The organism is Cellulomonas sp. GTC20042 (assembly GCF_055389595.1).
In genome coordinates, this window is record NZ_AP043678.1 from 3469725 (window position 1) to 3696032 (window position 226308).

Annotated in this window: 206 protein-coding genes and 5 tRNA genes (2 of these 211 running past the window's edge); 85 read left to right on the plus strand and 126 right to left on the minus strand. The window is 74.5% G+C overall.

The window, feature by feature from the left end; translation table 11 throughout:
* The 5 genes in view from flgK to ACZ5HG_RS16090 are tightly spaced (at most 56 nt apart) and all read left to right on the plus strand, a layout consistent with a single transcriptional unit that may run on beyond the window.
* A protein-coding gene (gene flgK / locus ACZ5HG_RS16070; RefSeq protein WP_464178122.1) for a flagellar hook-associated protein FlgK crosses the window boundary here: on the plus strand, positions 1-164 show its final stretch. The gene continues 1255 nt to the left of window position 1, outside the view; only the last 164 of its 1419 coding nucleotides appear in the window; its start codon lies off the left edge, out of view; the stop codon is at positions 162-164.
* Positions 161-1057 (plus strand): flagellar hook-associated protein FlgL, encoded by an 897-nt coding sequence (gene flgL, locus ACZ5HG_RS16075; RefSeq protein WP_464178124.1) that lies wholly within the window; start codon positions 161-163, stop codon positions 1055-1057. The genes flgK and flgL overlap by 4 nt, the downstream gene beginning before the upstream one ends.
* On the plus strand, positions 1054-1482 hold the full coding sequence (locus tag ACZ5HG_RS16080; RefSeq protein ID WP_464178126.1) for a flagellar assembly protein FliW: 429 nt from the start codon (positions 1054-1056) through the stop codon (positions 1480-1482). The genes flgL and ACZ5HG_RS16080 overlap by 4 nt, the downstream gene beginning before the upstream one ends.
* 51 nt (positions 1483-1533) lie before the next feature.
* Entirely contained in the window at positions 1534-2739 is a 1206-nt protein-coding gene (locus tag ACZ5HG_RS16085) for an EAL and HDOD domain-containing protein (protein ID WP_464178128.1), read from the plus strand.
* 56 nt (positions 2740-2795) lie between these two features.
* Positions 2796-3038, plus strand: a complete 243-nt coding sequence (locus ACZ5HG_RS16090) for a DUF2530 domain-containing protein (protein WP_464178130.1) — start codon at positions 2796-2798, stop codon at positions 3036-3038.
* Positions 3039-3056: 18 nt separating this feature from the next.
* On the opposite strand, the gene ACZ5HG_RS16095 is transcribed toward ACZ5HG_RS16090, so the two are convergent.
* The 5 genes from ACZ5HG_RS16095 to ACZ5HG_RS16115 form a co-directional block, all read right to left on the minus strand.
* Positions 3057-4373: an MFS transporter gene (locus tag ACZ5HG_RS16095; RefSeq protein WP_464178132.1), complete on the minus strand. Its 1317-nt coding sequence runs from the start codon at positions 4371-4373 to the stop codon at positions 3057-3059.
* Between the two features lie 70 nt (positions 4374-4443).
* Complete coding sequence (locus ACZ5HG_RS16100; protein WP_464178135.1) at positions 4444-7710, minus strand: sacsin N-terminal ATP-binding-like domain-containing protein; 3267 nt, start codon at positions 7708-7710, stop codon at positions 4444-4446.
* Positions 7707-8717 carry a DUF3027 domain-containing protein gene (locus ACZ5HG_RS16105; RefSeq protein WP_464178137.1) on the minus strand — a complete coding sequence of 337 codons (1011 nt, stop codon included), beginning with the start codon at positions 8715-8717 and terminating at the stop codon, positions 7707-7709. The genes ACZ5HG_RS16100 and ACZ5HG_RS16105 overlap by 4 nt, the downstream gene beginning before the upstream one ends.
* 1 nt (position 8718) lies before the next feature.
* Positions 8719-9102 carry a cold-shock protein gene (locus ACZ5HG_RS16110; protein ID WP_464178140.1) on the minus strand — a complete coding sequence of 128 codons (384 nt, stop codon included), beginning with the start codon at positions 9100-9102 and terminating at the stop codon, positions 8719-8721.
* A 142-nt stretch (positions 9103-9244) separates the two neighbouring features.
* Entirely contained in the window at positions 9245-10528 is a 1284-nt protein-coding gene (locus tag ACZ5HG_RS16115; RefSeq protein WP_464178142.1) for an EAL and HDOD domain-containing protein, read from the minus strand.
* 198 nt (positions 10529-10726) lie between these two features.
* Between ACZ5HG_RS16115 and ACZ5HG_RS16120 the strand changes: the two genes are divergently transcribed.
* From ACZ5HG_RS16120 to ACZ5HG_RS16135, 4 genes are read left to right on the plus strand one after another with little or no spacing between them, the layout of a single operon-like run.
* Positions 10727-11014: a hypothetical protein gene (locus ACZ5HG_RS16120; protein WP_464178144.1), complete on the plus strand. Its 288-nt coding sequence runs from the start codon at positions 10727-10729 to the stop codon at positions 11012-11014.
* 5 nt (positions 11015-11019) lie between these two features.
* Positions 11020-12804: an alpha/beta hydrolase gene (locus ACZ5HG_RS16125; protein WP_464182191.1), complete on the plus strand. Its 1785-nt coding sequence runs from the start codon at positions 11020-11022 to the stop codon at positions 12802-12804.
* Positions 12801-13367 carry a hypothetical protein gene (locus ACZ5HG_RS16130; RefSeq protein WP_464178146.1) on the plus strand — a complete coding sequence of 189 codons (567 nt, stop codon included), beginning with the start codon at positions 12801-12803 and terminating at the stop codon, positions 13365-13367. Before ACZ5HG_RS16125 ends, ACZ5HG_RS16130 begins: the two co-directional genes overlap by 4 nt.
* Complete coding sequence (locus tag ACZ5HG_RS16135) at positions 13364-13942, plus strand: hypothetical protein (protein ID WP_464178148.1); 579 nt, start codon at positions 13364-13366, stop codon at positions 13940-13942. Before ACZ5HG_RS16130 ends, ACZ5HG_RS16135 begins: the two co-directional genes overlap by 4 nt.
* Before the next feature lie 13 nt (positions 13943-13955).
* Here ACZ5HG_RS16135 and ACZ5HG_RS16140 read toward each other — a convergent pair whose 3' ends face one another.
* Positions 13956-15170: a M20 metallopeptidase family protein gene (locus ACZ5HG_RS16140; protein WP_464178151.1), complete on the minus strand. Its 1215-nt coding sequence runs from the start codon at positions 15168-15170 to the stop codon at positions 13956-13958.
* Positions 15170-16561 carry an MFS transporter gene (locus ACZ5HG_RS16145; protein WP_464178153.1) on the minus strand — a complete coding sequence of 464 codons (1392 nt, stop codon included), beginning with the start codon at positions 16559-16561 and terminating at the stop codon, positions 15170-15172. The genes ACZ5HG_RS16140 and ACZ5HG_RS16145 overlap by 1 nt, the downstream gene beginning before the upstream one ends.
* A 46-nt stretch (positions 16562-16607) precedes the next feature.
* Here ACZ5HG_RS16145 and ACZ5HG_RS16150 point away from each other — a divergent pair, with 46 nt between their 5' ends.
* The 4 genes from ACZ5HG_RS16150 to ACZ5HG_RS16165 all read left to right on the plus strand — a co-directional run bounded on the left by ACZ5HG_RS16150 (position 16608) and on the right by ACZ5HG_RS16165 (position 23682).
* The gene (locus ACZ5HG_RS16150; protein WP_464178155.1) at positions 16608-18998 is read left to right on the plus strand and encodes a helicase-associated domain-containing protein; all 2391 of its coding nucleotides are present in this window, start codon (positions 16608-16610) and stop codon (positions 18996-18998) included.
* 31 nt (positions 18999-19029) lie between these two features.
* Positions 19030-20730 carry a DNA repair helicase XPB gene (locus ACZ5HG_RS16155; RefSeq protein ID WP_464178157.1) on the plus strand — a complete coding sequence of 567 codons (1701 nt, stop codon included), beginning with the start codon at positions 19030-19032 and terminating at the stop codon, positions 20728-20730.
* 79 nt (positions 20731-20809) lie between these two features.
* Positions 20810-22861: a TPM domain-containing protein gene (locus tag ACZ5HG_RS16160; protein WP_464178159.1), complete on the plus strand. Its 2052-nt coding sequence runs from the start codon at positions 20810-20812 to the stop codon at positions 22859-22861.
* 56 nt (positions 22862-22917) lie between these two features.
* Entirely contained in the window at positions 22918-23682 is a 765-nt protein-coding gene (locus ACZ5HG_RS16165) for a PspA/IM30 family protein (protein WP_464178161.1), read from the plus strand.
* Positions 23683-23785: 103 nt separating this feature from the next.
* Here the strand turns inward: ACZ5HG_RS16165 and ACZ5HG_RS16170 are convergent, their stop codons facing one another.
* Complete coding sequence (locus ACZ5HG_RS16170; RefSeq protein WP_464178163.1) at positions 23786-24520, minus strand: type 1 glutamine amidotransferase; 735 nt, start codon at positions 24518-24520, stop codon at positions 23786-23788.
* A gap of 205 nt (positions 24521-24725) precedes the next feature.
* Here ACZ5HG_RS16170 and ACZ5HG_RS16175 point away from each other — a divergent pair, with 205 nt between their 5' ends.
* From ACZ5HG_RS16175 to ACZ5HG_RS16190, 4 genes are all read left to right on the plus strand, one after another.
* Positions 24726-25460 carry a response regulator transcription factor gene (locus tag ACZ5HG_RS16175; RefSeq protein ID WP_464178165.1) on the plus strand — a complete coding sequence of 245 codons (735 nt, stop codon included), beginning with the start codon at positions 24726-24728 and terminating at the stop codon, positions 25458-25460.
* Positions 25457-27172: a sensor histidine kinase gene (locus tag ACZ5HG_RS16180; protein WP_464178167.1), complete on the plus strand. Its 1716-nt coding sequence runs from the start codon at positions 25457-25459 to the stop codon at positions 27170-27172. Before ACZ5HG_RS16175 ends, ACZ5HG_RS16180 begins: the two co-directional genes overlap by 4 nt.
* Positions 27173-27255: 83 nt before the next feature.
* Complete coding sequence (locus ACZ5HG_RS16185) at positions 27256-28047, plus strand: HD domain-containing protein (protein WP_464178170.1); 792 nt, start codon at positions 27256-27258, stop codon at positions 28045-28047.
* A complete protein-coding gene (locus ACZ5HG_RS16190) occupies positions 28044-28322 on the plus strand; it encodes a DUF4031 domain-containing protein (RefSeq protein ID WP_464178172.1) in 279 nt (92 codons plus the stop codon). Before ACZ5HG_RS16185 ends, ACZ5HG_RS16190 begins: the two co-directional genes overlap by 4 nt.
* Before the next feature lie 288 nt (positions 28323-28610).
* Here the strand turns inward: ACZ5HG_RS16190 and groL are convergent, their stop codons facing one another.
* The gene (groL, locus tag ACZ5HG_RS16195; protein WP_464178174.1) at positions 28611-30239 is read right to left on the minus strand and encodes a chaperonin GroEL; all 1629 of its coding nucleotides are present in this window, start codon (positions 30237-30239) and stop codon (positions 28611-28613) included.
* Between the two features lie 290 nt (positions 30240-30529).
* On the opposite strand from groL, the gene ACZ5HG_RS16200 reads away from it, so the two are divergent.
* A complete protein-coding gene (locus tag ACZ5HG_RS16200; protein ID WP_464178177.1) occupies positions 30530-31867 on the plus strand; it encodes a glycoside hydrolase family 15 protein in 1338 nt (445 codons plus the stop codon).
* Positions 31868-31904: 37 nt separating this feature from the next.
* On the opposite strand, the gene ACZ5HG_RS16205 is transcribed toward ACZ5HG_RS16200, so the two are convergent.
* The 3 genes from ACZ5HG_RS16205 to ACZ5HG_RS16215 form a co-directional block, all read right to left on the minus strand.
* Positions 31905-32108, minus strand: coding sequence for a cold-shock protein (locus tag ACZ5HG_RS16205; RefSeq protein ID WP_464178179.1), 204 nt, complete (start codon positions 32106-32108; stop codon positions 31905-31907).
* Between the two features lie 118 nt (positions 32109-32226).
* Positions 32227-32838, minus strand: a complete 612-nt coding sequence (locus tag ACZ5HG_RS16210; protein ID WP_464178181.1) for a LytR C-terminal domain-containing protein — start codon at positions 32836-32838, stop codon at positions 32227-32229.
* A gap of 96 nt (positions 32839-32934) precedes the next feature.
* A complete protein-coding gene (locus ACZ5HG_RS16215) occupies positions 32935-33261 on the minus strand; it encodes a DUF3263 domain-containing protein (RefSeq protein ID WP_464178183.1) in 327 nt (108 codons plus the stop codon).
* A 114-nt stretch (positions 33262-33375) separates the two neighbouring features.
* On the opposite strand from ACZ5HG_RS16215, the gene ACZ5HG_RS16220 reads away from it, so the two are divergent.
* The gene (locus tag ACZ5HG_RS16220; protein WP_464178185.1) at positions 33376-34056 is read left to right on the plus strand and encodes a uracil-DNA glycosylase; all 681 of its coding nucleotides are present in this window, start codon (positions 33376-33378) and stop codon (positions 34054-34056) included.
* A gap of 83 nt (positions 34057-34139) precedes the next feature.
* Entirely contained in the window at positions 34140-34946 is an 807-nt protein-coding gene (locus ACZ5HG_RS16225) for an SGNH/GDSL hydrolase family protein (protein ID WP_464178187.1), read from the plus strand.
* 7 nt (positions 34947-34953) lie between these two features.
* Here ACZ5HG_RS16225 and ACZ5HG_RS16230 read toward each other — a convergent pair whose 3' ends face one another.
* The 5 genes from ACZ5HG_RS16230 to ACZ5HG_RS16250 all read right to left on the minus strand — a co-directional run bounded on the left by ACZ5HG_RS16230 (position 34954) and on the right by ACZ5HG_RS16250 (position 39345).
* The gene (locus tag ACZ5HG_RS16230) at positions 34954-35328 is read right to left on the minus strand and encodes a hypothetical protein (RefSeq protein ID WP_464178189.1); all 375 of its coding nucleotides are present in this window, start codon (positions 35326-35328) and stop codon (positions 34954-34956) included.
* Positions 35329-35579: 251 nt separating this feature from the next.
* Positions 35580-36698 (minus strand): hypothetical protein, encoded by a 1119-nt coding sequence (locus ACZ5HG_RS16235; protein WP_464178191.1) that lies wholly within the window; start codon positions 36696-36698, stop codon positions 35580-35582.
* Positions 36695-37393 (minus strand): signal peptidase I, encoded by a 699-nt coding sequence (locus ACZ5HG_RS16240; protein ID WP_464182192.1) that lies wholly within the window; start codon positions 37391-37393, stop codon positions 36695-36697. The genes ACZ5HG_RS16235 and ACZ5HG_RS16240 overlap by 4 nt, the downstream gene beginning before the upstream one ends.
* A gap of 20 nt (positions 37394-37413) precedes the next feature.
* Positions 37414-37869, minus strand: a complete 456-nt coding sequence (locus tag ACZ5HG_RS16245; RefSeq protein WP_464178193.1) for a hypothetical protein — start codon at positions 37867-37869, stop codon at positions 37414-37416.
* A gap of 285 nt (positions 37870-38154) precedes the next feature.
* On the minus strand, positions 38155-39345 hold the full coding sequence (locus ACZ5HG_RS16250; protein WP_464178196.1) for a sensor histidine kinase: 1191 nt from the start codon (positions 39343-39345) through the stop codon (positions 38155-38157).
* A gap of 75 nt (positions 39346-39420) precedes the next feature.
* On the opposite strand from ACZ5HG_RS16250, the gene ACZ5HG_RS16255 reads away from it, so the two are divergent.
* The 3 genes from ACZ5HG_RS16255 to ACZ5HG_RS16265 all read left to right on the plus strand — a co-directional run bounded on the left by ACZ5HG_RS16255 (position 39421) and on the right by ACZ5HG_RS16265 (position 41726).
* On the plus strand, positions 39421-40092 hold the full coding sequence (locus ACZ5HG_RS16255; protein WP_464178199.1) for a response regulator transcription factor: 672 nt from the start codon (positions 39421-39423) through the stop codon (positions 40090-40092).
* Between the two features lie 123 nt (positions 40093-40215).
* A complete protein-coding gene (locus ACZ5HG_RS16260; protein ID WP_464178201.1) occupies positions 40216-40755 on the plus strand; it encodes a PAS domain S-box protein in 540 nt (179 codons plus the stop codon).
* Positions 40752-41726, plus strand: coding sequence for a methyl-accepting chemotaxis protein (locus ACZ5HG_RS16265; protein ID WP_464178203.1), 975 nt, complete (start codon positions 40752-40754; stop codon positions 41724-41726). Before ACZ5HG_RS16260 ends, ACZ5HG_RS16265 begins: the two co-directional genes overlap by 4 nt.
* Before the next feature lie 374 nt (positions 41727-42100).
* Here ACZ5HG_RS16265 and ACZ5HG_RS16270 read toward each other — a convergent pair whose 3' ends face one another.
* The 6 genes from ACZ5HG_RS16270 to ACZ5HG_RS16295 all read right to left on the minus strand — a co-directional run bounded on the left by ACZ5HG_RS16270 (position 42101) and on the right by ACZ5HG_RS16295 (position 47727).
* Positions 42101-42265, minus strand: coding sequence for a hypothetical protein (locus tag ACZ5HG_RS16270; protein ID WP_464178205.1), 165 nt, complete (start codon positions 42263-42265; stop codon positions 42101-42103).
* Between the two features lie 559 nt (positions 42266-42824).
* Positions 42825-42898: transfer RNA gene (locus ACZ5HG_RS16275), tRNA-Thr, on the minus strand.
* 55 nt (positions 42899-42953) lie between these two features.
* Complete coding sequence (locus ACZ5HG_RS16280; RefSeq protein ID WP_464178206.1) at positions 42954-44237, minus strand: MFS transporter; 1284 nt, start codon at positions 44235-44237, stop codon at positions 42954-42956.
* An 89-nt stretch (positions 44238-44326) separates the two neighbouring features.
* The gene (locus ACZ5HG_RS16285) at positions 44327-45175 is read right to left on the minus strand and encodes a DsbA family protein (protein ID WP_464178208.1); all 849 of its coding nucleotides are present in this window, start codon (positions 45173-45175) and stop codon (positions 44327-44329) included.
* A gap of 36 nt (positions 45176-45211) precedes the next feature.
* Positions 45212-45772, minus strand: a complete 561-nt coding sequence (locus tag ACZ5HG_RS16290) for a hypothetical protein (RefSeq protein WP_464178210.1) — start codon at positions 45770-45772, stop codon at positions 45212-45214.
* Positions 45773-45837: 65 nt separating this feature from the next.
* Positions 45838-47727, minus strand: a complete 1890-nt coding sequence (locus ACZ5HG_RS16295; protein ID WP_464178212.1) for a serine/threonine-protein kinase — start codon at positions 47725-47727, stop codon at positions 45838-45840.
* 151 nt (positions 47728-47878) lie between these two features.
* Between ACZ5HG_RS16295 and ACZ5HG_RS16300 the strand changes: the two genes are divergently transcribed.
* From ACZ5HG_RS16300 to ACZ5HG_RS16325, 6 genes are all read left to right on the plus strand, one after another.
* Positions 47879-49312 (plus strand): alpha,alpha-trehalose-phosphate synthase (UDP-forming), encoded by a 1434-nt coding sequence (locus ACZ5HG_RS16300; RefSeq protein ID WP_464178215.1) that lies wholly within the window; start codon positions 47879-47881, stop codon positions 49310-49312.
* A complete protein-coding gene (gene otsB, locus ACZ5HG_RS16305; RefSeq protein WP_464178217.1) occupies positions 49305-50099 on the plus strand; it encodes a trehalose-phosphatase in 795 nt (264 codons plus the stop codon). The genes ACZ5HG_RS16300 and otsB overlap by 8 nt, the downstream gene beginning before the upstream one ends.
* A 42-nt stretch (positions 50100-50141) precedes the next feature.
* Positions 50142-51692 (plus strand): outer membrane protein assembly factor BamB family protein, encoded by a 1551-nt coding sequence (locus ACZ5HG_RS16310; protein ID WP_464178219.1) that lies wholly within the window; start codon positions 50142-50144, stop codon positions 51690-51692.
* 51 nt (positions 51693-51743) lie between these two features.
* A complete protein-coding gene (locus ACZ5HG_RS16315) occupies positions 51744-53255 on the plus strand; it encodes an outer membrane protein assembly factor BamB family protein (RefSeq protein WP_464178221.1) in 1512 nt (503 codons plus the stop codon).
* Between the two features lie 160 nt (positions 53256-53415).
* Positions 53416-54540: an ABC transporter ATP-binding protein gene (locus ACZ5HG_RS16320; RefSeq protein ID WP_464178224.1), complete on the plus strand. Its 1125-nt coding sequence runs from the start codon at positions 53416-53418 to the stop codon at positions 54538-54540.
* 84 nt (positions 54541-54624) lie between these two features.
* Positions 54625-55887, plus strand: coding sequence for a DUF4032 domain-containing protein (locus ACZ5HG_RS16325; protein ID WP_464178226.1), 1263 nt, complete (start codon positions 54625-54627; stop codon positions 55885-55887).
* Between the two features lie 170 nt (positions 55888-56057).
* Here ACZ5HG_RS16325 and rlmB read toward each other — a convergent pair whose 3' ends face one another.
* From rlmB to ACZ5HG_RS16340, 3 genes are read right to left on the minus strand one after another with little or no spacing between them, the layout of a single operon-like run.
* Positions 56058-57029, minus strand: a complete 972-nt coding sequence (rlmB, locus tag ACZ5HG_RS16330) for a 23S rRNA (guanosine(2251)-2'-O)-methyltransferase RlmB (protein WP_464178228.1) — start codon at positions 57027-57029, stop codon at positions 56058-56060.
* A complete protein-coding gene (gene cysS, locus ACZ5HG_RS16335) occupies positions 57029-58468 on the minus strand; it encodes a cysteine--tRNA ligase (protein ID WP_464178231.1) in 1440 nt (479 codons plus the stop codon). The genes rlmB and cysS overlap by 1 nt, the downstream gene beginning before the upstream one ends.
* 34 nt (positions 58469-58502) lie before the next feature.
* On the minus strand, positions 58503-59399 hold the full coding sequence (locus ACZ5HG_RS16340; RefSeq protein ID WP_464178233.1) for a LysR family transcriptional regulator: 897 nt from the start codon (positions 59397-59399) through the stop codon (positions 58503-58505).
* Positions 59400-59471: 72 nt separating this feature from the next.
* Here ACZ5HG_RS16340 and ACZ5HG_RS16345 point away from each other — a divergent pair, with 72 nt between their 5' ends.
* On the plus strand, positions 59472-60443 hold the full coding sequence (locus ACZ5HG_RS16345; RefSeq protein ID WP_464178235.1) for an EamA family transporter: 972 nt from the start codon (positions 59472-59474) through the stop codon (positions 60441-60443).
* On the opposite strand, the gene ACZ5HG_RS16350 is transcribed toward ACZ5HG_RS16345, so the two are convergent.
* From ACZ5HG_RS16350 to ACZ5HG_RS16365, 4 genes are all read right to left on the minus strand, one after another.
* Positions 60385-60951 (minus strand): PASTA domain-containing protein, encoded by a 567-nt coding sequence (locus tag ACZ5HG_RS16350; protein WP_464178237.1) that lies wholly within the window; start codon positions 60949-60951, stop codon positions 60385-60387. The genes ACZ5HG_RS16345 and ACZ5HG_RS16350 overlap by 59 nt on opposite strands.
* Positions 60952-61020: 69 nt before the next feature.
* Positions 61021-61539: a 2-C-methyl-D-erythritol 2,4-cyclodiphosphate synthase gene (gene ispF / locus ACZ5HG_RS16355; protein ID WP_464178239.1), complete on the minus strand. Its 519-nt coding sequence runs from the start codon at positions 61537-61539 to the stop codon at positions 61021-61023.
* Positions 61536-62276: a 2-C-methyl-D-erythritol 4-phosphate cytidylyltransferase gene (gene ispD, locus ACZ5HG_RS16360; protein ID WP_464178241.1), complete on the minus strand. Its 741-nt coding sequence runs from the start codon at positions 62274-62276 to the stop codon at positions 61536-61538. Before ispD ends, ispF begins: the two co-directional genes overlap by 4 nt.
* 54 nt (positions 62277-62330) lie before the next feature.
* Entirely contained in the window at positions 62331-62813 is a 483-nt protein-coding gene (locus ACZ5HG_RS16365; protein WP_122148867.1) for a CarD family transcriptional regulator, read from the minus strand.
* Positions 62814-63222: 409 nt separating this feature from the next.
* Here ACZ5HG_RS16365 and ACZ5HG_RS16370 point away from each other — a divergent pair, with 409 nt between their 5' ends.
* Positions 63223-63702, plus strand: coding sequence for a hypothetical protein (locus ACZ5HG_RS16370; protein WP_464178247.1), 480 nt, complete (start codon positions 63223-63225; stop codon positions 63700-63702).
* Between the two features lie 286 nt (positions 63703-63988).
* Here the strand turns inward: ACZ5HG_RS16370 and pstB are convergent, their stop codons facing one another.
* The 6 genes from pstB to ACZ5HG_RS16400 all read right to left on the minus strand — a co-directional run bounded on the left by pstB (position 63989) and on the right by ACZ5HG_RS16400 (position 70241).
* Positions 63989-64768: a phosphate ABC transporter ATP-binding protein PstB gene (pstB, locus tag ACZ5HG_RS16375; protein WP_464178249.1), complete on the minus strand. Its 780-nt coding sequence runs from the start codon at positions 64766-64768 to the stop codon at positions 63989-63991.
* Positions 64769-64817: 49 nt separating this feature from the next.
* Positions 64818-65780: a phosphate ABC transporter permease PstA gene (gene pstA, locus ACZ5HG_RS16380; protein ID WP_464178251.1), complete on the minus strand. Its 963-nt coding sequence runs from the start codon at positions 65778-65780 to the stop codon at positions 64818-64820.
* 1 nt (position 65781) lies between these two features.
* The gene (gene pstC / locus ACZ5HG_RS16385; protein ID WP_464178254.1) at positions 65782-66801 is read right to left on the minus strand and encodes a phosphate ABC transporter permease subunit PstC; all 1020 of its coding nucleotides are present in this window, start codon (positions 66799-66801) and stop codon (positions 65782-65784) included.
* Between the two features lie 138 nt (positions 66802-66939).
* Positions 66940-68010 carry a phosphate ABC transporter substrate-binding protein PstS gene (pstS, locus tag ACZ5HG_RS16390; protein WP_464178256.1) on the minus strand — a complete coding sequence of 357 codons (1071 nt, stop codon included), beginning with the start codon at positions 68008-68010 and terminating at the stop codon, positions 66940-66942.
* Between the two features lie 216 nt (positions 68011-68226).
* On the minus strand, positions 68227-68946 hold the full coding sequence (locus ACZ5HG_RS16395; RefSeq protein ID WP_464178258.1) for a response regulator: 720 nt from the start codon (positions 68944-68946) through the stop codon (positions 68227-68229).
* Complete coding sequence (locus ACZ5HG_RS16400) at positions 68943-70241, minus strand: sensor histidine kinase (protein ID WP_464178261.1); 1299 nt, start codon at positions 70239-70241, stop codon at positions 68943-68945. Before ACZ5HG_RS16400 ends, ACZ5HG_RS16395 begins: the two co-directional genes overlap by 4 nt.
* A 180-nt stretch (positions 70242-70421) precedes the next feature.
* Between ACZ5HG_RS16400 and phoU the strand changes: the two genes are divergently transcribed.
* Entirely contained in the window at positions 70422-71078 is a 657-nt protein-coding gene (gene phoU / locus ACZ5HG_RS16405; RefSeq protein WP_464178263.1) for a phosphate signaling complex protein PhoU, read from the plus strand.
* Positions 71079-71149: 71 nt separating this feature from the next.
* Here the strand turns inward: phoU and ACZ5HG_RS16410 are convergent, their stop codons facing one another.
* The gene (locus ACZ5HG_RS16410; RefSeq protein WP_464178267.1) at positions 71150-71890 is read right to left on the minus strand and encodes a phosphoglyceromutase; all 741 of its coding nucleotides are present in this window, start codon (positions 71888-71890) and stop codon (positions 71150-71152) included.
* Between the two features lie 113 nt (positions 71891-72003).
* Here ACZ5HG_RS16410 and ACZ5HG_RS16415 point away from each other — a divergent pair, with 113 nt between their 5' ends.
* Positions 72004-72444 carry a nitroreductase family deazaflavin-dependent oxidoreductase gene (locus tag ACZ5HG_RS16415; protein WP_464178269.1) on the plus strand — a complete coding sequence of 147 codons (441 nt, stop codon included), beginning with the start codon at positions 72004-72006 and terminating at the stop codon, positions 72442-72444.
* Positions 72445-72466: 22 nt separating this feature from the next.
* Here ACZ5HG_RS16415 and mshA read toward each other — a convergent pair whose 3' ends face one another.
* From mshA to ACZ5HG_RS16435, 4 genes are all read right to left on the minus strand, one after another.
* Positions 72467-73687 carry a D-inositol-3-phosphate glycosyltransferase gene (gene mshA / locus ACZ5HG_RS16420; RefSeq protein WP_464182193.1) on the minus strand — a complete coding sequence of 407 codons (1221 nt, stop codon included), beginning with the start codon at positions 73685-73687 and terminating at the stop codon, positions 72467-72469.
* A gap of 147 nt (positions 73688-73834) precedes the next feature.
* Positions 73835-75256 carry a sugar porter family MFS transporter gene (locus ACZ5HG_RS16425; protein WP_464178271.1) on the minus strand — a complete coding sequence of 474 codons (1422 nt, stop codon included), beginning with the start codon at positions 75254-75256 and terminating at the stop codon, positions 73835-73837.
* Positions 75253-76323, minus strand: a complete 1071-nt coding sequence (locus tag ACZ5HG_RS16430) for a lactonase family protein (protein WP_464178274.1) — start codon at positions 76321-76323, stop codon at positions 75253-75255. Before ACZ5HG_RS16430 ends, ACZ5HG_RS16425 begins: the two co-directional genes overlap by 4 nt.
* A 73-nt stretch (positions 76324-76396) precedes the next feature.
* Positions 76397-77740: an ROK family protein gene (locus tag ACZ5HG_RS16435; protein WP_464178277.1), complete on the minus strand. Its 1344-nt coding sequence runs from the start codon at positions 77738-77740 to the stop codon at positions 76397-76399.
* Positions 77741-77809: 69 nt separating this feature from the next.
* On the opposite strand from ACZ5HG_RS16435, the gene xylA reads away from it, so the two are divergent.
* On the plus strand, positions 77810-78997 hold the full coding sequence (xylA, locus tag ACZ5HG_RS16440) for a xylose isomerase (protein WP_464178279.1): 1188 nt from the start codon (positions 77810-77812) through the stop codon (positions 78995-78997).
* Positions 78998-79109: 112 nt separating this feature from the next.
* Positions 79110-80549, plus strand: coding sequence for a xylulokinase (gene xylB, locus ACZ5HG_RS16445; RefSeq protein ID WP_464178281.1), 1440 nt, complete (start codon positions 79110-79112; stop codon positions 80547-80549).
* 140 nt (positions 80550-80689) lie between these two features.
* Here xylB and ACZ5HG_RS16450 read toward each other — a convergent pair whose 3' ends face one another.
* From ACZ5HG_RS16450 to dacB, 19 genes are all read right to left on the minus strand, one after another.
* A complete protein-coding gene (locus ACZ5HG_RS16450) occupies positions 80690-81019 on the minus strand; it encodes a histone-like nucleoid-structuring protein Lsr2 (protein ID WP_464178284.1) in 330 nt (109 codons plus the stop codon).
* Positions 81020-81147: 128 nt separating this feature from the next.
* Positions 81148-81336, minus strand: coding sequence for a hypothetical protein (locus ACZ5HG_RS16455; protein ID WP_464178287.1), 189 nt, complete (start codon positions 81334-81336; stop codon positions 81148-81150).
* Positions 81337-81356: 20 nt separating this feature from the next.
* Positions 81357-82883 (minus strand): lysine--tRNA ligase, encoded by a 1527-nt coding sequence (gene lysS / locus ACZ5HG_RS16460; protein ID WP_464178289.1) that lies wholly within the window; start codon positions 82881-82883, stop codon positions 81357-81359.
* Positions 82884-82930: 47 nt separating this feature from the next.
* Complete coding sequence (gene nadC, locus ACZ5HG_RS16465; RefSeq protein ID WP_464178292.1) at positions 82931-83839, minus strand: carboxylating nicotinate-nucleotide diphosphorylase; 909 nt, start codon at positions 83837-83839, stop codon at positions 82931-82933.
* A 215-nt stretch (positions 83840-84054) separates the two neighbouring features.
* The gene (locus tag ACZ5HG_RS16470) at positions 84055-85764 is read right to left on the minus strand and encodes an L-aspartate oxidase (protein WP_464178294.1); all 1710 of its coding nucleotides are present in this window, start codon (positions 85762-85764) and stop codon (positions 84055-84057) included.
* Positions 85761-86252 (minus strand): aspartate 1-decarboxylase, encoded by a 492-nt coding sequence (gene panD, locus ACZ5HG_RS16475; RefSeq protein ID WP_464182196.1) that lies wholly within the window; start codon positions 86250-86252, stop codon positions 85761-85763. The genes ACZ5HG_RS16470 and panD overlap by 4 nt, the downstream gene beginning before the upstream one ends.
* A 2-nt stretch (positions 86253-86254) precedes the next feature.
* Positions 86255-87151, minus strand: coding sequence for a pantoate--beta-alanine ligase (gene panC / locus ACZ5HG_RS16480; RefSeq protein ID WP_464178297.1), 897 nt, complete (start codon positions 87149-87151; stop codon positions 86255-86257).
* Positions 87148-88248 (minus strand): Rossmann-like and DUF2520 domain-containing protein, encoded by a 1101-nt coding sequence (locus ACZ5HG_RS16485; RefSeq protein WP_464178299.1) that lies wholly within the window; start codon positions 88246-88248, stop codon positions 87148-87150. The genes panC and ACZ5HG_RS16485 overlap by 4 nt, the downstream gene beginning before the upstream one ends.
* The gene (locus ACZ5HG_RS16490; RefSeq protein ID WP_464178301.1) at positions 88245-89804 is read right to left on the minus strand and encodes a PH domain-containing protein; all 1560 of its coding nucleotides are present in this window, start codon (positions 89802-89804) and stop codon (positions 88245-88247) included. The genes ACZ5HG_RS16485 and ACZ5HG_RS16490 overlap by 4 nt, the downstream gene beginning before the upstream one ends.
* 32 nt (positions 89805-89836) lie before the next feature.
* Positions 89837-90379, minus strand: coding sequence for a PH domain-containing protein (locus ACZ5HG_RS16495; protein WP_464178303.1), 543 nt, complete (start codon positions 90377-90379; stop codon positions 89837-89839).
* A 50-nt stretch (positions 90380-90429) separates the two neighbouring features.
* On the minus strand, positions 90430-90921 hold the full coding sequence (locus tag ACZ5HG_RS16500) for a DUF3180 domain-containing protein (RefSeq protein ID WP_464178306.1): 492 nt from the start codon (positions 90919-90921) through the stop codon (positions 90430-90432).
* A complete protein-coding gene (folK, locus tag ACZ5HG_RS16505; protein WP_464178308.1) occupies positions 90921-92465 on the minus strand; it encodes a 2-amino-4-hydroxy-6-hydroxymethyldihydropteridine diphosphokinase in 1545 nt (514 codons plus the stop codon). The genes ACZ5HG_RS16500 and folK overlap by 1 nt, the downstream gene beginning before the upstream one ends.
* The gene (folP, locus tag ACZ5HG_RS16510; RefSeq protein WP_464178311.1) at positions 92462-93346 is read right to left on the minus strand and encodes a dihydropteroate synthase; all 885 of its coding nucleotides are present in this window, start codon (positions 93344-93346) and stop codon (positions 92462-92464) included. Before folP ends, folK begins: the two co-directional genes overlap by 4 nt.
* A 48-nt stretch (positions 93347-93394) precedes the next feature.
* Entirely contained in the window at positions 93395-93973 is a 579-nt protein-coding gene (gene folE, locus ACZ5HG_RS16515) for a GTP cyclohydrolase I FolE (RefSeq protein ID WP_464178313.1), read from the minus strand.
* A gap of 17 nt (positions 93974-93990) precedes the next feature.
* The gene (ftsH, locus tag ACZ5HG_RS16520) at positions 93991-96066 is read right to left on the minus strand and encodes an ATP-dependent zinc metalloprotease FtsH (RefSeq protein ID WP_464178316.1); all 2076 of its coding nucleotides are present in this window, start codon (positions 96064-96066) and stop codon (positions 93991-93993) included.
* A gap of 132 nt (positions 96067-96198) precedes the next feature.
* Entirely contained in the window at positions 96199-96738 is a 540-nt protein-coding gene (gene hpt, locus ACZ5HG_RS16525) for a hypoxanthine phosphoribosyltransferase (protein ID WP_464182197.1), read from the minus strand.
* 11 nt (positions 96739-96749) lie between these two features.
* On the minus strand, positions 96750-97952 hold the full coding sequence (gene tilS, locus ACZ5HG_RS16530) for a tRNA lysidine(34) synthetase TilS (protein ID WP_464178319.1): 1203 nt from the start codon (positions 97950-97952) through the stop codon (positions 96750-96752).
* 1 nt (position 97953) lies between these two features.
* A complete protein-coding gene (locus tag ACZ5HG_RS16535; RefSeq protein WP_464178321.1) occupies positions 97954-98994 on the minus strand; it encodes a zinc-dependent metalloprotease in 1041 nt (346 codons plus the stop codon).
* A 90-nt stretch (positions 98995-99084) separates the two neighbouring features.
* Positions 99085-100500: a D-alanyl-D-alanine carboxypeptidase/D-alanyl-D-alanine endopeptidase gene (gene dacB, locus ACZ5HG_RS16540; RefSeq protein ID WP_464178323.1), complete on the minus strand. Its 1416-nt coding sequence runs from the start codon at positions 100498-100500 to the stop codon at positions 99085-99087.
* Between the two features lie 151 nt (positions 100501-100651).
* On the opposite strand from dacB, the gene ACZ5HG_RS16545 reads away from it, so the two are divergent.
* The gene (locus tag ACZ5HG_RS16545) at positions 100652-101146 is read left to right on the plus strand and encodes an inorganic diphosphatase (RefSeq protein ID WP_464178326.1); all 495 of its coding nucleotides are present in this window, start codon (positions 100652-100654) and stop codon (positions 101144-101146) included.
* Between the two features lie 80 nt (positions 101147-101226).
* On the opposite strand, the gene ACZ5HG_RS16550 is transcribed toward ACZ5HG_RS16545, so the two are convergent.
* Positions 101227-102558: a C40 family peptidase gene (locus tag ACZ5HG_RS16550; protein ID WP_464178328.1), complete on the minus strand. Its 1332-nt coding sequence runs from the start codon at positions 102556-102558 to the stop codon at positions 101227-101229.
* Positions 102559-103117: 559 nt separating this feature from the next.
* On the opposite strand from ACZ5HG_RS16550, the gene ACZ5HG_RS16555 reads away from it, so the two are divergent.
* The 3 genes from ACZ5HG_RS16555 (at position 103118) to ACZ5HG_RS16565 (ending at position 106616) form a co-directional block, all read left to right on the plus strand.
* Positions 103118-104437 carry a bifunctional o-acetylhomoserine/o-acetylserine sulfhydrylase gene (locus ACZ5HG_RS16555; protein WP_464178330.1) on the plus strand — a complete coding sequence of 440 codons (1320 nt, stop codon included), beginning with the start codon at positions 103118-103120 and terminating at the stop codon, positions 104435-104437.
* A 107-nt stretch (positions 104438-104544) separates the two neighbouring features.
* A complete protein-coding gene (gene metX / locus ACZ5HG_RS16560; RefSeq protein WP_464178332.1) occupies positions 104545-105756 on the plus strand; it encodes a homoserine O-acetyltransferase MetX in 1212 nt (403 codons plus the stop codon).
* 44 nt (positions 105757-105800) lie between these two features.
* Positions 105801-106616, plus strand: a complete 816-nt coding sequence (locus tag ACZ5HG_RS16565) for a maleylpyruvate isomerase N-terminal domain-containing protein (protein ID WP_464178334.1) — start codon at positions 105801-105803, stop codon at positions 106614-106616.
* Positions 106617-106624: 8 nt separating this feature from the next.
* On the opposite strand, the gene topA is transcribed toward ACZ5HG_RS16565, so the two are convergent.
* The 3 genes from topA to ACZ5HG_RS16580 form a co-directional block, all read right to left on the minus strand.
* Positions 106625-109381, minus strand: coding sequence for a type I DNA topoisomerase (gene topA / locus ACZ5HG_RS16570; protein WP_464178336.1), 2757 nt, complete (start codon positions 109379-109381; stop codon positions 106625-106627).
* A gap of 74 nt (positions 109382-109455) precedes the next feature.
* The gene (locus ACZ5HG_RS16575; protein WP_464178338.1) at positions 109456-110457 is read right to left on the minus strand and encodes a phosphatase PAP2 family protein; all 1002 of its coding nucleotides are present in this window, start codon (positions 110455-110457) and stop codon (positions 109456-109458) included.
* 107 nt (positions 110458-110564) lie between these two features.
* Positions 110565-110924, minus strand: a complete 360-nt coding sequence (locus ACZ5HG_RS16580) for a hypothetical protein (RefSeq protein ID WP_464178340.1) — start codon at positions 110922-110924, stop codon at positions 110565-110567.
* A gap of 160 nt (positions 110925-111084) precedes the next feature.
* Here ACZ5HG_RS16580 and ACZ5HG_RS16585 point away from each other — a divergent pair, with 160 nt between their 5' ends.
* From ACZ5HG_RS16585 to ACZ5HG_RS16595, 3 genes are all read left to right on the plus strand, one after another.
* The gene (locus tag ACZ5HG_RS16585; protein WP_464178342.1) at positions 111085-111462 is read left to right on the plus strand and encodes a VOC family protein; all 378 of its coding nucleotides are present in this window, start codon (positions 111085-111087) and stop codon (positions 111460-111462) included.
* Between the two features lie 89 nt (positions 111463-111551).
* The gene (locus ACZ5HG_RS16590; RefSeq protein ID WP_464178344.1) at positions 111552-112286 is read left to right on the plus strand and encodes a response regulator transcription factor; all 735 of its coding nucleotides are present in this window, start codon (positions 111552-111554) and stop codon (positions 112284-112286) included.
* Positions 112283-113905, plus strand: coding sequence for a sensor histidine kinase (locus ACZ5HG_RS16595; protein WP_464178347.1), 1623 nt, complete (start codon positions 112283-112285; stop codon positions 113903-113905). The genes ACZ5HG_RS16590 and ACZ5HG_RS16595 overlap by 4 nt, the downstream gene beginning before the upstream one ends.
* Before the next feature lie 68 nt (positions 113906-113973).
* On the opposite strand, the gene ACZ5HG_RS16600 is transcribed toward ACZ5HG_RS16595, so the two are convergent.
* From ACZ5HG_RS16600 to radA, 3 genes are all read right to left on the minus strand, one after another.
* Complete coding sequence (locus ACZ5HG_RS16600; protein WP_464178348.1) at positions 113974-114909, minus strand: aldo/keto reductase; 936 nt, start codon at positions 114907-114909, stop codon at positions 113974-113976.
* 193 nt (positions 114910-115102) lie between these two features.
* Positions 115103-116659: a hypothetical protein gene (locus ACZ5HG_RS16605; RefSeq protein ID WP_464178350.1), complete on the minus strand. Its 1557-nt coding sequence runs from the start codon at positions 116657-116659 to the stop codon at positions 115103-115105.
* A gap of 127 nt (positions 116660-116786) precedes the next feature.
* Entirely contained in the window at positions 116787-118289 is a 1503-nt protein-coding gene (gene radA, locus ACZ5HG_RS16610) for a DNA repair protein RadA (protein WP_464178352.1), read from the minus strand.
* A gap of 122 nt (positions 118290-118411) precedes the next feature.
* Between radA and disA the strand changes: the two genes are divergently transcribed.
* Entirely contained in the window at positions 118412-119494 is a 1083-nt protein-coding gene (gene disA, locus ACZ5HG_RS16615; RefSeq protein ID WP_464178354.1) for a DNA integrity scanning diadenylate cyclase DisA, read from the plus strand.
* A 13-nt stretch (positions 119495-119507) separates the two neighbouring features.
* Here disA and ACZ5HG_RS16620 read toward each other — a convergent pair whose 3' ends face one another.
* Positions 119508-120119, minus strand: a complete 612-nt coding sequence (locus ACZ5HG_RS16620) for a hypothetical protein (RefSeq protein ID WP_464178356.1) — start codon at positions 120117-120119, stop codon at positions 119508-119510.
* A gap of 214 nt (positions 120120-120333) precedes the next feature.
* Here ACZ5HG_RS16620 and ACZ5HG_RS16625 point away from each other — a divergent pair, with 214 nt between their 5' ends.
* On the plus strand, positions 120334-121251 hold the full coding sequence (locus ACZ5HG_RS16625; protein ID WP_464182198.1) for an HhH-GPD family protein: 918 nt from the start codon (positions 120334-120336) through the stop codon (positions 121249-121251).
* On the opposite strand, the gene ACZ5HG_RS16630 is transcribed toward ACZ5HG_RS16625, so the two are convergent.
* From ACZ5HG_RS16630 to ACZ5HG_RS16640, 3 genes are all read right to left on the minus strand, one after another.
* The gene (locus ACZ5HG_RS16630) at positions 121233-121808 is read right to left on the minus strand and encodes an amino-acid N-acetyltransferase (RefSeq protein ID WP_464178358.1); all 576 of its coding nucleotides are present in this window, start codon (positions 121806-121808) and stop codon (positions 121233-121235) included. The genes ACZ5HG_RS16625 and ACZ5HG_RS16630 overlap by 19 nt on opposite strands.
* A gap of 4 nt (positions 121809-121812) precedes the next feature.
* Positions 121813-122586 carry a TetR/AcrR family transcriptional regulator gene (locus ACZ5HG_RS16635; protein WP_464178360.1) on the minus strand — a complete coding sequence of 258 codons (774 nt, stop codon included), beginning with the start codon at positions 122584-122586 and terminating at the stop codon, positions 121813-121815.
* A gap of 190 nt (positions 122587-122776) precedes the next feature.
* Entirely contained in the window at positions 122777-123739 is a 963-nt protein-coding gene (locus tag ACZ5HG_RS16640; RefSeq protein WP_464178362.1) for a sugar-binding transcriptional regulator, read from the minus strand.
* Positions 123740-123937: 198 nt separating this feature from the next.
* Here ACZ5HG_RS16640 and ACZ5HG_RS16645 point away from each other — a divergent pair, with 198 nt between their 5' ends.
* From ACZ5HG_RS16645 to glpK, 3 genes are all read left to right on the plus strand, one after another.
* Complete coding sequence (locus ACZ5HG_RS16645; protein WP_464178364.1) at positions 123938-125755, plus strand: glycerol-3-phosphate dehydrogenase/oxidase; 1818 nt, start codon at positions 123938-123940, stop codon at positions 125753-125755.
* Positions 125756-125861: 106 nt separating this feature from the next.
* Positions 125862-126599 (plus strand): MIP/aquaporin family protein, encoded by a 738-nt coding sequence (locus ACZ5HG_RS16650; protein WP_464182199.1) that lies wholly within the window; start codon positions 125862-125864, stop codon positions 126597-126599.
* A gap of 194 nt (positions 126600-126793) precedes the next feature.
* Complete coding sequence (gene glpK, locus ACZ5HG_RS16655; RefSeq protein WP_464178366.1) at positions 126794-128314, plus strand: glycerol kinase GlpK; 1521 nt, start codon at positions 126794-126796, stop codon at positions 128312-128314.
* Positions 128315-128397: 83 nt separating this feature from the next.
* Here glpK and ACZ5HG_RS16660 read toward each other — a convergent pair whose 3' ends face one another.
* Positions 128398-129192, minus strand: a complete 795-nt coding sequence (locus ACZ5HG_RS16660) for a magnesium transporter MgtE N-terminal domain-containing protein (protein WP_464178368.1) — start codon at positions 129190-129192, stop codon at positions 128398-128400.
* Between the two features lie 557 nt (positions 129193-129749).
* Here ACZ5HG_RS16660 and recQ point away from each other — a divergent pair.
* The 4 genes from recQ to ACZ5HG_RS16680 all read left to right on the plus strand — a co-directional run bounded on the left by recQ (position 129750) and on the right by ACZ5HG_RS16680 (position 133940).
* Positions 129750-131798 (plus strand): DNA helicase RecQ, encoded by a 2049-nt coding sequence (recQ, locus tag ACZ5HG_RS16665; protein WP_464178370.1) that lies wholly within the window; start codon positions 129750-129752, stop codon positions 131796-131798.
* Positions 131798-132760 carry an AEC family transporter gene (locus ACZ5HG_RS16670; protein WP_464178373.1) on the plus strand — a complete coding sequence of 321 codons (963 nt, stop codon included), beginning with the start codon at positions 131798-131800 and terminating at the stop codon, positions 132758-132760. The genes recQ and ACZ5HG_RS16670 overlap by 1 nt, the downstream gene beginning before the upstream one ends.
* Before the next feature lie 69 nt (positions 132761-132829).
* Positions 132830-133264 carry a helix-turn-helix domain-containing protein gene (locus ACZ5HG_RS16675; protein WP_464178375.1) on the plus strand — a complete coding sequence of 145 codons (435 nt, stop codon included), beginning with the start codon at positions 132830-132832 and terminating at the stop codon, positions 133262-133264.
* An 88-nt stretch (positions 133265-133352) separates the two neighbouring features.
* Positions 133353-133940 (plus strand): PIN domain-containing protein, encoded by a 588-nt coding sequence (locus ACZ5HG_RS16680; protein WP_464178377.1) that lies wholly within the window; start codon positions 133353-133355, stop codon positions 133938-133940.
* Positions 133941-133982: 42 nt separating this feature from the next.
* Here the strand turns inward: ACZ5HG_RS16680 and ACZ5HG_RS16685 are convergent, their stop codons facing one another.
* Together ACZ5HG_RS16685 and mgrA are read right to left on the minus strand one after the other, a co-directional pair.
* Positions 133983-134894, minus strand: a complete 912-nt coding sequence (locus tag ACZ5HG_RS16685; protein ID WP_464178379.1) for an alpha/beta fold hydrolase — start codon at positions 134892-134894, stop codon at positions 133983-133985.
* A complete protein-coding gene (gene mgrA / locus ACZ5HG_RS16690; protein WP_464178381.1) occupies positions 134891-135928 on the minus strand; it encodes an L-glyceraldehyde 3-phosphate reductase in 1038 nt (345 codons plus the stop codon). Before mgrA ends, ACZ5HG_RS16685 begins: the two co-directional genes overlap by 4 nt.
* A 114-nt stretch (positions 135929-136042) precedes the next feature.
* Here mgrA and ACZ5HG_RS16695 point away from each other — a divergent pair, with 114 nt between their 5' ends.
* The 8 genes from ACZ5HG_RS16695 to ACZ5HG_RS16730 all read left to right on the plus strand — a co-directional run bounded on the left by ACZ5HG_RS16695 (position 136043) and on the right by ACZ5HG_RS16730 (position 145058).
* A complete protein-coding gene (locus tag ACZ5HG_RS16695; protein WP_464178383.1) occupies positions 136043-136507 on the plus strand; it encodes a tRNA (cytidine(34)-2'-O)-methyltransferase in 465 nt (154 codons plus the stop codon).
* Positions 136508-136603: 96 nt separating this feature from the next.
* Entirely contained in the window at positions 136604-138115 is a 1512-nt protein-coding gene (locus ACZ5HG_RS16700) for an amino acid permease (RefSeq protein WP_464178385.1), read from the plus strand.
* A gap of 113 nt (positions 138116-138228) precedes the next feature.
* Positions 138229-139209: an ATP-binding cassette domain-containing protein gene (locus ACZ5HG_RS16705; protein ID WP_464178387.1), complete on the plus strand. Its 981-nt coding sequence runs from the start codon at positions 138229-138231 to the stop codon at positions 139207-139209.
* On the plus strand, positions 139206-140060 hold the full coding sequence (locus ACZ5HG_RS16710) for an ABC transporter permease (RefSeq protein ID WP_464178389.1): 855 nt from the start codon (positions 139206-139208) through the stop codon (positions 140058-140060). Before ACZ5HG_RS16705 ends, ACZ5HG_RS16710 begins: the two co-directional genes overlap by 4 nt.
* Before the next feature lie 116 nt (positions 140061-140176).
* On the plus strand, positions 140177-141973 hold the full coding sequence (locus ACZ5HG_RS16715) for a gamma-glutamyltransferase family protein (protein WP_464182201.1): 1797 nt from the start codon (positions 140177-140179) through the stop codon (positions 141971-141973).
* Positions 141974-142094: 121 nt separating this feature from the next.
* Positions 142095-142616, plus strand: a complete 522-nt coding sequence (locus ACZ5HG_RS16720) for a MarR family winged helix-turn-helix transcriptional regulator (RefSeq protein ID WP_464178391.1) — start codon at positions 142095-142097, stop codon at positions 142614-142616.
* Between the two features lie 124 nt (positions 142617-142740).
* Positions 142741-144450: an MFS transporter gene (locus ACZ5HG_RS16725; protein WP_464178393.1), complete on the plus strand. Its 1710-nt coding sequence runs from the start codon at positions 142741-142743 to the stop codon at positions 144448-144450.
* A 134-nt stretch (positions 144451-144584) separates the two neighbouring features.
* Complete coding sequence (locus ACZ5HG_RS16730) at positions 144585-145058, plus strand: MarR family winged helix-turn-helix transcriptional regulator (RefSeq protein WP_464178395.1); 474 nt, start codon at positions 144585-144587, stop codon at positions 145056-145058.
* Between the two features lie 10 nt (positions 145059-145068).
* Here ACZ5HG_RS16730 and ACZ5HG_RS16735 read toward each other — a convergent pair whose 3' ends face one another.
* From ACZ5HG_RS16735 to ACZ5HG_RS16750, 4 genes are all read right to left on the minus strand, one after another.
* Positions 145069-145977: an NERD domain-containing protein gene (locus ACZ5HG_RS16735; protein ID WP_464178397.1), complete on the minus strand. Its 909-nt coding sequence runs from the start codon at positions 145975-145977 to the stop codon at positions 145069-145071.
* Positions 145978-146042: 65 nt separating this feature from the next.
* Positions 146043-146456 (minus strand): peptide-methionine (R)-S-oxide reductase MsrB, encoded by a 414-nt coding sequence (gene msrB, locus ACZ5HG_RS16740; RefSeq protein WP_464178399.1) that lies wholly within the window; start codon positions 146454-146456, stop codon positions 146043-146045.
* A gap of 311 nt (positions 146457-146767) precedes the next feature.
* Entirely contained in the window at positions 146768-148672 is a 1905-nt protein-coding gene (locus ACZ5HG_RS16745) for a DEAD/DEAH box helicase (RefSeq protein ID WP_464178401.1), read from the minus strand.
* Positions 148673-148754: 82 nt separating this feature from the next.
* Positions 148755-149420, minus strand: coding sequence for a PilZ domain-containing protein (locus tag ACZ5HG_RS16750; protein WP_464178403.1), 666 nt, complete (start codon positions 149418-149420; stop codon positions 148755-148757).
* A 335-nt stretch (positions 149421-149755) separates the two neighbouring features.
* Between ACZ5HG_RS16750 and ACZ5HG_RS16755 the strand changes: the two genes are divergently transcribed.
* The 4 genes from ACZ5HG_RS16755 to ACZ5HG_RS16770 are packed head-to-tail and all read left to right on the plus strand — an operon-like array spanning position 149756 to position 153370.
* Complete coding sequence (locus ACZ5HG_RS16755; protein WP_464178405.1) at positions 149756-151717, plus strand: putative bifunctional diguanylate cyclase/phosphodiesterase; 1962 nt, start codon at positions 149756-149758, stop codon at positions 151715-151717.
* A gap of 46 nt (positions 151718-151763) precedes the next feature.
* A complete protein-coding gene (locus ACZ5HG_RS16760; protein ID WP_464178407.1) occupies positions 151764-152402 on the plus strand; it encodes a hypothetical protein in 639 nt (212 codons plus the stop codon).
* A gap of 19 nt (positions 152403-152421) precedes the next feature.
* Positions 152422-153156, plus strand: coding sequence for a S24/S26 family peptidase (locus ACZ5HG_RS16765; protein ID WP_464178409.1), 735 nt, complete (start codon positions 152422-152424; stop codon positions 153154-153156).
* The gene (locus ACZ5HG_RS16770; protein ID WP_464178411.1) at positions 153137-153370 is read left to right on the plus strand and encodes a hypothetical protein; all 234 of its coding nucleotides are present in this window, start codon (positions 153137-153139) and stop codon (positions 153368-153370) included. The genes ACZ5HG_RS16765 and ACZ5HG_RS16770 overlap by 20 nt, the downstream gene beginning before the upstream one ends.
* 17 nt (positions 153371-153387) lie before the next feature.
* Here ACZ5HG_RS16770 and ACZ5HG_RS16775 read toward each other — a convergent pair whose 3' ends face one another.
* The 4 genes from ACZ5HG_RS16775 to ACZ5HG_RS16790 form a co-directional block, all read right to left on the minus strand.
* On the minus strand, positions 153388-154419 hold the full coding sequence (locus tag ACZ5HG_RS16775) for a glycosyltransferase family 2 protein (protein WP_464178413.1): 1032 nt from the start codon (positions 154417-154419) through the stop codon (positions 153388-153390).
* 17 nt (positions 154420-154436) lie between these two features.
* Positions 154437-155069, minus strand: a complete 633-nt coding sequence (locus ACZ5HG_RS16780; protein WP_464178415.1) for a hypothetical protein — start codon at positions 155067-155069, stop codon at positions 154437-154439.
* A gap of 55 nt (positions 155070-155124) precedes the next feature.
* Positions 155125-157566 carry a glycoside hydrolase family 3 C-terminal domain-containing protein gene (locus tag ACZ5HG_RS16785; protein WP_464178417.1) on the minus strand — a complete coding sequence of 814 codons (2442 nt, stop codon included), beginning with the start codon at positions 157564-157566 and terminating at the stop codon, positions 155125-155127.
* Positions 157567-157664: 98 nt separating this feature from the next.
* Positions 157665-160616, minus strand: coding sequence for a glycoside hydrolase family 3 protein (locus tag ACZ5HG_RS16790; RefSeq protein ID WP_464178419.1), 2952 nt, complete (start codon positions 160614-160616; stop codon positions 157665-157667).
* A 356-nt stretch (positions 160617-160972) separates the two neighbouring features.
* Between ACZ5HG_RS16790 and glf the strand changes: the two genes are divergently transcribed.
* Complete coding sequence (glf, locus tag ACZ5HG_RS16795) at positions 160973-162157, plus strand: UDP-galactopyranose mutase (protein WP_464178422.1); 1185 nt, start codon at positions 160973-160975, stop codon at positions 162155-162157.
* A 20-nt stretch (positions 162158-162177) separates the two neighbouring features.
* Here the strand turns inward: glf and ACZ5HG_RS16800 are convergent, their stop codons facing one another.
* The 9 genes from ACZ5HG_RS16800 to ACZ5HG_RS16840 form a co-directional block, all read right to left on the minus strand.
* Positions 162178-163578 carry an ATP-binding protein gene (locus ACZ5HG_RS16800; protein ID WP_464178424.1) on the minus strand — a complete coding sequence of 467 codons (1401 nt, stop codon included), beginning with the start codon at positions 163576-163578 and terminating at the stop codon, positions 162178-162180.
* A complete protein-coding gene (locus ACZ5HG_RS16805) occupies positions 163575-164288 on the minus strand; it encodes a LytR/AlgR family response regulator transcription factor (RefSeq protein ID WP_464178426.1) in 714 nt (237 codons plus the stop codon). The genes ACZ5HG_RS16800 and ACZ5HG_RS16805 overlap by 4 nt, the downstream gene beginning before the upstream one ends.
* Before the next feature lie 168 nt (positions 164289-164456).
* On the minus strand, positions 164457-165164 hold the full coding sequence (locus tag ACZ5HG_RS16810; RefSeq protein ID WP_464178428.1) for an alpha/beta fold hydrolase: 708 nt from the start codon (positions 165162-165164) through the stop codon (positions 164457-164459).
* 49 nt (positions 165165-165213) lie between these two features.
* Positions 165214-166065, minus strand: coding sequence for a hypothetical protein (locus ACZ5HG_RS16815; RefSeq protein ID WP_464178430.1), 852 nt, complete (start codon positions 166063-166065; stop codon positions 165214-165216).
* A gap of 84 nt (positions 166066-166149) precedes the next feature.
* Positions 166150-166728 (minus strand): acyltransferase, encoded by a 579-nt coding sequence (locus ACZ5HG_RS16820; RefSeq protein WP_464178432.1) that lies wholly within the window; start codon positions 166726-166728, stop codon positions 166150-166152.
* Positions 166729-166827: 99 nt separating this feature from the next.
* Positions 166828-167109: an acylphosphatase gene (locus ACZ5HG_RS16825; protein WP_464178434.1), complete on the minus strand. Its 282-nt coding sequence runs from the start codon at positions 167107-167109 to the stop codon at positions 166828-166830.
* A 34-nt stretch (positions 167110-167143) separates the two neighbouring features.
* Positions 167144-167326: a hypothetical protein gene (locus ACZ5HG_RS16830; RefSeq protein WP_464178436.1), complete on the minus strand. Its 183-nt coding sequence runs from the start codon at positions 167324-167326 to the stop codon at positions 167144-167146.
* Between the two features lie 161 nt (positions 167327-167487).
* The gene (locus ACZ5HG_RS16835) at positions 167488-167907 is read right to left on the minus strand and encodes a hypothetical protein (RefSeq protein WP_464178438.1); all 420 of its coding nucleotides are present in this window, start codon (positions 167905-167907) and stop codon (positions 167488-167490) included.
* Positions 167908-168017: 110 nt separating this feature from the next.
* The gene (locus tag ACZ5HG_RS16840) at positions 168018-170414 is read right to left on the minus strand and encodes a glycoside hydrolase family 3 N-terminal domain-containing protein (protein WP_464178440.1); all 2397 of its coding nucleotides are present in this window, start codon (positions 170412-170414) and stop codon (positions 168018-168020) included.
* 264 nt (positions 170415-170678) lie between these two features.
* Between ACZ5HG_RS16840 and ACZ5HG_RS16845 the strand changes: the two genes are divergently transcribed.
* The 3 genes from ACZ5HG_RS16845 (at position 170679) to ACZ5HG_RS16855 (ending at position 174232) form a co-directional block, all read left to right on the plus strand.
* Complete coding sequence (locus ACZ5HG_RS16845) at positions 170679-172235, plus strand: SPFH domain-containing protein (protein WP_464178442.1); 1557 nt, start codon at positions 170679-170681, stop codon at positions 172233-172235.
* A gap of 123 nt (positions 172236-172358) precedes the next feature.
* A complete protein-coding gene (locus ACZ5HG_RS16850) occupies positions 172359-172877 on the plus strand; it encodes an RNA polymerase sigma factor (protein ID WP_464178444.1) in 519 nt (172 codons plus the stop codon).
* Entirely contained in the window at positions 172877-174232 is a 1356-nt protein-coding gene (locus ACZ5HG_RS16855; RefSeq protein WP_464178446.1) for a hypothetical protein, read from the plus strand. The genes ACZ5HG_RS16850 and ACZ5HG_RS16855 overlap by 1 nt, the downstream gene beginning before the upstream one ends.
* A 3-nt stretch (positions 174233-174235) precedes the next feature.
* Here ACZ5HG_RS16855 and ACZ5HG_RS16860 read toward each other — a convergent pair whose 3' ends face one another.
* The 8 genes from ACZ5HG_RS16860 to ACZ5HG_RS16895 all read right to left on the minus strand — a co-directional run bounded on the left by ACZ5HG_RS16860 (position 174236) and on the right by ACZ5HG_RS16895 (position 186811).
* Complete coding sequence (locus ACZ5HG_RS16860) at positions 174236-174937, minus strand: SAM-dependent methyltransferase (RefSeq protein ID WP_464178448.1); 702 nt, start codon at positions 174935-174937, stop codon at positions 174236-174238.
* 54 nt (positions 174938-174991) lie between these two features.
* Positions 174992-175216 (minus strand): hypothetical protein, encoded by a 225-nt coding sequence (locus tag ACZ5HG_RS16865; protein WP_464178450.1) that lies wholly within the window; start codon positions 175214-175216, stop codon positions 174992-174994.
* Between the two features lie 130 nt (positions 175217-175346).
* Positions 175347-176096: a hypothetical protein gene (locus ACZ5HG_RS16870; RefSeq protein WP_464178452.1), complete on the minus strand. Its 750-nt coding sequence runs from the start codon at positions 176094-176096 to the stop codon at positions 175347-175349.
* Between the two features lie 123 nt (positions 176097-176219).
* On the minus strand, positions 176220-178919 hold the full coding sequence (locus tag ACZ5HG_RS16875; protein WP_464178454.1) for a carbohydrate-binding protein: 2700 nt from the start codon (positions 178917-178919) through the stop codon (positions 176220-176222).
* Between the two features lie 118 nt (positions 178920-179037).
* Positions 179038-179952, minus strand: a complete 915-nt coding sequence (locus ACZ5HG_RS16880; RefSeq protein WP_464178456.1) for an aldose epimerase family protein — start codon at positions 179950-179952, stop codon at positions 179038-179040.
* On the minus strand, positions 179945-182296 hold the full coding sequence (locus ACZ5HG_RS16885) for a beta-galactosidase (protein ID WP_464178458.1): 2352 nt from the start codon (positions 182294-182296) through the stop codon (positions 179945-179947). The genes ACZ5HG_RS16880 and ACZ5HG_RS16885 overlap by 8 nt, the downstream gene beginning before the upstream one ends.
* The gene (locus ACZ5HG_RS16890) at positions 182289-183569 is read right to left on the minus strand and encodes a cellulase-like family protein (protein WP_464178460.1); all 1281 of its coding nucleotides are present in this window, start codon (positions 183567-183569) and stop codon (positions 182289-182291) included. The genes ACZ5HG_RS16885 and ACZ5HG_RS16890 overlap by 8 nt, the downstream gene beginning before the upstream one ends.
* Positions 183566-186811: a DUF5107 domain-containing protein gene (locus ACZ5HG_RS16895; protein WP_464178462.1), complete on the minus strand. Its 3246-nt coding sequence runs from the start codon at positions 186809-186811 to the stop codon at positions 183566-183568. The genes ACZ5HG_RS16890 and ACZ5HG_RS16895 overlap by 4 nt, the downstream gene beginning before the upstream one ends.
* Before the next feature lie 80 nt (positions 186812-186891).
* Between ACZ5HG_RS16895 and ACZ5HG_RS16900 the strand changes: the two genes are divergently transcribed.
* The gene (locus tag ACZ5HG_RS16900) at positions 186892-187758 is read left to right on the plus strand and encodes a helix-turn-helix domain-containing protein (protein WP_464178464.1); all 867 of its coding nucleotides are present in this window, start codon (positions 186892-186894) and stop codon (positions 187756-187758) included.
* 27 nt (positions 187759-187785) lie between these two features.
* On the opposite strand, the gene ACZ5HG_RS16905 is transcribed toward ACZ5HG_RS16900, so the two are convergent.
* From ACZ5HG_RS16905 to ACZ5HG_RS16920, 4 genes are all read right to left on the minus strand, one after another.
* Positions 187786-188712 (minus strand): carbohydrate ABC transporter permease, encoded by a 927-nt coding sequence (locus tag ACZ5HG_RS16905; RefSeq protein ID WP_464178466.1) that lies wholly within the window; start codon positions 188710-188712, stop codon positions 187786-187788.
* Complete coding sequence (locus tag ACZ5HG_RS16910) at positions 188712-189650, minus strand: carbohydrate ABC transporter permease (RefSeq protein ID WP_464178468.1); 939 nt, start codon at positions 189648-189650, stop codon at positions 188712-188714. Before ACZ5HG_RS16910 ends, ACZ5HG_RS16905 begins: the two co-directional genes overlap by 1 nt.
* Before the next feature lie 2 nt (positions 189651-189652).
* Complete coding sequence (locus ACZ5HG_RS16915) at positions 189653-190963, minus strand: ABC transporter substrate-binding protein (protein ID WP_464178470.1); 1311 nt, start codon at positions 190961-190963, stop codon at positions 189653-189655.
* A gap of 147 nt (positions 190964-191110) precedes the next feature.
* Positions 191111-193255 (minus strand): DEAD/DEAH box helicase, encoded by a 2145-nt coding sequence (locus tag ACZ5HG_RS16920; protein WP_464178472.1) that lies wholly within the window; start codon positions 193253-193255, stop codon positions 191111-191113.
* Between the two features lie 428 nt (positions 193256-193683).
* On the opposite strand from ACZ5HG_RS16920, the gene ACZ5HG_RS16925 reads away from it, so the two are divergent.
* Both ACZ5HG_RS16925 and ACZ5HG_RS16930 read left to right on the plus strand, forming a co-directional pair.
* Positions 193684-193756: transfer RNA gene (locus tag ACZ5HG_RS16925), tRNA-Lys, on the plus strand.
* A 184-nt stretch (positions 193757-193940) separates the two neighbouring features.
* On the plus strand, positions 193941-194771 hold the full coding sequence (locus ACZ5HG_RS16930; RefSeq protein WP_464178474.1) for an Ltp family lipoprotein: 831 nt from the start codon (positions 193941-193943) through the stop codon (positions 194769-194771).
* 18 nt (positions 194772-194789) lie between these two features.
* Here the strand turns inward: ACZ5HG_RS16930 and ACZ5HG_RS16935 are convergent, their stop codons facing one another.
* Both ACZ5HG_RS16935 and ACZ5HG_RS16940 read right to left on the minus strand, forming a co-directional pair.
* Positions 194790-195185 (minus strand): hypothetical protein, encoded by a 396-nt coding sequence (locus tag ACZ5HG_RS16935; protein ID WP_464178476.1) that lies wholly within the window; start codon positions 195183-195185, stop codon positions 194790-194792.
* A gap of 36 nt (positions 195186-195221) precedes the next feature.
* Positions 195222-195614, minus strand: coding sequence for a hypothetical protein (locus tag ACZ5HG_RS16940; protein ID WP_464178478.1), 393 nt, complete (start codon positions 195612-195614; stop codon positions 195222-195224).
* Between the two features lie 60 nt (positions 195615-195674).
* Between ACZ5HG_RS16940 and ACZ5HG_RS16945 the strand changes: the two genes are divergently transcribed.
* Together ACZ5HG_RS16945 and ACZ5HG_RS16950 are read left to right on the plus strand one after the other, a co-directional pair.
* Positions 195675-196103: a VOC family protein gene (locus tag ACZ5HG_RS16945; RefSeq protein ID WP_464178480.1), complete on the plus strand. Its 429-nt coding sequence runs from the start codon at positions 195675-195677 to the stop codon at positions 196101-196103.
* A complete protein-coding gene (locus ACZ5HG_RS16950) occupies positions 196100-196582 on the plus strand; it encodes a GNAT family N-acetyltransferase (protein ID WP_464178482.1) in 483 nt (160 codons plus the stop codon). Before ACZ5HG_RS16945 ends, ACZ5HG_RS16950 begins: the two co-directional genes overlap by 4 nt.
* A gap of 29 nt (positions 196583-196611) precedes the next feature.
* On the opposite strand, the gene ACZ5HG_RS16955 is transcribed toward ACZ5HG_RS16950, so the two are convergent.
* Positions 196612-196992, minus strand: coding sequence for a hypothetical protein (locus tag ACZ5HG_RS16955; RefSeq protein WP_464178484.1), 381 nt, complete (start codon positions 196990-196992; stop codon positions 196612-196614).
* A 216-nt stretch (positions 196993-197208) separates the two neighbouring features.
* Between ACZ5HG_RS16955 and ACZ5HG_RS16960 the strand changes: the two genes are divergently transcribed.
* On the plus strand, positions 197209-198717 hold the full coding sequence (locus ACZ5HG_RS16960; RefSeq protein ID WP_464178486.1) for a GH1 family beta-glucosidase: 1509 nt from the start codon (positions 197209-197211) through the stop codon (positions 198715-198717).
* 21 nt (positions 198718-198738) lie between these two features.
* Here the strand turns inward: ACZ5HG_RS16960 and ACZ5HG_RS16965 are convergent, their stop codons facing one another.
* The 3 genes from ACZ5HG_RS16965 to ACZ5HG_RS16975 form a co-directional block, all read right to left on the minus strand.
* On the minus strand, positions 198739-199176 hold the full coding sequence (locus tag ACZ5HG_RS16965; RefSeq protein WP_464178488.1) for a hypothetical protein: 438 nt from the start codon (positions 199174-199176) through the stop codon (positions 198739-198741).
* 125 nt (positions 199177-199301) lie between these two features.
* Positions 199302-199583, minus strand: a complete 282-nt coding sequence (locus ACZ5HG_RS16970) for an adhesin (RefSeq protein ID WP_464178490.1) — start codon at positions 199581-199583, stop codon at positions 199302-199304.
* Positions 199584-199773: 190 nt separating this feature from the next.
* Positions 199774-201717 carry a mechanosensitive ion channel family protein gene (locus tag ACZ5HG_RS16975; RefSeq protein WP_464178492.1) on the minus strand — a complete coding sequence of 648 codons (1944 nt, stop codon included), beginning with the start codon at positions 201715-201717 and terminating at the stop codon, positions 199774-199776.
* 293 nt (positions 201718-202010) lie between these two features.
* Between ACZ5HG_RS16975 and ACZ5HG_RS16980 the strand changes: the two genes are divergently transcribed.
* Positions 202011-203024: a PfkB family carbohydrate kinase gene (locus tag ACZ5HG_RS16980; RefSeq protein WP_464178494.1), complete on the plus strand. Its 1014-nt coding sequence runs from the start codon at positions 202011-202013 to the stop codon at positions 203022-203024.
* On the plus strand, positions 203024-203794 hold the full coding sequence (surE, locus tag ACZ5HG_RS16985) for a 5'/3'-nucleotidase SurE (protein WP_464178496.1): 771 nt from the start codon (positions 203024-203026) through the stop codon (positions 203792-203794). The genes ACZ5HG_RS16980 and surE overlap by 1 nt, the downstream gene beginning before the upstream one ends.
* Before the next feature lie 94 nt (positions 203795-203888).
* On the opposite strand, the gene ACZ5HG_RS16990 is transcribed toward surE, so the two are convergent.
* The 6 genes from ACZ5HG_RS16990 to ACZ5HG_RS17015 are packed head-to-tail and all read right to left on the minus strand — an operon-like array spanning position 203889 to position 209193.
* On the minus strand, positions 203889-204758 hold the full coding sequence (locus ACZ5HG_RS16990; protein ID WP_464178498.1) for a prenyltransferase: 870 nt from the start codon (positions 204756-204758) through the stop codon (positions 203889-203891).
* Positions 204755-205069 carry a lycopene cyclase domain-containing protein gene (locus tag ACZ5HG_RS16995; RefSeq protein ID WP_464178500.1) on the minus strand — a complete coding sequence of 105 codons (315 nt, stop codon included), beginning with the start codon at positions 205067-205069 and terminating at the stop codon, positions 204755-204757. Before ACZ5HG_RS16995 ends, ACZ5HG_RS16990 begins: the two co-directional genes overlap by 4 nt.
* On the minus strand, positions 205066-205428 hold the full coding sequence (locus tag ACZ5HG_RS17000) for a lycopene cyclase domain-containing protein (protein WP_464178502.1): 363 nt from the start codon (positions 205426-205428) through the stop codon (positions 205066-205068). Before ACZ5HG_RS17000 ends, ACZ5HG_RS16995 begins: the two co-directional genes overlap by 4 nt.
* Positions 205425-207095 carry a phytoene desaturase family protein gene (gene crtI, locus ACZ5HG_RS17005; RefSeq protein ID WP_464178504.1) on the minus strand — a complete coding sequence of 557 codons (1671 nt, stop codon included), beginning with the start codon at positions 207093-207095 and terminating at the stop codon, positions 205425-205427. Before crtI ends, ACZ5HG_RS17000 begins: the two co-directional genes overlap by 4 nt.
* On the minus strand, positions 207092-208036 hold the full coding sequence (locus tag ACZ5HG_RS17010; RefSeq protein ID WP_464178506.1) for a phytoene/squalene synthase family protein: 945 nt from the start codon (positions 208034-208036) through the stop codon (positions 207092-207094). Before ACZ5HG_RS17010 ends, crtI begins: the two co-directional genes overlap by 4 nt.
* Complete coding sequence (locus tag ACZ5HG_RS17015; RefSeq protein WP_464178508.1) at positions 208033-209193, minus strand: polyprenyl synthetase family protein; 1161 nt, start codon at positions 209191-209193, stop codon at positions 208033-208035. The genes ACZ5HG_RS17010 and ACZ5HG_RS17015 overlap by 4 nt, the downstream gene beginning before the upstream one ends.
* A 238-nt stretch (positions 209194-209431) precedes the next feature.
* On the opposite strand from ACZ5HG_RS17015, the gene galE reads away from it, so the two are divergent.
* Positions 209432-210391 (plus strand): UDP-glucose 4-epimerase GalE, encoded by a 960-nt coding sequence (galE, locus tag ACZ5HG_RS17020; RefSeq protein ID WP_464178510.1) that lies wholly within the window; start codon positions 209432-209434, stop codon positions 210389-210391.
* 110 nt (positions 210392-210501) lie between these two features.
* Here galE and ACZ5HG_RS17025 read toward each other — a convergent pair whose 3' ends face one another.
* Genes ACZ5HG_RS17025 through ACZ5HG_RS17035 form a run of 3 tightly spaced genes read right to left on the minus strand, consistent with a single transcriptional unit; the run spans position 210502 to position 212185 of the window.
* A complete protein-coding gene (locus ACZ5HG_RS17025) occupies positions 210502-211434 on the minus strand; it encodes an LLM class flavin-dependent oxidoreductase (protein WP_464178512.1) in 933 nt (310 codons plus the stop codon).
* A 9-nt stretch (positions 211435-211443) separates the two neighbouring features.
* Positions 211444-211791 carry an ArsR/SmtB family transcription factor gene (locus ACZ5HG_RS17030; RefSeq protein ID WP_464178514.1) on the minus strand — a complete coding sequence of 116 codons (348 nt, stop codon included), beginning with the start codon at positions 211789-211791 and terminating at the stop codon, positions 211444-211446.
* Positions 211792-211840: 49 nt separating this feature from the next.
* Positions 211841-212185: a metallopeptidase family protein gene (locus ACZ5HG_RS17035; RefSeq protein WP_464182202.1), complete on the minus strand. Its 345-nt coding sequence runs from the start codon at positions 212183-212185 to the stop codon at positions 211841-211843.
* A 98-nt stretch (positions 212186-212283) separates the two neighbouring features.
* Between ACZ5HG_RS17035 and ACZ5HG_RS17040 the strand changes: the two genes are divergently transcribed.
* The 3 genes from ACZ5HG_RS17040 (at position 212284) to ACZ5HG_RS17050 (ending at position 212582) form a co-directional block, all read left to right on the plus strand.
* Positions 212284-212356 (plus strand) — tRNA-Glu (locus tag ACZ5HG_RS17040).
* A gap of 38 nt (positions 212357-212394) precedes the next feature.
* Positions 212395-212468: transfer RNA gene (locus ACZ5HG_RS17045), tRNA-Asp, on the plus strand.
* A 41-nt stretch (positions 212469-212509) separates the two neighbouring features.
* Positions 212510-212582: transfer RNA gene (locus ACZ5HG_RS17050), tRNA-Phe, on the plus strand.
* A gap of 79 nt (positions 212583-212661) precedes the next feature.
* On the opposite strand, the gene ACZ5HG_RS17055 is transcribed toward ACZ5HG_RS17050, so the two are convergent.
* The 3 genes from ACZ5HG_RS17055 to ACZ5HG_RS17065 form a co-directional block, all read right to left on the minus strand.
* Entirely contained in the window at positions 212662-213120 is a 459-nt protein-coding gene (locus tag ACZ5HG_RS17055; protein WP_464178516.1) for an ATP-binding protein, read from the minus strand.
* A 165-nt stretch (positions 213121-213285) separates the two neighbouring features.
* Positions 213286-213627 carry an STAS domain-containing protein gene (locus ACZ5HG_RS17060; RefSeq protein WP_464178518.1) on the minus strand — a complete coding sequence of 114 codons (342 nt, stop codon included), beginning with the start codon at positions 213625-213627 and terminating at the stop codon, positions 213286-213288.
* A gap of 266 nt (positions 213628-213893) precedes the next feature.
* Positions 213894-214451 (minus strand): MarR family winged helix-turn-helix transcriptional regulator, encoded by a 558-nt coding sequence (locus ACZ5HG_RS17065; RefSeq protein WP_464178520.1) that lies wholly within the window; start codon positions 214449-214451, stop codon positions 213894-213896.
* Positions 214452-214542: 91 nt separating this feature from the next.
* Between ACZ5HG_RS17065 and ACZ5HG_RS17070 the strand changes: the two genes are divergently transcribed.
* Both ACZ5HG_RS17070 and ACZ5HG_RS17075 read left to right on the plus strand, forming a co-directional pair.
* A complete protein-coding gene (locus ACZ5HG_RS17070; protein ID WP_464178522.1) occupies positions 214543-215439 on the plus strand; it encodes an LLM class flavin-dependent oxidoreductase in 897 nt (298 codons plus the stop codon).
* A 65-nt stretch (positions 215440-215504) separates the two neighbouring features.
* Positions 215505-217958, plus strand: coding sequence for an LLM class flavin-dependent oxidoreductase (locus tag ACZ5HG_RS17075; protein ID WP_464178524.1), 2454 nt, complete (start codon positions 215505-215507; stop codon positions 217956-217958).
* A gap of 52 nt (positions 217959-218010) precedes the next feature.
* On the opposite strand, the gene ACZ5HG_RS17080 is transcribed toward ACZ5HG_RS17075, so the two are convergent.
* Together ACZ5HG_RS17080 and ACZ5HG_RS17085 are read right to left on the minus strand one after the other, a co-directional pair.
* Positions 218011-218451 carry a DUF2087 domain-containing protein gene (locus ACZ5HG_RS17080; RefSeq protein ID WP_464178526.1) on the minus strand — a complete coding sequence of 147 codons (441 nt, stop codon included), beginning with the start codon at positions 218449-218451 and terminating at the stop codon, positions 218011-218013.
* Positions 218393-219145: a hypothetical protein gene (locus tag ACZ5HG_RS17085; protein ID WP_464178528.1), complete on the minus strand. Its 753-nt coding sequence runs from the start codon at positions 219143-219145 to the stop codon at positions 218393-218395. The genes ACZ5HG_RS17080 and ACZ5HG_RS17085 overlap by 59 nt, the downstream gene beginning before the upstream one ends.
* Positions 219146-219390: 245 nt before the next feature.
* Between ACZ5HG_RS17085 and ACZ5HG_RS17090 the strand changes: the two genes are divergently transcribed.
* The 3 genes from ACZ5HG_RS17090 (at position 219391) to ACZ5HG_RS17100 (ending at position 224151) form a co-directional block, all read left to right on the plus strand.
* Entirely contained in the window at positions 219391-221817 is a 2427-nt protein-coding gene (locus ACZ5HG_RS17090) for a transglycosylase domain-containing protein (protein ID WP_464178530.1), read from the plus strand.
* A 150-nt stretch (positions 221818-221967) separates the two neighbouring features.
* Complete coding sequence (locus tag ACZ5HG_RS17095) at positions 221968-222501, plus strand: hypothetical protein (protein WP_464178532.1); 534 nt, start codon at positions 221968-221970, stop codon at positions 222499-222501.
* A 363-nt stretch (positions 222502-222864) separates the two neighbouring features.
* The gene (locus ACZ5HG_RS17100; protein ID WP_464178534.1) at positions 222865-224151 is read left to right on the plus strand and encodes a sodium:proton exchanger; all 1287 of its coding nucleotides are present in this window, start codon (positions 222865-222867) and stop codon (positions 224149-224151) included.
* A gap of 57 nt (positions 224152-224208) precedes the next feature.
* Here ACZ5HG_RS17100 and trpS read toward each other — a convergent pair whose 3' ends face one another.
* The 3 genes from trpS to ACZ5HG_RS17115 form a co-directional block, all read right to left on the minus strand.
* Entirely contained in the window at positions 224209-225288 is a 1080-nt protein-coding gene (trpS, locus tag ACZ5HG_RS17105; protein WP_464178536.1) for a tryptophan--tRNA ligase, read from the minus strand.
* Between the two features lie 179 nt (positions 225289-225467).
* Positions 225468-225635, minus strand: coding sequence for a hypothetical protein (locus ACZ5HG_RS17110; RefSeq protein WP_464178538.1), 168 nt, complete (start codon positions 225633-225635; stop codon positions 225468-225470).
* Between the two features lie 95 nt (positions 225636-225730).
* Positions 225731-226021, minus strand: a complete 291-nt coding sequence (locus tag ACZ5HG_RS17115; RefSeq protein ID WP_464178540.1) for a DUF4287 domain-containing protein — start codon at positions 226019-226021, stop codon at positions 225731-225733.
* 177 nt (positions 226022-226198) lie between these two features.
* On the opposite strand from ACZ5HG_RS17115, the gene ACZ5HG_RS17120 reads away from it, so the two are divergent.
* Positions 226199-226308, plus strand: the 5' portion of a protein-coding gene (locus tag ACZ5HG_RS17120) for an ArsR/SmtB family transcription factor (RefSeq protein WP_464178542.1). The gene runs 334 nt beyond the window's last position; 110 of the gene's 444 nt are visible here — the first part of the coding sequence; it begins with the start codon at positions 226199-226201; the stop codon falls past the right edge of the window.

The following is a 226308-nucleotide window of genomic DNA, read 5'->3' on the forward strand; positions in this document are numbered from 1 at the left end:
CCGCCGAGGCGCAGGTGCTCTCCCAGACCAGCGTCGACACCGACGAGGAGAGCGTGAACATGCTGGCCTACCAGCGGGCGTACCAGGGCGCGGCCCGGGTGATGACCGCCATCGACGAGATGCTCGACACGCTGATCAACCGGACGGGGGTGGTGGGCCGATGACCGCGATCAGCCGCGTGACGCACATGACCGTGCGCAACTCGACGCTGGGCAACCTGCAGGCCAACCTTCAGAGCATGGCGAAGCTGCAGGCGCAGCTCTCCTCGGGCAAGACGATCAACCAGCCCTCCGACGACCCCGCCGGGGCGTCCGACATCCTGCGGCTGCGCGCCGAGCAGCGCCAGCTCGCGCAGTACACCCGCAACGCCGACGACGGCGAGGCCTGGCTGGTCACGGTGGACACCGCGATCACCACCTCGCTGACCAACCTGCGCCAGGTCCGCGACCTCGCGGTGCGCAGCGGCGACGGCGCCCTCGGTCTCAACTCGCGGGTCGCCCTCGCCGAGGAGATCGACGGCCTGCGCGACTCGCTGCTCAAGCAGGCGAACACCACCTACGTCGGTCGCTCGGTCTTCGCCGGCACCGCCACCGGCGCCGCCTTCGCCGAGGACGGCACCTTCAACGGCTTCGCCGGCTCCTCGGTCACCCGCACCGTCGCCGACGGCACCACCGTCCGGGTCGACTCCAACGGGCAGAACGTGTTCGGCAACGGCTCCGCCGACCCGGCCGACTCCGTGTTCGCGCTGCTGGACGAGCTGTCCGCGACGCTGCGCGGCGGCGGTGACGTCAGCGGCCGGCTGGGCGACATCGACACGCACCTGAACAACATGCTCAAGGAGCTGGCCGCGGTCGGTGCCCGCGAGAACCAGATCGACGACGCGCAGGACCAGATCTCGCAGAAGTCGCTCACCGCGAAGACCCGGCTGTCCGCGATCGAGGACGTCGACCTCGCCGCCGCGATCCTGGACATGCAGTCGCAGGAGGTCGCCTACAAGGGCGCCCTCGGCGCGGCGGCCAAGGTCCTCCAGCCCACTCTGCTGGACTTCCTGTCATGAGCGCCGCCCAGCTCGCCGCCCGCCCGCGGCACGCCGACCTGCCCGAGGTCCTGCACCTGCGCACCCCCATGCCGGGGCTCGCCGGGTACGAGGAGTTCACGCTCACGTCCCTGGACGACACCGGCGTGCTGTTCGCGCTGCGCTCGGAGCCCGAGGGCGCCCGCCCGGTGCGGCTGTTCGTGGTCGACCCGGCCGCGTTCTTCCCGGACTACGCCCCGACCGTCGAGCCGACCGTGCTGGCCGGCATCGGCGCGGACCGTGAGACCGTCCGCCGCCTGGTCGTGGTGCGTCCCGCCGCCGACGGCGAGCCGCCCACCGCGAACCTGCTCGCCCCGCTGCTGGTCGAGCCGGGCACCGGCGCCGCCGTGCAGGCCGTGCTGACCGAGGACTGGCCGCTGCGCGCGCCCCTCGGCCGGACCGCCTGACACCTCGCGCCCCTCTTCCCGCACGACCCACCGACGACGGAGGAACCCCAGATGACCGGCACGGCGCTCGGCGTCGGTGAGGTGACGGTGCAGCGGCAGCCCGTCGTGCACCCGGACCGTTCCGTCTACGGCTACGCGGTGCGCGTCCGGGTCGGCGACCTGGGCGGCGCCCTGCTGCCCGAGGAGGCCGCCGAGCCGCACGCCGAGACCGCGTACCAGAAGCTCGACCTGTCCGGCCTGGCCGGCGACCGGCCCGTGCTGCTGCGCGGCACCGCCCGCCTGCTCAGCGGCGAGGTCAGCGTCTGGTACGAGCCCGACCGGCTCATGCTGGAGATCACCCCGGCGCTGGCCCGCAACCCGGAGATCGACTCGCTGGTCGCCGCGACCCTCGCGCGCGGCACCCGGCTGGTGCTCGCCGACTACGACGGCTCCGCCCCGCAGGACCGCCTGCTCGACCGGGTGTCCGTGGTCAAGATCGACCTCGCCCGCGGCCCGGACCGCACCGCCGAGCTGGTCGCCCGCGCGCACCTGGCCGGCGCCTCCGTGATCGCCGAGCACGCCGACTCCACCGAGCACCTGGAGCTGGCCGCCTCCCTCGGGGCGGACCTCTACCAGGGCCCGATGTTCCACCGCGACCCCACGCCGGTCCGCCGCACCTTCTCCGCCGGCGAGCTGCAGTGCCTCGAGCTGCTCCGGCTGCTCGGCGCCGACCCGGTCGACCAGGAGGCCGTGGTCCGCACCGTCGCCGCCGACCCCGAGCTGTCCATGCGGGTGCTGCACCTGGTGAACTCCAGCGCCTTCGGCCTGCGCCGCGAGATCGACTCCGTGCTCCAGGCCGTCGTGCTGGTCGGGCCCCGGCAGCTGCACGCGCTGGCCATCGCCTCGCTGATCGACGCCAAGCCGGCGACCGTGGCCTCGCTGTGGTCGATCCTCACCCGCGCGATGACCTGCCGCACCCTCGCCGGGGACGACGCCGCGTACACGATCGGGCTGCTGTCCGCCGTCGCCGCCCAGCAGGCCATCGACCTGGAGGAGCTGGTCACCCGCACCGGCGTCTCCGACCAGCTCGCCGTCGGCCTGCTGCACCACGAGGGCCGCTACGGGCGGGTGCTCGCCGCCGTGCTCGCGCACGAGGAGAACGACACCGACGCCGTGCAGGCCACCGGCCTGGAGCCGTGGGACGTCGCGCACGCCTACCTCGCCGCCGTGCCGGTCGCCCTCGGCACCGCGACCGCGCTGGCCTTCGGCGGGTTCTGAGCGCGGTGCGCGGGACGAGGGCCCTGGCGCGCGCCGGGCAGGCCTAGGCTGAGCGCGTGCCGTCCTTCATCCACCTCGCCCTGCGCCCGGAGCGCCGCCGTCCCGCGCCCGACCCCGTGCCGGTCAGCCTGCGCCCCGTCGCCCTCGGCGGCATCGCGCTCTGGGCGGTCGCGCTGGTGGTGGCGCTGGTGCTCTGGCTGACCGACGTCACCGGCCCGCACGGCGTGTGGACCTGCGTCGCCGGGATCGCGCTCGGCGGGCTCGGGCTGCTCTGGGTCCGGGCGAAGCCGGGACGCTGACCAGGCCGTCCGGCGCGCTCACGGCTGCGCGGCCGCCTTGATCTCCGCCCGCGCCTGCGCGGCCCGCGCCCGGGTGCGCCCGTTCGCGTGCTCCGACCAGCGCGGCACCCACACGGCCATCGCCCCGGCGGCGAGCAGACCGGCCACGCCCACGCTGGCGATCCCCAGGGCCAGGCTGCCCGCGGCCGCCACGGCCGACACCAGCACCGGCCCCGCGGCGGCACCGGAGTCCTGGAACACCCGCCAGATGCCGAGGAACTGCGCCCGCCCGCGCTCCGGGGCCACGTCGGCGCCCAGCGTCATGAGGATGCCGGAGCCTATCCCGTTGCCGAAGCCCATCAGCATCGCCACCACGGAGAGCGTCGCCACCGAGGACGTGAACGGCAGCGCCACGATCGACCCGCCCAGCACCAGCATCGACGGCACCGCCACCCACAGCCGCCCGCGCCGGTCCATCACCTTGCCGGCCGGGTAGAACAGCAGCATGTCGACCGCCCCGGCCAGGCCGAAGACCAGGCTGGTGGTGGCTGGCGCGAGCCCCAGGTGCTCCGACCACAGCGGCAGCACCACCTGGCGCGAGGCCCGCACCGCGCCGACCAGCACCACCGCGATCCCCAGCGTGCCGAGCAGCCGGGCGTGCCGCCGCAGCAGCGTGCCGGTGGGCACCACCGGGCGGGTGCGCGGCCGGCCTCGCCGACCCTCGACGTCCGGGGCCAGCAGCACCACCAGCCCGGCGAGCACCGTGGTGCCGACCGCGAGCCAGAACACCGAGCGCAGCCCCGCCACGTGCAGCAGCGCCGCACCGAGGAACGGCCCGAGGAACGCCCCGATCCGCGCCACCCCGCCGAGCGTCGACAGCACCCGGGCCCGGTTCACCACCGGGGTGACCTCGGTGAGGAACGACTGCCGGGCCAGGTGGAAGACCGCCGAGGCCGCCCCGGTGAGCAGCACGCCCACCGCCAGCACCGGCAGCGTGGGCGCCAGCGCCGACGTGCTCAGCGCCAGGGCCGCCACCGAGGCGGCGACCAGCATGGCCCGCCGGTCGCCGACGCGCGCCGCGAGCGCCCCGGCGGGCACGTCCCCGAGGATCTGCCCGACGCCGACCAGCGCGACCACCAGCGCCGCCTGGTCCAGCCGGGCGCCCATCTGCGCCGCGACCAGGGCCACGACGGGGGTGATCGCGCCGAGGCCGGTCTCGTAGAGCGCCGCGGGCAGGTAGGCGGAGGTGATGAGGTCGCGGGCGCTGACGCCGGGCGGGGAGGCGGGGGCCGAGGCGGCGGGAACCGGGGTGCGGTCGGTGGAGGTGCGATCGGGGTCGGGTGCGGCGGAGGTCATCGCGATCCATCCTGCCCCACGTCCTCGGTCGGCCACCCGACCGCCCCCGGGATCCCGGAGCCCGTGGGGGTCAGCCCCGCGGGTCCGCCGCGCGCTCCACGGCCAGCAGGTCCGCCCGCTCCGGGTCCGTCAGCGCGAGCTCGGCCAGGTGCCGCGCCGACCAGTCGCCCGCCGCCTGCGCCAGCCCGCGCGCCAGGCCGGCCAGGTGCACCGCGTGCACGATCGCGTCGGGGCCCTCGCCCTCCACCCACCAGTCCACCGGCGTGCCGTCCACCCGCAGCGCCTCGTGCTCGACCCAGGTGGTCGGGGCGCCGGGCAGCACCCGCAGCGCCGCGGTCGGGGTCGGCACCAGGTCGCCGGTGTCGTCGCCGTCCACCTGGTCCACCGTGCCCTCGGCGAGGTCCGGCAGCAGCGGCAGGTCCAGCAGGTCGGCCAGGTCCTCGGCGGTGCCCGGGGCGGCGGGCAGCACCGCGGCGAGGTCGGTGCGCTGCCACCACATCGGGCTCGGTGCGACCGCGGCGTCCTCGGCGTGCACCAGCGCCACCCTGTCCGGGGCCACCAGCGCCAGCACCACCTCGACCTCGTCACCGGTGCCCGCGGGGTCGATCGCAGCGGCCGCGGACTCGTGCGCCCGCTGCGCCCAGGCCGCCCACACCGCCCCCGCCAGCGTCGGGTCCACGGTGCCGCCGACAGCCGTCCGCGCCCGCAGCAGCCCGCCCCAGGCGCCGAGCGGCACCTCGGTCAGCGCGCTCACGCCGCCGAGCGCCCGCCGGACCTCCGGGTCGGTGCCGTCCAGCACCGCCGGCGCTCCGGGCAGCAGCCGGGCGAGCACCGGGTCCGCGCCGTCCACCGCGAAGGGCGCGTCCAGCCCGAGGCCCGCGCGCTCGCGCAGCCACCAGGCGGCGTAGGAGGGTGCGGTCCGACCCGGGGCCTCCGGCGAGCGCACCGGATCGAGCAGCGCCCGGCGCAGCGGCGGCTCCGACAGCCGGGCGAGCACGGCCGGCCAGGCGTCCGGGTGCACGGCGTCCAGGTCCGCGACCGCCAGCACCTCCTCGACCCCGACCCCGTCGCCGAGGTGGTCGGTCAGCACAGCCAGGTAGTCCTCCCAGCCGTCCAGGGTGTCGGCCAGCAGATCGGTGTCGTCCTCGGCGCCGAGCAGCCCGGCGGCCGGCCCGGCGACCACCTCCGGCACGCGCACCACGACCAGGTCCGCCCGCACGCCCACCGCCAGCAGCGCTGCGGTCCCCCACCGGTCCACGTCCGCCACCGGTGCCAGCACCCGGGGGTCCAGCAGCCGCTCCGCCACGGACCCGGGCAGCACCAGACCGTGCGCCGGTGTCGGCTCGCCGTCGGCCGCGCGCAGCGTCAGCAGGCCGAGCACCGCGCGCTCCGGACCCACCGGCTCCTCGGCGTCGGGCGGTGGGCCGTCCCGGAGCGCCGCGGCGACCAGGTCCAGCACCGCCTCGCTGATCTCCGCCGCCAGGTCCAGGTCGTCCTCGTCCGCCTGGTCCACCACCGCCTGCCGCACGCCGGGGTGCGCGAGCACCGCCGCCGGGTCCGCCGGCACCGCCCCCAGCCGCTCCAGCACCGGGTGCACGGCGGCCGGGTCCACCACCCGCACGCCCCACCGGCCGAGCACCCCCGTCGCCGCCGCGAGCAGGTCGCCGTCGCCGTCCGGCAGCAGCAGACCCCGGGCCCCGCGCACCACGCGCCCGTCGGCCAGCGGCACCGGCAGCGCAGCCAGCGCCTCGCGGGCCGCCGGGTCGGCGACCACCGGCGCGAGCGCCGCGTACAGCGCACGCCAGCGCGCCACCGGCAGGCCGTCGGCGGCGGGCAGCTCCTCCACCACCTCGGCCAGGTCCCGCACCTCGACGCCCAGCGTGCGTGCGGCGGCGAGCCCACCGGCTGGCAGCACCACCAGGCCGCCGAACCACGGGGCCAGCGCGCGGGCGAGCGGGCCGTCGTCCCCGGCGAGCGCCACCGCGCGGTCCGGCGCGACCAGCGTGGGCGGCGCGTCGGCCGGTCGGGGCGTCGGCGTCAGCCCGGCGATCTCGGGTGCGTCGTCCGGTCCGCCCGCGTCCGCCGGGTCCCCCGCCGAGGGCAGCAGCGGCACGCGGGACAGCGCCGCCACCAGACGCTCGCGCAGGGCACCGTCCACCGCCCCCGCCGGCAGCCCGCGCGGCACCAGCCGGAGCGCGTCCTCGCCGTCCTCCGCGACCCGCTGGGCCAGCAGCGCGTACACCTCCGCCGCCGCGTCGAGCAGCGCGTCCGTGGCCGGACCTCTGGCGACGTGCCGTCGGGTCGCGTCCAGCGGCAGGGTCGCCACCAGCAGCGCGGGCAGGTCGAGCGGGTCGTCGGTGGGCGTCGGCGCGTGCACCACCGCGGGCCAGGCAGCCCCGTCGCGTGGCACCGCCCAGGTGATCCGCCAGCCCCGCCGGTCCCGCTCCTCCACCGGGCGCCCGGCGAGCAGCGCGGGGTCGAGCACGCCCTCGACGGTCTGCCGCCGCCAGCGGCGGTCCACGCCGGCGACCCGGCGCAGCGTGCCGGACAGCTCGTCCTCCACCACGATCTCGGTGAGCGCCGGCAGCGCGAGCAGCAGCGGGTCCGCGACCTCGGCGAGCATCGCCCGCACCGCCGTCACCGCGGCGTCGTCCCGCAGGGTCAGCACCACCGCCGTGTCGTAGCCCTCCGGCGGCCGTCCGGCGTCCTCGCGCGGCAGCCGCAGGGCGGGCAGCGACCCGTCCCGCCGGACGACCTCCTGCGCGAGCCCGGGCACGTCGGCCCCGGCGGACGCCAGGTCCCGTGCGGTCGCGGCCAGCGAGAACCGCACCGCACCGCTGGTGGACCGCACCGCGATCTCGTCCGCCACCGCGCGCACCGCGGCGAAGCCGACGCCGAACCGTCCGACCACGCCCGGCCCCGCCGGTGCGACGTCACGGTCGCGGGAGGCCGAGGCGCGCATCGCCGCCAGGGAGGCGACGTCGGCGGCGTCCAGCGGCGCCCCCGTGTTCGCCGCGACCAGCACGACGCCGGAGCCCGCGGCGCCCGGGCCTGCGTCCGTCCCCCGGCCCGCACCCGGCAGCGCGTCGCCGTCCGGCCCGGTGGCATCGGGGGAGGCCGCCGTGGTCAGCCGGAGCAGCAGCCGCCCCGGCACCCCGCCACGCACGGCCGCGTCGGCGGCGTTCTGCGCGAGCTCGACCACCACGCGGTCGCGGTAGTACCCGCGGGCGTGGTCCTCCTCGGTGTTCGCGTCCTCGCGCAGGCGCGCCGGATCGGTGCGCCACGTCCCCAGCACCCGGTCGCGCAGCGCGCGGGTGCCGAAGACGTCGGCGGTCACGGCTCCGGCTGCGGGGCGACCGGCTCGGTTCCCGGCGCGGGCGCGTCGGCCACGGCGTCCTCGACGACCACGGCCGCGTCGTCGTCCACGGGCTGCTCGGCGTCCTCGGCCACGGCCGCGTCGGCGACGACCTCGGCGGCGTCGGCGGACGTCCCGACCACCTCGACCGTCGTCCCGTCCGCAGCAGCCTCCGTCACGGCGTCCTCGTCCGCCGCGCCCTCGGCCACGACGACCTCCGCCGCGTCCACGGCCGGCGCCACGGCCGCCACGTTCGCCGTCACCAGCAGGTCACGGCTCACCGGGACCTCCGGCCACTCGGACGGCCGCGCCTCGACGTCGGTCTCCGAGTGCGCGCCGCAGCCGTGCTCCAGCGCGACGACCTTGCCGTCGTCCGGGGACCACTCGTTCGCGCACACGCCGAAGACGGTGCCGAGCGGGCCCTGCAGCGGGATGATGAACCCGCAGGTCAGGCAGGCGTCCGCCGAGGCGACCGAGCCGGCCGAGGCGGGACCCTGCGGTCCGCGGTACCAGCGCTCGGCGGCCTCGTCGATGCCGGTGCGGGACAGCACCCGGTTGCGGGCCAGCGCGAGCTCGGTGATCGCGACCTCGTCCTGCTCGGGGTCGCCGGTGGGCGTCCAGCCGGGCTCGAGGCGCGGGTCGTCGGCGCGGAACGGCAGCACGTCACCGGGGCCGACGTCGCCCGGGCGCAGGCGCTGGTCCCAGGGCAGCCAGGCGGGGGCGAGCACGGCGTCGTCACCGGGCAGCAGCACGGCCTCGCAGACCGTGGCGGTGCGGGCGCGCGGCACGCGGGACAGCGTGACCGTCCACACCCAGCCGCGGTAGCCCTTGGCGGTGCAGGCGAAGCGGTGCGAGACGAGCCGGTCCTCCTCGAGGGTCCAGCCGAGGTGCTCGCCGACGTCCTGCGGGTGCTCGGCCAGCTCGACGGCCACCTCGCGGGCGAGATCGACGGCTCCGGTGAGGACGGCGTCCTGGGTCGCGGTCGCCATCTCAGGCCTCGAGGTCGTCGGCGACGGCCCGCAGCAGCGTGGCGACCTGGGTGGCGCGCTGCTTCTCGGGGTGACGGCCACGGCGCAGGTCGTTGCCGACCCGGTCGAGCACCTTGATCAGGTCCTCGACGATCACGGCCATGTCGTCGGCGGGCTTGCGGGCGGCGCGCACGACCGTCGGCACCGGGTCGAGCAGCTTGACCTGGAGCGCCTGGGGGCCGCGGCGGCCGTCGGCCACGCCGAAGTCCACCCGGGTGCCGGGCTTCGGCGTGCCGATCCCGTCGGGCAGCGCGGACGCGTGCAGGAAGACCTCGGTGCCGTCGTCGGCGGCGATGAAGCCGAAGCCGCGATCGGTGTCGAACCACTTGACCTTGCCGGTGGGCACTGCGATCCCCTGGGGTCTCGTCGGGATCCGGGCCACGGGGCCGGCGCACCCGGTGGGGGTCGCGGCTCCGCGTGCCCGGGGCACGTCTACCGGACAAGGCTACCGGTCGGGGCGGCCCGCCGCGGCCCTCGGCGCTGCGCCGTCAGCCGAACGCGGCCTGCTCGTCCAGCCCGCCGGGCAGCGCCTGGAGCCGGGGCACCGGCTGGTAGACCGTCGCGAGCAGCGCCCGCGCCTCGCGCAGCGCGGTCAGGTAGACCAGCGAGACGTGCAGCGCGGAGAACGGCTCGCGGATCACCGGCACGGCCTCGGCGGTGATCGCGTCGAGGTAGGCGTCCAGCACGTCGCAGGCGGCGACCACCCGCTGGCTGGGCCGCGACCGGTGCAGCTCGGGGTCGAGGTCGGCCACCGGCACGTCCAGCAGCCCGGACACGATCCGCACCAGCGCCTCGGTGGACGCCTCCAGCGGGTCCTGCGGGGCCAGGATCTCGGCGGCACGGGTGCGGGCCAGCGCCATCAGCGGGATCTCGTCGTCGTGGTGCCCGGCGGTGGCCAGCACCTCCAGCACGAGCATCGCGCGGAACCGCTCGCGGCCCAGCAGCACCAGCGCCTGGTGCAGGTTGCGCACGGTGCGTCCCGCGCCGGAGACGGAGTTGACGATCCGGAACACCTTGAGCGCGATGGCCGGGTCGGCGGCGGTCAGCCGGGCCAGCCGGCGGTAGGACACCTGCGGGTCGCCGAGCTGCACCAGCAGTCGGCCGGCGACCATCGCGTGGTGCGCCAGCGCGGGCCGGGTGAGCACGGTCGGCCGGCGGAAGTGGTAGCCCTGGAACAGGTCGAAGCCGGCGTCCTGCGCGGCGAGGAACGCCTCCTCGTCCTCCACGTGCTCGGCCACCAGCGCGGCGTGCGGGGCGGCCTCGCGCAGCTCGGCGGCGAAGGACGCCAGCCGCTCGCCGAGGTCGGCCATGTCGACCTTGACGTAGTCGCACAGCCGCAGCAGCGACCAGCGGGCGTCGCCGGGCACGAAGTCGTCCAGGGCGATCCCGAAGCCGAGGGTGCGCAGCCGCTCGATCCCGGCGACCACCTGCTCGTCCGCCGGGACGTGCTCCAGCACCTCGAGCACCACGCGGTGCGGGTCGAGCGCGACCGGCAGCTCGTCGACGATGAACGAGCGCGGCACGTTGACGAACAGGTCGCCGTTGCCGGCCAGGTCCTCGACGCCGAACTCGGTGAGCGTCGCCACGATCACGGTCGCGGTGGCGCGGTTGTCGTCGATCCCGGGGCGGACGCCGGACTCCTGCGCGTCGGCGGAGGCCCGGAACAGCAGCTCGTGGCCGATCGGACGGCTCAGCACGTCGTAGATGCCCTGGCGCGCCACGCACACCTCGTGCGTGGCACCGGGCAGGTGCCCGGCCGTGATCCCGGCCATGCGGTCCCCTCCGGTCGGCGCGCCCGCGGCTGACGCACCCACCTGGTGCGCCGAACTCGATATCGGCAGGAAGCGTGCTGACCTGAGGGGTCATACCCGGGTGAGACGGGACGAACACGGACGATCGGCACGCCCCCTCGTGCGCGCTTTCGCGCAGATCCGTCTCGGATGCTACTTATCCGTAGCTATGGTGCCTCCATGGACGTGCGTACGGACCGGCTGGTCGCCCTGGCAGGAGGCATCGACACCGTCGAGCGCGAGGTCGCGCCGGCCCTGCTCGAGGAGGTGCGCGACGCGACGGCGGTGGCGCTCGGCCGCTCACGGATCGCCGAGGCGACCGGCGCGCTGGCCGACGTGCTCGGCGACCACCTGCACCGCTGGCGCCGGGACCTCACCGCCTGGGCGGACACCGCCCGCGCCTGCGCCGCGGGCTACGACGAGGCCGACCGGCGCACCCGCACCCGCTTCGAGCAGGTGGCGGTGTGAGCGGCATGACGGTCGCGCGGCTGCGGGGCTGGCGGCCGGCGGTGCTGGAGGAGCAGGCCGCGGGCGTGGTGCGGCTGCGCTCCCAGGTGGACGAGGCGACCGGCGAGGCGCAGCGCGTCCGGCGCGAGCTGCCGGAGATCTGGTCCGGGGCCGCCGCCGACGCCGCCCGGACCCGGCTGGGGGCGCACGTCAGCACCGGGGAGCGGATGGTCGACACCCTGCACCTGGTCCGCCGGGTGCTGCTCGTCGCCTGCGACGCGCTCCTCGCCGCCCAGGCCCTGCTCGCCCGCGCCGAGGAGGACGCCGTGCACGCCGGGCTGACCCTGTGCGACGACGGCACCGTGCTGCCACCACCCCCGCGCCTGCTGCCGCAGGACGCCCCCGAGCACGTCGTGGCGGACGCGCACCGCACCCGGATCGTGCAGGTCGAGACCGCCGAGCACGTCCAGGCCTGCGCCCGCCAGGCACTGCTGGCCGCCGACGAGGCGGACGCCGACGCCGCGCACGCGCTGCGCGTCGCCTGGGAGGCCGCTGCGGACGGCTCCGTCACCGACGCCACCGACCACGCACTGGTGGACGGCGTGCTGCTGAGCGGGGTCCCCCGGTCCGGCACCGCGGCCGAGGTCGCCGCCTGGTGGGCGTCGCTGACACCCGGGGCGCAGGAGACGATGCTGGAGCGGGAGTGGGCGCGGATCGCCGATCTCGACGGCGTGCCCTACCCGGTGCGGATCCGGGCCAACCGGCTGGCGATCAGCGCCGAGATCGCGGCGGAGCTGCGACGGCACGCCACCCTCGAGGAGCAGAAGCGCGACCTCGAACGGCAGGTCGCCGCGCTCCGGGCCTCCGGGAGGAGCTACCCCGCACTGGAGACCGAGATCGGCGAGCTGTGGAGCCGGTGGGACAAGCTGGACGTCGCGCAGAAGGAGTCGCGCACGCAGTCGGACTGGTACCAGGCCGTGCTGGCGGCGGACCCACCCCGGCAGGTCGTGCTCTTCGACCCCGCCGGCGGGCGGTACGCCGAGGTCGTCGGCGACCTCGCGACCGCGACCAGCGTGGGGGTGCTGGTGCCGGGGACGGGGGCGCACGTGGGGCCGGACGACGGGACGTTCGAGCGGGCGCAGGGATTCGTCAAAGGTGCGGGTGAAGACGACCACCTGGCGGTGATCACGTTCATCGGCGGGGAGATGCCGGAGCACCTGCTGCTGGACTCGACCCGGAACAGCTTCGCCGACCAGATCGGCCCGCGGCTGGCCCGCTTCGCCGCGGGCATCGACCACGCGCCCGGCGCCACGGTGACGGTGGTCGGGCACTCCTACGGCGGGTCGATCGTCGGGGTCGCGGAGGCCTCCGGGATGCGGGTGGACCGGATCCTGCACGTGGAGTCCGCCGGGATCGGGGCCAGCGTGTTCACCCCGGAGGACCTGCCCTACCCGGACACCCCGCGGTACTCCATGACCGCGCCGGGCGACCCGATCGCCGCCACCCAGGGGGTGCACGTGCAGGGCATCGGGCACGGCGCCGACCCGGACACCTTCCCCGGCGTCACCCGGCTGGAGACCGGCCTGGTGAAGGACGGGGACACCGGATCCGGGCTCCTCTTCGGGATCGACGCGCACGGGGACGTCTTCACCCGTGGCTCGACCGCGTGGAAGAACATGCTGGCGGTGATGACCGGCGGCGAGGTCACGCTCCTCGCAGCGCCGGAGATCACCACGACCCCGTACGGCACCTTCTCGGACAACCCGATGGACAACCCCGGCTTCGAGCCCGAACGCCGGGACATCCCGTGAGGCGCACCCTCGCCACCGCCCTCGTCCTGACGCTCGCACTGCTGACCGGGTGCGCCGAGACCGTCGAGCGGGAGCGGCGCGCCCTCGTGGACCGGACCTGGCGCGAGACCGTCACCCTCGCCGACCAGGCAGTGTCCGCGCTGCTCGACCTGCACCCGGAGCTGACGCTGGCCGAGGTCCACGGCGACTTCACCGGCGAGGACTGGTCGGACTGCTCCGGATCGATCACCGGGAACGCGGTCAGCCCGACCGAGATCATGTGGTCCTCGCGTCGGGACGTCCAGGTGGATCCGTCACGCGAGACTGCCAGCCTCGCCGACGACCTCGCCGAGTGGTTCGTGGCCCAGGGATGGGAACAGGGAGAGGCGAGGTCGCACGAGGGCGGGCACCGGAACGGCCTTTTCCGCGACTCCTACGGGATCACCCTGCTGTCCACCACCGAGACGCCGACCGACCGGCTCCCGACCGTCCGGATCCTCGTCTTGTCTCCCTGCGTGCGCGCCCCCGAGCGGATGCTCGACTGGGCCACCCCCACGCCCACGCCCGCCGGTTCGCCGTCGTGACCCGGCGGCACGCGATCCGGGCCGGTGCCGCCGCGACAGCCGTCGCGCTGCTGCTGACCGGCTGCGCCGAGACCGTCGAACGCGAGCGACGCGCGCTCGTGGACCGGACCTGGCACGAGACCGTCACCCTCGCCGACCAGACGGTGACCCTGCTGCTCGACCTCCACCCGGACCTGACGCTGACCGAGGTCGACGGCGGCTTCACCGGCGAGAGCTGGTTCGACTGCTCGGGGTCGATCACCTGGCACGCGGTCAGCCCGACCGAGATCCAGTGGTCCTCGCTGCGGGACGTGGAGATCGCCCCGCCGCGCGAGACCGCCACCCTCGCCGCGGCGCTGGTCGACGCGCTCGAGGCCGAGGGGTGGCACGCCGGCCGGCCCACCGAGAACGACGGCCTGGTCAGGATCTCCCTCTCCCGTGACGGCGTCGGGATGGCGATCCAGTCCGACAGCGAGGTGTCGGCCGTCAGAGCGCCGGACGTCGAGATCACCGTCTACTCCCCCTGCGTGCGCGCCCCCGAGCGGATGCTCGACTGGACTACACCCACCCCCACGCCGACCCCCACACCCCCGTGACGCGCCCCGCCCGTCATCCCTCGGCGAGCCGGTCCAGCGCCAGCGCCGCGAGCACCGCCGGCCCGACCGCGAGCGCCTCGTCGGCGAACCGGGCCTGCGGCGAGTGGTTGTACGCGGCGGTGGCGGGGTCGGTGCCGACGGGGGTGGCGCCGAGGCCGAGGTAGGTGCCGGGCACCTCCTGGAGCACGTAGGAGAAGTCCTCCGCGCCGGAGATCGGCTGCGGCGCCGGGTAGTAGGCCTGCTCGCCGAACAGCCCCCGGGTCAGACCGGCGGCGCGGACCACCTCGTCGGGGGTGTTGACGGTGACCGGGTAGCCGCGCTCGTACTCGACGGTGACGGTGAGCCCGTGGGCGGCGGCGATCCCCTCGCAGACCCGGGTCAGCCGCTCGGGCACCACGGTGTGCACGGCCTCGGAGAACGAGCGCACGGTGGCCTCGAGCCGGGCGGTGGCGGGGATGACGTTGTCGGTGGTGCCGGCCTCGATCTTGCCGACGGTGACGACCACCGGGTCGAAGGCGTCGAACTGCCGGGTGACCATCGCCTGGAGCGCGAGCACGATCTCGGCGGCGACCGGCACCGGGTCCTGCGCGAGGTGCGGCATGGAGCCGTGGCCGCCGCGCCCGTGCACGGTGACGTGGACGGTGTCCGCCGCGGCGAGCATGGTGCCGGGCCGGCTGGTGACCAGGCCCGCGGGCAGGATCGACGACATCACGTGCAGCCCGTAGGCGGCGACCACCCGGTCACCGGCGGCGTCCAGCACGCCCTCGTCGATCATGATCTTCGCGCCGTGGTCGCCCTCCTCGCCGGGCTGGAACATCAGCACGACGGATCCCGCGATCTCGTCCCGCCGGGCGGCGAGCAGCCGGGCGGCGCCGACCAGGCCGGCGACGTGCAGGTCGTGCCCGCAGGCGTGCATGACGCCGGGGTTCTCGCTGCTGAACTCCTCGCCGCTGTCCTCGGTGACCGGCAGCGCGTCCATGTCGCCGCGCAGCAGCACCGCCGGTCCGGGGCGGGCACCGCGCAGCACGGCCACCACGGAGGTGAGGGCGGTGCCGGTGCTGACCTCGAGGTCGAGCGGGGCGAGCGCGTCGAGGACCAGCCGCTGGGTGCGCGGCAGGTCGAGCCCGAGCTCGGGGGTGCGGTGCAGGGCGTGGCGCAGGGCCACGACCTCGGGCAGCTGGGCCTGGGCGTCGGCGCGCAGGCCGGCGAGGACGGTGGGGTCGAGCATCACGCCTCCGGGGTGGTGGACAGGACGCTGCTCTCCGCGCGGGTGCCGACCATGGTGTCGACGGGGTACATCAGCCGCTCGGAGACCAGCCAGGAACCCACGGCGGAGATCGTCAGGCCGATCGCGGCGTACACCGGCACCAGCCGGAGCGCGTCGTGCGAGATCAGCCACTCCGCCACGAACAGGAACGTACCGCCGAAGACCGCGATGGCGGCGCCGGCGGGCACCCCGAGCGCCACCGCCCGGATCGGCACCGGGAACAGCCGCGCCCCGGCGACCGGTGTCACGCCGAGCTGGAGGCCGATGCAGATCGTGAACAGCGGGGCGGCGACGAGGTAGGGCACCACCCCGGCGGCGACGCCGAGCATGAGCGGCACCACCAGCACCGCGGCGGCGGTGAAGCCGATCCGGATCATCGGCAGCGGTCCCACCCGGTCGGCGAGGAAGCCGGAGGTGATCATCGCGAGCAGCAGGCAGACCAGCGCCACGGTGTGCTGACTGGTCGCTGCCCCCTCGGTGTAGTGCCCGGTGTGCACGGCGAACTCGGGCAGGTACACGCTGCCGAAGTACACGCCCATGGTCGAGCCGATGGTCAGCATGAACGCCAGCAGCATCCGCCCGAGGTGGCGGCGGACCAGGGTCGGCGCGGGCTCGGCGCCGGCGGCCTGCGCCCGCTGGAAGACCTCGGACTCCGGCACGCCCCGGCGGATCCACAGCGCGATCAGCCCGCACAGCGACGCGACGGCGAAGGCGATCCGCCAGCCGCCGCCCTCCACCCCGTCCACGCCGAGCACCCCGATCAGCACGGCGAGCACCACGGTCGCGGCGAGGGTGCCGAGGGCGTCGCCGGAGTACGCGAAGGCGCCGTAGCGGTGCCGGCGCTCGGGCGGTGCCACCTCCACCACGTAGGTCGCGGCGGTCGCCACCTCGCCGCCCATCGCGATCCCCTGGAGCAGCCGCGCCGCGACGACGACCACCGCCGCCCACGGCCCGGCCACCGCGTAGGTCGGGGCCAGCGCGATCAGCGCGGAGCCGACGGCGATCAGCGCCACCGAGATCAGCAGGCCGGCGCGCCGGCCCCGGGTGTCGGTGATCCGGCCCATCAGGAACGAGCCCACCGGTCGGGCGACGAAGCCCGCCGCGAACACCACGTAGGCGCCGAGCACCTGGGTCACCGGGTCGTCGCCGGGGAACACCTGACCGGCGAAGTACGGCGCGAGCAGCCCGTAGATCGTCCAGTCCAGCGACTCCACGAAGATCCCGGCCGTGCTGGCCACGACGACCCTGGTGCGCACCTTCGCCACGGCGACCTCCTGCGATCCGGCCGGTGCCCACCCGCCGGCGGCGGGTGTGACCTGGCACATCGTGGCCCAGACGTGTGTCGTCGGCATGACGACCGTGCGTCGGGCGGGCACCGGGGCACGTATCGTGGTGCGGATGGCCACCTTCAGCGAGCACCTGCGCGGCAGGTCGGACGAGGAGCTGGTGGACCTGCTGCTCCGGCGGCCGGACCTCGCGCACCCCTCGCCGGCCACGCTGACGTCCCTGGCGGCGCGCGCCACCAGCCGGCCGAGCCTCGAGCGGGCGCTGGCCACCTGCGACGCCGCGGTGCTCCAGGCCGTCGAGTCCGTGGTGGCGCTGCTGGACGGTGCCGAGCCCGCGACCGGGGTGCGTGCCCGCGCGGTCGCGACGGCGGTCGGCGCCACCGGGCGCGCCGAGGTCGCCGCGGTGAAGGACGCCCTCGGCACCGCCACCGCGCTCGCCCTGCTCCAGCCGTCGGGACGGGCCGCCGATCCCGACCTGCGTCCCGCGCCGGGGCTGGCCGAGCTGCTCGGGCCGTACACCGCCGGCCTGGCCGCCGGTTCCGCCGCCGAGGGCCCCGACGACGTCACCGCGGCGCTGGCCGCCACCTCCCCCGCCGGCCGCGCGGTGCTGGACGCCCTGGCCTGGGGGCCGCCGGTCGGCCTGCCGCCGGAGCAGGGCGCGGGCGCCGCCGCCGTCGAGGACCTGGTGGCGCGCGGCCTGCTGGCACGGCCGGACGCGCGCCACGTGCTGCTGCCCCGCCCGGTCGCCCTGGCGCTGCGGGACGGCCGCACCCACCGCTCCCCCGCGCGCCGACCGGCCGGTGCCGAGATCGCGCGCCGGACCGAGGTGCTGGTGCAGGCCGAGCAGGCCACCGCCGCCGAGCGCGCGGTCCGCCTGGTCGCCGGGCTGGTCCGCTCCTGGGAGCGCACGCCGCCGGCGGTGCTGCGCGCGGGCGGCCTGGGCGTGCGGGACCTGCGCCGCGCCGCCCAGGTGCTCGAGGTCGCCGAGGCCGAGGCCGCGCTGGTCGTCGAGCTGGCGGGGGTCGGCGGGCTGGTCCGGGACGACGGCGAGGAGCAGCCCGGCTACGTGCCGACCACCGCCGCCGACGAGTGGGCCGCCCTCGACCTGCCGCACCGCTGGGCCCGGCTGGTCGGCTGGTGGGCGGCCACCCCGCGCGCGGCCTGGCTGATCGGCGCTCGCGACGAGCGGAACGTCGTGCGCGCGGCCCTGGGCGCCGAGGTGGCCCGGCCGTGGGCGCCGAGGCTGCGCCGCTCGGTGCTGTCCGTGCTCGCCGAGATGGAGCCCGGCGCCGCCCCCACCGAGGCGGACGTGCTCGCCGTGCTCGCCTGGCGCACCCCGCGGGCGCTGCCGCCCGCCGACGCGGTCGCCGCCGTGCTGCGCGAGGCCGGCTGGCTGGGGCTGCTCGGCGCCGGCGCGCTCGGCTCCGCAGGCCGGGCGCTGCTGAGCACCGTGGCCGACGGCGCGCCGGAGGTGCCGGGATCGACGCCGGCCGACGAGGAGCCGGTGGCCGCCGCCCTCGCCGCCGCGCTGCCGCCCGCGGTGGACGACCTGCTGCTCCAGGCCGATCTGACCGGCATCGTCCCGGGCCGCCCGACCGAGGACCTGGAACGCCTGCTGGACGCGAGCGCCCGGGTGGAGTCGCGCGGCGGCGCGGTGACCGTGCGGTTCACCCCGGAGTCGGTGCGCGACGCCCTGGACGCCGGGTCGAGCGCCGACGACCTGCTGGCCGACCTGGGCCGGCACGCGCGCGGCGGGGTGCCGCAGCCGCTGGAGTACCTGGTGCGGGACGCGGCGCGGCGGCACGGCCGGCTGCGCGGCGGCAGCATCTCCTCCTACGTGCGCACCGAGGACCCGGCGCTGCTCGCCGGGCTGGCCGAGGACCCGCGGCACGCCGGCCTGGGCCTGGTCCGGCTCGCGCCGACCGTGCTGGCCGCGCAGGCACCGCTGCCCGACCTGCTCGCGGCGCTGCGCGCGCACGGGCTCGCGCCGGTCGCCGAGACCCCGGACGGCCGGGTGCTGCACGCCGCGCCGACCGTGCGCCGGGTGGTCGCGACCCGCTCGTCCCGCACCGGCCGGTCCGCCGAGCGGTCCCGTGCCGCCGAGGATCGCGGGCGGGGCCCGGTGCCGCCGGCCGACCGGGCCGCCGCGCTGGTCGGGGTGCTGCGCCGCGCCGAGCAGGCGCGCGACGGCGCGGTGACCCGCTCCCGCCTCCCCGATCCCGCCGGCACCCCGGAGCCCACCACCACCGCACCCGCGGCCCCCGCGCGCCGGAGCGCGGGAACAGCCGACCCCGGCGAGGCGTTGGGGCTGCTGCGCGAGGCGGCCGCCGAGCACGCGGAGGTGTGGTTGGAGATGGTCGGCCCGCGCGGAGCCCTGGAACGCCGCCGGGTCCGCCCGCTGCGGGTCGACGGCGGCCGGGTGCGCGTGGTCGACACCGCCCGGGACGCCGAGCTCGTCGTCGCGGCGCACCGGATCGCCTCGGTCGCCCCCACCACCGCCTGACCCCCACCCACCCGCTGCGAACGGACTGCGCATGACCGACGGACCGCTGATCGTCCAGAGCGACAAGACCCTGCTGCTCGAGGTGGACCACGACCGCGCGGAGGCGTGCCGCCGCGCCATCGCCCCCTTCGCGGAGCTGGAGCGCGCCCCCGAGCACGTGCACACCTACCGGCTGACCCCGCTCGGCCTGTGGAACGCCCGCGCCGCCGGCCACGACGCCGAGCAGGTGGTCGACACGCTGCTCGAGTACTCCCGCTACCCGGTGCCGCACGCCCTGCTGGTGGACGTCGCCGAGACCATGTCCCGCTACGGCCGGCTGCAGCTCGTCGCGCACCCGGTGCACGGGCTGGTGCTGCACGCCCTGGACGCCGCCGTGCTGGCCGAGGTGCTGCGCTCCAAGCGCACCGCCGGCCTGGTGGGCGAGCGGATCGACTCCACCGACGTGGTGGTGCACCCCTCGCAGCGCGGCACGCTCAAGCAGGCGCTGCTCAAGCTCGGCTGGCCCGCCGAGGACCTCGCCGGCTACGTGGACGGCGAGGCGCACCCGATCGACCTGGACACCTCCGGCGAGTCCGACCCGGCCCCCGACGGCACCCCGCGCCCGTGGACGCTGCGCCCGTACCAGGCGGAGGCCGCCGACGGGTTCTGGCACGGCGGCTCCGGCGTGGTCGTGCTGCCCTGCGGCGCCGGCAAGACGCTGGTCGGCGCGGCGGCGATGGCCCGGTCGAAGACCACGACGCTGATCCTGGTGACCAACACCGTGTCCGCCCGGCAGTGGCGCGACGAGCTGCTGCGCCGCACCACGCTGACCGAGGACGAGATCGGCGAGTACTCCGGTGCCCGCAAGGAGATCCGCCCCGTCACCATCGCCACGTACCAGGTGCTGACGCTGCGCCGGAAGGGCGAGTACCCGCACCTGGAGCTGCTGGACGCCCGCGACTGGGGCCTGATCCTCTACGACGAGGTGCACCTGCTGCCGGCGCCGATCTTCCGGATGACCGCCGACCTCCAGGCCCGCCGCCGGCTCGGCCTCACCGCGACGCTGGTCCGCGAGGACGGCCGCGAGGACGAGGTGTTCAGCCTGATCGGCCCCAAGCGCTACGACGCCCCGTGGAAGGACATCGAGGCGCAGGGCTACATCGCGCCGGCCGACTGCGTCGAGGTGCGCCTGACGCTGCCCGACCGCGACCGGATGATCTACGCCACAGCCGAGCCGGAGGACAAGTACCGGCTGGCCGCGAGCGCCCCCGGCAAGTCGCAGGTGGTCCGCCGCCTGGTCGCGCAGCACGCCGGGGAGCCGACCCTGGTGATCGGGCAGTACATCGACCAGCTCGAGGAGCTCGCCGACGACATCGGCGCCCCGGTGATCACCGGCTCGACCTCGGTGCCGGAGCGCCAGCGGCTGTTCGACGCGTTCCGTCACGGCGAGATCACCACCCTGGTGGTCAGCAAGGTCGCGAACTTCTCGATCGACCTGCCCGAGGCGTCCGTGGCGATCCAGGTGTCCGGCTCCTTCGGCTCCCGGCAGGAGGAGGCCCAGCGCCTCGGCCGCCTGCTGCGCCCCAAGGGCGACGGCCGCACCGCGCACTTCTACGCGGTGATCGCGCGGGACACCGTCGACCAGGACTTCGCCCAGCACCGGCAGCGCTTCCTGGCCGAGCAGGGCTACGCCTACCGGATCGTCGACGCGGAGGACCTGGACCGCAGGAGCGAGGACCCGGCGGGCGCCTGAGCCGGTCGAGCCGCTGGTGGGAACCACCGGGGGCGCCGGGTCGTTGCGAGGGGTGCACACCCTGAGAAAGGATCACCGGGTGCCGTCGTCGCTGCGTGGACTCACCGCCCTCGTCCCCCTCGCCCTGGGGGCGTCCCTGCTGGTCGGAGCCGCGCCCGCGGCCCCGGACCTCGCAGGCGCGCCCGTCGCGACCACGGTCCGGACCGAGGCCCCGCCGACGCTGACCGGCGAGCTCACCGACCTCGCCGGGGCGGTCGCCGGGCAGGAGTCCGAGATCTCCGCGGCGCAGGACCAGCTCGCGCAGGACACCGACCTGCAGCTCTACGTGGTCTACGTGGACACCTTCGACGGCAGCACGCCGTCGATGTGGGACGTGCAGACGCGGCAGAAGAACGGGCTCGGCGCGAACGACCTGCTGCTGTCCGTCGCGGTGGACTCGCGGAACTACTACCTGTCGCCGAGCAGCGTCACCGGCGTGAGCTCCTCCGACCTGGACGCGGTGGCCGGCGACGTCGAGGACGCGCTGCGCCAGGACGAGTGGGCGCAGGCCGCGGTGGTCGCCGCCGACGGCGCCCGGGACGCCGTGGTGAACGGCGGGGGCAACTTCCTGATCAGCAACCTGCTGTTCCTCGGCGTGATCGCGATCGTCGTCGTCCTGATCGTGACCTTCGTCCGCAGCCGGCGTCGGCAGCGCGCGGGGATCGGCGTCGCGCGCCCGACCGGCCCGCCGCGCCCGCAGACGCCGGGCGGACCCGCCGGCGAGCTGGCCCAGCTGCCCACCGCCGAGCTGGACCGCCGCTCCGCCTCCGCCCTGGTCGGCATCGACGACGCGCTGCGCACCTCGGAGCAGGAGCTCGGCTTCGCCCAGGCGCAGTTCGGCCCGGAGTCGACGCAGGAGTTCGAGAAGGTGCTGGCCTGGTCCAAGCAGCAGGTCACCGAGGCCTTCCGGCTGCGGCAGACCCTGGACGACGACGTGCCGGACACCGAGCCGCAGATCCGGGACACCGCGACGCGCATCCTGCACACGATCACGCAGGTCTCGAACGCCCTGGAGGGGCAGCGCGACGCCTTCGACCAGCTGCGTGCCGTCGAGGCCCGCGCCGACGAGGCGATCGAGGCGCACGCCCGCACCGCCGCCACCCAGCACGCCCGGATCGAGGCCGCCCGCACCACCCTGGCCACCCTCGGCGCGCGCTACCCCGAGGACGCCCTGGTGTCGGTCCGGCAGAACCCGGACCAGGCCGAGAACCTGCTCGGCGAGATCGGCACCGCCCTGGACCAGGCTCGGGCCGCGAGCGCCGGCGGCGACCGAGCGCTCGCCGTCCGGTACGCCCGCGCCGCCGAGGAGGCCCTCGGCCAGGTCGGCACCCTGCTCGACGCCGTGGACCGTGCGGGCACCGAGCTCGCCACCATCGGCTCCCGCCTGGACGCCGGGCTGACCTCGATCAGCTCCGACCTGGAGGACGTCGACCGGCTCGCCCCCCGCGACCCGCAGGTGGCCCCCCGCGCCGAGCAGGCCCGCGCCGCCGTGGCCGTGGCCCGCGCCGCCCGCACCGGTGACGGCGACCCGCTGGCCGCCCTGCGCGACCTCACCGCCGCCGAGGCCGCCCTGGACTCCGCGCTGGCCCCGCACCGCGAGCACCAGGAGCGCGCCCGCCGCGCCCTCGGCCTGCTCGACCAGACGCTCGGCCGCCTGGAGTCCGCGATCCGCGGCACCACCGACTACATCGAGACCCGGCGCGGCGCCGTCGGCCCCGAGGCACGCACCCGGCTCGCGGAGGCCGACCGGCTGATGCGGGTCGCGATCGACCAGCGCGCCACCGACCCCGAGCAGGCGCTCGGCACCGCCCAGCAGGCCGAGCGCCTGGTGCGCGACGCGCAGAACCTCGCCCAGCGCGACGTCGACTACTCCGACGACCAGCGGCGCGGCGGCGGCGACGGCGGCATGGGCCAGCTCGGCGGCATGGTGCTCGGCGGCATCCTGATCGACTCCATCCTGCGCGGCGGCGGCGGCTTCGGCGGCGGCCACCACGGCGGGGGCGGCGGCTTCGGCGGGGGCTTCGGCGGCGGTGGGGGTCGCGGCGGCGGCTTCGGCGGCGGCGGGGGCGGCGGCCGTGGCGGCGGCTTCTAGACCGGAACCAGACCCAGCACGACCTTCAGCACCACCCACCAGAGAGGCACGAGGCGATGACCGAGAAGCAGAGCATCTTCGGACGGATCACCCAGCTCGCGCGCGCGAACATCAACGCGCTGCTCGACCAGGCCGAGGACCCGCAGAAGATGCTGGACCAGCTCGTGCGCGACTACACCAGCTCGATCGCCGAGGCGGAGAAGGCCATCGCGCAGACGATCGGCAACCTGCGCCTGGCCGAGCAGGACTACAACGAGGACGTCGCCGCGGCCCGCGAGTGGGGCAGCAAGGCCCTCGCCGCCTCGGCCCGCGCCGACCAGTACCGCCAGGCCGGCGACGCCGCCAACGCCGACAAGTTCGACAACCTGGCCAAGGTCGCCCTCGGCAAGCAGATCTCCGCGGAGGGCGAGGTCCGTGAGGCCGAGCCGCTGATCTCCTCGCAGCGCGAGACCGTCGAGAAGCTCAAGTCGGGCCTGGCGCAGATGAAGGACAAGCTCGGCCAGCTCAAGCAGCGGCGGGACACCCTGGTCGCCCGCCAGAAGTCCGCGCAGGCGCAGCAGACGGTCCAGACCGCGATCTCCTCGATCAACGTGCTCGACCCGACCAGCGAGATCGCGCGCTTCGAGGAGAAGGTCCGCCGCGAGGAGGCCCTCGCCATGGGCCAGGCCGAGATCGCGGCGTCCTCCCTCGACGCCCAGTTCGCCGAGCTGGAGACCTCCGGCGAGCAGATCGAGATCGAGGCCCGTCTGGCGGCCCTCAAGTCCGGCAGCGCCCCCGCGCAGCTCGGCACCACCCCGGTCACCCCGCAGATCGAGGCCTGAGCCCCGACCTGCGCCTGACGCACCGCGCCCCCTGGCCCTCGACGGGCTCAGGGGGCGCGGTGCGTGCGGGGGGTCTCAGGCGGCGGCGCGGCCCGCTGCTCGCTCAGGCCGCGGCGCGGCCCGCCGCGCGCGCGACGACGATCTCGGCGAAGGTGCGGGCGATCGTGCGCCCGGCCGCGGCGACCGCCTCGTCGTGCGCGGCCACCACCTCGTCGATCGCGGCGACGTCCTCGCCGGCCTCCACCGCCCAGTCGTGCATCAGCGCCGGCGAGGCCTCGGGGTGGAACTGCACGCCCCAGGCCGATCCGGTGCGGAACGCCTGGTACGGGTACATCCGCGAGGCGGCCAGCCAGGTCGCGCCGCGCGGCAGGTCCACGATCGCGTCCGCGTGCATCGTCGGCATCGGCGTGCTGCGCCCGTCCGCCGCCAGGGCGCCGAGCAGCGGGTCGCCGGTGGCCTCGGGCCGCCAGCGCACGTCCACGATCCCGGCCTCGCGCCCCGGAGGGGCGGCCACGTGCACCCGCCCGCCGGTGGCGACCGCGAGCAGCTGCGCGCCCAGGCAGATCCCCAGCGTCGGCACGTCGGCGGCCACGGCCTCGGCCAGCAGCGCACGGGTCGCCGCGACGCCGGGCTCGTGCTCGTCGTGCGCAGACATCCGGCCGCCGAGCACCACCAGCCCGTCCAGGTCGGCGGCGGGGCCGGTCTGCTCGCCCAGGTCGGCGCGCACCAGGCGCACCTCGGCGCCGTCGAGCTGGTCGGCGAACCGGTCGAGCGGCACGACCGCGTCGAGCTGGACCACGGTGATGACGGCAGGCGTGCCCGAGTTGTCGACAGTCACGAGGCAGCACGGTACCTGCTGCATCACGGACCGCCGGCACCCGTTCGTCCCGGTCCCCGGCGGGCCGGCCCGGCGACCAGGCCGGACGTCCGACCGGTGCGGCGCACGTCTCACCCGCCGGGCGCCGCAGATCCGCGTGATCCTGCGGAATCGACGCGCAGCGGGCTCCCAGGCGCCACCCAGCATCCGGGGGCACACTGTGACGGTGACCGCCGCACCCGCACAGCCCGAGGCCCGGCTGCTCGTCGTCGACGACGAGCCGAACATCCGGGAGCTCCTCGCCACGTCCCTGCGCTTCGCCGGCTTCGAGGTGCACTCCGCCGCCGACGGCGGTGCCGCGCTGCGCCTGGCCAAGCAGGTCACCCCGGACCTGCTCGTGCTCGACGTGATGCTGCCCGACATGGACGGCTTCACCGTCACCCGCCGGCTGCGCGAGAAGGGCCAGCACATCCCGGTGCTGTTCCTCACCGCCCGCGACGACACCGCGGACAAGATCACCGGCCTGACCGTCGGCGGCGACGACTACGTCACCAAGCCGTTCAGCCTGGAGGAGGTCGTCGCCCGGATCCGCGCGATCCTGCGGCGCACCCATGGCGGCGAGGCGCCCTCGGCCAGCGTGCTCACCTACGAGGACCTGGAGCTGGACGAGGACTCGCACGAGGTGCGCCGCGCCGGCCAGGTGGTCGACCTGTCCCCCACCGAGTTCAAGCTGCTGCGCTACCTGCTGCTCAACCCCGGGCGCGTGCTGTCCAAGGCGCAGATCCTCGACCACGTCTGGCAGTACGACTGGGGCGGCGACGCCAACATCGTCGAGTCCTACATCTCCTACCTGCGCCGCAAGGTCGACCAAGTGGTCGGGGCGGACGGCGCCAAGGTCGTGCCGCTGATCCAGACCAAGCGCGGCGTCGGCTACATGCTCCGCCGCCCGGCCGGGTCGTGACCGCAGGACCGTCCGGGCAGCCCGCACCCGCCGGACCGCCCGCGCCCGACGCCCGCGTCTGGCCCGCGCCGGACCAGGCCGCCGCCTGGCGCTCCACCGTGCCCGGTCCGGACGGCGACCCGCTGCCGGACGAGGACCCGACGACGCCCGAGGACGACCGCGTGCCGGGCCCCATCCGCGCCGCCTGGCACCGCACCCCGCTGCTCGCCCGGCTGGTCGGCATCACCGCCGTGCTGCTCGCCGCGGGGCTCGGCCTGGCGGGGGCGATCACGACGACCTCGCTGCGCGGCTTCCTGATCGACCAGGTCGACCGCCAGCTCACCTCCCAGGCCAAGATCGCCGTGTCGCAGGGCTACGGCGCGTACACCCGCGAGGGGAACCTCGACGGGCTCGACACCATGTGGCAGTCCGGCTACGCGATCGAGGTGCACCTGTTCCAGCTGTCCGGCGCGATCGCCCCGGACCCGCAGGTGGTCGACGCCGCCGGCACGCCGCACCTGCCCGACGTCACCTACGCCGACCTGGACGAGTACGCCGACGGCACCACCGTCACCAGCAGCATGCGCGGGTCGAGCTGGCGGGTGGCCGTCGTCCCGATCGAGGACAGCAGCAAGACGGTGATCGGCTGGGTGACCGTCGCGCAGCCGCTCGCCACCGTGCAGGAGACCGTCGGCAAGGCCGCGCTGCTCCAGTGGTCCGCCGCCGCCGCGATCCTGCTGATCGGGGTGATCGTCGGCGCCTGGGCGGTCCGGCGCTCCCTGCGCCCGCTGCGGGAGATCGAGGCCGTCGCCGCCACCATCGCCGCCGGGGACCTGTCCGGCCGCGTGCCCGAGGCGCCCACCTCCACCGAGGTCGGCCGGCTCGGCGCCGCGCTGAACGGCATGCTGAGCCAGATCGAGACCGCCTTCGACGCCCGCACCGCCTCGGAGGAGCGGATGCGCCGGTTCGTCGCCGACGCCTCCCACGAGCTGCGCACCCCGCTGGCCGCGATCCGCGGCTACGGCGAGCTGTACCGGATGGGCGCCCTCACCGAGACCGCGCAGGTGGACGACACCATGCGGCGGATCGAGCAGTCGGCCACCCGGATGGGCGGGCTGGTGGAGGACCTGCTCGCGCTCGCCCGCCTGGACGCCGGCCGCCAGGACCGCTCCGAGCCGGTCGACCTCGCCGTGCTCGCCACCGACGCCGCCCACGACCTGCGCGCCCTGGACCCCGCCCGCACCGTGCGCGTCGGCTCGCTGCCCGGCACCACCACCGCCCTGGACGAGGACCCCGCGGAGGGTGACGTCCACCACGTCGAGCAGCCCACCGTCGTGCACGGCGACGAGGCGCGGCTGCGCCAGGTGCTCGCCAACCTGATCGGCAACGTCGTCCGCCACACCCCCGCCGCCAGCCCGGTCGAGATCCTCGTCGGACGGCGCGCGGAGCAGGTCGTCGTCGAGGTGCGCGACCACGGCCCCGGCATCTCCCCCGAGCACGCGCGCCGCGTCTTCGAGCGGTTCTACCGGGTCGATCCCAGCCGCACGCGCGACGGCAGCGGCACCGGCGGCGGGGCCGGCCTCGGCATGGCGATCGTCGCCGCGATCGTCGAGGCGCACGGCGGCACGGTCGAGCTGGTGGCCACCGAGGGCGGCGGCGCGACCGTCCGGGTGGCCCTGCCGACGGGTGGCCCCGCACCGGCCGAGCCGGGTCCGGATCACCCCACGGCCTGATCGCCACCGGGCGCGAGGGCGGTCGAGCGAGGGCTACCATGGCCCGTCCGAGCACGGTCGTCTGTCTTTCGTGAGGCTTGTCCATGGGCGTCTACGACGCACCACAGTGGTTGTTGTCCGCCTTCTCCCGCAGCGCGGCAGGCGCCGGGGCCACCGCCTCGGCCGAGCGCATCCGCGAGGTCGGCGCCGAGCTGATCGAGCGGTGGACCGGCACGGGCCGGACGTACCACAACCTCCGGCACCTCACCGACGTGCTGGCCCGGGTGGACGAGCTCGCCGAGGAGACCCACGAGCCCGAGCTGGTCCGGCTGGCCGCCTGGTACCACGGCGCGATCTTCGACGCCGCCGACGTCGCCGCCTACGCCAACCGTGGCGGTGAGGACGAGGTCGCCTCGGCCCGCCTGGCCCGCGAGCAGCTCACCGACCTCGGCGTCCCCGCCCCGGCGGTCGACCGCGTGCACACCATGGTGATCGCCCTGGTCCGGCACGCCGCCGACCCGACCGACTTCGACTGCGCGGTGCTCTGCGACGCCGACCTCGCGATGCTGGCCGCCGAGCCGCAGCGCTACAAGGCCTACCTGCACGACGTCCGCGAGGAGTACGCGCAGATCCCGATGGCGGACTACCTGCGCGCGCGGGTCAAGATCGTCAAGAAGCTGCTCGCCCGGCCCAGCCTGTTCGTCAGCCCGCTCGGTGCCGCCTGGGAGGAGCCCGCGCGGCAGAACCTCGCCGCCGAGCTGCACAAGCTGGAGAAGGTGCTGGCGCAGATCGACGCCGAGAGCGGCGCCGCGGACGCTCCCGGCGAGCCGGCGCCCGCCGTCGTCGACCTGGCGCAGACCGTGCCGCACCGCGCCGGACCGGCCGCGGGGGCGTGACGGTCCTCGTCGACCCGCCGATGTGGCCCCGCCACGGTCGGCTGTGGGCGCACCTCGTCTCCGACACCTCGCTCGCCGAGCTGCACGGCTTCGCCGCCCGTGCCGGCCTGCCCCCGCGCGGCTTCGACCGCGACCACTACGACGTGCCGGACAGCATGCACGCCGAGCTGGTCGCCCTGGGCGCCGAGCCCGTGTCCGCCGGCGAGCTGATCCGCCGGCTGCGTGCCTCCGGCCTGCGCATCCCCGCCCGCGACCGCACCCCGCACGCCCACTGACCCCCGCGCTCTGACCCGACGCACGCGCCCACGCGTTCGCTCGCCGAGCTTGCACGAAAGCACCCTTCACGCGCCCGGAAGCCTGCATCCGTGCAACCTCGACGCCTCCGGCGCGCCGAGCGGGCACTTCCTGTCGCCCATGTCGGACAGTGAGCGACAGGTTCTCCCCTCTCGCTGAGCGCCGCGCCGGCCGCACGCGTCCGGGCACGCGAGAGGCCGGCCACCCCACGCGGGGTGACCGGCCTCTCGGGCGTGCGGTGCGGACCTAGCGGCCCGCGTGCGGCGGGATCAGAAGTCCATGCCGCCCATGCCGCCGTCGGCGCCCGGACCGGCCGGGGCGGCCTTTTCCGGCTTGTCCGCCACGACGGCCTCGGTGGTGAGGAACAGCGCCGCGATCGACGCCGCGTTCTGCAGCGCGGAGCGGGTGACCTTGACCGGGTCGTTCACGCCCGCGGCGAGCAGGTCCTCGTACACGCCGGTCGCGGCGTTGAGGCCCTGGCCGGCGGGGAGGTTGCGCACCTTCTCCGCCACGACGCCGCCCTCGAGACCGGCGTTGACGGCGATCTGCTTGAGCGGGGCGTCGATCGCCACCTTGACGATGTTCGCGCCGGTCGCCTCGTCGCCCGTGAGCTCGAGCTTCTCGAACGCGGTCTTGCCGGCCTGGATCAGCGCGACGCCACCACCGGCGACGATGCCCTCCTCGACGGCCGCCTTGGCGTTGCGCACGGCGTCCTCGATGCGGTGCTTGCGCTCCTTGAGCTCGACCTCGGTGGCCGCGCCCGCCTTGATGACGGCCACGCCGCCGGCGAGCTTGGCGAGGCGCTCCTGGAGCTTCTCGCGGTCGTAGTCCGAGTCGGAGTTCTCGATCTCGGCACGGATCTGGTTGACGCGGCCCTGGATCTGGCCGGCGTCGCCCGCACCCTCGACGATCGTGGTCTCGTCCTTGGTGATGACGACCTTGCGCGCCTGGCCGAGGACCTCGAGGCCCACGGTGTCGAGCTTGAGGCCGACGGTCTCCGAGACGACCTGGCCACCGGTGAGGATGGCCATGTCCTGCAGCATCGCCTTGCGGCGGTCGCCGAAGCCCGGCGCCTTGACGGAGGCGGACTTGAAGGTGCCGCGGATCTTGTTGACGACGAGCGTGGCCAGGGCCTCGCCCTCGACGTCCTCGGCGACGATGAACAGCGGCTTGCCGGACTGGATGACCTTCTCCAGCAGCGGCAGCAGGTCCTTGACGTTCGAGATCTTCGACTCGACGAGCAGCACGTAGGCGTCCTCGAGGACGGCCTCCTGGCGCTCCGGGTCGGTCACGAAGTACGCCGACAGGTAGCCCTTGTCGAAGCGCATGCCCTCCGTGAGCTCGAGCTCCAGGCCGAGGGCGTTGGACTCCTCGACCGTGATCACGCCCTCCTTGCCGACCTTGTCGAGGGCCTCGGCGATGAGCTCGCCGATCGCGGTGTCACCGGCGGAGATGGACGCGGTGGCGGCGATCTCCTCCTTGGTCTCGATCTCCTTCGCCTGGGCGAGCAGCTCGACGGTGACGGCCTCGACGGCCTGCTCGATGCCCTTCTTCAGGGCGATCGGGTTGGCGCCGGCGGCGACGTTGCGCAGACCCTCGCGCACGAGCGCCTGGGCCAGCACGGTGGCGGTGGTGGTGCCGTCGCCCGCGACGTCGTCCGTCTTCTTGGCGACCTCCTTGACGAGCTCCGCACCGATCTTCTCGAACGGGTCCTCGAGGTCGATCTCCTTGGCGATGGAGACGCCGTCGTTGGTGATCGTGGGGGCGCCCCACTTCTTGTCCAGGACGACGTTGCGGCCCTTCGGGCCGAGGGTGACCTTGACGGTGTCGGCGAGGGCGTTCAGACCCCGCTCGATGCCGCGACGGGCCTCCTCGTTGAAGGCAATGATCTTGGCCATGGGGCTATCGATCCTTCACTGTGGCTCGTGGTTCGGCCGCCTCGGTGCCCGCGACGGACGGACTGCCGCCCCGCGGTCACGTCCCGCGGAGCGGCGGACCTCACCGGGTCGGCCTGGGTTGTCATTCTGTCACTCTCAGCCCGAGAGTGCTAAGTCCATGGTTAGCACTCGCCCCTGCCGAGTGCAAGGCGCTGCGGGGTCCCGGGGGGCGGGACGCGCGGATGTTCGTCGAGGGCGATCACGCAACGCGCCCGCCCGGGCCGACAGCCCGCTCCGATAGCCTCGCGGCCATGCCCGAGGACGCCCGCACCGCCGAGCGCGCCCGCCCGCGCCGACGCGGGAGCCGCCCGGTCGCGGTGATCGCCCTCGCGGCGCTGGCCGCCACGCTCGTCACGGTCGGTGTCACCGGCCCCCGCACCGGTCACGTGGACCTGTACGGCGAGGGCGTGGCCCTGGACGCGAGCGGGGACGTGGTCATCGTGCCCGCCGGCACCGAGCCGCTGCTGCACGAGGGCACCCGCGTGCTGGACGACGGGTCGGCGGCCTCCGCGGCGCTGGCCGCCGAGCAGCGGGACTGGCTGGCCGACGGCGAGGTGCCCGGCGCGGACGGCCCCTACGCCGACATGGTCACGGACGCGCTGCTGGACCTCCGCACGCTGCTGCTGGACGACGGCGCGGTGGTGGCGGCGTGGACGCCGTACTGGCGGTACGTGTGGCCGCGGGACGCGTCCTTCGTGGCGGTGGCGCTGGCCCGCACCGGTCACCTCCAGGACGCGCTGGACGTGCTGGGCTTCCTCGCGCGGGTGCAGGAGGCCGACGGCGGATTCGAGGCGCGCTACCTGCCGAACGACACCGGCGACGTGCCGGACGACCGCGGGCGGCAGACCGACGGCACGGGCTGGGCGCTCTGGGCGGCGGGCCAGGTGGTCGCCGCCGCCCCGCAGGACGAGCGCGTGGCGACCGCGACGACGCTGCGACCGCTGGTGGACCGCGCGGCCGCGCACGCCGAGACGCTGGTCGCCGGGGACGGCCTGCCGCCGGTCTCCCCGGACTACTGGGAGGTCGAGGAGGACGCGCTGACGCTGGGCACCGTCGCCCCGCTGCTCGCCGGGCTCGAGGCGGCCGCCGACCTCTACACGCTGATCGGCGCCCCGCAGGACGCGGCCCGGGCGCAGGACGCCGCCGACCTGACCCGCACGGCGGTCGAGGAGGAGTTCGGCGACGCGAGCGCCTACGGCCGCTACGCCGACGGCAGCCAGGCCGACGCGGCGAGCGCCTTCACCCTGCCCCCGTTCCAGCCCGAGCCGCTGACCGGGGCGCTGGACGCCTGGTCGGCCTCCGCCGAGCAGATGGCCCGGCCGGCGGGCGGGCTCGCGCCAGGCGCCGGCTGGCGGCAGGACGGGATCTCCTGGACGCCGCAGACCTCGCTCTACGCGCTGACGGCCGCCGCCAACGGCCAGACCGACGAGGCGCGCGCCTGGCTCGACTGGCTGGACGCGCACCGCACCGACCTGGGCGCGCTGCCGGAGAAGGTGCTGGCCGACGGCGAGCCCGCGGCCGTGGCACCGCTGGCGTGGACGGCGGCCTGCGTGGTGCTGGCGGTCACCGAGCTCGACGCCGCGGGCTGAGGCCCCGGCGCCGGGACGCCGCGACCCCCGGCGTGGCTCAGAGCGGGCGGACCTGCTCGGCCTGCGGGCCCTTGGTGCCCTGACCGACCTCGAACTCGACCTGCTGGCCCTCGTCGAGGGACCGGTAGCCGTCGGACTGGATCGAGCTGTAGTGCACGAAGAGGTCCTGACCGCCGTCGGCCGGGGTGATGAACCCGTAGCCCTTCTCGGCGTTGAACCACTTGACGGTTCCCTGCGGCATCCGGTGCTCCTGCGACGTGGGGTGGACGGACGCGCCGAGCGTAGCCGCGAGCCCACGACCGGCGGAAGGGGTGCCACCCGTCCGGATCTGCCCGGGTGCGCGGGTGACGGTCGGGCGGTCAGCCCTCGAAGTCGGAGAGCAGCAGCACCGCGATGCCGTCCTCGGCGTCCGTCGCGGACTCGGTGACGGTGGTGATGCCCAGGGTGTCGGCCACCAGCTGCGCGGTGGTCGCCAGGTCGGCGGAGGCGTAGTAGACCGTGGTGACGGTCCGGCCGCTCGCGGTGCCGTTGCCGGCGGTGACGTCGGTGAACCCGGCGGCCTCCAGGTCGGCGGCGACGCCCGCGGCGAGGCCGCTGACGCGTGCGGCGTTGAGCACGGCGACCGGGGTGCTGAGCACGGGCTCCGGCGCGGCCGGCGCGTCCTCGGTCTGCTCCGGCGTCTGCGCGGGGTCGGCGGCCTCGGTGGACCCGGTCTCGGCGGGCTCGGAGGCGACCGGGGACTCCTCGGCCTCGGTGCTCGTGCCGGTGCCGGGCAGCTGGAGGCCGCCGTCCTGGGAGGACGCCCACAGCACGAAGCCGATCGTGGCGGCTGCCACGACGACCGGGACGGTCACGAAAGCCCACCACCGGCTCCACCAGGACCGGGGTGCACGGTGCACGCCGATCGGTGCGTCCTGCGCCGGTGCGGCGTCGAACTCGTCCTCCGGGTACGGGTAGCTGCCCTTGCTCACGGCGGACAGGCTAACGGCTCCGGCTGGCAGAGCAGGACGATCCGCGCCGGTCACGCACGGGATCGACACGAATCGCCGGACCGGCGACCTCGCGGGTCAGGCGTCGGTGCCCAGCCGGCGGGCGGTGCGGGCGCGCTGCCGGGTGGACCGCATGCGGCGCAGGCGCTTGACGAGCATCGGGTCGTGCGCGAGGGCCGCCGGGGAGTCGATCAGCGCGTTGAGCACCTGGTAGTAGCGGGTCGCCGACATGTCGAACAGCTCGCGGACGGCCTGCTCCTTGGCGCCGGCGTACTTCCACCACTGCCGCTCGAACGCCAGCACCTCGCGGTCCCGCTCGGACAGCCCGGATGCGTCCGCCGCGTCGGTCCCGTCGGTGGCCCCGCCGTCGATCGCGGTCAGCCGCGTGCTCGACGTCACGTCCATCGCCGCCTCCTGCGTCCGGGTCTCCGCGCGGGTGCTGCACGGCCGCCGCCCATCGTACGGCGGGAATCACACAGGTGTCATTCACGGCGGGGCCCGGCCCGCTAGCCTCGCACGGTGACCACCCCGCAGCCCCTGTCCGCGCTCGTGGCCCCCGACTGGGCGGCCGCGCTGGCCCCCGTCGAGCCGATCGTGCACGCCGCCGGCGCCTTCCTGCGCGAGGAGGTCGCGGCCGGCCGGGAGTACCTGCCCGCGGGCCCGGACATCCTGCGTGCGTTCGCCCGCCCGCTCGCCGACGTGCGCGTGCTGATCGTCGGGCAGGACCCGTACCCGACGCCCGGGCACCCGATGGGCCTGTCGTTCTCGGTGCAGCCGGACGTGCGCCCGGTGCCGCGCTCGTTGGCGAACATCTTCACCGAGCTCCAGGCCGATCTGGGCGTGGCCCCGCCGAGCACCGGCGACCTGTCCCCCTGGGCGGACCGCGGCGTCATGCTGCTCAACAGGGTGCTCACGGTGCGGCCCGGCGAGCCCGCCTCCCACCACGGCAAGGGCTGGGAGGCGGTCACCGAGCGCGCCATCGCCGCCCTGGTGGAGCGCGGCGGCCCGCTGGTGGCGGTGCTGTGGGGCCGGCACGCCCAGTCCTTGCAGCCGGCGCTCGGCGCGGTGCCCTCGGTGGCCAGCGCGCACCCGAGCCCGCTGTCCGCCAGCCGGGGCTTCTTCGGCTCGCGGCCGTTCAGCCGGGTCAACGAGCTGCTGGTCGCGCAGGGGGCCGACCCGGTCGACTGGTCGCTGCCCTGATCGACCCCGCCCGGGCGACCTCGGTGCACGCCGGGCGCAGGTCGCACGCGCACGGCCCCTCCGGCGGGTCCATACTGCGGCGGGTGAGCACGCCCGACCCCCGCCCCGTCCCCCGCTGGCAGCGCTACGTCGCGATCGGCGACTCGTTCACCGAGGGGCTGTGGGACTCCCCGCAGGGCCCCGACGCCCCGCAGCGCGGCTGGGCGGACGTGCTGGCCGGCCTGCTGTCCGACCGGCGCCGGGCGGCCGGGCAGACGCCGCTGCGCTACGCGAACCTGGCGATCCGTGGGCGGCTGCTGCGCCCGATCGTGCTGGAGCAGGTGCCGGCGGCCCTCGAGCTGGAGCCCGACCTGGTCAGCCTGGTCGGCGGCGGGAACGACATCCTGCGCCCGGGCACGGACGTCGACGTGCTGGCCCGCGGGCTGGAGAACGCCGTGGCACGGATCCGGGCGACCGGAGCCGACGTGCTGCTGGCCACCGGCTTCGACTCCGCCGGATCGCCGATCGTGCAGTCCACCCGGCACAAGGTCGGGCTGTTCAACGCGCACCTGTGGTCGATCGCCCGGCGGCACGACGCGTACGTGCTCGATCTGTGGGGCATGCGGCACCTGCGCTCGATGCAGGCGTGGGCGCCGGACCGGATCCACCTGACCACCGAGGCGCACGCCCGGGTGGCGCAGGGCGCCCTGCGCGGGCTCGGTCTCGAGCCGGACGACCCCTCCTGGGACGCGCCGCTTCCCGCCACCCCGCCGCTGTCCCGGGCCGAGCGGGCACGCGAGGACGCCCGCTGGCTGCGGACCTACGCCTACCCGTGGGCGACGCGCCGGCTGCGCCGGGTGTCCTCCGGCGACCAGCGCACCGCCAAGCTGCCGACGCTCACCGAGGTCTGAGCCGCGCTCAGGCCCCCGCGTCGGTGACCAGCGCGACCGAGACCCCGGCGACCTCGGCGGCGGAGACCGTGCCGGCGGTCAGGTCGACGGTGGTGGTCGGCGCGGTGACGGCGGTGCGGGTCTCGGCGAGCGCCTGGTCCGCGCCGTCGTGCAGGGTCAGCGCGATCTCGCGTCCGGCGCAGCCCTCCGGCACCCCGGTCAGGGTCGCGGCGCTGACGCCGTAGCCGCCGATCGCAGGGACGTAGTCCACGGCGTAGCCGACGGTGATCTCGGTGACCGCGCAGGTGCCGGCGGCGGTCGGCTCGGCCGCGTCGATCGTGAGCGCGCGGGCGGAGGAGACCGCCAGCCCCACGACCCCGAGCAGCGCGAGGGTGGCGCCCACAGCACGACGCGTGCGCACACGTTCCGTCACCACTGCCCACCACCCTCCATGGACCCTGCCCCGGTCGATCCGTCGACCTGGCTCGATCATGGTCCCCGCCCGAAGGCGTCTGAGCACCCCGAGAGGTGTTCCACCCGGACGGAGGAGGGATCTCACCCACCACCCGGTCCGGTCTGCCCGGTCTGCCCGATCTGAGGGTGAACCCCGCGCCCGAGGGGTCGGGCGCGGGCCGCTACGGGCCGCCGGCGCCGTCAGGGCTGGAGGCAGACCAGGAACGACTGGGTGGTGTCGTCGCGCACGCCGGAGGTGTCCCAGGCGCTCGGCGCGACCCGGACCCGGGTGCCGCCGAGGTACGTCAGCACCCGGTTGCCCTGCGTGGTGGCGTTCGCGGCGTTGGCGGTGCGCCCCCGGGCGGCCAGGAAGTCCACCAGCGGCTGCACGTCGACCTCGGCCTTCCAGCCCGCGTAGAACTGCGGGGTGCCGGTGACGCCGACCGTGGTCTCCATGCAGGTGTAGCCCTCGTTGCCGTACGGGGCCGCGGTGGACTGCCGGTAGGTCAGCGACGCGTCGTAGACCGGGGCGGGCAGGTTGTAGTTGCAGACCGTGACGGTGATCGTCTCGCCGGCGGTCAGCGCCTCGCGACCCGGGCCGCCGCCGATCGACAGCACGCCGTTCACCGGGTCGGCGGTGAGCTTCTGGCCCCACCAGGGGCTGTGCACCTGGAAGCCGGAGCCGGTGGTGACGCCGTTGAACGGGCGCTGGTCGGTGTGCAGGTCGACCCGCCACACCGTGCCGGCGGTGCCGGAGACCTGCACGGTGACGCAGGCCTGGGTGCCGGAGGTCGACACCTGGGTCCAGGTGGTCTGGTCGAAGGAGGTGCCGGGGCCGGGGGTGACCGGGCCGGTGGGGAGGTTCTGCGTGCCGGACCAGACGGTGCCCAGCGCCCAGGTGCTCACGGTGACGGCCACCCCGGCGGCGTTCGCGGCGGCGAAGGCGGGCACGGTGACCGTGGTGGTGTCCGTGGCGGTGAGGGTGGCGGAGGTGTCGCTGGTGGCGAGCGGGGTGCCGTCGGCGGCGTACACGCGCACCACCACGGGACGCCCCTGGCAGGCCGCGGGGACGGCCGACAGCACCACCTGGGTGCTCGACCCGTTGGTGACCGTGCCCGCCCGCGCGGCGATCGTGCCCGCGGTGCAGGGGGCCGCGCTGGCGGTGGTCAGCGGGGCTGAGGTGATCGCGAGGCGCGCGGCGCTGGCGGGGCCGAGCCCGGCGAGCACGACCATCACCAGGGCGGCCACCAGCACGGTGACCCCGGTGCGGCGCGGGTGGCGGCGCACGTGACGGGCGGCGCGGGCGCGTCGGGCGGTCATCGCGCGACCTCGGCGGGCTCGACGGACTCGGCGACCGGGCCGTCGGCGGGCTCCGGCTCGGCGGCGGGCTCGGCCGAGCCGGCGTCAGGGCCCGCGTCGGCGCCGGTCGTCGGCCGCTCGGTGCGGGTGGGCCAGAGCAGCACCCCGGCGGCGACCACGATGATCGACACCCAGGCCCACGGGTCCAGCAGGATCGCGGCGACCTTGCCGAGACCGGGCACGTGCAGCCGGGCGATGCCGACCACGTCGGCGGGGCCGGGCCGCCACGGGTCGAGGAAGTCGTTGTTGTCGCCCTGGATCACCCAGCCGTCGGTGGCAGAGCCGGCGATCACCCGGTGGATGATCCGCCCCTCCTCCATGCCGGGCGGGGTGTAGACCACGACGTCGCCCACCTGCGGCTCGCCGCAGCGGGAGACCACCAGGTCACCGGTGTGGTACGTCGGCTCCATGGAGTGACCGGAGACGATCGTCAGGGTGGTGCAGCCGCCGAGGGTGGTGGGCCAGCCGAACCAGACCAGCACGCCGACCACCGCGGCGGTGAGGACCCAGCCCGCGGCGGACCTGGCCCGCGCACGACGCCCGCGTGCGGGCGTGCCGGACGGCCGGGGCGACGCAGCCTCGCTGCTCGCACCGGCCGTCCCGGACCCGTCGGCCGCCGCGGCGCTGCGGCGGCCGATCAGGCGAGGCGCGCGGATGAGGGTCCTCGCGGATCAGATCAGTTGGAGATGACGACCGCGACGCCCTTGACGTCGGCCGCCTTGACCGAGGTGCTCACCGGGATGGTGAGGGTGCCGCCGGTGGTGCCGACGGTGCCGTTGACCTCGACGAGCTTCGCCGCGGCGGTGGTGGCGGTCGGGTCGCCGTCGAGCAGCGTGATCTTCACGGCCTGGTTGGCGCAGGCGGCGTCGATGCCGGTCAGCTTGACCTCGGTGACGCCGTAGCCCTTGGCGGTGGTGTCGAAGGCGTTGGAGAACGCGACGCCGACGCCGTCGGAGTCGCAGGAGGCGACCACGCGGGTGCCGGCACCGAGCGCGCCGGAGGTCAGGTTGAGCTGCGCGGCGGACGCCAGGCCGAGCCCGGCGATGCCGAGACCGACGACGGTGATCGCGACGACCTTGCGGCGGGCGCTCCGACGGGGGGCGGGGGCGTCGGCGGTGGCGTGACGGGACATGGCGGAACTCCTCGGGGGACGGGGCTCTCGACGGGGCACGCGCGCTGAGCCGGACGCGTCGTACCGCCCGCGTCGCGGCGCGGAGGGCGCTTGCCGAGCAGGCGTGGGCACAGTAGGGCGGCCGGTCGGCGACCTGACGGCCAGGGGTGGGTGCCAGCACCCAGCGGGTCGCCCGGGTGACGATCTTTCACCCGTCCGCCACGCGGAAAATGCGGGCAAATCGGGCGGCATTTCCGACATGTCGGAAGCGTCCTCCCCCGAACGGACCACATGGCGGACTCCCGCTCAGCGACCGGTGGACACCGCTTCCCCGGCGGATCCGACCCCCGGTCGCAGCGCCTCGACGGGCACCCGCGCGACGACGTGCGTGCCGTCGTCCGGCACCGACGTGATGCGCAGCTCTCCCCCGGCCAGCCGCAGCCGGTCGGCGAGCCGTGCGGTGCCCGAGGCGGGGCCCGGGGCGTCGCCGAAGCCGCGCCCGTCGTCGGCCACCATCACCTCGATCGCGTCCTCGACCACGGACAGCCGCACGTCGACCACCTGCGCCTTGCCGTGCCGCAGCGCGTTCGACACCGCCTCCTCGACCACCCGCACCGCGAGCAGCCGCTCCGAGCGGGTCAGGCGCGGGTCGGCCGGGTCGTCCAGCGGGCGCACCTCGTCGGACACCCCGAGCCGGGTGTTCACCGAGGTCGGGATCCGGTTCAGCAGCGCACGGATCGCCGGGACCATGCCCACCTCGAGCTGCTCCGGGTAGAGCATGCGGCTGGTCGCGCGGACGTCGGCCTCCCGGACCGTCTCGATCTGCTCGCGCACCTCGCGCAGCAGCACCAGGTCGTCCTCGGTCACCTCGCCGTCGCCCAGCCGGTCGAGCAGCCGGTCCAGCCGCGCCACCACCAGCACCAGCCGCTGCTGCACGCTGCCGTGCAGGCCCTCGGCGACCTCGCGCCGCACCCGCACCTCCTCGTGCTGCAGCGCCTGCAGGGCCAGCTCGATCTGCATCGCGCCCTGCGCCGCGGTCGCGGTCTCCACGCGCAGCCGGCGCCGGGACAGCATCGTGCTCAGGCCGAGCGCCGCGGACACCCAGGCGACCACCGCACCGCTGCCCAGCTCGGCCACCACGACGGACCGCGTCGGCTCCGGGTAGACACCGAGCCACACCTGGAGCCCGAAGCGCACCAGCGACGCCACCGCCCCGGCGGCGAGCACGGCGGCCACCGTCGCGACCGGCCCGCGCCCGGGCAGCGAGACCCCCGCCATCGCGAGGATCAGCAGCATCGCCGCCACCGCACCCAGGTTCGCCAGGATCCGCAGCTCGACCGGCACCGTCGCCGCCCCCGGGATGCCGTGGCTGTACACCCAGGCCGTCTGCACCGCCGCACCGATCGCGAAGGCGGTCATCAGCATGCCGGCGGCGAGCAGCAGGGCGCGACGATCAGCCCGGACCGCCACCAGGTCCTGCGCCGCCGCCCTGAGCATCTGCCACCACCGTGTCCCGCGCGTCGCGCGCGCCCTTCCCACGATCGTGGGCCGTCCATGACGATACTGTCCGCGATGTCCGAATCCGCACCCGGTCCCATCCGTATCGCCGTCGTCGAGGACCAGCCACTCTTCCGGTCGATGCTCGAGCTGACCCTCGGCGCCGCGCCCGACGTGCGCGTCGTCGCGTCCGTCGGCAGCGTCAAGGAGGCCACCGCCGCGCTGCGGCCCGGCGCCGTCGACGTCGCCGTGCTCGACATCGACCTGCCCGACGGCAACGGCATCGCGCTCGGCGTGACCGTGCGCCGCACGCAGCCGCGCCTCGGCATCCTGCTGCTCTCCGCGCACGACGCGATGGACCTGCTGCTCGACCTGCCGCCGGACGTCGCCTCCGGGTGGAGCTACCTGTCCAAGACCTCCTCCACCAGCACGGACACCCTGCTCACCGCGATCCGCGCCGCCGCCGCCGGGCGCACCACCCTCGACCCCGTGCTGCTCGACCGGATGGCCCCGCGCGCCGGGTCCGCCGTCTCCCGGCTGACCGACCGGCAGTACGCCGTGCTGCGCCTGCTGGCCCAGGGGCTGTCCAACGCGGGCATCGGCGAGGCGCTGAAGATCACCGAGAAGTCCGTGCAGAACCACATCAACGGCATCTACGGCAGCCTCGGCATCGACGCCGACCCCACCCGCAACCCCCGGGTCACCGCCGCGCTGCGCCTGCTGGAGGAGACCGGCCGCGCCTCCTGAGCCGGTTTTCACCCGCTCGCCGAGGATCTGGCGCGGATTTCTCTCCGATACCGGTGCGTACTCCCGATCACAGGGGTGACGGGCGACGGCGGTCGTCGCTGTCGGCACGCACCAGGGGGACGCATGAGACAGGCACGGGTGGCGCCATCCGGCATCGAGCGCAGCTTCGGCGGGGACGAGATCATCGTCACCAAGACGGACCTGCGCGGCCACATCACGTACGCGAACGACGTGTTCCTGCGCGTCTCCGCGTTCGACGAGACCGACGTGATCGGCAAGCCGCACAACCTGATCCGGCACCCGGACATGCCGCGGTGCATCTTCGACCGGCTGTGGTCCACGCTCCAGGACGGGCGCGAGATGTTCGCCTACGTGGTGAACCTGGCGCAGGACGGCGCGCACTACTGGGTCTACGCGCACGTCACCCCGTCCACCGACCGTGCGGGCACCCGGGTCGGCTACCACTCCAACCGGCGCGTGCCCTCGCGCGCCGCGCTGGACCGCGTGCAGCCGCTGTACCGCCGGCTGGTCGCCGAGGAGCAGCGCCACCCCCGGCCCGCCGACGCGCTCGCCGCCTCGACCGCGCTGCTGGAGGCCGAGCTGGCCGCCGCCGGCCTGGACTACGACGCCTACGTCTGGTCGCTCGCGGGGGTGGCGGCATGATCGGCCGCCGCGGCGGCGCCGACGCGGCCTCGGCCGAGGAGCTGGCGGCGCACCGCGCGATGGTCGCCGAGCTGCGGCGGGTCTGCGAGGCCGCCGCCGACGGGGACCTGGAGCAGCGGGTGCGCCTGGTGCCCGAGGCGCTGGGCTGCCCCGACCTGGTCGCCGTGCGCTCCGCGCTCAACCTCGCGCTGGACCGCACCGACGCCTTCACCCGCGAGGCCGGCGCCTCGCTCACCGCCGCCTCCGAGGGCCGGTTCTACCGTGAGTTCCTGCTCGCCGGGTTCACCGGGTCGTTCCGCCGGGCCGCCCGGACCACCGACGCCGCCCGCCAGCAGCTCGCCGCGGGGCAGCGCGCCCTGGACGAGGCCGCCGCCGAGCGCGCCGCGATGGCCGAGGGCTTCGAGTCGACCGTGCTCGCGATGTCCGAGCAGCTCGCCGCCGCCGCCGTGGAGCTCGCCGCCTCCGCCGACTCCCTCGGCGCCGCCGCGCACGTCGCGATGGGCGAGGCCGACGGCACCCTCGGGCACGCCGACCAGCTCGAGCGCACCTCCAGCCAGATCGGCGACGTGGTCGGGCTGATCAGCAAGATCGCCGCGCAGACCCGGCTGCTCGCCCTCAACGCCACCATCGAGGCCGCCCGGGCCGGCGAGGCCGGTCGCGGCTTCGCCGTCGTCGCCTCCGAGGTGCGCTCGCTCGCCGACTCCACGGGCTCGTCCACCGAGCAGATCACCGCCGAGGTGGACGCCCTGCACGCCGCCGTCGGCGGGATGACCCGGTCCATGGAGGGGCTGCGCGGCACCATGGCGTCGATGGACGACATGGTCGGCGCCATCGCGCAGGCCGTCGACGGCGCCCGCTTCGACACGCAGGCCCGCGAGGCGGGTGCGGTCGCCGGCCCGGGGCTCGCGCAGATGGCCGAGCTGCTCCGCGTCGAGTCCACCCGCGTCCTGGCGGCCCTCCGCGCGGGCTGACCCCGCGCGGGGCGCCGAAATTGCACGGATGCAGGCTTCACGGCCCACGAAGCCCGCGTTCGTGCACTCTCGGCGCGGGGTGCCGGCGGGATCGCGGGTGCACGCGCAGGTCAGGGGGTTGGTTGGCATCCGAACGGGTGACTGATTTCCCCAGACCGGGTGGTAGGTATACAGTAGGCATCGCCCTCGATCGCCTGCCCCCTGCGCGGTCGAGGGCTTCTTCATGCCCGGAACCTGCGAGCGTGCCAGGGACCGGCGAGCGTGCCAGGACCCCGCAGCGCCGCGCCCCGGACAGCACGACGGGCCGCGGCCCCACGGCCACGGCCCGATCCAGCCTTCCTCGCGCGCGCCCCTCGGGCACGCGCCGCGCGCGCTCAGCGCAGACGCCACTCCACCGCCCCGCAGCTCGTGCAGCGCGCCACCACGACGCCGAACCGGCGCGGGCTGGTGTCGATGCGCCACCCCGGGCGCTCGCAGGTCGGGGCGTGCTCGACGGTCGCACGCGTGAGGCCGGCGGCGCCGGCGAATGCTGTGGGCATGGTCGCTCCTGTCGGTCTCGGTCCTCGCCCCGCCGGCCGGCGCGGGCGCTTGGGAGTCCTTTCGGGCGATGAGCGGTGCACTTGAGCGTTCGGGTGACGCGATCCCGTCGGGGCCCGTGCGGCGATGACGTCTTCAGCCCGGGAACGCCGCCACGGCTCAGTACGCTGGCGGAGCCCACCTCAGGTGGGCGGCGACTACCGGGCCATGACCCGGCAACAGAAAACCCGCCCCGTAGGAAGGGCGGGTCCTGTGTCGTCACGTTCGGCGACGGGCAGCGCGTACGCGCAGATGGCCTCTCGCCTCTGATGGTACGCGCTCGCCCCGGACGGCTCAACGGCTGGTCGGGAACCGTCGCCCCGAGGTGACGGGAGGTGGTGGACGTGGCGACACCGACACCATGCGCGCGTCCACGATGGGGATGGTGGTGGCGTCTGGTCGTTGACCTGGCGACCATCGCCGCACTCGCCGTGGCCTGCTCGCCGCGCTGAACGAACTCGTGGGGGTCGGACACGTCCGGCCCCCACGGGCGTCTCGCGGATCGTGGCGTCCGGTCTGCGGAGCCCCCTGTCGGATTCGAACCGACGACCTGCTGTTTACAAGACAGCTGCTCTGGCCAGCTGAGCTAAGGAGGCGTGCGCCCTCACGGGCGCGTGCACCCTCGCGGGCGCGCGGCCCAGACTACCGACCTCAGGGCCGGGGGTCGTGCGCGTCGTAGGACCAGAACCCGCGCTGCGCCCGCACGAGCACCAGCAGGATGATCACGCAGGCGAGCCCGCCGACCAGCGCAGCCCCGCCCTCGCCGAGGTGCCCGGAGACGGCGCCGAGCAGCAGCTCGCCGAGACGCGGCCCGCCGGCGACGACCACGATGAACACGCCCTGCAGGCGTCCGCGCATGTCGTCCGGGGTGGCGGTCTGCAGGATCGTCTGACGGAACACCGCGCTGACGGCGTCGGCGGCCCCGGCGGCGGCGAGGGTGACGGCGGCGAGTGCCAGGGCGAGCCACAGCACGTGATCGGGCCGGCTGCGCCCCGCGGCGACCAGCACGGCGCCGAACGCGGCGATCGACAGCCCCCAGCACACGATCGCGACGACGATGATCCGGCCCTGCCAGCGCACCCGTGCCAGACCGCCGGAGAACACCCCGGCGAGCATGGCCCCCGCGGCGACGGCCGCGGTCATCACGCCGGTGGTGGTCTCCCCGCCGCCCAGGTAGACCAGGCCGACGGCGGGGAACAGCACGCGCGGGGACGCGCAGATCATCGCGACCAGGTCGACCAGGAAGGTCATCCGCACGGTGGGCTGGGTGCCGAGGTAGCGCAGGCCGTCGAGCACGGAGGCCAGGCCGACCCGGGCGCGGCGGGTGCTGGACGGCTCGGGCGGGATCGGCGGCAGCCGCAGCAGGGCGGCGAAGGCCGCGGTGAACAGCACGGCGTCCAGCGTGTAGACGAGGCCGTAGTCGGCGGCGGCCACCAGCCCGGCGCCGAGCAGCGGGCCGAGGGTGAGGGCGACGTTCCAGCCGACGGTCTGCAGGGCGTTGGCGGCGGGCATCAGCCGGGGCTCGAGCAGCCGCGGGATGATCGCGGACCGGGCCGGGCTGTTGACGGCGTTGGCCCCGGACTGCACGGCGACCAGGGCGTAGAGCACGCCGACGTGCCCGTTGCCGAGCCAGCCCTGGGTGGCCAGCCCGACGGTGGCGAGCCAGCTCACCCCGGAGGCGATCAGCGCGACGGTCCGCCGGTCCGCGTGGTCCACGATCGCCCCGCCGTACAGGCCGAAGACGATCAGCGGCACCAGCGCGCACAGGCCGACCACGCCGACCGAGAAGGTGGACCCGGTCATCTCGTAGACCTGGAGGCCCACCGCGACGACGGTCAGCTGCGCACCGAGGTTGGCGACCGACAGGCCCCACCACAGGTGCCGGAACTGCGGGCTGACCCGCAGGGGGGTGAGGTCGACGAGCACGGACGGCACCGGCGGAGTCTACGACCGCGTGCACGGCGCAGACGCACGAGGGCCGCGCCCCGCAGGTGCGGAGCGCGGCCCTCGTGACCTGCGGGTGCTCAGCCCTTGGCGGCCTCGACGGCCTCCGTGAGCGGCCCGGCGGTGTAGAGGTCGCCGGCGAACTTGGTGCCGTCGATCAGCACGGTCGGGGTGCTGATCTTCTCCAGGTCGATGCCGGCCTGGTTGGTGTTCGCCGCGATCCACGGGGCGAAGGAGCGCCAGCTCTGGTCCGGCGCGGTGGCGGTGAACTGGTCCACCACGTCCTGCGGGACGCCCGCGTCGGTCGCGAGCTGGGCGATCTCGTCGTCGTCCAGACCCTTGGTGCCCTCCTCCGGCTGGTTGGCGAACAGCGCGGAGTGGAAGGCGGAGAACTGCTCGGGGGCCTTGTCGGCCACCACGGCGGCCGCGTTGGCGGCGCGGGTGGAGTACTCACCGCCGGCGGACTGCGCGTCGAGGAAGGAGATCATGTGGTACTCGACGGTGACGCCGCCCTCCTCGCGGAGCTTCTCGAGCTCGGAGTCGTTGGCCTGCTCGAACAGGCCGCAGTACGGGCACATGTAGTCGAAGTACACCGAGACGACCACGTCGCCGTCGGCGGCGGGCTCACCGGCGGCACCGTCGGCGCCGACCGGGATCGCGCCGTTGCTCTCGGCGGTGGACGGCGCGGTGACGTCGGCCAGGGCGATGGTGTCGACGTCGCTGCCGGAGTACGCGATGGCGACGGCCTGCTGGCGCACGATCGTCACGACGACCAGCGCGAGGACGACGACGGCGGCGACCAGGCCGCTGATCGCCACGATGCGGTTGCGCTTCTCGCGCTTCTGCTGCTGCTCGCGGAGCTGGCGCGCCTGCTCGCGGGCCTGGTCGCGCCGCGCGGCCTTGCTCGGCCGGGGGTCGTTGCTGGGCATGGGGTCCTGCTTTCTCGTCAGAGGGGGTCGATCGGCTCAGGCGAGCGCGAGCGGCGGTCCTCTGCGGGGGTGGCGGGGGCCGAGCACGGCGGGCAGCGCCACGCGCTCCCACCGCACGGGGACGAGCGAGGAGCCGGCACCGGCGACCGGTCGCGGCGCCGGCGGGGCCGGCAGGTGCCGGACGACGGAGCGCAGCACCCGCAGCGCCGTGCGCGCCGCCCGGACCACCAGCGTGGTCAGCGTCGCGCCGACGGCTCCGAGGGCGGTCCACCCGGCCAGCACCGGCAGCGCGAGGCTGAACGCGAGCACCATGCCCTGCGGGGCGCCGGGCACCAGGGCGAGCGTGCCGTCGGGGCAGTCGGCGACGTCCTGCAGCAGCTGCATCCGCAGACCGAGCACGCCGATCGGGCCGTCGAGCCGCAGGCACTGGTGGACGACCACCCGCGCGACGCCGAGCCAGGTGCCCATCAGCAGCACGAGCGCGGAGGAGATCGCCACCAGGACGGCGGGCGCACCCGGACGGGCTCCCAGCGCGCCGACAGCACCGCGAACGGCGAGGCCGGTCCGGGGCGTGCGGGCGCGGGCGATCCAGGTCATCGGGGTCAGGGTACGGGGTCGGCCTGGGCGCTGTCCGTGATCCTGGCCCCCGGTCCGGGAGGAGGTCAGGAGCCGGTGGGCAGCGCGGGGGCGCTGAACGGCGACCAGTCGATCGGCTGCCCGTCCAGCAGCAGGACGGTGAGCACCGCGGCACCGACCAGCGCCAGCACCACCACGGTCACGCCCCCGCCCCGTCCCGGCGCGACCCCGGCGAGCACCCAGCGCGCACCGGTGCGGGTGGTGCCCGCCCCCGGCCCCCACCACAGCGCGAGCGCGCCGACGACCGTCGCGACGGCCACGAGCAGGCTGGCAGCGGCGGGCTCCGGGCCGTCGGCGCCGGACCGCCACGGCCCACCGCTCAGGGTGCCGGTGCCGACCAGCCACCAGCCGACCCCGAGCACGATCACCACCAGGCTCGCCGCGACCAGCAGCGAGGGCAGCAGCGTCACCAGCGACTTGACCAGGTGCCAGGGCGCCGAGGCGACGGTGCGCAGGCCGTCGGTGCGCCGCGCACCCGCCCGCTCGCGCCGTCGGCCCAGCGACTCGGCGGCCGAGCCGACCGTGCGGACCACCAGCAGCAGCGGGACCAGCGCGAGCAGCGCGACCCCGGGACGCAGGGCGGCACCGGCCACCAGCAGCAGCGCGAGCGCGAGCACGCTCCCCCGCCGCCGGGCGGGGTCGGGCAGCCCGGGCCAGTGGTCCTCGCCGGCCTCGGCGTCCTCGTCCCAGGCGGTGCCGTCCACGGGTCCACCCCAGGGCGTGCCCGGCGGGACCGTCGGCGGGGCGTCGGCCGGCGCCGCCCCGGGGGCGAACGCCCGGGTCTGGCCGTCCTGCGGCAGCACGGCGGTGCCGGCGGTCCAGGTGGGGGCGACCGGCGGGGGCGGCGGCACGCTCGGCGGGGCCGGGCTCGCCGGCGGCGCGAAGGCGACGGTCGACGCGGCGCCGGCGGGCAGCACCTCGGTCGCACCGGCCGGCCCGGTCTCCCCGGCCGGCCCTGCGAGCGGCCCGAGCGCGACGGTGGTCCCCGCGGGGGTCGCGGCCGCGGCGCCACCGGCCAGCGCGACGGTGGCGGCGGTGGCCCCGGCGACGCTCGCCGCACCGGCGGGCAGCACCTCGGTGCCCTCGACCGGCTCCTCGTAGCGCTCGCCGACCCGGACGGCCTCCGCGAGGGCGGCCACCACCTGCTCCGGCTCAGGGCGGTCCTCGGGGTCGGGGGCCAGGGCGTCCCACAGCGCGCCCGCGGTGACCGGGCCGAGCCCGGCCAGGTCGGCCTCGCCGGAGCGGGTGCGCAGCAGCACGGCCTCCAGCGGACGGGTGCCGAAGGGTGCGCGCCCGGTGGCGGCGTAGGCGAGCAGCGCCGCCCAGCCCCACCAGTCGGTGCCGGTGGTCGGCTCGGCGCCGTCCACCAGCTCGGGGGCCAGGTAGCCGGGGGTGCCGACCACGAAGCCGGTGGAGGTCACGCGGGTCTCGTCGACGGCCTGCGCGATCCCGAAGTCGATCAGCACCGGCCCGTCGGTGCCGAGCAGCACGTTGGACGGCTTGAGGTCGCGGTGCACCACCCCCGCGGCGTGCACGGCCGCGAGCGCGTCCCGCAGCCCGTCGGCCAGCCGGTGCAGCGCGGCGGCGTCCAGCGGCCCGCGGTCGCGCACGTGCGCGGCGAGGTCCTGCCCGGGCACGAGCTCGGTGACCAGGAAGGCCTCGGTGGAGTCGGCCTCGGCGTCGAGCACCGCGGCGACCCCCGGGTGCCGCAGCCGCTGGAGGGCCAGCACCTCGCGCCGCAGCCGCTCGCGGGAGACCGGGTCGGCGCCGATGTGCGGGTGCAGCAGCTTGAGCGCGACGGCTGTGCCGCCGCCGTCGACGGCCCGGTAGACCGTGCCCATGCCACCGGTGCCGAGCGGCGCGAGGATGGTGTACCCGCCGATCTCGGCGCCCGGCGACAGCCCGATGCGCTCCATGTCGGCACGGTAGCCGCCGGGCGCCCCCGCACCCACGACCGGCACGCGGCCGAGGCCCACCGGCCGCGCCCGACCGCCAGTGCGCTCCCCGCCGGGCGGCCTGCACCAGGTCACGTTAAGGTCAGGTCGACACCAAGGAGCTGATCGATCCGTGGCATCTGATGGTTATGACCTGGTCGTCGTCGCGAACCGCCTCCCGGTGGACGTGACGCTGGACGACGACGGGAACCCGAGCTGGACCCGCTCCCCCGGCGGTCTGGTGACCGCCCTGGAACCGGTGGTGCAGCAGTCCGACGGCGCATGGGTGGGCTGGGGCGGCTCTGCCGACCTGGACCTCGAGCCCTTCGACGCCGACGACATGCGCCTGGTGCCGGTGAGCCTCACCGAGGACGACCTGACCTACTACTACGAGGGCTTCTCCAACGACACCCTCTGGCCGCTGTACCACGACGTGATCCAGCCGCCGACGTTCCACCGGCAGTGGTGGGACGCCTACCAGCGGGTGAACCGCCGGTTCGCGCAGGCCGCCGCCGACCAGGCCGCGCCGGGCGCGACGGTCTGGGTGCACGACTACCAGCTGCAGCTGGTCCCGCGCTTCCTGCGCGAGCTGCGCCCGGACGTGCGGATCGGCTACTTCCACCACATCCCGTTCCCGCCGCTGGAGATCTTCGCCCAGCTGCCGTGGCGGCGGCAGGTGGTGGACGGGCTGCTCGGCGCGGACCTGATCGGCTTCCAGCGCGGCGGCGACGCGGCGAACTTCGTGCGGATCGTCCGGCGGCTGACCGAGCTGACCACCCGGGGCCAGATGATCACGCTGACCGGCGAGGACGGGCGGGTGGAGCGGCACGTGCGCGCCGCGGCGTTCCCGATCTCGATCGACTCCAAGGCCTTCGACGCGCTGGCCCGCACCCCCGCGGTGCAGGCGCGCGCCCGGGAGATCCGGCACGAGCTCGGCGACCCGAAGGTGCTGCTGCTCGGCGTGGACCGCCTGGACTACACCAAGGGCATCCGGCACCGGATCAAGGCGTTCGGGGAGCTGCTGGAGGACGGCCGTCTGACCGTGCCGGACGCGACGCTGGTGCAGGTCGCCTCGCCCAGCCGGGAGAACGTCGGCGCGTACCAGCAGCTCCGGGACGACGTGGAGGTGCTGGTCGGCCGGATCAACGGCGAGTACGGCGAGCTCGGGCACGCGGCCGTGCACTACCTGCACCACTCCTACCCGATGGAGGAGATGGCGGCGATGTACCTGGCCGCCGACGTCATGCTGGTCACCGCCCTGCGCGACGGGATGAACCTGGTGGCCAAGGAGTACATCGCGGCACGGTCCGACGACGGCGGCGCCCTGGTGCTCAGCGAGTTCACCGGTGCGGCCGACGAGCTCGGCGGGGCCGCGATCCTGGTCAACCCGCACGACATCGTCGGGCTGAAGCACGCGATCCTGCACGCCGCGCACATCGACCCCCGCGAGGGCCGCAAGCGGATGCGCCGGCTGCGACGCCGCGTGCTGGAGAACGACGTGGCGCACTGGTCGGACTCCTTCCTGTCCGTGCTGACCGCCGTGCCGGTGCGGGAGCACCATGTCTGAGGCCCTGACCACGGCGCTGCTCGACCTGCTGCACGACGCCGACCGCGCCCCGGTGCTGCTCGCCTTCGACTTCGACGGCACGCTCGCGCCCCTGCAGGACGACCCGCAGGCGTCCCGGCTGCTGCCGGACGCGGTGACCGCGCTGCGCGACCTGGCGGCGCGGCCGGACCGGGTGCGGCTCGCGCTGGTGTCCGGCCGGGCGGTCGCCGACCTGCACCGGCTCGCTCAGGTGCCGCCGGGCACCGCCCTGATCGGCAGCCACGGCGCGGAGCGCGCTCACGTCACCCCGCACGGCCTGGACCGGGACGAGGTGCACCTGACCGCCGACCAGGCAGGCCGGCTGGAGGCGCTGGGCCGCGAGCTGCAGGCGGTCGCGCGCGGGCGGGACGGCGTCTGGGTGGAGACCAAGCCCGCCGCCGCCGTGGTGCACACCCGGCTGGCGGAGGACGCGGTGGCCACCGTGGCGGAGACCGAGGCGATGGCGGTCGCCGAGCGGCTCGCCTCGACGGTGCTGCACGGCAAGAAGGTGGTGGAGGCCTCGGTGCTGGACGCCGACAAGGGCGCCGCCCTGGCCGCGCTGCGCGCCGAGACCGGGGCCGGTGCGGTGGTCTTCGCCGGCGACGACGTGACCGACGAGCACGCCTTCGGGGTGCTCGGGCCGGACGACGTCGCGATCAAGGTGGGCGAGGGCGAGACCCTGGCCGCGCACCGGCTGCCCGAGCCGCAGGACCTCGCCGACCTCCTGCGCGTGCTCGCCGCCGACCTCGGACCGGCGACGGATCGCTGAAACCCTCCCGCCACGCCGCCCCGGTGTGGTGAGGTTGCGCGCATGAGGGCCGGCCGCGACGCCATGCAGGACGTCGAGATCGTCGAGGGGGACGACGACCTCGACGTCCTCGACCTGGGCGACCCCGGCGACGACGCGCAGCAGGCCGAGGCGGCCCGTGCGCGCCGGCAGGCCGTACGGCGGCAGGCCGCCCGGGTGCTGCGGCTGCTGCGCCGCTGGTGGCCGGTGCCGCTGGTGCTGGTGCTGGCGCTGGTCGCCGTGCAGGTGGTGCAGGACCGGCGCGAGGACGCGGCCGTGGAGCGGCGGCAGCAGGTGGACGGCGTGCTGACCGGGATCGGCGACCGGCTCCAGGCGCGCGAGATCGACGACGACATGTCCTTCTGGGCCGACCTGACGGCGATGCACGCCGGCGACCTGACCCTCACCGTGCAGCCCGCGGAGATCGACGTGGAGCGCACGGTGACCGCCACCCGCGACGGGGAGACGGTCTGGCAGACCTCCGTCGAGGACGTCCCCCCGCGCACCACCGAGGGCGGCGCCTCGACGCCGGTCTGCTCGCTGGACGGGGCGGAGGCGCTGCTGCTGTGCCAGGTCGACGAGCGCGGTGCACCCGTCACGACGGAGTCCTCCTGGTCGCAGGGCACGGTGGTGCTCTCCCGCCTGGTCCTGCTGGACGCCGCCACCGGCGAGGTGCTGGACCGGCGCACCGTGCCCGTCGGTGCCACCACCACCGTGCACGGCGACCGGGTGTACGTCGCGTCCGCCACCGACGAGGTGCTCACCGTCGAGGCCCGCGACATCGCCACCGGGTCGATCCGGTGGGGCGCGAGCCTCGAGCTGGACGGCAGCGTGCCGCTCGGGACCGACGAGGGCACCAGCCTGTGGCCCGTCGTGCAGGGCGACTACCTGCTGGTCGGCGTCTACCAGCCCACCTGGGCGTTCCGCCTGGACGACGGCGCGCTCGCGGCGGTCTCCGAGTCCGGGCTGACGGTCGGGCGCAGCGGGCTGCTGATCCAGACCGGGCTCGACCTGCGTCGGGCCGAGGACGGCACCCCGCTCACCGGGGACGCGACCTCGGTGCTGACCCCGCAGGTCGACGACCGCAGCGTCGACCACCTGGAGCTGCTGGTGCGCGACTCGGGCTCCGACGCCCCGACCCTCGTCGCCGTGGACGCGAGCAGCGGCGACACCGCCTGGTCCGCCGAGCTCGACGGCTGGGACGGCTACGCGGTGATCGTGCTGGACGGCACGGTCTACGCCGCGGGCACGGGCGAGGTCTGGGCGATCGACCTGGCCACCGGCGACCGGCGGTGGACCGGCGAGCGCCGGCAGGGCCTCGACGGCACGCTGCTCACCGACGGACGCTTCCTGTACACCGCCGAGTGGCAGGCCGAGCCGATGGTGGTCGACGGCACGATCCGGCAGCCGTCGGACTCCGGCGACGGCGCCCGGCTGACGGCGCACCGGCTGTCGGACGGCGCCCGCGCCCGGGAGATCCCGCTGCCGGACGGGGTCACCGCCGTGAGCATGTACGGCGGCGTGCTGCTCGGGTACGCCGCGGACGGCAGCTCGTCGACCGTCGCCCTGGAGTGATCCCCGCCGAAGCGGCCCCGCGAGCGCCGCAGGGTCGTCTAGGTTGCCGCCATGGGGGCGGAGCGGGACGCGATGCGGGACGTCGAGATCGTCGACGGCGGTGACCTGACCCTCGATCCCCCCGGCCCCCGGGGACCCGAGCCGGACGGGGACGTGACCGTGCGGCGCCGACGGGCCCGCGCGCTGCGGCTGCTGCGCCGCTGGTGGCCGGTCCCGCTGGCCCTGGTGCTGGCGCTGGTCGCCGTGCAGGTGGTGCAGGACGCGCGGCTGCGGGACGAGGTCGACCGGCGACGCGGGGTGGAGGGCGTGATCGCGCGGTCGGTGGACGCCGACCTGGTGCCGCGCACGGAGGACGACCGCGGACTGCTGTGGCTCCAGTACGCCGACGTCCGCACGGCGAGCGGTCGCATCGGCTTCGCCGAGCCGGGCAGCGAGTCCGACTCCCTGCTCCGGGCCGTGGACGTGGACGGCGCGGTCACCTGGACGCACGAGTTCGTGGGCACCGGGACGTCGACCGGAGCGGGCGTCCCGTCCTGCAGCGGTGACGACGACCCGGCCACGCGGGTGCTCTGCATCGTGCTCGAGCAGAAGAGCGTCGAGCAGGAGGACGGCTACTGGACGCTCGAACCACCCACCGCGGCGAGCCTGGTGACGCTGGACGCGCAGACCGGTGCGGTGCTCGGCACCGAGGACCTGCCGCCGCTGACCGGCGGGACCGCCGAGGACGGCGTGCTCTACCTGGCCTCGCTGGCCGAGGACGCCGGCACGCTCACGGTCACCGCGAGCGACGCGCTCACCGGCGCGCAGCGGTGGACCGGCACGCTCCCGGTGGACGGCGGCGGCTGGAGCCTGTCGGACCTCGCGCTGCGCGCACCCTCCGTGCGCGTCGACCGGGGTCACCTGGTCGTGGACTCCATCCCGGTCACGTGGGTGATCGACCCGTCCGACGGCACGGTCGAGATGACCGGGGCGATCGGGCTGGGCATCAGCCGCACCGGCCTGATCGTCGAGTCCTCCTCCGCCACGCAGATGTTCGACCTGGACGGGACGGTGCTGCTCTCCGAGGCCGCCGCGCCGGCCGGGCTGGCGGTGGACGACGGCAGCGTCCCCGACCTGGAGATCCTGGTCTCGCAGAGCCAGAGCACGGCCCGCACGCTCACCGCCGTCGACCCGCGCACCGGCCGCACCGCCTGGACCCTGGAGCGCACCGGCTGGCAGGACGCCGGGATGATCCTCCTGGACGACGTGCTGTACGGCACCACCACCCGCTCGGCGTGGGCGGTGGACGCGACCACCGGCCGCGAGCTGTGGTCCGCCGAGGCGCTGACGGCGTCCGGCGCCCAGGCGGTCACCGACGGCGAGAACCTGCTGGTCACCACCTGGGGCCCGGCCGACGGGAAGAACGGCACCGTCGAGAACCGGTACCTGCTGACCGCGCTGCGGCTGTCCGACGGCGCGACGCTGTGGTCCGCCCCGCTGCCCGACGGGCTCCAGGCGGTGTGGTCGTTCGGCGGCGACCTGATCGGCTTCACCGAGGACGGCGGCCTGGTCGTCCTCGACTGAGAGCGCCGACGGTCCCGGCCTGCGGCAGGGCGATCTGTGGCAGGATGGCCGGTGGACCGAGGGGGGTCGTACGACCTCCCTCGAGCCGTGTCAGCGAAGACACTCTGACACCTTTCACGACGGATCGTCCGGCACGTACCTGCCGGTGAAGGGATTGATCATGGCAACTGTCACCTATGACAAGGCCACCCGGGTCTACCCGGGGACCGAGCGCCCCGCGGTGGACGCCCTGGACCTGCACATCGAGGACGGCGAGTTCCTCGTCCTCGTCGGCCCCTCGGGCTGCGGCAAGTCGACCTCCCTGCGCATGCTCGCGGGCCTCGAGGACGTCAACGCCGGCCGGATCCTGATCGGCGACCGTGACGTCACCGACGTCCAGCCCAAGGACCGGGACATCGCGATGGTGTTCCAGAACTACGCCCTGTACCCGCACATGACCGTGGCGGACAACATGGGCTTCGCGCTGAAGATCGCCGGCACCCCCAAGGCCGAGATCCGCACCCGCGTGGAGGAGGCCGCCCAGATCCTCGACCTCACCCAGTACCTGGACCGCAAGCCCAAGGCCCTGTCCGGTGGCCAGCGTCAGCGTGTGGCCATGGGCCGCGCGATCGTGCGCCAGCCCCGCGTGTTCCTCATGGACGAGCCGCTGTCCAACCTCGACGCCAAGCTCCGCGTCCAGACCCGCACCCAGATCGCGTCGCTGCAGCGCCGCCTGGGCGTCACCACGGTCTACGTCACCCACGACCAGACCGAGGCGCTCACCATGGGTGACCGCATCGCCGTGCTCAAGGACGGTCTGCTCCAGCAGGTCGGCACCCCGCGCGACATGTACGACACCCCGGCCAACGTCTTCGTCGCCGGCTTCATCGGCTCCCCGGCCATGAACATCGGCACGTTCTCGCTCGAGGGCGGCATCGCGAAGATCGGCTCCGCCGGCATCGCCGTGCCGCGCGCCGCGGTGGACGCGCTCAACGCGGACGACAACTCCTCCATCACCGTCGGGTTCCGCCCGGAGGCGCTGGACGTCGTGTCGCAGGGCACCCCGGACTCGATCCCGGTCGTGGTGAACATCGTCGAGGAGCTCGGCTCGGACGCCTTCGTCTACGGCTCGCTGGTCGGCGCCGCCGGTGCCGAGGACGTGCGCTCCGGCGCCGGTGACTCGCAGGTGATCGTGCGCGTCGACCCGCGCAAGGTCCCGGCCAAGGGCGAGACCATCTGGGTCACGATCCGCCAGGGCGAGCAGCACCTGTTCCACGCGGGCAACGGCGAGCGCATCGCCGTCTGACGACCGCACCCGCACCACCGCTCGGGGCGGGGCCGGCATCCCGCCGGTCCCGCCCCGTCGGCGTTCTCTGGGAGAATCGGCCCCATGACCCCTCGCACGAGCCTGCAGATCACCGCGGCCGCGCCGGATCCCGCCCTGCTGGACCTGCCCTGGCACATCCCGCTGGAGGACTGGCCCGCGGACCAGCTCGCGGCGCTGCCCCGCGGCATCTCCCGGCACACCGTGCGCTTCGCCCGGCTGTCCGGCCGGGTGATCGCGATCAAGGAGATCGGCGAGACGGTCGCGTACCGCGAGTACGAGCTGCTGCGTCAGCTCAGCCGGCTCGACGTGCCGAGCGTGGAGCCGGTGGGCGTGATCACCGGTCGCACCTCCCCCGAGGGCGAGCCGCTGGAGGCCGTGCTGATCACCCAGCACCTGCGCTTCTCGCTGCCGTACCGCGCGCTGTTCAGCCAGTCGCTGCGCCCGGACACCGCCACCCGCCTGATCGACGCGCTGGCCGTGCTGATGGTGCGCCTGCACCTCGCGGGCTTCTACTGGGGTGACGTCTCGCTGTCGAACACCCTGTTCCGTCGCGACGCCGAGACCTTCGCCGCGTACCTGGTGGACGCCGAGACCGGTGATCTGCACGACCGGCTCACCGACGGCCAGCGCGCGTACGACCTCGAGGTCGCGCGGGTCAACATCATCGGCGAGCTGATGGACCTGCAGGCCGGCGAGTTCCTCGAGGAGGACGTCGACGCGGTGGCGATCGGCGAGATGCTGGTCGAGCGCTACCAGGAGCTGTGGACCACCCTGACCGATGCCGAGTCCTTCGTGCTGAACGAGCGCTGGCGGGTGCAGGCGCGGATCGAGCGGCTGAACGATCTCGGCTTCGACGTCGGCGAGCTGGACATCACCACCGACATCGACGGCACCACCGTGCGGATCCAGCCGAAGGTGGTCGACGCCGGCCACCACTCGCGCCGGCTGATGCGGCTGACCGGCCTGGACGTGCAGGAGAACCAGGCGCGCCGGCTGCTCAACGACCTGGACGGCTTCCGCGCGGCCACCGACCGGCAGAACGACGACGAGACCTTCGTCGCCCACGACTGGCTGACCGACGTCTTCGAGCCCGCCGTGCGCTCGGTGCCCCGCAACCTGCGGCACAAGCTGGAGCCCGCGCAGGTCTACCACGAGCTGCTGGACCACCGCTGGTTCCTGTCCGAGCAGCAGGGCCGCGACGTGCCGATGGCGGAGGCCGCCGCGTCCTACGTGCGCGACATCCTGCCGAACCGCCCCGACGAGGCGGCCATCCTCGGCGTCTCCGAGGGCGACCTCCGCGAGGACGCCGACCCCCTCATCGGCTGACCCTCCGGGCCGCAGGCCCCGCGAGCCCAGCACCCTGCCCGCACCTGCCTGCCCCGCACACCCGACGAGGTCGGTGGTTCGTGCGCGACACGCCTGGACGACACGCCGGCGTGAGCGCGGAACCACCGACCTCGTGGATCGGATCGGGTCGGGCCCGGAGGCCCGGGGGATCAGGCCTCGCGCTGGCGGGCGACCTCGTAGAGGGCGATGCCGGCAGCGACACCCGCGTTCAGGCTCTCGACCGCGCTGGCGATCGGGATGGACGCGATGGCGTCGCAGTGCTCGCGCACCAGGCGGGACAGGCCCTTGCCCTCGGAGCCGACCACCAGCACCAGCGGGTCGGTGGAGTAGGGCAGATCGGCCACGGAGACCTCGCCGCCGCCGTCCAGGCCCACGACGTAGCAGCCGGCCTCGTGCAGCCGCTCCAGGGCGCGCACCAGGTTGGTGGCACGGGCGACGGGCACACGCGCGGCGGCGCCGGCGGACACCTTCCACGCCGAGGCGGTGACCCCGGCGGCACGCCGCTCCGGCACCAGCACGCCGTGCGCGCCGAACGCGCCCGCGGAGCGCAGCACGGCCCCGAGGTTGCGCGGGTCGGTGACGCCGTCCAGCGCCACGATCAGCGGCGCACGGTCGCTGGCGGCGGCGATGTCCAGCAGGTCCTCGACGTCGCCGTACTCGTAGGGCGGCACCTGGATCGCGACGCCCTGGTGCACCGAGCCGTCGGTCATCCGGTCGAGCTCGGGCTTGGTGACCTCGAGCAGCGGGAAGCCCGCGTCGGCGGCGATCCGCAGGATCTCGCGGGTGCGGTCGTCGGCCTCCAGCCGGGTCGCGATGTACACCGAGGACACCGGGATGCCGGCGCGCAGCGCCTCCAGCACGGAGTTGCGCCCGGCCACGACCTCGGTGGTCCCGCCGGAGCGGTTGCGCGGGCCCGACGGGCGGGTGGGTCGGCTGCCGGACGCACGGCGCTCGGCGGCAGCCTTGCGCTTGGCGGCGGTGTGGTACTGCCGGTCCTCGGCCTTGGGGGTGGGGCCCTTGCCCTCGAGCCCGCGACGACGCTGGCCGCCGGAGCCGACGGTGGCGCCCTTCTTGGAGCCGGCCTTGCGGGTGGCCCCGCGGCGCTGGGAGTTGCCTGCCATCAGTGGTCCTCAGGATCGGTACGGGCGGCGAGCGACCAGCGCGCGCCGGTGGTGGAGTCCTCGACGGCGATGCCGGCGGCGGACAGCCGGTCCCGGATCGCGTCGGCGGTGGCCCAGTCGTGGGCGGCACGGGCGGCCGCCCGGGCGTCGAGCTCGGCGCGCACCAGGGAGTCGAGCGCGCCACGGTAGCGGTCGTCGTCGCCGACGGTGGTGCCCCACTGCGCGCCGGCCGGGTCGAGGCCCAGCACGTCGAGCATGGCGCGCACCGCGACCAGCGCGGCCCGCACCCCGGCGTCGTCCCCGGCGGCCAGGGCGGTGTTGCCCGCGCGCAGGTGCTCGTGCACCACGGCGAGCGCCGCGGGCACGTTGAGGTCGTCGTCCAGGGCGGAGGCGAAGCCCTCGGGCAGGTCGGCCGCGGCGATCTCGGTCTCCGCGACGGCGCCGACGCGCTCGGTGGCCCGGCCGACGAAGCCGGCCATCCGGTCCCAGGTGGCCTCGGACTCCGCGAGCGTGTCCGGCGTCCACTCCAGCATCGAGCGGTACTGCACGGCGGTCAGCGCGTACCGCAGCACGGCGGGGCGCACGGTCTCCAGGATCGTGCTGACCAGCAGACCGTTGCCCAGCGACTTGCTCATCTTGGCGCCGGACTGGGTGACCCAGCCGTTGTGCAGCCAGTACCGGGCGAAGCCGTAGCCGGCCGCACGGGACTGCGCCTGCTCGTTCTCGTGGTGCGGGAACCGCAGGTCCAGGCCGCCGCCGTGGATGTCGAAGGTGTCGCCCAGGTAGCGGTGCGCCATCGCGGAGCACTCCAGGTGCCAGCCGGGTCGCCCGCGCCCGAAGGGGGTGTCCCAGGAGGCGGTCTCCGGCTCGCCGGGCTTGGCGGCCTTCCACAGCGCGAAGTCGTGCGGGTCCTTCTTGTCGCCGGGTCCGCCGTCGGGGGCCGGGACCATGTCGTCGATCCGCTGGCTGGTCAGCGAGCCGTACTCGGCGTAGGAGCGCACGTCGAAGTACACGTCGCCCTCGCCGGCCCGGTAGGCATGACCGGCCTCGACCAGGCGCTCCATCAGCGCGACCATCGCGGGCACGTGACCGGTGGCGCGCGGCTCGTAGGTCGGCGGCAGCACGCCGAGGGCGTCGAAGGCGGCGGTGAACGCGCGCTCGTTCTGCATCGCCCACGCCCACCAGGGCACGCCGGCCTCGGCGGAGCGCGCCAGGATCTTGTCGTCGATGTCCGTGACGTTGCGGACCATCGTCACGTCGAGACCGGTGCGGCGCAGCCAGCGGACCAGCACGTCGAAGGCCAGCACCGAGCGCACGTGACCGATGTGCGGGGGTGCCTGCACGGTGGCGCCGCACAGGTAGATGCCGACCTTGCCCGGGACCACAGGGACGAAGTCACGCACCTCGCGGGTGGCGGTGTCGAACAGGCGCAGGCTCACAAGGAGCAAGGTTACCGGGCGACAGGCCGGCGGATCAGCCGGAGAACCGCGCCGCCTCGGCCCGCAGCGCCGTCAGCACCCGTCGCACCACCAGCCGCTCGGCCCGGTCCGGGCGCAGCAGGGCGTCGATCCGGCGGCCCGCGCGCACCCCGGCCAGCGGCACCAGGCGCACCCCGGGGCGTCGTCCTGCCGTGTACCGGGGCAGCAGGGAGATCCCGTGACCGGCCGCGACCAGCGCCTCGACCACCCCGAAGTCGTTGATCCGCTGCACCACCCGGGGCGGGCTGCCGGTGCCGGCGGCCACCGCGTCCAGCACCGCCGCCACCGGGAAGCCCTCGCGCACCGAGATCCACGCGGCGTCGGCGAGGTCGGCGGGCTCCAGCGTCGCCCGGTCGGCCAGCGGGTGATCGGCGGGCAGCGCCACGTCCAGCGGCTCGCGCAGCAGCGGCACCACGCGCAGGTCGGCGGGCCATGCGTCCTCGGCGTCCGGCCGGTGCGCCACGACGATGTCGAAGTCGGCGGTCAGCGCCGGGAAGGCGTGCTGCGCGACGTCCTCGTCCCCGAGGTCGACCGTGATCCCGTCCAGCCCCGCGACCCGGGTGAGCAGCCCGGGTGCCAGCAGCTCGGCCCCGCTCTGGAACGCCGCCACCCGCACGGTCCCCCGCGGAGCGGTGCGGAACGCGTCCCCGGCGGCGCGCGCCCGTTCCAGCGCCACCGCGACGTCGACCGCGGCCTCCGCGAGCGCCTGCCCGGCACCGGTCAGCCGCACCCCGCGCCCGTCGGGCTCCACCACCTCGACACCCGCGTCCCGGCTGAGCGCGCGCAGCTGCTGCGACACGGCCGAGGGGGTGAGGTGCAGCGCGTGGGCGGCGGCAGTGACCCCGCCGCGGTCCCGCACCGCGCGCAGCGTGGCCAGGTGACGCGCATCCATGCAGCGACGCTACACGGTTGGTCTGCTTTCTTTCACTGGTGCTGACGGGTCGGCACGGGGCACCATCGCCGCATGCCGCTGCGTGATCGTCTGCTCGCCCTCGGGGTGGCCGTCTGCTGGGGGATCAACTTCCCGGCGATCCACCTCTCGCTGGAGCAGTTCCCGCCGTTCTTCCTGGTCGCCCTGCGCTTCGCCCTGCTGGCCGTGCCGACCCTGCTGCTGGTGCCGCGTCCGGCGGTGCCGGTGCGCTGGCTGCTCGGCTACGGGATCGGCTTCGGCGTGCTCCAGTTCGCCTTCCTCTACCTGGCGATGGACTCCGGCATGCCCACCGGGCTCGCCTCGCTGGTGCTCCAGTCCTCGGCGCCGTTCACGGTCCTGCTCGGCGCGGTGTGGCTGCGCGAGCGGATCAGCGGCCGGCAGGCGCTCGGCATCGGCCTGGCGGTGGCCGGGCTCGGCGGGATCGCGGCCCTGCGCGCGGGCGACGGCGCCTCCGCCGGGCTGCTGCCCGTGGTCCTCACCCTGTGCGGCGGCCTGGGGTGGGCCCTCGGCAACGTCTCCAGCCGGCAGGCGCACCCGGACAGCCCGTTCCGGTTCATGCTCTGGATGTCCGTGGTGCCGCCGCTGCCGATGCTGGCGCTGTCGCTGCTGATCGACGGGCCGGCCGCGATCGGCCGCTCGCTCACCACCCTCGGCACCGCCACCGGTGCCTGGGCGCTGGCCGGGCTGGCGTTCACGGTGCTGATCGCCACCGTGCTCGGCTCCGGGATCTGGACCGCGCTGCTCGCCCGGCACCCGTCCAGCACGGTCGCGCCGTTCTCGATGCTGGTGCCGGTGGTCGGCTTCACCGCGTCCTGGCTGATCCTCGGCGAGCGCCCTGCCCTGGGCGAGGTGCTGCTCGGCGCGGTGGTGGTGGCGGGGGTGCTGGTGGCGACCCGGCCCCCGCGCGCGGCGGCGACGCCGGTCGCTGCCGGTCAGCCTGCCGCGGTCACGGGCAGCGCTCCGAGCCCTTCACCACGCCCAGCCGGATCCGCTCCGAGGGCTTGACCTCGCGCGTGCCCTCCCGGGGGTCCTGGGTGCAGACCTTCCAGTTCGACGACACCCACACCGAGCGCCCCTCCCCGCTGAGGTCGGTGGTCGTGATGTCCGTGGCGCCGAGCGCCTCCAACGCGTCCTCCACGTCGTCGAGGTCCTTGCCGACCATGTCGGGCATCCGGAACCGCGCGGGCGCCGCCGGCACCTCCACCACCGGGTCGGCCGGCGGCGCTGCTGCTGCTGCGGGGTCGGCGGGCGCGGCCGGGTCGGCGGGCGCAGCGGGGTCCGCCACCACGGGCGCCTCCGCGGCAGGATCGACCGGGCCCGCCCCGACGACCTCCGGGGTCGGCACCACCACCGGCGTCGCCGACGGGATCGCGCCCGGGGTGCCCGCGCTCGTCGCGCCGCCGAAGGAGCCGCCGCGCGGTCCGCTGCTGCCGGTCTGCCCGGTCGCCGCACCCCACACCCCGAGGACGACCACCACGGCCACGACGCCGATGACCACGTTCCGCTTCCGCATGCCTGCGATCGTCTCCCGCCGACCACGCTGCTGACCAGGACGTCCGCCCCGGGTCACCCGTGCGGCGGGTCAGCCGACCGGCACCACCAGGGCGGTGGCGACCGCGGCGATCCCCTCGCCGCGCCCGGTCAGCCCGAGCCCGTCGGTGGTGGTCGCCGACACCTGCACCGGCGCACCCACGGCGGCGGACAGCGCGTCGACCGCCTCCGCCCGGCGCGCGGCCAGCCGGGGACGGTTGCCGATCACCTGCACCGCCACGTTGCCGATCAGGAAGCCCGCGTCACGCACCAGGCGGGCCGCCTCGGAGAGCAGCACGACCCCCGCCGCACCGGCCCACTCCGGGCGGTCGGTGCCGAACACCGAGCCCAGGTCGCCGATCCCGGCGGCGGACAGCAGGGCGTCGGCGGCGGCGTGCGCGGCCACGTCGGCGTCCGAGTGCCCGGCGAGCGGGCGCTCCCCCGGCCAGGAGAGCCCGGCGAGGTGCAGCACCGCGCCGGAGGCGGGGTCGGGGTCCTCGGCGTGCACGTCGACCCCGATGCCGGTGCGCGGCAGCGGGGGCACCGCCTCCGGTGCGTCGGTGCCGGTCATGCCCGCGCCCCTGCGTCGTCCCGCGCCAGCAGCTCGGCCACCGCGAGGTCCCGCGTCGTGGTGATCTTCATCGCCTGCTCCTCCCCCGGCACCACCCACACCCGCTCGCCCAGCGCCTCCACCAGCGACGCGTCGTCGGTGGCGGCGGTGGCCTCGTCGGCGGCCCGGTCCGCACCGGCGGCGTGGGCGGTGTCCAGCAGGGCCCGGTCGAAGCCCTGCGGGGTCTGCACGGCGCGCATCGTGGCGCGCGGGACCGTGGCGACCACCGGGCGGGCCGACGACCCGGCGAGCGGATCGCCGACCTGCTTGATCGTGTCGGCGACCGGCAGCCCCGGCACGACGGCACCGTGCCCGGCACGCACCGCGGCCTCGACGGTCCGCACCAGGTCGGCGGAGGCGAGCGCGCGGGCGGCGTCGTGCACCAGGACCACGTCCACCTCGGGCGGCAGGGCGGCGAGGCCGGCGGCGACGGAGGCCTGCCGGGAGGTGCTGCCCTCGACCACGGTGACGGGCACGCCGATCCCGGGACGCACAGGGCCGGCCAGCAGGGCACGGAACCCCGCCGACCGGCCCGGTGGCACGGTGACGACGATGGAGGCGACCACCCCCGAGGCGGCGAGCCGGCGCGCGGCGTGCAGCACCAGCGGCACCCCGGCGAGCTCGACCAGCGCCTTCGGGCCCGGCAGGCCCAGACGCGAGCCGCTGCCGGCGGCGGTGAGCACGGCGGCGGTGGTCATGACCTCGCCGTCCTGCCGGTCGCCGCGCGCGTCAGCGGGTGGTCGCGGCGTCCGTCAGGACGCCAGCACCTCGTCGAGGATGGCCTCGGCCTTCTCCTCCTCGGTGTGCTCGGCCAGCGCGAGCTCCGAGACGAGGATCTGCCGGGCCTTGGCGAGCATGCGCTTCTCGCCCGCGGACAGGCCGCGGTCGGCGTCACGGCGCGACAGGTCGCGGACGACCTCGGCCACCTTGATCACGTCGCCGGAGGCGAGCTTCTCGAGGTTCGCCTTGTAGCGGCGCGACCAGTTGGTCGGCTCCTCGGTGTAAGGCGCCCGCAGCACGTCGAACACGCGCTCCAGACCCTCCTGGCCCACGACGTCGCGCACACCCACCAGGTCGACGTTCTCCGCCGGGACCTCGATGGTGAGGTCGCCCTGGGCGACCTTCAGCTTGAGGTAGATCTTGTCCTCGCCGCGGATGGTCCTGGTCTTGATCTCCTCGATCAGCGCTGCCCCGTGGTGCGGGTAGACAACCGTCTCCCCAACAGTGAAAGTCATCTGCAGGTGTCCCCTTTCGCGGAAGCCCATCCTACCACGTGGCCTGCGCCGCCCACGGGCCGATCTGCGAGCGTTTGTGCAGGTCAGAGCGTTGCGCCTCGCGACACGCCCGCGACACGCCGCGCGCAGCGGTGCCCAGGACGCCCGATGTGGTTAAGGTCCGACAGGGGCATCCTCGACCTCGCGACGGTCGGTCCGAGATCGGGTCCGCCATCACGATCCACCCGGCGCCGCAGCGCGCTGACCAGCGGCTCGACCCGGCGATCCCCTCCGCCCCGCAGCACGCCCGCCACGCGCCGGACGATCCCGCCGTGCCGCGGGCGCCGAGCACGTAGGCTCTGCCGCACAGGACCTTCGTCCCACCTCGACCCGGCTCGCACCCGCGTCGACGACCCCGTGAGGAGCCACCGTGGCCGCCACCCGCCGCCCGTCCGTCCGCCTGTCCTCCGCCGTCGGCGCCGGGCTGCTCGCCGCCGCGCTGACCGGGTGCTCGGCCACCAACCCGATCACCACGCAGGACTCCTACGCGGCCTCGGACGGCGTGCAGGTCGAGCTCGGGGACGTGCAGGGCGAGAACCTGCTGCTGGTCGCCGCCGAGGCGGACGGCCCCGGTGCGCTCCAGGGCGCGCTCACGAACTTCGGCGACGAGACCGTCACCGTCTCGATCTCGACCGACGAGGACGCCGAGGACCTGCGGGTGCGCGCGGGCGAGACCGTGCTGATCGGCGGCACCGAGGGCGAGGACGTAGTGCTCTCCACGCCGGACGCGCCCGGCGCGCTCACCACGCTCACGCTGAGCAGCGGCCCCGGCGGCACCCAGGAGGTCCGCGTCCCGGTGCTCGACGGCACGCTCCCCGAGTACGCCGACCTGGTCCCCGACGCGTCCTGAGCCCCGCGCCGGGCGCCCGGCGCTCACCGAACTCGCACGAAAGCCGCCTTCAGCACGATCGAAGGCGGCTTTCGTGCAACCTCGGCGCCGCGCGCCGCGCACCCCGGGCACGACCGAGGCCGCCCGGTCCCTCCCCCTGGAGCCGACCGGGCGGCCTCGTCGCGTCCACCGCTCCCCCCGGTCGGCGGACGTCGGCGGCTCGGCGCGCGGACCCGTCGGCCCGCGCAGGCCGCCACGCACGCGGGAGGGGACGCGACCCGTCCCCCGCCCGCGCGAGGTGTGCGGATCAGCCGAAGCGACCCGAGATGTAGTCCTCCGTGGCCTGCTCGTGCGGCGAGGAGAACATGGTGGCGGTGTCGTCCATCTCGATCAGGCGGCCGGGCTCACCGGTGCCGGCGATGTTGAAGAACGCGGTCTTCTCCGAGACGCGCGCCGCCTGCTGCATGTTGTGCGTGACGATGACGATCGTGTACTCCGAGCGCAGCTCGGCGATCAGGTCCTCGATGGCGAGCGTGGAGATCGGGTCCAGCGCGGAGCACGGCTCGTCCATCAGCAGCACCTGCGGCTTGACCGCGATGGCACGGGCGATGCAGAGGCGCTGCTGCTGACCGCCGGACAGGCCGGAGCCCGGGCGGTCGAGGCGGTCCTTGACCTCGTTCCACAGGTTCGCGCCGCGCAGGGACTGCTCGACGAGGTCCTGGGCGTCGCCCTTGGAGATCTTGCGGTTGTTCAGCCGGATGCCGGCCAGCACGTTCTCCGCGATCGACATGGTCGGGAACGGGTTGGGGCGCTGGAACACCATGCCGACCTGGCGGCGCACGGCGACCGGGTCGATGTCGTCGCCGTACAGGTCGACGCCCTCGACGGCCACGGTGCCCTCGACGCGCGCGCCGGGGATCACCTCGTGCATGCGGTTCAGGGTGCGCAGGAAGGTCGACTTGCCGCAGCCGGACGGGCCGATGAACGCGGTCACCGAGCGGGGCTCGATGGTCATCTCCACGTCGGCCACGGCACGGAACGCGCCGTAGAAGATGTTCAGGTCCTTGACGTCGATGCGCTGTGCCATCTCGGTCTCCTCAGGTCGGTCAGGGGGAAGTGTCAGGGGGAGGGGCGGTTCAGCGGATCTTCGGCGCGAACCACCGGGTGACGAGCCGGCCGATCAGGTTGAGCAGCATGACGATCAGGAAGAGCGTCAGCGCCGCGGCCCAGGCACGCTGGATGTTGATGTCCGGGACGCACGCCAGGTCATCCGCGGAGCAGGGCACCAGACCCTGCGCGTACTGCCGGTACACGTACACCGGCAGCGTCATCATCCGCCCGTCGAACAGGTTGAAGTTGATCGAGTCGATCACGCCGACGGTGATCAGCAGCGGGGCGGTCTCGCCGATCACGCGGGCGATGGCCAGCATGACGCCGGTGGTCAGGCCGGCCACGGACGTCCGCAGCACCACCTTGACGATGGTCAGCCAGCGCGGCACGCCGAGGGCCAGCGAGGCCTCCCGCAGCTCGTTCGGCACCAGGCGCAGCATCTCCTCGCTGGACCGCACGACGACCGGGATCATCAGCACGGACAGCGCCACGGAGCCGATCACGCCCATCTTGGCGCCCGGCCCGAGCAGCAGCGCGAACAGCGCGTAGGCGAACAGACCGGCGACGATCGACGGGATGCCGGTCATCACGTCGACCAGGAAGGTCACCAGGCGGGCCAGCGGACCACGCCCGTACTCGACCAGGTAGATCGCGGCCAGCAGCCCGATCGGCACCGAGATCAGCGCCGCGAACAGCGTGATCCCGAGCGTGCCGACGATCGCGTGGTAGATGCCGCCGGCGTCCATGCCGCCGAAGACGCCGCGCATGGAGTGCAGCAGGAAGTAGCCGTCCAGCCGGCCGATACCCTTGGACACCACGGTCCAGGTCAGCGAGACCAGCGGGATCATCGCGAGCACGAAGGCCGAGGTGATCAGCACCCGCATGGTGACGTCGGTGCGGTGCCGACGGGTGTCGGTGGTCTGGAGCAGCTCGCGCAGCGAGGGCTGGGCCTCGCGCTCCGCGGTGGCGGTGGGGGTCACGTCGCTCATGTCAGTTGGCCCCCGAGAAGTCCTTGCGCCGCGCGACGATCGCGCGGGCGGCCATGTTCACGGCCAGGGTGATCACGAACAGCGCCAGGCCGGTGGCGATCAGGGTGGAGACGCCGATCTGGTTCGCCTCCGGGAACTGCGCGGCGATGTTCGCGGCGATCGTCTGCTGCTGCCCGGCCGCCACCAGGTTGATCGAGTAGAGGAACCCGGGCGACAGGATCATCAGCACCGCCATCGTCTCGCCGAGCGCACGGCCCAGGCCGAGCATGGCGGCCGAGACGATCCCGGAGCGGGCGAAGGGCAGCACGGCCATCCGCACCATCTCCCACTGCGTCGCGCCGAGGGCCAGAGCGGCCTCCTCGTGCAGGCGCGGGGTCTGCAGGAACACCTCGCGGCAGATCGCGGTGATGATCGGCAGGATCATCACGGCCAGCACCACGCCCACGGTCAGCATCACGCGACCGGTCGGGGACACCGGGTCCGCGAACAGCGGGATCCAGCCGAGGTACTCGTTGAGGAACTGCCACACCGGCCGGACGAAGGGGCCGAGCACCAGGCCGCCCCACAGGCCGTAGACCACCGAGGGGATCGCGGCGAGCAGGTCGACCACGTAGCCCAGCGCGTTCGCGAGCCGCCGCGGGGCGTAGTGCGAGATGAACAGGGCGATCCCGATCGCGATCGGCGTGGCGATCACCAGCGAGACGGCCGCGGCGAGCAGCGATCCGAACACCAGCGGGCCGATGAAGCCGAGCAGCGAGGTGTCGTCCGGGAACCAGCTCACCTTGTCGGCCAGCTCGGAGGAGCCGGCGGAGATCGCGGGCATCGCGCGCATCACCAGGAACACGGCGACCGCGGCCAGGACGACCAGGATCAGGACGCCGGCGCCGGTGGAGATCCACCGGAAGAGACGAGAGCCGCCCCGGTCGGCGGCACGGGCGCGCAGCCGACGGGCGGTGCTGCCGGGTGCGGGGTCGCTCGCCGGCGGGGTAGGGCCCGCGGTGCGGGGCTGGGTGCTGGTCACGCGGTCTCCAGGGGGAGGAGGGGTGGTGAGGGCTGTCGCGCCGAGGGCCGGCCCACCGCTGCGGTGGACCGGCCTCGGTGACCGGTGGGCCGCACCGACGCCCCCCGGGTCGCGGGGGGGCCGGTGCGGCCCGGTGGATCAGGACGCCAGGGTGATCGCGTCGATCGAGGCCTGGACGTCGGTGCGCAGCGCGTCGGAGATCGGCGCGGAGCCCGCGGCCGACTCGGACTCGGACTGGCCCTCGGCCGAGGCGACGTAGGTCAGGAAGGCCTGGACCAGGTCGACCTCCTCCTGGGTGTCGTACGCCTGGCAGGCGACCAGGTAGGAGACGAGGAGCAGCGGGTAGGCGCCGGCCTCGGTGGACTCGCGGTCGATCTTGATCACGATGTCGCCCTCGGCGCGGGAGTCGTCACGCGGGGAGGCGTCGAGCGCGGCCGCCGCACCCTCCTCCGACGGGGCCTCCCAGGTGTCGCCGACCTGGATCGACACGAGGCCGAGGTCGCCGGCCTTCGAGAAGTCGGCGTAGCCGATGGTGCCGTCGCCGCCCTGGACGGTCTGGATCAGGCCAGAGGTCTGCGCACCGGACTCGCCGCCCTCGATCGGCCAGTCGCCCGAGGCCTCGTAGGTCCACGCGCCACCGGAGGCCTTGGCCAGGTAGTCGGTGAAGTTCTTGGTGGTGCCCGACTCGTCGGAGCGGTGCACCGGCGTGATCGCGGTCGCCGGCAGGGTGACGTCCGGGTTCTCGGCGGCGATGGCCGCGTCGTCCCAGCTCGTGATGGTGCCGTTGAAGATGTTCGCGATCGTCGCCGCCGAGAGGTTCAGGCTGTCGACGCCCTCGAGGTTGAAGACCACGGCGATCGGGGAGACGTAGACCGGCAGGTCCACGGCCGAGGAGTCGAAGCAGCGGGCCTGCGCGTCCGCCAGCTCCTCCTCGGTCAGCGCCGAGTCGGTGCCGGCGAAGGCGACCGAGCCGTCGAGGAACGCGGTGCGACCGCCGCCGGAGCCGACCGGGTCGTAGGAGACCGTCACGTCGGGGTTGGCCGTCTGGAACCCGGCACGCCAGGCGTCCATCGCGGACTCCTGGGAGGAGGCGCCCGAGCCGGCGAGCTCGCCGCTCAGGGAGCTCTGCGGGGCCTCGGAGGAGCCGGAGGTCTCGCCGGAGCCGGTGGCGTCGTCCGAACCACACGCCGTGAGGGAGAGGGCGAGCACGCCAGCGAGGGCGAGAGCGCTCGCACGACCGCGGTTGAGCTTCACAGTGTTCCGTCCTGTCGTGAGACATCGCGCACCGTCTGTGCGCGCCTCGACAGAAGTTAGGCAGCCGAGATGACCAGGTTTCCGTCCCCGGGTGAACCGCGGGTGAACGACCGGCCAAGACTGCCGGGTCAGATCACGATCCGGTCACGGCCCGCTGAGCGTCCCGCAGGATCACGCGGTCGGCGGCTCGTCCTGCAGCTTGTAGCCGAGCCCGCGCACGGTCACCAGCAGTGTCGGGTTCGCCGGGTCGGCCTCGATCTTGGCCCGCACGCGCTTCACGTGGACGTCGAGGGTCTTGGTGTCGCCGACGTAGTCGGTCCCCCACACCCGGTCGATCAGCTGCACCCGGGTCAGCACCCGGCCGGCGTTGCGCAGCAGCAGCTCCAGCAGCTCGAACTCCTTGAGCGGGAAGCCCACCTGCTCGCCGTGGATCTGCACGGTGTGCCGGTCGACGTCCATCCGCACCGGGCCGGCGGCCAGGATGCCGTCGTCCTCGAGCTCGTCGTCGTCCTCGGCGGCGCCGGACGACGAGACCCGGCGCCGCAGCACCGCACGCACCCGCGCCAGCAGCTCCCGCGAGGAGTACGGCTTGGTGACGTAGTCGTCCGCGCCGAGCTCCAGGCCGACCACCTTGTCGATCTCGCCGTCCTTGGCGGTCAGCATGATCACCGGCACGTCGCTCACCCGGCGGATCTGCCGGCAGACCTCGGTGCCGGACAGGCCCGGCAGCATCAGGTCGAGCAGCACCAGGTCCGCCCCGCCCTCGTCGAACGCCTCCAGCGCCTCGATGCCGGTCGCCGCGGCGACGACCTCGTAGCCCTCCCGGGTCAGCAGGTAGGCCAGCGGGTCGCGGTAGGACTCCTCGTCCTCGACGAGCAGGATGCGGGTCACGGGGTGGTGCCTCCGGTGGTGTGGGTCTGCGAGGGGGACGGTACCCCGGCCTCGCGCGTCGCGTCGGTCGAGGTGCCGTCGGGCTGGGCCGGCAGGGTGGTCGCGTCGGGCTGCGCGTCGTCGGCATCCGTGCCGTCGTCGTCCGCGCCCGCATCGAGGTGGTCGGGACGCGCGGCGGCGGGCAGCCGCACGGTGAAGGTGGAGCCGCGGCCGGGCTGCGACCACACCTGTACGTCGCCGCCATGGTCCGCCGCGACGTGCTTGACGATCGACAGGCCGAGGCCGGTGCCGCCGGTGTCGCGGCTGCGCGCCGGGTCCACCCGGTAGAACCGCTCGAACACCCGGTCCTGCTCGTCCGCGGAGATGCCGACGCCCTGGTCGACCACCGCGATCTCCACGATGTCCTCACGCCGGCGGACCCCCACGCCGACGTGGGTGCCGTCCGGGGAGTAGCGCACCGCGTTGTCCAGCAGGTTGCGCACCGCCTGCACCAGCATCGTGTGGTCGCCGAACACCTGGTGCCCGGTCTCCCCGCCGACGTCGAAGACCATCTCCTTGGCGGCGGCGCCGGTGCGTGCCCGGTCCACCGACTCGGCGACCACCGCGTCCACGTCGACCAGCGCGATCTCCTGCAGGGCACCGGCCACCTGCAGCCGGGACAGCTCGAGGATCTCGTGCACCAGCGCCGACAGCCGCTGCGCCTCGTTCGTCATCCGGCCGGCGAACCGACGCACGGCCTCCGGGTCGTCCGCGGCGTCCTGCACCGTCTCGGCCAGCAGCGACAGCGCGCCGACCGGGGTCTTCAGCTCGTGCGACACGTTCACCACGAAGTCGCGGCGGATCGCCTCCAGCCGGCGCGCCTGCGTGCGGTCCTCCGCGAGCACCAGCAGCAGCCCGGGGCCGACCTGCGCCACCCGCACCTGGAGCATCAGCGTGCCGGGCCCGAGCGGGCCGCGCGGCAGCTCCAGCTCCTCGTCCCGGATCACGCCGGTCCGGCGCACGTCGGCGATCAGGTCGCGGACGGAGGCGTGCACGATCGCGCCGTCCCGCACCACGCCGAGCGCGTAGGCCGGCGGCGACGCGCGCACCACCTGCTCGTCGTCGTCCAGCACGACGGCGGCGGAGCGCAGCACGGCGAGCACCCGCACCAGGCCGTCGTCCAGCTCCGGCTCCGGCTGGGGCGGCACGGTGCGCTGCTCACGCTCGCTCCACCGGAACGCCAGCGTCGCGCCGATCCCGGTCAGCAGACCGAGGGCGCCCGCGAGGAGCACGATGAGACCCGACAGACCCTCCACGCGGCCAGGGTACGGGGAGGTCTCACGGGCTTCGGACCACCGGACGCCCGGCTCGCCGAGTGTTCATCGCAGGGCCGGCCGTGTTCACCTGGCAGCACCGTGGAGTTCACCGGCGGGCCCCCTGCCCGTGGGACCGTGGTCGGCCGGACGGACGCGCCCGGGGACGACGGAAGGAATGCGATGCGGGAGATCTTCGACGCCGAGCTCAAGCAGCTCGGGGACGACCTGGTGGCCATGAGCCGCCGGGTCGAGCACGCGATCACGGCAGCCGGCGAGGCGCTGCTGCACCAGGACCTCTCCCTCGCGGAGCAGGTGATCGCGGACGACCTGGCGATCGACGCGCTGGAGCGCGACCTGGACGAGCGCTGCATCCTGCTGCTCGCCCAGCAGCAGCCGGTCGCCACCGACCTCCGTGTCGTCGTGTCGGCCCTGCGGATGAGCGCCACCCTGGAGCGGATGGGCGACCTCGCCCGGCACGTCGCGCAGGTGGCCCGCGGCCGGTACCCCCGCGCCGCGATCGACCCGGCGCTGACCGGGGTGTTCACCGAGATGAACGAGGCCGCCCGCCGGGTCGCCGTGCGCACCACGCAGGTGCTGACCACGCACGACCTGGCCGAGGCCGAGGGCATCGAGCGGGACGACGACCTGCTCGACTCGCTGCACGAGGACACGTTCCGGATCCTGCTCGGCCCCGCCTGGAAGGGCGACGCGCAGCAGACGATCGACGTGACGCTGGTCGGCCGGTACTACGAGCGGTTCGGCGACCACGCCGTGTCGATCGCGCGCCGGGTGACCTACCTGGTGACCGGCGACTTCGCGGGCGACACCGCGCGCTGACGACCCTCGGGGCACGAGAGAGGCCCGGTCCGACGTGATGTCGGACCGGGCCTCTCGTCGTGCTGGGGGCCTCAGCGACCCTGGTTCGCCACGGCCTTGATCGCCTCGGCGGCGGCCTCGGGGTCGAGGTAGGTGCCGCCCGGGTTCGTGGGCTTCAGCGTCTCCTCGTCGAGGTCGTACCGCAGCGGGATGCCGGTCGGGATGTTGATCCCGGCGATGGTCTGGTCGTCCACGTCGTCCAGGTACTTGACGATGGCGCGGATCGAGTTGCCGTGCGCGGCGACCAGGACGGTCTTCTTGGCCTGGAGGTCCGGCACGATGTCCGAGTGCCAGTACGGCAGGGCGCGGTCGAGCACCTGGGCCAGGGCCTCGGCGCGCGGGATCGGCTCACCGGCGTAGCGCGGGTCCGTGTCCTGCGAGAACTCCGAGCCGAGCTCGATGTCCGGCGGCGGCACGTCGTAGGAACGACGCCAGAGCATGAACTGCTCCTCGCCGTACTCGTCGAGGGTCTGCTTCTTGTCCTTGCCCTGGAGCGCACCGTAGTGACGCTCGTTCAGGCGCCAGGAGCGCTTGACCGGGATCCACAGACGGTCCGCGGCGTCCAGCGCGTAGTTGGCGGTCATCATCGCGCGACGCAGCAGCGAGGTGTGCACGACGTCCGGCAGCACGCCCGCGTCGGTCAGCAGGGAGCCGCCGCGCTTGGCCTCCGCGACGCCCTTCTCGGACAGCGGGACGTCGACCCAGCCGGTGAACAGGTTCTTGGCGTTCCATTCGCTCTCGCCGTGGCGGAGCAGAACGAGGGTGTAGGTCATGGGTCCCATCCTGCCCCACGCGCGGGGCGATCGTCGGGGGACGTTCGACCCGCGGAACGGCGGCCTGATGAACATCGCGGAACATGAACAGGCGATGAGGTGTTGCCTCCGGCATGACGATCTCCGGCGAGTACGCCCCCAGCCCCGACGCCCGCACCCGCGACCAGGTCGCGCTGATCGAGTCCTCCGGTGGCACCGAGGGCACCACCATGCGCGGCATGCCCGTCGTGGTGATCACCATGGTCGGCGCGAAGTCCGGCAAGGTCCGCAAGGTCGCGCTGATGCGGGTCGAGCACGAGGGCACCTACGCCGCCGTCGCGTCCCTCGGCGGGGCCCCGCAGCACCCGGTCTGGTACCACAACCTCACCGCCCACCCGCGGGTCGAGGTGCAGGACGGCCCGCACAAGGGCGTCTACGTCGCCCGCGAGGTGTCCGGCGCCGAGCGTGACCTGTGGTGGGAGCGGTCGGTCGCCGCGTACCCGGACTACGCCGACTACCAGGTCAAGACCGACCGCGTGATCCCCGTGCTCGTCCTCGAGCCCGCCGCGGACTGACCCCGCGCCCGCGGGCCCGCGCTCAGCGGCGCTGGGCGGCGAGGGCGTAGACCTTGAGCACCTGCTCGGCGGTCGCGTCCCAGCCGTAGCCCTCGGCGGTGCGGCGGGCCGCGGCGCGCCAGACGTCGTGCAGGCCGGGCTCGGCGAGCGTGCGGGTGATCGCGGAGGCCCACACCACCGGGTCGTGCCCACGCACCAGCCGGCCGGACACCCCGTCGACCACCACGGAGCGCAGGCCGCCGACCGCGGAGGCCAGCACCGGCGTGCCCGCGGCCTGCGCCTCGACGGCCACCAGCCCGAAGGACTCCGAGCGCGAGGGCATCGCGACCAGGTCGGCGGCGCCGAACCAGCGGGACAGCTCGGAGCGCACCACCGGCGGGTGGAAGCGCACGTGCTCCGCGACGCCCTCGGCCACGGCCAGCGCCTGCAGCTCGCGCAGCGCGGCGGGTCGGCCCGAGGGCCCGCCCAGCACCACCAGCAGCGGCAGCGCGGCGCCGGTGCGGCGCAGCACGCCGAGGGCGCGCACCAGCACGTCGGGGGCCTTGAGCGGCTGGATCCGCCCGGCGAACAGCACCACCTCGCGATCGGCGGGCAGCCCGAGGTCACGGCGCAGCGCGGCGCGGTCGACCGGCGGACGGAACACGCCGAGATCGACCCCGGGGGCCACCACGTGCACCCGCTCCGGGTCGGCGTCGTACAGGCCGACCAGGTCCTGCGCCTCCTCGGCGGTGCTGGCGACCAGCGCGTCCGCGGCGGCGACCACCTGCTCCTCGCCGATCACCCGGCCGGCGGGCTCGGGGGCGTCGCCGGGGGCGAGCGCGGCGTCCTTGACCCGCGCCATGGTGTGCATGGTGTGCACCAGCGGCACGTCCCAGCGGTCGGCGGCCAGCCAGCCGACCTGGCCGGACAGCCAGTAGTGCGCGTGGACCACGTCGTACCAGCCGGCGGGACGGTCGGCGGCCAGGCGCAGCACGCCGGCGGTCATCGCGCAGAGCTGGCCGGGCAGGTCGTTCTTGTCCAGGCCCTCGTACGGACCGGCGGGCACGTGGTGCACCAGCACCCGGTCGTCACCGGCGTCGAGCTCGACCGTGTCGGGCAGCGCCGAGGACGTGGCCCGCGTGAAGATCTCCACCGCCGCGCCACGTCGGGCCAGCGCCCGGGACAGCTCGGCGACGTAGACGTTCATGCCGCCGGCGTCCCCGGTGCCCGGCTGGTCCAGCGGGGAGGTGTGCACGGAGAGCATGGCGATGCGCTGCTGCTCCTGCACGACGGCTCCTGCTTCGGACGGCGGGGGATGGTCACGGACTGCTCCCATTGTCCGTCATCACGCGGCCGACAGCGTGCGATGTCCGTGGTGCGGTCGGTCACCCGGCCCGAGCACCGGCGCGGGTCACGCGCGGGAGAAGTCCACCTCGAGCTGCTCCAGCGAGCGGTCCCGCGTCTCCGGCAGCACGTGCCGCACGAAGAGCCAGCTCAGCACGTTGAGCCCGGCGAACACCAGGAACGTCCCGTTGACTCCGATCGACGCGACCACCGACGGGAAGAACCCGCTGATCACCGCGTTCGAGGTCCAGTTCCAGAACACCGCCAGACCGATCGCGAACCCGCGGATCCGCAGCGGGAACAGCTCGGCGAGCACCACCCAGCACAGCAGGCCGACCGACGACTGGTTGAAGCCGACGAACAGCACCAGGAACACCGTGACCGCCACCGAGCGGCCGGTGCCCTCGGGCAGCCACGCCGAGCAGGCCGCGATCATCAGGTGCGAGGCGATGATGCCGGTCAGGCCGACCAGCAGGATCCCGCGCCGGCTGAACCGGTTGATCACGCGCAGGCCGATCAGCATGCCGACCACGGAGAACACCCCGTTGAGGATGTTGGTGACCAGCGCGACGTCGCCGCTGAACCCGGACCGCTCGAGCAGCTGGGTGCCGTAGTACATGACGGCGTTGATCCCGCCGAGCTGGTTGATCACCGCGACGCCGACACCGATCAGCACCAGGCGGCGCACCCAGCCGGAGCGCAGGTCGGCCCAGCCCCCGGCGCGCTGCTCCCGCTCGCGGGCCACCAGGTCGCGCACCTCGGCCAGCTCGGCGCGGGCACGGTCCTCGTCCCGCACCTCGCGCAGCACCGCGAGCGCCTCGTCCTCCCGCCCGTGGGCGAGCAGCCAGCGCGGCGACTCCGGCATCCGCAGCATGCCGACGAACAGCGCGACGGCCGGCACCATCTGGACGGCGAGCATGAACCGCCACACGTGGTCGAGGTGCCCCCAGCCGAGGCCGATCACCGCGTTGATGACGAAGGCGGCCAGCTGGCCGATCACGATCGCGATCTCGTTGCGGCCGGTGATCGCGCCCCGTCGTTCGGTGGGCGCCAGCTCGGCCAGGTACACCGGCACGGTGACCGACGCCCCGCCGACCGCCGCGCCGAGCACGAACCGCATCGGGAGCATGACGCCGATCCCCGGGGCCAGCACCGTGCCGAGCGCGCCGAGGAAGAACACCACCGCCAGACCCACCAGCGTGCGGCGGCGGCCGAAGCGGTCGGCGAGACGGCCCGCGGTGAGCGCCCCGAGGGCGGCGCCGACCAGCAGGCTGCTGGTGACCAGGCCCTCGGTGGTCGGGGTGAGGCCGAGGTCCTCGACCATCGGCTGCAGGGCGCCGTTGATGACGCCGGTGTCGTAGCCGAACAGCAGGCCGCCGAAGGTGGCGACGACCGCGATGACGTCCAGCCGGCGCAGGTGCGGGCCCGGGCGCAGCGCGGGCAGGGCGGACCGGCCGCCGGGCAGCGGCGCGGGGTCGGCGGCGCTCACGCCACCACGACGCAGGCCGGGGCGGGCAGCGTGCGGGTGTCGACCACGGAGCCGTCCTTGAGCAGCACCAGGCGGTGCCCGGTCTGGTCGGCGACCACCACGTACCCGTCCACCAGCGCGAAGTGCCGCGGCCACCCGCCGGGCAGCGCGGTCTGACCGGCCGGGGCGAGGGTGCCGTCCGGGCCGGCGGCGAAGGTGGCGAGCACGTCCGGGCCGCGGGTGGCGACGACGACGCGGTCGCCGGAGCGGTCGATGTGCGAGGGCAGGGAGTGCACCTCCGGGCCGCGACCGTGCTCGACGGCGGGCACGTGCTGCACGACGTGGCCGCTGGCGCGCGCGACGTCCCAGGCCAGCACCGCGACGGTCACGTCCAGCTCGCAGGACACGTAGGCGACCCGGCCGTCGGCGGAGAACACCAGGTGGCGCGGGCCCGATCCCGGGCGCAGCGTGGCGGCGATGCCGTCCTCCGTGAGCAGACCGGTGGCGGGGTCGCGCCGGTAGCGGCGGATCTCGTCGGTGCCGAGGTCGCAGACCAGCACGTGCGTGCCGCCGGGGGCGAGGGCGGCGAAGTGCGCGTGCGGGCCCTCCTGCCGGTCCTCCACCGGGCCGGTGCCGACGTGCCCGAGCACCTGCTCCGGCCACTCCCCGGTGAGCACGGGCCCCTCGCGGTCGGCGCCCCGGGCCAGCACGGCGAGCGTGCCGGAGGAGTAGTTGGCGACGTAGGCGACGCGCCCCTCGGGGTCGAGCAGCACGTGGCACGGGTCGGCCCCGCCGGAGGACGCGACCGCGTCCGCGACCAGCGTCGGCCGGCCGTCACGGCCCTCGCGCACCCGGAAGGACGCCACGGTGCCCGCGGTGTCCTCGCCGACGGCGATCAGCGCACCGGCGGACCGGTCCACGGCCAGGAAGGAGGGCGAGGGGGTGGCCGCCACCAGGGCGGCGTCGGCGAACCGGCCCGCGGCGGTGTCGAGACCGACCCGCCAGATGCCCTCGCCGAGGCCGACGGGTGTCCCCGCGCCGGCCGCTGGGTACGTCCCGATCCACAGGTCGCGCAGGTGCTCCGTCACGCGGGAGAGCGTACGTGACGCCGCCGACGCGCGGGCGTCGCCGGCGCGGGTCGGCGCGGCAGCCGCGACGGGATCAGCCCGCGGCGACCGGCTCCGCGTCCGGGCCGGCGGCCCCCGCGTCCAGGCCGACCCACGCGGTCGGGTCCTCGACCACCCCGCGCAGCATGACGATCGCGGCCCCGGTCATCGCCGCGTGCTCCCCGCCGGCGGCCACCCCGACCCGTGCGTCCTCCCACTCGGCGGCGAGCACCCGGGTGCGCAGCTGGGCGACCACGGTCTCGGTCAGCCAGGGGGCGAGCGGCGCGTAGATCCCGCCGAGCACCACGGTCTCGACGTCGACCAGGTTGACGAAGTTCGCCAGCGCCACGCCCAGGGCCTCCCCCGCACCGCGCAGGGCGGCGGCGGCCCGCGCGTCCCCCGCGGCGGCGGCGTCGATCAGGGTCTCGACCGGCTCCTCCAGCGGGATCCCGGCGGCGCGCAGCAGCGCGTCCTTGCCGGCGTACTGCTCCAGGCAGCCGAACGCGCCGCAGGTGCAGCGTGGGCCGTGGGTGTCGACCACGGTGTGCCCGAGCTCGCCGCTCCAGCCGTGCCGGCCGGGGAAGACTTCGCCGTCCAGCACGATCGCGGCACCGATGCCGACCTCGCCGGAGACGTAGAGGAAGGACTGCCCGGCGGTGCCGGCACGGGCCTCGGCGCGCGCGGCCAGGTTCGCCTCGTTGGCCAGCCGGACCGGCAGCGCCCGCACGGCCTCGTGCGCGTCCAGCAGCGCCACCACGTCGACGTCCCGCCAGCCGAGGTTCGGCGCGAGCCGCAGCGGACCGGTCACCCGGTCCACCAGACCGGGCAGCGCCAGGCACATGCCGACCGAGCGGGCGCCCTCGGGCAGCTCGGCCAGCACCTCGGCGACCTGCGCGGCGAGCAGCGCCAGCACCGCGGCGGGATCGCTGTGCCGGAAGTCGCCCGGGATCGTGCGGTGCGCCAGCACCTCCCCCGCCAGGTCCAGCGCGCGCACACCCACGTAGTCGACGTTCACCTCCGCGCCGAGGCCGACGACGGTCCGGCTGGCGGGCACCAGCGGCACGGCGGGGCGCCCGGCGCGGGCGGTGGCGGCTGGCGGCAGCTCGGTCACCAGGCGGGCGCCGATCAGCAGGTCCACCAGCGCGGAGACCGACCCGCGGGTCAGCCCGGTGGCGGTGGCGACGTCCGCGCGGGACGGCGGCGGGGCGTCCGGCACCGCGGCGGCGTCGAGCACGTGCTGGAGCACCAGGCGCAGGTTGTGCTCGCGCAGGCTGCCCTGGCGGGCGGGGCCGGCGGCGGGACGGCGGGCCGTTCCGCGGGCGCTGCGACGCGCACCCGGGGGCACGGCGGGCGCACCCGGCTCGGGGCGCTGCGCGGGGGTGCTGCCGGGCTCGGTCATGCGCTTGACCCTAACGCCTCGCACGTATAAGTTCGCTGACAAGACAAATCTCGACGAGGAGTAGCCCCGATGGTGCGCACGCCCACCCCCGCAGACAAGTTCTCCTTCGGCCTCTGGACCGTGGGCTGGAACGCCCAGGACCAGTTCGGCTCCGCGAGCCGCCCGTGGCTCGACCCGGTGGAGTCGGTGCACAAGCTCGCCGAGCTCGGCGCCTCGCACGTCACCTTCCACGACGACGACGTGGTCCCCTTCGGCTCCGACGCCGCCGAGCGCGACCGCATCCTCGCCCGCTTCAAGCAGGCGCTGGCCGACACCGGCATCACCGTCGAGATGGTCACCACCAACACCTTCAGCCACCCGATCTTCAAGGACGGCGCGTTCACCTCGAACGACCGCCGGGTGCGCCGCTACGGCCTGCGCAAGGTCATCCGCAACGTCGACCTCGCCGCCGAGCTCGGCGCCGACACCTTCGTCATGTGGGGTGGCCGCGAGGGCGCCGAGTACGACTCGGCCAAGGACCTCAACGCCGCGCACGACCGCTACGCCGAGGGCATCGACACCGTCGCCGCGTACATCAAGGAGAAGGGCTACGGCCTGCGCATCGCGATCGAGCCGAAGCCGAACGAGCCCCGCGGCGACATCCTGCTCCCGACGATCGGCCACGCGCTCGGCCTGATCGCCAAGCTCGAGCACGGCGACATCGTCGGCCTGAACCCGGAGACCGGCCACGAGCAGATGGCGGGCCTCAACTACACCTCCGGCATCGCCGAGGCGCTGTGGGCCGGCAAGCTGTTCCACATCGACCTGAACGGCCAGCGCTCGATCAAGTACGACCAGGACCTCGTGTTCGGCCACGGCGACCTGTTCTCCGCCTTCGCCACCGTCGACCTGATCGAGAACGGCTTCCCGGCCGGCGGCCCGCGCTACGACGGCCCGCGCCACTTCGACTACAAGCCGTCCCGCACCGAGGACTTCGACGGCGTGTGGGCCTCGGCCAAGGCCAACATGGACACCTACCTGATCCTCAAGGAGCGGGCGCTCGCCTTCCGCGCCGACCCCGAGGTCCAGGAGGCCCTGGAGGCGTCCGGTGTGCTCGAGCTGGCCCAGCCGACGCTGGGCGAGGGCGAGACCCTGGCCGACCTGCTGGCGGACCGCTCCGCGTTCGAGGACTTCGACGTGGACGGCGTCGCTGCCCGTGGCTTCGGCTTCGTGCGCCTCAACCAGCTCGCGCTGGAGCACGCGCTCGGCGCCCGCTGAGCGAGCCCCATCACCGCCGAGGGCGGGTGCGACCTCCTCGTCGCACCCGCCCTCGGGTCTTCTCCCCCTCCTCGACCCCGTGAACCACCGAGCACAGCAAGGACGCAACGCCATGGCCCTCGTCGCCGGGGTGGACTCCTCCACCCAGTCCTGCAAGGTCGTCGTGCGCGACGCCGAGACCGGGGCGCTGGTCCGCTCCGGCCGCGCCTCGCACCCCGACGGCACCGAGATCCACCCGCGCCACTGGTGGGACGCGTTCCAGACCGCGGCGGCCGACGCCGGCGGGCTGGACGACGTCGACGCGATCGCCGTCGGCGGCCAGCAGCACGGCATGGTCGCCCTGGACGCCGAGGGCGAGGTGGTCCGCGACGCGCTGCTGTGGAACGACACCCGCTCCGCCCCCTCCGCGCTCGCCCTGATCGACGAGCTCGGCGGCCCGCAGGCCTGGGCCGACGCGATCGGTTCCGTGCCCGTCGCCTCGCTGACCGTGACCAAGCTGCGCTGGCTGCGCGACCACGAGCCGGACGCCGCCGCCCGCGTCGCCGCCGTCGCCCTGCCGCACGACTGGCTGACCTGGCGGATCGCTGGGCACGGCCCCGGCTCCGCGCTGGACACCCTGGTCACCGACCGCTCGGACGCCTCCGGCACCGGCTACTGGTCGCCGTTCACCGAGGACTACCGGCGTGACCTGCTCACGCTGGCGCTCGGCCACGACGCCGTCCTCCCCCGCGTCGTCGCCCCGCACGCCTCCGCGGGCGTGACGGGTGCCGGGGGTGCGAGCCCGGTGCGTGCCGGAGCCCACCTCGGCGCGGGTGCGGGCGACAACGCCGCGGCCGCGCTGGGCCTCGGCCTGGTCACCGGGGACGTCGCGCTGTCGATCGGCACCTCCGGCGTGGTCTCCGCGATCTCCGCCACCCCCACCGCCGACGGCAGCGGCCTGGTCACCGGCTTCGCCGACGCCACCGGCGCCTACCTGCCGCTGGCGTGCACCCTCAACGCCTCCCGGGTGCTCGACGCCGCCGCACGGATGCTCGGCGTGGACCACGCCGGCCTGTCCGCGCTGGCGCTGTCCGCCCCCGCCGGCGCCGACGGCCTGGTGCTGGTGCCCTACCTGGAGGGCGAGCGCACGCCGAACAAGCCGGACGCCACCGGCGCCCTGCACGGCATGCGCCTGGCGAACACCACCCCGGCGCACCTGGCCCGCGCCGCCGTCGAGGGCATGCTGTGCGCCCTGGCGGACGGCCTGGACGCCCTGCGCGCCCAGGGCGTGCCCGTCGAGCGGGTGTTCCTGATCGGCGGCGGCGCGCAGTCCGAGGCCGTGCGGAAGATCGCCCCCGCGGTGCTCGGCCTGGACGTCGCGATGCCGACCCCCGGCGAGTACGTCGCCGACGGCGCCGCCCGGCAGGCCGCCTGGGTGCTCTCCGGCGCGGCCACCCCGCCGGCGTGGACCTCCGCCGGTGCCGCCGAGGTGTTCACGGCGGACGCCGCCCCGCAGGTGCGCGAGCAGTACGCCGCGGTCCGCGAGCTGACGGCCACCCGCCCGGGCGCCTGAGCCGCCCAGAGCCGCACGCACGACGGCCCGGCACCCCGCGTGGGGGTGCCGGGCCTTCGGCGTTCGTGGGGCCGTGCGCTCAGCGCGCAGTGCCTGACAGGTGCGCTCAGCGCACGATGCCGATCAGTGCACGATGCCGATCAGTGCGCGGCGTCGTACGCCTCACGGATCTCGGCGGAGATGCGACCCCGCTCGGAGACCTCGAAGCCGTTCTCCTTCGCCCAGGCGCGCACGGCGCCGGCGTCGTTCGAGCGGCGCGGACGGGCGGCGGAGGTGCGCGTGCCGGAGGACCGGCCGCCGACCTTGCGGGCGTGACCGACCCAGGTGGCGAACGCGTCGCGCAGCTCGGCGGCGTGGGCGGTCGTCAGGTCGATCTCGTACGACACTCCGTCCAGCGCAAAGGTCACGGTCTCGTCGGCGGTGCCCCCGTCGATGTCGTCCACGAGCAGGACCTGAACCTTCTGTGCCATTTCGCCCTCCCGAGCTGGATCGGCCGCTGCATACCCCCTCGAGGACCTTCGAAGAGCGGCGTCAAATCATGCGGTCACCAAAAGGATGACATCCGAATGGGAGGTCGTCAAAGCGAGAGCGAGAATTCTCAGGAATCCTTGCCGGTATCCGTCTCTGGATCGTTCGCGCGCGCCGCCTCGGCATCGGCCGCGTCCATCCGCGCCAATGCCGCGCGCTCGGTGCGGTCGGCGTTCATGATCGCCCGGATCACGACCCAGAAGATCACACCCAGACCGACCGACGGCAGAAGTGCCGCGAGCACCGCACCGATGTTCATCGCGTCAGGTTAACCCGTGCTCAGGCCTGCGGCTTCACGAGCGGGAACAGGATGGTCTCGCGGATGCCGAGGCCGGTCAGCGCCATCAGCAGGCGGTCGACGCCCATTCCCATGCCACCGGTGGGCGGCAGCGCGTACTCGACGGCGGTGAGGAAATCCTCGTCCAGCGCCATCGCCTCGTCGTCACCGGCCGCGGCGAGCAGGGCCTGCGCCTCGAAGCGCTGCCGCTGGATCACCGGGTCGACCAGCTCGGAATAGGCGGTCGCGAGCTCGAAGCCGCGCACGTACAGGTCCCACTTCTCGACCTGTCCCTTCGCGCTGCGGTGATCACGCGTCAACGGGCTGGTCTCCACCGGGAAGTCGCGCACGAACGTCGGCGCGTGCAGGTGGTCGCCGACCACGTGCTCCCAGATCACCTCGACCCACTTGCCGTGGCTCTCCCGCTTCGGGTCCAGCGCGACGCCGAGCCGGTCACCGATCCCGCGCAGGTGCGCCACAGTGGTGTCGGCGGTGATCTCCTCGCCGAGGCCCTCGGACAGCGACCCGTACATGGTCAGCTGCGCCCAGTCCCCGCCCACCTCGTACTCCGAGCCGTCGGCCAGGGTGAGCGTGGTGGTGCCGAGCACGTCCGAGGCGGCGGTCTGCACCAGGTCCTGGGTCAGCGCGGCCATCGTGTCGTAGTCGCCGTAGGCCTCGTAGGCCTCCAGCATCGCGAACTCCGGGGAGTGCGAGGAGTCGGCGCCCTCGTTGCGGAAGTTCCGGTTGATCTCGAAGACGCGCTCCAGACCGCCGACCGCGGCGCGCTTGAGGAACAGCTCCGGCGCGATCCGCAGGTACAGGTCGATGTCGAAGGCGTTCATGTGCGTGACGAACGGGCGCGCCGCCGCTCCGCCGGCCTGCGTCTGGAGCATCGGGGTCTCGACCTCGAGGTACCCGCGCCGGTGGAAGTTCTCCCGCAGGGAGCGCACCACGCCGGCGCGCAGGCGCACCGCGTCCCGGGCGGCCGGGCGCACGATCAGGTCCACGTACCGCTGGCGGACGCGCACCTCCTCGGACAGCTCCGGGGCCTCCTCGTCGCCCTTGCCGTACAGGTTCGGCAGCGGGCGCAGCGACTTGGCCGCGAGCTGCCAGGAGTCCGCCATGACCGACAGCTCCCCGCGGCGCGAGGAGATCACGCGGCCGTGCGCGAACAGGTGGTCGCCCAGGTCGACGTCGGCCTTGAACGCGGTCAGCCGGTCCTCGCCGACGGCGGCCAGGCTCAGCATGATCTGGAGGCGGTTGCCCTCGCCGTCCTGCACGGTGGCGAAGCAGAGCTTGCCGGTGTTGCGCAGGAAGACCACGCGGCCGGCCACGCCGACCTCGTCGGTGGTCTCCTCGCCGGCCTCCAGCGCGGGGTAGGCGGCGCGGACCTCGGCGATCGTGTGGGTGCGGGGCACGCCGACCGGGTAGGGCTCGACGCCCTCCGCCAGCATCCGGTCGCGCTTCTCGCGCCGGACCCGGAGCTGCTCGGGGAGGTCGTCGGCAACGGGAGTCTCAGGCGCGTTCACGCGGCGATCCTACCGAGGCTCGCGCGGCCCACCGTCCACCGGCGGCGTCAGAGCCCTTCGACCAGGTCCAGCGCGAGGTCGAGGATCGGCGAGGAGTGGGTCAGCGCACCCACCGACAGGTAGTCCACGCCGGTGGCGGCGACCTCGGCGGCCCGGTCCAGCGTGAGGTTGCCGGTGGCCTCCAGCTCGACCCGCCCGACCTCGGCCTCCCGGGCGCGCACGGCGGCGACGGTGGCCGCCAGGACCGGCGTCGGCATGTTGTCCAGCAGCAGGAAGCGGGCGCCCACCTCGACGGCCTCGACGGCCTGCTCCAGGGTGTCCGCCTCGACCTGGATCGTCACGTCCGGGAACCGCTCGCGCACCGCCCGCACCGCCGGGGCCACCCCGCCGGCGGCGACCACGTGGTTGTCCTTGACCATCGCGACGTCGTACAGGCCCATCCGCTTGTTCGTGCCGCCGCCGCAGCGCACCGAGTACTTCTCCAGCTCGCGCAGCCCCGGGGTGGTCTTGCGGGTGTCCAGCACCTGCGCGCCGGAGCCGGCCAGCGCCTGCGCCCAGCGGCGGGTGTGCGTGGCGACGCCGGAGGCGCGGGACGCGAGGTTGAGCGCGGTGCGCTCAGCGACCAGCAGCGCCTGCACCGGGCCGGTGAGCACCGCGAGCAGGTCGCCGCGCACCACGGCGGTGCCGTCGGGCACCCGCTGCTCCACGGTCGCGGGTGCCAGACCCAGCCGCTCGCCCACCTGGCGCAGCACCTCCGCGACCACCGGCAGACCGGCGACGACGCCGTCCTCGCGGGCCACCAGGTGCGCGGTGCCGAGCAGGTCGGCCGGGACGGTGGCCTGCGTCGTCACGTCCCGCCCGGGGGCGGCGCCCAGGTCCTCGTCCAGCGCTGTGGCGACGGTGGTGGCGAGCCACCGCGGGTCGAGGGTGCCGGGATCCGTGGTCTGCGCGCTCACGGGGTCAGCCTACGATCCCCGCTCCCCCGCACCCGCTCGCGGCCCATCCCGCACCCACCCGCGCGCACGCGCTCCCCGCGGCCCACCCGCCCGCCGAGTTCGGTGGTTCGTGCGAGAAAAGTGCCCCCGAACCACCGAACTCGGCCCGAACCACCGAACTCGCGAGAGGCGAGGGGGCAGGAGGGGGTGCGGCTGGGGTGCGTGCGGAGATGGGTCTAGGTGAGGGGGGTGCGGCGCTGGGCCAGGACTCCGTCGGGGGTGAGGTGGGCCTCGACGCGGGCGACCCAGGCGGGGTCGGTGCCGGGGTGGTCGGTGCGCACGTGCCCGCCACGGGTCTCGCGGCGGGTGGTGGCGGTGGCGGTGAGCAGGGAGGCGACCTGGTGCACGTTGGTGGTCTCCCACTCGGCGACCTGCGGGTCGGCCACCGGGCGGGCACCGCCGTCGGAGGTGAGGTGGGCGTCGGTGCGCACGGCCCGCAGCGCGGCGGCGGCGGCGTGCAGGCCGGCGGCGGAGCGGACCACGCCGGGGCCGTCGGTCGCGATCCGCTGGATCCGCGAGCGCGCGGCACCGGCCACCAGCGCGGGTGCGCCCTCGCGGGCCACCGGGTCGCCGTGCACCAGGGTGCCGCGCTCGACGCGGGCGGCGATGTCGTGGGCGGCGCGGTGCGCGAACACCAGCCCCTCCAGCAGGGAGTTCGAGGCGAGCCGGTTGGCGCCGTGCACGCCGGTGCAGGCGACCTCCCCCACCGCGTACAGCCCGGTCACCGAGGAGCGGCCGACCAGGTCGGTGACGACGCCGCCGGAGTGGTAGTGCTGCGCGGGGGCGACCGGGACCAGGTCGGTGGCGATGTCGATCCCGTGCTCGGCCAGCCGCTTGGCGATCGTGGGGAACCGGCGGTGCAGGTGCTCGGCGCCCAGGTGGCGGGCGTCCAGCAGCACGTGGTCGGAGCCGGTGCGGGCCATCTGCTTGACGATCGCCCGGGCCACCACGTCGCGCGGGGCGAGCTCGGCCATCGGGTGCACCGCGGGCATGAACCGGTGGCCCTCGACGTCGACCAGGCGCGCCCCCTCGCCGCGCACGGCCTCGGACACCAGCGTGAGCTGGCCCTTCGCGCCGGAGCCGAGCCAGAGCACGGTGGGGTGGAACTGCACGAACTCGACGTCGCCGGTCACCGCACCGGCGCGCAGGGCGGCGGCGATGCCGTCACCGGTGGCCTGCGGCGGGTTGGTGGAGGAGCGGAACACCTGCCCGATGCCGCCGGTGGCCAGCACCACGGCCGGGGCCAGCACCGCGCCGACGCCGTCGCGGGAGCCCTCGCCGATCACGTGCAGCGTCACGCCGCAGACCGGGCCGGGGCGCCCGTCGGCGTCCGGGGCGCCGGTGAGCACGTCCAGCACCAGCGCGTGCTCGATGACCTCGATGCCGGGATCGGTGCGCACCGCCTCGAGCTGGGCGACCAGCGCCCGGGAGATCTCGGCGCCGGTCGCGTCGCCGCCGGCGTGCGCCACCCGGTCGGCGTGGTGCCCGCCCTCGCGGGTCAGGGCGATGTGCCCGTCGGGCTCGGTGTCGAAGACCGCGCCGCGGGCGACCAGCTCGCGCACCCGCGCCGGGCCCTCGGTGACCAGCACCTCGACCGCGCGCGGGTCGCACAGGCCGACCCCGGCGACCAGGGTGTCCTCCAGGTGCGCGGCCGGCGAGTCGGTGGGGGCCAGCGCCGCGGCGATCCCGCCCTGCGCCCACACGGTCGATCCGGAGACGAGCTCGCCCTTGGTCACCAGCAGCACCCGGGGCACGCGGGTGCGCAGCTCCAGGGCGGCGGTGAGGCCGGCGATCCCGGAGCCGACGACCACCGCGTCGGCGTGCGCGGTCCACCCCGGGGCCGGGGCCGCCAGGGAGCGGGCCAGCCGCACGGGTCCGGTGGTCACCGCTGGTCCGCGGGCACCGGCGCGATCGGGTCCTCGCTCACCAGCGCGCGACCCTGCGCGAAGGGCACGCCGCTGGGGTGCAGCCCGGACTCGGCGGTCCACCGCTCGGGGACGGTGCCGGGGTCGTCCCCGGTGTCGACGATCTTGTTGTCCGCGTCCACCAGCACCACGTGCGGCTGGTAGGTGCGGGCGTCGGCGTCGGCGAGCATCCCGTAGGCGATCAGGATGACCACGTCGCCGGGGTGCACCAGGTGCGCGGCGGCACCGTTGATGCAGATCTGCCCGGAGCCGGGCTCCCCCGCGATCACGTAGGTGGTCAGCCGGGACCCGTTGGTCACGTCCACCACGTCGACCTGCTGGCCGGGCAGCAGGTCCGCGGCGGCGAGCAGGTGGGCGTCCACCGTGATCGAGCCGACGTAGTGCAGGTCGGCCTGGGTCACGGTGGCACGGTGGATCTTGCCGATCATCATCGGCCGCATCAGGCTCATGGTCACGCCCAGCTCACGTCGGTGTTGTCGATCAGACGGGTCACGCCCACGGTCCCGGCGACGGCGAGCACGGCGCTCGCCCCCGGGGTCGCGGACGTCACGTCCTGGAAGGTGGAACCGTCGACGAGCGCCACGTAGTCCGTGACCACGCCGGCCTCGTCCAGCACGGCCCGCACGGCGGCGCGCACGGCCTGCGGGTCGGCCCCCGCGGCGGCGGCGTCCCGGCCGGCGGCGAGCCCGCGGGACAGCCCCAGCGCCTGCTCGCGCTCGGCGGCCGACAGGTAGACGTTGCGGGAGGACAGCGCCAGGCCGTCGGCGTCGCGCACGGTCGGCACGCCGACCACCTGCACGTCCACGTCCAGGTCGTGCACCATCCGGGTCACCGCGACCAGCTGCTGCACGTCCTTGCGGCCGAACATCGCGACGTCCGGGCGGGTCAGGTGCAGCAGCTTGAGCACCACGGTCAGCGCGCCGTCCAGGTGGCCGGGACGGGTGGCGCCCTCGTAGACGCGGCCGATCGGGCCGGCCTCGACGCGCACCAGCGGGTCGCCGTCCGGGTAGACCTCCTCCGGGCCGGGCGCGAACACCACGTCCCCGTCGCCGAGCAGGTCGCCGGCGGTGAGCAGCGCGAGGTCGCCCTCCAGGTCCCGCGGGTAGCGGTCCAGGTCCTCGGTGGGGCCGAACTGCAACGGGTTGACGAAGATCGTCACCACCACCTGCTCCGCACGGGCGCGGGCCTCACGGACCAGCGCCAGGTGCCCGGCGTGCAGGGCGCCCATCGTCATCACGACGGCACGGCGTGCGGGCCCGCCCTCGGCGCGCGGCCCGAGGGCGGCGGCCAGGTCGTGCCGGGTGCGCACCAGCGTGGGCGCACCGGTCCGTGCCTGCGGGGTGGTCATGCGTGGTCCTCCTGGTCGGGTCCGGGCGCGTCGTCCGGTCCCTCGTCCTCGTCGGGGCGCTGGCGCGACCCCGGGCCCGCGCCGTCCGGCGGGCCTGCCTGCGCCGTGGTCGGCGCGCCAGGCACGGTACCCCCGTCGGCGCCCCGGACCGCAGTCGGGGTCGCGCGCACCGGCTCGGCCAGCGCGTCCAGCAGCGTCTCCCCCTGGTCGGCGCGCAGCAGTCCGGCAGCCAGCGCGCGGGTGCTCGCCGCGCGGGACAGCGCCCGGTAGGAGTCCGCGACGTCGGTGGCCCCGGTGCGCACGCCGAGGGCGCCGAGCTCGGCCAGGTGGTCGCGCACGGTTCCCGCGTCGCCGCGACGCACCGGGCCGGTGAGCGTGGTGATCGCGCCGTTGGTGACCTCGCCGTCGGCGTCCCGTCCCCCGCCGGCGGACTCGGCGCGCAGGGCGCCGTCCAGCGCGGCCGACAGCAGCGGGCGCAGCACGGCCCCGGGATCGGCCACCCCGGCGGCGGCCAGCGCCTGCCCGGCCTGAGCGACCAGCACGACCAGGTGGTTCGCGCCGTGCGCGAGGGCCGCGTGGTAGAGCGGGCGCACCTGCTCGTCCAGCACGACGGGCTCGCCGCCCATCTCGACCACCAGCGCCTGGCCGATCGGCAGCACCGCGGTCGGCGCGGTGACCGCGAAGGTGCAGCCCACCAGCCGGGAGAGGTCCAGCGAGGTGCCGGTGAACGTCATCGCCGGGTGCAGGGCCAGCGGGATCACGCCCGCCGACCGCGCCGGTGCCAGGATGTCGGTGCCGTAGCGGCCGGCGGTGTGCACCACGATCTGCCCGGCCTGCCAGGCGCCGACCTCGGCGAGCCCGGCGACCAGGTCGGCCAGCGCGTCGTCCGGCACGGCCAGCAGCACCAGCTCCGCCCGGCGCACCACCTCGGGCACGTCGAGCACCGGCACCCCGGGCAGCAGGGCGTCCGCCCGCTCGCGGGACGCCTCGGACACCGCCGACACCCCGACCACCGGGTGCCCGGCGGCACGCAGGGCGCTGCCCAGCACGGCCCCGACCCGGCCCGCGCCGACGACGCCGATCCCCAACCGCGTCATGCGCGCCGCATCCACTGCTCGGGACCGGCAGCCGCGCGGGCGGTGCGGGCACGCGTCGCCTGCTCGTCCAGCAGCCCGGCCGCCACCCGGGCGTCCAGGTGGGCGATCGTCGGCGCGACCGGGCCGGGGGTGGAGTGCAGCTCGACGCTGGCGAGCCCGAGCCGGCGCTGCACCGGCCCCTGGCTCAGCCCGAGCGACTGGGTGCGCTCGTGCGGGACCACCTTGACGCTGCGCAGCAGCACGCCGGAGCGCATCACCAGCGCGCGCTCGGTGACGGTCACGCCGTGCCGGCGCCAGCCGATCGGGTCCAGCCAGATCGCCCGGCGCGGCGCCACCGCGAAGGAGCCGTCCGGCGACGTGCCGGTGAGCGCCTCGTCCAGCAGCGCACGCGGGTCGGCGGTGCCCAGGTCCGGCAGCACCAGCCACAGGGCCAGCAGCGCGTCGTCCCGGGTGCCGACCGGCAGCAGCACGTTCTCCGCCTGGCCGTTGTCGGCCTCGGTGCCGTAGCCGGCCACGTTGATCTCGACCCGCCACCAGTCCCTGCCCCGCCACAGCAGCGGCTGGATCAGGCGCACGGCCTGCACCCTGCCCGGCGGGACGGTCTGCGCGCGCGACTCGGTCAGCCCGTGACGCAGCCGCAGGCCGTCCGGGGAGATCGCCGCGCGGAAGTTCGCCCCGCGGTTGAACCGGGACCACACGTAGCTGACGATGCCGAAGGCGGCGGGCAGCAGCGCGAACGCCGGCTCGATCGACCGTGCGGCGACCATCGCGACCACGATGGCGACCACGCCGACCAGCAGCCAGATCGTCGCGCCGGACAGCAGCGTGGAGGCCAGCAGCCGGCCCACCGGCACCTCGTACACCGGACGCTCCGGGGCGGTCGGTGCCTCGCCCTCGTAGCCGGTGTCCGGCTCGGGGGCGCCGTCGGCGAGGGCCGGCGGTCCGGGGTCGCCGGCCGGGGCCGTCGCGTCCGGGGCCGGGGCCGGGGCCGGGCGCCGCCGGTGCAGCCCTGCGGCGCGGGCCAGCAGCTCGGCGCGCAGCTGCTCCGCCTCCGCCTCGCGCAGGAAGGCCAGCGGCACCGCGGATCCGGCGCCGCCCGCGACCTCCAGGCGCAGCTCGGCCAGGCCGAGGATCCGGGCGAGCAGCGGCTGCACCACGTCCACCGCCTGCAACCGGTCCAGGCGCGCCTGGCGCTGCTGGCGGAACAGGATGCCGGTGCGCAGGTGCACGGCGTCGTCGGTCACCGCGAAGCGGGTCATCCGCCACGCGACCGCCGAGTACGCGAAGGCGATCACCGTGGCGACCAGGATGCCGAGCACCACGTACAGCCACATCCGCGAGCCGACCTCGCCCGCGACGTCACGCAGGTCGTCGGCGGCGTTGTACGCCACGATCGCGACGATCGCCGCGAAGAACTTCCACCCCTTCACCGCCGGGGTGACCGGGTGCATCCGTCGCCACTCGACGCCGTCCTCGGGCGGGGCGACCGGGGGCGCCGCGGGCGTGGCCGCGGGGTCGACCGGCGGCACGCCGGCGGGCGGCGGTGCGGAGGGCACCGCCGGCACCCCGTCCGGCGGGACGGGCGCGCTCACAGCCCCGCCAGCCGCGCCTCGCCACGGGAGGCGAGCTGGTCGCGCAGGCGCGCGGCCTCGTCGGTGGGCAGTCCGTCGATCGACGCGTCGGTGCCCGGCGAGGCGGTGTGCAGCTGGACCGAGGCGATGCCGAGCTTGCGGGCGAGCGGGCCCGCGCTGACGTCGACGTACTGCATGCGCCCGTAGGGCACCACGACCATCGACCGGAACAGGATGCCGCGCCGCAGCAGCAGGTCGTCCGCGCGCTCGGCGTAGGCCAGCGCCCGCACCTGACGCGGCACCAGCAGCACGATCCACACCGCGAACGCCAGCCACACCACGGCAGCGGCCCACACCCACACCTGCCCGGTGAGGGCGGCGACCACGACCAGCGCGACCAGCGGCGGCAGCAGCCAGCACGCGGACACCACGAGCCGGGCGGTGGCCAGGCGCGGGGACACCGGCGTCCACACCACGCCCTCGGGCTCGAAGGGCTCGCTGGTGCGGACGGGCTCGGCGGCGCCGGCGACCGGCTGCGCGGCTGCGTCGGGGGTGGTCATGCCGGCCATCCTCGCACCGACCGGGGACGCGGGGCCGCCGGCGACCAGGGTCAGCCCGCCGCCGGGTCGGTCTGCGGAGCGCTGCCCGGCGCACGCTCCGGGTCCTCCGGCGGGGGCACCCGGCAGATGTGCTCGACCACCAGGCCGACCACCGCGAGCACCACCGCGCCGAGCACGGCGAGTCCTGCGGTGACCGCCCGCGCCCGCTGCGACTCGATGCCGAGGTCGCCGAGCACCGCGATCACCTGCGCCGCGTACCAGCCGGCGAGCAGCGCGCCGGTGTAGCAGGACGCCTTCGCGAGCACGGCGGTGCGGGCGGCGCGCATCGGGTCGAGCGTGGGGTGCTTGCCGCGCAGGTACTGCCGGACCGAGATCCCCATGCCGAGCACCACCGCGGCGATCAGCAGCAGCACCCCGACCATCAGCCAGGGCACCGCCGGCAGCGTGACACCCCGGCTGCTGAGCACGCGCACCACCGCCCAGCCGACCGCCGTGCTGAGGACGGCCACCAGGACGAGCGTCGTGACGCGGGTGCGCTGCATCAGCCGTCCTGCCGACCGGGTCCGTCGCCGGTGCCGAGGCCCAGGTCGGGCCAGCGCGGGGCCGCGGGGGCGGGGGCGAGGTCCTCCACCACGATCGCGGCGGGCGGCGGACCGGGCTGCTCGTCGGGGTCGGGCAGCCAGGCGGTCGTCGCGGGGCCGGGGGTGTCGCCGGGCCAGCCGGCGGTCGCCGAGGACCGCTCGGGCGCGGGGGCGTCGGGATCGCGGTGCGGGGTCTCCGGCAGCGTGGCGGCGGTCAGCCAGTCCAGGGCCAGCCAGCGCACGCCGTCGTTGTCCGGCGCGGTCGCGGCCAGCGCCGCCACCGGTCCGCCGCCCAGGCCGTGCAGCACCGCGTCCGGCTGCACCTGCGCCCAGGGCTGGAGCACGAACGCCCGCTCGTGCGCCCGCGGGTGCGGCAGCTCCAGGTCGTCCGTCACGGCGGACACCGCGCCGTACACGATGATGTCGACGTCCAGGGTGCGCGGCCCCCAGTGCACGGTGCGCTCCCGGCCGTGCGCCTGCTCCACCGAGGCCGTCGCGCGCAGCAGGTCGCGCGGGGACAGCGTCGTGCGGGCGATCAGCACCGCGTTGAGGAAGTCCGGCTGCTCCGGCCCGCCCACCGGCGCGGTGCGGGCCAGCGCCGACACCGCCACCAGCTCGACGCCGGGCAGCGCGCCGATCTCGGCCACGGCGTCCCGCAGGGTCTCCTGCGCGGCGCCCAGGTTGGAGCCGATCGCGAGCACGACCTCCACCGGGCCGTCGGGGGCCAGGTCGAGCTGGTCGTGCACGAGCTCGGCCTCGACGACGTCCTCCGCCGGGCGTCCCGCGGGGGCGTCGAGGGCGTCGTCCGGCGCGAGGACGGGCACGACGACGGCGTCGACCACGCCGTCGGTCGCGTCCACCGGGTCGGGCGCGGGGGCGTCGAGCGGCGGCCCGTCCGGGGCGGCGAGACCAGCGGGCACCGGCAGCGCGGCCGGGACCGGCACCGGGACCCCGGCAGCGGGCACGGTGGGCAGCGGGGCCGTGGGCGGCGAGGTCGGCACCGGCAGGGCGGGCGCGACCGGTGCGGCGGCGGCCGTCCCCGCGTCCGTGGGCTGCCACGGCCGGTGCTCGACGTCGGTGCGCAGCGGCTCGGCGGCGGGCAGCCGGTGCCGGTCGCGCCGCACCTCCACCACCACGTCGCCGAAGGGCACGGTGATCGGCGCCTGCGGCTTGTGCACCGCGACGTCCACCGCCTGCACCTGCGGGTGGGCCAGCACCGTCGCCGCGATCCGCTCGGCCACGGTCTCGATCAGGTCGGCCGGCTCCCCGGTGAGCACCGCGGCCACCTGCTCGGCCAGCGCGCCGTAGTCCAGGGTGTGCCGCAGGTCGTCGGTGGCGGCGGCGCGACGCGTGTCCAGGTGCACCACGACGTCGGCCACGAACACCTGACCCTCGCGGCGCTCGTGCGCGAACACCCCGTGGTACCCCGTCGCGGTGATCCCGGTCAGGCGCACCCGGTCCAGCAGGTGCCCGGAGTCCCCGGTCACGCCGGTGCCCTCGCTCATCGCCCGTCCTCCCCGACCGCACCGGCGGCCGTCCACGCCGACGCGACGCGCACCGCGTCCGCCGATCCCCGTACCTCGTGCACCCGCACGCACCACGCCCCGGCCGCCGCGGCCAGCGCGGAGATCGCCGCGGTGGCGGCATCGCGGCGATCCGGCGGCACCGGCACCCCGTCCGGGCCGGCGAGCAGGTGGCCGAGGAACCGCTTGCGCGAGGCCCCCACCAGCACCGGGTAGCCGTCCGCCACCAGCTCGGGCAGCCGCGCCAGCAGCGGCCAGTTCGCCGCGCCCGGCTTGGCGAAGCCGAGTCCCGGGTCCAGCACGATCTGCTCGTCCCGCACACCCGCGCCGTGCAGCTCGGCGACCCGCTGCGCCAGCTCGCGCCGCACGTCGGTCACCACGTCGTCGTAGTCGGCCAGGCTGTCCATCACGTCCGCGTGCCCGCGCCAGTGCATCGCCACGTAGACGGCGCCGGTCTGCGCGACCACGTCCCGGATCTCCGGCTCGGCCAGCCCGCCGGACACGTCGTTGACGATCACGGCACCCGCGGCCACCGCCGCCTCGGCGACCACCGCGCGCGTGGTGTCCACGCTGACCACGGCGCCCCGCTCGGCCAGCGCGGTGATCACCGGCAGCACCCGGTCCAGCTCCTCGGCCACCGGCACCCGCGCGGACCCGGGCCGGGTGGACTCCCCGCCGACGTCGAGCAGGTCGGCGCCCTCGGCGAGCAGGCTCCGCCCGTGGGCGACCGCGGCGTCGGGGGCGAACCAGCGCCCGCCGTCGGAGAACGAGTCGGGGGTGACGTTGACGACGCCCATGACGAGCGTCCGGCCGGTGTCCCGGCCAGGGATCAGCGCCGCTGGCAGCGGTGAGGGGGCGCGCACCTGGTCAGCCTAGGCCGTCGGGGCGGGCCGCTGGGCCGGTCGGCCCGGTCAGCGCCCGAGCACGAGGCTCATCGCCTCGGCCCGCGTCGCGGGGTCGCGGAGCTGGCCGCGCACGGCCGAGGTCACGGTGCGGGAGCCGGGCTTGCGGACGCCGCGCATCGACATGCACAGGTGCTCGCACTCCACGACCACCAGCACGCCCAGGGCGTCCAGGTGCTCGACCATCGCGTCGGCGATCTGGCCGGTCAGGCGCTCCTGCACCTGCGGGCGGCGGGCGAACACGTCCACCAGCCGGGCGATCTTGCTCAGACCGGTGACCCGGCCCGACCGGCTCGGGATGTACCCGACGTGCGCGACGCCGTGGAACGGCACCAGGTGGTGCTCGCAGGTCGAGTACACCTCGATGTCCTTGACCAGCACCATCTCCTCGTGCCCGATGTCGAAGGACGCGCTGAGCACCTCGGCGGGGTCCTGACGCAGGCCGGCGAAGATCTCCGCGTAGGCCCGGGCCACCCGCGCCGGGGTGTCCCGCAGGCCCTCGCGCTCCGGGTCCTCGCCGACCGCGATCAGCAGCTCGCGGATCGCCGCCTCGGCGCGCGGGGCGTCGTAGGGCGGGATCTCGGGCATCGCGGGCCCCGTCACGCTCAGGCCTTGTCGGTGCCGTCGACGCCGCCCGCACCGGTGGAGCCCCACGGGGCCTCCGGCGTCTGGTTCGGCGGGACCTCGACCACGGCGACGGCCGGGTGCTCGTCCTTGGCAGCGGCGGCCTCGTCCTGCGGGACCACGGCACCGTCCTGCTCCGCCAGCTCGGCGGGGGTCAGCACCGGCGGGCGGTCGGAGACGGCGCGCTGCTCGGAGGACAACCACACCTCGCGCGGCGGGCGCTTGGTGATCGGCGCGAAGATGACCTCGAGCTCGGCCTGGTTCAGGGTCTCCTTCTCCAGCAGCTCGAGCACCAGGGCGTCCAGCACGTCGCGGTACTCGACCAGGATCTCCCACGCCTCGGTGTGCGCGGCGTCCATCAGCTTGCGCACCTCGACGTCGACCGTGCCGGCCACGGACTCGGAGTACTCGCGGCCGTGCCCCATGTCGCGGCCCATGAAGACCTCGCCGGAGTCCTGACCGAGCTTCACCGCGCCGACGGTCTCGCTCATGCCGAACTGGGTGATCATCTTGCGGGCCGTGCCGGTGGCCTTCTCGATGTCGTTGCTCGCACCGGTGGTCGGGTCGTGGAACACGAGCTCCTCGGCCACCCGGCCGCCCATGGCGTAGGCGAGCTGGTCGAGCAGCTCATTGCGCGTCGTGGAGTACTTGTCCTCGGTCGGCATGACCATCGTGTAGCCGAGGGCCCGGCCGCGCGGCAGGATCGTCACCTTGGTCACCGGGTCGGTGTACCGCAGCGCCGCCGCCACCAGGGCGTGCCCGCCCTCGTGGTACGCGGTGATCTTCTGCTCCTTGATCTTCATCATCCGGGTGCGCTTCTGCGGGCCGGCGATCACGCGGTCGATCGCCTCGTCCAGCGCGCGGTTGTCGATGATCTGCGCGTTGGAGCGCGCGGTGAGCAGCGCGGCCTCGTTCAGCACGTTCGCCAGGTCGGCACCGGTGAAGCCCGGGGTACGGCGCGCCACGGCGGCGAGGTCCACGTCGGTGGCCATCGGCTTGCCCTGCGCGTGCACGGTGAGGATCCGCTCACGGCCCTTGAGGTCCGGCGGCTCCACCGCGACCTGGCGGTCGAAGCGACCGGGGCGCAGCAGCGCCGGGTCGAGGATGTCGGGGCGGTTGGTCGCCGCGATCAGGATGACGTTGGTCTTGACGTCGAAGCCGTCCATCTCGACCAGCATCTGGTTGAGGGTCTGCTCGCGCTCGTCGTGGCCGCCGCCCATGCCGGCGCCGCGGTGGCGGCCGACGGCGTCGATCTCGTCGATGAAGATGATCGCCGGGGCGTTCTGCTTGGCCTGGTCGAACAGGTCGCGCACGCGGCTGGCGCCGACGCCGACGAACATCTCGACGAAGTCCGAGCCGGAGATCGAGTAGAACGGCACGCCCGCCTCGCCGGCCACCGCACGGGCCAGCAGCGTCTTGCCGGTGCCGGGAGGGCCGTACAGCAGCACGCCCTTGGGGATCTTCGCGCCGACCGCCTGGAACTTCGCGGGTTCGGAGAGGAACTCCTTGATCTCCTGGAGCTCCTCGACGGCCTCGTCGACGCCGGCGACGTCGGCGAAGGTGACCTGCGGGGACTCCTTGGAGACCAGCTTCGCCTTCGACTTGCCGAAGCTCATCACCCGCGAGCCGCCGCCCTGCATGGACGACATGAGGAACCAGAACAGGCCCAGGATGATGACGAACGGCAGCACCAGCGTCAGCAGGCTGCTCCACCACGAGGTCGTGGGGACCTCGGAGGTGTAGCCGCCGGACGGGTCGGCGTCGGCGATGGCCTCCACGACCGTCGGGCCCTGCGGCACGACGTAGGAGAACTGGACGCTCTTGCCGTAGTTCTGCTCGTCCTTGACGAAGTCCTCGGACAGGGTCAGGTCGACCCGCTGCGAGCCCTCGGTGATCTTGGCCTGCTCGACCTTGCCGTCCCGGATGAGCTCCAGGCCGTCAGAGGTGTCGATGCGCTGGGTCCCGCCGGAGGCGAGCGCGCTGGCTCCGATCCACAGGATGAGGACGGCGAGGACGATCCACAGCACGGGGCCGCGCGTGATCCGCTTGAGTGTCATGTGCAGACGGGGAGCGGGTTCGCCCCCCTCGTCCCTCCGGTCGCAGGGGTGGAGGCTTCGAAGTTACACGGTGGTCCTGGCAGGACCCTGCTCTGTTCGCCCAGGGCGGGATCGCTGCGCAGGAGCCCGACGTCAGGACTGGTAGACGTGCGGGGCGAGCGTGCCCACGAACGGCAGGTTCCGGTACTTCTCCGCGTAGTCGAGGCCGTAGCCGATCACGAACTCGTTCGGGATGTCGAAGCCGACGTAGCGCACGTCCACCTCGACCTTCGCGGCGTCCGGCTTGCGCAGCATCGTGGCGACCTCGACGGAGGCCGGGCCGCGGCTGCGCAGGTTCGCCAGCAGCCAGGACAGGGTCAGGCCGGAGTCGATGATGTCCTCGACGATCAGCACGTGACGGCCGGTCAGGTCGGCATCCAGGTCCTTGAGGATCCGCACGACGCCGGAGGACTTGGTGCCGGAGCCGTAGGACGACACCGCCATCCAGTCCATCGCGACCGGGGTGCTCAGCCGGCGCACCAGGTCCGCCATCACCATGACGGCGCCCTTGAGCACGCCCACCACCAGCAGGTCCTGACCGGCGTAGTCCCGGTCGATCTCCGCGGCGATCTCGTCCAGACGCTCCCCGAGCTGCTGCTCGGTCAGGAGCACGCGCTCCAGGTCGTCGCCCATGTCCTCAGCGTTCACCGGTGCAGCTCTCCTCGTGCGTCGTCCGGTCGGCCACCACGGCGGTTCACGTCGGCGGCCGCGCGCGCCGGTGTCCGGACGATGGTCGGGGGCTCGGCGCGCAGGCTCAGCCTGCCACACGCGCGCGACCCCCTCACGCCACCGGGCAGGTGCACCGGCCCCTGCCCGTGCCAGCGCACCACCAGGTCCGCGAGCGCGAGCACGTGGGTGCGGGTCAGCGCGCCCGGCGGGGACCCGGCGCGGATCGCGGCGGCGCGCAGCACCCGGTGCCGCAGCGCGGGGAGGGCGTCGGCGAGCACGGCCAGGTCGAGGAGGACGCCGGGGGCGGGCGGATCGGCCGGGTCGGCGGGGACCAGCGCACGGGCGAGCAGGTCGGCGGCCAGGGCGTCCAGCGCGTCCGCGTCCTCGCGCAGCAGGTCGGCGGTGCGGGCCAGCGCCTCGACCACCCCCGGACCGGCCTCGCCCACCAGCACGGGCAGCACCCGCGAGCGCAGCCGCGACCGCAGCGGGGCCCCGCCTCGCCGAGAGGGGAGCTCCTGTCGGTCGATGTCCGGTTCGGGCGACAGGTTCTCCCCGCTCGGCGGGAGCGGGGGCACGGGCACGGGATCGGGCGCGAGGTTGGTCGGGTCGTGCCAGACCGCGATCCCCTGGGCGGCGCAGGCAGCGTGGGTCTGCGCGCGGGAGACGCCCAGCAGCGGGCGCAGCAGCCTGCCGCGCGCCGGGGCCATGCCGGACAGCGAGCGGGCGCCGGAGCCGCGCGCCAGCCCGAGCAGCACGCCCTCGGCCTGGTCGTCGCGGGTGTGGCCGAGCAGCACCGCGCGTGCCCCGTGCCGGTCGGCGGCCTCCTCCAGGGCGGCGTAGCGGGTGTCCCGGGCGGCCGCCTCGGGGCCACCAGCGCCGACGTCCACGGCCACCCGCACCACCTCGACCGGGTCCAGCCCGAGATCCCGGCAGCGCTGCACGGCGTCCTGCGCCACCTGCGCCGACCCCGGCTGCATCCCGTGGTCGACCACCACGGCGCCGACCCGCCAGCGGGCACCCCCGCGCCGGTGCGCCACGAAGGCCGTCGCGGCAGCGAGCGCCAGCGAGTCCGGTCCTCCGGAGCAGGCGACCAGCACCGTCGCCCCCTCGGGCAGCGCGTTCAGGGCGTCGGCGACCGCCGTGCGCACCGCGGCGACCGCGGGGTGCGGGCCGGGCACGTCAGCCGTGCACCCGGCGCACCCAGGCGTCGGGGTCCGCGATCTCGGCGGCGGTGGGCAGCAGGTCCGGGGCGGACCACACCGCGTTGAAGCCCGCGGTGCCGACCTTCCGCCGCACCCCGCGCACGAAGGCGGCGCCGTCCCGGTACTGCGCGGTCTTGACGTCCAGGCCGAGCACCGAGCGCAGCACCCGGCGCAGACCGGTGACCCGCCCCTCCCGGCGCGCCGTGAACCGGCGGCGCAGCGCTCGCACCGAGGGCACCACCCGGGGGCCGACCGCGTCCATGGTGACGTCCGCATGCCCCTCCAGCAGGGCCATCACCGAGGTCAGCGCGGGCATCGGGTCGTCCGCAGGGCCCTCGTCGGACCCGTCGTCCTCGGCGTCGTCCAGCAGGGCGAGCACCCCGCGGGCCAGGTGGGCGGGCAGCCACGGGGCTGCGGCGACCTGCTGGGCGTGGGTCTGCTCGTGCAGGGTCACCCACAGCCGGAAGTCCGCCGGGGTCGCGCCGATCGAGCGCTCCAGGGCGAGCACGTTCGGCGCGACCAGCAGCAGCGTGCCGTGCGGCGGGGCCGCGCCCGCACCCGCGACGCCGCCGCGCGCACCCCACGGGTCGAGCTGACCGAGCACCGCGCCGGACAGCAGCCCGAGCACCCCCGCGAGCTGCACCGCCCCGGCCTGCGCCCGCGCAGTGGTCGTCGGGGCGGGACCCGCACCGCCCGCGTCCGCCGCGCCGCCCGCGCCGAGCGCGACCATCCCGCGCACCCCGGCGACGTTCGCCCGCGCCCACCCCGGCCGGTCCACCACCCGCACCACCGGCGCGGCGGGCTCCCCGAGCCGGGTGAGCCGCGCGACGTGCTCGGCGGCCACCGGTGCGGCGGCGCGCAGGTCGGCGACCAGGTCCTCCCGCTCGGCGCGCGAGGCACGCGCAGGAGCCGCGTCCCCGGCGCGGCCCCGCCGCAGCACGGCAGCACCGGCACCGCTCGCGCGGACGGCGGCGGGGGCCAGTCGCGCGGCGAGGTCCCAGTCGACGGTCAGCGCCACCCGCTCACGGTAGCCGGGCCCGCACCCGCACCCCGGTCCCGAGGCTCACGTCCAGCGGCCTGCGACGTCCTGCCCGGTGCCGACCCGGCGTCAGCCCCGGCAGCCGCAGCCGGCGAGCGCGGTGACGAAGCCGTCCAGCGCCGCGCGCGGCTGGTACTGCCCGACGGCGCCGGTCTGGTCGGCCATCAGCACGAACAGCAGCTGCCGCCCGTCGGCGTCCAGCACCGTGCCGGCGAGGGAGGTGACGCTGGTCAGGCTGCCGGTCTTGGCGCGGACCAGGCCGGTGGCGGCGCCGGAGGTGTACCGGTCGGCGAGGGTGCCGGTCAGCCCGCCGATCGGCATGCCGGTGCCGATCTCGCGCAGCGCGGGGTGCGCCGGGTCGGTGACGAGACCGAGCAGCCCGAGCAGCAGGTCGGGGCTGAGCGCGGACCCGCTGGCGAGCCCGGAGGCGTCGGCGAGCACGGCGCCGGTGGTGTCGATGCCGAGGGAGGCGACGGTCCGCAGCACGGCCTGCGTGCCGCCCTCGAAGGACGCGGGCAGGTCGAGGTCCACCGCGACCATCCGCGAGACGACCTCCGTGATCGTGTTGTCCGAGACGTCGAGGAAGTACGACACGACGTCGGACAGCGGCGCGCTGGACACGATCGCGATCTGGTCACCGCTCGCCGGGGCGCTCACCCGGGTCGGCGTGCCGCGCACGGTGATCCCGAGCTCGCCGAGCCTCGCCGCGAACTCGGTGGCCGCCTGGTAGGCCGGGTCGGTCCAGCGCGGCACGTACTCGCCCGCGGTGCGCTTGGCGATGTCCACCGCGAGCGGTGCCACCGGGGCCACGTAGCCGGCGTTCACGTCGGCGACGTCCCAGCCGGGCGCGAGCAGCGGTCCGCTGAACAGCGTGTCGTCCAGCACGAGGCTGACCGACGTGGTGCCGGAGAGCGTCAGCCGGTCGGCCACCTGCGCGGCGAGGTCGCCCAGCCCGGCGTGCCCCTCCACGGCGTCCGGGTCGCCCGCGCCGGCGGCGAGCATCATGTCGCCGCCGCCGACCAGCACGATCTGGTCGCCGGGTCCCTGGAGCACGCGGGTGTCGAAGGTGCGGTCGGGGCCGAGCTGCTGGAGCGCAGCCACGGCGGTGACGAGCTTCTGGGTGGACGCCGGGGTGCGCGCCTGGTCGGCCAGGTGCTCGGCCAGCAGCTCGCCGGTGAGCTCGTCGGCCACGACCACGCCGACGCTCGGGCCGAGCCGGGGGTCGGCGACCAGCGCCTGGACCAGCGCGTCCACCTGCGCGGCGTCCGGCAGCGGAGCGGCCGGGTCGAGGTCGCCGAGCACGCTGCTCCCGGCCGTCGTGGTGGTGGCCGCCGGCGCGGTCGGGAAGGGTGCCGCGGGCGCGGTCTCGGGGGCCAGCGTGAGCACGCCGGGCACCACGTCGTACGCGTCGGCCGTGAGGTAGGCACCGCCGCCGAGCAGCACCACGAGGGCCACGGTCCCGGTCACCCGGAGCGCACGTCGCACGCGTCACTCTCCTTCTGGGGTCGTGGGGGCGCCGTGCACCCCGTCCGTGCGTCACACTAGGGCAGGTGCGACGAGCCGCTGCCCGGCATCGCCGCCGGCGATCAGCAGCGTGCCGTGGTGGACCGACCTCGGCGACGACGAAGGAGCGGGTGTGGAGTTCGACGTCACGATCGAGATCCCCAAGGGTCAGCGCAACAAGTACGAGGTGGACCACGCCACCGGGCGCATCCGCCTGGACCGCATGCTGTTCACCTCGACGCGGTACCCGGACGACTACGGGTTCATCGACGGCACCCTCGGCGAGGACGGCGACCCGCTGGACGCCCTGGTGCTGCTCGAGGAGCCGACGTTCCCGGGCTGCCTGATCCGCTGCCGCGCCCTGGGCATGTTCCGCATGCGCGACGAGGCCGGCGGCGACGACAAGGTGCTGTGCGTCCCGACGGGCGACCAGCGCGCGGCCTGGCGGCAGGACATCGACGACGTGTCGGACTTCCACCGCCTCGAGATCCAGCACTTCTTCGAGGTCTACAAGGACCTCGAGCCCGGCAAGTCGGTGGAGGGCGCCCACTGGGTCGGCCGCGCCGAGGCCGAGGCCGAGATCGAGCGGTCCCGCCAGCGGGCGATCGACGCCGGCTACGACCACTGAGGTCGGACGCGCGAAGGGCCCCCGTCACCACGTGACGGGGGCCCTTCTGCATGCCCGGCGGCTGCCGGGGCGGTCCGGGGCTACGGGCGCCCGGCGTAGGTCATGGTGTTCGACCAGCGCATCGAGGTGATCCGCACGGTCTGCCCGGGGCTCGGCGCCTCGAGGATCTGGCCGTTCCCGAGGTAGATCGCCACGTGGTAGACGCTGCTCGCGTCGTTGGGGTCGGTGCCCCAGAAGATCAGGTCCCCCGCGCGCATGCTGTCGTAGGAGATCTTCTGCACCTGGCGGTACTGGTCGCGCGAGGTGCGGTTGAGGCTGACGCCACCGGCCTTCCAGGCGCCCTGGGTCAGGCCGGAGCAGTCGTAGCCGTTCGGGCCGGTGCCGCCCCACACGTAGGGCAGGCCGATCCGCGCCTTGGCCCACGCGATGGCCGCCTCGGCGCCGGAGGTGGTGCCGCTGGACGACCCGCTGCTGGGCGGGGTCGTGACCGGCGGGGTGGTGACCGGCGGCGTGGTCGTGGCCGGCGGGGTGGTGGTGGCCGGGGGCGTGGTGGTCGCCGGCGGGGTCGTGGTCGCCGGCGGCGTGGTGGTCGTCGGCGTGCTGGGCGCCGTCGCGGCCGGCGTCTGGGTGCGGGCGGCCTGGGCGGCGGCCTCGGCGCGCTGGCGGCGCTCGGCGTCGATCTGGTCCTGGCGGGCCTGCTCGACCTCGGTGCTGGTGCTGCGCGCGGTGGCGAGCTGGGCGATCAGGCCCTCGCGCTCGGAGGCGGCCGCGGCGACGGCAGCGTCCGCGTCGGCCTGGGTCTTCTCGGCGTCGGCGAGGGCGGTCTCGGCGGTGGCCGCGGCGTCCTTCTGCTTCGCCGCGGTGGCGTCGGCCTGCTCCTGGAGCGTGGTGGCGACCTGGTCGGCGGCGCGATAGGTCTGCACGGCCTGGTCGGCCTTGGTGCTGACGTGGTCCAGCGCGGCGGAGCGCTCGACGACCTCCTCGAAGCCGTCGGCGGACAGCAGCGCCTGGAGGGTGTCCATGGACCCGCCGGAGCGGGCGGCCTCGCGGGCGATGGCGACCAGCGTGGCGCGGGCGTCGGCGACCTTGGTCTGCGCGGCCTCGGAGGCGGTGGCGGCCTGGTCGGCGGCGGTCTGCGCGGTGGCGAGGTCGGCCTGCGCCTGCGCGTAGGTCTCGGCGGCCTGCGCGACCTGGATCTGCGCGGTGTCGCTCTCGGTGGACAGCTGCGCGAGACGGACCTCGATGTCGGCGACGGCGCTGGAGGCGCTGGTCACGGCGCGCTGGGCGTCGCGGACGTCCTGGTCGCTGACGTCGGGGTCGGCGAGGGCCGCGCTGCCGGGGATCACGAGCAGGGCCGCCGCGATCACGGCGGTCGCTCCGCGCGAGATCCGGCTCCGTCCGGTCGTCGCCACCTGGTCCACCCTTCGTCCCGCGTCCCTCCGGGGTCCGCACGGCCGCACGAGCGGGCCGGCGACCGGCGCGGGCCGGCCGTGCGCGGGGAGGGTCGTCTCGCTGCGACGCTACCTGCTGGATTCACAGAAGTGAACACGAGTCACACGCATCACACGAGTCACACACACGTGGTTCGGGACGAATCGGACATGATCCGGCAGGTTTCACCCGGACGGGCGTCCCGCCCCGCCACCACCCACGCCGCCGACGCTGGTCAACGCCCGACCCGTGGACGCCCGTCTCAGATCGCAAGACGGGTGTTCCCCGGGAACCCCCGCGCTCCGTACTGTCGGCCCCATGTCCCGCCGAATGTGTCGCTGACCAGCGCACGCTCGGCTGTGCCCGCGGACAGGTCCACCGACCCCGCGGAACCGGCTCCCCCGCACCCGTGACACCGACCGTCATGCGTCCGGAGCCCCGCACCACCGACGATCACCCGGCCCCCACGGGCACCCCGGCGTGCGCACCCGCCCTCATCCCGCACCCGCACGCCCGACCCGCCCGCCGAGGAGACACCCCATGAGCCAGAACCAGTGGTCCTTCGAGACCCGCCAGATCCACGCCGGCCAGCAGCCCGACGCCCAGACCGGCGCCCGCGCGCTGCCGATCTACCAGACCACCTCCTACGTGTTCCCGGACGCCGGCGTCGCCGCCGACCGGTTCGCGCTGAAGGACCTCGGCCCGATCTACACCCGGATCGGCAACCCCACCGTCGAGGCCGTGGAGAACCGGATCGCCTCGCTGGAGGGCGGTGTCGGCGCCCTGCTGCTCGCCTCCGGCCAGGCCGCCGAGACCTACGCGATCCTGAACATCGCCGAGGCCGGCAGCCACATCGTCGCCAGCCCGAGCCTGTACGGCGGCACCTACAACCTGCTGCACCACACGCTGCCCCGCTACGGCATCGAGACCACCTTCGTCACCGACCCGCAGGACCCGCAGGCCTGGCGGGACGCCGTGCGTCCGAACACCAAGGCGTTCTACGCCGAGACCGTGCCGAACCCGAAGCAGGACGTGCTCGACATCGAGACCGTCGCCGGGATCGCCCACGACAACGGCGTGCCGCTGATCGTGGACAACACCGTCGCCACCCCGTACCTGATCCGTCCGCTGGAGTGGGGCGCCGACGTGGTCGTGCACTCGGCCACCAAGTACCTCGGCGGCCACGGCACCGCGATCGGCGGCGTGATCGTGGACGGCGGCACCTTCGACTTCGGCGCCGACCCCGAGCGCTACCCCTCGTTCAACACCCCCGACCCCTCCTACGACGGGCTCGTCTTCGCCCGCGACCTCGGCAAGGACGGCGCCTTCGGGGTCAACCTGTCCTACGTGCTGCGCGCCCGGGTGCAGCTGCTGCGCGACCTCGGCGCCGCGATCTCCCCGTTCAACGCCTTCCTGATCGCGCAGGGCCTGGAGACGCTGTCGCTGCGGGTCGAGCGGCACGTCGCCAACGCGCAGAAGGTCGCCGAGTGGCTGGAGGCCCGCGACGACGTGCTCTCGGTGACCTACGCCGGGCTGCCCTCGCACCCGCAGTACGACCTCGGACGCAAGTACGGCCCGCGCGGCACCGGCGCGGTGCTGGCCTTCGAGATCGCCGGCGGCGCCCCCGCCGGGCAGGCCTTCGTCTCGGCGCTCGAGCTCCACTCCAACGTGGCGAACATCGGCGACGTCCGCTCGCTGGTGATCCACCCCGCGTCCACCACGCACAGCCAGCTCACCCCCGAGGAGCAGGCGCTGTCCGGCGTCACCCCGGGGCTGGTCCGGCTCTCCGTCGGCCTGGAGGGGATCGAGGACATCCTCGCCGACCTCGACGCCGGCTTCCGCGCCGCCAAGGGGGCCTGAGCGACCTCGTGAGCACCACGCACCACACCCCGGCGGGCGGGTCCACCACGGACCCGTCCGCCGCGGCACGCCCGGCCACCTCCCGCTCGCCCCGACCCGGAGGTCCCGTGCCCGGCCCCGACCCGTCCGACGCCGCCCCCGGCGCGACCCACGACAGCCCGCGCAGCGCCCGGCGCACCCCGCGCGACCGGCCCGACGGACCGCCGCGCGCGTCCTCCGCCTGGCGGGAGGGCGACCCGGTCGGCCACCGGCTGTTCGCCGACCTCGGTCCGCTCGACCTGGAGGCCGGCGGACGCCTGCCCGCCGTGCGCCTGGCCTACGAGACCTGGGGCACCCTCGCCCCCGACGGCTCCAACGCCGTCCTGGTGCTGCACGCGCTCACCGGCGACTCCCACGTCACCGGCGAGGCCGGTCCCGGGCACCCCACCCCCGGCTGGTGGTCCACCCTGGTCGGCCCCGGCCGCCCGGTCGACACCGACCGCTGGTTCGTCGTCGCCCCCAACGTGCTCGGCGGCTGCCAGGGCAGCACCGGCCCGTCCAGCCCGGCACCCGACGGCCGGCCGTGGGGCAGCCGCTTCCCGCAGATCACCGTGCGCGACCAGGTGGCCGCCGAGACCCTGCTCGCCGACGCCCTCGGGGTGGACCGCTGGGCGCTGGTGGTCGGCGCGTCCATGGGCGGGCTGCGCGCGCTGGAGTGGGCCGTCACCGAGCCGGACCGGGTGGAGCGGCTGGCCGCCATCGCCACCACGGCGCAGACCTCCGGCGACCAGATCGCCTCCTTCCACACCCAGCTCACCGCGCTCGCCGCCGACCCCCGGTACCGCGAGGGCGACTACCACGACGCCCCGGACGGCGAGGGGCCGCACGTCGGCCTCGGGCTGGCACGGCAGATCGCCCACCAGACCTACCGATCGGCCGCCGAGCTGGACCAGCGGTTCGGCCGGGTGCCGCAGGGCGGCGAGGAGCCGCTGGAGGGCGGCCGGTTCGCCGTGCAGTCCTACCTGGACCACCACGGCGACAAGCTCGCCCGCCGGTTCGACGCCGGCACCTACGCGGTGCTGACCCGCTCGATGATCACCCACGACCTCGGCCGCGACCGCGGTGGCGTGGAGGCCGCGCTCGCCGGGGTCACCGCCCGGACCCTGGTGGTGGCCGTCGACTCCGACCGGCTGTTCCTGCCCGCGCAGTCCGCCCGGATCGCCGCCGCCGTGCCGGGATCAGGGCCGGTGCGCACCCTGCACACGCCCTACGGTCACGACGGGTTCCTGATCGAGCACGAGCAGCTCGGCGCGATGGTCCGGGGGCTGCTGGAGTCGTGAGGACTCGCCGGGCGCCGGGCGCACCGGTCGGTAGGGTCGGGCGCATGAGCCCCAGCGCCCCGGTCGACACCGACGTCCTGCACCGCCAGTGGCGCACCCTGCGCTCCTGGGTGGGCGAGGTGGTGGACGCCTCCGCCGGGCGGGCTCCGAGCATCCTGGACGGCTGGACGGTGGCCGACCTGGTCGCGCACCTGGGCCGGGCGATGGACGCTCTGGCCGCCTGCGAGCCCGCACCGCCCGGCACCGTCCCGCTCAGCCTCGCGGAGTACCTGGGCTCCTACGCGCACCGCGCGGCGGACATCAGCCGGGTCACCCACGACCTGGCCGCCGAGATCGCGGACGACCCGCTGGGCCACGTGGACCGGCTCGCGGCGCGGGCCCTCGCGCGGGCGGACGAGCTCGGCCCCGACGACCGCGTGGTGCAGGCGCGGCGCGGGCCGGTGCTGCTGTCCACGATGGTGGTCTCCCGGATCACCGAGCTCGTGGTGCACGCCGACGACCTGCAACGATCCCTGGCCCGCGCCCGTGGTGCCGCACCGGGCTCGCGCGCGGAGCTCGGCAGCGGCACCGGTCCGCTGCCCGGCGTGGCCGGCGGCCTCGGGCCGAGCGGCACCCTGGGCGACGGCGTCACCTCCGGCGGGCCGATCGACGGCGACGCGCTGGACCTCGTCTCCCGCGAGCTGCTGCGGATCGTGCAGGCGCGCGGCGGCTGGGACCTGGAGATCGTGCAGCCGCTCACCTGGGTCCGGCTGGCCGCCGGCCGCCTGCCCTACGACGTCGACGTGCTCGCCGCCGCGCTGGCACCCCGCTTCACCTCCGACGGGGTGCCGGACCTCGGCCGCATGCTGCCGGTGCTGTAGCGCCGCCGCTACTTCTTCGCCGCCGCCTTCGCGCGGGGGGCCGCCGCCTTGCGCACCGGCTTCTTCTTCGGCCCCTGGGCGCGCTTCTCGGCGAGCAGCTCGACCGCCTGCTCCCGGGTGATCGACTCCGGGGTGACGTCGCGCGGCAGCGTGCGGTTGGTCTCGCCGTCGGTCACGTAGGCGCCGAACCGGCCGTCCTTCACCACGATCGGCTTGCCGGAGGTCGGGTCCTCGCCGAGCTCGCGCAGCGGCGGGGTGGCGGTGGCGCCACGACCGCGCTTGGGCTGCGCGTAGATGGCCAGCGCTTCCTCCAGCGTCGTGGTGAAGATCGCCTCCTCCGACGGCAGCGTGCGCGAGTCGGTGCCCTTCTTCAGGTAGGGCCCGTACCGGCCGTTCTGCGCGGTGATCTCCGCGCCGGACTCCGGGTCGGTGCCGACGACGCGCGGCAGGCTGAGCAGCCGGAGCGCGTCGTCCAGCGTCACCGTCTGCAGGGACATCGACTTGAGCAACGAACCGGTGCGCGGCTTGGGGGCTGCGGCCAGCGCCTTCTTCTTCGCCGCCGCCGACAGGCCCGGGTCGAGCTCGGGCTCGGGCAGCAGCTCGGTCACGTAGGGGCCGTACCGGCCGTTCTTCGCCACGATCGTGGTGCCCGTGGTCGGGTCGGTGCCGAGCACCAGGTCGCCCTCGGGCTGCGTCTCCAGCAGCTCGCGGGCCTTCTCGGCGGTCAGCTCGTCGGGGGCCAGGTCGTCCGGCACCGACGCGCGGCGCGGGGTGCCGTCCGGGCCGGGCTCGCCGCCGGTCTCCTCGATGTACGGGCCGTACCGGCCGACGCGCAGGGTGATGCCGTCGCCGATCTCGATCGAGTTGACCTCGCGGGCGTCGATCTCGCCGAGGTTCGCCACCAGGTCGCGCAGGCCGTCGCCGTCCGGGCCGTCGGCGGCCGCCGCACCGAAGTAGAACCGGGTCAGCCAGTCGACGCGGTCCTTCTGCCCCGCGGCGATGGCGTCGAGGTCCTCCTCCATGCCGGCGGTGAAGTCGTAGTCCACCAGCCGGTCGAAGTTCTCCTCCAGCAGGCGGGTCACCGCGAACGCGAGCCAGGTCGGCACCAGCGCCTGCCCCCGGCTGGTCACGTACCCGCGGTCCTGGATCACCGAGATCGTGGCGGCGTAGGTGGACGGGCGGCCGATCCCGCGCTCCTCCAGGGCCTTGACCAGGCTCGCCTCGGTGTAGCGCGGCGGCGGCGAGGTGCGGTGGCCGTCGGCGGTCAGGTCGGAGCCGGTCACGGCGTCGCCCTCGGCCATCCGCGGCAGGCGCGCGTCCTTGCCGTCCTTCGCGTCGCCCTCGGCGGGCTCGGCGTCGGAGGAGTAGCGCTCGACGTCCCGGCCCTCCTCGTAGGCGGCGAGGAACCCGCGGAAGGTGATCACGGTGCCGCTCGCGGCGAAGACGGCGTCGGTCGCGGTGCCGTCGGCGGGGGCGGGCACGGTCGCGGCGATCCGCACCGAGGCGGTGGAGCCCCGGGCGTCGGCCATCTGCGAGGCGACGGTGCGCTTCCAGATCAGCTCGTACAGCCGGAACTGGTCGCCGGACAGCTCGCGCGCCACCTGCGCCGGGGTGCGGAAGTTGTCACCGGCGGGACGGATCGCCTCGTGCGCCTCCTGCGCGCCCTTGCTCTTGGACGCGTACACCCGCGGCTTGTCCGGCAGGTGGTCGGCGCCGTACAGCTCGGCGGCCTGGCGGCGGGCGGCGTCGATCGCCTGGGTGCTCAGCACCGGCGAGTCGGTCCGCATGTAGGTGATGTAGCCGTTCTCGTACAGCGACTGCGCGGTGCGCATCGTCTGCCGGGAGGCCATCCGCAGCTTGCGGGACGCCTCCTGCTGGAGCGTCGAGGTGGTGAACGGCGCGGCCGGGCGGCGGGTGTACGGCTTGGTCTCCAGCGAGCGCACCGTGTAGCCGGCGCCGTCGAGGGCGGCGGCCCAGGCGTGCGCGGCGGCCTCGTCCAGGTGCACCGGGCGGGTCGCGGCGCTGCCCTTGAGCACGCCGTCGTCGCCGAAGTCGCGGCCGGTGGCCACCCGGCGCTCGCCGAGCTGCACCAGACGCGCCCCGAAGGTCGGCTCGTCCGCGTCGGCCACCGCGAAGGTCGCGGTCAGGTCCCAGTAGTCGGCGGCGCGGAACGCCATGCGCTCGCGCTCGCGCTCGACCACCATGCGGGTCGCCACGGACTGCACCCGGCCGGCGGACAGGCCCTGCCGGACCTTGCGCCACAGCACCGGGCTGACCTCGTAGCCGTACAGCCGGTCCAGGATGCGCCGGGTCTCCTGCGCGTCGACCAGACGGTCGTCCAGCTCGCGGGTGTTCTCCAGCGCGCGGGTGATCGCCTCGCGGGTGATCTCGTGGAAGACCATCCGCTTGACCGGCACCTTGGGCTTGAGCTCCTGGAGCAGGTGCCAGGCGATGGCCTCGCCCTCGCGGTCCTCATCGGTGGCGAGGTAGAGCTCGTCGGCCTCCTTGAGCAGCCGCTTGAGCTCGGTGACCTTCTTCTTCTTGTCCGAGTCGACGACGTAGTACGGCTCGAAGCCGTTGTCGACGTCGACGGCGAACTTGCCGAAGGGGCCCTTCTTCATCTCGGCCGGCAGCTCGCTGGGCTGCGGCAGGTCACGGATGTGCCCCACGCTGGCCTCGACGTCGAAGCCGTCGCCCAGGTAGCCGGCGATCGTGCGCGCCTTGGCGGGCGACTCCACGATGACGAGCTTGCGACCTGCGGACATGCGCTCCTGCTTCCTTCACGACGGCGGCTGCGGTGCCGGGGCGGTCGACCCGACCGCCCTCCTGGTGCCGAACTCTACGGCGTCCCTCCCCCACGGACCGACCCCGATGTCGCGTCCCGACGCAGCACCAGCAGCAGCCCGAAGGTCAGCGCGGCAGTCGCGAGGATGCCCAGCGCACCTCCCGCGTAGGCGGTGAGCAGGTCGCCGCGGGTGCCCAGCGGGTCGGCGGCCCGCCAGGTGCTGCGCAGCGCCACCACCGCGATCGAGCCGGCCAGCACGGTCGCCGCGCCGAGCAGCCCGAGCGCGACCCGGGTGCCGACCGTATCGCCCCGACGGGCGCGGGCCACGGTCGGCAGCGCGGCGGTCGGCGGCCTGCGGTCCTCCGGGACGGCGGGGGTCAGCGCGAGCAGCGCGCACCCGATCGCGCCCCACGCGAGCACCACCAGCAGCCCGGCCAGCACGTCGGAGGGCCGGTGCCACTGGCCGATCAGGGTCGAGACCCCGGTCGCCCCCGCGTAGGCGGCGCCGAGCACCGCGATCCACGGACGGACCCGCGGCGGCACCACCAGCAGCACGGCCACGGCGACCGAGGCCGCGGCGGTGGTGTGCCCGCTGGGCAGCGTGTTGAACAGGGGGCCGTGCCCGAGGTCGGGCCGGTCGAGCACGTACAGCTTGAGCACGCGCGTGGTGACGTTCGCGCCGCCCAGCACCACGGCCGCCACCAGCGCGAGCGACCAGCGGCGGCGGATGATCGCGATGGCCCCGCAGGTGATGATCGCGGCGGCGATGAACCCCACCGACACCACGTCGAGCACCGGCTCCGCGAGGTCCCACAGCCGGGTCTGGCCGATGTGCGCGCCCTCCAGCGAGGCCTGGTCCACCGCCTGCCCGTGCTCGGCGAGCAGGAACACCCGCCACAGCGCCACGATCCCGGCGCCCGCCGCCACCGCCACCAGCAGCGCGAGCACCAGCCGGCGCACCACGCCCGCAGGAGAACGACGGGCCGGCACCTCCCCGGGCACGACCGGCGGGCCCGGGAACGGGTCGGCGGGGCGGACGAGGGTGGTGCGGGACATGGGGACCACGGTAGGTGACGGCCACCCGGGTGCCACCGTGCGGGACCGCGGCGGGCACGATTCCTGCACCCGGCCTCCCCGGGGTCCGCGCCGCCCCCCGCCCGGGATCAGGCGGCGTGCGGGTCCTCGTCCAGGATCACCACGCGCTCGCCCGCCTCGACGAGGTGCGCCCGGGACTCCGCGTCGGCGTGCACGCACAGCAGGCAGCCGCCGCGCCCCTCCAGCGCCTCCGCCGCGTCCTCCACCACCGCGGCGGCGCCCCGGCTGCGCAGGCGGGCGGAGCGCAGGTCCAGCACCACGATCGACGCGCAGGCGGACAGCGCGTCCAGCAGCGCGCGCAGCCGACCGGCGTCGGCCCGCCCGAAGGACCCGGCCGGACGGATCGTCGCCGTCAGCCACGGGTCGGCGTCGCCGGGCACGTGCTCCGGGTGGGTGTGCGCGGTGGTGACCACGTCGAGCGTCGTCATGGCGGTCCTCCTCGTCGAGCGCCCCGGCCGGGGCGACAGGACCCAGCCGACCCCGCTCGCCTGAGCACGACCTGAGCCGGCGCTGGGACCCCGCCGCGAGTGCGGTCGTGACCCGGCGGGGGCAGGCTGGTGGCCCGGTCCGACGGCGAAGGAGCCCGACATGCTCGACCTCAGCGGCGCGTTCAGCGGGTTCTCGGTGGACGACGTGCCCACCGCCGCCCGGTTCTACGGCGAGGTGCTCGGCCTGGAGGTGCACGAGGACCACGGGATGCTGTTCCTGCACCTCGGCTCCGGCGCGCAGGTGCTGGTGTACCCGAAGGGCCCCGCGCACGTCCCCGCCACGTACACCGTGCTCAACCTGCCCGTGCCGGACGTGGCCGCGGCGGTGGCCGAGCTGCGCGGGAGGGGCGTGCAGTTCGAGCACTACGAGGGCACCGACGTGCAGACCGACGAGGACGGCGTGTTCCGCGGCGGCGGCCCGCTGATCGCCTGGTTCACCGATCCGGCGGGCAACGTGCTGTCTGTGATCGAGGAGTGACCGCCGGCTGATCGGGGCCCGAGCACGACCACAGGAAACCCACAGGAACACGTCAGGACCGGCTCAGGTCGCGGGCGCACGCTCGTGCCATGACCACCACCACGCTCCAGCGCGACTCCCTGACCCGCGCCGACGGACAGCCCGTCCGCGCCCTCGTCGTCGACGACGAGGCCACCCTGGCCGAGCTGCTCTCGACCGCCCTGCGGTACGAGGGCTGGGAGGTCGAGCACGCCCTCACCGGCCAGTCCGCGATCCGCCAGGCCAAGGCCTTCGAGCCGGACGTGATCCTGCTGGACGTCATGCTCCCCGACCTGTCCGGCCTCGACGTGCTGCGTCGCATCCGCACCACGCACCCCCACGTGCCCGTGCTGTTCCTCACTGCGAAGGACGCGGTCGAGGACCGGATCGCCGGGCTGACCGCCGGCGGCGACGACTACGTGACCAAGCCGTTCAGCCTGGAGGAGGTCGTCGCCCGGCTGCGCGCCCTGCTGCGCCGCGCCGGTGCCGTCTCCGCCCGCGAGGAGGCCGTGCTGGTCGTCGGCGACCTGCGGATGGACGAGGACTCGCACGAGGTCTCCCGCGGCGGCGACGACATCCGGCTGACCGCCACCGAGTTCGAGCTGCTGCGGTACTTCATGCGCAACCCCAAGCGCGTGCTGTCCAAGGCGCAGATCCTCGACCGGGTGTGGCAGTACGACTTCGGCGGCCAGGCGAACATCGTCGAGCTGTACGTGTCCTACCTGCGCCGCAAGATCGACAAGGGCCGCGAGCCCATGCTGCACACCCTGCGCGGCGTGGGATACGTGCTCAAGCCCGCCGCGTGAGCGTGCTGCGAGCGGGACGCTCCACGCTGCGCCGCCGGCTGGTGACCGTCGTGGTCATCCTGCTCGCGGCGGTGGCGCTGGTGATGGGCGTGGTCTCGACGCTCGCGCTGCGCTCCTCGCTGCTCACCCAGATCGACCAGCGGCTCACCGCCGCCAGCCAGCGCGCCATCGCGGCGCCGGAGCGGCTGGACCGCGGGCAGGGGCCGACGCCCTGGTCGACCGACGGCACCGGGTCCGGTTCCGGAGACAGCGGCGTGCCGTCCGACGGCGCGACGTCCGCGACCGACGGATCGGGCACGACCGGCGGCTCCGGCGACCCGATCCCGCCCGCCTTCGGCCTGCCCGGGCAGGACGTCGGCACCGTGATCGTCTTCCAGCGCGGCGGCACGACCTCCGCCGGCTACCTCGACGACTCCGGCGACGTGCAGCAGCTCACCGACGACCAGCTCGACGTGCTGACCAGCCTCACCCCCGACGGCGACCCGACCACCGTCGACCTCCCCGACCTCGGCGCCTTCCGTGTGGTGGCGGTCGTGTCCGACTCCGGGGACCTGTCGATCACCGCGATCCCGATGTCCGGCATCACCTCCACCGTGGACGCCTACGTCTGGGTGGAGATCGCGGTGGCCGCCGCCGGGCTGCTCGCCGCCGTCTGGTTCGCCACCGTGCTGATCCGCCGCGAGCTGCGCCCGCTGGACCGGGTCGCCGCCACCGCCGCCCGGGTCGCCGAGATGCCGCTGGCCCGCGGCGAGGTGGACATCCGCGAGCGCGTGCCCGAGCAGGACACCGACCCGGCCACCGAGGTCGGCAAGGTCGGCGCCGCGCTGAACCGGATGCTCGGCCACGTGGAGGCGGCGCTGACCGCCCGGCACGAGTCCGAGACCCAGGTGCGCCGGTTCGTGGCCGACGCCAGCCACGAGCTGCGCACCCCGCTCGCGTCGATCCGCGGCTACGCCGAGCTGGTGCAGCGGCTGCCCGGCGACCTGCCGGACGACGCGGTGCGCGCGATGGGCCGCGTCGAGTCCGAGGCCCGGAGGATGACCACCCTGGTCGAGGACATGCTGCTGCTGGCCCGCCTGGACGCGGGGCGCGACCTGGACCTCACCGAGGTCGACGTGGCCGCGCTGGCCGTGGACGCGGTCGCCGACGCGCACGTCGCCGGGCCGGACCACGTCTGGCGGCTCGACCTCGCGGACGCGCAGGACGACGCGGACGACGACGTGGACCTGCCGCCCGCGCTGGTGACCGGCGACGAGCACCGGCTGCGGCAGGTGCTCGTCAACCTGCTGTCCAACGCCCGGGTGCACACCCCCGCCGGGACCACGGTCACCGTGGGGGTCCGCCAGGAGGGCGAGCAGGTGGTGCTCCGGGTGCAGGACGACGGCCCGGGGATCGCCGAGCCGCTGCGCTCCCGCCTGTTCCAGCGGTTCGCCCGCGGCGACGAGTCGCGCAACCGCGCCGCCGGGTCCACCTCCACCGGTCTCGGGCTGGCGATCGTGCACGCCGTGGTCACCGCGCACGGCGGCACGATCGACGTGGACGGCACCCCCGGCGCGACCACCTTCACCGTGCGGCTGCCGCGCGAGGTGCCCGAGGACGGCGGCGTGCCGACGGCCTGACCTCGGCGCACGCGCACGAGGGCCCCGGCGGGATCGTCTCCCGCCGGGGCCCTGGTGCACGTCCGCGCTCAGGCGGAGGCGTCGGTGAGCGCCTGCACCTCGTCCGCGGCCAGCTCCAGGCGCGCGCCGGCCAGCAGGTCGGGCAGCTGCTCCGGCGTGCGGGCGCTGGCGATCGGTGCCGCGATCCCCGGGCGCGAGCGCAGCCACGCCAGCGACACCGCGGTCACCGACGTGCCGTGGCCCGCGGCGACCTCGTCCAGCACGGCCAGCACCTTCCGGCCCCGGTCGTCCAGGTAGCGGGCGGCGCCGCCGGCGCGCGGGCTGTCCACCGCCGGGCCGCCGTCGCGGTACTTGCCGGTGAGGAAGCCGCTGGCCAGCGACCAGTACGGCAGCACGCCGATCTGCTCCCGCACGGCCAGGTCCATCAGCGCGTCCTCGTACTCGGCGCGGTGCACCAGGTTGTAGTGCGGCTGCAGGGCGACGAACCGGGCCACCCCCAGGTCGTCCGCGATCCGCAGCGCCTCGGCCAGCCGCTCGGCGGTGAAGTTCGAGGCGCCCACGTAGCGCGCCTTGCCCTCGGCGACGACCTCGCCCAGCGCGGCGACCGTCTCCTCCAGCGGGGTCTCCTGGTCGTCGATGTGCGCGTAGTACAGGTCGACGTAGTCCGACTGGAGCCGCTTCAGCGACCCCTCGATCCCGGCGCGCACCGCCGCGCGCGAGGTGCCCGGGTGCTCCGCGAGCTGCCCCACCTTGGTCGCCACGACGACGTCCGCACGGTTGCCGCGGGACGCCATCCAGTCGCCGATGATCGCCTCGGACTCACCGCCGACGTTGCCCTCCACCCACTGCGAGTAGACGTCCGCGGTGTCCACGAAGGAGCCGCCGCCCGCGACGAACGCGTCCAGCACGGCGAAGGAGGTCGGGCCGTCCGCCGTCCAGCCGAACACGTTGCCGCCCAGGTTCAGGGGCAGGACGTCCAGGTCGCTGGTGCCGATGCGTGCCATCGTTCCTCCGATCTCGCGGCAGGTCGCCGCGGCAGGGTGGGCGTGCCGGTCGGACGCGCCCGACAGGGTCGAACGCGGACCGGGCGCCACGGCTTCCCGCCGGACGGCGGTGTCTCACCCAGCGAACGCGTGGGCGCGGCGTGGCGGTCGCGGGCCGTCGGGCAGCGGTCGTGGCGGGAGGTCGTCGCCCGGGTCAGAGCGGGTACGCGGCGTACAGGTTCTCGATGTCCGCCACCGGCCCGACCACCCGGAACACCGTCGTGCCGTTGCTCCACAGGGCGATCCCGGTGCCGTCCCCGGCGTCCACGACCGTCATGGTGCCGGCGGGGGTGCCGCCGACGGCGACCTCCCCCTGCTGGAGCACCGACGGCCCGGTGCTGGTCGCGGTGGGGTCGCTCGTGGCGGCCGGGTCAGCGGTCGCCGTGGGCAGGGCGGCGGCCAGGGTCGCCAGCGCGGCGGCCGCCTGGTCGGCGCTCTCCCACTGACCGGCCTGCACGGTGACCGTGCCCGACCCCCCGTCGGAGTACGTCTCGGTGTAGGCCTCGAGGGCGTTCAGCGCCAGCCACTCCGGGTCGTCGGCGGAGGTCGCCAGCGCGTACTGGAGCACCGTCGTCGGCAGGGCGGTCGCGAAGGGCGTGGTCGCGGTGCGCGCCACCGGGGCGACCGTGCTGGTCGGCGAGGGCAGCACCACGTCCGGCGGGGCGGCCGCCGTGCCCCCCTCGTCCCGGGTCAGGTACCAGCCGGTCACGCCCGCGGCGGCCAGCACGACCACGCCGATCAGCGCGATCCACAACCAGCGGCGGCTGCGGCGCGGCGGCTCGGCGGGGGTGTCGGCGGATGCGTCGTCCGTGCCGCCGGTGCCGGTGGCAGCGGCGCGGGGGTCCGGCCGCTGCGCGGCGGGCCACGCGGGGGTCGCCGGGCTCGTGGTGGCGACGGAGGTGGCGGGCGTGGTGCCGATGGCGGTGGCGGGCGTGGCGGCGGAGGTCGCGGCGGCGGGCCAGGTCGCGGCTGCGGCGGGGGTCGCGGCGGCCGGTGTCGCGGCTGCGGGGAGGCCCGCGGCGGCGGGACCGGCGGCGGAGGTCGACCCGGTCGCGGTCGCTCCGGTCGCGGGCGTCGCACCGGCAGGCGCCGGGACCAGCGCGTGGGCGCCGGTGGCAGGACGGCGGCCGTCCGCGGTGACCCGCCGGATCGCCCCGGTGTCCGGCGCCCCCGGAGCGGCGTGGCTGCCGTGCGAGGACGCACCGGGGACCACCGGGGTGGTCCCCGTCGTCGGGCGCTCCGGCCACGGCGACCCGGCAGCGGCCGGCGCGGGCACGTCGGCGGCGGGCAGCACCGGTGTCAGCGGCGTGCTCGTGCCGGCGGGGGCGGACGACCACGCGGAGGTCGCGGCGGCGGACGCGGCCGTGAACGCGGCGGACGGGGTCCAGCCGGACGTGGTGGGTGCCGGGGCGGCGGGGGTCCGCTCGGATGCGGCCTCGGGCGCAGTCGGCGCGGCGGGGGTCGGCGCGCTCGGCGTCGTCGCGGCCGGTGCCGTCGTGCCGGGCGCCGGCGTGGCCCACGCCGAGGCGCGGCCGACCGGGGCGGTGGGTGCGGGCGAGGTCGGCGTCGGCGTGCTCGCGAGGGCGGCCGGGTCGGGCGTGGGCTCGTGCAGGCTCGGCCAGCGCGGGGCGTCCCCGCCGAACCGACGGGCGGTCGGCGGGCCTCCGGCAGGCGCCTGGCGTCGAGCCCTGCGGCCGTCGTTCTCCGTCATGCCTGTCCACTCCCTGCCACACCGGTCCACCGGCGCGCAGCACCGGTCCTCGTACCCGCGGCAGCCTACTTCGCGTGCACCGACGTCTCCGGGGATCTCGGGGTCCGCCGCGTGCCGGGCCGGGCGATCAGAACGACGGCGTCCCGGTCTCGGCGCGCCCACCGTCGTCGTTCCGTGCCCGTGCACCGGCGCGTTGCTGCGCCTGAGCGCCTCGCGCGTCGCCGTCCGCCGCTCCCGCCCCGCCCGGACGCCCGGCACGGGTCAGCCGCACCGCCTCCAGCAGGTCGCCGGCCTGCGCCACGGTCATCCCGTCGGGCACCTGCCCGGGCTCGATCGACCCCGCGGGCACCACCGCGTGCGTGAACCCGAGCCGGGCGGCCTCGGCGAGCCGGCGTCCGGTGCCGGTGACCGGGCGGATCTCCCCCGCCAGTCCCACCTCGCCGACCGCGACGAGCCGGGGCGGCAGCGCGACGTTCTCCCGCGAGCTCACCGTCGCCAGCGCGAGCGCGAGGTCCGCCGAGGGTTCCACGACCCGCGCCCCGCCGACGGTCGAGACGTACACGTCCTGGTCGGCGACCTTGAGCCCGGCCCGCCGTTGCAGCACGGCCAGCACCATCGCCAGCCGCGACCCGTCGACGCCGCTGGTGGTGCGGCGAGGGTTCGCGAGCATGCTGGGGGCGACGAGCGCCTGCACCTCGGTCGCCAGCGGTCGACGCCCCTCGAGCGTGACGGTGACGCAGGTGCCGGGCACGTGGTGCTGCTCACGCGAGACGAACAGCCCCGAGGGGTCAGCCAGACCGACGATCCCGGTCTCGTTGAGGTCGAAGCAGCCGACCTCGTCGGTCGGTCCGAAGCGGTTCTTGGTCGCGCGCAGCAGTCGCAGCCGCGAGTGCCGGTCACCCTCGAACTGGCAGACCACGTCCACCAGGTGCTCCAGCGTGCGCGGGCCGGCCACCGCGCCGTCCTTGGTGACGTGCCCGACCAGCACCACCGGCAGGCCGCGCTCCTTGGCGGCCGCGATCAGCGAGGCCGCCACCTCCCGCACCTGCGCGACGCCGCCCGGCGATCCCTCCACGGCGGCGGAGGCGACCGTCTGCACCGAGTCGAGCACCAGCAGGTCGGGCTCGGTCTGCGCGAGGTGCCCGAGGATCGTGCCGAGGTCGGTCTCGGCGGTGAGCAGCAGCGTGTCCGCGAGCGCCCCGATCCGCTCCGCGCGCAGCCGCACCTGCCCCGCCGACTCCTCGCCGGTCACGTAGAGCACGGTGCGACCGCCGGAGGCGACCCGGCTGGCGACGTCGAGCAGCAGCGTGGACTTGCCGACGCCGGGCTCCCCCGCGAGCAGCACGACCGCGCCGGGCACCAGACCTCCGCCGAGCACCCGGTCCAGCTCGCCGACACCGGTGGGCCGTGATCGGCTCGCCTCGACGTCGATCTCGGCGATCGGCCGGGCCGCGCCGCGCACCGGCACGGTGACCGCCGTCCGCGGGGCCGCGCCACCGGGGCCGGTGTCCTCCGAGACGGTGCCCCACGCCTGGCACTCCCCGCACCGGCCCACCCACTTGGACGCGGTCCAGCCGCACTCGGTGCAGCGGAACGCAGGACGGGCGGACCGGGAGGTGGTGGTGCTCACCCGCGCGACGCTACCGACCGCCACCCACACGCACGGGCGTGAGACGCATCGTGACCGGTCCGTGACCGGCGCGGACCGGTGTGCCCGGGCGCCGCGTCGGACCCGCCCCGTAGGATCGCGCCGTGGCTACAGCGACCCCGCCGGACGACCTGCTCCGGCAGACCCTCGCGGCCGTCGCGCCCGGGACCGAGCTGCGTGACGGGCTCGAGCGGATCCTGCGCGGACGCACCGGCGCGCTGATCGTGCTCGGCCACGACCAGACCGTCGAGCAGATCTGCTCCGGTGGCTTCGAGCTGGACGTCGAGTTCTCCTCGACCCGGCTGCGCGAGCTCGCCAAGATGGACGGCGCGATCGTGATGGAGCCGGCCCGCGACCGGATCCTGCGCGCGGCCGTGCAGCTGCTGCCCGACCCGAGCATCCAGACCTCCGAGTCCGGCACCCGGCACCGCACCGCCGAGCGCGTCGCCAAGCAGACCGGCATCCCGGTGATCTCGGTGTCCGCCTCGATGCGGATCATCGCGCTCTACGTGAACGACCAGCGGCACGTGCTGGAGAACGCGGACGCGATCCTGTCCCGCGCCAACCAGGCCCTCGCCACCCTGGAGCGCTACAAGTCCCGCCTGGACGAGGTCAGCGGCACGCTGTCCGCGCTGGAGATCGAGGACCTGGTCACCGTGCGGGACGTCTGCGTGGTGGTGCAGCGCCTCGAGATGGTCCGTCGGATCTCCGAGGAGATCGCCGGCTACGTGGTCGAGCTCGGCTCCGACGGGCGGCTGCTGTCGCTCCAGCTGGACGAGCTCGCCGGCGGCATCGGCACCGACAGCGAGCTGATCGTGCGCGACTACCTGGACTCCTCCCGCCGCGAGCGGGACGTCGAGGCCACGCAGACCGCGCTCGCCGCGCTGGACTCCACCGAGCTGCTGGACCTGTCGCTGATCGCCCGGGTGCTCGGCCTCCCCAGCGGCGTCGAGATGCTCGACTCCGCCACCGGCCCGCGCGGCTACCGCCTGATGTCGAAGGTGCCGCGCCTGCCCGCCGCGATCGTGGACCGGCTGGTCGGCCACTTCAGCGGGCTGCAGAAGTTGCTCGCCGCCGGCATCGAGGACCTGATGGCGGTGGACGGCGTGGGCGAGCAGCGCGCCCGTGCGGTGCGCGAGGGGCTGTCCCGGCTGGCCGAGTCCAGCATCCTCGAGCGGTACGTCTGACCGACGCCTCCGCTCACTCCAGACCGAAGACGACCGGCTCGGTCGTCACGCCCGCGAGGGTGAGCACCGCCTGGTAGGTGCCCGCTCGTGGCGTGCCCTGATCGGCGGGGCAGCCCTCGGCGGACCGGGTCCGGTCCCACTGGAGGGTGCGCTCGTCGGTCTGGCCGGGGCCGAGCAGCAGCTGCAGGGGCGCCGCGTCCGCGGGCGTGCAGTCGGTGCTCGCCCAGATCCGGTCGCTGCCCGAGGTGATCAGGATCGATCGCTGGGCGTCGCCGGCGTCGACCAGGCAGGCGTCCGCACCGTTGTTCACCAGCGTGATCGTGAAGGTCGGCAGCGCGCCCGCGGGGTACGAGGTGCCGTCGGCGGCGAGGGTGACGCCCAGGCTCGCGGCGGCGCAGTCCGGGGTGCCCTCGTCGGCAGGCGTCGTCTGCGGGGACTCGGAGGGCTCGACCGGGGTGGACTCCGTCGTGCCGGCGGTCGGCGTGGCGCCGTCGTCGCGGGAGGTCAGCGCGCGGACGCCGATCACCACCAGCACGACGACCAGCAGCAGCGCGGCCAGCACGACCACGCGTCGCACCCAGTACACCCGCGCGGGCTCGGGCCCCGACGGTCGCAGCACGCTCATCGGTCCGCCCCTCTCGCTTCGTCCGACCCACGCTAACCGCCCGCCCCCGCGCAGCCGCTCAGCCACACCGGACCCGTGGCGTATCCGCCGAGTTGTCAGCTCTTGTCGCTTCAGGGCCTCGCGATGCGACAAGTCATGACAACTCGGCGAACGGACGCGCGCGCAGGGCACGCGGGCGGGTGCGGGTCGCACGCACGGGGGCGCGCGGGTGAGGATGTGCGGCGTGCCGCTCCCGACCGCGATCGTCCCGCCGGTCCTCGACTGGTTCGACGACCACGCACGCGACCTGCCCTGGCGCGCGCCGGAGCGGACGCCGTGGGGCGTGCTGGTGAGCGAGGTGATGCTCCAGCAGACCCCGGTGGTGCGCGTGGAGCCGGCCTGGCGGGCGTGGATGCACCGCTGGCCGGAGCCGGCGGACCTCGCCGCGGCGGCCCCGGCGGACGTGCTGCGCGCGTGGGACCGGCTGGGCTACCCGCGCCGGGCGCTGCGCCTGCAGGAGTGCGCGCGGGCGGTGGTCGAGCGGCACGGCGGGCGGGTGCCGGACGACGAGGCGCTGCTGCTGGCGCTCCCCGGGATCGGGGCGTACACGGCGGCGGCGGTGCGGGCGTTCGCCTTCGGCCGACGCTCGGTGGTGCTCGACACCAACGTGCGCCGGGTGCTGGCCCGCGCGGTGGAGGGCGTCGCGCTGCCCGCCCCCTCGCAGACCGTGGGCGAGCGGCGGCTCGCGGAGGCGCTGGTGCCCGCGGACGACGCGACGGCGGCGCGCTGGGCGGCGGCGTCCATGGAGCTCGGCGCGCTGGTGTGCACGGCCCGCTCCCCGCGCTGCGCGGACTGCCCGGTGCGGGACGCCTGCGCCTGGCGCCGCGCGGGGTCGCCGCCGGACGCGCACGCGGCACGACGCCGCACGCAGGCGTGGGCGGGCACGGACCGGCAGGTGCGCGGGCGGATCATGGCGCTGCTGCGCGACGCCCTGGAGCCGGCACCGGCCGACGCGGTGGCGGCGGTGTGGCCGGACACGGTCCAGCGGGAGCGCTGCCTGGCGTCGTTGCTGGTGGACGGCCTGGTCGAGGAGCTGCCGGGCCCGGGCGGCGCCGACGACGTGGACGGGGTCCGCTACCGGCTGCCGGCCTGAGGGCTGCGCGGCTCGATCTCCACCAGCATCCGGGTGTTGCCCAGGGTGTTCGGCTTCACGCGTGCCAGGTCGAGGAACTCCGCGACACCGTCGTCCGAGGAGCGCAGCAGCTCGGCGTACACGTCCTGTGCGACCACGGTGCCCTCGATCGGCCACCAGCCGTGCCCGGCGAAGAAGTCGACCTCGAAGGTCAGGCAGAACAGCCGGCTCAGCCCGAGGTCACGGGCGCGCTCGGTCAGCGCCTCGAGCAGCGCGTGCCCGACCCGCCGCCCGCGCCACTGCCGGGCGACCGCCAGCGTGCGGATCTCGGCGAGGTCCTGCCACATGACGTGCAGGGCGCCGCAGCCGATCAGCGTGCCGTCCTCGGCCTCGGCGACCAGGAACTCCTGCACGGCCTCGTAGTAGCCGACCCACTCCTTCGCGAGCAGGATCCGCTCGTCGGCGTAGGGCTGCACGAGCTCGCGGATCGCCCGCACGTCGGCCGGGAGCGCCGGTCGGACCCGGAACGCGGGGACGGCGGCGGTGGGGTCGGCGGGCACGGCAGGCTGCGAGGTCACCCGCTCAACCTACGTCCGGAACCGGTGCCGCCGTCCCCTCGTCCACGCCGGCGGCACCCGCGGCCACCCCGACGGTCACCGGCACCACCGGCGGCAGGACCAGCGACCGCGCCTCCTCGCGCGCGGCGGCCACCTGCGCGGGGTCGAGCCCGAGCACCCGCAGCGCCGCGTCGGCCACCAGCGGTGCCACCGCGGCCACCCGCGCCACGCCACCCTCCCGGCGTCCGGTGATCACCGACTCGACCAGCCCGAACACCAGCGTCCCCGCGGCCGGACCGGGTCCACGCCCCGGCGCCTCGACCAGCACGGCGGCGACCAGCGCGTCGTAGCGGTCGCGCAGCCGGGCGCGCAGGTCGCGGAACTCGTCCAGCGCCGGCAGGTCCCCGCCGGCCACCTCGGGCAGCTGCATGAGGGCGCCGACGTTCACCGGGCCGCCGGCGAGCAGCCGGGCGTCGGCGTCGCACAGCGCCCACAGCCGCGCGGCGGCGCTGCCGGGGGCGTCGACCAGGTGCTCGGCGAGCGCGAGCGGCGGGCGGACGGTGCCGAGCAGCAGGGTCTGCAGGATCGCGCCCTTGCCGCGGAAGTGGTGGTAGATCGACGCCTGCTTGACGCCGGCCCGCTCGGCGATGGCGTAGGTGGAGGTCGCCGTGTAGCCGACAGCGCTGAACAGCTCGGCTGCGGCGGCCAGCACGGCGCCGGAGGTGCCCCGGTCGGCGCCCCGCGGCCGGCCGCGACGCGGTGCGGCGTCCGATGCGGGGGCCGGGTCGGCGGTCGTCATGGCGGCGGACGCTAGCAGCGGGGGTGCACCCCGGGGTGTCGGCGGGATGTCGGTGGTGTTGCGGGCGGGCCGTTGGTCCCAGGAGCGGGTCGTCCCCGATCGATCGGCACGGGTGCAGGTCGGCGCGCGCGACCCCCGGCCGACGGGTGTGGCACGGTCGTCGGCTGCACGATCGTCCACCCGGCGGCGCTCAGCCCCGGTGCTCGGTGAGCAGCAGCAGCCGCTGCGCGGTGCGCTCGTCGACCACCAGGTCGGTCATCGTCCCGGCGCGCAGGGCGGCGAGCAGCGGCACGGCCTTGTTGTCCCCGGCGACCGCGCACAGCCGGCGCGGGATCCGCCGCAGCTGCTCCGGCGACGGGCCGGTGGCACGGGCGTTCAGCGCCACGTCCTGCCAGGACCCGTCGGCGCGCAGGAACACTGTGCAGACGTCCCCGACCACGCCCTGGTCGTGCAGCAGCACCACGTCGTCGTCGTCCAGGTAGCCGGCGGCGTACACGTGGCTGGGCACCGAGCCGGTGACCGAGCCGACCGAGAACAGCGCGATGTCGGCGCGGGCCTGCTCGTCCAGCACCCGGCGCACCGAGCGCTCGCGCCACATCGCCTCCTTGGTCTCCGGGTAGTCGAAGAACGCCGGCACCGGGAAGTGGTGCACGCTGGCCCCGAAGGCGCTGCCGAAGCTCGCGATCAGGTCGGACGCGTACTCGATGCCCGAGGTGCGGGTGTTCGCGGCGCCGTTGAGCTGCACGACCACGCTGCCGCGGGTGATCTTGGGCTGGAGCCGCCGGGACACCGCCGCGAGCGTGGTGCCCCAGGCGACGCCGAGGATCATGTCGGAGTCGAACCAGGACGCGAGCAGCCGCGCGGTGGCGCGGGCCACCTGGTCGAGCCGCTCGATCTGCTCGGCGGAGTCCGGCACCGGGACCACGTAGGCGTCGATGCCGAAGAGCGCCGAGATCGACCGGCCGAGACCGGGGGCGCGGGTGGACTCCGGGCGCAGCGTGATCTCGACCAGCCCGGTCTCGCGCGCCCGCTTCAGCAGCCGGGAGACGGTGGACCGCGAGGTGCCGAGGTGCCGGGCGATCACCTCCATCTTGATGTCCTGGAGGTAGTACATGGACGCGGCGCGCAGCACGTCCTCGTTCCGCTCGGGCATCACGGCCTCCTCGCCTGGTCCATCTCCGACGGCCACCCCGCACCCGACGCTGCACGTTCGTGCACAGCGGTTGCGCGTCTGTTCGCGTCGTGGTGACCATAGCGGACAGGCAGGACCGAAGTCCCAGTCTGCGGGCGCAGGTGCGCCCGCCGCAGGACGAACGGCCGAGGACCGATCCGCGACGGAGTGGACGTACCGATGAGGACCGCAGCACTGACCCCCCGCCTCCGCGACGACGCGCTGGCGGCCCTGCGAGCGACCACCGAGGGCGGGCCCGAGCTCGACGTCCTGGTGATCGGTGGTGGCGTCACCGGCGCCGGCATCGCCCTGGACTCCGTGACCCGCGGTCTGTCGACCGCCGTGATCGACGCCCAGGACTGGGCCTCCGGCACCTCCAGCCGGTCCAGCAAGCTGGTGCACGGCGGCCTGCGCTACCTCCAGATGCTCGACTTCCACCTGGTCCGCGAGGCGCTGACCGAGCGCGACCTGCTGATCCAGGACCTCGCGCCGCACCTGGTCAAGCCGGTGCCGTTCCTCTACCCGCTGGAGCACCGGGTGTGGGAGCGGGCGTACGTCGGCACCGGGATCGCGCTGTACGACACCCTGGCCAGCGTCAACGGCCGCAAGCGCGCCATGCCGCTGCACCAGCACGTCACCCGCAAGGGCCTGGAGCGCAAGTTCCCCGACCTGCGCCACGACGCCGCCGTCGGCGCCGTGCAGTACTGGGACGCCAACGTGGACGACGCCCGCCTGGTGTCCACCCTGATCCGCACCGCCGTGTCCTACGGCGCCTACGCCGCCAGCCGCACCCAGGTGATCGGTCTGACCACCACCTCCGGCGGGGCCGTCACCGGCGCCGAGCTGCAGGACCTCGAGACCGGCGAGCGGTTCACCGTCCGCGCCCGGCACGTGATCAACGCGACCGGCGTGTGGACCGAGCAGACCGAGTCGCTGGCGGGCACCGAGGGCGGCCTGCGGGTGCTGGCGTCCAAGGGCATCCACATCGTCGTCCCGCGCGACCGGATCGCCGGGAACGTCGGCCTGATCCTGCAGACCGAGAAGTCCGTGCTGTTCGTGATCCCGTGGTCGCGGTACTGGGTGATCGGCACCACCGACACGCCCTTCGAGCAGGAGCTGACCCACCCGGTCGCCTCCAGCGCGGACATCGACTACGTGATCGAGCACGCCAACGCCGTGCTGGCCCGCCCGCTGACCCGCGAGGACGTGATCGGCACCTGGGCCGGCCTGCGCCCGCTGCTCCAGCCCGGCACCAAGGAGGGCACCTCCTCGGCCAAGGTCTCCCGCGAGCACACCGTCGCCTCCCCGACGCCGGGCCTGACCGTGATCGCCGGCGGCAAGCTCACCACGTACCGCGTGATGGCCAAGGACGCCGTGGACTTCGCGATCGGCTCGCGCGCCACCAGCCTCCCGTCGATCACGCACAAGGTCCCGCTGGTCGGCGCCGAGGGCCTGGAGGTCCTCCAGCGCCAGGCGCGGGACATCGGCGGGCGCTACGGCTGGGACCGTGGGCGGATGGATCACCTGCTGCACCGCTACGGCTCCCTGCTCGGCGAGCTGCTGGAGCTGGTGGACGCCGACGAGGCGCTCGGCCGCCCGCTGGAGCACGCCCCGGCCTACATCGGGGCCGAGGTCGTCTACGCGGTCACCCACGAGGGCGCCCTGCACCTGGACGACGTGCTGATGCACCGCACCCGCCTCAACTACGAGCAGGCGGACAAGGGGGTCGGCGCGCTGGACGAGATCGCCGACCTGATCGCCCCCCGCCTCGGCTGGGACGCCGCGACCCGCACCCGCGAGATCGAGGCGTACCGGGCCCGCGCCGCCGCCGAGCACGCCGCCGCCGAGCAGCCCGACGACGCCGCCGCCCAGGCCGCGCGCGCCGCCGCACCCGATCTCGCACCCCTCGTGGACCTGCACACCGTGGACGTCCACGGTGGCCACAAGCCCGGGTCCTCGACCACCACCCCTGCCGCCAACCCGCCGGCAGGTACATGATCAGTGCGTGACTGCGGTCCCCCGGCCGCACTCCGGTCCGCCGGAGCCTTGTGAGAGACATCGACAACGACGTCCGTCCCCATGAAAGAGGTCGACAGTGGAGTCCATCTCGATCGGAGAGGCCTTCCTCTCCGAGTTCCTCGGCACCGCGGTGCTGCTGCTCCTCGGAGCCGGTGTGGTCGCGAACGTGATCCTGCCCAAGACGAAGGGCTTCGGCGGCGGCTGGCTGCTGATCAACTTCGGGTGGGGCCTCGGCGTCTTCACCGCCGTGTACGTGGCCTTCAAGTCCGGCGCGCACCTGAACCCGGCGGTCACGCTGGGCATCTGGGCCGCGGGCAAGGACGAGTTCGCCCCGGGCATCGAGGTGAACGCCGCCAACGGGTTCATGTACATCACCGCCCAGTTCGCCGGTGCCGCCGTCGGTGCGGCCCTGGCCTACCTGGCCTACAAGAAGCACTTCGACGAGGACGCCGACCCCGGCGTCAAGCTCGGCGTGTTCTCGACCGGTCCGGAGCTGCGCTCGTACGGCTGGAACTTCGTCACCGAGGTCATCGCGACCTTCGTGCTGGTGTTCTGGGTCGTCATCTCGGGCAACACCCCGGCGCAGATCGGCCCGCTCGGCGTCGCCCTCGTGGTGGTCGCGATCGGTGCCAGCATCGGTGGCCCCACCGGCTACGCGATCAACCCGGCACGTGACCTCGGCCCGCGCATCGCGCACGCCCTGCTCCCGATCAAGGGCAAGGGCTCCTCGGACTGGGGCTACGCCTGGGTCCCGGTGCTCGGCCCCGCCGTCGGCGGCATCCTCGGCGGTCTGGCCGCCAGCGCCCTCGGCTGGGTCTTCTGACCTGAGCCCACCGGGGCCGGCGCCGCACCGCGCGGGCCCCGGTGGGTGGTCGCCCCCACCCCCTGCGGGGGCGACCACCCACCAACGACATCGCGGCCCCCGCCGCACGCGGCCCGTCGCCGCGCACACCCGCCCCGCACCCGGTGCGCACCGCACCGCCCGGGGCAGCCCTCACTCGACGCGAAGGAAGTCACATGTCCGAGCAGTTCGTCATGGCCATCGACCAGGGCACCACCTCGACCCGGGCGATCATCTTCGACCACGGCGGTCAGATCGTGTCCGTCGGCCAGACCGAGCACCAGCAGATCTTCCCGCGGGCCGGCTGGGTCGAGCACGACCCGAACGAGATCTGGACCAACACCCGTGAGGTCGTCGGCCTGGCGCTGTCCCGTGCCAACAAGACGTACTCCGACATCGTCGCCATCGGCATCACCAACCAGCGCGAGACCGCGGTGGTGTGGGACCGGACCACCGGTCAGCCCGTCTACAACGCGATCGTCTGGCAGGACACCCGCACCCAGAAGATCTGCGACGACCTCGCGGCCCTCGGCGGCGGCGCGGAGCGCTACAAGTCCCGCGTCGGCCTGCCGCTGGCCACCTACTTCTCCGGCCCGAAGATCCGCTGGATCCTCGACAACGTCGAGGGCGCCCGCGAGAAGGCCGAGCGCGGCGAGCTCGCCTTCGGCAACACCGACTCCTGGGTGCTGTGGAACATGACCGGCGGCGTCGACGGCGGCATCCACGTCACCGACGTCACCAACGCCTCGCGCACCCTGCTGATGAACGTCGACTCGCTCACCTGGAACGAGGAGATCGCCGCGGAGATGGGCGTGCCGCTGTCCATGCTCCCGGAGATCCGCTCCTCCTCCGAGGTCTACGGCCAGGGGCGTCAGGGCGGCCTGGTGCCGGGCGTGCCGATCGCCGGCATCCTCGGCGACCAGCAGGCGGCCACCTTCGGCCAGGCGTGCTTCGAGGTCGGCACCGCGAAGAACACCTACGGCACCGGCAACTTCATGCTGCTGAACACGGGCACCGAGCCGGTGTTCTCCAAGAACGGCCTGCTGACCACGGTCGCCTACAAGATCGGCGACGCCCCGCAGGTGTACGCGCTGGAGGGCTCGATCGCGGTCACCGGATCCCTGGTGCAGTGGCTGCGCGACAACCTGGGCATGTTCGCCGACGCCCCGGACATCGAGTACCTGGCCAACAAGGTCGAGGACAACGGCGGCGCGTACTTCGTGCCCGCGTTCTCCGGCCTGTTCGCCCCGCACTGGCGCTCCGACGCCCGCGGCGCGCTGGTCGGCCTGACCCGGTACGTGAACCGCAACCACATCGCCCGCGCGGCGCTGGAGGCCACCGCCTTCCAGACCCGCGAGGTGCTGGACGCGATGAACGCCGACTCCGGCGTCGCGCTGACCGAGCTCAAGGTGGACGGCGGCATGACCGCCAACCAGCTGCTCATGCAGTTCCAGGCCGACATCCTCGACGTGCCGGTGGTCCGGCCGAAGGTCGCGGAGACCACCGCCCTGGGCGCCGCCTACGCCGCGGGCATCGCGGTCGGCTACTGGTCCGGCGAGCAGGACGTGATCGACAACTGGGCCGAGGACCGGCGCTGGACCCCGTCGATCGAGGCGGACGAGCGCGACCGGCAGTACCGGCTGTGGAAGAAGGCCGTGACCAAGACCTTCGACTGGGTGGACGACGACGTGCGCTGAGCACCCCGGCACCGCCTGTCGACGGCCCGTCCCCGCTGCGTGCGGGGGCGGGCCGTCGTCGTGCCGGGGTGGGTGCGGGCGGCTCAGCGGCGGCGGAGCAGGCCGCGCAGCCGGGTGGTGAGCGGGGTGCCGCGACGGGCGGCCGGGGGTGCCGCTTGTGCGGCGGGGGTGTCGAGCAGGTCGGCGACGTCGGCGGCCGTGAGCGTGCCGATCCGCCGGTCCCCGTCGAGCACCGCGAGGGCCGGGGCGCCCGGCACGGCGAGCAGCGCCACGGCCTCGGCGAGAGCGGTGTCCGCACGGACCGCCGGCGCGGCGGCCGCGGGTGCCCCGGTGACGGCCGAGGGGGTGGTGACGGGCAGGGCCGTTCCGCTGGACGGGGCCGCACCCGGCGACACGGCCGCCGGTGCGGGACGGTCGGGGTCCACCGGCTGCATCCGGGCGGCCACGCTGCCCGCCGGCCAGGCGAGCAGCCCGTGCGCGGCGGCCGAGCGGGAGCGCCGCACCGCGACCTCGGCCCCCGCACGCTCGTCCTCGTCCAGCAGCCCGAGCAGGTCGGTGGCGGTCCGCGGGTCGAGCACCGCCACCAGACCGCCCGCGGTGTCGGCCGGCACCGCGCGCAGCAGGTCACGGACGTCCAGCAGGCCGAGCGAGCGCAGCAGCGTCCGCGCGGTGCCCGGGTCGAGCAGCCGGACCACCGCGCGGACCTCGGCGTCGGACAGGTCCGCGAGCTGGTCGGCGCGGGAGCGCGGCGCGCGGGTGGCGGCGAGCCAGGCCGCGAGCGCCGCGGCGGTGCCCGCAGCCACCACGTCGTGCAGGTCCAGGTCGGATGCGCGTGCGGCGGGGCGCGGCGGACGCGCGGGGGCGGTCGGGTGGGTCATGACGCACTCCTGACGTGCGGGCCCGAGCACGGGGCGACCGTCCGGCGCACCTGTCGCGCGGCACGGGGGTCCGTGCCGGTCGGGTGGCCCGTCCGGGCGCGGCACCGGCGACGGCGCGGCGCTGCCCTGCGGCTGCCCAGGTCCGTGACGAGGACCGGGTGACGGCGGGGCGCACGGCGCGCCGGGGGCGGCACGGCACGGCGGACGATGAGCGGGTGGTCGCCCGGCGCGGGGGCCGGGATCGGGTCGAGGTGCGCCGCACGCGGCGGCGCCGGCTCCGTCGACGTCCCGGGAGCACGCGGACCTGCTCGCGGTGGAGCGGTCAGGCCGGGGTGCGCTCGCAGATCGCGAGCGGGCGGGACGTCGACGGAGGTCGACTACTGGCGGCGTCGTCCATCAGGTCCACCTCCTCGCGTCGCGCTCGGGGCCGTCCGGCCGGACCGGTCCCCGCGCGCAAGGGTACGCCCGGGCCGGGGCCGGGTCTGCCCGTCGATCGGGTGGCGTGCACCACGCAGACCGGTCGGGGCGCGTCGGCGGCGCCCTCTAGGGTGGAGCGCGTGACGCAGGCATGGGACGACGAGTGGCCGCTCCCCGACGAGCCCCCGTACGACCCCGCCGAGGAACCGCCCTACGACCCCGGGTACCCCGCGCCCGACGCCGCGCCCGGTCCGGCGGCGCCCACGCAGGCCGCCCCGACGCGGGTCGCCCCGGCGCAGCCGTCGCCCGCGCCGGTCCCCGCGCGCCGGCACGCCCCCGCCGAGGACCGCACGCCGCTCGAGGTGCTGCGCGAGGTCTGGGGCTATGACGCGTTCCGCGGCGAGCAGGCGCAGATCATCGACACCGTGGTCGCCGGGCAGGACGCCCTGGTGCTCATGCCCACCGGCGGCGGCAAGTCGCTCTGCTACCAGGTGCCCGCGCTGGTCCGGCACGGCACCGGCGTCGTGGTGTCGCCGCTGATCGCGCTGATGCAGGACCAGGTGGACGCGCTGTCCGCGCTCGGCGTGCGCGCCGGGTTCCTCAACTCCACGCAGGACCTCGGCCAGCGGCGCGAGGTGGAGCGGGCGCTGCTCGACGGGGACCTCGACCTGCTGTACCTCGCCCCGGAGCGGCTGCGGGTGCCGGAGACGCTGGCTCTGCTGGACCGGTGCGAGATCAGCCTGTTCGCGATCGACGAGGCGCACTGCGTGTCCCAGTGGGGGCACGACTTCCGCCCCGACTACCTCGGCCTGTCGGTGCTGCACGAGCGCTGGCCCGGCGTCCCCCGGATCGCGCTGACCGCCACGGCGACCGCCGCCACCCGCGACGAGATCGTGCAGCGGCTGGAGCTGGACGACGCGCGCCGGTTCGTCGCGTCCTTCGACCGGCCGAACATCCAGTACCGGATCGCGGCGAAGGCCAGCCCGCGCCAGCAGCTGCTCGACCTGATCCGCACCGAGCACGCCGGCGACTCCGGGATCGTCTACTGCCTGTCGCGATCCTCGGTGGAGCAGACCGCCGACTTCCTCTCCGCGCAGGGCGTGCCCGCTCTGCCGTACCACGCGGGTCTCGACCGGCAGGTGCGCGCCCGCAACCAGTCGCGGTTCCTGCGCGAGGACGGCCTGGTGATGGTCGCGACCATCGCCTTCGGCATGGGGATCGACAAGCCCGACGTGCGGTTCGTCGCGCACCTGGACCTGCCGAAGTCCGTCGAGGGCTACTACCAGGAGACCGGCCGTGCCGGACGTGACGGGCTGCCGTCGACCGCGTGGCTGGCCTACGGCCTGCAGGACGTGGTGCAGCAGCGCCGGATGATCGACCAGTCCGAGGGCGACGCCGCGCACCGCCGCCGGCTGTCCGCGCACCTGGACGCGATGCTCGCGCTCTGCGAGACCGTCACCTGCCGCCGGGTGCAGCTGCTCGCGTACTTCGGCCAGGACGCCGAGCCCTGCGGCAACTGCGACACCTGCCTGTCGCCGCCGCTGACCTGGGACGGCACCGTCCCCGCGCAGAAGCTGCTGTCCACCGTGGTCCGGCTGGAGCAGCGCGGGCAGCACTACGGCGCCGGGCACCTGGTGGACATCCTGCTCGGCAAGCAGACCCCGCGGATCACCCAGCTCGGCCACGAGGCGCTGAGCGTCTTCGGCATCGGCACCGACCTCACCGACGCGCAGTGGCGCGGCGTCGTGCGCCAGGTGCTCGCCCAGGGCCTGCTCGGCGTGGACGGCGACGGCTACGGCACGCTGCGGCTGACCGAGGCCAGTGCCGCGGTGCTGCGCGGCGAGCGGCAGGTGCCGTTGCGGCAGGAGGCGGCCCGCCCGCCCCGCGCCTCGCGCAGCCGCGCCGGGTCGGCGGGCGGCGGATCCGGGAAGGCCGCCGCGGCGGTGGCGCTGGACGACTCGGCGGCCGCGGTCTTCGAGCGGCTGCGCGCCTGGCGCGCCGGTGTCGCCAAGGAGCAGGGCGTGCCCGCCTACGTGGTGTTCCACGACGCGACGCTCCGCGAGATCGCGACCTCGATGCCCGCCGACGTCGACGCGCTGTCCGGGATCGGCGGGGTCGGTGCCACCAAGCTCGACCGCTACGGCTCGGGGGTGCTGGCCGCCGTGCGCGGCGAGCCCGTCACCGACTGATGGGGGCCGTCCTCGCGGCCCTGGGAACGATCGCCGTCGTCATCGGCGCCGGCTGGTTCGTCGGTCGCGCCGGGGCGCTCGGCGAGGGCGCCCAGCGGGTGCTCGCCGCCACCGCGTTCACCGTCTGCACCCCGGCGCTGCTGATCGACACCGTGGCCCATGCCGACCTGCACCTGCTGCTGTCCCGCTCCGCCCTGGTGACATTCGCCTCCACCACCGTCGTCGCGCTGATCGCCGCCGCCGTGCTGCGCCTGGTCTGGCGTCGCCCCGCGGCGGACGTCGTGGTCGGGGTGCTGTCGTCCTCCTACGTGAACGCCGGGAACATCGGCATCCCGCTCACCGCCTACCTGCTCGGCAGCATCGTCAGCGTCGTCCCGCCGACCCTGTACCAACAGCTCGTCCTGGGACCGCTGGCGCTGATCGTGCTCGATTCGCGCACCGGCCCCGCCCGCGACGCCACCGTCGCCGCCCCGACCCGGCGATCGGGTGCCTGGCGCGCCGCGCGGACCGCCCTCACCCGCACCCTGCGCAACCCGGTGATCATCGGCACCCTCACCGGCCTGCTGCTCGCCGCCCTGCCGTGGGACCTTCCCGGGCTGGTGTTCCAACCGCTGTCGCTGCTCGGTGCCGCCGCTCCCCCGCTCGCGCTGCTGACCTTCGGCATGTCGCTGGCCGCACCGCGCGTGCAGGCCGAGGGCGCGCCCCGCCGCGACCTGGTGCTGGTGAGCGTGCTGCGCAGCGTCGTGCACCCGGCGCTCGCGATCGGCCTCGGCGTGCTGCTCGGCCTGGAGGGGCCCGCACTGCTCGCCGTCGCCGTGGTGTCCTCGCTGCCCACCGCGCAGAACGTGCTGGTCTACGCGATCCAGTACCGGCACGGCACGGCGCTGGCCCGGGACGCGGGGCTGGTGACGACGCTGCTCGCCGTGCCCGCGCTGCTGGTGGTGGCGAGCGTGCTGGGCTGATCGACCCCGTCGGGGGTTGCACTTATAAGTGCAACGTGCCATGCTGGAGCGGACGACGAGGGAGGCATCATGACGATCACCGCACCGGACGCACGCCTGTTCACCAGCACGATCACGCAGAAGCAGGCCGCCCGGATGCTGCACGCGATCGACGGCGCGGGACCCTGGCAGCTCCAGGTGGGCGGCACGACGGTCGAGGTGCCGGACGAGCTGCGCCGCCTGGTGCGCCAGGTGCTCGACACCGTGGCGGCCGACGGGACCGTCCGCATCGGCCCGCTGCCCGAGGAGCTGACGACCACGCTGGCAGCCGCCGTCCTCGGCATGTCCCGGCCGACGCTCATGCGGTTCGTCACCGCGGGCGAGGTGCCCTCGCACCAGGTCGGGAGCCACACCCGCTTCCGAGCGGCCGACGTCCTGGCGTTCGACGAGGCGCTGCGGGCCCGCCAGCGTGCCGCGTTCGACGAGCTGCGCGACCTCGAGGACGAGCTCGGCCTCGACGATTGAGCCTCGTCGAGCCGTCCACAGGCTCGAGCGGAAGATCGGGCCTGTGGACGACGGTCTGGAGGCCCATCGGGGGACCTACCGTCGCGGCATGAGCCTCCGTGTCCTGGTCGACGCCAACGTCCTCTACTCCCGCACGCTGCGCGACTGGCTGCTGCTGATCGCCGTGATCGGCCCGCCCGGTGTGCCGTTCCACCTGTGCTGGACCGAGGACATCCTCGCGGAGCTGGTGTACCGGCTACGACGGGCACACCCCGGCATGGACGGCGGCGCGCTCACGCGCATCAGGGACAGGATCACCCGGACCCTCGCGCGGACCCGGATCGACGACTACCGATTCGACGGGACCTACGCCGGTCCCGATCCGGATGATGCGCACGTCCACGCCGCGGCGGTCGCCGGGGAGGTCGACGCGATCGTGACCAGCGACCGCGGGTTCTCGGCCGGGCTCGACGGCAGCGCGACGCCGTACCGCCTCCTCACCCCGGACCAGCTGCTGATGCACGCTCAAGAGGTCGCCCCCGAGCTCGTCGAAACCGTCGCGATCGATCAGGCCCGCTACTGGCGTCGACGACCCGGGAGCGCCAGCCTCGCGGGTGCGCTGGTCCGCGCAGGCTGCCCGCAGTTCGCGCGGGCCGTCGACACCCACCTCCGCGGTCTCGGCATGCGCGCGGGATGAGGGAGGGGTCCGCGCTCACTCCTCCGCGCGGACCCGACCCACTCACGCGAGAGCATCCACCTGCGCCACCGTCGCGTCCAGCGCCGCGAGGTACACCCCCGGCGCCTCCCGCCGGACGTTGTGCCCCGACCCCGCGGCGGGCACGTGCGTGAGCAGCCCCTCCGGGGCGGTCCCGAGCAGCGCGGCGGCCCGCTCGACCTGCTCCGGCCGGACCACGGACCCGACGGCAGGGTCGGCGGTGACCAGGGTGACCGGCACGCGCACCTCGGCGAGCGCCTCGACCCAGTCCCGCTCGGCCCAGTCGTGCTCGACCTCGGCCAGCCGGGGGTCCATGCCGGTCTCGGACTCGGCCCAGCCGGCGATCTCCGCCTCCGACCAGGTGGGCATGAGCGTGCGACCGACGGTCGCGATCTGCTCGGCGGTGTGGCCGGCGACGCGCGCCAGATCCTCGACGAGCCACGCGGGTGCACCGGGGTCGTCACTGCCCCGCCACGCCGGGTCCTCCAGCAGCAGCCCGGCGACCAGGTCGGGGTGCCGCAGCGCCAGCGCCTCGGCGGTGACCCCGCCCATGGAGTGCCCGACGACGAGCACCGGTCCGAGGTCGAGCCCGCGCAGCGCCTCGGCGACGTCGTCCGCGAGCGCGGAGACCGTGAAGGGCTCGTCCGGCAGCGGGGTGCCGCCGTGCCCGCGGGCGTCGAAGGCGAGCACGGTGCGGTCGGCAGCGAGCCGGGGCAGCACCGCGGGCCAGCACGCGGAGGAGTCGGTGAGGCCGTGCAGCAGCACCACCGGGACGCGACCGCTCGCCGCCGGTCCGGCCTCGATCCACCGGGCACCGCCGGCGGAGGTGCGGCGCACCGCCACCACCGGCTCCGCACCGCCGGACAGCACGGCCGGTCCGCGCGACGCGACCGGCTGCTCCGCGGCGCCCGTCCCCGCGCCCGGCCCGGCGCTCATCGCCCGGTACCGTCCACCGCGTACGGCTCGATGGCGGCGATCTCCTCGTCGGTGAGCGGCGCGGCGTGCAGCGCGGCGACGTTGTCCTCCAGCTGCGCCACCGAGGACGCGCCGATCAGCGCCGAGGTCACGCGGGCGTCCCGCAGCACCCAGGTCAGCGCGAGCTGCGCGAGGCTCTGCCCACGGCCGGCGGCGATCTCGTTCAGCGCGCGGGCCCGGTCGAGGTAGGTCTCGCTGATCGCCTCGGCGCGGAGGAACGTGCCCTGGGAGGCGCGCGAGCCGGCGGGCACCTCGCCGGACAGGTAGCGCCCGGTGAGCAGGCCCTGCGCCAGCGGGGAGAACACGATCATGCCGACGCCGAGGTCGCCCACGGCGTCGAGCAGGGTCTCGGTCTCGCCCTCGGCGACCTGCTCCACGTGCCGGTTGAACATCGAGTACGAGGGCTGGTGGATCAGCAGCGGCGTGCCGAGGTCGGCGAGGATGCGGGCGGCCTCGCGGGTGCGGGACGGCGAGTAGTTGGAGATGCCGGCGTAGAGCGCCTTGCCGCTGGTCACGGCGGTGTGCAGCGCGCCCATGGTCTCCTCCAGCGGGACCGAGGGGTCGGGGCGGTGCGAGTAGAAGATGTCGACGTAGTCCAGACCGGTGCGCGCGAGCGTCTGGTCGAGGGACGCCAGCAGGTACTTGCGGGAGCCGCCGTCGCCGTAGGGGCCGGGCCACATGTCGTAGCCGGCCTTGGACGAGATCACGAGCTCGTCGCGATAGGGGTGCAGGTCCTGCGCGAGGTGCCGGCCGAAGTTCGCCTCGGCGGTGCCGTAGGGCGGGCCGTAGTTGTTCGCGAGGTCGAAGTGCGTGATGCCGAGGTCGAAGGCCCGGCGGATCACCGCGCGCTGCGTCTCCATCGGGTTGACGTCGCCGAAGTTGTGCCACATGCCGAGCGACAGCGCGGGCAGGTCGAGCCCGCTGCGCCCGGTCCGGCGGTAGGGCATCTCCTGGTAGCGGTCGTCGGCGGCGCGGTACGGCGGGATGGTCGGCATCGACGCGGGTCCTCACGATCAGGGCGGCAGGGGCGGGTCGCGCGGACTCCGGCGACCCCTGGTCACGCTAGCGCCTGCCAACCGCACCTCCGTGCACGGTGAGAGGATCGCCCGGTGCTGCACGTCGTCTTCTTCGAGCCCCGCATCCCCGGCAACACCGGCAACGCGATCCGGCTGGCCGCCGCCACCGGCGCCACCCTGCACCTGGTCGAGCCGCTGGGGTTCGTGATGGACGAGCCCCGCCTGCGCCGGGCCGGGCTCGACTACCACGACCTCGCGCACGTGGTGGTGCACCCCGACCTGGACGCGGCGATGGCCGCGCTGGCGGGGTCGCGGGTGTTCGCCTTCACCACGCACACCACCGAGCGCTTCTCCGACGTCGAGTACCGGGACGGCGACGCCCTGCTGTTCGGCCCGGAGCCGACCGGTCTGCCGCCGGAGGCCTTGGCGCACCCGGCGGTGACGGCGCAGGTGCGGATCCCGATGCAGCAGGGGCGCCGCTCGCTCAACCTGACGAACGCGGCCTCGGTGGCGGTGTACGAGGCCTGGCGCCAGCTCGGCTTCCCCGGTGGTGTCTAGCGCGGCGCCACTGACCACATTCCGGACATCGACGCGCGCGGTGCCCCGCGGCGCGCCAGGCTGTGTGGCCCGCACCACACGTCCTGGGAGCCAGCGTTGTCCTCCACCCGCAGCATCCTGCGCCGCAAGTCCGTCGAGGCGTCCCTCGCCACCGCCGAGGACCCGGAGCGCTCGCTCAAGCGCGACCTGACCGCCTGGGACCTGGCGGTGCTCGGCGTCGCGGTGGCGGTGGGTGCCGGCATCTTCTCGGTGGGCGCGACGGCGGCCGCCAACCACGCGGGGCCCGGCGTGATCCTGTCGTTCCTGATCGCCTCGGTCGTGTGCGGGCTGGCGATCATGTGCTACGCCGAGTTCGCCTCGACGCTGCCGGTCGCGGGATCGGCCTACACGTTCTCCTACGCGACCATGGGCGAGGTCGTGGCGTGGATCATCGGCTGGGACCTGATCCTGGAGATGCTGCTCGCCGCCGCGGTGATCGCGAAGTTCTGGGGCGTGTACCTCTCGGACGCCTTCGGGCTGTTCGGGGTGGACGTGCCGACCACGCTGCACCTGGGCGGGGTGGACCTGGAGTGGGGGCCGGTGCTGGTGGTCGGCGTCTTCACGACGCTGCTGGCGGTCGGCACCAAGCTCAGCACCCGGATCAACAGCATCTTCACGATCCTCAAGGTCGGCATCACCCTGTTCGTGATCGTGGCCGGGTTCTTCTACGTGAAGGCCGAGAACTACACGCCGTTCATCCCGCCGTCGCAGCCCGCCGAGCACCCCTCGGGCCTGGAGCAGCCGCTGTTCGCGTTCCTGTCGGGCATGGAGCCGACCACCTACGGCGTGGTGGGCATCCTGTCCGGCGCGGCGCTGGTGTTCTTCGCGTTCATCGGCTTCGACGTCGTCGCCACCACCGCCGAGGAGACCAAGGACCCGCAGCGGGCGATCCCGCGCGGCGTGCTCGGCGGCCTGGCGATCGTCACGGTGCTCTACGTGCTGGTGACCGTGGTCGTCACCGGCATGGTGTCGTACCAGGACCTCGCCGCCTCCGGCTCCCCCTCGCTGACCACGGCCTTCGTGCTGGTGGGCGCGGACTGGGCGGGCAAGGTGATCTCGGTGGGCATCCTGGTCGGCCTGACCTCGGTGATCATGGTGCTGCTGCTCGGGCTGACCCGCGTCGTCTTCGCGATGAGCCGGGACGGCCTGCTGCCGCGCGGCGTCTCGCGCACCTCGCCGCGCTTCCGCACCCCCGTGCGGCTCCAGGTCGGCGTCGGTGTCGTGGTCGCGCTGATCGCCGGGCTGTCCAAGGTCGAGCTGCTGGAGGAGATGATCAACATCGGCACGCTGTCGGCCTTCGTGCTGGTCAGCTTCGGGGTGCCGATCCTGCGCCGCACCCGTCCCGACCTGGCGCGCGGGTTCCGGGTGCCGTGGTCGCCGGTGCTGCCGATCCTGTCCGGCCTGGCCTGCCTGTGGCTGATGACGAACCTGACCACGCTGACCTGGCTGCGGTTCCTCGCGTGGATGGCCGCCGGCCTGGTGATCTACGGGCTGTACTCCTACCGGCACTCGCGGATCGGCCGCGGCGAGGAGCCCGAGCCCGCCGAGGAGCCCGCCCCCGCGCACTGAGCGCATCCCTTCCGGTATCGCCGTTGCCCTCCCCGGGAGGCGAACCTACGCTGGCCGCCTGACGTCCCCCCTGTGGGCCGGCTGTGCACGCCTCCCAGCGAAGGGGACGCCGCATGTCGTACGCCATCGAGACCGAGGGCCTGGTCAAGACCTTCAAGGACACCCGCGCCGTCGACGGGATCGACCTCACGGTCGCCGGCGGGGGCGTGCACGGCTTCCTCGGGCCCAACGGGGCCGGCAAGACCACCACGATCCGGATGCTCGCCACGCTGCTGCGCCCGGACGCCGGCAGCGCGCGGGTGCTGGGGCACGACGTGGTCACCGAGGCCGACGCGGTGCGCGCCACGGTCGCGCTCACCGGTCAGTTCGCCTCGGTGGACGAGGACCTCACCGGCCAGGAGAACCTGGTGCTGGTGGCCCGGCTGCTCGGCTTCTCCCGTCGGCAGGCGCGGTCGCGCGCGGAGGAGCTGCTGGCCGCCTTCGGGCTGGCCGACGCCGCCGACCGGCAGGTGAAGAAGTACTCCGGCGGCATGCGGCGGCGGATCGACATCGCGGCGAGCATCGTGGTCACGCCCGAGCTGATCTTCCTGGACGAGCCGACCACCGGCCTGGACCCGCGCAGCCGCAACCAGGTGTGGGACATCGTGCGCGCGATGGTGCAGGCGGGCACGACCGTGCTGCTCACCACGCAGTACCTCGACGAGGCGGACCAGCTCGCGGACCGGATCTCGGTGATCGACACCGGCAAGGTGATCGCCGAGGGCACGCCCGGCCAGCTCAAGGCCTCGGTCGGTGCCAGCGCCCTGCACGTCCGGCTGCTCAACCCCGACGACCGCCCCCGCGCCCGCGCGGTGCTGGAGCAGGCGCTGGGATCGACCGTGACCGAGGACGCCGACCCGTCGGCGCTCACCGCACCGGTCGACTCCTCCGCGCCGGCCATGCGCGGCATCGCGGCGCTGGAGCGCACCGACGTCCCGATCGCGCAGTTCTCCCTCGGACAGCCCTCGCTGGACGAGGTGTTCCTGGCCCTCACCGGTCGCCCCGCCACCGAGGCCGACGACCCGGACGACGCACCCAGCGAGGGGGCAGCATGAGCGTCGACGACACCCGCACCACCAGCGCCACCACCCGCACCGACGAGGACGCGGTCTCCGCCGTCCGCGGCGTGCTGGTCACCGGGGACCGCCCGCCGCGCGCGAGCGGCCTGACCACCTCGCTCACCTTCGGCTGGCGCGCGCTGCTGAAGATCAAGCACGTGCCCGAGCAGCTGTTCGACGTCACCGCGTTCCCGGTGATGATGACCCTGCTGTTCACCTACCTGTTCGGCGGGGCCATCGCGGGGAGCACCGACGACTACATCCAGTTCCTGCTGCCGGGGATCCTGGTGCAGGGCGTCATCATGATCACGATGTACACCGGCGTCACCCTGAACACCGACATCCAGAAGGGCGTCTTCGACCGGTTCCGCTCGCTGCCGATCTGGCGGCCCTCGGCGCTGGTGGGGATGCTGCTCGGCGACGCGGTGCGGTTCACGATCTCCTCGGTGGTGGTGCTGACGCTGGGGCTGCTGATCGGCTTCCGGCCCGCCGGCGGTCCCGGGGGCGTGGTGGCCGGTGTCGCGCTGCTGCTGCTGTTCGCCTTCGCGTTCGGGTGGATCTGGACGTTCCTCGCGCTGCTGCTGCGCACCCCGAACGCCGTGATGGGCGCGAGCATGCTGGTGATCACGCCGGTCACCTTCGGGTCGAACATCTTCGTGGACCCGGCGACGATGCCGGGCTGGTTGCAGGCCTTCGTGAACGTCAACCCGGTGTCCGACCTGGTGACGGCGGTGCGCGGGCTGATGGGCGACCTGCCGGTCGGCGGCGAGATCCTGACCGTGGTGCTGTGGAGCGCCGGGCTGGTGGCGGTGTTCGGGCCGCTGACCATGCGGCGGTACTCGCGCTGATCTCGCGCTGACCTGGGCCTGACCTGCGCGCTCGCGCGGCCTACGGTGGGACGATCGCCCACCGAGAGGACCCGCGCGTGTTCACCACCCGTCCCGAGCTGCTCGGCACCGTCGGCATGGTCGCCTCGACGCACTGGCTGGCCAGCGCGGTCGGGATGTCCGTGCTGGAGGCCGGCGGCAACGCCTTCGACGCGGCGGCCGCCGCCGGGTTCACGCTCTCCGTGGTCGAGCCGCACCTCAACGGACCGGGCGGTGACGCGCCGATCATCGGGCACGTCGCGGCGGACGGTCGCACCTTCACGATCTGCGGGCAGGGGCCGGCACCGGCCGCCGCGACCATCGAGGCGTTCTCCGACCTCGGCCTGACCGAGGTGCCCGGCACCGGCCACCTGGCCGCCGTGGTGCCCGGGGCCTTCGGCGCGTGGCTGGACCTGCTGGCGCGCTACGGCACGCTCCCGCTGGCGGACGTGCTCGGCCCGGCGATCGGCTACGCCCGGGACGGCTACCCGCTGATCCCGGCCGCCGTGCGGACGATCGGCACCGTGCGCGACCTGTTCGCGGAGCACTGGCCGACCTCGGCGGCGGTCTACCTGCCGGGAGGCGAGGTGCCCGTCGCCGGTGCCCGGTTCCGCAACCCCGACCTGGCGGCGACCTTCGAGCGGATCCTCGCCGAGGCCCATGCTGCCGGTGCCGACCGGGTGGCCCAGATCGAGGCCGCCCGCCGGGCGTTCTACCAGGGGTTCGTGGCCGAGCGGATCGACGCCTTCGTGCGGACCGCGACGCGGGACTCCTCCGGCGCCGACCACACCGGCCTGCTCACCGGGGACGACCTGGCCGCCTGGCGCCCCATCGAGGAGCCGACGGTCGCCCTCGACGTCTTCGGCGTGCAGGTGCACAAGACCGGCAGCTGGGGGCAGGGGCCGGTGCTGCTCCAGCAGCTCGCGCTGCTCGACCGGCTCCAGATCGCCGACGCCGGGCCCGCCGAGCGGGTGCACGCCGTGCTCGAGGTCGCGCACCTCGCCTTCGCCGATCGGGAGGCCTGGTACGGCGACCCCGCCTCCGACGGGCTGCCGGTCGAGGCCCTGCTCGACCCGACGTACACGGCAGCCCGAGCGGTGCTGGTCGGCGAGCGCGCGACGGACGGCCTGCGGCCGGGATCGCCGGGTGGGCGCGAGCCGCGGCTGGCGCGGGTCTTCGGCGAGCCGGTCGACGGCGTCTGGCCGGGGCGCTACGCGGCGGACGGCCCCGGACCCGTCGCGGGCGCGGGCGTCGGCGAGCCGACCCGCGGCACGGGTGACGCCGCCGCCACCGCCCGCCCGGACGGCTCGACCCGGGGCGACACCTGCCACGTGGACGTCGTGGACCGCTGGGGCAACCTGGTGTCCGCCACACCCTCCGGTGGCTGGTTGCAGAGCAGCCCGGTCGTGCCCGGCCTCGGCTTCGGCCTGCCGACCCGCGCGCAGATGTTCTGGCTGGAGGCCGGGCTGCCCTCCTCGCTCGCCCCCGGCCGGCGCCCGCGCACCACGCTCAGCCCGGGCCTGGTGCTGCGGGACGGCGGCGGCTTCGCCTTCGGCACCCCCGGCGGCGACCAGCAGGACCAGTGGACGGTGCCGTTCCTGCTGCACCACCTGCTCGACGGGCTGGACCTCCAGGCGTCGATCGACGCGCCCTCCTGGCACTCCACGCACGTGCCCTCGTCCTTCCACCCGCGCACCAGCGAGCGCCGGGGCGTCGAGGCCGAGTCCCGGCTCGGCGCCGACGTGCTGGCCGATCTGGCGCGGCGCGGGCACGCGGTGCACGACGCGGGGCCGTGGGCGCTGGGCCGGGTGAGCGCGGCGGGCGTGCGCGCCGACGGCCTGCTGCACGCCGCCGCCAACCCGCGTGGCATGCAGGGCTACGCCGTCGGCCGCTGACGCCCCTGATCCCGGCGCGTCCGGCGACGTGATCGAGGGCACAGCGCTTCACCCCCGGAACAAGTTGCTGGACGCAACCGTTGCGAGTAAGTTGCCTGCTGCAACCACAAGAGAGGTCACCGTGCCCGACAGCCCCGCGTACCGCGTCCTGATCGACGCCATCGCCCACCTCGGCCGCGTCCAGCGCGGGCTCGGTGCGACCCTGGCCCGCGACCTGGACTGCCCGCGCACCTCGCTGTCGCTGCTCTGGCTGCTCGACAAGGCCGGTGCCCTCGGCATCGGTGACATCGCCCAGCACCTGCACGTGGACATCTCCGTGGCCAGCCGTCAGGCGACCGCGCTGGTCGACGCCGGCTACGCCGAGCGCCTGCCGAGCCCGGTCGGCGCCGACCGCCGGGTCCGCCCGATCGCCCTGACCGACGCCGGTCGCGCGTTCACCGCCCGCACCAAGATCGAGATGGACGAGCGCGCCGCGATCCTGTTCGGCAGCTGGGACGTCGCCGACCTGCTCACCGCCGCCGACTCGCTCCGCAAGATCGCCGACACCATGGCCGCCCACGGCGACGCCCTGCGCGCCGCCTCCGAGGCCCGCGCCGCCGACGACCCCACCAGCCCCGGCGTCCTCGCCGGCACCACCACCTGACGGTCCGGTCCGCACGGCCCCCGCCGCCCGGACCCACCGCGCAGCACCCGCGGGCCCCGCCCGCGACCACCATCCAGTCCGCCACCGGCGCCGGGCGCACCACACCACCGAGAGCGGGACAGCCATGACCAGCACCACCCGGGCCGAGAGCCCGGCCCTCGCGCAGACCGCCGAGCGCGGCTCCGCACCGATGACGCACCGGCAGGTGATGGAGGCCCTCTCCGGCATCCTGCTCGGCATGTTCGTGTCGATCCTCGCCACGAGCGTCGTCTCCAGCTCGCTGCCGCGGATCGTCAGCGACCTCAAGGGCTCGCAGTCCTCCTACACCTGGGTCGTCGTCGCGACCCTGCTCACCACCACGATCACCACGCCGATCTGGGGCAAGCTCGCCGACCTGGTCGACCGCAAGCTGCTGATCCAGCTCGCGCTGGCCATCTCCGTGCTGTCCTCCGCGGCGGCCGGCTTCTCGCACAACGTCGGCACCCTGATCGGCATGCGCGCCCTCCAGGGCATCGGCGCCGGCGGTCTGACCGCCCTGGCGACCGTGCTGCTGGCCGACATCCTCAGCCCCCGCGAGCGCGGCCGGTACATGGGCCTCATGGGCGGCATCATGGGCATCGGCATGGTCGGCGGCCCGCTGCTCGGCGGGGTGATCACCGACAGCCTGAACTGGCGGTGGAACTTCTTCGTCGGCCTGCCGTTCGCCGTCGCCGCGATCATCGTGCTCCAGCGCACGCTGCACCTGCCGAAGCTGGCCCGCAAGGTCGTCCGGATCGACTACTGGGGCGCCGCGCTGATCTCGGTCGGCATCGCCACCCTGCTCATCTGGGTCACCTTCGCCGGCAACAACTTCGACTGGATCTCCTGGCAGACCGCCGTCATGGTGATCGGCGCGCTGGCCGTGCTGGCCGTGGCCGTCGTGGTCGAGACCAAGGTCGCCGACCCGATCATCCCCATGCACCTGTTCACGAACCGCACGCTGGTGCTGTCGGTGATCGCCTCGATCGCCGTGGGTGTCGCGATGTTCGGCACCTCGGTGTTCCTCAGCCAGTACATGCAGGTCGCCCGCGGCAAGACCCCGACCCAGTCCGGTCTGCTGACGATCCCGATGATCCTCGGCCTGTTCATCTCCTCGACGATCAGCGGCCGGCTGATCACCCGCTACGGCCGGTACAAGGGCTTCATGATCGCCGGCGCGATCTCGCTCACCGCGGGCCTGGCCCTGATGGGCACGATCCGCTACGACACCAGCTTCGTGCTGGTCGGCCTGTACATGTTCGTGATGGGCGCGGGCCTGGGCATGCTCATGCAGAACCTGGTGCTCGCCGTGCAGAACACCCTGGACGTCAGCGAGGTCGGCTCCGGCACGGCCACCGTCGCGTTCTTCCGCAGCCTCGGCGGCGCGATCGGCGTCTCGGCGCTCGGCGCGGTGCTCGGCAGCCGGATCACCACCCTGATCACCGACGGCCTGACCGCGATCGGCGTCGACCCGTCGGCGCTCGGCGGCGGCACCAGCTCGGTGCCGGACGTCTCGACGCTGCCGGAGCCGATCAAGACGATCGTGGAGTCCTCCTACGGCGAGGGCATCGCCGACCTGTTCCTGATCGCCGTGCCGCTGGGCCTGGTGGCCCTGATCGCGGTGGTCTTCCTCAAGGAGGTCCCGCTGGGCCGCCGCTCCGGCGTCGAGCAGCTGCTCGACCAGGACCAGACCGCCGAGGCCGTGGTGGCCGAGGCCGGCACCCCCGGCGCCCAGCAGGCCGTCGGCCAGCAGGCTGAGCACGAGCAGGTCGGGTCCGAGCGGGCTGAGCACGAGCAGGCCCCCGCCCGCTCCTGACCCGCCCCGCACCCCGCACCTCCCCCTCGCCCCCGCGAGGTCGGTGGTTGCGCACGAGGTCGGTGGTTCCGCGTCCCATGAACACGCGTGAACCACCGACCTCGTCGCATGCACGGGTGCGTCAGGATGTCCCCATGAGCAACTCGGAGGCCCTGGCCCGGATCGAGGCCGAGCTCGGTCTGCTGCTGCGCCGCGCACGCGCCTCGGCCGAGCGGCTCTCCCGCGAGGTGCACCCGGACCTGGAGCCCTCCGCCTACCCCCTGCTGGTGCGGATCGAGCGCGAGCCCGACGTGCGGGCCTCCGAGCTGGCCGACCTGATCGGCGTCGGGCGCGGCACCATGTCCCGCCAGCTCGCCAAGATCGAGCGCCTCGGGCTGATCGAGCGGCGCCCCGACCCGGAGGACTCGCGCGGGCAGCTGATCCGGGTCACCGCCGAGGGCGCCCAGCGGGTCGACGACGCGCGCCAGGCGCGACGGGCGCTGCTCGGTCAGGCGCTGGCGGGCTGGGACGAGGCCGAGCGCTCGGTGCTCGCCGACCAGCTCGACCGGCTGAACGTGGACCTGGCGCGGATCACCGCCCCGGGCGCCCCCACCCGGCCCCTGCGCTGAGAGCGCCGGCTCAGACGGCCCAGGTGAGCGCCCACGTGGTGCGCCGGCGGGCCACCGCCGCCACCGCGTCCACCCGCGAGCGGGACCAGCGCGGCGTCATGCTGGTGAACAGGTCCGGCACCTGCCGCTCCCGCGCCACCAGCGCGTCGTAGGGCGAGGGCACCAGCACGTCCACCGGCCCGTGCACCACCAGCACGCCACGCACCGGCACCGGCGAGCCGACGGCTGTGCGCAGCAGCGACCCGGCACGCGCCGCGGTCAACCGCACGTCGCGCAGGTCGGACACGCCCTGCCCGTCGGCCGACAGGTACCGGCCGTCCAGGGTGAACTGCTCGTGGCCCTCGACCAGCGGCGCGCGCTCGGCGACCGCGAAGGCGCCCTGCGGGCCGACCAGCAGGTGCGGGACCACGCTGCCCTGCCGCCCCACCGGGACGTCGTGCAGCACGTGCCAGCCCTCGAGCACCAGCCGGTCCAGCCGGTCGCACAGGGTCTCGTCGATCGCCCGGGAGGCGCCGTCGGCGTGCGGGCTCACCAGGTCCTCGGCACGGTGCCGGCCGCGGTGCGGGGCGTGGTGCTCCTGCTCCTCGGCGTCCGCGGCCGCGCCGGCTCCGTGGCGGGCACGGCGACCGCGCAGGCGGGTGTCCTCGGCGGTGCCCGGGGCGGTGGCGTCCTCGGCCTCGTCGCCGGCCAGCGCCGACGTCGGCAGCACCAGCTCGGGCAGGTCGGCACGCAGGTAGGCCTGCACGGCCTGCCGGACGGCGGCCTCGACCTCCGAGGCCCCCCGCTCGCGCGCGCCCTCCACGGCGACCTCACCGGTCACCAGGTCCACGCTGCCCAGCGGCGCACCGGTCTCGCCCGTGACGTACAACCGGTCGGCGCCGTAACGGCGCCACCGGCGGACGATCAGGGCCTGCTCCACACCCGTTCTATCGGCAGCAGAGCGGTCCCTCTGAACCTCCTGAGGACCGCTCCGCCACATGGGTTTCAGCGTACGGCGGGCTCGAACGTCAGGCTCACCGAGTTCATGCAGAACCTGTCACCGGTCGGCGTCTGCGGGGCGTCGTCGAACACGTGCCCCAGGTGGCTGCCGCAGCGTGCGCAGCGCACCTCCGTCCGCACCATGCCGAGGCTGCGGTCCTCGATCAGCTCGACCCGGTCACCCGCCAGCGGCGAGTAGAAGCTCGGCCACCCGCAGTGCGAGTCGAACTTCGTCTCCGACCGGAACAGCTCGTTGCCGCACGCCCGACAGCGGTAGACGCCCTCACGCGCCTCGTCCAGCAGCTCGCCGGTCCACGGGCGCTCCGTGCCCGCCAGCCGCAGCACCTGGAACTCGGCGGGGTTCAGCTCCACCCGCCACTCGGCCTCGTCCTTGGCCACCTCGTAGGTCCGCTCGCTCATGCGTCGCGCACTCCCCTCGCTCTGGTTGCCCGGCGTCCGGGACCCCGGACACCCGCGCACCAGAACACTCCACCCCCGCCCCCTGTTCCGCACCCCAGCCCGCACGCACCCCGCGCCCGCTCCCCAACCCGCGCGCACCCCATCCGCGCACCACAGCCCGTGAGTTCGGTGGTTCGGGCCGAGTTCGGTGGTTCGGGGGCTGTTTTCTCGCACGAACCACCGAACTCGGCGGAAGCGCGCGAGCGCAGGAGCGGGGCAGGGGTGCGCGGGTGAGCGTGAGCGCGCGGGGGTGTGTCAGCCGCGCGCGGGTGTCAGCCGCGCGGGGCGGCGGCGGGGCGGGTGGCCCGGCGGGATCCGCCGGAGCGCTGCCGCCCACCGGACGCACCCGCACCCGCACCCGCGCCGGAGCCACCGCGGGCCCCGCCACCGAGCGACGAGGACGGGCTGTCGCCGCCGGAGGACCAGCGCACGGTCGAGCCGCCGACCACCGGGGCGCCGCCACGACCGCCGGACGCACCCGCGCCACGACCGCCCGCGGACCCACCGGCACCGCCGGCGCCACCACGGCCACGACGCCGGCCGCCACCGGCCTGCGCACCGCCCGCGCCCGCACCGCCCGCGCCCGCACCGCCACGCGCACCCGCATCGCGCCCGCCGGCACCCGGCCCACGCCCACCACGGCCGGAACCGGCACCCTCAGCAGCCGCGCCGCGACCGCCCGCGCCCTGCTCGCCGGAGCCCGAGCCGACGCCCGCGCCCGCACCGCCACGCGCACCCGCATCGCGCCCGCCGGCACCCGGCCCACGCCCACCACGGCCGGAACCGGCACCCTCAGCAGCCGCGCCGCGACCGCCCGCGCCCTGCTCGCCGGAGCCCGAGCCGACGCCCGCGCCGGCCCCGCGGCCGCCACGTCCACGCCCGCGTCCACGCCCCGTCCCGGCCGCACCCGCCGCACCCGACGCGCCGCCGGCCGCACCCGCGCCGCCACGTCCACGCCCACGACCGCCGCCGCCCGACGCCGCCGGAGCGGCCACGACCACCGGCTCCACGTGCGCCGCGACCTCGCCGACCAGCGCGGCGATCACCGGCGAGCCGGGGGCCACCCGCTGCGGGGTGACGGTGATGCGCGCCTTGCGGGTGAGGTCCCGCACGTCGCCGGCCTGCTCGGGCAGCTGCACGGTCACCACGTCGCCGCCGGAGCCGGCACGGGCGGTGCGCCCGGAGCGGTGCAGGTAGGCCTTGTGCTCGGCCGGCGGGTCGACGTGCACGACGAGCTCGACGTCGTCCACGTGGATGCCGCGGGCGGCGATGTCGGTGGCGACGAGCACCTTGACGTCGCCGGAGGTGAAGGCGGCGAGGTTGCGCTCGCGCGCGGCCTGGCCGAGGTTGCCCTGGAGCTCCACCGCGGGGATGCCGTCGGCGGTGAGCTGCTTGGCGAGCTTCTTGGCCTGGTGCTTGGTGCGGGTGAACAGCACGCGGCGGCCGGTGCCGGAGGCGAGCTCGCGCACGACCTCGCGCTTGCTCTCGGCGTCGGAGACCACCAGCACGTGGTGGGTCATGGTGGTGACGGCGGCCTCGCCGGGGTCGACCGAGTGTGTCAGCGGCTGATGCAGGTACCGCTTGACCAGCGTGTCGACGCCGTTGTCCAGGGTGGCGGAGAACAGCATGCGCTGGCCGACCTTGGGCGTGCGGTCGAGCAGCCGGCGCACCACGGGCAGGAAGCCGAGATCGGCCATGTGGTCAGCCTCGTCGAGCACGGTGATCTCAACGCCCTCCAGCGAGCACAGGCCCTGGCGGATCAGGTCCTCCAGGCGGCCGGGGCAGGCGACGAGCACGTCGATGCCGCCGTTGAGGGCCGTGACCTGCCGGCTCTGCGCGACGCCGCCGAAGATCGTGGTGCTGGTCAGGCCGAGGGCGGTGGCCAGCGGCTCCACGGTGGCGTGGATCTGGGTGGCGAGCTCGCGGGTGGGCGCGAGCACCAGCGCGCGCGGGCGTGCCGGGGCGCGGCGGGTGCCGGAGGCCGCGAGGCGGGCCACCATCGGCAGCGAGAACGCGAGGGTCTTGCCGGAGCCGGTGCGGCCACGGCCGAGGACGTCGCGACCGGCCAGGGTGTCCGGCAGGGTCGCGGTCTGGATCGGGAAGGGCTCGGTGATCTCGCGCTGGGCGAGGGACCGCACGAGGGCGGCCGGCACACCGAGGTCGGTGAAGCTGGGCATGTCGAAGGCGCCTTTCCGGCGTTGGAGGGTGCGTCCGCACCACGTGCGCGACGGCGACGGGATCCCGGCGCCGGCGGCTCAGTCAGGCGAGCATCTGCTGGCGGCGCTGGGCGCCCTGCGTCCGCAGCACGTAGCGGAACAGCTCGTCCGTCTCCCGCGGGGAGGTCTCCACGAACCGGCAGCCGTAGTGCGACCCGGTGCGCGAGGGCTGGGCGCGGACGACGACCGCCTGCAGCCAGAACGCGTCCGACAGCTCGGGGAAGACGAACCTGATCGTGCTGCCGGGGGGCAGCTCGGTCTGACTCATCATACGCATCCCGTGCGCGGAGACATCGAGCAGGGTGAAGCGCAGCGCGAACTCGTCGCTGTGCTCCCGCCCGTCCTCCTCGACGTTCTCGGCCGGCGCAGCGCCCTCGGCGGCGTGCTCGGCGGTCCACGGCACCCGGGCGAAGCCCTCGCACTCCACGGTGACCGAGACGCGGGCGACGGCGCGCTTCTGCACGGTGGACAGCAGCTCGACGCCGGTGAAGGCCACGGTGTCGGCGGTGACCCGAGCGACGTCGCCCACGTAGACGCACTCGCCCCGCACGTCGTCCAGCACGACCAGCCGGGCGTGCGCGTCCTCCGGGACCCCGCGCACGATGCCCTCGGTGCCCATCCACAGCACGCCGTCCTCGAAGGTGCGGACGTACCCGTGCAGCACGGCGGCCCCGTCGATCTCGACGGTGCACAGTGCCAGCTCGTGCATGGGGCATCCATCCGGACGGGGGGCAGGGGGCGCAGGGAGACTACCGCTGCGAACGCGCACGGGGAGCGATCTGGACGGCTGCCGCGGGCCCCGGGGCGCAGAGTTCACCCCGGCGTCACTCGGTCGGCCCTGAGCCCACCATGTCCGACAAACCAGGCGAAACGCCCAGGAAGGGAGGATTCTCGCCTTTTCCGGCATCTCACACCTAGTCTCGGCCCCAGACCGCGCGCACCCGCGAGCAGTCCCTGCCCTGCGAACTCGCGAGGTCCCCGCTGGCAACCGCACGACGACGCTGGCCCCTGACCCGGTACTTCGCCGTCGTCAGCGTCGTCGCCATGCTCATCCTCGGGGTCGCGCTGGTGTGGGTGACGTCGCGCGTCATGTCCGACCAGGCGCGATCGGACGGCATCGGGCTGGCGCAGAGCATCGAGGCCTACGCCACCGCGCCGGTGCCCGAGGAGGCGTACACGATCGGGGTGCTCGACCCCACGACCGTGCAGTCCGTCGCCATGCAGGTCTCCGGGTTCACCGATCTCCAGCGCCTGCGGCTGTGGACCGTCGACGGCACGCTGCTGTTCGACTCCCGCTCCGACGCCACCGGGTTCGCCGACGGCGACCGCCTCGACGCCGCCGTCCGCCAGCAGGAGCCGGACGCCGAGGTCGTCACCGAGGTGCGCGGCGACGAGTTCGGCGGCACCGAGAGCACCCTGCTCGACGTCTACGTCCCGATCGACCACGACGGCACCGTGGTCGGCGCCGCCGAGGTGATGCTCGACTACTCCGGGACCACGCAGGCGGTGAACTCCGCGGTGCGCACGGTGAGCCTGGTGGTCGCCGGCGGGCTGGTGATCCTCTGGCTGCTGCTGTTCCGCACCGTGTGGAACGCCTCGCGCCGGTTGCAGTCCTCGGCGCTGGAGAACGCGCGCCTGGCGCTGCTCGACTCGCTGACCGGCCTGCCGAACCGCCGGATGCTCGCCGACCGGCTCGGCCGCGCCATCGCCGAGCACACCGAGACCGGGTCCACCGTCGGCCTGGCGCTGCTGGACGTCGACCGGTTCAAGGACATCAACGACTCCCTCGGCCACGACCGCGGCGACGAGCTGCTGGAGCAGGTGGCCGCCCGGCTGCGCGGCGCGCTGCGCGAGGACGACATGGTGGCCCGGCTCGGCGGCGACGAGTTCGCGATCCTGCTGCCGGACGTGCGCTCGGTGGCCGACGCCGACGCCGCGGCCCGCCGGGTGCGCCAGCTGTTCGTGCCGCCGTTCATGCTCGGCGACCTGGCGCTGCACGTCGACACCTCGATCGGCGTCGCCTGCCTGCCGGACCACGCCGACGACGCGTCCTCGCTGATGCGGATGGCCGACGTCGCCATGTACACCGCCAAGACCCACCGGCTCGGCGTCTCGGTCTACTCCCCGGAGGAGGACGACTCCTCGCCCGCCCGCCTGGTGCTGCTCGGCGATCTGCACCGCGCGCTCAGCGTGGAGGACGAGCTCGAGCTGCACTACCAGCCGAAGATCGACCTGCGCACCGGCCGCACCGTCGGCCTGGAGGCGCTGATGCGCTGGCGGCACCCCACCCGCGGGATGCTGCCGCCCGACCTGTTCGTGCCGCTCGCCGAGCAGTCCGGCCTGATCCACGACCTCACCCGGTACGCCCTCGGGGTGTGCGTGGCCCAGCTGGCCGCCTGGCGGGACGAGGGCGGCGAGCCGGTGCCGGTGGCGGTCAACCTGTCGGCGCACGACGTGACCTCCCCGGCGGTGGTCGAGGTGATCGAGGGGCTGCTGGCCCGCTACGACGTGCCGCCCGCGCTGCTCGAGGTCGAGATCACCGAGACCGCGCTGGTCACCGATCCGTCCCGCGTCGTCCCGGTGCTCCAGCGGCTCGGCGACACCGGCGTGCGGGTGTCGATCGACGACTTCGGGATCGGCAACACCTCGATCTCCCAGCTGCGCGACCTCCCGGTGCACGGGCTCAAGATCGACCGGCTGTTCGTGGCCGACCTCGGGGCGGACGGGCGCCGGGGGTCGGAGGTCGTGGTCAAGGCGATGGTCGACCTCGCGCACTCCTTCGGCCTGGAGGTCGTCGCCGAGGGCGTGGAGGACGACGGCACCGCGGAGGCGCTGCGCCGGCTCACGGTGGACCAGGCGCAGGGCTACCTGTACTCCCGCGCCGTCCCGGCGGCCCGGCTGCGGCCCGAGGACCTGCCCCGTAGCAGCAGGTCACGACAACCTGTCACACCCGTCACCCGAGAATCGGGCACTTCACCTCAAGCCGGTCAGCCCGACGACCGATAACCTCCGATACGACCGGTTTCGACTCACCCGCGAGGACGACCCTGCGATGGACGAGCTGCTCCGCGAGATGATCACCCCGCCGCCGCCGCGGCGTGACCCCGCGCGCCGCCGACGGCTGATCGGCACCGTGGCGATCCTCGGCATGGCCGGGCTCGGCATGACCTCCCTGGTGACCTCCGCGGTCTTCACCGACCAGGACGACACCGGACGCACCGGCATCATCACCGGCACCGTCGACATCGAGGCCGGCGAGAGCGTCGCGTTCACCCTGCCCTCGGGCAACCTCGCCCCCGGCGACTCGGTGTTCAGCCCGGTCACGGTGAACAACGCCGGGTCGCTGGCCCTGGCCTACGACCTGTCCTACACGGCCACCGACCGCGCGACCCCGACCGGCGGCTCGATCAAGCCGCTGTCCGCGCAGATCGGCCTGTCGCTCTTCCAGGTGACCTCCGACGCGGCGTGCACCGCCGACGGGGTGGCCGCGCTGACCCCGCTCAGCACCGTGCCCTCGCTCAGCTCCGGCGAGATCGCCGCGGACCGCCGGCTGATCGCCGGTGCCACCGAGACGCTCTGCGTGCAGGTGTCGCTGCCCGCCGAGCTCGCCACCGAGTTCCAGGACTCCGCCGCCGACCTGGCCCTGAGCTTCGCCGCGGTCCAGGACCCCGACAACCCGCACGGGTCGTAGCGCCGGGAACCCCGCCGCGATGAGCAGGAGGACGTCCCCACCGGTCGAGCGCCGGGCCACCCAGCCCGAGCGCCCGCGCCACAGACCCCGGGCGTCCCTCCCCCGCCGCATCACCACCTCCGCGCTGTGGACGGTGATCGTGGTGTGCGGGCTCGCGTACGCCGGGTCGCTGGCCGTCCCGCTGTGGTTCCAGGCCAACGGCCAGCGGCTGCTCGTCGTCACCTCCGGGTCCATGTCCGGCTCGCAGGAGGGTGCCTTCGACGCCGGGGACGCCGTGGTCATGCGCCGGATCGACGACCCCTCGCAGCTCCGCGTCGGGCAGGTGGCCTCGTTCTGGCCGGTCGGCTCCGACCAGCTCGTCACGCACCGGATCGTCGCGCTGCGCAACCTGCCGGTGATGCAGCAGGACACCGAGACCGGCCGGATGGTCCCCACGGTCGACCCGGAGACCGGCAAGGTGATCGAGCGGCCGTACATCTTCACCAAGGGCGACGCCAACGCCGACCCCGACCCGGACGCCACCCCGCTCTCCCAGGTGCGCGGCATCGTGCTCAACGTCTACCCGCGCTGGGGCTGGGTGCTCGACTGGGCCGGGTCCGCGCAGGGCCGCCTGGTCATGCTCGGCCCGCCGCTGCTCGCGCTGGCCGTGCTGGAGATCATGTCGCTGGTCACGGACCGTCGGGCACGCGGCGCCTCCGGCGAGCGCGACCGCGCCGCGCAGCAGAAGCACGACGATGCCCTCCTCCTCGGCTGAGCACGCCGGCCGCCGCGACGGCGTGGGCGCCTGGGGACGGCTCGTCCTCGGGGCGGTGCTGCTCGCGCTGGCCGTCGGCGGCCCGCTGCTCGGCCTCACGATCGCCGGGTCGACCTCCGCGGGGTTCGAGAGCACGGACAGCGTGACGATCTCGATCTCGATCGCCCCGACCGCGAGCCCGTCGCCGAGCCCCTCCCCGTCGACCTCGGGCTGACCGCGCGCCGTCCGGGCTCAGCTGAAGCCGATGGCCCGCTTCGCCACGCGGTACGCCAGCACCGACACCCGCCGCCCGGTGCGCCCGGGCAGGTTGGTGAGCTGGCCCAGCGCGCTCCACCGCACGGCGCGGTACAGCCGCGGGTCCTCGGCGCGCAGCTCGGCCCAGAGCCGTTCCTTCTCGGCGAGGCTGGCCTCGGTGCCGGAGCGGATCAGCAGGATCGAGGACACCGCGCAGATGATCGCGAAGTAGTGCAGCAGGTAGGCGTGCAGGCGCCGGTCGACGGCGGGGCCCTGCCGGACCTGGTGCACGTGCCGCATCATCAGCCAGTTGACCCGGAGCTGCTGGTCCAGGCGCCGCAGCATGACGGCCTCCTGCACGGACTGGTCCTCACGCCCGATGTAGTACCGGTACAGGTCCACGTCGAGGTAGAACAGCGTGCGCACGTGGGTCAGCGGCACGAAGGCGTAGAGGCTGTCGACGTAGAAGGTGTGCTCGGGCAGCCGCAGCCCGGCGTCGCGCAGCACCTGCGTGCGGTACGTCAGCGCGTGCATCATCAGGTACTGGCGCTTGCCGAACCGCCGGGTGCGGTCCCAGCCGATGACGCGCCCGATCGGCAGGGCGCCGTCGTAGCGGACCGCGGTCTTGGTCTTCTTGCCGACCTTCTCGTAGACGAAGTTCGACACCAGCAGGTCGACCCCGGTGCCCTCGGCGAGGAAGCCGCGCAGGGTGGCGAGCACGGCGGTCAGCGCGGGGCGGTCCAGCCAGTCGTCGGCGTCCACGACCTTGAGGTAGGCGCCGCGGGCGTGGTCCAGGCCGGTGTTGATCGCCGAGCCGTGCCCACCGTTCTTCTTGCTGATCACCCGGATCTCGGGATGCCGGTCGGCGTACTCCTGGGCCAGGGCGGCGGTGCCGTCGGTGGACCCGTCGTCGATCACCAGGACCTCGACGTCCGGCCCTGCCCCCACCAGCGAGTCGAGGCAGCGCCGCAGGTAGTCCTCGGCGTTGTAGCTCGGGACGACGACGGACAGCACGGGCTCGATGCCCACGGCGCGCACCTCTCGACTCATCCGGCGTGCGCGGCGCGCTCGACCTCGGGATCCTGCTCGGACTCGGGGGTGTTCTTGAAGATGACCTTGAAGATCGGGAAGAACACCCAGAACGAGATCGCCGAGTTGATGATCATCGTCACGACGTCGGCCAGGGTCTCACCGGTCCCACCCAGGCCCCAGCTGTCGATGAAGAGATCGTACACAGGCGTCTTGTACAGCCCCTGGGCGGCGGCCGCGATCAGGGTGATGACGACGTAGGCGATGGCGTACCAGGCGGCGGCCTTGCCCACCGACGAGTTCGACTTGAAGGTGATGTTCCGCTGGGCGAAGAAGTTGATCACCTGGGCGATCAGCAGCGTGATCTGCACCGCGAGGAAGTACGCCAGACCGCCACCGCCCGTGGGCAGCGCACCGGCGGCGTAGTCGAACACGAAGTACTGCGACCCGTCCGGGTTCGAGCCGATCGGCCAGACCTGGAACGCGGTGTCCACCAGGCCCGTCATGCCGAAGACCCACTTGATCGCCGGCATCAGCGCCAGCTGGAGCACCGTGATCCCGTTCGACAGCACGAAGAACACCAGGAACTGGGCGATCCCGGGACGCTTCTCGGCGAACGAGCGCCACCAGGCGCGCAGGCGGGTGAACATGCGATCTCTCTCCACTACTACCGAGGGGCGGGGACGGCGGGCGCTGACGTCGTGGTCAGCGCTGCGGGGGCGTGGTGCCCGACGCCAGGTCCGTGAGGGTGCGGCGGTTGGCCCGGCGGTTCCGGAAGAAGTCCCGGACGATCCGGCCGAGGCCGACCAGGGTGCGGCCGTTGGCGAGGGTGACGATGTCCTCCGCCATCTGCTGCGAGGCCATCCCGTTGCTCATCTTGGAGACGGCGCGGAACGGCATGTTGTAGCGGAACAGGGCGTCCAGGTCGGGCTTGCCCTTCTTCTCCGCCTGGGTGAGCTGCCAGGCCATGAACCGGTGGATCAGGCGCGCCAGCGGGCTGCGGGCGGTGCCCATGCGGCCGAGGGCGTCGTTCAGGCCGAGCGGGCCGGACCAGGTGCCCGCGGGGATCGGGTGGCCGAGCAGGCGGGCGAACTCCTCGTCGGGGACGTGGTGCACGTCGACGGCGCGGTAGTGGTCCAGGCCGGTGTCCGGCGTCGGCGCGATCGTGCCGGTGACGGTGACCTCGGCGGTGAGCCGGATGTCCTCGACGGAGGCACCGACCTGGATCGACCGGGTGCCGGTCTCGACCTGCCAGGCGTCCGACGCGACGTCGAAGTGGCGGAAGGCCTTGTCGTCCAGCGCGATCGTCACGGTGGTCGACTCGCCGGCCTCCAGGTGCACCTTGGCGAAGCCCTTGAGCTCGCGCGCCGGGCCGTGCACGCCGCCTGCCACCCGGCCGACGTAGACCTGCGCGACCTCGGCACCGGCGCGGTCGCCGGTGTTCGTCACGGTGAACGTGACCTGCTCCGGCGTCGCCACCAGGTCCGCGTAGGCGAAGGTGGTGTACGACAGGCCGAAGCCGAACGGGAAGGCCACCGGCACGCCGGCGGTCGCGTAGTAGCGGTAGCCGACGTACAGGCCCTCGCGGTACTCCGAGGTGCGCTCGCGCCCCGGGAAGTACGGGTACGCCGGGACGTCCTCGCCGCGCACCGGGTAGGACTCGGCGAGCCGGCCGGAGGGGTTGACCACGCCGGTGAGCACGTTGAGCAGCGCGTCGGCGCCGGCCTGGCCGGACAGGTAGCCGTGCACCAGGGCGCGGCAGCGGTCGATCCACGGCAGCTCGACGACGGCCCCGGCGCTGAGCACCACGACGACGTCCTGCGTGACCTCGGCCAGCGCGTCCAGCAGGGCGACCTGGTTGGCGGCCAGGGCGAGGTGCGAGCGGTCCAGACCCTCGGACTCGCTGAGCTCGTCCAGCCCGAGGTAGACCAGCACCACGTCGGCGTCCCGCGCGGCGGCGACGGCCTCGCGCAGCAGCGCCTCGTCGGCCACGCCGTCCCGGCGGAAGCCCTGGGCGAAGGCGGTCATGCTCAGGCCGCTGGCACCGATCCGGTCCAGGGTGGTGTCCAGCCGGGTCGGGTTGACCACGGAGGAGCCGGCGCCCTGGTAGCGCGGGGTCTGGGCGAAGTCGCCGATCAGCGCGACACGGGTGCCGGTGGCGAGCGGCAGGATCCCGCCCTCGTTCTTCAGCAGCACCGCGGACTGCTCGGCGACCCGGCGGGCGAGCGCGTGGTGCGCGTCGGCGTCCACGGCGGGGGCGGTCCCGGGCTCGCGGGCCTGCTCGATCAGCGTGAGCAGCTCGTCCACCCGGGCGTCCAGGTCGGCCTCGTCCAGGTCGCCCCGCTGCACGGCGGCGACGATCTGCCGGGCGGAGTCCAGGCCGGGCGCGGGCATCTCCAGGGTGCCGCCGCGCCGCACGGCCTCGGTCACGTCGTTGCTGCCGCCCCAGTCGGAGACCACCGCGCCGTCGAAGCCCCACTCGGTGCGCAGCACCTGCTGCAGCAGGAAGGGGTCCTCGTGGGCGTAGACGCCGTTGACCAGGTTGTACGCCGACATGATCGTGCGGGGGTGCGCCTCGCGCACCACGATCTCGAAGGCCGTCAGGTAGAGCTCGCGCAGCGTGCGCTCGTCCACCACGGAGTCGTTCACCATCCGCCGCAGCTCCTGGCTGTTGGCGGCGAAGTGCTTGGGGCAGGCCGCGACGCCGCGCGACTGGATGCCCCGGACGTACCCGGCGGCGAGCTTGCCGGCCAGGTACGGGTCCTCGGAGAAGTACTCGAAGCTGCGGCCGCCGAGCGGGCTGCGCTTGATGTTCAAGCCCGGGCCGAGCAGCACGTCGACGTCCAGCGCCGCGGCCTCGGTCCCCAGCGCCTCGCCGACCTGCTCGGCGAGGGCGGTGTCCCAGGAGGAGGCGACCGTGGCCGCCGTGGGGAAGCAGGTGGCGGGCACCGAGGCGTTGAGGCCCAGGTGGTCGCCGGAGCCGACCTGCTTGCGCAGGCCGTGCGGACCGTCCGCGAGGGAGATGGAACGCAGGCCCACCCGGGGGACGTCGCGCGTCTGCCAGACGTTCTTGCCGCTGATCAGCGCGGCCTTCTCGAGCAGGGTGAGCTTCTCGATCATCGGGTTGGGCACTTCGGTGTTCCTCACGCTCCGGTCCGGGTGCCCCGGCCGGCTCGACGGTGCGAGCCGGCCGGGGACCGGTGGGTCGGACCCGATGGGGTCCTGGGCAGATCAGGCGATCCGGCTCAGACGGCCGGCGCGGCCTCCGGCTCGTCCGCCGAGGCGGAACCGCCGTCCTCCGGGGTGTCCGTGGGGTCACCGGCGTGCTTGCGCACCCGGCGGACCACCAGCAGGACGCCCGCGATCAGGGCCAGACCGAGGACCACGTCCACGGCGACCTGCACGTACCGCCACGTCGGCGGGGTGTAGCTGAGCTCCGCACCCGAGGCGATGCCGTTCATCGCGTTGGAGTTGGCGACCGCGAACAGGATGTTGTGGGTCGACTTGCGGATGTTCGAGACCGCCTCCGCAGAGGTGGTGTCGGCGAGCGACTTCGACGGCTGGAACGTCAGCATGAGGTCCGAGCCGGCCATGATGCCCTGGTCGGGGTACATGTACCCGTACAGGTTGAAGTCGGTGATCACGATGCCGCGGAAGCCCCACTCGTCCCGCAGGACGTTGGTCATCAGCGCCTCGGAACCGCCGGCCCAGGTGGAGCCGATCCGGTTGAAGGAGCTCATGACCGCGGTGGCGCCCACCTCGGTGGTGGAGACGGTGCCCTGGTCGTCCGAGATGTAGCGCATCTCGGCGGAGCCGTCCTTCAGCGCGATCTCGAAGGCCTTGAGGTAGACCTCACGGATCGTCTGCTCGTCGGCCCAGGTGGCCACACCGTTGTTGACGCGGTTGGTCTCCTGGTCGTTCATCGCGAAGTGCTTGACGTAGGAGTACACGCCCTTCGACGCGGCACCGGAGATGACGTTGGCCGCCAGGTCGCCGGACAGCACCGGGTCCTCCGAGTAGTACTCGAAGTTGCGGCCCGCGAACGGCGAGCGGTGCAGGTTCACCGCGGGGGCGTACCAGCCGTTGGCGTTCAGGGTCAGCGCCTCGTTGCCGATCGACATACCCATGTCACGGGCGAGGTCGACGTTCCAGGTCTGGCCGAGCAGCACCTCGGACGGGTAGGCCACGCCGGAGATCGCGTCGTTGATGAACGAGCTGAAGCCGGCCGGGCCGTCGTAGTCACCGGTGACCTCCTTGACGATCGAGTCGATCGCCCCGGTGTTGTACGCGCCGTTGAGGATGACGTTGGTCATCTCGTCCACGCTGATCTGGTCGAGCAGCGCGTCCCACTGCGGGTCGTCGTAGTCCAGGCCGCGCATGTCGACCAGCGTGAGGTCGCCCTCGACGCCCTGGGTCGGCATCTCGGCGTCGGACGCCTCGGCGGCGGCCGTCGCGTCGTACTCGCCGAAGGCCGCGACGATCTCGTCGGTGGCGACCTTGTCCGCGTCGGTCGGCGCGGTCGGGAAGGTGCCGGCGAAGTCCGCCCGCGACATGCGGATGGCCTTGCCCTCCTCCGGGGTGTCCGAGAACATCGCGGAAACGTCGTCGAACTGGTTGGTGACCTCGGTCTCGTCGGACGCGCGGTGGTTGTCACCGGAGTAGGTGATCGTGTCGTCCACCGTGTAGGTGATCGGCTCGGTGCCGGCCTTCACGGTGTGCGAGTCGGTCTGCGCGGTGATGACGTAGTCGCCCGCGTCCAGCACGTAGGCCTGGGCGTCCTTCTCGTCGTAGGAGGCCATGTCCTCGACGTCGAACGTCAGGGTCACGGTCTCGGAGGCTCCGGGCTCGATCACGCCGGTCTTGGCGAAGGCGCCGAGCACGACCGACGACTTCTCGATGCCGCCCTCGGTGTATGGCGCGGAGTAGTAGAGCTCCACGACGTCCTTGCCCGCGACGTCACCGGAGTTGGTGACCTCGACCGGCACGGAGATCTGGCCGTCCACCGCACCGAGCTCGACGTCGCCGACGGCCCAGTCGAAGGAGGTGTAGCTCAGGCCGTAGCCGAAGGGGTACACGACGGCCTGGTCGTAGTCGAGGAAGCCCTCGACGGCCGCGGTCTCGTAGTACCGGTAGCCGACGTAGATGCCCTCCTCGTACTGGACGAAGTAGCCGTTGCCGTCCACGCCGCGCGCACCGTCGGCCCACAGGCCGGAGATGTTCGAGTACTGGAAGTTCCCGACGTTCACGAAGGTCGGGTCGGCGGTGAAGTCGCGCGAGTAGATGTCCACCGTGCGACCGGAGGGGTTGACCTCACCGGTCAGGATCTTGCCCAGGGCGTTGAAGCCGCTCTGGCCGGGCGAGCCGACCTGGAGCACGGCGTCCACGCCGGCGTCGTCCTGCACGGTGCCGAGCTCCATGCTGGTGGAGGCGTTGACGACCACGATCACGGTGTCGAAGTTCGCCGCCGCGAGCGCGATGGTGTCCTTCTCGTCCTTGTTCAGCTCGAGCTGGTGCTGCCCGGCCTCGTAGTTGTCGTCCCAGCCCTCCATGGAGGTGGCCAGGTCGCCGCCCTCGCCACCCGCACGGCCGATGACGACCACCGCGGCGTCGGCGTAGTCCGCGAAGGACGCGACCGCGTCGGCGGAGTAGTCCGCCGCCGGCATCTCGCCGATGTTGTAGACCGACTGGCTCGGCTGGTCCATCACGATGTTGGTCTTCGGGGCGTCGGCCGCGAAGTCCGCCAGCTGCGTGTAGACCGTGTCGTTGACCTCGATGCCCGCGTTCTCCAGGCCCTTGCGGATGTCGACCGCGGTGGAGGTGTCGGTCGAGCCGGAGCCCGAGCCGCCGTACACCGGGTCGGCCGCCGCGCGGCCCATCAGGGTCACCTTGAGGCCGTCACCGGTCAGCGGCAGCGCGGCGTCCTCGTTCTTGAGGAGCACGGTGCCCTCGGCGGCGATCTCCTGCACGAGCTGGTCGGCAGCGCTCTCCGCCTCGTCGGCGGTGGCGTAGTCGGCCTCGTTGTAGGTGGTGTCCCAGTCCTTGGCCTCGTCCGAGTTCGTCACCGTGTACGTGCCGGTGCCGAGCTGGGAGGCGACCCAGTTGGAGAAGACCCCGAGCAGGATGTTCGCGGTCACCGCGATCACGGTGATGACGCTCAGGACGGGGATCCACACGGCCAGGAACTTCTTGTTCGTCATCGGCCTCTTTGCCGCTTTCCTGCTCACAGCTCTCCTTCGTGCACGAGGGGGTCACCTTGCCCTGCCCCGGGTCCGTGAGGGTACGGCTCGGGTGGATCAGGTGGCGGTCGCAGCCCCTGCTTCTCCCGTTCTGACGTCACTGGCATCCAGGCGAGGAGAGCCGCACGGGCCCGCGCTCATCTGAACGCGACCGCTCTCCCCCTCCGCACGCAGATGCATGAACTGTCGTTTCCGACGCACGATCTGTCGCTCCGTCATCCCTTCGCAGGAACGTCACGACCCATGCAGGCCCGCCCCTTACACTCGTCGCGGCGCGGGCCCGGAGGAGGTCGTGCCGACCCTCCCGGAGGTACCCCATGGATCTGCTCGTCGTCGGCGCGGGCCTGTACGGCCTGACGATCGCCGAGCAGGCGGCCCGCTCCGGGCTGGACGTCGTCGTGGTGGAGCGGCGCGAGCACATCGGCGGCAACGCCTACTCCTCGGTCGACGCCGGCACCGGCATCGAGGTGCACCGCTACGGCTCGCACATCTTCCACACCTCGAACGAACGCGTGTGGGACTACGTCCGGCACTTCACCGCCTTCACCGGCTACCGGCACCGCGTCTACTCCACCCACGCCGGCACCGTGTACCCGCTGCCGATCAACCTCGGCACGCTCAACCAGTTCTTCTCCGCCGCCCTCGGCCCGGCGCAGGCCCGCGCGCTGATCGCCGAGCAGGCCGCCGAGATCCACGGCGACGACGCGACGAACCTCGAGGACAAGGCGATCTCGCTGATCGGGCGCCCGCTGTACGAGGCGTTCATCCGCGACTACACGCTCAAGCAGTGGCAGACCGACCCCCGCGAGCTGCCCGCCTCGGTGATCGCCCGCCTGCCGGTCCGGTACACCTACGAGAACCGCTACTTCTCCGACACCTACGAGGGCCTGCCGGTCGACGGCTACACCGCGTGGTTCGAGAAGATGGCCTCCCACCCGCGGATCGACGTGCGGCTCGGCACGGACTTCCTCGACCCCGCGGAGCCGTACGGCAAGGCGGCAGCGCGCGGGCAGGTGCCGATCGTCTACACCGGCCCGGTCGACCGGTACTTCGACTACGAGGCGGGCCCGCTGTCCTGGCGCACGCTGCGGCTGGAGACCGAGACGCTGCCGGTCGGCGACTTCCAGGGCACCAGCGTGATGAACTACGCCGACGCCGACGTGCCGTACACCCGGATCCACGAGTTCCGGCACTTCCACCCCGAGCGCGAGGACCGGCACGCACCGGACCGCACGGTGATCATGCGCGAGTACTCGCAGCCCGCCGACCCCACCGACGAGCCGTACTACCCGGTGAGCACGGCGCAGGACCGCGAGCGGCTGCGCGCCTACCGCCTGATGCAGGCCGAGGAGCCGGGCGTCACCTTCGGCGGACGGCTCGGCAGCTACCTGTACCTCGACATGCACATGGCCATCGCCTCGGCGCTGACCGCCTGGTCGCAGGGCGACGTGCTGCGCGGAGCCGGCACCCGTGCGACCGCCGGGGTGCGCGCCGGGGTCTGATCCCGGTCCGGGACCGCTGCTCAGGCCTCGACGGCCGGGGTGCGCTCGACCACCGGGCGGGACGGGCGACGCCGCGGCGGACGGCCCTGCGGCACCGGCAGCAGGATCCGCAGCGTGAACCAGGAGTCCTGCGCGTGCACGGTCATCGTGCCGCCGTACTTCTCCGCGGTGTAGCGGATGCTCTTGAGGCCGTAGCCGTGCCGGTCCCGGTCGGCCCGCCGCGTGACGATCGCGCCGTCCTCCATGCGCAGATCACCGGTGAAGTAGTTCTCCACGGTGATCATCACGAAGTTGTTCTGCGCGAACACCGCCAGCTTGATCAGCCGCTCGCCCGGGTCCGGCACCTGCATGACGCCGTCCACCGCGTTGTCCAGCGCGTTGCCGAACACCGCGGCGATGTCCATCACCGACATGAAGTCGAGCAGCTGGCCGTCCACCACGCAGGTCAGGTCGATCCCCCGCTCCGCGCACTCCATCTGCTTGGTCGTGAGGATCACGTCCAGCACCGAGGAGCCGGTGTCGCTGCTCGCCTCGTACCCGCGGATGCTCGCCTCCAGCTCATCCAGGTAGGACGCCTTCTTCGCCGGGTCGCCCTCCGCGCGGATGATGCCGATCTGGTGCTTGAGGTCGTGGTACTTGCGGTTGACGATCTCGATGCTGCGCTTGGACTGGAGGTACTGCTCGTGCTGGCTGCGCAGGATCCCGTCGATCGCCTTGAGCTCCGCCTTGGCGTGCAGCTGCATCCGCTGCCCCTGCTGGGCGTACAGCGCGACGAAGCCGCACAGGTCCACCAGCGTGCGGATGTAGAAGATCTCCGGCCCGAGGCGCCCCGAGAACGGCGTGTTCGCGTTGAGGAAGCTGATGTTGCTCATGAAGAACGTCACCAGCGCGATGGCCACCGCCGAGGCGAGCTCCCGCGAGGACACGTCCAGCGGCGCCGTGCGGCGGAAGTGCCGGGCCTCGATCAGCGACGCCAGCCCGAAGGACGCCGCGTACATCGCCACGCCCAGCAGCAGCTGCCAGGGCAGACCGGCGCCGTCGTCCCGCAGGAACACGAAGCAGTGCACCTGCCAGTGCAGGGCGGCGACCAGCTCGGCCAGCACCAGCGCCCGGGCGGCGAAGTACCCGGCGTCCCGCAGCGACACCCGCGCCGCCACCAGGATGAACCCGAGCATGCACGCCGCCGACAGCAGCATCCCGAACGCCCACAGCCGCAGCGGCAGCTGCCCGGCGAGCACCTGCGCCCCGACCAGCACGCCGAGCCCGGCCGCGGCCACCGCCACGAAGCGCCACACGCTGCCCCGGCGCGGGATCAGCAGCAGGTAGACCAGGCAGGCGCCCCACTCGGCCAGCCCGGTCAGCGGACGCGGGATGTCCGGCAGCGACTGGACGATCGTCAGCGCGGTCTCGAAGGGCGTCATGCGTGCCTCGCCCCCATGTAGTCCGTCAGCGCCGCGAGGAACGCCTTCTTGCGCGGGCGGCTGATCAGCAGGTCGTGGCCGCCGACCATCAGGCAGGAGGACTGCTGCACCGCCAGCACGTGCCGCAGGTTCACCAGGTAGCCGCTGTTCGAGCGGAAGAAGTGCTTGCCCTCGAGCTCGGCCTCCATCGCCTTGAGCGGGGCCACCACCGAGTACTTCCCGTCCACGGTGTGCACGACCACCCGGTGCTTCACGCTCTCCAGGAAGACGATCTGCGCGGTGTCCACCCGCACCAGCCCGCCCTCGACCGTCAGCAGCAGGTAGTCCACCGTGCGGCGGCGCAGCCGCTCCAGGGATCGCTTGATCTCCTGCGAGAACGCGAAGTACGGCACCGGCTTGAGCACGTAGGACAGCGCGTCCACCTCGTACCCACGGATCGCGTACTGCGACATGTTCGTGATGAACACGATGATCACGTCCCGGTCCACCTGGCGGATCCGCTCCGCGGTGGTGAAGCCGTCCATCTCGGTCATCTCGATGTCGAGCAGCAGGATGTCGTAGTCCGGCCGGTACCCGGCGACCACCTCGGCGCCGTCGGCGAAGGTGGACACCTCGAACGTCTCGTCGTGCTCCTGCTCGTACCTGCGCAGGTAGCCGACCAGCAGCTGGGCGCTGGCCGGGTCGTCCTCGACGATCCCGATCCTGATCACGTGGCTCTCCGTGCCGGCCGACCTCGGTGCGGCGGACGGTCCGGGCACCGGAGGACGGCTCCTCGTTCGTGGGGCCGCACGGCGGGGCGTGCCCCCGGGGCCCCACGACGCGGCCGCCATGGTAACCAGCGGCGGACGGCACGTCATGCACCGTCCGCACCACCCGGGTCACACGACCGTGGCGTCCACCGCCCGCACCACCGCGGCGGCCAGGTCGTCCGGGCGGCTGTACTGCGGCCAGTGCCCGGTCGGGATCTCGACGTAGTCCACCTGCCCGATCCGCGCCAGCTCGGCGACGTACGGGTGCTCCTTGGCGATGAGGTCGCGCAGCACCGCCTCCGGCATGGTCGAGGTGATGATCGTGACCGGCACCGCGTAGCGCCGCTCGTCGTGCAGGTGCTGCGGGCCGGCCGCGACCAGCGGCGGCACCGACAGCGAGTCCGCGCGCAGCCGCTCCCACAGCTCCTCGGAGAGCCCGGCGAGCTCCTCGTCCTCGAACAGGCCGCGCTCCGGCATCGGCACCACGCCGTCCTCGACCGGCAGCTCGTCGTTCACCACGCCGCCCTCGCCGAGCGGCCCGCTGTCCACGTACACCACCCGCGCCACCCGCTCCGGCCGCGCGTCCGCGACGGCGTGCGCCACCGCCCCGCCGCCCGAGTGGCCGACCACCACCACCGGCCCCTCCAGGGCGTCGATCGTCTCCGCCACCGCGGCGGCCTGGTCGGCCAGGGTGATCGAGGCGACCTCGTCCGCCGACCCGCCCGTACCCAGCGGCGTCACGGGGTGCGGGGTGTGACCGGCGGCGCGCAGCGCCTCGGTGACGGGCGCCCAGGAGGACGCCGGGAGCCAGAACCCGGGGATCAGCACGATGTCCATGCGACCGACGGTAGACGCGCCCACCCACACCGCCACCGGTCCTGCGGGGTCAGTCCGTCAGCCGCCCCTGGGCGAGCCGGTCCTCCGCCGCGCCCGTCCCGAGCTCGTGCCGGTCGGCGGGGTGGCGCGCGTAGTGCCGCAGCAGCCGCGCGACCAGCTCGGGATCGGAGCCGTGGAGCCGGACCGGGATCGGCAGCTGGTCGGGGCGGGTGCGCGGTCCCGCCGCCGGGCGGTCACGGCCGGACGGCCGCGACAGGTACCGGGTCGGCACGACCTCGCGGGAAGTGATCAGCACCCTCGGAGCCGGGTCGTGGACGAGGTCGATCGCGACGACGTCCTGCCAGGGGACTGACTGCACGCCCTTCCCCGACGCACGCAGGACGTCCTCCGGGCCGAGGCCCACCCGTGGCAGGACCCACGCCCCGCGCAAGGCGGCGACCAGCACCGGCACGATCCCTGCCGACACCACGAGCGCCCCGACCGAGGCGAGCGCGGGAAGACGCAGCCCGCCGTCGACCACGAGCCCCAGCAGGACCGCCGGTCCCATCGCCGCAGCGGCGACGAGCGCGAGGAGCGTCAGGAGGCCGATCGGGCGCACCGGAGGCAGCCACAGCCGCCCCTCCGCGGTCTCCACCTCGATCCGACCGGCCCGGGGGCGGAGCAGCAGCACGCCGACGAACGTCGCGCCCGATCCGACGAGCACGGCTGCCGTGCCGCCCACCACGAGTCCGGTGAACCCGCCCGAGCCGATCAGGACGACGATCCCTCCGGCGACGAGGGCGAGCACCAGCACGAGCAGGGCGACCAGCCCGGCCTGCTGCCCCGTCGTGCCCGCGCGGGTCCGCTCGGGGACCGCGAGCCGCAGCACCCGGCGGCCCACCGGCGGCAGGTCGTCGACCACGTCTCCCCCTTCGGTCCCGGGGAGCCTAGCCGAGCGGATCGCACCGACCCCGCGTGACAGGAGATTTCGACCCGGACCCGCCGATCAGGTCGCGAGCGGTGCGCGCAGGTCGAGCCCGACCGCCACCGACGCACCGGTCGATGCGCGATCCAGCCCCGGGCCAGGCTCTCCCACGCCCAGGTCCCGCACCCGGCGCGCGGGGACGCCGACGTACAGCCCGTCGGGCGCGCAGTCGCGGGTGACGACCGACCCGGCGCCGATCACGCAGCCGTGGCCGATGGTGACCCCGGGCAGCACGGTCACCCCGGAGCCGAGCCAGCAGCCCTCCTCGACGGTGACCGGTGCGCTGCGCAGGGTGCCGCCGCGCCGGTCGGGGCCGCCGATGTCGTGCGTGCCGGTGACCAGGCGGACGTGGTCGCCGATCAGGGTGCGGGCGCCGATCCGCACCGGCGCCTCGGTGTCGACGTAGACATCGTGGTTGAGGAAGACGTCGTCGTCGATCGTGAGCGCGCCGATGCCGCCGAAGGTGAAGCCGGGGCTGACCTCGACCCGTGCGCCGACCTGTGCGCCGGCGGCTCGGAGCACCCGCGCGCGCGTGCTCGGGGTCAGTCCGGGCCAGGCGGCGGCCAGCATCACGAGCTGGCGGCGGCGGGAGGTCGTCACGCGGCCGAGTGTGGCCCTCGACGGTCGACCGTGTGCCCGGTTTGCCCCGTTTTCACCCACGGATGCGCCGTTCGGGCGATCCCCCGGTCGAGCGGGGTGTCAGCCGGTGACGCGCAGGCCGCTACCCGGTGCGGGCTCCTCGGCGGGGTCGACGGCGTGGACGTCCACGGCGGTGACCCGGGCGAACCGGGGGCCGGTGCGCGCCCAGGCGAGCAGCGCGTCGACGCCCTCCGCCGACCCGGCGACGACCGCCTCGACGGTGCCGTCCTCGCGGTTGCGCACCCACCCGTCCAGCCCGAGCCGCAGCGCCTCCGCGCGCAGCGAGGCGCGGTAGCCGACGCCCTGGACACGGCCGTGCACGACGAGACGACGAGCGGTCACCGACCCAGTGTGCCCGTGCGGGGCGGCCGGGGCCTCAGAAGAGATCGCCGAACAGCCGGCTGAGGATCCGGAACGGCCAGGTGATCACCCGGACGACCAGCACCAGCCCACGACCGAGGGTCACCAGGCCGTCGAGCAGGTCGAACGCCTCCCAGACCCGGCGCAGCCCGCCACGCACCCGCGACCAGAACCCGCGTCGGTCGTCCTGCTCCGCCATCGGACCTCCCCGTCGCCATCGGCCCGGCGCGGTGCGTCGGACGCGGCTCACGCTAGCGGGGCGACCGGGGCCAGCGGGGGCGTTCTGCCAGGTCGGCAGAGACCACCGAGGGGCGCCGCGACCGATCGGCACCCCTCGGTGGGGTCAGGGGCGGGGTGCGGTCAGGACTCCTCGCTGATCTCGCCGTCCTGGTCGATCGTGTACGTGGTGCCCGAGTCGGCGGAGGTGCCGCTGATCCGGTACTTCCCCTCGCTGACGGTCACCGAGGAGGTGAGGTCCTCGGTGGCGTCCGAGGGCGTGAACGGGACCTCGACGGAGCCGTAGACGAAGGAGCGCTCGCTGGCCGTGGGCGAGAGCACCACCGTGGCGGCGTTCGGGTAGTCGGCCATCGCCTCGTCCACCGCCCCGGCGGCGTCGCGCAGATCGGTCTCGACGGCGGCGTCGGACGAGCCGCCCGATCCGGAGCCGGTGGTGCCGGTGTCGGTGTCATCGGTGGACCCGCCGGAGCCGCAGGCGGTCAGGGCGGCGACGGTCAGGCCGACGATCGCGGCGAGCAGCGGACGGGCGGTGCGGGTGTGCATGGTGATCCTCCGGTGGGGGTCGATGGTGCGCAACGGTCGACGTCGGTGCCGATCGCCGGTGAGAAGGCCGTGGGCGCGCGCCAGGGGGGCGGACGCACGCCCACGACCGGTCATCCGACCGGGCCCTCCCAGCCCAGTCCGAACCCGAGGGCGTAGGTGCTGCCCGCCGAGTCCACGTAGGGCGCGGTGTCGCCACCGACGTCCTCGAGCTGTGCCTCCACCGCGTCCATCGACGCCGGGAAGGTGATCGGCAGCCGGCCCTGCGGCTCGTGCAGCCCGAGCGCGACCTGCACGAGCGCCTCGTCGCTGGTGCCGAAGCTGACCAGCACGGCGTCCGCCGCCGCCTCGAACTCCGCGGGCACCACCGGGTTGGCGGCCTTGAGCAGGGCGAGCACGGGGATGTCCCGCCCGCTCGCCGCGACGGCCGCGACCGCCCGCTCGAAGGCGTCCAGGTCGGCCTCGTTGGCGATCCGCGAGGTCGCGCCGAGGTAGGAGCGGTTCTCCCGGGTGCCGTCCGGCAGCAGGTCGCCGGAGATCGACGTCGCCCGCACGTGCGGCCCGTCCGCGGTGTACGGGCGGTACTGGAGCGACAGCGGGTAGAAGGCGCCGGTGTCCGGGTCCTCGCCCGCCGAGGTGAAGTTGGTGCCGTTGTCCGGGCTGCGCATGCCCACCAGCACCAGGTCGACGTCGCTCAGGTCGGGCGCGGCGTACGACACCACGTGACCGTCCGCGTCGAGCACGGCCTCGTCGGTGACGACGGTGCCGACGTGCTCGGCGAGCATCTCGACGTCCAGGGTCTCGCCCTCGGCGTACTCGGCAGGACCGAACACCCCGTCGAAACCGGTGGAGTACGAGCGGGGCACGTAGACCGTGGCGTCCGACCAGTCGGCGACCTCGTGCTCCGCGACCGTGCCGTCGGCGTTCTTCAGCATGACGATCGAGTCGAGCTGTGCGGCGGTGCCGGCCTCGACGCGCTCGGCGCTGCCGACGATCTTCTGGGACTCGGCGAGGTCGAGGTAGGGGTCGTCGTACAGGCCGGGCTGGAACAGCATCGTGAGGATGCGGGCGGCCGACTGCTGGAAGCGGGTGTCCGCGTCGACGTCCAGCAGGCCGTCCTCGAAGTCCGCCTGCCACAGCGCGTGCGCCGCGAGCACCGGGCCGACGGCGTTGTTGCCGCCGAACATGTCGACGCCGGTGCGCAGGATCGCGTAGTGCCGCTCGTCCGTGCTCAGGTGCTCGGCGCCCCAGGCCCGCCCGCCGACGACCGCCTCCGGCTCGCCGTCCACCATCGTGACGGTCCAGTCGGTGACGATCACGCCGTCGTAGCCGTTGTCCTCGCGCAGGATGTCGATCTTCCCGGCGTCGTAGGCGGTGGCGATCCGCTCGTCGAACAGCGCCTGGCCGTCGCCGTCCAGGCCGACCGAGTACGAGGCCATCACCGAGGCGGCGTCCAGGTTCGCCAGGAAGGGCACCAGGTGCTCCTCGAGGTTCCCGCCCGGGTAGACGGCGTACTTGCCGGCGTCCGAGTGGGACTCGCGACCACCCTCGCCCATGCCGTCGCCGGGGAAGTGCTTGATCATCGCGGCGACCGACTCCGCGCCCCAGCCGTCCTCGGCGCCCGCGGTCTGCTGGAACCCGTCCACATAGGCCTCGGCGTGGGCGGTCGCCTGCGCGGTGTCCTCGCCGAACGTGCCGTTGACCCGCAGCCAGCGCGGCTCGGTCGCCAGGTCGATCTGCGGGCTGAGCGCGGTGCTGATCCCCAGCGCCCGGTACTCCGCCGAGGTCATCTCGGCGAACTGCGCGGTGACCGCGACGTCACCGGTGGCCGCCAGGCCCAGGCTGGACGGCCACTGCGAGATCGTGTCGCCGGCCGCGACGAACGCGTCGCCCGCCTTCGGGGTGGAGCGTGGGTCGGAGGAGTAGTTGACCGGGACGTAGGGCTCGCCCTCGGCGGCCAGTCCCTCGACGTAGGCCTGCATCTCGTTCACCCAGGTCACGTTCGCCTCGACGTCCGACGGGCCGGCGTTCAGCACGTTGCGCACCCGGTCCTCGGACAGGTAGGTGCGCTGCGCGTCGGTCAGCCCGTCGCCCGGCGCCCGCTCGTGCGAGCTGAACAGCATCAGCCCGGCGATCTGCTCGGTGGACAGCTGCGGCGCGAGGTCGGCGGCGCGCTCCGCAGCGGAGAGCCGCCAGTCCTCCCACGGGTCGAGCTCGCCGTCGCCGTCCATGTCCTTCATGGCGAAGGTGAGGTCCCCGTCCGCGACCTCGATCAGATCGACGCCGCTGTCCGGGCTGTACGACAGCGTCCGCCCGCCGCCCGGGTTCTCCACCCGGATCACCGTGGTCGTGCCGTCGTCCACCTCGCGGGTGGTGTACCGGGTGCCGTCGGCCTCGTCCTCGCCCGGGTCGGCGCACCCGGCCAGACCGGCCACGAGGCAGCCCGTCAGGGCGACCGCCGTCCCGATCGCGCTCCTCGAGGGGCCACGCCCCTGCGTCCTCGTCCTCATCGACTCTCCTCACGGTGACCGCCGCCGGGCGTCCGTGCCCGCCGGGTACCGGCAGGTCATCACGTGGAGACGATGCTACTGATACGTAGCGCACAATCTGTCGGATCTTGCGCACAACCTGTCGCCGCAGGGGTGCCCGTACCGCAGGAACGGCCCGACCGACCCCCCGACCTGCTCTACAGTGCCGAGCAGGTCGGACACTCCCGACCTGCGCCGGGGGGCCGCACAGCCGACCTCGGCGTCGTCCCCGATGCGAGGAGCACCGTGATCGAGATCGCCGGCACCGCCCTGGTCGTCGTCGTGGCCGTCGTCGTCGTGATCGCGCTGGCGATCGTCGCCGCGATCTACGCGAAGGTGCGGTTCAAGATCGCCACCCCCGACGAGGCGCTGATCATCACCGGCCGCAAGCGCGGCGTCGCGGTGATCAACCCCGAGACCGGCGAGGAGAGCACCGACCTGTCCGGCCAGCGCGTCGTGATCGGCGGCGGCACCTTCGTCAAGCCGGTGTTCGAGCAGGTCGCGCGGCTGTCGCTCGCCTCGCAGAGCTTCCCGGTCACCGCCGAGGACGCCACCACCAAGAGCGGCGTCGGCGTCACGCTGCGCTCGATCGCGGTGGTCAAGGTCGGCGGCACCGAGCGCATGGTCCGCGCCGCCGCCCAGCGGTTCGCCGGCCGCGGGCAGGAGCAGGTGATCGAGCAGCAGACCAGCGAGGTCCTGGTCGGTGTGCTCCGCACGATCGCGGGCACGCTCACCGTCGAGTCGATCCTGTACGAGCGGCAGGACTTCTCCAAGGAGGTCAAGGACATCGCGGTGCCGATGCTCTCCGAGCGCGGGCTGGTGCTGGAGAACTTCGAGATCCAGACCGTCGAGGACGGCGGCGACTACATCCGCAACCTCGGCCGCCCGCGCGCCGCCGCCGTCGCCCGCGACGCCCTGATCGCCGAGGCCCAGGCCCAGCAGGAGAGCACCGAACGCTCCAACGAGGCCGCCGTGCAGATCGCCGAGTCGAACAAGGCGCTCGCGCTGCGCAACGCCCAGATCGCCCAGGAGACCGCGCAGGCGCAGGCCGAGGCGGAGGCCGCCCGCGAGCGCGCCGAGGCCGAGGCGCAGCAGGCCGTGCTCGAGCAGCAGGAGCTGGTCGCCCAGCGCCGCGCCGCCCTGCGCGAGCAGGAGCTCCAGACCGAGGTCCGCAAGCCCGCCGAGGCCCGCAAGTACGAGGCCGCGCAGGAGACCGACGCCCGCAAGTACGCCGCCGAGCAGGAGGCGGAGGCCGCCAAGACCACCGCGATCCGCAAGGCGGAGGCCGAGGCGCAGCGCACCACCGCGCAGGCCGAGGCCGAGGCCTCCGCAGCCCGCTCGCGCGCCGAGGCGGCCCTGGTCGAGCAGCAGCGCCGCGCCGAGGGCGCCCTCGCGCTCGCCAAGGCCGAGGCCGACGGCATCCAGGCCCGTGGTGAGGCGCAGGCCGCCGCCGAGCAGGCCCAGGGCCAGGCGCGCGCCGCCGCGATCAAGGCGGAGTCCGACGCGTACCAGGCGTTCCCCGAGTCCGCGCGGCTCCAGATGGTGCTGGACGCCCTGCCCAAGCTCGCCCAGCCCTACGCCGACGCCCTCGGCTCGATCGACGGCATCACCGTGATCGACAAGGACGGCGCGTCCCGGGTGACCGGCCAGGTCGCCACCGGTGTGCAGGAGCTCGCCACCCTGCTCAAGGCGCAGACCGGGATCGACCTGCGCGACCTGGTCCGCGGGCTCGGCGGCGCGAAGCCGTCCGCACCGGTCGCCGCGACCGCCGTCCCCGCACCGGCGGTCGACGCCGCGGAGTGACCCGGCACGTCCCCGGGCAGGCCTGACCCAACGTTCGACCCCCTGCCTCCGTTGTGGTGGCAGGGGGTCGGCACGAGGGAAGGGACGGCGCCGGTGGCGCACTGGAGAGACACCCTGGACCAGATGGTCCAGGAGAGACGGTCCGCGCTCGTCGCGTACGCGCGGCTGTTCACCGCGGACCGCGGCGAGGCCGAGGACCTGGTCCACGAGGCCGTGGTCAAGGTGTTCAGCCGACCGCGCCGCATCGAGGACGTGCACTCCGCCGAGGGCTACGTCCGGCAGGCGATCCGCACGATCTTCCTGGACCAGACGCGCACGCGTCGGGCCTGGCGGACCAAGGAGCACCTGCTCCGGCCCGCGGCCACCGTGCCCTCCGCCGAGCACGCCGCCACCGCCGCCGTGGACGTCGGCCAGGCGCTCGCCGCCCTGCCGCCCCGCGAGCGCGCCTGCGCCGTGCTCCGCTACATCGACGACCTGCCGGTCGCGGAGATCGCCGCGAGCCTCGGCATCAGCGACGGCTCCGTGAAGCGCTACCTGTCCGACGCCACCCGCACCCTGCGCACCACGCTGCGCGTGACCGGCCCCGAGGACGACACGACGGTCGAGACGGTGCACGTCACCGGTCTGGGAGGGGAGCGATGATGGAGCAGAACCTGTCCGACGTCATGCACGGGTTCCTGGACGCCGAGCGCCGCGCCGCCGAGGCGGCAGCCCCGGACACCACCACCGAGACCCACGCCCTCGCCCGCCGGATCGGCCGACGTCGCGCGGTGCGCGGTGCCGGGGTCGGGATCGCGTCGGTGCTGGTGCTGGGCGGGATCGCCCTCGGGGTGCACGCGCTGGAACGGCCGGAGCCGCCGCTGCCCGCCGGGCCGTCGCCGTCGCCGTCTGTGACGGTCGCACCCGCGCCGACGTCGACGCCGGAGGCGCCGGTGGTGGCGCCGACCGCGTACCTGACCGACGCGGTGCCGATGCCGGAGAGGACGTTCGCGCGGACGGACGCGACGTGGCTGATGCTGGAGTACACCGGCCTCGACGAGTCGGGCACCGAGATCGTGCCCCGGCAGACCTACCTGCTCGCGCCCGACGGCGTGGTCTACGTCGTGCCGTTCCCGGACGACCTCGCGGGCGGCCGGGTCCTGGACTGGTACCCCGGGACCGGACTGGTCGTGCTCGGCCATGACATGGAACGCTTCGTCGTCGACCTGCAGACCGGCATTCGAGCGACTGTGCCTGCCGCCGGGAACCTGCAGTTTCTGCCCGGCAGCGACGGCGACCTGGTCGAGTACCACTACGAGGGTTCGAACCTGGTGTTCCAGCGCCTCGACCAGCACGGACGGACGGTCACCGTGCTCACCACGCTAGCTGACGCCGACCACGACCAGGTGTTCGTGGGCCCAGCCGGCGACGCCGTCCTCGTCGAGGACGCCCTCACGGGCACGCAGGCGCTGTCATCGGTCGACGGGAGCACGCTCGCGCTCGACCTGCCCTACCCCGACCGACCGCTCGCATGCCGACCGTGGACCTGGGCCGACGCACGGACCGCCGTCGTCGAGTGCGCCCCGGGCGGCACCGAGGACGTCTTCTACGCCCAGTCGGTCTCGGAGTTCTGGACGGTCCCCCTCGGCGGCGGAGCGCCCACGCGCATCGCCGGGTTCACGGATCCACTGACCGCCGGAGCGGTCTGGCGGATCCACGGGCAGACCGTCGTCGGCGACTACGGGCACTGGGCCACGGGCTCGTCCTGGTTCCGGTCGACCGCAGACGGTCTGGATCCGCTCAGCACCGGCCCGGCGTCCTGGGTCGAGACGATCGGCACCCGTGGTGACGCGTTCCTGCTCAGCGAGTTCCCCGACGGTGCGGACCCGATGATCGTCGCCGTCGACTCGCGCACCGGGGAGCGACGCACCCTGCTCGTGCTACCGGACGCACCGTTCAAGGGCCTCGAGGTCTTCCCGGTCGGACCGCACACCGCGTTCACCTTCCAGGGCGAGTAGGGCTCACCCCGCCGGCCGCCGCAGCGTCCACCGCAGCATCGTCCCGACGAGCGTGTACGGCTCCCCGCCGCGCACCTCGCGGGCGTGCTGCGGCCCGGCGCTGTGCTCCACCACCGACCACCCGGTGAACGTCGCGGCCACCGCCTGCTGCACGTCGTCGGCGGTGAGCGGCGCCTCGATCAGCGCCGGACGCTCCGTGCCGTCGTCCAGCACTTCGCACCGGTCGGCGAGCACCAGCAGGCACGCCACCCCGGGCGCGCGCACCGCCTCGGCGCACCGGGCGAGCGCGGTGCGGAACGCCTCGACCGTCGGCACGTGCTCCAGCGCGGAGCAGGCGAGCACCAGGTCGGCGCTGCACGGGGCGAGACGCAGGTGGGCGAGGTCGGCGCGCACGGCGGCCACGCGGTCGGCGACGCCGGCCTCGGTGGACCCCTCCCGCAGGGCGCGCAGCGCCTCGGGCAGCAGGTCGACACCGAGCACCCGCGCCCCGGGCGCCGCCAGCGCGATCGGCACGGCGTGCCGGCCCTCACCGCAGCCCAGGTCGACGGCCACCCGCAGGTCCGGCACGGCGGCGACCGCGCGCAGCACGTGCGGGGACGGGCGGGTGCGCCAGGCGTCGGCGGGGTCGGCCGCGTCGGGTCGGCGGGCGTAGAGCGCACGGTGGTAGCGCTCGGTCTCCGCGCGGGCCGCGGCGGGGTCGGTCACGCTGCCGAGGGTAGGCCTCGGGCGCGACGGGCGGCCTCGGGAGTACCGGCGCGATCAGCTCGCGTCGGCGAGCTCCGCGCGGAAGTAGCGCGAGTGCGTCCGTCGGACGGTGTCCAGCGAGTCGCTGACGACCGAGACGATCTCCACCTCGTCGTCCACACGCTCGGCCTCGAGGCGCAGGCGCATCTTCAGAGCTTCGCGATGGCCACCCTCACCGTCGAACGTGGTGACCTCGGACGCGCCGGTACGACGGTTGTACTGGATCACGAAGCCGGGCATGGCGGCACCTTACCTCGTCGACTCCGGCGAGGTTCGGACAACGGCCTCGACCTCACCCAGCATCCTGACGACCTTGACCTCTGCCGTACGCAGCTCGGACCACTGCTCGCGCAGCGCGTCGAGCCGGGCGTCATCGCTCGCGATCGATGGGGGATCGAGCAACGCCTCCCGACAGTCCAGCGCCACGCTCGCGTCGCTGACCACCTGCCGCAGACGCTCGATCTCGGCGATCTGCGCGAGGGAGAGAGATTGAAGGCTCTCGACGACCGCACGCATCTCGCGGGTGTCCGCGCGTGGCGGCTCGCCATAACGGATCCCCCCGACCCAACCGGTCGGCGAGCGCCTCGTAGGCGTTGGCCCAGGCGCCCTGGAGATGCGTCCGGACCTGGACCTCGACGCGACCGCGCCCGAGCCGCAGCCAGACGTGTACGGCGCGGTAGCCGGCGCTCGGCTTCGCGCGGAGGTCGTGGATCGCCTCAGCGGGGTGGTCGAACGCTGCGGCGATCGCCTGGGCGACGATCTGTTGCTCCTTCAGCGACATCTCGCACTCGAACCGCACGCCCGCGACGTCCTGGGTGTTGTTCAGCGGTGTGCCTCGACCGCGCCGCAGCTTGTCCCGGAGCGTGTCCAGGGTCTTGGCGCGAGAGGAGATCACCGGGGCAGGCCTTCCGACCAGCAGGCTCTCCCGGTCGAGCGAGCGGATCGCCTCCTGCACGGCCGCAGCCAGCTCGTCGTGCCAGAGGATGACGTGCTCGTAGGTGGGTCCGGGCTGCGGTGTCGCGGTGCCGTCCCGGATCGACGCACCGAGCCGCCGGAGCTGCCTGCCGGTCCACGGCAGGCTCGGCAGGTCGCGGATCGGCGACCGGTCCTCGAGCGTCATCTGCCGACACTACGTCGATCGCATCGCTCTGCACGGACGGATCGTGCGTCAGCGACCGGGAACGCCCGCCGGCGCCGGGGGTCGGCATCGGCGGGCGGGCGGTCCTCCCGGTGCGCGCAGGGGTCAGCCCACCGCCGTCCACGGTCCGGCGGCGTCACCGGGCTGCTGCGCGCGGGTCCACCAGGCGGCCCGGTAGCGGGTGCCGTCGTGCACGACCTCGTCCCCGGCGACGAAGATCCGCGAGGCGGTCCACACGGTGTCACCGGCGGCGTCGGTGACGAGCTGCTGCCAGGGGCCGGTGGGGTCGCCGGGCTGCTGGCCGGAGGTCCACCAGGTCGCCGTCCACCGGGAGCCCGCGTGCTGCACGACGTCGCCGGCCGTGTAGGTGGCGGAGGCCGACCAGGCGGGGGCGGGCACGTCGCCGGTGCGGACCAGCGAGAGGCCGTCGACGGTGAGCGCGGTGCCGCCGGGGCCGGCCGCCTCGACCGCGATGGTGGCGCTGCCGCCGGTGAGCACGACGTCGTCGAGCGTCGCGGTCTGCCATCCGGTCGTGGCGGTGTTCAGGTCCAGCACGGCGGGCTCCCCGGTCGCGGGGGTGACCCGCACCCGGGCGTGGTCCAGGCCGCCGGCGGTGCTCACCTTCAGCGCGAAGGAGTAGGTGCCGTCCGGCAGGTCCACGGTCTGCTCGACACCGCCGGAGTAGGTGGCGGCCGCGCCGAGGCGCAGCGCGAACCGGCTCTGGTCGGCGCCGGGTGAGGGGTTGCTGACCATCGCGGCGGAGCCGGCGTCGACCCGGTTGGTCCACCCGGTGAGGGTGGTGACCGCGATCCGGTCGGCCGCGAAGTCCGGGTTGAGCACGTAGTTGTTGCCCGCGCCGACCTGCCACTCCCCGGTGATCGCGTTCAGGCTCCACTGGCTGACCGAGTGGAACAGCGGGCCGTCCTGCGTGGCGGTGATCGGCAGCCACTGGTTGTAGCCGAGGCCGTTCCACGCGAAGTCGGCCCATCGGTCGCCGGCGTAGACCACGGTCTCGGTGACGGTGCCGGGCACGGTGACGAAGAAGCCGCTCTGGGTGACGTGGCTGTAGTCGCGCTCGGTGCCGGGCAGCACGTACATGGCGGAGTAGGTGCCCTGGATGTCGTCGGTGGTGGACTCGACCAGGTAGGTCTGCGAGGTGTTCCAGCCGTGCAGGTCGGAGGACGCGATGTAGTAGCGGCCACCCAACTTGAACATGGCGTTGCCCTCGCGACCGGATCCCCGGTAGACCTCGACGGCCTGCTCGACGCTCAGGGAGTCGGTGTCGGAGATCCGGGCCACGTAGGTGCGGCTGCGCCCGTCCCGGTAGGAGAAGACCAGGTAGTCGGAGCCGTCGTCGTCGGTGAACACGGTCTGGTCGCCGGTGCCCTGGTTCCAGCCGGGCTTGTTCGGGTTCTCGTAGACGCCGGGGATGTGGGTCTGGAGCGCGGCGTACGCGAAGTCGCCGGTGGGCGAGTCGCCCTGCAGGAACAGGGTGCCCGCGTTGGTGACGCGTGCCGGGTCGGCGTTCTCGAACTGGGTGAGCAGCACGTACTTCCCGGTGGTCTCGTTGTAGACCACGCCGAGCCGGCCGATCCAGGTGGCGTCGCCGAGGGTCTGCATCCGGGAGAAGTAGTCGCCGTTCACGTCCTCGCTCGCGGGGATGTCCACCGGGGTGGCGGTGGTGGCGATGTCGTTCTCGAAGGTCCACGCGACCAGGTCGGTGGAGGAGTACGCGGTGATCGACACGAAGTTGACGTTGTTCGTGTACGCCCGGGACGGGGAGTCGTAGTAGAGCTCGGCGCCGTCGTAGCGCACGCCGTACCAGTACCAGACGTCGCCGAAGCGGAAGATGCCGCCGCCCTGCGAGTAGATCGGGTCGCCGGCGGTGTCGTGCCAGAAGGTGTTGTTCTGGATCGTGCCCAGGGTGCCGGTGCTGAGGGTGACCAGGCCGGCGGCGGCCTGCTGCAGGCCGGTCTTCGCGGCGGCGACCTCGGAGGCCGTCGCGTCCGGGTCGGCGAGCACGGTGGCGGCACCGGTGAGGGCGGCGGCGAAGGGCTGCCAGGAGTCGGCGGTGTATCCGCTCGGCACCCGGGAGGTGTAGTCCTCGACGGCCTCGCGCAGGCCGCGGACCAGCACCAGCGCGTCGCTCGCGGCGGTCAGCGCGTCCCGGGCGGCGGCGTGCGCGGCCTCGTCGGCAGCAGTGTCGGCGAGCACGGCGCGGGCGTCCGCGAGCGCATCGGCCAGCACCGCCCAGGACCCGGCCGTGTGGTCGGCCTCGGTCAGCGTGGAGGCGGCGTCGACCGCGTCCTGCAACGACCCGCCGGCCGGCGCCGTCGCGGTGCTGTCGAACTCGGCGCGGGCGTGGTTCACCCAGCCGACCGCCACGACGCGCAGGGTGTGCGCGCCGGGGGTCAGGCCGCCGTGGCTGAACAGCTCGATGACGTTGTTGGAGTTGGCGCCGTGGTAGTCGACCGTGCCGATCAGCACGTCGTCCACGTAGACCTCGGCGGTGCCGTTGGTGGTGCGGGTGCTGCCGTACAGCCGGAACGCGTCGCCCTCGAACGGGATCTCGAAGAAGTCACCGTCGTTGCCCCAGTGCACGCGGGCGTTGCTCGCCCACTCGTCACCCTCGTAGTAGGTCTGCCACGGGGTGCCCCGGGTGGTGGTGACGTCGGTGTGCTGGACGGTGGTGGTCGTGGTGGTCGGCGCAGCCGTGGCCGCGGTGGTCGCCCACGGCAGCAGCAGCGCCGTGAGGAGCAGGGCCAGCAGCGTGGCGGGCGCTCTGCGGGGCCGGGTGGTGGTCATCGTCGTCCGTCTCCCTTCGGGCGAGACCTCGGTGTCTCGTCGACCAGCCAACCGGGCGGTGGGAGCCGCTCCCATGGCAGATCCCGGGCGGGAGATGGAGGAAACCACGGAGGTGGGATCAGGGGGCGACCCGCAGCGACCACCCGGTGACCCACGGCTCCCCCGGTGCGACGTGCCGCAGGTCGGTGCCGGAGCGCAGCGCGTCCGGCGGGGCCGACATCGGCTCGATCGCGACCGCGCGGCGCGGACCGTCCGGACCCGCGAGGTCAGGGCAGGTGTAGACCTGCACCCAGTGCAGGTCGGCCTCGGTGCGCAGCACCACGCCGGAGCCGTCCGGGCCGGTCAGCCGGTGCGCGTGGCTGCCGTCGGCGCCGGGGACGCTGCGCCAGCAGTCGTTGAGCTCGCTCCCCGCGAGCGCGAGCGCACGCCGCCCCTGTGCCACCGGGTGCACCGCCACCGGCAGCAGCCGGTCGTCCACCTCGACCGCCCGGTCGACGTCCACCTCGAGCACCAGGGCGTCCGTCGGGTGCGCGCCGACCCGCGGGTAGGGGTGGAAGCCGAGCGCGCAGGGCGCGGTCCGGTCGTCCAGGGTGCTGACCCGCGCGGTCACGGCGATCCCGTCCGGGAGCAGCCGGTAGGTCAGGTCGAGCCGCAGGTGGAACGGGTAGCCCGGCTCGTCGTGCACCTCGACCCGGACGGTCACGGCGTCCGGGGACCGATCGACCACAGCGAACCGCCGACCCGTGACGAGCCCGTGGTTGGCGGTGCGCCGACCCGGCTCGGTGAGCGTCAGCCGGTGCTCCACGCCGTCGGCGGACCAGCGGCCGTCGCGCACCCGGTTCGGCCAGGGGAACAGCACGGCCCCGCTGGCGCCGGGCACCGGTGACCCGGCAGGGTGCTCCTCCACCAGCGGCGTCCCGGCGACGTGCAGCAGGCGCAGCCCGCCGCCGGTCAGGTCGACCGAGGCCCGCACCCGGCCGTCGGCGGAGCGCAGGTCCACGCAGGGGTGGTCCACCGATCCCGGCTCAGGCATCCACCGACCACGCGTCCACGGACCACGTCGTGCTGCGGGCCAGCGTCACCGCGTCCAGCGCGCACAGCGCACCGGGCTGCGAGCGACGCCGGTCCACCGCTTCGGCGGGCAGCCACACCTCGGCGGCCGGGTGCAGCGGCAGCACGCGCACCGACACCCGTCCGCCCTCTGCGCCGGGGATCGTGTCCAGGTCGAGCAGCCAGGGCGTGCCGTCCCAGAACCGGTCGGCGACCACGCGCCCGTCCACCAGCAGCTCGGCGACGTCGCCCGCCCAGGAGATCGTGAGCAGGCGGCGGTCCGGGTCCGCGGAGGCGGTGCCGACGTCGTGCAGGTCCCAGCGGGCGGCGTGCGCGGCGATCGTCTCCTGCCCCGGCGCCGACGCGCGGCCCTGCGCGGTGCCGTAGCCCGCGGGGACGGCACCGGCCGGCCGGACCAGGCGGTGCTCCACGGCGCGCGGCGGGCGGGGCGACCCGACGGCCCGCACCTCGGCGGGACGCCAGCCGTCGCCCAACGCGCCCGAACCGGCGCCCGGCGCGCCCGCACCGCCCGTCCGCACCCACACCTCGGGCCGCGCAGCAGCGCGCGCCACCACCGTCCCGTCCTCGACCCACAGCGGCTCGTCCGCGAGCGCCAGCACCCGGCCGGCGGCGGTGTCGAGCACCCACACCCGGTCGGAGTCCCCGGCGGCGACCACCACGATCGTGGCCCGCGCCCCGTCGACCTCGACGTGCAGGGTGCCGCCGGCGCGCCAGCCGACCCGGTGCAGCCCGGGCTCCACCGCGCGCACCCCGTCACCGCGCACGACGGCATGGGCGTCCAGCCGCACGTCCACGTCGATCCCCCGCTCGGCCACCAGCACCAGCGTGGTCGGGTCGAGCAGCGTCAGCGCGGATCCGGTGGCGGACCGCACCTCGACACCGCCCGCGCCGCCGCCGAGCACCAGCCCGAACGGCCAGCGCGCGAGCGTGCCGCCCGGCAGGTCCACCGGGCCGATCGTGGTCCGCCCGCCGGGCAGGTCGAGGTCGAGGCGCACCCCGTGCAGGTCGGGCAGCGGCACGTGCGGCTGGTGCCGGCAGAGGAAGACGAACCCGGACCGCCCGTCGCTGCGCAGCGCCCAGCGCAGGGTGCTGACGTCCTCGACCCCGGTGGGCAGCACCTCGGGCAACGTCGACGGCATGTCGGTCAGCGCGGGCCCGAAGGCGCGCAGGAAGGCGTGCTGCCGGCGCAGCGGCGCGTGGCTGGGGCCGGTCTGGCCGGCGCTGCCGATCGCGGCGTGGAAGTCGTAGTCGAACCGGGGCAGGTCGTTCGGGTACCCGGTGGCGTGCGACTCCTGGAGGTCGGGGCCGGGGTTCGTGCCGCCGGCGTACATGTAGTAGCCCTGCCAGGCCGATCCGCTGGCGATCTTGGCGTGGCCCACGGCGGCGATGTCGTCACCGGTGGGCACCGGGCGGCGGTGGTAGGTGGTCGCCATGCCGCCGCCGAGCTCGCAGGTGGCCGGCGGGAAGGTCTCGTCGCGCGGGCGCACGGTGACGTCGGCGGCCGCGGTGCCGCGCACGTCCGCGCCGACCCCCGGGTCGTCCCACTCGTGGCTGGGGAAGAAGTGCGCACGGAAGGTGGTGTCCCAGGGTGCGCGGGCGTCCACCCAGAACCCGTCGCCGTACCCGGAGTACAGCGGGAACACCTCCTCGGCGGGCAGGTCGGCGCCGCCCCAGGCGGTCGCGGTCCACAGCGGGGCGCGCAGGCCGACCTCCCGTGCCATCCGCTTGAGCGTGCGCAGGTGGCCGGGCTGGTCGTACAGCTCGTTCTCGACCTGGATGCCGATCACCGGGCCGTCCGGGCCGCACAGCCCGGCGAGCTGCTCGCCGATCGCCGCGAACCACGGGCGCACCAGGTCCAGGTAGCCGGGGTCGTCGGTGCGGTGCGCCACCGGTGCCTGCTGCACCCGGTCGGGCAGCCCGCCGTTGCGCACCTCCCCGTGGCACCAGGGGCCGATCCGCAGCACCACCGGCAGCCCGACCTCCGCGCACAGCCGTACGAAGGCCGCCACGTCCAGGTCGCCGTCGAAGCGCGGCGCGGCCGACGTGGGCTGGTGGTGGATCCAGAACAGGTAGGTGGAGACCACGTCGACGCCGCCGGAGCGCATGAGCAGCAGCCGCTCCCGCCAGCGGGCGCGCGGCACCCGGGCGTAGTGGATCTCCCCCGACACCGGCACCCAGCCGACGCCGTCGCGGCTCAGCGCGCGCGAGGTGATCCCGAGGCGCGGGTCGGCGTCCGGCGCGGCGGCCATCGCGGGGACGGTGGCGGGTGCGGCCCAGGGGCGGTGGCGGACGACCAGGTCAGGCACGACGGAACTCCTCGGTGATCGATCGCTGCCAGGCGGCGTCCTGCCACAGCGGGTGGTGCGGTGCGGCGTTCGAGCACGGGGTGATCCCCCAGATCCCCTCGCGCGCGGCGGTGCGGATGCCGGTCTCGGCGATCCGGCGGCCGATCGGCCCCTCCTCGAAGGTGCCGTGCAGCGGCGTGTAGCCGACCCAGCCCTCGCCGATCACCACGGGCACCTGCTGCCGGCGGCCCCAGGCGGCGACCGCGACGACCCGGGACTCGACCTCGCGGTGCATGACCTCGTGGAAGGCCCCGTAGCGCTCGTAGAGCCAGGCGTCCCAGGCGTCGGGGTCGATCGTGTCGTAGCCGTAGAGCATCTGGTCGGTGACCACGGTGGCCGCGAGCTTCCACGCCGCCGGGCGCCCGTACTCCGCCCAGGTGGGGCTGCCGAGGCGTTGCAGGGCGCGCAGCGCGGCGTTCGGGAAGTCCTCGGTGCCGGTGGCGCGGATGTCGATCTGCTGCTGCAACCGGTCGAGCACCCCGTAGGCGTACACGTGGAACTGCCCGGCGGACAGCCCGTCGGGCACGGCCCCCATGTCCAGGTGCGGCGGCTTGCCCAGGCTCGCGGTCACCAGGTGGCCGGGGTGCCGCTGCCGGATCGCGGCGACCGCCTCGACGGTGGCGGGGTGGTCCAGCGCCGGCAGCAGCGAGAAGTCGACCTCGTTGTGCAGCTCGACCAGCGCGACCACCTGCGACAGGCCCGCGTCGGCCACCGCGTCGAGCAGCGCGCACCAGGCGGTCGCCAGCGCGGCGGGCCGCCGGTCGGTCGGGATCGCGTCGATCGCCCAGAACCACCGCTCGTCGGCGGCGAAGGCCGGGGACTGCTGGTGCTCCCACGAGGCGAGCACCACGGTCATCCTCCGCGCGGCCAGCCCGCGCAGCAGCGCGAAGAACCGCGTCCGCAGCGCCACCCGGTGACCGCCCGGCACCGCGTACCAGCGGGTGCCGGTGCCGAAGGGGGTGCCGTCGGCGCGTCGGCCCATCCCCTCGACCGGCAGGTCGTCGGCGAGGTCGTCCAGGCCCAGACCGCCGAACAGCAGCAGCGGCGCCGCGCAGATCCGCACCGTCGTGTACCCGCGGTCGGCGGTCTCGTCGAGGGCGCGGTCCAGGTCGGCGTAGGGCTCCCCCGGCCCGGCGAGCAGGTACCAGGAGAAGTCCCACAGGCTGATCGTCAGGCGGTCCGGCAGGTGGGCGGGGACGCCCGGCGGGCGGGCCGACGTGGTGGAGGTCGTCACAGACCGGTCCCCGTCAACCCGCGCCCGCGCGCCGCCGCCGCCCGCAGCCCGGCGACGTCGCGCGCCCGTCCCGCCCGGTCCTCCACGGTGAACAGCAGCAGCTCCGGCAGCGAGGTCGCGAAGTAGTCCGGCGCCATCGGCGCGCGCTCCAGGTCGTCCGCGGTCTGCTCCATCGCCTTCCACACCTGCTCGGCCGCGTCGGTCTCGCCGAGGCGGTGGTGCGCGACGCCCACCCAGTAGTCGTCGGCGCGGGCCGGTCGGGGGGCGACCGCGAGCGCCCCGCCGCCGTCGCGCGCGCTCCGCCACCGCTGCGTGGCCGTACCCGCGTCCCCGGCGGCAGCGTACGCGTCACCGGCTGCGACCAGCCGCTCCGCGCACGGGTCGGCCGGGTGGCGGCCCTCGCCGAGGTTGAGCGGGGTGGCGGTGTCCAGCAGCGCGGCGGCGGCGAGCGGGTCGGTGCCGAGCAGCGCGGCGGCCCGGGCCACGCAGGCGCGGTCGTAGGCGGCGATCACCCGGCCCTCCCCGCCCTCGAAGGGCTGGAACTCGCGGGTGGTGAGCACGGCCAGCGCCTCATCCACCCGGCCGACGTCCAGCAGCAGCCCGAGGTGGGCGATCGTCAGGTCGTCCCGCTCGGCGAGGTCGCAGCCGGAGGTCTCCAGCGCGGCCAGCCGCTCGGCGCTGCCGACGTCGCGCAGCCGGGCGAGCTGGTCGCGCTCGAACACCAGCCGGGGGCGCGGGCCCCCGTGCTCGATCGCCGCACCGAGGAGCGCGTCGGCAGCGGCCAGGTCGCCGGTGGTGTTCACGGTGGCGAGGGCGGCGTTGCGCAGCACCACCGGGTCGGTGCTGCCGGCGGCGACCGCGGCGACCAGCACGGTGCGGGCGTCGGCACCCCGGCGGGCACCGAGCAGCAGGCTGCCCAGCAGGCCGAGGGCCACCGCGTCGGCGGGGTCGGCCGCGAGCGCCCGGACCAGCACGTCGTGGTCGTCCAGCCCGGCCGGGAACGCGAGGTGCCGGTCGGTCGTGCGCGCGACCTCCCGCGCCGCGGCCGCGTCGGCGCCGTCCAGCAGCGTGGCGCGCAGGTAGTGCGCGACCGGGCCGGCGTTCCCGAAGACCGTGGGACCCAGCGCGGCGGCGCGGTCGGCGCAGGCCAGCGCGAGGTCCCGCTCGCCGAGGTGCGCGAGCTCGTGCGCGATCGTCAGGTGCACCGTCGGGTCGGCGGTGCCGAGCGTGCCGTCGACCGCGCGCAGCAGCGGGTCCAGCGGGTCGGCGGCGAGCGCGGCCGTGAGCGCGGCGGCGGCCTCGGCCGGGCGACCCAACCGGCGCAGTGCCAGCACGCGGACGGCACGGGCGGTGGGGCTGGTGGGATCGGCCACCAGCGCGCGGTCCACCTCGGTCAGCGCCCGCTCCGGGTGACCGGCGCGCAGGTGCACCCGGGCCGCGCCGAGACGTCCGGGCAGCGCGAAGGCCTCGTCCCAGGTCGCCTTGACGAAGGACGCCAGCGCCTCGTCGTCCCGGCCGAGCCGCTCCAGCACCAGCGCGCGCCGGTGGTGCAGCTCACCGGTGCGCGGGTTGAGGTTGCGCCGGGTGATCCGGGCCGCCGCCGCGTCCAGGTGCGCCAGCGCCTCCGGGTAGCGGCCGACGCCGTGCTCGAGCTCCGCCAGCGCCAGGTGCGCGCGGGAGTCCTCCGGGTCGATCTCCAGCACCCGCTCCAGGTAGGGGCGCGGGGAGCGCGAGGGGTGCCGGTACTGCACCAGGTGCTGGGCGGTGAGCAGCAGCTCGTCCACCGAGCCGATCTCGGCGGCGGGTGCGGGGGCGGTGGCCCGCCACGGCTCGGCGGCCGGCGTGGGGTGCGCCCGCCAGTCGACCAGCGGTCCGTCGTCGGTGGTGACGGTGACGACCAGGTCGTCCCGGGACCGCGCGGGCCCCGCCGCAAGCTCGATCATCGCGGGCGCACCGGGCGCCGCACCCACGACCGCCTCGTGCAGCAGCACGTCGTCGGCCAGCACCCGCACGGTGGCGGTCACCGGACGCACCACCGCGAGCCCCACCCGGGCCGACCCGTCGGCCACCTGCACCGACAGCGCCGCCTCGCGGGTGGCCTGGTGCACCACGCCGACGTCCTGCACCGGGTACCAGAACTGCGAGAACGTGCGGGTCTCCCCCGGCGCCAGATAGGAGAAGTCCGGCTGGTTGTCAGTGAACACGCCGGCCATCAGCTCGATGTACGGGCCGTCGCCGTCGGTCAGCTGACGGTCCCAGGCGCGGCCGATCTCGCCGTCGCCCCACGTCCACTGCTTCTTGCCGGGGGCGATCCCGCGCTCCGCCCAGTGCACGAAGCCCGCGCCGGCCCGGTGGTCGTAGCCGCCGAAGAACTCGTCCGCGGTGTCGGTGATCATGTATGAGGTCGGCACGGGGATGTTCGTGTAGCGGTCCAGCCGGTCGGCGCCGGGGTGCTCGGCGGCCAGCGCCGGGTAGTCGACGCCGTAGTACGGCCGGTCGGCGGCGGGGAACGCGGTGATCGCACGGCGGGCGTGGTCGGCCACGTGCCGCACGTCGGTCGGGAAGAACGACTGGTAGTCCTCGTGCACCGCGGCAGCCACGTTCGCCCACCACAGGAACGTCTGCGGCTCGGTGGTGCGGTTGTGCAGGCGGGCGGTCAGCTCGACGGTCGCCTCGTCCGGGCGCAGCCGGATGCCGTGGGTGCCACGCATCCGCTGCATCGGGTCCAGGTCGGAGTGCCAGACCGTCACGCTGCCGTCCTCGGCGCGCTCGATCTCGACCTCGACCGGCAGGTAGGTGCCGGGCCGGTGGTGCTGCGGCCAGTTCAGCTCGACGCCGCCGGACACCCAGGGTCCGCCCAGGCCGACCAGCGCCGGCTTGATCACGTTGTTCCGGTAGAAGAAGTCGTAGCCGCGGGTCTTGTCGTAGCCGATGTGGATCCGCCCGCCGAGATCGGGCAGCAGCATCAGCCGGATCCACGCGTTCTCCAGGTGGATCGCGCGCCACGGGCGCAGCACCGGCCGGCGGGCGATCGAGTCCACGAAGGGCAGCGGGTAGGAGCGGCCGTCGGAGCCCTGGTAGACGCGCTGGTCGAAGAACATCGGGAACGCGTCCGGCTCGCCGGGCTCGTAGGTGGCGATCTCGACGTCCTGCTCCCAGCAGGCCACCCCGCCCTGATCGAGCAGGAGCCGGAGGTCCTGCGGGGGCTCGGGCAGCTCGATCCGGGGCGTCGTCGCGATCATGCCTCGACGCTAGGCGCGGCGACCGGGGGTGCCATAGGGTCGGAACCACGTTCTGCATGGACGAAACGATGGGAGCGACGATGACGACGCCTCGCCGGGAGGGCTTCGCCGACCAGCGGCTGTGCGTGGTGCCCAGGCCCGCGGTCCAGGCCGCCGCCTCGCGCGCCGTGACGCGCCGGCTGGTGGTGACCGACGCCGGGTGGTTCCCGGAGGCCGACGGGCACCTTCGCCAGCGCAGGAACGGTGCCGACGAGGCGATCCTCATGCTGTGCGTGCGCGGCTCCGGCTGGGTCGAGGTGGCCGGCGAGCAGGTGGTGGTGCACCCGTCCACCTGCGTGCTGATCCCGGCGCGCACCCCGCACTCCTACGGGTCCTCACGGGAGCACCCATGGACGATCTGGTGGTGCCACCTCACGGGCAGCGATCTGCGGGACGTGGTCGACGTGCTGGGCTCCGACCACGTCGCGCCGATCTCCCTGCGCTCCCTCGACCGGGTCACCGCGCAGTTCGACGAGCTCGTCTCGACCCTGGAGCAGGGTCAGACCCCCGCGCACCTGCTGGCCGCCACCGGCATCGCCTGGCACCTGGTCGCGCAGATCGCCGTCGACCGGGTGCTGCCCGAGACCGGCACCCCGGTGGAGCGCGCGATCCGCTACCTGCGCGAGCGGATCGACTCCAGCGTGCGGGTCGCCGACCTGGCCGCGCTGGTGGACCTGTCGCCCTCGCACCTGTCCGCGCTGTTCCGGCACGCCACCGGCGGCGGGATCACGGCGTACCACATCGCCCTCAAGATGGCCCGGGCCCGGTCGCTGCTCGACACCACCAGCCTGACCGTCGGCGAGGTCGCCCGGCTGGTCGGCTACGACGACCCGCTGTACTTCTCCCGGCAGTTCCGACGGCTGCACGGCCTCAACCCCACGACGTACCGCGCGCAGCGCAAGGGGTGAGGCCGTGCCGGGCCGAGGCCCACGTGCTCAGGACTTGACCGCCCCCGCCGTCAGGCCGGAGCGCCAGAACCGCTGCAAGGACAGGAACGCCACCACCAGCGGGATCACCGACAGCAGCGACCCGGTGATCACCACGTTGTAGTTGGCCTGCCGGGTCTGCGTGTACCAGTTGTAGATGCCCAGGGTCACCGGGTACAGGTTCTGGTCGGACAGCATGATCAGCGGCAGGAAGAAGTTGTTCCAGATCGACACGAAGCTGAACAGCAGCACCGTCACCAGCGCCGGCGACATCAGCCGCAGCGCGATCGTCCAGTAGATCCGCAGCTCGCCCGCACCGTCCAGCCGCGCCGCCTCCATCAGCTCGTCCGGCATGGACGCCGCCGCGTAGATCCGGCCCAGGTACACCGCGAACGGGTTCACCACCGCCGGGATCAGCACCGCCCACACCGTGTTGACCAGGCCGAGCTTGGCGAACACCAGGTACAGCGGCACCGTGAGCAGCGCGCTCGGGATCAGCACGCCGGCGATGATCCCGCCGAACAGGATCCCCCGGCCGCGGAACTGGTACTTGGCCAGCGCGTACCCGCAGGAGACGCCGAGCAGCGTCGCCAGCACGCCGCCGATGCCGGCGTACATGATCGAGTTCAGCAGCCAGCGCCCGAACAGCCCGTCCTGCCGGGTCACCACGTCGGTGACGTTCGCGACCAGGTCCATGCTGTCGGCGAAGGCGAAGCCGTTGGAGCTGAACAGCCCGCTGTTGCTCTTGGTCGAGGAGACCAGCAGCCACCACACCGGGATCAGGAAGTACACCGCGGCGAGGGTCAGCACGCCCATGGTCGCCCAGGCGGTCGACCGGCTGACCTGGAGCTCGCCGTCCGGGCGCCGAGGGCGCCGGCGGGTGCGGGGCGACGGGGCGGCGACGGCCACCTCCGGATCGCGGGTGGTCGTCGCCATCACTGCTCCTTCCTCATCGCCAGGCGGTAGTACAGGACCGACAGCACACCGGCGATCAGCGCCAGCAGCACCGACACCGCCGAGGCGTAGCCGAAGTCGTTCTTCACGAACGCCGCGCCCATCGCGAGCATCGTCGGCACGTACTCGCTGTTCACGGCGTCGGCGATCACCCGCATCACCTGCGGCTCGTTGAACAGCTGGAGGGTGCCGATGATCGAGTTGATCCCGGTCAGCACCAGCGCAGGACGGATCTGCGGGGTCTTGATCACCCGGGCGATCCGCCACTCCGACGCCCCGTCGATCCGCGCCGCCTCGAACTGCTCGCGCGGGATCGCCTGGAGCGCGGACAGCATGATCAGCATGTTGTAGCCGGTGAACGCCCAGGTGGTGATGTTCGCCATCGACCACAGCACGACGCGCGGGCCCAGGAAGTCCACGTCGACGCCGATCACGTCCCCCGCCGCCACGAACGGGCTCAGCGTCGGCGAGTACAGGTAGGCCCAGAGCACCGCGGCGATCACGCCCGGGATCGCGTAGGGCAGGAAGTAGAGGATCCGGTACAGGCTCACCCAGCGGGCGGCGGCCGAGTCCAGCAGCAGCGCCAGGCCCAGACCGATGCCGAGCATCACTGGCACCTGCACGACCCCGAACAGCAGGATGCGCCCGAGGGCGGACCAGAACGCCCCGCTCTCCAGCGCCTTGGTGTAGTTGTCCAGCCCGACGAACACCGTCTGCGGCTCGCCGAAGCCCAGCGCCGAGGTCTTCAGCGAGAAGAAGCTCTGCACCACCGAGTAGACGATCGGTGTGACGTACACGAACAGGAACAGCAGCACGAACGGCGCGATGAGCGTGACGATCGCCGGCCACGACCGGCGCACGCCGCCGCGCGCGGCCCCCGGGGAGGAGGCCGCGCGCGGCGCGACAGCGGTGACGGCCATGGTCAGTCGGCCACCGCGATGCCGCGGTCCTTCATCGCCGTCTGCGTGGCGGTCTGCAGGTCGGTCAGCACCGCGGGCAGCGTGCTCGCCCCGGTGGCCACGGACGCCAGCCCGTCGGTCAGGCCGGTGTCCGTCGTCGAGTAGGTCGGACCCCACGCCCAGTCGGTGTTCACCTTCTTCGCCGACTCCGCGAAGACCTCCGACACGTTCTGGCCGCCGAAGAAGTCCAGCGGCTGGTTGACCACGTCGAAGTCCAGCGCCTCGATCGCCGCCGGGTACAGGCCGCCGCCGTCCGAGGCCGCCAGCACGTCCAGGCTCTCCTCCGAGGAGTTCAGCCAGGTCGCGAACTCCACGGCCTGCTCCGGGTTCTCGCAGCCCTTGAGCACCGCCACCGCGGAGCCGCCCGAGTTCGCGGTCACGTCCGAGCCGTCCACCGTCGGCATCGGCGCCACGCGCCACTGGCCGGCCGAGTCCGCCACGTTCGCCTCGATCAGCGCCGTGTTCCAGGCCGCCCCGATCATCGCGAGGTACTTGTCCTGGTTGAGCTCCGCGTAGAAGCCGGGGTCCCAGCGCTTCGTCGTCGCGATGTCACCGGAGTCCAGCAGCCCCTGCCAGTACTCCGCCGCCTCGAGGCTGGCGTCGTCGTCGATGCCGACCTTCCACTGCTCGCCGTCGATCGCGAACCACTGCGCCCCGCGCTGCCAGGCGTAGGCCGCCACCGTGCTCGAGTCGTCCGTGGCCAGGTAGGTCAGCGTCTTCGACGGGTCCGCCGCGTGCACGGTCTTCGCCGCCGCCGCGAACTCGTCCCAGGTGGTCGGCACCTCGATGCCGAACTGCTCGAACAGGTCGGCGCGGTAGTACATCGCCATCGGGCCGGTGTCCTGCGGGATCGCGTACGTCGCGCCGCCCGGGCTCACCTGCGACCAGGTCCAGTCCAGGAACGTGCCCTCGGCGTCGCCCACGTAGTCGCTGACGTCCATCAGCATCCCGTCGGCCACGAAGGACGACACCTGGTCGTAGGTCAGCTGCGCCAGGCAGCCCCCGTCACCCGCCTGCACCGACGAGCGGATCTTCGGGTACGCCTCCTGGCCGTTCGCCACCGGCGAGTACACGACTTGCACGTCCGGGTGCGCCTCGTTCCAGGCGTCCACCACGTCCTCGGCCTTCGGCACCCACCCCATGTAGGTGATCTCGACCGGCCCGTCAGCAGGATCCGACGATCCACCACCGCTGTCGCCGGAGCCGCAGGCCCCCAGCACGGCCACCAGCGTGCCGGCCGCCACAGCGGCCGTCGTCGTCCTCAACGTCTTCATCGACACTCCCGACATCCTCGTAGGGCGCCTGATCGGCTACCGCAACGTTAACGGTGACGCGACAGGAAGCCATGGGGGATCTCGGTGGGTGCATGGACGATCCGACGATCTGCGGACGGCGCGGCCGGCGATCGGCAGGAGCGGGGGTCAGGCGACGGCGCCTCCGCGCAGCGCCGCGGTCAGCAGCGCCACCAGGGCCTCCAGCTGCACGTCCGCCGACGAGAGCACCTCGTCCTCGGAGGCCCCGTCGAGCGCCCGTGCCGCCAGCCCCGACTTGCTGTCGATCAGCCCGGCGATCGTCGCGTCGATGGTCTGCGCCGCGATCACCCGCCACGCGGTGACCGGCTCCGACTGGCCGATCCGATGGATCCGGTCGATCGCCTGCGTCTGCTCGGCATCTGTCCAGGACAGCTCCGCCAGCACCAGGTTCGACGCCACCTGGAGGTTCAGCCCCACGCCCGCGGCCGTCAGCGAGCAGACCACGATCTGCACCTCGGGGTCCTCGACGAACGCCTTCACGTTCTTCTCGCGCACCCGGGGCGTCTGGTCGCCACGGATCGACGCGTAGCGGATGCCGCGGTCTGCGAACGTCCGCTCGGCCTCGTCCATCACGTCGACGTGCTTGGCGAAGAACACCACCTTGCCGACGTTGCGGGCGAGCTGCGCCGCGTAGTCGGCCGCCAGGCCCGCCTTGGCCTGACCGATCCGGCGCACCATCGAGAACACGTTCTCGCCGCCGGACTGCGCGCTCGCGTCCTTCAGCTCCGCCGCCGCCACCCGGCGGACCAGCGCGTGATCGATCCCGTCCAGGCCGGCGCCGTCCGGGTGCATCGCCACGGCGGTCCGGTAGCGACCCACCAGCAGCTCCGCCAGCGCGGCCTCCGCGGCACGCACCGAGCGGCCGACCGCACCGTCCAGCTCCACCAGCAGGTCCGCGACCCGGCGCGCCGGGATGTCCGCCACCACGTCCACCTTGCGGCGGCGCACGATCCCCATGTCCACCACCGCGAAGCGCGCCGCCGAGGAGAACCCCGGGTCGGCCGGGGTGAGCCCGGTGTCCTCCAGGGCCGTCAGCAGCGGACCGAGCGGCGTCTTCTCGTCGATCCAGCCCAGCAGCTGCCAGATCGCCCGGAAGTCCTCGATGTCGTTGATCAGCGGCGTGCCGGTCAGGGCCATCATCAGCGGCGCCGCCGTGCGCGCCCGGATCCGGTCCGCGATCTCCAGCACGTGCTGCGAGCGCTGCGAGCGCCGGTTCTTGATGAAGTGCGCCTCGTCGACCACCATGCCGCGGAACCCGAGCGTGCCGAGCCAGCCGACGTGCCGGTCCAGGATCTCGTAGTTCACGATGATCACGTCCGCGAAGCCGTCGACCTTCTCGCCGTCGCCGTGCACCACCGTGGCCCGGCGGTGCGGCGCCCACAGGCCGACCTCGTGCGCCCAGTTCGTCTTCACCACGTTCGGCACCACCACCAGCAGCGGGTACGAGCCCGTCGCCTCCGCCGCCAGCAGCGCCTGCGCCGTCTTGCCCAGACCCGGCTCGTCCGCCAGCAGGAACGTGCGGTGGCCGCGCGCCGCCGCCGTCACCACCTGCGCCTGGTGCCGCATCAGCTCACGCCCGCGCGGCGCCGGCGTCGGCCCCGCCTCCGGCAGCGGCATGCACGCGGGTGCACCCGGGGACGCCTGCTCGAACGACCGGAACAGCGGCTCCAGCAGCTCCCAGCCGGCCAGCCGCCGGGGGCGGGTGACCGCCCGCGCCGCGGCCGCCGCGAAGTCGGGCGCCAGGAACGGGTTCGCCAGCTGGTGCGAGCGCACCGACTGCGGCACCACCTGCCGGTCGGCGCCCGGCGGCGGCGAAGTCGGCTCCACCGGCTCCGGCTCCGGCGGCGGCTCCAGCCCGCCCGCGCGCATCACCGTCGCCTTGTACGCGCGCCCCGCCTCGGACACCCGCGCGTCGTCGATCAGCGCCAGCAGCGACGTGTCCCGCGCGGCGATCCGCACCAGCATCGCCGCCACCCCGTCCAGCCGCTTGAGCTGCTCCGTCCGGCGCGCCTCGCTCATCGTGGCGTCTGCCTTGACCCGGGCCCGCTCCTCGCGCGCCAGCAGCGCCACCACCTGGAACTTCGTCCGCACCGCCGGACGCGTCGGCTGCTTCTGCACCGCGTTCTCGATCTCGCGGGCCAGCCCTGCCAGCACCGGGATCATCCCCTGCTCGTTCGCGCGCGGGGCGCGACGACGCGACGCACCGGTGTCCGGGCGCCCGCCCTCGGGTCGACGCCGGCCAGGTCGTGCCACATCTCCTCCTTCGTCCGCCCGCCCCGGGCAGGCGGCGCAGATCCGTCCGGCCCCTCGCGGCGGGGCCGGCCGTGCCCACCTGTGCTCGCGCGGTGCCGCCGCCCGGCTGGGTTGCGGCGACCGATCACGTCGCCACCCGGCGGCCTCACGCCCCGGACGTCGCGAAGACGCCCACGACGCGAGCGGCCGGGCACGGGACGTGCGAGGCGGCCGGCGAGGCTCGGGCTCCGGCGGGCCCGCCGGGGGGCGGGGCGCGGTCTCGGTGCCGTGCGGCTCCTGCGGGGTGGGGCCACCGCAGGTGCAGGGCACACGGTACCGCGCATGGGGGCGTGCGGGGGGATCGGGGGCGGCGGACGTGTCCGGCGGGTGCGCCGAGGCAGTACCTTCGGTGTCGTCGTCCGTCGCGTGCGTGCTCGCGTGGCGGGCGCGGGCCTCTAGCTCAACTGGCAGAGCAGCGGACTTTTAATCCGCGGGTTGTGGGTTCGATCCCCACGGGGCCCACCCGTCTCCGCATCCGCAGCGACGTCGCCGGAACCGTCGACTGGGTCCCTGCACCCGCTCCATCGGTTCACCCGCACTCGGCTCACCGTTCGCCCACATCGCCGCGCGCGCCCGGCCACACTGGCGTCAGATCGAGCCGGAGTGTGTGGACGGCTCGGGTGGCATCCGCGCAGAGGGAGCGACGATGACCCAGCCCTTCCCCGACCCGCAGCAGCGGCCCGGCCCCTACTCGCCGCCTGGCCCGCAGCAGCAGCCCTATCCGCCCGTCCCCCCGCCGACCGCGGCGTACCCGCCGGTCGGGCAGCCGACGGCCTACGGCCCTCCGGCATATGGCGGCCCCCCTCCTGCGCCGTACGGCATGCCTCCCGCCGCTCCTGACCCGGCTCGTCCTCCGCGCCCCTGGTACAAGAAGAAGCGCGTCATCATCCCGGGCGCGATCTTCGTGCTCATCGTCATCGCGGCCATCAACGGCGCGGGTGCCGACGAACCGGCGGACTCCGCCGCGTCCGAGACCCAGGCCGCCCCCGTGACGACCGCGAAGACGAAGTCTGCCGCCGAGGTCGCCGCGGAGGAGGAGGCGGAGCGCAAGAAGCAGGAGGACGACGCCGCCGAAGAGGCGCGCAAGGCGGAAGAGGCACGTGTCGCCGAGGAGCAGCGCGTCGCGCAGGAGGCAGCCGACGCCGCAGCGGCAGCCGCCGAGGCCGCGCGTGTCGGCTCGGTCGCCCAGCAGAACGCGTACCGCACCGCGACCAGCTACCTCGACTACACCGCGTTCTCGCGTTCCGGCCTGATCGATCAGCTCGAGTTCGAGGGGTACGTCACCGCCGACGCGGAGTTCGCCATCGCTCGGCTGGAGGCCGAGGGCGGGGTCGACTGGAACGTCCAGGCGGCGGAGTCCGCGGCGAACTACCTCAGCTTCATGGCGTTCTCGCGTTCCGGCCTGATCGATCAGCTCGAGTTCGAGGGGTTCACACCGGAGCAGGCGGAGTACGGGGTGAGCACGACCGGGCTGTGAGCAGGGCGCCCGCCACGCTCACCGGAAGTAGTCCCACCCACCGCCGGCCCGCGCGCGCTCGTCGCTGTCCACCAGCACGTCGATCGCGTGCGCGTCCGGCCAGCCGACCGCCTGGAACGCGTCGCACACCTCCGCGCGCAGCGCGAGCAGCCAGGAGTGGTCGACCGAGCGCAGGTCCGCCGACGACGCGGAGCGGGGGTCGAGCCACTCCGGCAGCTCGTCCACGGGCCGACCGTCGAGCAGCAGCCACACGACGAGGGCCGTCGGGTCGATGCCGACGGCGCCGTAGTGGAAGGCCGCCGCCACGCGGACGCCGTCGTGGGTGCGGCCCTCCAGACGCCGACGGACGACCCGCATCGCGGACGAGGCGCGGCGCGCGTGGCTGGAGAACAGCAGGCGCAGGAGGACGAGCACGCTCGGATCCTGCCAGCACAGCAGGCCCGACGGAGCTCACCCCCGGAAGTAGCTCCACCCGCCGCGGTCCTCCACCCGGTCCGCGCTGTCCACCAGCACGCGGATCGCGTCCGGGTCCGGCCACCCGACCGCCCGGAACGCGTCGCACACCTCGGCGCGCAGCGCGAGCAGCCACGAGGGGTCCACGGATGCCGTCCCGGACATGTCGGCGGGGTCGATCGTCAGCCACTCCGGCAGGTCGTCGGCGGGCCGACCGTCGAGCAGCAGCCACACGACGAGGTGCCGAGGGTCGATCTCGACGGCGCCGTAGTGGAGCAGCGCGGCGACCCGCACGCCGTCGTGGCTCCGTCCGGTGAGGCTCTGGTCGAGGCGTCGCACCACGTCATCGGCGAGCCGGACGGGATCCGCGGGTCGACGTCGGTGCCACATGGTCGGATCCTGCCACCCGTGTCGCCACCCGCTGTCCCACCCCCGCCGTACCGTGGCCCGATGACGGACACCACCCCCACGCCCCCACGCGTGAAGCAGCTGCGGCTGGTCGTGCAGGCCGAGGACTTCGAGGCCGCGCTCGCGTTCTACCGGGACGCGCTCGGGCTGCCGGAGCGCGCGGCGTTCGAGGGCGAGGGCGACGCGCGCGTGGTCATCCTGGAGGCGGGGTCGGCGACGCTGGAGATCGCGAACCCGGCGCAGGTGCGGATGATCGACGGGATCGAGGCGGAGGGCCGGCCGAGCGCTCGCCTGCGGGTGGCGTTCGAGGTGGACGACGGCGAGCGGGCCACCGCCGATCTGGTGGACGCGGGCGCCGACCTGGTGGCGGCTCCGCGCGAGACGCCGTGGCGGTCGCTGAACTCGCGGCTGCACGGGCCGGCGGGACTGGAGATCACCCTGTTCGAGGAGCTCGGCCAGGCCGAGGGATGACCACGTTCGCCCCGATCGCGACGCGGATCGACACCGAGCGCCTGGTGCTGACGCCGGAGGCCCTGGACGACGCCGGCTGGCTGGCACGGCTGTTCACGGAGCGCGGCGCGGGGACGGTGACCGTGCCGCAGGCCGAGGAGCGGGTGCGCGCGATGCAGGCGGTGGTCGCGGAGCACGGGATCGGCGCCCGGGTGCTGCGGGCGCGGGACGGCGGGGCGCCGCTGGGCTACTGCGCTGTGGTGGTGGGCCGCACGACGCTCGCGGAGCCGGAGATCGCCTACGAGCTGCTGCCGGAGGCGTGGGGGCAGGGGTATGCGACGGAGGGTGCACGGGCGCTGCTGGACGCGACGTGGCGCACCGGGCGCACGCGGGTCTGGTCGACGATCCGGGCGACGAACGCGCCCTCGCTGCGGGTGATCGCGCGGCTGGGGTTCCGGCAGGAACGGGTGACCGTGGACGAGCGCGGGGAGATCCGCTGATTCACGGCGACGGCCGAGGAGGGTCGGGCCTAGTCCCCGGCCAGCTGCATCAGGAAGCTCTCGACCACGGCACCGGCGTTCTCGGGGCGCGCGAAGTCGCCGGCCACCACGACGGGACCGACGGGTCGGTGCTCCCCGCGACGAGGTACCTGCCGGACGAAGGTGACACGCACACGGTCCGGCGCGTCGCGCAGCACCTCGACCCGCTCGTCGTACTGGTACCCGGTCTGGCCGTGGCGGGTGAACATGACGGTGAACATCGAGGTGTCGGGCCGGACGCGGGTCTGCCAGGACGGCCGCAGCCACTCGAGCAGGTCGACGTTGAAACGGCCGACGTCGACGGCCAGGCCCCGGTACCGGTCGAGCGCGGCGTCCCACGCTCTCCGCTCGGCGTCGTCGTCGTGGGACACGGCAGCACCGTAGCCCTCCCGCCGGCGCGCGGGAGGCCGGACGCACTCCCGCGCAGGACCCACGTCCCACCCGCCTCCCTCGCCGCGCACCCCACCACCCGCGCACCCCGGACGAGCCACCGAACCGCCCACGCCCGACCCCGCCCGCTGGCTACCCTGTGAGCCACCCGTGCGGGAGCGCTCCCACACGCATCCGACCTCGAAGGAGAGCGTCCGATGTCCCGTCCGTCCCACCCCGGCCTGCTGCGTCTGCCGGACGGCCCCACGATCGACCGCCGGTCCCTGCTCGCCCTCGGCGGCGCGGCGGCCGGCGCCCTGCTGCTGAGCGGCTGCACCGACGGCGGCACCCCCGCCGCGCCGAGCACCAGCGCCGCCCCCGGCACGTGGACGCCGCCGAGCACGCCGATGACGTTCCCCACCGGCTACACCTGGGGCACGGCGACCTCGGCGTTCCAGGTGGAGGGGTCGACCACGGTCGACGGTCGCGGGCCCTCGGTGTGGGACACGTTCTGCGCCACCCCGGGCAAGGTCCGCAGCGGCGCCACCGGCGACCCGGGCGCGGACGTGTACCGGCGCTGGCAGGAGGACATCACGCTGATGTCCGAGCTCGGGATCGGCGCGTACCGGTTCTCGGTGTCCTGGCCGCGGATCCAGCCGACGGGCAGCGGGGCGGTGAACCAGGCCGGCCTCGACTGGTACAAGCGGTTCGTCGACGGGCTGCTCGACGCGGGGATCCGCCCGGCGATCACCCTGTTCCACTGGGACCTGCCGCAGGCGCTCCAGGACGTCGGCGGGTGGGCGGAGCGGGACACCGCCGCACGGTTCGCGGACTACGCCGAGATCATGGCGGACGCCCTCGGCGACGCGGGGGCGGACTGGTTCACGATCAACGAGCCGAAGACCCACGCCTACGTCGGCCACTGGCACGGCGCCCACGCCCCCGGCCTGCACAGCGCGCAGACCGCCGTGACGGCAGTGCACCACCAGCTGCTGGCGCACGGGCTCGCGGTGCAGCGGTTCCGCGCGAGCGGCGCCGACGGGCGGATCGGGATCGCGCTGAACCTGCTGCCTGTGTATCCCCTCGACGGCGCCGAGGAGGCCGCGGTCCGGGTCGACGGCGCGGAGAACCGGCTGTTCCTCGATCCCGTGCTGCTCGGCACCTACCCGGAGGACGCGATCGGGCTGCTCGGCGGCCAGATGCCCGCGGAGCCCTCGCTGTTCCGCGCGAAGGTGCTGGACGGGGACCTCGCGACGATCAGCGAGCCGTGCGACCTGCTGGCGATCCAGTACTACGGCGTGACCGGGGTGACGCGGGAGGGCACGCAGGTCGGCATCCACCCGACGTCGAACGCGTCCTGGCAGCAGATCTGGCCGGAGGGCCTGTACGACCTGCTGGTCCGGCTGCGCGACGACTACCCGGCGATCCCCCTCGTGATCACCGAGAACGGGATCCCCGACGAGACCGAGGCGCTGACTACGGACGACCCGTACCGCACCGACTACCTGCGCACGCACTTCCAGCAGGCCGCACGGGCGATCGAGGCCGGTGTGCCGCTGGAGGCGCACTACGTGTGGTCGTTCCTGGACAACTTCGAGTGGGGCGAGGGCTACGACCAGCGCTGGGGGATCGTCGGGGTCGACTTCGACACCCAGGAGCGCACGCCGAAGGACTCGTTCCGGTTCTACCAGGACGTGATCCGGGCGAACGCGGTGGCCCCCGCCTGAGCACGCCGGCCGGCGCGCCGCTCAGTCCGGGCTGGCGGACCGACGCAGCGGGATCCCGAGCACGGTGGCCTCCGGCGCGGGCAGCCGATCGGCGCCCTCCTCCCCCACCGGCAGGCCGTCGGCCGGCGCAGCGCCGACCCACACCCGCCAGAGCGCACCGTCCGGGAAGAGCACGCCGGGCACGACCACCCGGGCCCGTCCGGCGAGCACGACCTGCTCCGCGAGCGCCGGCGCCCGGTCCTCCGGCACGAAGCCGACCACCAGGTTCCGGCAGTGCACCACCACGCGCTCGCCCCGCCCGGGCTCGACGGTCAGCTCGACCGGCACCGGCCGCCCCGCCGCACGCTCGATGCCGGTGAGCGCCTCGACGACGGAGGTCTGCAACGCGCGCGCCTCCAGCGCGAGGAACCCGCCGGTCAGGTCGGCGAGCACGCGCGGGCGGCGGCGGAAGACGGTCACGGGGGTCAGCGTGCCACGGGCGCGGGCGCCGCGACGAGGGGTGCGGTCGCGCAGGTCGTCGGGCAGCGCGAGGGCCGGGCACCCCGTGCGGGACGCCCGGCCCTCGACCGGATCGTGCGGGAGGCTCAGCCCTGCGGCGTGAGCGTGAAGCCCGGACCGCCGGTGACCGTGGGGTCGGCGTCGAGCTGGAGGTCGGCCAGGGCGGCCGTCGTGCCGGAGGACACGAACACGGTCGCGCCGTCGGCGGCCACCACGTCATCACCCGGAGCAGCCTCCGGGACCAGGGCCAGCTCGAAGCTGCCGTTCTGCGGGGACTCCGCGATGCGCAGACCGCCCGACTCGGGCAGCCCGGCGCGGGTGGTGAGGTCACGGACGGCGGTGCTGGCGTTCTCGGTCAAGGTGAGCACAGGTGCTCCTCTCGTTGCCGGTGAGGATCCCGACGCGTCGGGACCGTCGGACCCCTCCACCGTCCGCGAGTCTCGTGCCGGTCGCAACCCGGTGTCCGCGCAGCAAGACCGGTGCCGTCCGATCGGCGGAGCCCGGTGGACAGCAGCGCGATCCTCCCGCACCCTCCGCCCCCGGGAAGCGTGGCGCCGGTCAGCGGTCGAGGTCGCGGCTCTCGTCGCGGACCGACCGGCGGGTGGGCGGGGCGGCCGGATCGGGTGCGTCCTCGTCGGCGTCGGGCGCGGTCGCGATCGCCTCGGTCGCCGGGGCGGGCGGCGTCGGGGTCGACGTCGGTGCTCCGGGCACGGGCGGCAGCACCATCGTGCCGCCGGTCTCGGCACCGACCGGCGCGCCCGCGGCGAGGTCGTCGGTGCGCAGCCGCTGGGTGTCGGCGAACGGCGGCTGCTCGCCGGGCAGCGCGAGCGGCTCCGGGGCGTCCACGCCGCGACCGGGCACGGTGATCGGCGCCGGGCCGGGCGGGGCGCTCGTCGGGGTGGTCGGCACGGCGGGCGTCTGGCCGGTCGCGGTGTCGGTGCCGGGGGTGGACGAGACGCGGCGACCGGGGGCCGCGGGCGTCTCGGGCTCCGGCGCCTGCGCGGGCGACCGGTCGGGACGATCGGCGGGGGTCTCGGACGCCGGCGCGGCCTCCGGCACGTCGGTGGCGGCACCCTCCGCAGCCACGACCTCGCCCGACGCCGACGCCGACGCCGGCGCGACGACCGCACCGGTCGGGGCGGGGACGCTGCCGATCACCCCCGCCGGGATCGACGCGCTGCGCGGCTCGGTGCTGCGCGGGGCACGCGGCGGCTCGTCGGGCTCGGGGTCGCGGGCGCCGGCGGCGTGCTCCTCGCGCTCGTCGATCACGTCCTGCCCGGGCCCGGTGAACGACTTCGAGCGCTCCATCGCCTCGACGCTGCCGGTGAACAGCCGCGCGTCCTGCTGCCCGGTGACCCCGTCCGCCGGGACCGCCGCGTGCGCGCCGGAGGTCGGGGCGCTGAGCGTCGGCAGCGCAGGGGTCTCGGGCAGCGCGCGGGCCTCGGAGGTCTCGACGCGGGTGCGCGGGAGCCCCTGCGGCGCGGTCTGCTGCAACCAGGCGACCAGCCCCTCGCGCAGGTAGCAGCGCAGGTCGAACAGGGTCGGCGCGTCCACGGCGCTCGCCAGCGCGCGCAGCCGCACGCTGCCGCCGACCGCGTCGGTCACCTGGAGGATCCCGACCCGGTGGTCCCACAGGTCGGTCTCGGCGAGCAGCCGGTTGAGCTCGCCGCGCATGGCGTCCACCGGCACCTGCCAGTCGACGTCGAGCTCCACGGTGCCGAGCAGCTCGGCCGCGCGCCGGGTCCAGTTCTCGAAGGGCGTCTGCGTGAAGTACGTCGAGGGCAGGATCAGCCGGCGGTCGTCCCAGACGTGCACGACGACGTAGGTCAGGGTGATCTCCTCGATCCGCCCCCACTCCTCCTCGACGATCACGACGTCGTCCACCCGGATCGCGTCGGTGAACGCGAGCTGCAGCCCGGCGAACACGTTGGCCAGCGAGGACTGCGCGGCGAGGCCGGCGACGATCGACAGCACACCGGCGGACGCCAGCAGGCTGGCCCCGAAGGCGCTCACGCCCGGGAAGGTCAGCAGCACCGCGGCGACGGCCACCACCACCAGCACGGCGACGGTGATCCGGCGCAGCAGCTGGACCTGCGTGCGCACCCGGCGGGCGTGCCGGTTGTCCTTGACGTCCACCCGGTACCGGGCCAGTGCGACGTCCTCGACGACGAACGCCAGCGTGCCGACCAGCCAGGTCGCGGCGGCGATCAGGGCGATCAGCAGCACGTGCTCCAGCGCGCTCATCCACCCGTTGCCGTCCCAGGTGGCGTCCGGCACCGAGATCAGCAGCGCCACCCAGACCGCGATCACCACCAGCACCGCGCGCAGCGGACGCTTCGCCCGCCGGGCCAGGTCCGCCGCCACCGCCGACCGCCGGGCGATCGAGCGCACCAGCGCACCGATCACCACCGCCAGCAGCAGGGCGACCAGCACCGCGCCCACCACCGAGCCGACGGGGACGAGGATCTTCTGGGCCGTGCTGACCTCTTCTGCTCCGATCACCGGCCCACCCAACCATCGCCCCGCTCAGCCGACCACCCCACGCGCACCCCCTGCGCAATTCCCCCACACGAGGACGAACCGGACACGCCCGTGCGCGCCCACGCTCGCCCTTCCCTCGCCGAGTTGTCATCACTTGTCGCTTCGGAGGCTGCGGAAGCGACGAAAGATGACAACTCGGCGGGAGGGGCGCCCGGGAGCGCGGGGCGCGGGGCGCGGGCAGGGAGGCGTGCGGGTGCGCGGAGGCGGGGCGCGGGTGAGCATGGGCGCACGTCGATCGACCCGGAGGTGCTCCCGTGCCGACCAGCAGAACCCCGCGCGTGTGCGTGCTCGCACCGACGCCGATCCTCACGGTCACGCTGGAGAACGGCTCCGACGCCGCCGCGCCCGAGCTGCATGTGCACCCCGGCGGTCAGGGGCTGTGGGTCGCGCGGATGGCGTACTCGCTGGGGGCCGACGTCGTGGTCTGCGGACCGTTCGGCGGGGAGACCGGGACCGTGCTCGGCCACCTCGCCGAGGTGGAGAACCTGCGGGTGCGGCGGGTGCAGTACGTCGGCGGGAACGGCGCCTACCTGCACGACCGGCGGGGCGGGGAGCGGGACGAGCTGGCGTTCATGCCGCCGGCGAAGCTCGACCGGCACGAGCTGGACGACCTGTACGGCACGGTGCTGGTGGAGGCGCTGGACGCGGACGTCTGCGTGATCACCGGTGCGTACCCGACCCCGCTGCTGCCGGCGTCGTTCTTCGGGCGGCTGATCGGCGACCTGCGCGCGGCCGGGGTGATCACGGTGGCCGACCTGTCCGGCGCGGCGGCCCGGGAGGCGGCGCGGGCGGGTGTCGGCGTGCTGAAGATGTCGCACGAGGAGATGGTGGAGGCGGGGCTCGCCACGGACGACTCCGTGACGGCGCTGCGGGACGGTGCCCGGGCGCTGCTGCGCGGCGGCCCTGGCCCGGGATCAGCCCCCGACGGCGAGCCGGCCCCGGACGCCCCGTGGGTCGGCGTCGGCACGATGGTGGTCTCGCGCGCTGCCGACCCGGCGTTGCTGGTCACCGCCGACGGCGAGCACGAGGTGGTCGCCCCGTCGGTCACCACCGTGGACCACCGTGGCGCGGGCGACTCGATGACCGCCGGGATCACCGTGGCGGTCGGGCGCGGGCTCGCGATCACCGAGGCGGCCCGGCTCGGCGCCGCCGCGGGCGCCCTGAATGTGACGCGGCGCGGTCTGGGCACCGGTCACCGCGAGCAGATCGAACGGTTCGCCGAGCAGGTCACCGTGCGGGAGGTCCCGCCGGGCGGAAGGAGCACGTGATGCGCGTCCTGGTCACCAACGACGACGGGATCGAGTCCCCCGGGCTGGCGGTGCTGGTCCGCGCGGCGCTCGCCCAGGGCGCGGAGGTGGTGGTCGCGGCGCCCGCGCGGGACTCGTCCGGGGCGAGCGCGTCGCTGCTGGGTGCCGAGCTGGACGGCCGGCTGGTGGTCGAGCGGCAGGACGCCCCCGACCTGCCCGCCGGGGTGCCGTCCTACGCGGTGCGCGCGGCTCCCGGGCTGATCGCGTTCGTGGCCGCGCACGGCGGGTTCGGGCCGACGCCGGACGTGCTGCTGTCCGGGGTGAACCGCGGGGCGAACACCGGGCACGCGGTGCTGCACTCGGGCACCGTGGGGGCGGCGTTCTCGGCGGCGACGCACGGGATCCGTGGGCTGGCGGTCTCGCTGGCCGACGCCCGCCCGCAGCACTGGGCGACCGCGGAGGTGTACACGGCGCACGTGCTGGACTGGCTGGTCGATCAGCCGGAGACCCGCGACCGCGTGGTGAACCTCAATGTGCCGGACCGGCCGCCGGCCGAGGTGCGCGGGCTGCGCAAGGCCCCGCTGGCCCCGTTCGGCGCGGTGCAGGCGCGGATCCACGAGGTCGAGCACGGCAACCTCATGCTGACCTACCAGGAGCCGTCGGCCACCCAGGACGCCGACACCGACGCGGGTCTGCTCGCGCGGGGCTGGGCGACGATCACGCTGCTGCACTCCCCCGCGTTCGACGCGGACGCCGACCTGCCCGAGACGTCCGGCCCGCTCGCGGGCTGACCCGCGCGCCTGCGCGGACGCCGAGATTGCACGAACGCAGGCTTCAGCGCGATCGAAGCAGGCATTCGTGCAATCTCGGCGCGGACGCGCCCGCTCAGGTAAGCGCGGTGGCGATCAGCAGCATGGTCACCAGGAACCCGGTCACCAGGTTGAGCCAGAGGAACCGCCGCCAACCCGCGTTCGCCCGCTCGCAGTCCTCGTCGCGCACCGACCAGTGCACGGCCGTGCTGATCACGTAGGGCAGCGGCAGCAGCGCGGCCAGCCACCCCGGCCAGGGCAGCACGGTCAGCACCGCGGCGGCGATCAGGTACCCGATCGTGGCGGCGACCACGGTGGCGTGCGCGCCGAGCACCGTGGCCACCGAGGCGATCCCGCCCTCGCGGTCCGCCCGCACGTCCTGCACCGCCCCGAACGCGTGCGAGGCCATCCCCCACGCGACGAACGCCACCAGCACCGGCCACACCTGCTGCGATCCCAGATCGGCCCCGACCAGCACCAGCGCGTACAGCAGCGGCCCGACGAAGTGCATCGCGGAGGTCGCCGAGTCCAGCACCGGCCGCTCCTTGAACCGCAGCACCGGCGCCGAGTACGCGATCACCAGGAACACCACCAGCAGCAGCGTCGCCCCGGCGGCGGGCGAGCCGACGGCCAGCAGCCAGAGCACGAACGGCAGTGTCGACAGCCCGGCCGACCAGAGGATCCGCCGGTGCACCACCCGCGCGACGGCGGGGTCCGCGAGCGCCCCCTCGATCCCGCCCTTGCGCGGGTTGCGCAGGTCGGAGGCGTAGTCGAACACGTCGTTCACGCCGTACATCAGCAGGTTGTACGGGATCAGGAAGAAGATCGTGCCGATCACGAAGGTCAGGTCGACCCGCCCGCCGGTGGCCATCAGGTACCCGGCGGCGAAGGGGTAGGCGGTGTTGATCCAGGAGAACGGCCGCGACGCCGCGAGCACCTGCTTCACGCGGCACCCCCAGCACCCCGACGCGCCTCGCGCGCACCGAGCACCGTCCACACCACCGGCATGGCGAGCGCGGCGGCGATCGCGTAGGCGAAGTCCTCGAGCGGGGCCCCCCACAGGTAGATCCCGAGGATCTTGTCCTCGTCGAAGACGTACAGGTCGGCGGCGATCATGGCGGTGTCGAAGACCATCGTGAGCAGGCACAGGTGGAACGCGGTCCACACGATCGCCCCCGTGCGCAGCCGACGCAGCACCGGGAAGCAGACCGCGAGCAGCACCACCAGCACGATCACGTTGAGCACGATGTTCGTCACGGCCGGCCCTCCGGGTGCTCGGCGCGCTCCGCGGCGCGCCGCTGCCGCAGCGCCGACTGCCGGTCGAACCAGCGCCAGGCCAGCAGCGCGACGTAGCAGAGCAGGGTGAGGAACACCGCCTCCTCCACCGGCAGCTCCGGGGCGATCAGCAGCCCGGTCATGTGCGGGCTCTCCCCGCGCGAGAAGATCCCGAGCAGCAGCCCGGCGACGTCCCACAGCAGGAAGCCGACCACCCCGATCGCCAGCGTGAGCGCGGTCCGGCGCGGGTGCGCCCAGAACGCCAGCCGGAACCGCCGGTCGATCAGCGCGAGCCCGCCGAGCGAGACCAGCAGTGCGCCGAGGTAGACGAACCCGCTCACGGGACGGTCACCGGGCCACCGGCCTCCACCCACACCCCGCGCGGGCGGGACGCCGTGAGGTACCCCGGGCGCAGCGGCGTCGGCAGCGGTCGCGACGAGGTCTCGCCGAGCAGGCGCTTGGCGACCAGCTCCGCGCTGATCAGGCACATCGGCAGCCCAACCCCGGGCACGGTGCCCGCGCCGACGTGCAGCAGGTTGGGCACCCGCGGCGAGCGGTCGCCGGGCCGGAACATCGCGCTCTGCGCCAGGGTGTGCTCCATGCCGAGGGCGGTGCCGCGCCAGGCGGAGAAGTCGCGGGCGAAGTCCGCCGGGCCCACCACGTGCCGGGTGACGACGCGGGCCCGCAGGTCGGGGATGCCGGCCCACCGGCCCACCTGGTCGAGGTAGCGGTCGGCGTGCCGGTCGAGCTCGGCGCGTCCGTCGGGGCCGGCGCCGATCGTCGGGTCGGCGGGGAACGGCACCAGCAGGAACAGGTTCTCGTGCCCGGGCGGGGCAGCGGTCGGATCGGTGGCGGTGGTGCGCGCGACGTACAGCGACGCCTCGCCGGGGATGCGCAGCTCCTGCGGCGGGGTCGATCGTCCCGCCCCGAGGATCGCGTCGAAGTTGCCCGGCCAGTCGCGGGTGAAGAACAGCGAGTGGTGCGCCAGCTCGGGCAGCGCCCCGCGCACGCCGGCCATCACCAGCAGCGAGGAGATCCCCGGGCCGCGGTCCTCCCACCAGGGCTCGGGCAGCGTGCGGTGCTGCTCGGCGAGCAGGGCGGTCTCGGTGTGGAACAGGTCGGCGCCGGAGACCACCACGTCGGCGGGCACGACCTCGCCGTCGGCCAGGCGCACACCCCGGGCGATCCCGGTGCGGCGCGGGTGCCGCATGTCCGCGGTCGTGGGGTCCACCTCGATCGCGGTGACGTCGGCCCCGGTGCGGATCTGCACCCCGGCGGCGACGGCCAGCCGCTCGATCGCCTCGATCACCGTGTACATGCCGCCGCGCGGGTACTGCACGCCGTCCACCAGGTCGAGGTGGCTCATCAGCGAGTACAGCGCGGGCACCCGGTACGGCGACGAGCCGAGGAACACCGCGTGGTAGCCGAGCACCTGGCGCAGCACCGGGTGGTCGGTGGTGCGGGCGACCTTCTGCGCGAGCGTCTGCGTCAGCAGCCCGGCGAGGGTGCCCGCACGCCGGACGACGTCACCGCTGACCGCGCGGTCGGGGCGGGCGAAGGTCGTGTAGAGGAAGTGGTCCAGCGCGGTCCGGTACGCCTCCGACGAGTCCTGCGTGTAGCGGCGCAGGGCCTCGCCGGCACCCGGCTCCATCCGCTCGAAGGTCGCCCAGTTCGTCTCCGGGTCGGCCACCACGTCGAAGGGCTCCGCGACGGCCCCGGGCAGGTCGGGCTCCGCGAACAGCCGGTAGGCGGGGTCGAGCCGCACCAGGTCCACGTGGTCCTCGACCCGCTCGCCGAGCAGCGCGAAGAAGTGCGCGAACACCTCCGGCATGAAGTACCAGGACGGTCCGGTGTCGAAGCGGAAGCCGTCCTGCTCCCGGATCCCGGTGCGCCCGCCGACCCGCTCGTGCCGCTCCAGCAGCGTCACCTGCGCACCGCCCCGGGCCAGCAGCGCCGCGGCCGCCAGCCCGCCGATCCCGCCGCCGACCACGACCACCCGCCCGGTCACCTGCCACCTCCGTCGTCGCTCCGCCTGCTCGTCCCGGTCCGCCCGCGCCACCGGGCCCGCGCGGCATCGACCGCCACCCCGGCCACCGCCGACCCGACCACCGCCACCTTGCGCGCGTCGCCGACCCGCGCGCGCCGGGCCACGATCTGCTCCGGCGGGGTCGCCGCGAGGTCGGCGAGCAGCCGGTCGTACAGCGCGAGCGTGGCCGCCACCGCCGCGCGCGCCCGGCCGGGGAGCGCCGGCAGCGCCGCCCGCGCCCGGGCCAGGTCGTCGCCGATCTCGGCCAGGATGGCACGCAGCTGCGCCTCGGTGGGGCCGTCCGGTCCGACGCCCGGGAAATAGCTGCGTCCCAGGTCACCGGCATCGGCGCCCAGGTCCCGCAGGAAGTTGATCTTCTGGAACGCGGCTCCCAGCGCCAGCGCGCCCTCGCGGGTGGCGGCGGACGGCACCCGGCGCGGCCCGCCCGGCCGGCGGTCCGCGTCGAGGAACACCGCCAGGCACATCAGCCCGACCACCTCCGCCGAGCCGTGCACGTACCGCCGGTAGGAGTCCTCGTCGTGCACGGTCACCGTGAGGTCGGCGCGCATCGAGGCGAAGAACGGGTCGATCTCGGCGTGCCCGATGCCCACCCGACGGGCCGTGCGGGCGAAGGCGTGCACCACCAGGTTGGTCGAGTACCCGGTGACCAGAGCCCGGGCGGTCTGCTGCTCCAGCTCGTCCAGCAGCGCCCCCGCGTCGGCGCCGCCGCGGGTGTCCACCACCTCGTCGGCGATCCGGACCAGCGCGTACACCGCCTCGATGTCCCGGCGCGCCCGGGCGCCGAGCAGCCGCGTGCCCAGGCCGAAGGACGTCGAGTACCCGGCGAGCACCGTGCGGGCGGCGCGGGCGGCGGTGCGGTCGTACAGCGCGGCGGCTGCGGACCGGGGATCGGGAGCGGTCACGCGCGACCCGTGGTGTCCAGCAGGTCGACCAGCGCGCACAGGTAGACCGCCAGCGGCTCCGGCAGCCCCTCGCGGGCGACGTCCCGGGCGGTGTCCATCGCGGCGTGCCGCACCAGGCGGGCCTCGTGCAGGGCGCCGGACCCCTCGATCAGGCCGCGCACCACCTCCGCGCCGGTCGGGTCCAGGTCGGCACGTCCCACCAGCGTGTCCAGCACCGAGCGCTGCGCGCCGTCCGCGCGCAGGTAGGTGAGCCGCAGCAGCTCGGTGCGCTTGCCCTCGCGCAGGTCGGACAGCACGGACTTGCCGGTGACCTCGGGATCGCCGAAGACGCCGAGCTCGTCGTCGAGCAGCTGGAACGCGGTGCCGAAGGCGGTGCCGAACCGGTCGAGCACCCCGAGCACCGCGGGCTCGGCGCCGGCGAGCAGCGCCCCGGCGGCCAGCGGCCCGCAGCACGAGTACACGGCGGTCTTCAGCTCGGCCACACGCAGCGCGTCCACCTCGGTCGGGCCGTACAGCTCGCCGGTCATGTCCAGCAGCTCGCCGGCCACGGTGGTGTCGATCGCGGCGGCCAGCGCCCGGATCGCCCGCACCCGCACCTCGGCGTCCACCGGCGCGGAGGCCACCAGGTCGAAGGCGGCGGCCAGCGCGACGTCCCCGCCGAGCACCCCGGCGGCGAGCACCTGGTCCTCCGCCGGCTTGCCGGCCACCCCGCGCTCGGTCAGGCGACGGCGGGCGGCACCGGTGACGTTCGGCCGTCCGCGCCGCGCCTCGTCGTGGTCGAGCAGGTCGTCGTGCACGAGCATCGCGGTGTGCAGCATCTCCTGCGCGGCGGCGACCGGGGCGACCGCCGCCACGTCGGTGCCGCCGAGCCCGTGGTAGGCGGCGAGGGCGAGCCGGGGGCGCATCAGCCGGCCGCCGACCTGGTCACCGACGGCGGTCCACAGCGTCGCGTGCACCTGGGCGAGCGCGCCCGCGCGGGCGGTGCGGGCCTCGACGTCCCGGCGCAGCAGGTCTCTGACCTCGACCAGCGCCCGATCCACCCAGCCGGCGACCTGGCCCGGCGCACGCGTCTCGGCCGGCGCGGGTGCGGGGTGACGGCGGACGGGGGCCTCCAGCAGATCGGCGTCCCCGTCGGCGCGACGGCGGGCACTGCGCACGTGGCCTCCCTGGTCCGAGCCCGGATCTGGGCGAGATCCTCAGCATACTGAGGATTTCCGGATGCGCGACCGGGGCGGCGCGCCTGCCCGCACTCTGCCGCAGCGGGCGCCGTCACGCACGAGTTCGCACGACTTGATCGAGCGACAGATCGCCGACGCCGCCCATGATCGAACAGAAACCGCCATGTTCGCGCAGAAACACTCACACCCGAGCGCGATCCGGCGCTACCCTGGGGGCATGACATGGATGGTGACCGGAGGCGCTGGCTACATCGGATCGCACGTCGTGCGGGCGTTCGGGGAGGTCGGCATCCCCGCCGTCGTCCTCGACGACCTCTCGTCGGGGCACCGGCAGTTCGTCCCGCAGGACGTCCCGCTGATCGAGGGATCGATCCTCGACACCGCGCTCGTCGCCGACGCGCTGCGCACCCACCAGGTGTCCGGCGTCGTGCACCTGGCCGGCTTCAAGTACGCCGGCGTCTCGGTGCAGCGCCCGCTGCACACCTACGAGCAGAACGTCACCGGCACCGCCCACCTGCTCGCCGCGATGGCGGACGCCGGGGTCGACCGGATCGTGTTCTCCTCCAGCGCCGCCGTCTACGGCACCCCCGACGTCGACCTGGTCACCGAGCAGACCCCCACCGCCCCCGAGTCGCCCTACGGCGAGTCCAAGCTGATCGGCGAGTGGCTGCTGCGCGACCAGGCGCGGGCGACCGAGCTGCACCACACCTCGCTGCGCTACTTCAACGTCGTCGGCTCCGGCACCCCCGAGCTGTCCGACACCAGCCCGCACAACCTGTTCCCGCTGGTGCTCGACGCGCTCGCCGAGGGTCGCACCCCGCGGATCAACGGCACCGACTACGCCACCCCCGACGGCACCTGCGTGCGCGACTACGTGCACGTCGCCGACCTCGCCACGTCGCACGTCGCCGCCGCCCGCGCGCTCACCGAGGGCAAGCCGCTCGAGCGCGTCTACAACCTCGGCTCCGGCGACGGCGTCTCCGTGCGGGAGATCATGACCGCCATGGCCCAGGGCACCGGCATCCCCTTCGAGCCGGAGATCGCCCCGCGCCGCCCGGGCGACCCTGCGCGCATCGTCGCCTCCGGCGAGGCCGCCGCCCGCGACCTCGACTGGGTCATGCGTCACACCCTGACCGAGATGGTCCAGTCCGCCTGGGAAGCCCGCCAGAACTTCTGACCCGGCTGCTCCCCCGGGACCCCTTCCGACGAGGTCGGTGGTGCTGCACGAGGTCGGTGGTTCTGCGCCTGATTCTCACGCGCGAACCACCGACCTCGTGCTGCGGATGCTCACCTCGGGAGCCGGGACAGCGCCTCCTCCATGACCGCCTCCGTGCCCGCGTAGATCCCCTGCTCACGGGGCCAGTGCACGACCACGTCGGAGAAGCCCAGGGCAGCCGCGCGCTCCACGCCCTCGACCAGCAGGTCCGCCGATCCCAGCGAGTACAGCGGCGCCCCGTCGAGGTTCAGGTACATGTCCGGCACCCGCCCGAACGGCTCGCTGACCTCGCGCAGCCGCTCCACCATCGCCGCGAGCCCCTGCCACCACGCCTCCTGCGCCGCCAGCGGCGAGTCGCCCTCGCCCGGCTCGAACGTCGGGCCGTAGGTCACCCAGCCCTGCCCGTACCGCGCCGCCAGGGCCATCGTCCGCGGACCGTTGGCCGCCACCACGAAGGGCGTGCGGGGCCGCGCGATCGTCCCCGGGATCATCCGCGCGCCGTGCGCCTGGTAGAACGCGCCCTCGTGCTCCGTCACCGGCTGGGTGAGCAACCGGTCCAGCACCTCGACGAACTCCTCGAACCGGCGCGTGCGCTCCCCGCGCGTCGGTGCCGCGCCCAGCACCCCCGCGTCGAAGCCCTCGCCGCCGGCCCCGATCCCGAGCACGAACCGCCCGCCGGAGATGTCGTCCAGGCCCATGACGTCCTTGGCGAAGGGCACCGGGTGCCGGAAGTTCGGCGACGCCACCCACGTGCCGAGGCCGATCGTGGAGGTCACCGCCGCGGCCGCCGCCAGCAGCGGCACCGTCGCGAACCACGGCTCGTCCGCCAGCGACCGCCACGCCAGGTGGTCGTAGGTCCACGCGTGGTCGAAGCCGTACTCCTCAGCGCGGCGCCACGTGTGCTGCGCCTGCGCCCAGCGCTGCTGAGGCAGGATCACCACGCCCAGCCGGGTCGGACGGCGGCCGGTGGTCGAAGCAGGGGCGGGCGTCGCGTCGGGGATCACCCGGCCAGGCTAGGCCTCCGGTCCGTCACGGTGCGCGCGGGTGCGCTCGACCACCCGCTCCGCGGCCCCCAGCAGCTCGTCCAGCTCCTGGTCGGCCAGCGCGTACCGGGTCGCCCGACCCTCCGGCGAGGCCACCACCAGCCCGGCCGCCCGCAGCGTCGCCAGGTGGGCGGACACCGTGGACTGCGCCAGGCCCAGCACCCCGGTCAGGTCGACCACGCGCCGCGGCGCGTCAGCGAGCAGGTGCACCAGGGTCAGCCGGGTGGGGTCCGCCAGCGCGTGCAGCACGCGCACGACGTCCTGGTGGGCGTGCGCGGGGGCGCCGGCGTGGTCGTGGAGGGCGGGGGCGTCGGTCATCGGGGCTCCGGTTCGGGCGTGCGCGAGTGGTCCCATCGTGCCCCGTCGATCAGGACCAGCCGAGCTCGTGCAGGCGCGCGTCGTCGATGCCGAAGTGGTGGGCGATCTCGTGCACCACCGTGATCGCGACCTCCTCGACGACCTCCGCCCGGTCCGCGCAGATCGCCAGCGTCGGCAGCCGGAAGATCGTGATCCGGTCCGGCAGCGACCCCGCCGCCCAGAACCCGTCGCGCTCGGTCAGCGGCACCCCCTCGTACAGGCCGAGCAGGTCGGGATCGTCCGGCGGGGGCTCGTCCTCGACCAGCACCACCACGTTGTCCATCTGCGCCGCGAGGTCGGCCGGGACCAGGTCCAGACCGTCTCGCACGGCGTCCTCGAACTCGCTGCGCGACATGTCCACCACGGGCCCATCCTGGCCGACTTTGGCGATCGGCGTTCCTACCCGTATGATCGTCACCGGTCTGAAGACGCCTCGACGTCAGGGGCGAATGAGCCCCCATCGTCTAGCGGCCCAGGACCCCGCCCTTTCACGGCGGTAGCACGGGTTCGAATCCCGTTGGGGGTACGAGCAGTGCATGTGGAATAATGGTCTCAACACAACGAGGCCCCGTAGCGCAGTTGGTTAGCGCGCCGCCCTGTCACGGCGGAGGTCGCGGGTTCAAGTCCCGTCGGGGTCGCTCGATTACGCCGGTCCGCAAGGGCCGGCGTCGTCGTCCGAGGCTCTGTAGCTCAGTTGGTAGAGCGTTCGACTGAAAATCGAAAGGTCACCGGATCGACGCCGGTCGGAGCCACTCACGAAGCCCCGTGTCGCAGAAGCGATGCGGGGCTTCTTCGTTGCCGGGGACATGCGGACCGGCGGGCGCGCCGCCCTCAGGACCGACTGACGATCGCGTCCCTGCTGGGGCCTGGATCCGCCCCGTCCGTCACCCGATCGGCCGCACGCGGCACCGCGAACCACACCCGCTTGCCGTCCGGTCCGTCGTCCTCGACACCCCACTCGGACGCCAGCCGGTCCACCAGCTCCACACCACGACCACCCGGGGCGCCGGCCGGTGGGTGCCGGAGCGTCGGCGGCATCGGGTCGTCGTCGCGCACCGCCACCACGAACCGGTCCGGCGTCACGTGCACCGAGACGGTCATCGCCTCGCTGTCGACCGTGTGCCGCACCGCGTTGGTCGCGAGCTCGCTGGTCAGCAGCTCGACGGTCGAGCACGCCTGCTCGTCCACGCCGTGCACGCGCGCGAGCTGGAGAGCCCAGTGCCGGGCGGTCCGCACCGAGCGGGCATCGGCGACCAGAGCGATGTGCTCGGTGACCGTGCCGGCTGCCATGGACCTCTCCTGACCCCGTTGCTGACCCGACGTGGCGGGCGTCTGGCGCCCAGGACGGCCCTCACGATAACGGCGACTCGGCGCTCGCGCCCGGGACGAGCGGCCGTTGCTCGCACGCTCACCCGGTCGGCGCCGCCGGGCCGGGTGAGCACCGCTGCCCAGCGATCAGGTCGTGACGGCGGTGAACGCCTCGGCCACGCTGTCGTGCGGCGGGAGCACCCGCACCATGGTCGTCAGCGTCAGCACGTCCAGCACCTGCGCCGTCGGCCGGGCGATCGTCAGGTTGCCCTCGGCCTCACGCGTCGCGCGCAGCGCACCGACCAGGGCGCCCAGGCCGGACGAGTCGAGGAACGTCGTCTCCTCCAGGTCCACCACGATCCGGGTCCGCCCGGCGGCGACCAGCTCGGCGACCTGCGCCGTGAACGCCGGGGCCGCGCCCATCGTGAACCTGCCACGCGGCCTGACGACCACCACCGGCCCCGCGATGCGCTGGACTGCGATCTCCACCGTGCGACTTCCTTCCGGGGCCGGCGCGCGCGCCGGGACCGGCGGCGTCGTGCGCCCAGCCTAGGCACACCGGGCGCCCGGCGGCGGTCGGAGCGGAGGTGGCAGGGCCCTGGCGTGCGGTCGGGCGAGGGTCAGCGGCGCATGACAGCCCCGTCGGCCCACGGCACGGTGCGACAGTCCGTCCAGACCGGAGGGTCGAGCCGAGAACGCGTGAGACGACAGATCGCGCCAGCAGGGCCGCGCGGGCAGGCCCGGGCCGAGGGACGTCAGGCCGACGGCGTGGCGCGGCGCCGCCGTCCTGCCGAGCGCACCTCCGACGCGTCGACCCGCGCGACCGCCTCGTCCACGACCTCGCACGCGTCCCGCTCCGCACCGATCTCCCGCGAGCCGCACGCCGCGCGCCGTGCGAGCACGCCGAACAGCTCGCGCTCGACGCCCGCGAGTGGTGCGAGGACCTCGTCCTCCGCCGCACCCACCCGGCGCTCCAGGTCGGTCAGCCGGTCCTGACCGCGCTCGGTCGCGACCACCCGGCGCTGCCGTCGATCGGTCTCGTTCAGCCGCCGCTCGACCAGCCCGGCCTCGACCAGGTCGTCGACCAGGTAGGTCATCACCGTGCGGTCGATCCCCAGGTGACCCGCGAGGGCGAGCTGGCTGGGCTGGTCGCCCCGCACGACCTCGCGCAGCACCTGGTAGCCCCGGTAGCCGTGCGGCAGATCACCCAGCGCCGTGCCGAGCGCCGCCTGGTAGGCACGCAGCAGCACCCCGAGCGACCATCCCAGGTCGGCGTCGGGCTCGTGCTCCAGGTCGTCCGTCGTCGCAGCCATCACGGGAATCCTACGTCGAGATGCGCGGTTGTCACAATCATCTGCACGACATACGATCGGTGCAGCAACGGATCACGAGGGAGGGCACGAGGTGACGGACTACGGTCACGACCTGCTGCTGGGGTCGTTCATCACGCCGAGCGCGGCCGCGCCGGACCGCGTCGTGGCGCTGGCGCAGCTCTCGGAGGAGTCGGGGCTGGACCTCGTCACGTTCCAGGACCACCCCTACCAGCCGTCGTTCCTCGACACCTGGACGCTGCTGGCCTGGGTCGCCGCCCGCACCGAGCGCGTCCGCCTCGCCGCCAACGTCACGAACCTCCCCCTGCGACCGCCCGCCGTCCTGGCCCGCGCCGCCGCGAGCCTGGACCGCCTCAGCGGAGGACGCGTCGAGCTCGGCCTGGGCTCGGGTGCGTTCTGGGACGCGATCGAGGCCATGGGTGGTCGACGGCTCACCGCCGGCCAGGGCGTCGACGCCCTCACCGAGGCGATCGAGGTGATCCGCGGCGTCTGGGCCACCGAGGACCGCTCGTTCTTCGAGGTCGACGGGGAGCACTACCAGGTGCACGGCGCCAAGCGCGGACCGGCACCGGCGCACCCGATCGGTATCTGGCTCGGCGCGTACAAGCCGCGGATGCTGAGGCTGACCGGCCGGACCGCCGACGGCTGGCTGCCGTCCCTCGGCTACCTGTCCAGCCTGGACGACCTCGACCGCGGCAACGCGATCATCGACGAGGCCGCCGAGGAGGCGGGTCGTGACCCGCGCGCCGTCCGGCGCCTGCTCAACGTCAACGGCCAGCTCGGGGCCCAGCGGTCCGAGCGACTGCTGGTCGGGCCTCCCGAGCAGTGGGCCGAGCAGCTGGCCGTCCTCGCGCTCCAGCACGGGATCAGCGGGTTCATCCTCGGCAGCGACGACCCCACGACGCTCGCCACCTTCGGCCAGGAGGTCGGCCCCGCGCTGCGCGACCTCGTCGCGACCGAACGCGGCTGACCAACGACCAGCGATCAGCGACGCCACCAGCCTCGACGCACCGACGCACACACGAAGGAGACCCCGTGGACCACGGCCACCCGCTGCACATCGGGCTGCACGTCCGCACGCCGGAGGATGCCGAGGCAGCCGAGACGCTGGGGTACGACCTGCTCGTCGTCCCCGACGACGGCACCGCCGCCGGACCGGACTCGCTCGATGCGTGGACGCTGCTCAGCTACGTCGCGGCGCGCACCAGCACCGCGCAGGTGGCCACGGCCGGCCTCGACCTCGCCGGGCACCCGCCGACGGTGCTCGCCCGTGCCGCCGCGGGCCTGGACCACCTCACCGGTGGACGGCTGGCGCTCGGCCTCGCCGCGTCGACCGCCGGCGCCGGGCAGGAGCCGGACGACGTCGCCGCGACCGAGGAGGCCGTCGCCGTCGTGCGCGGCATGTGGGACGCCGCCGACCCGACACCGCTGCGGTTCGCGGGCGCGCACCACCGGGTCCCGGGTGCCGAGCGCGGGCCCGCACCGGCGCACCCGGTCCCGCTCTGGCTCTCCGGGTCGGGCGATGCCGAACGCGACCTCGCCGCGCGGGTCGCCGACGGCTGGTGGCTCACCGTCGCCCGCAGTGGGGGCGGAGCGGTCGGCGTCCCCGGGGTCGACGGCGGAGCGGCTGCGGTCCCCGTGGTCGACGGCGGAGCGGCTGCGGTCCACGGGCTCGACGGCGGAGCGGCTGCGGTCCCCAGGGTCGACGGCGGATCGCCCGGCGTCCCCGTGAACGGAGGCGGGGTGCTCGCCGTCCCCGGAGACGAGAGCAGGGTGCTCGGCGCTCCGGGACCCACCCTGGACGACACGGTGCTCATCGCGCTCCGGGAGCACCGTCAGGCGCTGGACGCCGCCGCGTCGGCGGCCGAGCGCGACCCGCGCGAGGTGCGGATGCTCCTGAGCGTCGACCCCGCCCTCGTCCGCGCCGCGGGATCGCGAGCGGTCGACCTGCTGACCCGTGCGGTCGTCGACGGCGGTGCCGGCACGATCGTCCTCACCGACGTGGACGGCGACGACGCCGCGTGGTTCGCCGCCGAGATCGCCGCTCCTCTCCGCGCCGCCGTCGCGGCCGAGCGCACCACCCGGGGCACCGTGGTCGGCACGGTGCGCAGCGCGGCGGTCCGAGCGGCACGACGCCCCCGCATCGACTACGACGCCATCCCGGCCGTGCTGCGCGACGACGCCGTCGAACCCGGCGACCCCGCGTACGCGCACGTCCGCTCGACCTACATGCGCGGCGGCCGGCCGGGCCTCGTGCTCCGACCCGGGAGCACCTCCGAGGTCGTGCACGCCCTCGCCTGGGCGCGGACCCAGGACGTGCCGCTCGCGATCCGGTCCGGCGGCCACGGCATCAGCGGCCGGTCCACCAACGACGGCGGCATCGTGATCGACCTCGGCCGGATGAACGCGATCGAGGTGGTCGACACCGCCCGGCGCCGGGTGCGTGTGCAGGCCGGTGCCCGGTGGGGCGAGGTCGCGCAGGCCCTGCATCCCTACGGCTGGGCGATCACCTCCGGCGACTACGGCGGCGTCGGCGTCGGCGGTCTCGCGACGGCCGGCGGCATCGGGTTCCTGGTCCGGGAGCACGGCCTGACGCTCGACCACGTCCGCGCCGTCGAGGTCGTGCTCGCCGACGGCTCCGTGGTGCGTGCCGACGAGCAGGAGAACGCCGACCTGTTCTGGGGTGTGCGCGGGGCCGGCGGCAACCTCGGGATCGTCACCTCCTTCGAGCTCGAGGCCGACGAGGTGGGCGACGTCGGCTTCGCCCAGCTCGTCTTCGACGCCACCGACACCGCCGAGTTCCTCCACCGGTTCGGCGCGCTCACCGAGGCAGCGCCCCGCGACCTGACACCGTTCCTCATCCTCGGCCGCCCGCGGGGTGGTCAGGTGGTCGCGCAGATGATGGCGATGGTCGACTCGGACGACCCGGACACGATCATCGACCGGCTCCAGCCGTTCGCCTCCCTGGGGCCGCTGCTCCAGCAGGCCGTGCAGGTCGTCCCGTACCCGGCGGTGGTCACCCTGCCCGACGCCGCGCACTCCGGGGAGGGCGAGCCCGTCACACGCTCCGCGATGGTGGAGCACATCACCCCCGCGCTCGCCGAGGAGTTCGCCCGGCTGATCCGCAGCGGCGAGACCTACTTCTTCCAGATCCGTGCGGCCGGGGGCGCCGTCGGCGACGTCCCGGAGGACGCGACCGCGTACCCCCACCGGTCCGCGCAGTTCAGCGTCGTCACCTTCGGGTCCAGCCGTCGCCGCCTCGATGCGATCTGGGACGCGATGGCCGAGCACTTCACCGGCATCTACAGCAGCTTCGAGACCGATCCTCGACCGGAACGGCTGCCCGAGGTGTTCGGGGTGCGCGGGCTCGCGCGGCTGCGGGACCTCAAGCGGCGCTACGACCCGGAGGACGTGTTCCGGCACAACCACTCGGTGTCGGAGCGGGGTGAGCGCGTCCGGCTCACGCCGGGGACCGGTGACGCGGGCTGACCGGCGTGATCGGGGCTGTTCGGGGCACCCGGGGGGGCGACAGGCGACCCTGTCAGACCGGGTCGAACTCCGTCACGCGGGTGCGCCAGTACTCGGCGCCGTCTCGGGTGCGGGTGACCAGGCCCGCGTCCACCAGCTCGCGCCGGAGGCCGACGGGGTCGCGGGCGAGATCGGCGAGACGTCCGGTCAGCGCGCGCTCGGGAACCGGCTCCTCGAGCGGGAGCACCTGCTGGGCGACCCATCGGAGCACCTGGTCACGGTCCGCCCGCCGTCGCGGCAGCGACTCCAGGCGCCCGCGCACCAGGAACCGTCGCGGGTCACCGGGCGGCTTGACCGGGGTCGAACCGTCGGGGCGTCCGCCAGGGTCCGAGCCACCGGGCGGCGCCGCAGGGGTAGGGCCACCCGACAGCCTCGCCGCAGCCGGGCCGCCAGGGTCAGAAGTCGCCGCCGAAGTCACCCCCGAAGCCTCCCCCAGAGTCCCCGCCGAAGCCACCGAATACGTCGCCGCCCCAGTCGCCGCCGGAGTCCGCCGAGGTGTCGCCCCACCCCGCGTCGGCCGACGTCCCGCTGTCGGCGGTCGACGCGCCCGCGTCCGCGGACCCGTCCGCGCCGCTCGCGTCACCGGCGCCGCTCGCATCGCCCTCGGCACCGGCACCACCCGCGGTGTCGGCCCCGCCGCCGTCCCCGGCGTCGAGCAGCGCACCGGCGACGGCCGTGCCGATGAACGCCCCGGCGACGCTCGCGAGCAGGCTGCCCGCGATCACCCCGCCGAGCCCGATCCCAGCACCGGCCCCGACCCCGCTCCCCCGCCCGGCGAACGTCCGCTCGAGCGTGCCGGGCTCCCGCATCTCCGCGCGGGTGGCCATGCGGGCGAGCGCCCGGGGGTCGTCGGAGGTGGCGCGCTCGGCGGGCGGCATCTGGGCGCCGACGTCGGTGAGCACCTGGCGGCGCTGCTCGGGGGTGAGCCGGGCGAACGCCTCGGCGTGGGCCTGCTCGACGGCCTGCGGCGGGGCGGTGCGGAGCAGGTAGCGGTAGCGGTCGATCGCGATCTCGTCGTCGCTGCGCGCGGCACCGGGGCCGGGCGTGGCGGGCGCGGGGTACGGGTCGTTCACCGGGGCCGGTCCGCGTCGCGCGTCGTGCCGGCGAGGGTCGTCCTCGCGTCCCAGCAGTCGGTCCAGGAATCCCATGGTCCTCACCTCTCGTCGGTGGAGATCGGTGCACCTGGATCAACGAGCGTCCGAGATGTCCGGTTCCCCGGTCCGCGGCTGCACGCCCCCGATCCACCGGGCCCGCCGTCCCGATACGCCAGGACCGCCGTCCCCGATACGCCAGGCCCGCGGTCCCCGATCCACCGGGTCCACCAGCCCGGATCCGCCGGGTCCACCGCCCCCGATCCCACGCGCGCGGCGCTCACCTGCCCTAGCGTGTCGGCATGGCGAGACCCGCACGCCAGAGCCGGCGACGCTTGACGATCGTGCAGACCGTGGCCCTCATGGTCGCGTTCGTGCTGGTCTCCGGCCTGGGCGGCCTGCTGTCGGCGGCGCTGGTGCTGCCGACGGTGGCGGTGGCGAACGGGACGACGGACATGGCGGTCGAGGCGTTCGACGACCTGCCGACGGAGCTGGTGACGGCGCCGCTGTCGGAGCGCTCGGTGATGCTGGCGGCGGACGGCACGACGGTGCTGGCGACGTTCTGGGCGGAGAACCGGGTGGTCGTCTCGCTGGAGCAGGTGTCGCGCCCCATGCAGGACGCGGTGGTGGCGACGGAGGACCGGCGGTTCTACCAGCACGGCGGGATCGATCCGACCGGGATGATCCGTGCGGCGGTGCGGAACCTGACGAACCCGGGACGGACGGAGGGGGCGTCGACGCTGACGCAGCAGTACGTGAAGAACGTGCTGATCGAGACGGCCGTGCGGGCGGGTGACCTGGCGGGCGCGGAGGCGGCGCGGGAGGCGGACGGGGCGGACGGGTACCTGCGCAAGCTGCGGGAGGCCAAGCTGGCGATCTCGCTGGAGAAGACGCTGACGAAGGACCAGATCCTCGAGGCGTACCTGAACATCGCGCAGTTCGGGGTGAACACGTACGGCGTGGAGGCGGCGGCGCAGCGGTACTTCAGCACGTCGGCGGTGAACCTGAATGCGGTGCAGGCGGCGACGATCGCGGGGATCACGCAGAGCCCGACGCGGTACGACCCGCTGCGCAACCCGGAGATCGCCCAGGAGCGGCGGGACCGGGTGCTGCGGCTGATGCACGAACAGGGCTACCTGACGGCGGAGGAGCTGGCGGCCGGGCTGGCGACGCCGCTGGCCGCGACGCTGGTGCCGCACGAGCCGGTGATCGGGTGCATGGCGGCGGGGTCGGCGGTGCCCGGGTCGGGGTACTTCTGCGACTACGTGACGAAGGTGATCCGCTCGGACCCGGCGTTCGGCGAGACGACCGAGGCGCGGGTGGACCGGCTGTACCGGGGCGGGCTGACGATCACGACGACCCTGGACCCGCGGGAGCAGGCGATCGCGGACGCGGAGGTGAAGGCCGGCATCCCGGTGGACGACCCGACGGGGGTGGCGACCGCGCTGGTGACGGTGGAGCCGGGCACGGGCCGGATCACGTCGATGGCGCAGAACCGCGGGTACAACAACACCGAGCAGCACGGCGAGCGTGAGACGGCGGTGAACTACAGCGCGGACTTCGCCTACGGCGGGGCGAGCGGGTTCCCGCCGGGGTCGACGTTCAAGCCGTTCACGCTGGCGGAGTGGTTGCAGGAGGGCCACAACCTCAACGAGGTGGTGAACGCGACGCGGTTCTCGTACACCTTCGGGGAGTTCCGGGCGCCGTGCACGACGCTGACGCCGCGCAGCACGGAGTACAAGTTCGCGAACGCGGAGGGGCCGCGCTCCGGCGGGATGCTGAGCGTGCTGGACGCCACGCGCGGGTCGGTGAACTCGGGGTACATCGCGATGGCCTCGCAGCTGGACCTGTGCGGGATCATGGACACGGCCGCGCGCCTGGGGATCCACAAGGCCGGCGGGGTCGCCGGTGAGGGCGCGCCGGACCCGTTGCCCGCGAACGTGCTGGGCACGAACTCGATCTCGCCGCTGTCGATGGCGTCGGCCTTCGCGGCGTTCGCGAACGGCGGCACCACCTGCACCCCGGTCGCGATCTCGGCGGTGACGGACACCGACGGCAACCCGCTGCCGGTGCCGGTGACGTCCTGCACCGCCGGGGTGGAGCCGCGGGTCGCGAACGCGGTGACCTTCGCGCTGAGCCAGGTGTGGCAGGGGACCGCGGACACCGCCGCCCCGCCGTTCGCCGCGGCGGGCAAGACCGGCACGACGACGCACAACGAGCACACCTGGTTCGTCGGGTACACGCCGCTGCGCTCGACGGCGGTGTGGGTGGGCTACGCGGACCGGATGATCCCGATGCAGGACGTGGTGATCAACGGGCGGTTCATCCGCAACGTCTTCGGCTCGTCGGTGGCGGTGCCGATCTGGAAGGGCTTCATGACGCGCACGCTGGAGGGCGTGGCGGTGCCGGCGTTCGCCCCACCGGGCAACGACGAGGTGTTCGGCAAGCAGGTGCCGGTGCCCTCGGTGGTCGGCCTGGACGTGGCGGCGGCGACCGCGGCGCTGGACGGGGCCGGGTTCACGGTGCGGATCGGCCCGCCGGTGCCCTCGGCGGTGCCGGCCGGGTCGGTGGCGACGCAGACGCCGACCGGGGTGGCCACCCAGGGCTCGCTGGTGACGATCGCCCCGTCGTCGGGCCCGCCGACCGATCCGGCCGCGGCCGCACCCGCACCGCCCGCCGGTCCACCGGTCACGGGTCCGCAGGGCGACCGGGGCAGGGACGGGCCGTGACTGTCTGATCGCCGCCCTTGCCACCGACCGCGCCACCGGGCCCCACCCGGCGGCGGGGTCGGGGTCATCCCGCAGGCGGACCCGCGCCGGCCCCGGGATCTGCCCGCGGGCCGATGTGCCGGCCCGACCGCGCTCCGTAGCGTCGAGGACATGGACCACGACCTGCCACTGACCACCACCCCGCAGGGCACCCCGGAGCGCCGGATGCTGGGCGTGCTGGCGCTAGCGGCCGCGGTGACGCTGTCGCTCACGGCGTGCTCGGGGATCGCCGGGGCGCTCGGCGACCGGACCGGCGGTGGCAACGACCGCACGGCGGCGTTCGACTCCGGGGCGGCGGGCAAGCGGGCGCACGGGCTGCCGGACTGGGTGCCGGACGACGCGGAGGGTGTCCGGGCGCTGGCGCGGCCGGGCGGGGACGAGCAGATCCTCACGATGCGCGCGGACCTGACCGACCTGCCGGCGACCTGCACGGCGGTGACCGCGGAGAACCCGCGCGCGCCGCACCCCGAGGACCCGGAGGCGGACCCCACGGACTTCCGCACGGTGTCGACGCTGCGCGCGGACTGGTGGCCGGTCGAGGTCGAGCAGGACGCGACGATGATGTGCGGGCGCTGGTGGGTGACCGCCGCGGACGGCGCGCTGTACGCCTTCACGCCGGAGCGGCGCACCGTCCCGGTGAACTGACCGCCCGGACCGACCCCACGGATCGACCCCGGGTACCCGCGCGGCGGAGTTCGCCCACCCGGACCCGGCGACGCGGACGCTCGGCCGGAAGAATTCGGAGAATGCGTCGGACAAAGTTCCGAGACCGTTCTCACACCGCTATTCCTTGATCGCACCCCGTGACATTCCCTACGGTGGTCGTCATCGGAGGGGAGTAGTCCGGCTGGCCCGTGGCCAGCAGCGATGGTCGACACACTGGCGCCGAGCGCCCGGCCACCGCGCCCGCGCAGGCGGGTGGACGAGACCTCCGGCCAGCAACGTGCGTGCTGGCCGGACGTCGCGACCCCTCGCGCCCTCGGCCGGCACCTGTCCGAGAGGTGCCTCATGTCCGACCTGCTCTCCCCCGTGCGCCCGCCGGGGAGGACGATCCTCGCCCGCTCCGGGCTGATCACCCTGGTCCTCGTCCTGCCGGCGCTGGTGCTGCGGCTGTCCGGCGCCCACACCGCCCCCCTGCTCCAGCTCGCCGTGTACGGCGTCGCCGTGGTGGCCGCGAGCTTCCTGCTCGCCTGGGCGGCCGAGGCCGCGCAGGTGGACGTGTCCGGCGGTCTGGCCATCGCCGTGCTCGCGCTGGTGGCGGTCCTGCCGGAGTACGCGGTCGACCTGTACTACGCGTACACGGCCGGCCACGACCCCGCCTACGTGCAGTACGCGGCGGCGAACATGACCGGGTCCAACCGGTTGCTGCTCGGGCTCGGCTGGCCGCTGGTGGTGCTGGTGGCGCTGGCCGTCGCGAAGCGGACCACCGGCAAGCCGGTCACCGCCCTGGCGCTGGAGCCGGGCAACCGCCTGGAGCTCGGCTTCCTGCTGGTGGCCGGCATCGCGGCGTTCGTGATCCCGGCGACCGGGCACATCCACCTGGTGTTCGGCCTGGCGCTGATCGCCTGGTTCGCGTTCTACACCTGGCGGCTGACCCGCGGCGAGGCGGAGGAGCCGGACCTGATCGGTACCGCTGCCGCGATCGGCGCCCTGCCCCGGCGTGCGCGCCGGACGACCGTGATCCTGGCGTTCGTGGTGGCCGCCGGGGTGATCCTGGCGAGCGCGGAGCCGTTCGCGGAGTCGCTGGTCGACTCGGGCACCGCGCTCGGGATCGACCAGTTCCTGCTGGTGCAGTGGCTGGCCCCGCTGGCCTCGGAGGCACCCGAGTTCATCGTGGCGATCCTGTTCGCGGCGCGCGGCAAGGGCACGGCGGCCATCGCGACGCTGATCTCCTCGAAGATCAACCAGTGGACCCTGCTGGTCGGCTCCCTGCCGATCGCGTACCTGGCCGGAGGCGGATCGGCGAGCCTGGCGCTCGACACCCGGCAGGTCGAGGAGATGCTGCTCACCGCGACGCAGACCCTGATGGGCGTCGCGATCCTGATCTCGCTGCGGTTCCACCGCTGGTCGGCCTGGACGCTGCTCGGCCTGTTCGCGATCCAGCTGCCGCTGGTGAGCACCACCGCGCGGTTCGTGCTGTCCGGCATCTACCTGGGGATCGCCCTGGTGGTGCTGGTGCTGCACCGTCGCCAGCTCTGGCCGACGATCCTGGCACCGTTCCGCGGGGTGCGTGACGACGACGCGGACGCACCGGACGCCGACGGCGCGCGCGAGCCGGCGCTCGCCGCGCGCTGACCGGTCACCGATCGACGTCGGCCCGGGGACCCGCGCGGTCCCCGGGCCGACGTCGTCTCAGACCCAGGTCCCCATCGCCCGCCGCACCGCGTCGAGGGTCTCCTCCGCGATCCGGTTCGCCCGCTCGTTCCCGGCGCGCAGCACGTCGTGCACCACGCCGCAGTCCCGGGCGAGCTCGGCGCGACGGGCGCGCAGCGGAGCGAGATGGTCGACCAGCGCCTCGGTGACCACCTGCTTGAGGCGCCCGGAGCCGGCGTCGCCGATCCGGTCCGCGATCTGCTCCGGCGGCTCGTCCAGGCACAGGCTCGCGAGCAGCAGCAGGTTGGCGACCTCGGGGCGCCGCTCGGGCTCGTAGGTGATCAGCCGCTCGGAGTCGGTGCGGGCGCCGCGCAGCAGGCGGGCGGTCTCGTCGGCGGTGGCACGCAGGGCGATGGCGTTGCCGGCGCTCTTGCTCATCTTGGCGCCGTCGGTGCCGAGCACGGTGGGCGCCTCGGACAGCAGCGCGTCCGGCTCCGGGAACAGCGGCTCGGCGGCGGCGTAGCGCTGGTTGAACCGGCGGGCGATCGTGCGGGTCATCTCGATGTGCGGCAGCTGGTCCTTGCCGACCGGCACCAGGGACGCGCGGCAGAACAGGATGTCGGCGGCCTGGTGCACCGGGTAGGTGAGCAGCAGCCCGGACAGCGCCCGCCCACCGGAGGCGGCGAGCTCGGACTTCACCGTGGGGTTGCGGTCGAGCTCGGCCACGGTGACCAGGCTGAGGAACGGCAGCATGAGCTGGTTGAGCGCGGGGACCGCCGAGTGCACGAAGACCGTGGTGGCCTCGGGGTCGATGCCGGCGGCGAGGTAGTCCAGGACGATCTCGTGCACGGCGCCGCGGATGTCCCCGGCGACGTCGCGGTCGGTGATCACCTGGTAGTCGGCCAGCACCAGCAGCACCTCGGCGCCGAGCCGTTGCAGGCGCACCCGGTTGGCGACGGTGCCGAAGTAGTGGCCCAGGTGCAGCGGGCCGGTGGGGCGCTCGCCGGTGAGGATCCGCACGCCGGCGGGATCGGTGGCCAGGCGGCGCTCGACCTCCTCGGCACGCTCACGGGTGCGCGCGGCGGCGATGTCGAGGGAGGAGGGGACGGTGGTGCTCATGGAGGTCTCCTGCGGGGCGGGTGCCACCCACGGAGCCTCGGACCGACCGCGCTGCGTGAGCAGCACGGCGGACGGGTGTCGCGACCTACGCTGCCGAGGGCAGCAGCCACCACGCGCGGAGCGGGGTGCAGGTCATGCGGGCAACCTACACCCGCGGTCGGCGCCGGTGGGGCGGACCGTCAGGCGATGGCGGCGAGCACGCGGACCGGCGCGTCGGCGAGGACGACCAGCACGGTCTCCCCCGTCTCGGCGTCGATCTCCGCGACCGCGCGCGACCCGCAGGCGCAGAGCAGCTCGTCGCCGTCCGCGTCGTCGAACCAGAGGCACGTGTGCCGGGTGATCTCCATGCCGCCGACGGTACGCACGACCTCTGACACGACCACGTCGCGGCCCCGGCGCGTCGGGATCCCGCACATCCGTGCAGCGGCGCCCGGGCGCCCGTTCAGGCCGAGGGCCGGGTGGCCTTCCCGTCGAGCCAGAGGGTGTCGGACTCGTCGCGGTGCGTGCCGGTGCTGCCGACGTGCTTCGCGCTGATCTGCGGGCCCTTCGTGATGACGTGCACCATCGCCATGCCGTGGCCCCGGCCGAGCCCGAAGTCCTCCGCCAGCCAGGCGAGGATCGGCGTGGCCTGGGTGTCCGGGCCGAAGCCCCGGGCGTGCGCCTGCTCGACGATCTGGCGGGGCGTGAGCCCGGTCTTGTCCTCGACGGCGTCGAGGTAGGCCTGGAAGGACATGGGCGACTCCTGGCGGGACCGGGGACCGGCACCGGCGATCGGGCGATGCCGGGAGCCGCACGCTAGCCGCCGCGCGCGCCCGCGACCACCCCGGAACAGTCCGCAACCCAGCGGTTGACGACCCGCCCCGGCAGTGGCACCGTGGTTCGCAACCACAAGGTTGAGAGGGAGGTCCCGGTGCCCGCCGACCCGCTGTCCCAGGTGTTCTCCGCCCTGGCCGACCCGATCCGCCGCGACATCGTCACGCGGCTGGCCTCGGGCGATGCCACCGTCGGCGAGCTGGCCGC

What these genes read in the sequence shown, in the direction of transcription:
- ACZ5HG_RS16320 (WP_464178224.1), top strand. Translation starts at nt 53,416, where the DNA reads ATGGCAACTGTCACCTATGACAAGGCCACCCGGGTCTACCCGGGGACC.
- ACZ5HG_RS16265 (WP_464178203.1), top strand. Translation starts at nt 40,752, where the DNA reads ATGATCGGCCGCCGCGGCGGCGCCGACGCGGCCTCGGCCGAGGAGCTG.
- ACZ5HG_RS17100 (WP_464178534.1), top strand. Translation starts at nt 222,865, where the DNA reads ATGTCCGACCTGCTCTCCCCCGTGCGCCCGCCGGGGAGGACGATCCTC.
- ftsH (WP_464178316.1), bottom strand. Translation starts at nt 96,066, where the DNA reads ATGACACTCAAGCGGATCACGCGCGGCCCCGTGCTGTGGATCGTCCTC.
- ACZ5HG_RS16765 (WP_464178409.1), top strand. Translation starts at nt 152,422, where the DNA reads ATGAGCAGGAGGACGTCCCCACCGGTCGAGCGCCGGGCCACCCAGCCC.
- ACZ5HG_RS16080 (WP_464178126.1), top strand. Translation starts at nt 1,054, where the DNA reads ATGAGCGCCGCCCAGCTCGCCGCCCGCCCGCGGCACGCCGACCTGCCC.
- ACZ5HG_RS16575 (WP_464178338.1), bottom strand. Translation starts at nt 110,457, where the DNA reads ATGTCCCGCACCACCCTCGTCCGCCCCGCCGACCCGTTCCCGGGCCCG.
- ACZ5HG_RS16205 (WP_464178179.1), bottom strand. Translation starts at nt 32,108, where the DNA reads ATGCCGCAGGGAACCGTCAAGTGGTTCAACGCCGAGAAGGGCTACGGG.
- ACZ5HG_RS16705 (WP_464178387.1), top strand. Translation starts at nt 138,229, where the DNA reads ATGTCGTACGCCATCGAGACCGAGGGCCTGGTCAAGACCTTCAAGGAC.
- hpt (WP_464182197.1), bottom strand. Translation starts at nt 96,738, where the DNA reads ATGGGCGACGACCTGGAGCGCGTGCTCCTGACCGAGCAGCAGCTCGGG.
- groL (WP_464178174.1), bottom strand. Translation starts at nt 30,239, where the DNA reads ATGGCCAAGATCATTGCCTTCAACGAGGAGGCCCGTCGCGGCATCGAG.
- ACZ5HG_RS16485 (WP_464178299.1), bottom strand. Translation starts at nt 88,248, where the DNA reads ATGACGCGGTTGGGGATCGGCGTCGTCGGCGCGGGCCGGGTCGGGGCC.
- ACZ5HG_RS16875 (WP_464178454.1), bottom strand. Translation starts at nt 178,919, where the DNA reads ATGACCACCACCCGGCCCCGCAGAGCGCCCGCCACGCTGCTGGCCCTG.
- folK (WP_464178308.1), bottom strand. Translation starts at nt 92,465, where the DNA reads ATGAGCGAGGGCACCGGCGTGACCGGGGACTCCGGGCACCTGCTGGAC.
- ACZ5HG_RS16345 (WP_464178235.1), top strand. Translation starts at nt 59,472, where the DNA reads ATGCCGCTGCGTGATCGTCTGCTCGCCCTCGGGGTGGCCGTCTGCTGG.
- ACZ5HG_RS16580 (WP_464178340.1), bottom strand. Translation starts at nt 110,924, where the DNA reads ATGACGACGCTCGACGTGGTCACCACCGCGCACACCCACCCGGAGCAC.
- ACZ5HG_RS16095 (WP_464178132.1), bottom strand. Translation starts at nt 4,373, where the DNA reads ATGACCTCCGCCGCACCCGACCCCGATCGCACCTCCACCGACCGCACC.
- ispD (WP_464178241.1), bottom strand. Translation starts at nt 62,276, where the DNA reads ATGACCACCGCCGCCGTGCTCACCGCCGCCGGCAGCGGCTCGCGTCTG.
- msrB (WP_464178399.1), bottom strand. Translation starts at nt 146,456, where the DNA reads ATGAGCGAGCGGACCTACGAGGTGGCCAAGGACGAGGCCGAGTGGCGG.
- ACZ5HG_RS17030 (WP_464178514.1), bottom strand. Translation starts at nt 211,791, where the DNA reads ATGACCGACGCCCCCGCCCTCCACGACCACGCCGGCGCCCCCGCGCAC.
- ACZ5HG_RS16295 (WP_464178212.1), bottom strand. Translation starts at nt 47,727, where the DNA reads ATGGAGCGCATCGGGCTGTCGCCGGGCGCCGAGATCGGCGGGTACACC.
- ACZ5HG_RS16250 (WP_464178196.1), bottom strand. Translation starts at nt 39,345, where the DNA reads ATGCTCAGGGCGGCGGCGCAGGACCTGGTGGCGGTCCGGGCTGATCGT.
- ACZ5HG_RS16455 (WP_464178287.1), bottom strand. Translation starts at nt 81,336, where the DNA reads ATGAACATCGGTGCGGTGCTCGCGGCACTTCTGCCGTCGGTCGGTCTG.
- ACZ5HG_RS16850 (WP_464178444.1), top strand. Translation starts at nt 172,359, where the DNA reads ATGGTCCAGGAGAGACGGTCCGCGCTCGTCGCGTACGCGCGGCTGTTC.
- ACZ5HG_RS16685 (WP_464178379.1), bottom strand. Translation starts at nt 134,894, where the DNA reads ATGAGCGCCGGGCCGGGCGCGGGGACGGGCGCCGCGGAGCAGCCGGTC.
- ACZ5HG_RS16215 (WP_464178183.1), bottom strand. Translation starts at nt 33,261, where the DNA reads ATGGACGTGACGTCGAGCACGCGGCTGACCGCGATCGACGGCGGGGCC.
- ACZ5HG_RS16145 (WP_464178153.1), bottom strand. Translation starts at nt 16,561, where the DNA reads ATGCCGACGACACACGTCTGGGCCACGATGTGCCAGGTCACACCCGCC.
- glf (WP_464178422.1), top strand. Translation starts at nt 160,973, where the DNA reads ATGGATCTGCTCGTCGTCGGCGCGGGCCTGTACGGCCTGACGATCGCC.
- ACZ5HG_RS16245 (WP_464178193.1), bottom strand. Translation starts at nt 37,869, where the DNA reads ATGTCCCGTCACGCCACCGCCGACGCCCCCGCCCCCCGTCGGAGCGCC.
- ACZ5HG_RS16855 (WP_464178446.1), top strand. Translation starts at nt 172,877, where the DNA reads ATGGAGCAGAACCTGTCCGACGTCATGCACGGGTTCCTGGACGCCGAG.
- ACZ5HG_RS16350 (WP_464178237.1), bottom strand. Translation starts at nt 60,951, where the DNA reads ATGCGGAAGCGGAACGTGGTCATCGGCGTCGTGGCCGTGGTGGTCGTC.
- ACZ5HG_RS16150 (WP_464178155.1), top strand. Translation starts at nt 16,608, where the DNA reads ATGGCCACCTTCAGCGAGCACCTGCGCGGCAGGTCGGACGAGGAGCTG.
- ACZ5HG_RS16760 (WP_464178407.1), top strand. Translation starts at nt 151,764, where the DNA reads ATGGACGAGCTGCTCCGCGAGATGATCACCCCGCCGCCGCCGCGGCGT.
- pstB (WP_464178249.1), bottom strand. Translation starts at nt 64,768, where the DNA reads ATGGCACAGCGCATCGACGTCAAGGACCTGAACATCTTCTACGGCGCG.
- ACZ5HG_RS16905 (WP_464178466.1), bottom strand. Translation starts at nt 188,712, where the DNA reads ATGGCGACGACCACCCGCGATCCGGAGGTGGCCGTCGCCGCCCCGTCG.
- ACZ5HG_RS16640 (WP_464178362.1), bottom strand. Translation starts at nt 123,739, where the DNA reads ATGCCCGAGCGGAACGAGGACGTGCTGCGCGCCGCGTCCATGTACTAC.
- trpS (WP_464178536.1), bottom strand. Translation starts at nt 225,288, where the DNA reads ATGAGCACCACCGTCCCCTCCTCCCTCGACATCGCCGCCGCGCGCACC.
- otsB (WP_464178217.1), top strand. Translation starts at nt 49,305, where the DNA reads ATGTCTGAGGCCCTGACCACGGCGCTGCTCGACCTGCTGCACGACGCC.
- ACZ5HG_RS16415 (WP_464178269.1), top strand. Translation starts at nt 72,004, where the DNA reads ATGACGATCTCCGGCGAGTACGCCCCCAGCCCCGACGCCCGCACCCGC.
- ACZ5HG_RS16745 (WP_464178401.1), bottom strand. Translation starts at nt 148,672, where the DNA reads ATGCCCAGCTTCACCGACCTCGGTGTGCCGGCCGCCCTCGTGCGGTCC.
- galE (WP_464178510.1), top strand. Translation starts at nt 209,432, where the DNA reads ATGACATGGATGGTGACCGGAGGCGCTGGCTACATCGGATCGCACGTC.
- ACZ5HG_RS16635 (WP_464178360.1), bottom strand. Translation starts at nt 122,586, where the DNA reads ATGACGACCGCCGACCCGGCCCCCGCATCGGACGCCGCACCGCGTCGC.
- ACZ5HG_RS16810 (WP_464178428.1), bottom strand. Translation starts at nt 165,164, where the DNA reads ATGGACATCGTGCTGATCCCCGGGTTCTGGCTCCCGGCGTCCTCCTGG.
- ACZ5HG_RS16165 (WP_464178161.1), top strand. Translation starts at nt 22,918, where the DNA reads ATGACCGAGAAGCAGAGCATCTTCGGACGGATCACCCAGCTCGCGCGC.
- ACZ5HG_RS17055 (WP_464178516.1), bottom strand. Translation starts at nt 213,120, where the DNA reads ATGGCAGCCGGCACGGTCACCGAGCACATCGCTCTGGTCGCCGATGCC.
- ACZ5HG_RS16670 (WP_464178373.1), top strand. Translation starts at nt 131,798, where the DNA reads ATGGGGGCCGTCCTCGCGGCCCTGGGAACGATCGCCGTCGTCATCGGC.
- ACZ5HG_RS16235 (WP_464178191.1), bottom strand. Translation starts at nt 36,698, where the DNA reads ATGACCGCCCGACGCGCCCGCGCCGCCCGTCACGTGCGCCGCCACCCG.
- ACZ5HG_RS16340 (WP_464178233.1), bottom strand. Translation starts at nt 59,399, where the DNA reads ATGGATGCGCGTCACCTGGCCACGCTGCGCGCGGTGCGGGACCGCGGC.
- ACZ5HG_RS16585 (WP_464178342.1), top strand. Translation starts at nt 111,085, where the DNA reads ATGCTCGACCTCAGCGGCGCGTTCAGCGGGTTCTCGGTGGACGACGTG.
- ACZ5HG_RS16500 (WP_464178306.1), bottom strand. Translation starts at nt 90,921, where the DNA reads ATGCAGCGCACCCGCGTCACGACGCTCGTCCTGGTGGCCGTCCTCAGC.
- ACZ5HG_RS16625 (WP_464182198.1), top strand. Translation starts at nt 120,334, where the DNA reads ATGTGCGGCGTGCCGCTCCCGACCGCGATCGTCCCGCCGGTCCTCGAC.
- ACZ5HG_RS16800 (WP_464178424.1), bottom strand. Translation starts at nt 163,578, where the DNA reads ATGACGCCCTTCGAGACCGCGCTGACGATCGTCCAGTCGCTGCCGGAC.
- ACZ5HG_RS16315 (WP_464178221.1), top strand. Translation starts at nt 51,744, where the DNA reads ATGGGGGCGGAGCGGGACGCGATGCGGGACGTCGAGATCGTCGACGGC.
- ACZ5HG_RS16290 (WP_464178210.1), bottom strand. Translation starts at nt 45,772, where the DNA reads ATGACCTGGATCGCCCGCGCCCGCACGCCCCGGACCGGCCTCGCCGTT.
- ACZ5HG_RS16835 (WP_464178438.1), bottom strand. Translation starts at nt 167,907, where the DNA reads ATGCACACCCGCACCGCCCGTCCGCTGCTCGCCGCGATCGTCGGCCTG.
- ACZ5HG_RS16895 (WP_464178462.1), bottom strand. Translation starts at nt 186,811, where the DNA reads ATGATCGCGACGACGCCCCGGATCGAGCTGCCCGAGCCCCCGCAGGAC.
- pstA (WP_464178251.1), bottom strand. Translation starts at nt 65,780, where the DNA reads ATGAGCGACGTGACCCCCACCGCCACCGCGGAGCGCGAGGCCCAGCCC.
- ispF (WP_464178239.1), bottom strand. Translation starts at nt 61,539, where the DNA reads ATGACCGGCACCGACGCACCGGAGGCGGTGCCCCCGCTGCCGCGCACC.
- rlmB (WP_464178228.1), bottom strand. Translation starts at nt 57,029, where the DNA reads ATGGCAGGCAACTCCCAGCGCCGCGGGGCCACCCGCAAGGCCGGCTCC.
- ACZ5HG_RS16725 (WP_464178393.1), top strand. Translation starts at nt 142,741, where the DNA reads ATGACCAGCACCACCCGGGCCGAGAGCCCGGCCCTCGCGCAGACCGCC.
- ACZ5HG_RS16410 (WP_464178267.1), bottom strand. Translation starts at nt 71,890, where the DNA reads ATGACCTACACCCTCGTTCTGCTCCGCCACGGCGAGAGCGAATGGAAC.
- ACZ5HG_RS16565 (WP_464178334.1), top strand. Translation starts at nt 105,801, where the DNA reads ATGAGCCCCAGCGCCCCGGTCGACACCGACGTCCTGCACCGCCAGTGG.
- ACZ5HG_RS16945 (WP_464178480.1), top strand. Translation starts at nt 195,675, where the DNA reads ATGACGGACACCACCCCCACGCCCCCACGCGTGAAGCAGCTGCGGCTG.
- ACZ5HG_RS16260 (WP_464178201.1), top strand. Translation starts at nt 40,216, where the DNA reads ATGAGACAGGCACGGGTGGCGCCATCCGGCATCGAGCGCAGCTTCGGC.
- ACZ5HG_RS16715 (WP_464182201.1), top strand. Translation starts at nt 140,177, where the DNA reads ATGGTCGCCTCGACGCACTGGCTGGCCAGCGCGGTCGGGATGTCCGTG.
- flgL (WP_464178124.1), top strand. Translation starts at nt 161, where the DNA reads ATGACCGCGATCAGCCGCGTGACGCACATGACCGTGCGCAACTCGACG.
- ACZ5HG_RS16880 (WP_464178456.1), bottom strand. Translation starts at nt 179,952, where the DNA reads ATGCCTGAGCCGGGATCGGTGGACCACCCCTGCGTGGACCTGCGCTCC.
- ACZ5HG_RS16770 (WP_464178411.1), top strand. Translation starts at nt 153,137, where the DNA reads ATGCCCTCCTCCTCGGCTGAGCACGCCGGCCGCCGCGACGGCGTGGGC.
- ACZ5HG_RS16450 (WP_464178284.1), bottom strand. Translation starts at nt 81,019, where the DNA reads ATGGCACAGAAGGTTCAGGTCCTGCTCGTGGACGACATCGACGGGGGC.
- ACZ5HG_RS16645 (WP_464178364.1), top strand. Translation starts at nt 123,938, where the DNA reads ATGAGGACCGCAGCACTGACCCCCCGCCTCCGCGACGACGCGCTGGCG.
- ACZ5HG_RS16840 (WP_464178440.1), bottom strand. Translation starts at nt 170,414, where the DNA reads ATGAGGACGAGGACGCAGGGGCGTGGCCCCTCGAGGAGCGCGATCGGG.
- ACZ5HG_RS17035 (WP_464182202.1), bottom strand. Translation starts at nt 212,185, where the DNA reads ATGTCGCGCAGCGAGTTCGAGGACGCCGTGCGAGACGGTCTGGACCTG.
- ACZ5HG_RS16105 (WP_464178137.1), bottom strand. Translation starts at nt 8,717, where the DNA reads ATGGCGACCGCGACCCAGGACGCCGTCCTCACCGGAGCCGTCGATCTC.
- ACZ5HG_RS16915 (WP_464178470.1), bottom strand. Translation starts at nt 190,963, where the DNA reads ATGAAGACGTTGAGGACGACGACGGCCGCTGTGGCGGCCGGCACGCTG.
- ACZ5HG_RS16605 (WP_464178350.1), bottom strand. Translation starts at nt 116,659, where the DNA reads ATGACGGAGAACGACGGCCGCAGGGCTCGACGCCAGGCGCCTGCCGGA.
- ACZ5HG_RS16865 (WP_464178450.1), bottom strand. Translation starts at nt 175,216, where the DNA reads ATGCCCGGCTTCGTGATCCAGTACAACCGTCGTACCGGCGCGTCCGAG.
- ACZ5HG_RS16960 (WP_464178486.1), top strand. Translation starts at nt 197,209, where the DNA reads ATGTCCCGTCCGTCCCACCCCGGCCTGCTGCGTCTGCCGGACGGCCCC.
- ACZ5HG_RS16155 (WP_464178157.1), top strand. Translation starts at nt 19,030, where the DNA reads ATGACCGACGGACCGCTGATCGTCCAGAGCGACAAGACCCTGCTGCTC.
- ACZ5HG_RS16435 (WP_464178277.1), bottom strand. Translation starts at nt 77,740, where the DNA reads ATGACCGAGCCCGGCAGCACCCCCGCGCAGCGCCCCGAGCCGGGTGCG.
- ACZ5HG_RS16910 (WP_464178468.1), bottom strand. Translation starts at nt 189,650, where the DNA reads ATGGCCGTCACCGCTGTCGCGCCGCGCGCGGCCTCCTCCCCGGGGGCC.
- ACZ5HG_RS16600 (WP_464178348.1), bottom strand. Translation starts at nt 114,909, where the DNA reads ATGGCACGCATCGGCACCAGCGACCTGGACGTCCTGCCCCTGAACCTG.
- surE (WP_464178496.1), top strand. Translation starts at nt 203,024, where the DNA reads ATGCGCGTCCTGGTCACCAACGACGACGGGATCGAGTCCCCCGGGCTG.
- ACZ5HG_RS17085 (WP_464178528.1), bottom strand. Translation starts at nt 219,145, where the DNA reads ATGGGATTCCTGGACCGACTGCTGGGACGCGAGGACGACCCTCGCCGG.
- ACZ5HG_RS16940 (WP_464178478.1), bottom strand. Translation starts at nt 195,614, where the DNA reads ATGTGGCACCGACGTCGACCCGCGGATCCCGTCCGGCTCGCCGATGAC.
- ACZ5HG_RS16200 (WP_464178177.1), top strand. Translation starts at nt 30,530, where the DNA reads ATGCCCGAGGACGCCCGCACCGCCGAGCGCGCCCGCCCGCGCCGACGC.
- ACZ5HG_RS16140 (WP_464178151.1), bottom strand. Translation starts at nt 15,170, where the DNA reads ATGCTCGACCCCACCGTCCTCGCCGGCCTGCGCGCCGACGCCCAGGCC.
- ACZ5HG_RS16870 (WP_464178452.1), bottom strand. Translation starts at nt 176,096, where the DNA reads ATGACGCTCGAGGACCGGTCGCCGATCCGCGACCTGCCGAGCCTGCCG.
- phoU (WP_464178263.1), top strand. Translation starts at nt 70,422, where the DNA reads ATGCGGGAGATCTTCGACGCCGAGCTCAAGCAGCTCGGGGACGACCTG.
- ACZ5HG_RS16285 (WP_464178208.1), bottom strand. Translation starts at nt 45,175, where the DNA reads ATGCCCAGCAACGACCCCCGGCCGAGCAAGGCCGCGCGGCGCGACCAG.
- ACZ5HG_RS16755 (WP_464178405.1), top strand. Translation starts at nt 149,756, where the DNA reads ATGCTCATCCTCGGGGTCGCGCTGGTGTGGGTGACGTCGCGCGTCATG.
- ACZ5HG_RS17090 (WP_464178530.1), top strand. Translation starts at nt 219,391, where the DNA reads ATGGCGAGACCCGCACGCCAGAGCCGGCGACGCTTGACGATCGTGCAG.
- ACZ5HG_RS16830 (WP_464178436.1), bottom strand. Translation starts at nt 167,326, where the DNA reads ATGGCGGAGCAGGACGACCGACGCGGGTTCTGGTCGCGGGTGCGTGGC.
- xylA (WP_464178279.1), top strand. Translation starts at nt 77,810, where the DNA reads ATGGTGCGCACGCCCACCCCCGCAGACAAGTTCTCCTTCGGCCTCTGG.
- mshA (WP_464182193.1), bottom strand. Translation starts at nt 73,687, where the DNA reads ATGCTCTCCGTGCACACCTCCCCGCTGGACCAGCCGGGCACCGGGGAC.
- ACZ5HG_RS16185 (WP_464178170.1), top strand. Translation starts at nt 27,256, where the DNA reads ATGGGCGTCTACGACGCACCACAGTGGTTGTTGTCCGCCTTCTCCCGC.
- ACZ5HG_RS16900 (WP_464178464.1), top strand. Translation starts at nt 186,892, where the DNA reads ATGACGACGCCTCGCCGGGAGGGCTTCGCCGACCAGCGGCTGTGCGTG.
- ACZ5HG_RS16310 (WP_464178219.1), top strand. Translation starts at nt 50,142, where the DNA reads ATGAGGGCCGGCCGCGACGCCATGCAGGACGTCGAGATCGTCGAGGGG.
- ACZ5HG_RS16620 (WP_464178356.1), bottom strand. Translation starts at nt 120,119, where the DNA reads ATGAGCGTGCTGCGACCGTCGGGGCCCGAGCCCGCGCGGGTGTACTGG.
- ACZ5HG_RS16495 (WP_464178303.1), bottom strand. Translation starts at nt 90,379, where the DNA reads ATGACCACCCCCGACGCAGCCGCGCAGCCGGTCGCCGGCGCCGCCGAG.
- ACZ5HG_RS16710 (WP_464178389.1), top strand. Translation starts at nt 139,206, where the DNA reads ATGAGCGTCGACGACACCCGCACCACCAGCGCCACCACCCGCACCGAC.
- ACZ5HG_RS16365 (WP_122148867.1), bottom strand. Translation starts at nt 62,813, where the DNA reads ATGACTTTCACTGTTGGGGAGACGGTTGTCTACCCGCACCACGGGGCA.
- folE (WP_464178313.1), bottom strand. Translation starts at nt 93,973, where the DNA reads ATGCCCGAGATCCCGCCCTACGACGCCCCGCGCGCCGAGGCGGCGATC.
- ACZ5HG_RS16730 (WP_464178395.1), top strand. Translation starts at nt 144,585, where the DNA reads ATGAGCAACTCGGAGGCCCTGGCCCGGATCGAGGCCGAGCTCGGTCTG.
- panD (WP_464182196.1), bottom strand. Translation starts at nt 86,252, where the DNA reads ATGAGCCTGATGCGGCCGATGATGATCGGCAAGATCCACCGTGCCACC.
- ACZ5HG_RS16930 (WP_464178474.1), top strand. Translation starts at nt 193,941, where the DNA reads ATGACCCAGCCCTTCCCCGACCCGCAGCAGCGGCCCGGCCCCTACTCG.
- ACZ5HG_RS16680 (WP_464178377.1), top strand. Translation starts at nt 133,353, where the DNA reads ATGAGCCTCCGTGTCCTGGTCGACGCCAACGTCCTCTACTCCCGCACG.
- ACZ5HG_RS16950 (WP_464178482.1), top strand. Translation starts at nt 196,100, where the DNA reads ATGACCACGTTCGCCCCGATCGCGACGCGGATCGACACCGAGCGCCTG.
- topA (WP_464178336.1), bottom strand. Translation starts at nt 109,381, where the DNA reads ATGTCCGCAGGTCGCAAGCTCGTCATCGTGGAGTCGCCCGCCAAGGCG.
- ACZ5HG_RS16255 (WP_464178199.1), top strand. Translation starts at nt 39,421, where the DNA reads ATGTCCGAATCCGCACCCGGTCCCATCCGTATCGCCGTCGTCGAGGAC.
- glpK (WP_464178366.1), top strand. Translation starts at nt 126,794, where the DNA reads ATGTCCGAGCAGTTCGTCATGGCCATCGACCAGGGCACCACCTCGACC.
- ACZ5HG_RS16115 (WP_464178142.1), bottom strand. Translation starts at nt 10,528, where the DNA reads ATGGCCGGGATCACGGCCGGGCACCTGCCCGGTGCCACGCACGAGGTG.
- ACZ5HG_RS16555 (WP_464178330.1), top strand. Translation starts at nt 103,118, where the DNA reads ATGAGCCAGAACCAGTGGTCCTTCGAGACCCGCCAGATCCACGCCGGC.
- ACZ5HG_RS16120 (WP_464178144.1), top strand. Translation starts at nt 10,727, where the DNA reads ATGGACGTGCGTACGGACCGGCTGGTCGCCCTGGCAGGAGGCATCGAC.
- ACZ5HG_RS16125 (WP_464182191.1), top strand. Translation starts at nt 11,020, where the DNA reads ATGACGGTCGCGCGGCTGCGGGGCTGGCGGCCGGCGGTGCTGGAGGAG.
- ACZ5HG_RS16270 (WP_464178205.1), bottom strand. Translation starts at nt 42,265, where the DNA reads ATGCCCACAGCATTCGCCGGCGCCGCCGGCCTCACGCGTGCGACCGTC.
- ACZ5HG_RS16085 (WP_464178128.1), top strand. Translation starts at nt 1,534, where the DNA reads ATGACCGGCACGGCGCTCGGCGTCGGTGAGGTGACGGTGCAGCGGCAG.
- mgrA (WP_464178381.1), bottom strand. Translation starts at nt 135,928, where the DNA reads ATGCCGACCATCCCGCCGTACCGCGCCGCCGACGACCGCTACCAGGAG.
- ACZ5HG_RS16790 (WP_464178419.1), bottom strand. Translation starts at nt 160,616, where the DNA reads ATGACGAACAAGAAGTTCCTGGCCGTGTGGATCCCCGTCCTGAGCGTC.
- ACZ5HG_RS17065 (WP_464178520.1), bottom strand. Translation starts at nt 214,451, where the DNA reads ATGGCTGCGACGACGGACGACCTGGAGCACGAGCCCGACGCCGACCTG.
- ACZ5HG_RS17115 (WP_464178540.1), bottom strand. Translation starts at nt 226,021, where the DNA reads ATGTCCTTCCAGGCCTACCTCGACGCCGTCGAGGACAAGACCGGGCTC.
- ACZ5HG_RS16660 (WP_464178368.1), bottom strand. Translation starts at nt 129,192, where the DNA reads ATGACCCACCCGACCGCCCCCGCGCGTCCGCCGCGCCCCGCCGCACGC.
- ACZ5HG_RS16325 (WP_464178226.1), top strand. Translation starts at nt 54,625, where the DNA reads ATGACCCCTCGCACGAGCCTGCAGATCACCGCGGCCGCGCCGGATCCC.
- panC (WP_464178297.1), bottom strand. Translation starts at nt 87,151, where the DNA reads ATGACCACCCCGCAGGCACGGACCGGTGCGCCCACGCTGGTGCGCACC.
- xylB (WP_464178281.1), top strand. Translation starts at nt 79,110, where the DNA reads ATGGCCCTCGTCGCCGGGGTGGACTCCTCCACCCAGTCCTGCAAGGTC.
- ACZ5HG_RS17110 (WP_464178538.1), bottom strand. Translation starts at nt 225,635, where the DNA reads ATGGAGATCACCCGGCACACGTGCCTCTGGTTCGACGACGCGGACGGC.
- ACZ5HG_RS16750 (WP_464178403.1), bottom strand. Translation starts at nt 149,420, where the DNA reads ATGCACGAGCTGGCACTGTGCACCGTCGAGATCGACGGGGCCGCCGTG.
- ACZ5HG_RS16590 (WP_464178344.1), top strand. Translation starts at nt 111,552, where the DNA reads ATGACCACCACCACGCTCCAGCGCGACTCCCTGACCCGCGCCGACGGA.
- ACZ5HG_RS16675 (WP_464178375.1), top strand. Translation starts at nt 132,830, where the DNA reads ATGACGATCACCGCACCGGACGCACGCCTGTTCACCAGCACGATCACG.
- ACZ5HG_RS17095 (WP_464178532.1), top strand. Translation starts at nt 221,968, where the DNA reads ATGGACCACGACCTGCCACTGACCACCACCCCGCAGGGCACCCCGGAG.
- ACZ5HG_RS16780 (WP_464178415.1), bottom strand. Translation starts at nt 155,069, where the DNA reads ATGTTCACCCGCCTGCGCGCCTGGTGGCGCTCGTTCGCCGAGAAGCGT.